This is a genomic window from Paramicrobacterium agarici (assembly GCF_002563955.1).
Taxonomy (GTDB): Bacteria; Actinomycetota; Actinomycetes; order Actinomycetales; family Microbacteriaceae; genus Paramicrobacterium; species Paramicrobacterium agarici.
The window spans coordinates 1922305-2152990 of record NZ_PDJE01000001.1; the positions used below are offsets into that span (position 1 = coordinate 1922305).

At 64.0% G+C, this 230686-nt stretch carries 217 protein-coding genes, 4 tRNA genes, 3 rRNA genes and 2 pseudogenes (1 of these 226 cut by a window edge); 173 read left to right on the plus strand and 53 right to left on the minus strand.

Annotated elements, in window-relative coordinates; all coding sequences use genetic code 11:
- Nucleotides 1–1185 (minus strand): acetyl-CoA C-acetyltransferase, encoded by a 1185-nt coding sequence (locus ATJ78_RS09425; protein WP_098407365.1) that lies wholly within the window; start codon nt 1183–1185, stop codon nt 1–3.
- Between the two features lie 169 nt (nt 1186–1354).
- Between ATJ78_RS09425 and ATJ78_RS09430 the strand changes: the two genes are divergently transcribed.
- From ATJ78_RS09430 to ATJ78_RS09500, 15 genes are all read left to right on the plus strand, one after another.
- Nucleotides 1355–2134 (plus strand): CoA transferase subunit A, encoded by a 780-nt coding sequence (locus ATJ78_RS09430; RefSeq protein WP_098407366.1) that lies wholly within the window; start codon nt 1355–1357, stop codon nt 2132–2134.
- On the plus strand, nt 2131–2769 hold the full coding sequence (locus tag ATJ78_RS09435) for a 3-oxoacid CoA-transferase subunit B (RefSeq protein WP_211288452.1): 639 nt from the start codon (nt 2131–2133) through the stop codon (nt 2767–2769). Before ATJ78_RS09430 ends, ATJ78_RS09435 begins: the two co-directional genes overlap by 4 nt.
- 71 nt (nt 2770–2840) lie before the next feature.
- Nucleotides 2841–3974: a flavodoxin-dependent (E)-4-hydroxy-3-methylbut-2-enyl-diphosphate synthase gene (ispG, locus tag ATJ78_RS09440; RefSeq protein WP_098407368.1), complete on the plus strand. Its 1134-nt coding sequence runs from the start codon at nt 2841–2843 to the stop codon at nt 3972–3974.
- Between the two features lie 113 nt (nt 3975–4087).
- On the plus strand, nt 4088–5047 hold the full coding sequence (locus ATJ78_RS09445; protein ID WP_098409303.1) for an AAA family ATPase: 960 nt from the start codon (nt 4088–4090) through the stop codon (nt 5045–5047).
- Between the two features lie 8 nt (nt 5048–5055).
- Complete coding sequence (locus ATJ78_RS09450) at nt 5056–5943, plus strand: DUF58 domain-containing protein (protein ID WP_098407369.1); 888 nt, start codon at nt 5056–5058, stop codon at nt 5941–5943.
- Nucleotides 5930–6382: a hypothetical protein gene (locus ATJ78_RS09455; protein WP_098407370.1), complete on the plus strand. Its 453-nt coding sequence runs from the start codon at nt 5930–5932 to the stop codon at nt 6380–6382. The genes ATJ78_RS09450 and ATJ78_RS09455 overlap by 14 nt, the downstream gene beginning before the upstream one ends.
- On the plus strand, nt 6383–7372 hold the full coding sequence (locus tag ATJ78_RS09460; RefSeq protein WP_098407371.1) for a vWA domain-containing protein: 990 nt from the start codon (nt 6383–6385) through the stop codon (nt 7370–7372).
- Nucleotides 7369–8361: a vWA domain-containing protein gene (locus tag ATJ78_RS09465; protein ID WP_169923433.1), complete on the plus strand. Its 993-nt coding sequence runs from the start codon at nt 7369–7371 to the stop codon at nt 8359–8361. The genes ATJ78_RS09460 and ATJ78_RS09465 overlap by 4 nt, the downstream gene beginning before the upstream one ends.
- Nucleotides 8358–9077 (plus strand): tetratricopeptide repeat protein, encoded by a 720-nt coding sequence (locus ATJ78_RS09470; RefSeq protein WP_098407373.1) that lies wholly within the window; start codon nt 8358–8360, stop codon nt 9075–9077. Before ATJ78_RS09465 ends, ATJ78_RS09470 begins: the two co-directional genes overlap by 4 nt.
- A 74-nt stretch (nt 9078–9151) precedes the next feature.
- Nucleotides 9152–10924 carry a proline--tRNA ligase gene (locus ATJ78_RS09475; protein WP_098407374.1) on the plus strand — a complete coding sequence of 591 codons (1773 nt, stop codon included), beginning with the start codon at nt 9152–9154 and terminating at the stop codon, nt 10922–10924.
- Nucleotides 10925–11046: 122 nt separating this feature from the next.
- Nucleotides 11047–12036 (plus strand): transcription termination factor NusA, encoded by a 990-nt coding sequence (nusA, locus tag ATJ78_RS09480; protein ID WP_098407375.1) that lies wholly within the window; start codon nt 11047–11049, stop codon nt 12034–12036.
- A gap of 56 nt (nt 12037–12092) precedes the next feature.
- Nucleotides 12093–12338 (plus strand): YlxR family protein, encoded by a 246-nt coding sequence (locus tag ATJ78_RS09485; protein ID WP_098409304.1) that lies wholly within the window; start codon nt 12093–12095, stop codon nt 12336–12338.
- Between the two features lie 83 nt (nt 12339–12421).
- Nucleotides 12422–15139, plus strand: coding sequence for a translation initiation factor IF-2 (infB, locus tag ATJ78_RS09490; RefSeq protein WP_098407376.1), 2718 nt, complete (start codon nt 12422–12424; stop codon nt 15137–15139).
- A 78-nt stretch (nt 15140–15217) separates the two neighbouring features.
- Complete coding sequence (rbfA, locus tag ATJ78_RS09495) at nt 15218–15661, plus strand: 30S ribosome-binding factor RbfA (protein ID WP_098407377.1); 444 nt, start codon at nt 15218–15220, stop codon at nt 15659–15661.
- Between the two features lie 83 nt (nt 15662–15744).
- Nucleotides 15745–16371 carry a hypothetical protein gene (locus ATJ78_RS09500; RefSeq protein ID WP_098407378.1) on the plus strand — a complete coding sequence of 209 codons (627 nt, stop codon included), beginning with the start codon at nt 15745–15747 and terminating at the stop codon, nt 16369–16371.
- 1 nt (nt 16372) lies between these two features.
- On the opposite strand, the gene ATJ78_RS09505 is transcribed toward ATJ78_RS09500, so the two are convergent.
- Nucleotides 16373–17245 (minus strand): HhH-GPD family protein, encoded by an 873-nt coding sequence (locus tag ATJ78_RS09505; RefSeq protein ID WP_211288453.1) that lies wholly within the window; start codon nt 17243–17245, stop codon nt 16373–16375.
- A 114-nt stretch (nt 17246–17359) separates the two neighbouring features.
- On the opposite strand from ATJ78_RS09505, the gene truB reads away from it, so the two are divergent.
- From truB to ATJ78_RS09525, 4 genes are read left to right on the plus strand one after another with little or no spacing between them, the layout of a single operon-like run.
- The gene (gene truB, locus ATJ78_RS09510; RefSeq protein WP_098407379.1) at nt 17360–18271 is read left to right on the plus strand and encodes a tRNA pseudouridine(55) synthase TruB; all 912 of its coding nucleotides are present in this window, start codon (nt 17360–17362) and stop codon (nt 18269–18271) included.
- The gene (locus ATJ78_RS09515; protein WP_098407380.1) at nt 18268–18627 is read left to right on the plus strand and encodes a hypothetical protein; all 360 of its coding nucleotides are present in this window, start codon (nt 18268–18270) and stop codon (nt 18625–18627) included. The genes truB and ATJ78_RS09515 overlap by 4 nt, the downstream gene beginning before the upstream one ends.
- A gap of 23 nt (nt 18628–18650) precedes the next feature.
- Nucleotides 18651–19088 (plus strand): hypothetical protein, encoded by a 438-nt coding sequence (locus ATJ78_RS09520; protein ID WP_098407381.1) that lies wholly within the window; start codon nt 18651–18653, stop codon nt 19086–19088.
- The gene (locus tag ATJ78_RS09525) at nt 19085–20014 is read left to right on the plus strand and encodes a bifunctional riboflavin kinase/FAD synthetase (protein WP_098407382.1); all 930 of its coding nucleotides are present in this window, start codon (nt 19085–19087) and stop codon (nt 20012–20014) included. The genes ATJ78_RS09520 and ATJ78_RS09525 overlap by 4 nt, the downstream gene beginning before the upstream one ends.
- Here ATJ78_RS09525 and ATJ78_RS09530 read toward each other — a convergent pair whose 3' ends face one another.
- Entirely contained in the window at nt 20015–20683 is a 669-nt protein-coding gene (locus ATJ78_RS09530) for a maleylpyruvate isomerase family mycothiol-dependent enzyme (RefSeq protein ID WP_169923434.1), read from the minus strand.
- A 22-nt stretch (nt 20684–20705) separates the two neighbouring features.
- Between ATJ78_RS09530 and ATJ78_RS09535 the strand changes: the two genes are divergently transcribed.
- The 5 genes from ATJ78_RS09535 to ATJ78_RS09555 all read left to right on the plus strand — a co-directional run bounded on the left by ATJ78_RS09535 (nt 20706) and on the right by ATJ78_RS09555 (nt 26390).
- Nucleotides 20706–21920 (plus strand): MFS transporter, encoded by a 1215-nt coding sequence (locus ATJ78_RS09535; RefSeq protein ID WP_245836272.1) that lies wholly within the window; start codon nt 20706–20708, stop codon nt 21918–21920.
- A gap of 109 nt (nt 21921–22029) precedes the next feature.
- Nucleotides 22030–23025, plus strand: a complete 996-nt coding sequence (locus ATJ78_RS09540; RefSeq protein ID WP_098407384.1) for a sugar-binding transcriptional regulator — start codon at nt 22030–22032, stop codon at nt 23023–23025.
- Nucleotides 23018–24010 carry a deoxyribose-phosphate aldolase gene (gene deoC, locus ATJ78_RS09545; protein ID WP_098407385.1) on the plus strand — a complete coding sequence of 331 codons (993 nt, stop codon included), beginning with the start codon at nt 23018–23020 and terminating at the stop codon, nt 24008–24010. The genes ATJ78_RS09540 and deoC overlap by 8 nt, the downstream gene beginning before the upstream one ends.
- 20 nt (nt 24011–24030) lie before the next feature.
- Nucleotides 24031–25542, plus strand: a complete 1512-nt coding sequence (locus tag ATJ78_RS09550) for an aldehyde dehydrogenase family protein (RefSeq protein WP_098407386.1) — start codon at nt 24031–24033, stop codon at nt 25540–25542.
- The gene (locus tag ATJ78_RS09555) at nt 25539–26390 is read left to right on the plus strand and encodes an aldehyde dehydrogenase family protein (RefSeq protein ID WP_098407387.1); all 852 of its coding nucleotides are present in this window, start codon (nt 25539–25541) and stop codon (nt 26388–26390) included. Before ATJ78_RS09550 ends, ATJ78_RS09555 begins: the two co-directional genes overlap by 4 nt.
- A 30-nt stretch (nt 26391–26420) precedes the next feature.
- On the opposite strand, the gene ATJ78_RS09560 is transcribed toward ATJ78_RS09555, so the two are convergent.
- Complete coding sequence (locus tag ATJ78_RS09560) at nt 26421–26945, minus strand: hypothetical protein (protein WP_098407388.1); 525 nt, start codon at nt 26943–26945, stop codon at nt 26421–26423.
- Between the two features lie 205 nt (nt 26946–27150).
- Between ATJ78_RS09560 and ATJ78_RS09565 the strand changes: the two genes are divergently transcribed.
- Nucleotides 27151–29295, plus strand: a complete 2145-nt coding sequence (locus ATJ78_RS09565; RefSeq protein ID WP_098409307.1) for a DEAD/DEAH box helicase — start codon at nt 27151–27153, stop codon at nt 29293–29295.
- Nucleotides 29295–29657: a DUF6804 family protein gene (locus tag ATJ78_RS09570; RefSeq protein ID WP_098407389.1), complete on the plus strand. Its 363-nt coding sequence runs from the start codon at nt 29295–29297 to the stop codon at nt 29655–29657. Before ATJ78_RS09565 ends, ATJ78_RS09570 begins: the two co-directional genes overlap by 1 nt.
- Nucleotides 29658–29661: 4 nt before the next feature.
- Here ATJ78_RS09570 and ATJ78_RS09575 read toward each other — a convergent pair whose 3' ends face one another.
- Nucleotides 29662–29928 carry a mycoredoxin gene (locus ATJ78_RS09575; RefSeq protein ID WP_098407390.1) on the minus strand — a complete coding sequence of 89 codons (267 nt, stop codon included), beginning with the start codon at nt 29926–29928 and terminating at the stop codon, nt 29662–29664.
- A 161-nt stretch (nt 29929–30089) separates the two neighbouring features.
- On the opposite strand from ATJ78_RS09575, the gene ATJ78_RS09580 reads away from it, so the two are divergent.
- Genes ATJ78_RS09580 through ATJ78_RS09590 form a run of 3 tightly spaced genes read left to right on the plus strand, consistent with a single transcriptional unit; the run spans nt 30090 to nt 32321 of the window.
- A complete protein-coding gene (locus ATJ78_RS09580; protein WP_098407391.1) occupies nt 30090–30833 on the plus strand; it encodes a methionine ABC transporter ATP-binding protein in 744 nt (247 codons plus the stop codon).
- Entirely contained in the window at nt 30833–31501 is a 669-nt protein-coding gene (locus ATJ78_RS09585; RefSeq protein ID WP_098407392.1) for a methionine ABC transporter permease, read from the plus strand. The genes ATJ78_RS09580 and ATJ78_RS09585 overlap by 1 nt, the downstream gene beginning before the upstream one ends.
- Before the next feature lie 19 nt (nt 31502–31520).
- A complete protein-coding gene (locus tag ATJ78_RS09590) occupies nt 31521–32321 on the plus strand; it encodes a MetQ/NlpA family ABC transporter substrate-binding protein (RefSeq protein WP_098407393.1) in 801 nt (266 codons plus the stop codon).
- 11 nt (nt 32322–32332) lie between these two features.
- Here the strand turns inward: ATJ78_RS09590 and ATJ78_RS09595 are convergent, their stop codons facing one another.
- Nucleotides 32333–33562: a beta-ketoacyl-[acyl-carrier-protein] synthase family protein gene (locus ATJ78_RS09595; RefSeq protein ID WP_098407394.1), complete on the minus strand. Its 1230-nt coding sequence runs from the start codon at nt 33560–33562 to the stop codon at nt 32333–32335.
- Nucleotides 33559–35067, minus strand: coding sequence for a class I adenylate-forming enzyme family protein (locus ATJ78_RS09600; protein WP_098407395.1), 1509 nt, complete (start codon nt 35065–35067; stop codon nt 33559–33561). Before ATJ78_RS09600 ends, ATJ78_RS09595 begins: the two co-directional genes overlap by 4 nt.
- 144 nt (nt 35068–35211) lie before the next feature.
- Between ATJ78_RS09600 and ATJ78_RS09605 the strand changes: the two genes are divergently transcribed.
- Complete coding sequence (locus ATJ78_RS09605; protein WP_098407396.1) at nt 35212–36240, plus strand: 6-phosphofructokinase; 1029 nt, start codon at nt 35212–35214, stop codon at nt 36238–36240.
- 72 nt (nt 36241–36312) lie between these two features.
- On the opposite strand, the gene ATJ78_RS09610 is transcribed toward ATJ78_RS09605, so the two are convergent.
- Nucleotides 36313–38421, minus strand: a complete 2109-nt coding sequence (locus ATJ78_RS09610) for a S9 family peptidase (RefSeq protein ID WP_098407397.1) — start codon at nt 38419–38421, stop codon at nt 36313–36315.
- 51 nt (nt 38422–38472) lie between these two features.
- Here ATJ78_RS09610 and ATJ78_RS09615 point away from each other — a divergent pair, with 51 nt between their 5' ends.
- The 3 genes from ATJ78_RS09615 (at nt 38473) to ATJ78_RS09625 (ending at nt 40968) form a co-directional block, all read left to right on the plus strand.
- The gene (locus ATJ78_RS09615; protein ID WP_098407398.1) at nt 38473–39312 is read left to right on the plus strand and encodes an aldo/keto reductase; all 840 of its coding nucleotides are present in this window, start codon (nt 38473–38475) and stop codon (nt 39310–39312) included.
- Between the two features lie 151 nt (nt 39313–39463).
- Nucleotides 39464–40642, plus strand: a complete 1179-nt coding sequence (locus tag ATJ78_RS09620; RefSeq protein WP_098407399.1) for an inorganic phosphate transporter — start codon at nt 39464–39466, stop codon at nt 40640–40642.
- Nucleotides 40639–40968, plus strand: coding sequence for a peptidase (locus ATJ78_RS09625; protein WP_098407400.1), 330 nt, complete (start codon nt 40639–40641; stop codon nt 40966–40968). Before ATJ78_RS09620 ends, ATJ78_RS09625 begins: the two co-directional genes overlap by 4 nt.
- A gap of 19 nt (nt 40969–40987) precedes the next feature.
- Here ATJ78_RS09625 and ATJ78_RS09630 read toward each other — a convergent pair whose 3' ends face one another.
- A complete protein-coding gene (locus ATJ78_RS09630; protein ID WP_098407401.1) occupies nt 40988–42268 on the minus strand; it encodes a uracil-xanthine permease family protein in 1281 nt (426 codons plus the stop codon).
- Between the two features lie 144 nt (nt 42269–42412).
- Between ATJ78_RS09630 and ATJ78_RS09635 the strand changes: the two genes are divergently transcribed.
- From ATJ78_RS09635 to ATJ78_RS09660, 6 genes are all read left to right on the plus strand, one after another.
- On the plus strand, nt 42413–43864 hold the full coding sequence (locus ATJ78_RS09635) for an NCS2 family permease (RefSeq protein ID WP_434061510.1): 1452 nt from the start codon (nt 42413–42415) through the stop codon (nt 43862–43864).
- Nucleotides 43865–43906: 42 nt separating this feature from the next.
- Nucleotides 43907–45382: an aspartate ammonia-lyase gene (locus ATJ78_RS09640; protein WP_098407402.1), complete on the plus strand. Its 1476-nt coding sequence runs from the start codon at nt 43907–43909 to the stop codon at nt 45380–45382.
- 167 nt (nt 45383–45549) lie between these two features.
- The gene (locus ATJ78_RS09645) at nt 45550–45924 is read left to right on the plus strand and encodes an FKBP-type peptidyl-prolyl cis-trans isomerase (RefSeq protein WP_098407403.1); all 375 of its coding nucleotides are present in this window, start codon (nt 45550–45552) and stop codon (nt 45922–45924) included.
- A gap of 5 nt (nt 45925–45929) precedes the next feature.
- Nucleotides 45930–46469, plus strand: a complete 540-nt coding sequence (locus ATJ78_RS09650; RefSeq protein ID WP_098407404.1) for an adenine phosphoribosyltransferase — start codon at nt 45930–45932, stop codon at nt 46467–46469.
- A 188-nt stretch (nt 46470–46657) separates the two neighbouring features.
- Complete coding sequence (locus tag ATJ78_RS09655) at nt 46658–47134, plus strand: Lrp/AsnC family transcriptional regulator (protein WP_098407405.1); 477 nt, start codon at nt 46658–46660, stop codon at nt 47132–47134.
- 45 nt (nt 47135–47179) lie between these two features.
- Nucleotides 47180–48223, plus strand: a complete 1044-nt coding sequence (locus ATJ78_RS09660) for an LLM class flavin-dependent oxidoreductase (protein WP_098407406.1) — start codon at nt 47180–47182, stop codon at nt 48221–48223.
- Nucleotides 48224–48234: 11 nt separating this feature from the next.
- Here the strand turns inward: ATJ78_RS09660 and ATJ78_RS16230 are convergent, their stop codons facing one another.
- Nucleotides 48235–48567, minus strand: a complete 333-nt coding sequence (locus ATJ78_RS16230) for a protealysin inhibitor emfourin (protein WP_342744809.1) — start codon at nt 48565–48567, stop codon at nt 48235–48237.
- A pseudogene (locus ATJ78_RS09665) lies at nt 48565–49602 on the minus strand (M4 family metallopeptidase); the annotation flags it as partial. The pseudogene ATJ78_RS09665 and the gene ATJ78_RS16230, both read right to left, overlap by 3 nt.
- A 116-nt stretch (nt 49603–49718) precedes the next feature.
- Here ATJ78_RS09665 and ATJ78_RS09670 point away from each other — a divergent pair.
- Both ATJ78_RS09670 and ATJ78_RS09675 read left to right on the plus strand, forming a co-directional pair.
- Nucleotides 49719–50849 (plus strand): LLM class flavin-dependent oxidoreductase, encoded by a 1131-nt coding sequence (locus ATJ78_RS09670; protein ID WP_098407408.1) that lies wholly within the window; start codon nt 49719–49721, stop codon nt 50847–50849.
- Nucleotides 50849–51478, plus strand: coding sequence for an FMN reductase (locus ATJ78_RS09675; RefSeq protein ID WP_098407409.1), 630 nt, complete (start codon nt 50849–50851; stop codon nt 51476–51478). Before ATJ78_RS09670 ends, ATJ78_RS09675 begins: the two co-directional genes overlap by 1 nt.
- A gap of 73 nt (nt 51479–51551) precedes the next feature.
- On the opposite strand, the gene ATJ78_RS09680 is transcribed toward ATJ78_RS09675, so the two are convergent.
- Entirely contained in the window at nt 51552–51746 is a 195-nt protein-coding gene (locus tag ATJ78_RS09680) for a DUF5302 domain-containing protein (protein WP_098407410.1), read from the minus strand.
- A 102-nt stretch (nt 51747–51848) separates the two neighbouring features.
- On the opposite strand from ATJ78_RS09680, the gene ATJ78_RS09685 reads away from it, so the two are divergent.
- The 4 genes from ATJ78_RS09685 (at nt 51849) to ATJ78_RS09700 (ending at nt 53748) form a co-directional block, all read left to right on the plus strand.
- Nucleotides 51849–52325, plus strand: a complete 477-nt coding sequence (locus ATJ78_RS09685) for a VanZ family protein (protein ID WP_143741399.1) — start codon at nt 51849–51851, stop codon at nt 52323–52325.
- A 111-nt stretch (nt 52326–52436) separates the two neighbouring features.
- Nucleotides 52437–52706 carry a 30S ribosomal protein S15 gene (gene rpsO / locus ATJ78_RS09690; protein WP_098407412.1) on the plus strand — a complete coding sequence of 90 codons (270 nt, stop codon included), beginning with the start codon at nt 52437–52439 and terminating at the stop codon, nt 52704–52706.
- A gap of 95 nt (nt 52707–52801) precedes the next feature.
- Nucleotides 52802–52984 (plus strand): hypothetical protein, encoded by a 183-nt coding sequence (locus ATJ78_RS09695; RefSeq protein ID WP_098407413.1) that lies wholly within the window; start codon nt 52802–52804, stop codon nt 52982–52984.
- Nucleotides 52981–53748 (plus strand): fructosamine kinase family protein, encoded by a 768-nt coding sequence (locus tag ATJ78_RS09700; protein ID WP_098407414.1) that lies wholly within the window; start codon nt 52981–52983, stop codon nt 53746–53748. The genes ATJ78_RS09695 and ATJ78_RS09700 overlap by 4 nt, the downstream gene beginning before the upstream one ends.
- Before the next feature lies 1 nt (nt 53749).
- Here the strand turns inward: ATJ78_RS09700 and ATJ78_RS09705 are convergent, their stop codons facing one another.
- Both ATJ78_RS09705 and ATJ78_RS09710 read right to left on the minus strand, forming a co-directional pair.
- Nucleotides 53750–54910 (minus strand): acyltransferase family protein, encoded by a 1161-nt coding sequence (locus ATJ78_RS09705; protein ID WP_098407415.1) that lies wholly within the window; start codon nt 54908–54910, stop codon nt 53750–53752.
- Between the two features lie 15 nt (nt 54911–54925).
- The gene (locus ATJ78_RS09710) at nt 54926–58396 is read right to left on the minus strand and encodes a DUF3376 domain-containing protein (protein ID WP_098407416.1); all 3471 of its coding nucleotides are present in this window, start codon (nt 58394–58396) and stop codon (nt 54926–54928) included.
- Between the two features lie 314 nt (nt 58397–58710).
- Here ATJ78_RS09710 and ATJ78_RS09715 point away from each other — a divergent pair, with 314 nt between their 5' ends.
- From ATJ78_RS09715 to ATJ78_RS09730, 4 genes are all read left to right on the plus strand, one after another.
- Complete coding sequence (locus tag ATJ78_RS09715; protein ID WP_098407417.1) at nt 58711–60984, plus strand: polyribonucleotide nucleotidyltransferase; 2274 nt, start codon at nt 58711–58713, stop codon at nt 60982–60984.
- Between the two features lie 215 nt (nt 60985–61199).
- Nucleotides 61200–62291 carry a pyruvate dehydrogenase (acetyl-transferring) E1 component subunit alpha gene (pdhA, locus tag ATJ78_RS09720; RefSeq protein WP_098409309.1) on the plus strand — a complete coding sequence of 364 codons (1092 nt, stop codon included), beginning with the start codon at nt 61200–61202 and terminating at the stop codon, nt 62289–62291.
- Nucleotides 62292–62326: 35 nt separating this feature from the next.
- Entirely contained in the window at nt 62327–63337 is a 1011-nt protein-coding gene (locus tag ATJ78_RS09725) for an alpha-ketoacid dehydrogenase subunit beta (protein WP_098409310.1), read from the plus strand.
- Nucleotides 63334–64662: a dihydrolipoamide acetyltransferase family protein gene (locus ATJ78_RS09730; protein WP_098407418.1), complete on the plus strand. Its 1329-nt coding sequence runs from the start codon at nt 63334–63336 to the stop codon at nt 64660–64662. Before ATJ78_RS09725 ends, ATJ78_RS09730 begins: the two co-directional genes overlap by 4 nt.
- 41 nt (nt 64663–64703) lie before the next feature.
- Here ATJ78_RS09730 and ATJ78_RS09735 read toward each other — a convergent pair whose 3' ends face one another.
- Complete coding sequence (locus tag ATJ78_RS09735) at nt 64704–65297, minus strand: TetR/AcrR family transcriptional regulator (protein ID WP_098407419.1); 594 nt, start codon at nt 65295–65297, stop codon at nt 64704–64706.
- Nucleotides 65298–65417: 120 nt separating this feature from the next.
- Here ATJ78_RS09735 and ATJ78_RS09740 point away from each other — a divergent pair, with 120 nt between their 5' ends.
- From ATJ78_RS09740 to ATJ78_RS09785, 10 genes are all read left to right on the plus strand, one after another.
- Nucleotides 65418–67025 carry a carboxyl transferase domain-containing protein gene (locus tag ATJ78_RS09740; protein ID WP_098407420.1) on the plus strand — a complete coding sequence of 536 codons (1608 nt, stop codon included), beginning with the start codon at nt 65418–65420 and terminating at the stop codon, nt 67023–67025.
- 2 nt (nt 67026–67027) lie between these two features.
- On the plus strand, nt 67028–69037 hold the full coding sequence (locus ATJ78_RS09745) for an acetyl/propionyl/methylcrotonyl-CoA carboxylase subunit alpha (protein WP_098407421.1): 2010 nt from the start codon (nt 67028–67030) through the stop codon (nt 69035–69037).
- On the plus strand, nt 69034–70200 hold the full coding sequence (locus ATJ78_RS09750) for an acyl-CoA dehydrogenase family protein (protein ID WP_098407422.1): 1167 nt from the start codon (nt 69034–69036) through the stop codon (nt 70198–70200). Before ATJ78_RS09745 ends, ATJ78_RS09750 begins: the two co-directional genes overlap by 4 nt.
- Before the next feature lie 15 nt (nt 70201–70215).
- Complete coding sequence (locus tag ATJ78_RS09755) at nt 70216–70695, plus strand: MaoC family dehydratase (RefSeq protein WP_098407423.1); 480 nt, start codon at nt 70216–70218, stop codon at nt 70693–70695.
- Nucleotides 70692–71501, plus strand: a complete 810-nt coding sequence (locus ATJ78_RS09760; protein WP_098407424.1) for an HpcH/HpaI aldolase/citrate lyase family protein — start codon at nt 70692–70694, stop codon at nt 71499–71501. Before ATJ78_RS09755 ends, ATJ78_RS09760 begins: the two co-directional genes overlap by 4 nt.
- A gap of 121 nt (nt 71502–71622) precedes the next feature.
- The gene (locus tag ATJ78_RS09765; protein ID WP_211288454.1) at nt 71623–72663 is read left to right on the plus strand and encodes an aldo/keto reductase; all 1041 of its coding nucleotides are present in this window, start codon (nt 71623–71625) and stop codon (nt 72661–72663) included.
- A gap of 40 nt (nt 72664–72703) precedes the next feature.
- The gene (locus ATJ78_RS09770) at nt 72704–74068 is read left to right on the plus strand and encodes a M16 family metallopeptidase (RefSeq protein WP_098409312.1); all 1365 of its coding nucleotides are present in this window, start codon (nt 72704–72706) and stop codon (nt 74066–74068) included.
- 7 nt (nt 74069–74075) lie between these two features.
- Nucleotides 74076–74678 carry a histidine phosphatase family protein gene (locus ATJ78_RS09775; RefSeq protein ID WP_098407425.1) on the plus strand — a complete coding sequence of 201 codons (603 nt, stop codon included), beginning with the start codon at nt 74076–74078 and terminating at the stop codon, nt 74676–74678.
- A 46-nt stretch (nt 74679–74724) separates the two neighbouring features.
- Nucleotides 74725–75462, plus strand: coding sequence for a 4-hydroxy-tetrahydrodipicolinate reductase (gene dapB / locus ATJ78_RS09780; protein ID WP_098407426.1), 738 nt, complete (start codon nt 74725–74727; stop codon nt 75460–75462).
- Nucleotides 75459–75914, plus strand: coding sequence for a hypothetical protein (locus ATJ78_RS09785; RefSeq protein WP_098407427.1), 456 nt, complete (start codon nt 75459–75461; stop codon nt 75912–75914). The genes dapB and ATJ78_RS09785 overlap by 4 nt, the downstream gene beginning before the upstream one ends.
- Nucleotides 75915–75943: 29 nt before the next feature.
- On the opposite strand, the gene ATJ78_RS09790 is transcribed toward ATJ78_RS09785, so the two are convergent.
- Nucleotides 75944–76372 carry an OsmC family peroxiredoxin gene (locus ATJ78_RS09790; protein WP_098407428.1) on the minus strand — a complete coding sequence of 143 codons (429 nt, stop codon included), beginning with the start codon at nt 76370–76372 and terminating at the stop codon, nt 75944–75946.
- 119 nt (nt 76373–76491) lie between these two features.
- On the opposite strand from ATJ78_RS09790, the gene ATJ78_RS09795 reads away from it, so the two are divergent.
- From ATJ78_RS09795 to dapF, 13 genes are all read left to right on the plus strand, one after another.
- The gene (locus tag ATJ78_RS09795) at nt 76492–77253 is read left to right on the plus strand and encodes an SDR family NAD(P)-dependent oxidoreductase (RefSeq protein WP_098409313.1); all 762 of its coding nucleotides are present in this window, start codon (nt 76492–76494) and stop codon (nt 77251–77253) included.
- 32 nt (nt 77254–77285) lie between these two features.
- Entirely contained in the window at nt 77286–78263 is a 978-nt protein-coding gene (gene dapA / locus ATJ78_RS09800; protein WP_098407429.1) for a 4-hydroxy-tetrahydrodipicolinate synthase, read from the plus strand.
- A 38-nt stretch (nt 78264–78301) separates the two neighbouring features.
- On the plus strand, nt 78302–79978 hold the full coding sequence (locus ATJ78_RS09805; RefSeq protein ID WP_098407430.1) for a ribonuclease J: 1677 nt from the start codon (nt 78302–78304) through the stop codon (nt 79976–79978).
- A 64-nt stretch (nt 79979–80042) separates the two neighbouring features.
- Nucleotides 80043–82757: an FtsK/SpoIIIE family DNA translocase gene (locus tag ATJ78_RS09810; protein ID WP_098407431.1), complete on the plus strand. Its 2715-nt coding sequence runs from the start codon at nt 80043–80045 to the stop codon at nt 82755–82757.
- 7 nt (nt 82758–82764) lie between these two features.
- Nucleotides 82765–83334 (plus strand): CDP-diacylglycerol--glycerol-3-phosphate 3-phosphatidyltransferase, encoded by a 570-nt coding sequence (gene pgsA, locus ATJ78_RS09815; RefSeq protein ID WP_098407432.1) that lies wholly within the window; start codon nt 82765–82767, stop codon nt 83332–83334.
- Nucleotides 83331–83834: a CinA family protein gene (locus ATJ78_RS09820; protein WP_245836274.1), complete on the plus strand. Its 504-nt coding sequence runs from the start codon at nt 83331–83333 to the stop codon at nt 83832–83834. The genes pgsA and ATJ78_RS09820 overlap by 4 nt, the downstream gene beginning before the upstream one ends.
- Nucleotides 83835–83982: 148 nt before the next feature.
- Nucleotides 83983–84291 (plus strand): helix-turn-helix domain-containing protein, encoded by a 309-nt coding sequence (locus tag ATJ78_RS09825; protein WP_098407433.1) that lies wholly within the window; start codon nt 83983–83985, stop codon nt 84289–84291.
- A 68-nt stretch (nt 84292–84359) separates the two neighbouring features.
- Nucleotides 84360–84584, plus strand: coding sequence for a DUF3046 domain-containing protein (locus tag ATJ78_RS09830; protein WP_098407434.1), 225 nt, complete (start codon nt 84360–84362; stop codon nt 84582–84584).
- A gap of 235 nt (nt 84585–84819) precedes the next feature.
- Nucleotides 84820–85860, plus strand: coding sequence for a recombinase RecA (gene recA, locus ATJ78_RS09835; protein ID WP_098407435.1), 1041 nt, complete (start codon nt 84820–84822; stop codon nt 85858–85860).
- Nucleotides 85861–85865: 5 nt separating this feature from the next.
- Nucleotides 85866–86468, plus strand: a complete 603-nt coding sequence (locus ATJ78_RS09840; protein WP_098407436.1) for a regulatory protein RecX — start codon at nt 85866–85868, stop codon at nt 86466–86468.
- Between the two features lie 50 nt (nt 86469–86518).
- A complete protein-coding gene (gene miaB, locus ATJ78_RS09845) occupies nt 86519–88099 on the plus strand; it encodes a tRNA (N6-isopentenyl adenosine(37)-C2)-methylthiotransferase MiaB (protein ID WP_098409315.1) in 1581 nt (526 codons plus the stop codon).
- A 17-nt stretch (nt 88100–88116) separates the two neighbouring features.
- Nucleotides 88117–89034 carry a tRNA (adenosine(37)-N6)-dimethylallyltransferase MiaA gene (gene miaA / locus ATJ78_RS09850; protein WP_245836275.1) on the plus strand — a complete coding sequence of 306 codons (918 nt, stop codon included), beginning with the start codon at nt 88117–88119 and terminating at the stop codon, nt 89032–89034.
- Nucleotides 89035–89049: 15 nt separating this feature from the next.
- Entirely contained in the window at nt 89050–89925 is an 876-nt protein-coding gene (dapF, locus tag ATJ78_RS09855) for a diaminopimelate epimerase (protein ID WP_098409316.1), read from the plus strand.
- A 10-nt stretch (nt 89926–89935) separates the two neighbouring features.
- On the opposite strand, the gene ATJ78_RS09860 is transcribed toward dapF, so the two are convergent.
- Nucleotides 89936–90577: a class I SAM-dependent methyltransferase gene (locus ATJ78_RS09860; RefSeq protein ID WP_098407438.1), complete on the minus strand. Its 642-nt coding sequence runs from the start codon at nt 90575–90577 to the stop codon at nt 89936–89938.
- Between the two features lie 45 nt (nt 90578–90622).
- Here ATJ78_RS09860 and hflX point away from each other — a divergent pair, with 45 nt between their 5' ends.
- The gene (gene hflX / locus ATJ78_RS09865; protein WP_245836276.1) at nt 90623–92125 is read left to right on the plus strand and encodes a GTPase HflX; all 1503 of its coding nucleotides are present in this window, start codon (nt 90623–90625) and stop codon (nt 92123–92125) included.
- Between the two features lie 3 nt (nt 92126–92128).
- Here the strand turns inward: hflX and lexA are convergent, their stop codons facing one another.
- The gene (gene lexA / locus ATJ78_RS09870) at nt 92129–92800 is read right to left on the minus strand and encodes a transcriptional repressor LexA (RefSeq protein WP_098407440.1); all 672 of its coding nucleotides are present in this window, start codon (nt 92798–92800) and stop codon (nt 92129–92131) included.
- Nucleotides 92801–93050: 250 nt separating this feature from the next.
- On the opposite strand from lexA, the gene ATJ78_RS09875 reads away from it, so the two are divergent.
- Genes ATJ78_RS09875 through ATJ78_RS09900 form a run of 6 tightly spaced genes read left to right on the plus strand, consistent with a single transcriptional unit; the run spans nt 93051 to nt 97289 of the window.
- Nucleotides 93051–93395: a hypothetical protein gene (locus ATJ78_RS09875; RefSeq protein ID WP_098407441.1), complete on the plus strand. Its 345-nt coding sequence runs from the start codon at nt 93051–93053 to the stop codon at nt 93393–93395.
- Nucleotides 93396–93411: 16 nt separating this feature from the next.
- A complete protein-coding gene (locus ATJ78_RS09880) occupies nt 93412–94488 on the plus strand; it encodes a histidinol-phosphate transaminase (RefSeq protein ID WP_245836277.1) in 1077 nt (358 codons plus the stop codon).
- Between the two features lie 2 nt (nt 94489–94490).
- Entirely contained in the window at nt 94491–95096 is a 606-nt protein-coding gene (hisB, locus tag ATJ78_RS09885; protein ID WP_434061490.1) for an imidazoleglycerol-phosphate dehydratase HisB, read from the plus strand.
- Nucleotides 95093–95734: an imidazole glycerol phosphate synthase subunit HisH gene (hisH, locus tag ATJ78_RS09890; protein ID WP_098407444.1), complete on the plus strand. Its 642-nt coding sequence runs from the start codon at nt 95093–95095 to the stop codon at nt 95732–95734. Before hisB ends, hisH begins: the two co-directional genes overlap by 4 nt.
- A gap of 51 nt (nt 95735–95785) precedes the next feature.
- Nucleotides 95786–96532 carry a bifunctional 1-(5-phosphoribosyl)-5-((5-phosphoribosylamino)methylideneamino)imidazole-4-carboxamide isomerase/phosphoribosylanthranilate isomerase PriA gene (gene priA, locus ATJ78_RS09895; RefSeq protein ID WP_098407445.1) on the plus strand — a complete coding sequence of 249 codons (747 nt, stop codon included), beginning with the start codon at nt 95786–95788 and terminating at the stop codon, nt 96530–96532.
- Entirely contained in the window at nt 96516–97289 is a 774-nt protein-coding gene (locus ATJ78_RS09900) for an SseB family protein (RefSeq protein WP_098407446.1), read from the plus strand. The genes priA and ATJ78_RS09900 overlap by 17 nt, the downstream gene beginning before the upstream one ends.
- Here ATJ78_RS09900 and ATJ78_RS09905 read toward each other — a convergent pair.
- A complete protein-coding gene (locus ATJ78_RS09905; protein WP_098407447.1) occupies nt 97286–97660 on the minus strand; it encodes a DUF1844 domain-containing protein in 375 nt (124 codons plus the stop codon). The two genes, ATJ78_RS09900 and ATJ78_RS09905, sit on opposite strands and share 4 nt — an antisense overlap.
- 1 nt (nt 97661) lies before the next feature.
- Nucleotides 97662–97826, minus strand: a complete 165-nt coding sequence (locus ATJ78_RS15880) for a hypothetical protein (RefSeq protein ID WP_156088590.1) — start codon at nt 97824–97826, stop codon at nt 97662–97664.
- Nucleotides 97827–97901: 75 nt separating this feature from the next.
- Between ATJ78_RS15880 and infC the strand changes: the two genes are divergently transcribed.
- From infC to ATJ78_RS09995, 18 genes are all read left to right on the plus strand, one after another.
- On the plus strand, nt 97902–98486 hold the full coding sequence (gene infC, locus ATJ78_RS09910; protein WP_098407448.1) for a translation initiation factor IF-3: 585 nt from the start codon (nt 97902–97904) through the stop codon (nt 98484–98486).
- Nucleotides 98479–98673, plus strand: a complete 195-nt coding sequence (gene rpmI / locus ATJ78_RS09915; protein WP_098407449.1) for a 50S ribosomal protein L35 — start codon at nt 98479–98481, stop codon at nt 98671–98673. Before infC ends, rpmI begins: the two co-directional genes overlap by 8 nt.
- A 28-nt stretch (nt 98674–98701) precedes the next feature.
- Nucleotides 98702–99094 carry a 50S ribosomal protein L20 gene (rplT, locus tag ATJ78_RS09920; RefSeq protein WP_098407450.1) on the plus strand — a complete coding sequence of 131 codons (393 nt, stop codon included), beginning with the start codon at nt 98702–98704 and terminating at the stop codon, nt 99092–99094.
- 77 nt (nt 99095–99171) lie between these two features.
- Complete coding sequence (locus tag ATJ78_RS09925; RefSeq protein WP_098409317.1) at nt 99172–99993, plus strand: TrmH family RNA methyltransferase; 822 nt, start codon at nt 99172–99174, stop codon at nt 99991–99993.
- Between the two features lie 68 nt (nt 99994–100061).
- Nucleotides 100062–100886 (plus strand): amino acid ABC transporter ATP-binding protein, encoded by an 825-nt coding sequence (locus tag ATJ78_RS09930; RefSeq protein WP_098407451.1) that lies wholly within the window; start codon nt 100062–100064, stop codon nt 100884–100886.
- A gap of 54 nt (nt 100887–100940) precedes the next feature.
- A complete protein-coding gene (locus ATJ78_RS09935; RefSeq protein WP_098407452.1) occupies nt 100941–101837 on the plus strand; it encodes a glutamate ABC transporter substrate-binding protein in 897 nt (298 codons plus the stop codon).
- Between the two features lie 72 nt (nt 101838–101909).
- Complete coding sequence (locus ATJ78_RS09940) at nt 101910–102557, plus strand: amino acid ABC transporter permease (RefSeq protein WP_098407453.1); 648 nt, start codon at nt 101910–101912, stop codon at nt 102555–102557.
- Entirely contained in the window at nt 102554–103465 is a 912-nt protein-coding gene (locus ATJ78_RS09945; protein WP_098407454.1) for an amino acid ABC transporter permease, read from the plus strand. Before ATJ78_RS09940 ends, ATJ78_RS09945 begins: the two co-directional genes overlap by 4 nt.
- A 28-nt stretch (nt 103466–103493) precedes the next feature.
- A complete protein-coding gene (pheS, locus tag ATJ78_RS09950; RefSeq protein WP_098409318.1) occupies nt 103494–104534 on the plus strand; it encodes a phenylalanine--tRNA ligase subunit alpha in 1041 nt (346 codons plus the stop codon).
- Nucleotides 104535–104536: 2 nt separating this feature from the next.
- On the plus strand, nt 104537–107056 hold the full coding sequence (pheT, locus tag ATJ78_RS09955; RefSeq protein WP_098409319.1) for a phenylalanine--tRNA ligase subunit beta: 2520 nt from the start codon (nt 104537–104539) through the stop codon (nt 107054–107056).
- Nucleotides 107057–107082: 26 nt separating this feature from the next.
- Nucleotides 107083–109599 carry a DEAD/DEAH box helicase gene (locus ATJ78_RS09960; protein ID WP_098409320.1) on the plus strand — a complete coding sequence of 839 codons (2517 nt, stop codon included), beginning with the start codon at nt 107083–107085 and terminating at the stop codon, nt 109597–109599.
- Nucleotides 109600–109808: 209 nt separating this feature from the next.
- Nucleotides 109809–110852 (plus strand): N-acetyl-gamma-glutamyl-phosphate reductase, encoded by a 1044-nt coding sequence (argC, locus tag ATJ78_RS09965; protein WP_098407455.1) that lies wholly within the window; start codon nt 109809–109811, stop codon nt 110850–110852.
- Nucleotides 110849–112000 (plus strand): bifunctional glutamate N-acetyltransferase/amino-acid acetyltransferase ArgJ, encoded by a 1152-nt coding sequence (gene argJ, locus ATJ78_RS09970; RefSeq protein ID WP_098407456.1) that lies wholly within the window; start codon nt 110849–110851, stop codon nt 111998–112000. The genes argC and argJ overlap by 4 nt, the downstream gene beginning before the upstream one ends.
- A gap of 2 nt (nt 112001–112002) precedes the next feature.
- On the plus strand, nt 112003–112911 hold the full coding sequence (gene argB, locus ATJ78_RS09975; RefSeq protein WP_098407457.1) for an acetylglutamate kinase: 909 nt from the start codon (nt 112003–112005) through the stop codon (nt 112909–112911).
- A complete protein-coding gene (locus tag ATJ78_RS09980; protein WP_098407458.1) occupies nt 112908–114092 on the plus strand; it encodes an acetylornithine transaminase in 1185 nt (394 codons plus the stop codon). The genes argB and ATJ78_RS09980 overlap by 4 nt, the downstream gene beginning before the upstream one ends.
- Before the next feature lie 22 nt (nt 114093–114114).
- Nucleotides 114115–115038, plus strand: coding sequence for an ornithine carbamoyltransferase (argF, locus tag ATJ78_RS09985; RefSeq protein ID WP_098407459.1), 924 nt, complete (start codon nt 114115–114117; stop codon nt 115036–115038).
- 13 nt (nt 115039–115051) lie between these two features.
- Nucleotides 115052–116482, plus strand: coding sequence for an argininosuccinate lyase (argH, locus tag ATJ78_RS09990; protein WP_098407460.1), 1431 nt, complete (start codon nt 115052–115054; stop codon nt 116480–116482).
- A gap of 2 nt (nt 116483–116484) precedes the next feature.
- Nucleotides 116485–117135, plus strand: coding sequence for a DNA-3-methyladenine glycosylase (locus ATJ78_RS09995; protein ID WP_098407461.1), 651 nt, complete (start codon nt 116485–116487; stop codon nt 117133–117135).
- Here ATJ78_RS09995 and ATJ78_RS15885 read toward each other — a convergent pair.
- Together ATJ78_RS15885 and ATJ78_RS10005 are read right to left on the minus strand one after the other, a co-directional pair.
- A complete protein-coding gene (locus tag ATJ78_RS15885; protein WP_156088591.1) occupies nt 117095–117688 on the minus strand; it encodes a hypothetical protein in 594 nt (197 codons plus the stop codon). The two genes, ATJ78_RS09995 and ATJ78_RS15885, sit on opposite strands and share 41 nt — an antisense overlap.
- Before the next feature lie 6 nt (nt 117689–117694).
- On the minus strand, nt 117695–118312 hold the full coding sequence (locus ATJ78_RS10005; RefSeq protein ID WP_098407462.1) for a DNA-binding protein: 618 nt from the start codon (nt 118310–118312) through the stop codon (nt 117695–117697).
- 130 nt (nt 118313–118442) lie between these two features.
- On the opposite strand from ATJ78_RS10005, the gene tyrS reads away from it, so the two are divergent.
- The 4 genes from tyrS to rrf all read left to right on the plus strand — a co-directional run bounded on the left by tyrS (nt 118443) and on the right by rrf (nt 125535).
- Nucleotides 118443–119741: a tyrosine--tRNA ligase gene (gene tyrS, locus ATJ78_RS10010; RefSeq protein ID WP_434061491.1), complete on the plus strand. Its 1299-nt coding sequence runs from the start codon at nt 118443–118445 to the stop codon at nt 119739–119741.
- A 533-nt stretch (nt 119742–120274) separates the two neighbouring features.
- Nucleotides 120275–121801, plus strand: a 16S ribosomal RNA gene (locus ATJ78_RS10015).
- A gap of 381 nt (nt 121802–122182) precedes the next feature.
- Nucleotides 122183–125318 (plus strand): 23S ribosomal RNA (locus ATJ78_RS10020).
- 100 nt (nt 125319–125418) lie between these two features.
- Nucleotides 125419–125535 (plus strand): 5S ribosomal RNA (gene rrf, locus ATJ78_RS10025).
- Together the 16S, 23S and 5S rRNA genes form the textbook arrangement of a ribosomal RNA operon.
- A gap of 132 nt (nt 125536–125667) precedes the next feature.
- Here rrf and ATJ78_RS10030 read toward each other — a convergent pair.
- On the minus strand, nt 125668–126630 hold the full coding sequence (locus ATJ78_RS10030; RefSeq protein ID WP_098407464.1) for an NAD(P)H-dependent flavin oxidoreductase: 963 nt from the start codon (nt 126628–126630) through the stop codon (nt 125668–125670).
- 148 nt (nt 126631–126778) lie between these two features.
- Here ATJ78_RS10030 and ATJ78_RS15785 point away from each other — a divergent pair, with 148 nt between their 5' ends.
- From ATJ78_RS15785 to helR, 24 genes are all read left to right on the plus strand, one after another.
- Nucleotides 126779–127276, plus strand: a complete 498-nt coding sequence (locus ATJ78_RS15785; protein ID WP_143741402.1) for a hypothetical protein — start codon at nt 126779–126781, stop codon at nt 127274–127276.
- Between the two features lie 35 nt (nt 127277–127311).
- Nucleotides 127312–128145 (plus strand): hypothetical protein, encoded by an 834-nt coding sequence (locus ATJ78_RS10040; RefSeq protein WP_245836278.1) that lies wholly within the window; start codon nt 127312–127314, stop codon nt 128143–128145.
- A 7-nt stretch (nt 128146–128152) separates the two neighbouring features.
- Nucleotides 128153–129148 (plus strand): HAD-IIA family hydrolase, encoded by a 996-nt coding sequence (locus ATJ78_RS10045; RefSeq protein WP_245836394.1) that lies wholly within the window; start codon nt 128153–128155, stop codon nt 129146–129148.
- 45 nt (nt 129149–129193) lie between these two features.
- Nucleotides 129194–129361: a hypothetical protein gene (locus tag ATJ78_RS15965; RefSeq protein WP_169923435.1), complete on the plus strand. Its 168-nt coding sequence runs from the start codon at nt 129194–129196 to the stop codon at nt 129359–129361.
- Nucleotides 129358–130164 carry a TlyA family RNA methyltransferase gene (locus ATJ78_RS10050; protein WP_098407467.1) on the plus strand — a complete coding sequence of 269 codons (807 nt, stop codon included), beginning with the start codon at nt 129358–129360 and terminating at the stop codon, nt 130162–130164. Before ATJ78_RS15965 ends, ATJ78_RS10050 begins: the two co-directional genes overlap by 4 nt.
- Nucleotides 130161–131066 (plus strand): NAD kinase, encoded by a 906-nt coding sequence (locus ATJ78_RS10055; RefSeq protein ID WP_098407468.1) that lies wholly within the window; start codon nt 130161–130163, stop codon nt 131064–131066. Before ATJ78_RS10050 ends, ATJ78_RS10055 begins: the two co-directional genes overlap by 4 nt.
- Complete coding sequence (recN, locus tag ATJ78_RS10060) at nt 131063–132781, plus strand: DNA repair protein RecN (RefSeq protein ID WP_098407469.1); 1719 nt, start codon at nt 131063–131065, stop codon at nt 132779–132781. The genes ATJ78_RS10055 and recN overlap by 4 nt, the downstream gene beginning before the upstream one ends.
- A gap of 6 nt (nt 132782–132787) precedes the next feature.
- A complete protein-coding gene (pyrG, locus tag ATJ78_RS10065) occupies nt 132788–134485 on the plus strand; it encodes a CTP synthase (protein ID WP_211288455.1) in 1698 nt (565 codons plus the stop codon).
- Nucleotides 134482–135123, plus strand: coding sequence for an NUDIX domain-containing protein (locus ATJ78_RS10070; RefSeq protein WP_098407470.1), 642 nt, complete (start codon nt 134482–134484; stop codon nt 135121–135123). Before pyrG ends, ATJ78_RS10070 begins: the two co-directional genes overlap by 4 nt.
- Nucleotides 135120–136034 (plus strand): site-specific tyrosine recombinase XerD, encoded by a 915-nt coding sequence (gene xerD, locus ATJ78_RS10075; protein WP_098407471.1) that lies wholly within the window; start codon nt 135120–135122, stop codon nt 136032–136034. Before ATJ78_RS10070 ends, xerD begins: the two co-directional genes overlap by 4 nt.
- Before the next feature lie 74 nt (nt 136035–136108).
- Nucleotides 136109–137005 (plus strand): ParA family protein, encoded by an 897-nt coding sequence (locus ATJ78_RS10080; RefSeq protein WP_098407472.1) that lies wholly within the window; start codon nt 136109–136111, stop codon nt 137003–137005.
- On the plus strand, nt 136989–137840 hold the full coding sequence (locus tag ATJ78_RS10085; RefSeq protein WP_434061492.1) for a segregation and condensation protein A: 852 nt from the start codon (nt 136989–136991) through the stop codon (nt 137838–137840). The genes ATJ78_RS10080 and ATJ78_RS10085 overlap by 17 nt, the downstream gene beginning before the upstream one ends.
- A complete protein-coding gene (gene scpB, locus ATJ78_RS10090; RefSeq protein ID WP_098407474.1) occupies nt 137830–138465 on the plus strand; it encodes an SMC-Scp complex subunit ScpB in 636 nt (211 codons plus the stop codon). Before ATJ78_RS10085 ends, scpB begins: the two co-directional genes overlap by 11 nt.
- Nucleotides 138455–139309, plus strand: a complete 855-nt coding sequence (locus ATJ78_RS10095; RefSeq protein ID WP_098407475.1) for a pseudouridine synthase — start codon at nt 138455–138457, stop codon at nt 139307–139309. The genes scpB and ATJ78_RS10095 overlap by 11 nt, the downstream gene beginning before the upstream one ends.
- Entirely contained in the window at nt 139306–140427 is a 1122-nt protein-coding gene (locus tag ATJ78_RS10100) for a prephenate dehydrogenase (RefSeq protein WP_434061493.1), read from the plus strand. Before ATJ78_RS10095 ends, ATJ78_RS10100 begins: the two co-directional genes overlap by 4 nt.
- Nucleotides 140428–140429: 2 nt before the next feature.
- Nucleotides 140430–141110: a (d)CMP kinase gene (cmk, locus tag ATJ78_RS10105; RefSeq protein ID WP_098409324.1), complete on the plus strand. Its 681-nt coding sequence runs from the start codon at nt 140430–140432 to the stop codon at nt 141108–141110.
- Complete coding sequence (der, locus tag ATJ78_RS10110; protein WP_098407476.1) at nt 141103–142617, plus strand: ribosome biogenesis GTPase Der; 1515 nt, start codon at nt 141103–141105, stop codon at nt 142615–142617. The genes cmk and der overlap by 8 nt, the downstream gene beginning before the upstream one ends.
- Before the next feature lie 34 nt (nt 142618–142651).
- A complete protein-coding gene (locus ATJ78_RS10115) occupies nt 142652–143566 on the plus strand; it encodes an NUDIX domain-containing protein (protein ID WP_245836279.1) in 915 nt (304 codons plus the stop codon).
- Nucleotides 143563–144405 carry a DUF1684 domain-containing protein gene (locus ATJ78_RS10120; RefSeq protein WP_098407477.1) on the plus strand — a complete coding sequence of 281 codons (843 nt, stop codon included), beginning with the start codon at nt 143563–143565 and terminating at the stop codon, nt 144403–144405. The genes ATJ78_RS10115 and ATJ78_RS10120 overlap by 4 nt, the downstream gene beginning before the upstream one ends.
- Nucleotides 144406–144488: 83 nt before the next feature.
- Nucleotides 144489–144562 (plus strand) — tRNA-Pro (locus ATJ78_RS10125).
- Nucleotides 144563–144807: 245 nt separating this feature from the next.
- A complete protein-coding gene (locus ATJ78_RS15890; protein WP_156088592.1) occupies nt 144808–144945 on the plus strand; it encodes a hypothetical protein in 138 nt (45 codons plus the stop codon).
- 76 nt (nt 144946–145021) lie between these two features.
- Nucleotides 145022–145744, plus strand: a complete 723-nt coding sequence (locus tag ATJ78_RS10130; RefSeq protein WP_211288457.1) for a hypothetical protein — start codon at nt 145022–145024, stop codon at nt 145742–145744.
- Nucleotides 145745–145827: 83 nt separating this feature from the next.
- On the plus strand, nt 145828–146265 hold the full coding sequence (locus ATJ78_RS10135; RefSeq protein WP_098407478.1) for a hypothetical protein: 438 nt from the start codon (nt 145828–145830) through the stop codon (nt 146263–146265).
- Between the two features lie 145 nt (nt 146266–146410).
- Entirely contained in the window at nt 146411–148648 is a 2238-nt protein-coding gene (gene helR, locus ATJ78_RS10140; RefSeq protein ID WP_342744791.1) for an RNA polymerase recycling motor ATPase HelR, read from the plus strand.
- 21 nt (nt 148649–148669) lie between these two features.
- Here the strand turns inward: helR and ATJ78_RS10145 are convergent, their stop codons facing one another.
- Both ATJ78_RS10145 and ATJ78_RS10150 read right to left on the minus strand, forming a co-directional pair.
- Nucleotides 148670–149956 (minus strand): MFS transporter, encoded by a 1287-nt coding sequence (locus ATJ78_RS10145; RefSeq protein WP_098407479.1) that lies wholly within the window; start codon nt 149954–149956, stop codon nt 148670–148672.
- A gap of 33 nt (nt 149957–149989) precedes the next feature.
- Nucleotides 149990–150532 (minus strand): winged helix-turn-helix domain-containing protein, encoded by a 543-nt coding sequence (locus ATJ78_RS10150; protein ID WP_098407480.1) that lies wholly within the window; start codon nt 150530–150532, stop codon nt 149990–149992.
- Nucleotides 150533–150665: 133 nt separating this feature from the next.
- On the opposite strand from ATJ78_RS10150, the gene ATJ78_RS10155 reads away from it, so the two are divergent.
- Nucleotides 150666–151496, plus strand: a complete 831-nt coding sequence (locus ATJ78_RS10155; protein ID WP_098407481.1) for a CPBP family intramembrane glutamic endopeptidase — start codon at nt 150666–150668, stop codon at nt 151494–151496.
- Between the two features lie 104 nt (nt 151497–151600).
- On the opposite strand, the gene ATJ78_RS10160 is transcribed toward ATJ78_RS10155, so the two are convergent.
- From ATJ78_RS10160 to rlmC, 3 genes are all read right to left on the minus strand, one after another.
- Nucleotides 151601–152716, minus strand: coding sequence for a fatty acid desaturase family protein (locus tag ATJ78_RS10160; RefSeq protein ID WP_245836398.1), 1116 nt, complete (start codon nt 152714–152716; stop codon nt 151601–151603).
- 139 nt (nt 152717–152855) lie between these two features.
- Nucleotides 152856–154214, minus strand: coding sequence for a coiled-coil domain-containing protein (locus ATJ78_RS10165; protein WP_098407483.1), 1359 nt, complete (start codon nt 154212–154214; stop codon nt 152856–152858).
- A gap of 157 nt (nt 154215–154371) precedes the next feature.
- The gene (rlmC, locus tag ATJ78_RS10170) at nt 154372–155502 is read right to left on the minus strand and encodes a 23S rRNA (uracil(747)-C(5))-methyltransferase RlmC (RefSeq protein WP_098407484.1); all 1131 of its coding nucleotides are present in this window, start codon (nt 155500–155502) and stop codon (nt 154372–154374) included.
- 39 nt (nt 155503–155541) lie between these two features.
- On the opposite strand from rlmC, the gene ATJ78_RS10175 reads away from it, so the two are divergent.
- The gene (locus ATJ78_RS10175; protein ID WP_098407485.1) at nt 155542–157080 is read left to right on the plus strand and encodes an arylsulfotransferase family protein; all 1539 of its coding nucleotides are present in this window, start codon (nt 155542–155544) and stop codon (nt 157078–157080) included.
- A 2-nt stretch (nt 157081–157082) separates the two neighbouring features.
- Here the strand turns inward: ATJ78_RS10175 and ATJ78_RS10180 are convergent, their stop codons facing one another.
- Entirely contained in the window at nt 157083–157364 is a 282-nt protein-coding gene (locus ATJ78_RS10180) for a hypothetical protein (protein WP_143741403.1), read from the minus strand.
- 99 nt (nt 157365–157463) lie between these two features.
- Complete coding sequence (locus ATJ78_RS10185; RefSeq protein ID WP_098407487.1) at nt 157464–158153, minus strand: SDR family oxidoreductase; 690 nt, start codon at nt 158151–158153, stop codon at nt 157464–157466.
- 94 nt (nt 158154–158247) lie between these two features.
- Here ATJ78_RS10185 and ATJ78_RS10190 point away from each other — a divergent pair, with 94 nt between their 5' ends.
- On the plus strand, nt 158248–158739 hold the full coding sequence (locus ATJ78_RS10190; RefSeq protein ID WP_098407488.1) for a hypothetical protein: 492 nt from the start codon (nt 158248–158250) through the stop codon (nt 158737–158739).
- 16 nt (nt 158740–158755) lie between these two features.
- Nucleotides 158756–159475: an endonuclease/exonuclease/phosphatase family protein gene (locus ATJ78_RS10195; RefSeq protein ID WP_098407489.1), complete on the plus strand. Its 720-nt coding sequence runs from the start codon at nt 158756–158758 to the stop codon at nt 159473–159475.
- Here ATJ78_RS10195 and ATJ78_RS10200 read toward each other — a convergent pair.
- Both ATJ78_RS10200 and ATJ78_RS10205 read right to left on the minus strand, forming a co-directional pair.
- Nucleotides 159472–160968: an FAD-dependent oxidoreductase gene (locus ATJ78_RS10200; protein ID WP_098407490.1), complete on the minus strand. Its 1497-nt coding sequence runs from the start codon at nt 160966–160968 to the stop codon at nt 159472–159474. The two genes, ATJ78_RS10195 and ATJ78_RS10200, sit on opposite strands and share 4 nt — an antisense overlap.
- Nucleotides 160969–161046: 78 nt before the next feature.
- Nucleotides 161047–161649 carry a TetR/AcrR family transcriptional regulator gene (locus ATJ78_RS10205; RefSeq protein WP_098407491.1) on the minus strand — a complete coding sequence of 201 codons (603 nt, stop codon included), beginning with the start codon at nt 161647–161649 and terminating at the stop codon, nt 161047–161049.
- Between the two features lie 134 nt (nt 161650–161783).
- Here ATJ78_RS10205 and pdhA (ATJ78_RS10210) point away from each other — a divergent pair, with 134 nt between their 5' ends.
- From pdhA (ATJ78_RS10210) to ATJ78_RS10225, 4 genes are all read left to right on the plus strand, one after another.
- Nucleotides 161784–162896: a pyruvate dehydrogenase (acetyl-transferring) E1 component subunit alpha gene (gene pdhA, locus ATJ78_RS10210; protein ID WP_098407492.1), complete on the plus strand. Its 1113-nt coding sequence runs from the start codon at nt 161784–161786 to the stop codon at nt 162894–162896.
- A complete protein-coding gene (locus ATJ78_RS10215) occupies nt 162893–163888 on the plus strand; it encodes an alpha-ketoacid dehydrogenase subunit beta (RefSeq protein WP_098407493.1) in 996 nt (331 codons plus the stop codon). The genes pdhA (ATJ78_RS10210) and ATJ78_RS10215 overlap by 4 nt, the downstream gene beginning before the upstream one ends.
- Before the next feature lie 6 nt (nt 163889–163894).
- Complete coding sequence (locus ATJ78_RS10220) at nt 163895–165274, plus strand: dihydrolipoamide acetyltransferase family protein (RefSeq protein ID WP_245836280.1); 1380 nt, start codon at nt 163895–163897, stop codon at nt 165272–165274.
- Nucleotides 165275–165443: 169 nt separating this feature from the next.
- Nucleotides 165444–166628, plus strand: a complete 1185-nt coding sequence (locus ATJ78_RS10225; RefSeq protein WP_098407494.1) for an alcohol dehydrogenase catalytic domain-containing protein — start codon at nt 165444–165446, stop codon at nt 166626–166628.
- Here ATJ78_RS10225 and ATJ78_RS10230 read toward each other — a convergent pair.
- A complete protein-coding gene (locus tag ATJ78_RS10230; RefSeq protein WP_098407495.1) occupies nt 166609–169035 on the minus strand; it encodes an ATP-dependent DNA ligase in 2427 nt (808 codons plus the stop codon). The genes ATJ78_RS10225 and ATJ78_RS10230 overlap by 20 nt on opposite strands.
- A gap of 69 nt (nt 169036–169104) precedes the next feature.
- Between ATJ78_RS10230 and ku the strand changes: the two genes are divergently transcribed.
- Nucleotides 169105–170037: a non-homologous end joining protein Ku gene (gene ku, locus ATJ78_RS10235; RefSeq protein WP_098407496.1), complete on the plus strand. Its 933-nt coding sequence runs from the start codon at nt 169105–169107 to the stop codon at nt 170035–170037.
- A 1-nt stretch (nt 170038) separates the two neighbouring features.
- Here the strand turns inward: ku and ATJ78_RS10240 are convergent, their stop codons facing one another.
- Nucleotides 170039–170875, minus strand: coding sequence for an SOS response-associated peptidase (locus ATJ78_RS10240; protein ID WP_434061494.1), 837 nt, complete (start codon nt 170873–170875; stop codon nt 170039–170041).
- Between ATJ78_RS10240 and imuA' the strand changes: the two genes are divergently transcribed.
- The 4 genes from imuA' to nadE are packed head-to-tail and all read left to right on the plus strand — an operon-like array spanning nt 170833 to nt 177404.
- Nucleotides 170833–171531, plus strand: a complete 699-nt coding sequence (gene imuA', locus ATJ78_RS10245) for a DnaE2-dependent mutagenesis accessory factor ImuA' (RefSeq protein WP_098407498.1) — start codon at nt 170833–170835, stop codon at nt 171529–171531. The two genes, ATJ78_RS10240 and imuA', sit on opposite strands and share 43 nt — an antisense overlap.
- A gap of 10 nt (nt 171532–171541) precedes the next feature.
- On the plus strand, nt 171542–173095 hold the full coding sequence (locus ATJ78_RS10250; protein WP_098407499.1) for a DNA polymerase Y family protein: 1554 nt from the start codon (nt 171542–171544) through the stop codon (nt 173093–173095).
- A 14-nt stretch (nt 173096–173109) separates the two neighbouring features.
- A complete protein-coding gene (locus ATJ78_RS10255) occupies nt 173110–176541 on the plus strand; it encodes an error-prone DNA polymerase (RefSeq protein ID WP_098407500.1) in 3432 nt (1143 codons plus the stop codon).
- Between the two features lie 41 nt (nt 176542–176582).
- On the plus strand, nt 176583–177404 hold the full coding sequence (gene nadE, locus ATJ78_RS10260; RefSeq protein ID WP_098407501.1) for an NAD(+) synthase: 822 nt from the start codon (nt 176583–176585) through the stop codon (nt 177402–177404).
- 5 nt (nt 177405–177409) lie between these two features.
- On the opposite strand, the gene ATJ78_RS10265 is transcribed toward nadE, so the two are convergent.
- From ATJ78_RS10265 to ATJ78_RS10275, 3 genes are all read right to left on the minus strand, one after another.
- On the minus strand, nt 177410–178120 hold the full coding sequence (locus ATJ78_RS10265; protein WP_098407502.1) for a hypothetical protein: 711 nt from the start codon (nt 178118–178120) through the stop codon (nt 177410–177412).
- Between the two features lie 67 nt (nt 178121–178187).
- On the minus strand, nt 178188–178418 hold the full coding sequence (locus tag ATJ78_RS10270) for a hypothetical protein (protein WP_098407503.1): 231 nt from the start codon (nt 178416–178418) through the stop codon (nt 178188–178190).
- Nucleotides 178419–178499: 81 nt separating this feature from the next.
- The gene (locus tag ATJ78_RS10275; protein WP_098407504.1) at nt 178500–179507 is read right to left on the minus strand and encodes an aldo/keto reductase; all 1008 of its coding nucleotides are present in this window, start codon (nt 179505–179507) and stop codon (nt 178500–178502) included.
- A 254-nt stretch (nt 179508–179761) separates the two neighbouring features.
- Between ATJ78_RS10275 and ATJ78_RS10280 the strand changes: the two genes are divergently transcribed.
- From ATJ78_RS10280 to ATJ78_RS10295, 4 genes are all read left to right on the plus strand, one after another.
- Nucleotides 179762–180301 carry a single-stranded DNA-binding protein gene (locus tag ATJ78_RS10280; protein WP_098407505.1) on the plus strand — a complete coding sequence of 180 codons (540 nt, stop codon included), beginning with the start codon at nt 179762–179764 and terminating at the stop codon, nt 180299–180301.
- 73 nt (nt 180302–180374) lie between these two features.
- Complete coding sequence (locus ATJ78_RS10285) at nt 180375–180860, plus strand: DUF6993 domain-containing protein (protein WP_245836282.1); 486 nt, start codon at nt 180375–180377, stop codon at nt 180858–180860.
- Between the two features lie 193 nt (nt 180861–181053).
- The gene (gene ettA / locus ATJ78_RS10290) at nt 181054–182736 is read left to right on the plus strand and encodes an energy-dependent translational throttle protein EttA (RefSeq protein ID WP_098407506.1); all 1683 of its coding nucleotides are present in this window, start codon (nt 181054–181056) and stop codon (nt 182734–182736) included.
- Nucleotides 182736–183203 carry an acyl-CoA thioesterase gene (locus ATJ78_RS10295; protein WP_098407507.1) on the plus strand — a complete coding sequence of 156 codons (468 nt, stop codon included), beginning with the start codon at nt 182736–182738 and terminating at the stop codon, nt 183201–183203. The genes ettA and ATJ78_RS10295 overlap by 1 nt, the downstream gene beginning before the upstream one ends.
- A gap of 4 nt (nt 183204–183207) precedes the next feature.
- Here ATJ78_RS10295 and ATJ78_RS10300 read toward each other — a convergent pair whose 3' ends face one another.
- Nucleotides 183208–184074, minus strand: a complete 867-nt coding sequence (locus ATJ78_RS10300; protein ID WP_245836283.1) for an acyl-CoA thioesterase — start codon at nt 184072–184074, stop codon at nt 183208–183210.
- Nucleotides 184075–184124: 50 nt separating this feature from the next.
- On the opposite strand from ATJ78_RS10300, the gene ATJ78_RS10305 reads away from it, so the two are divergent.
- Nucleotides 184125–184769, plus strand: a complete 645-nt coding sequence (locus tag ATJ78_RS10305) for a DUF8185 domain-containing protein (protein ID WP_098407508.1) — start codon at nt 184125–184127, stop codon at nt 184767–184769.
- A gap of 2 nt (nt 184770–184771) precedes the next feature.
- Here ATJ78_RS10305 and ATJ78_RS10310 read toward each other — a convergent pair whose 3' ends face one another.
- From ATJ78_RS10310 to pepN, 4 genes are all read right to left on the minus strand, one after another.
- Nucleotides 184772–186430: an FAD-binding dehydrogenase gene (locus tag ATJ78_RS10310; RefSeq protein WP_098407509.1), complete on the minus strand. Its 1659-nt coding sequence runs from the start codon at nt 186428–186430 to the stop codon at nt 184772–184774.
- Between the two features lie 28 nt (nt 186431–186458).
- Nucleotides 186459–186851: a globin gene (locus ATJ78_RS10315; protein WP_098407510.1), complete on the minus strand. Its 393-nt coding sequence runs from the start codon at nt 186849–186851 to the stop codon at nt 186459–186461.
- Nucleotides 186848–187855, minus strand: coding sequence for a mechanosensitive ion channel family protein (locus ATJ78_RS10320; RefSeq protein ID WP_245836284.1), 1008 nt, complete (start codon nt 187853–187855; stop codon nt 186848–186850). The genes ATJ78_RS10315 and ATJ78_RS10320 overlap by 4 nt, the downstream gene beginning before the upstream one ends.
- Before the next feature lie 87 nt (nt 187856–187942).
- The gene (gene pepN / locus ATJ78_RS10325) at nt 187943–190483 is read right to left on the minus strand and encodes an aminopeptidase N (protein WP_098409330.1); all 2541 of its coding nucleotides are present in this window, start codon (nt 190481–190483) and stop codon (nt 187943–187945) included.
- A 78-nt stretch (nt 190484–190561) separates the two neighbouring features.
- Between pepN and ATJ78_RS10330 the strand changes: the two genes are divergently transcribed.
- From ATJ78_RS10330 to ATJ78_RS10345, 4 genes are read left to right on the plus strand one after another with little or no spacing between them, the layout of a single operon-like run.
- On the plus strand, nt 190562–191176 hold the full coding sequence (locus ATJ78_RS10330; protein ID WP_098407512.1) for a mycothiol-dependent nitroreductase Rv2466c family protein: 615 nt from the start codon (nt 190562–190564) through the stop codon (nt 191174–191176).
- 20 nt (nt 191177–191196) lie between these two features.
- Nucleotides 191197–191685 carry a ribose-5-phosphate isomerase gene (locus ATJ78_RS10335; protein WP_098407513.1) on the plus strand — a complete coding sequence of 163 codons (489 nt, stop codon included), beginning with the start codon at nt 191197–191199 and terminating at the stop codon, nt 191683–191685.
- Nucleotides 191685–192680, plus strand: coding sequence for an Fpg/Nei family DNA glycosylase (locus ATJ78_RS10340; protein ID WP_098407514.1), 996 nt, complete (start codon nt 191685–191687; stop codon nt 192678–192680). The genes ATJ78_RS10335 and ATJ78_RS10340 overlap by 1 nt, the downstream gene beginning before the upstream one ends.
- An 8-nt stretch (nt 192681–192688) precedes the next feature.
- Nucleotides 192689–194188 (plus strand): amidohydrolase, encoded by a 1500-nt coding sequence (locus tag ATJ78_RS10345; RefSeq protein ID WP_245836285.1) that lies wholly within the window; start codon nt 192689–192691, stop codon nt 194186–194188.
- A gap of 63 nt (nt 194189–194251) precedes the next feature.
- Here the strand turns inward: ATJ78_RS10345 and ATJ78_RS10350 are convergent, their stop codons facing one another.
- Nucleotides 194252–194737 carry a Dps family protein gene (locus ATJ78_RS10350; protein ID WP_098407515.1) on the minus strand — a complete coding sequence of 162 codons (486 nt, stop codon included), beginning with the start codon at nt 194735–194737 and terminating at the stop codon, nt 194252–194254.
- A gap of 102 nt (nt 194738–194839) precedes the next feature.
- Nucleotides 194840–198253, minus strand: coding sequence for an SCO7613 C-terminal domain-containing membrane protein (locus ATJ78_RS10355; RefSeq protein ID WP_098407516.1), 3414 nt, complete (start codon nt 198251–198253; stop codon nt 194840–194842).
- A 104-nt stretch (nt 198254–198357) separates the two neighbouring features.
- Between ATJ78_RS10355 and ATJ78_RS10360 the strand changes: the two genes are divergently transcribed.
- Nucleotides 198358–198888 (plus strand): gamma carbonic anhydrase family protein, encoded by a 531-nt coding sequence (locus ATJ78_RS10360; RefSeq protein ID WP_098407517.1) that lies wholly within the window; start codon nt 198358–198360, stop codon nt 198886–198888.
- A 7-nt stretch (nt 198889–198895) separates the two neighbouring features.
- On the opposite strand, the gene ATJ78_RS10365 is transcribed toward ATJ78_RS10360, so the two are convergent.
- Nucleotides 198896–199081: a hypothetical protein gene (locus ATJ78_RS10365; protein ID WP_098407518.1), complete on the minus strand. Its 186-nt coding sequence runs from the start codon at nt 199079–199081 to the stop codon at nt 198896–198898.
- 55 nt (nt 199082–199136) lie between these two features.
- A tRNA-Gly gene (locus tag ATJ78_RS10370) sits at nt 199137–199210 on the minus strand.
- 197 nt (nt 199211–199407) lie between these two features.
- Here ATJ78_RS10370 and ATJ78_RS10375 point away from each other — a divergent pair.
- From ATJ78_RS10375 to ATJ78_RS10400, 6 genes are all read left to right on the plus strand, one after another.
- Nucleotides 199408–199485, plus strand: a tRNA-Pro gene (locus ATJ78_RS10375).
- Between the two features lie 51 nt (nt 199486–199536).
- Entirely contained in the window at nt 199537–200883 is a 1347-nt protein-coding gene (gene tig / locus ATJ78_RS10380) for a trigger factor (RefSeq protein ID WP_211288458.1), read from the plus strand.
- 149 nt (nt 200884–201032) lie between these two features.
- Entirely contained in the window at nt 201033–201626 is a 594-nt protein-coding gene (locus tag ATJ78_RS10385) for an ATP-dependent Clp protease proteolytic subunit (protein WP_098407520.1), read from the plus strand.
- Nucleotides 201627–201645: 19 nt separating this feature from the next.
- Entirely contained in the window at nt 201646–202314 is a 669-nt protein-coding gene (locus ATJ78_RS10390) for an ATP-dependent Clp protease proteolytic subunit (RefSeq protein ID WP_098407521.1), read from the plus strand.
- 146 nt (nt 202315–202460) lie between these two features.
- Nucleotides 202461–203732 carry an ATP-dependent Clp protease ATP-binding subunit ClpX gene (gene clpX / locus ATJ78_RS10395; protein ID WP_098407522.1) on the plus strand — a complete coding sequence of 424 codons (1272 nt, stop codon included), beginning with the start codon at nt 202461–202463 and terminating at the stop codon, nt 203730–203732.
- 69 nt (nt 203733–203801) lie between these two features.
- Nucleotides 203802–204608, plus strand: a complete 807-nt coding sequence (locus tag ATJ78_RS10400) for a methyltransferase domain-containing protein (protein ID WP_098409332.1) — start codon at nt 203802–203804, stop codon at nt 204606–204608.
- A 27-nt stretch (nt 204609–204635) separates the two neighbouring features.
- Here ATJ78_RS10400 and ATJ78_RS10405 read toward each other — a convergent pair whose 3' ends face one another.
- Both ATJ78_RS10405 and valS read right to left on the minus strand, forming a co-directional pair.
- Complete coding sequence (locus ATJ78_RS10405; RefSeq protein WP_098407523.1) at nt 204636–204899, minus strand: hypothetical protein; 264 nt, start codon at nt 204897–204899, stop codon at nt 204636–204638.
- An 8-nt stretch (nt 204900–204907) separates the two neighbouring features.
- Nucleotides 204908–207484: a valine--tRNA ligase gene (gene valS, locus ATJ78_RS10410; protein WP_098407524.1), complete on the minus strand. Its 2577-nt coding sequence runs from the start codon at nt 207482–207484 to the stop codon at nt 204908–204910.
- A 164-nt stretch (nt 207485–207648) separates the two neighbouring features.
- On the opposite strand from valS, the gene ATJ78_RS10415 reads away from it, so the two are divergent.
- From ATJ78_RS10415 to ndk, 6 genes are all read left to right on the plus strand, one after another.
- Nucleotides 207649–209772 carry an acyltransferase family protein gene (locus ATJ78_RS10415; RefSeq protein ID WP_098407525.1) on the plus strand — a complete coding sequence of 708 codons (2124 nt, stop codon included), beginning with the start codon at nt 207649–207651 and terminating at the stop codon, nt 209770–209772.
- Nucleotides 209773–209848: 76 nt separating this feature from the next.
- Nucleotides 209849–210469: a TetR/AcrR family transcriptional regulator gene (locus tag ATJ78_RS10420; protein WP_098407526.1), complete on the plus strand. Its 621-nt coding sequence runs from the start codon at nt 209849–209851 to the stop codon at nt 210467–210469.
- 202 nt (nt 210470–210671) lie between these two features.
- Complete coding sequence (gene ileS / locus ATJ78_RS10425) at nt 210672–214028, plus strand: isoleucine--tRNA ligase (RefSeq protein ID WP_098407527.1); 3357 nt, start codon at nt 210672–210674, stop codon at nt 214026–214028.
- The gene (locus ATJ78_RS10430; protein ID WP_098407528.1) at nt 214021–215388 is read left to right on the plus strand and encodes a bifunctional folylpolyglutamate synthase/dihydrofolate synthase; all 1368 of its coding nucleotides are present in this window, start codon (nt 214021–214023) and stop codon (nt 215386–215388) included. The genes ileS and ATJ78_RS10430 overlap by 8 nt, the downstream gene beginning before the upstream one ends.
- Entirely contained in the window at nt 215385–215741 is a 357-nt protein-coding gene (locus ATJ78_RS10435) for a DUF4233 domain-containing protein (protein WP_169923437.1), read from the plus strand. The genes ATJ78_RS10430 and ATJ78_RS10435 overlap by 4 nt, the downstream gene beginning before the upstream one ends.
- Nucleotides 215742–216158, plus strand: a complete 417-nt coding sequence (ndk, locus tag ATJ78_RS10440; protein WP_098407530.1) for a nucleoside-diphosphate kinase — start codon at nt 215742–215744, stop codon at nt 216156–216158. It abuts the gene before it with no gap.
- A gap of 63 nt (nt 216159–216221) precedes the next feature.
- Here the strand turns inward: ndk and ATJ78_RS10445 are convergent, their stop codons facing one another.
- On the minus strand, nt 216222–216836 hold the full coding sequence (locus ATJ78_RS10445; RefSeq protein WP_245836286.1) for a vitamin K epoxide reductase family protein: 615 nt from the start codon (nt 216834–216836) through the stop codon (nt 216222–216224).
- 298 nt (nt 216837–217134) lie between these two features.
- On the opposite strand from ATJ78_RS10445, the gene ATJ78_RS10450 reads away from it, so the two are divergent.
- Nucleotides 217135–219369 carry an Rne/Rng family ribonuclease gene (locus tag ATJ78_RS10450; protein ID WP_098407532.1) on the plus strand — a complete coding sequence of 745 codons (2235 nt, stop codon included), beginning with the start codon at nt 217135–217137 and terminating at the stop codon, nt 219367–219369.
- Between the two features lie 9 nt (nt 219370–219378).
- On the opposite strand, the gene ATJ78_RS10455 is transcribed toward ATJ78_RS10450, so the two are convergent.
- Nucleotides 219379–219642: a DUF4031 domain-containing protein gene (locus ATJ78_RS10455; protein WP_098407533.1), complete on the minus strand. Its 264-nt coding sequence runs from the start codon at nt 219640–219642 to the stop codon at nt 219379–219381.
- 209 nt (nt 219643–219851) lie between these two features.
- Here ATJ78_RS10455 and rplU point away from each other — a divergent pair, with 209 nt between their 5' ends.
- The 12 genes from rplU (at nt 219852) to ATJ78_RS10515 (ending at nt 228215) form a co-directional block, all read left to right on the plus strand.
- Entirely contained in the window at nt 219852–220160 is a 309-nt protein-coding gene (rplU, locus tag ATJ78_RS10460; RefSeq protein ID WP_098407534.1) for a 50S ribosomal protein L21, read from the plus strand.
- A 20-nt stretch (nt 220161–220180) separates the two neighbouring features.
- Nucleotides 220181–220438, plus strand: coding sequence for a 50S ribosomal protein L27 (gene rpmA, locus ATJ78_RS10465; RefSeq protein WP_098407535.1), 258 nt, complete (start codon nt 220181–220183; stop codon nt 220436–220438).
- Nucleotides 220439–220531: 93 nt separating this feature from the next.
- Nucleotides 220532–222046 carry a GTPase ObgE gene (gene obgE, locus ATJ78_RS10470; RefSeq protein WP_098407536.1) on the plus strand — a complete coding sequence of 505 codons (1515 nt, stop codon included), beginning with the start codon at nt 220532–220534 and terminating at the stop codon, nt 222044–222046.
- Complete coding sequence (gene proB, locus ATJ78_RS10475) at nt 222043–222828, plus strand: glutamate 5-kinase (protein ID WP_098407537.1); 786 nt, start codon at nt 222043–222045, stop codon at nt 222826–222828. Before obgE ends, proB begins: the two co-directional genes overlap by 4 nt.
- A 25-nt stretch (nt 222829–222853) precedes the next feature.
- Nucleotides 222854–224119, plus strand: a complete 1266-nt coding sequence (locus ATJ78_RS10480) for a glutamate-5-semialdehyde dehydrogenase (protein WP_098407538.1) — start codon at nt 222854–222856, stop codon at nt 224117–224119.
- A 49-nt stretch (nt 224120–224168) separates the two neighbouring features.
- The gene (locus ATJ78_RS10485) at nt 224169–224405 is read left to right on the plus strand and encodes a hypothetical protein (protein WP_098407539.1); all 237 of its coding nucleotides are present in this window, start codon (nt 224169–224171) and stop codon (nt 224403–224405) included.
- Nucleotides 224402–225004, plus strand: coding sequence for a nicotinate-nucleotide adenylyltransferase (nadD, locus tag ATJ78_RS10490; RefSeq protein WP_098407540.1), 603 nt, complete (start codon nt 224402–224404; stop codon nt 225002–225004). Before ATJ78_RS10485 ends, nadD begins: the two co-directional genes overlap by 4 nt.
- The gene (locus ATJ78_RS10495; protein WP_143741404.1) at nt 225001–226032 is read left to right on the plus strand and encodes a hypothetical protein; all 1032 of its coding nucleotides are present in this window, start codon (nt 225001–225003) and stop codon (nt 226030–226032) included. The genes nadD and ATJ78_RS10495 overlap by 4 nt, the downstream gene beginning before the upstream one ends.
- Nucleotides 226033–226060: 28 nt before the next feature.
- On the plus strand, nt 226061–226429 hold the full coding sequence (rsfS, locus tag ATJ78_RS10500; protein ID WP_098407542.1) for a ribosome silencing factor: 369 nt from the start codon (nt 226061–226063) through the stop codon (nt 226427–226429).
- Nucleotides 226430–226501: 72 nt separating this feature from the next.
- Nucleotides 226502–226577, plus strand: a tRNA-Ala gene (locus tag ATJ78_RS10505).
- 146 nt (nt 226578–226723) lie between these two features.
- The gene (locus ATJ78_RS10510; protein ID WP_098407543.1) at nt 226724–227017 is read left to right on the plus strand and encodes a helix-turn-helix transcriptional regulator; all 294 of its coding nucleotides are present in this window, start codon (nt 226724–226726) and stop codon (nt 227015–227017) included.
- Between the two features lie 376 nt (nt 227018–227393).
- Entirely contained in the window at nt 227394–228215 is an 822-nt protein-coding gene (locus ATJ78_RS10515) for a tyrosine-type recombinase/integrase (RefSeq protein ID WP_169923438.1), read from the plus strand.
- Nucleotides 228216–228314: 99 nt separating this feature from the next.
- On the opposite strand, the pseudogene ATJ78_RS10520 reads toward ATJ78_RS10515, so the two are convergent.
- From ATJ78_RS10520 to ATJ78_RS10525, 3 genes and pseudogenes are all read right to left on the minus strand, one after another.
- Nucleotides 228315–229591: pseudogene (locus ATJ78_RS10520) on the minus strand (IS3 family transposase).
- A 17-nt stretch (nt 229592–229608) separates the two neighbouring features.
- A complete protein-coding gene (locus ATJ78_RS15895) occupies nt 229609–229767 on the minus strand; it encodes a hypothetical protein (RefSeq protein WP_156088593.1) in 159 nt (52 codons plus the stop codon).
- 375 nt (nt 229768–230142) lie between these two features.
- Nucleotides 230143–230686, minus strand: partial view of a hypothetical protein gene (locus ATJ78_RS10525; RefSeq protein WP_098407545.1) — the 3' portion only. 407 nt of this gene lie beyond the right edge of the window; the window shows 544 of its 951 coding nt (coding positions 408–951); its start codon lies beyond the right edge, outside the window — the gene reads right to left on this strand; its stop codon occupies nt 230143–230145.

Consider the following 230686-nt stretch of genomic DNA (forward strand, 5'->3'; position numbering starts at 1 on the left):
TCAGCGTTCGAGCAGAAGCGCTTCGCCCTGACCGCCTCCGCCGCACAGCGAAACCGCGGCACGACCAGTGCCTCGCCTGCTGAGCTCGAGGGCGGCGTGCAGCGCGAGCCGCGCTCCCGACGCCCCGATCGGGTGACCGATCGCGATCGCGCCTCCATGAATGTTCACGACGTCGGCGGACAGCGACAAATCGCGCATCGACTGGATGCCGACAGCGGCAAACGCCTCGTTGATCTCGACGACATCGAGGTCGCCGGTGTCCCAGCCTTCGCGCGACAGTGCATGCTCGATCGCGCGAGACGGCTGCGAGTGCAGCGACGTGTCGGGTCCGGCAACCTGACCGGGGGAGCGCAGCACAGCGAGCCACTCGAGTCCTCGCTCCTCAGCCCACTCCCGATCGGCGACCACGACGGCTGCGGCCCCGTCGCTGAGCGGCGACGAGTTTCCGGCCGTGATCGTGCCCTCGCTGTCGAACGCCGGGCGCAGTTTCGAGAGAGTCTCGGGCGTCGAGTCGGCGCGCACACCCTCGTCGGCGTCGACGACGGTGACGTCTCCCTTGCGCCCAGGCACCTGGACGGCGACGATCTCGTCATCGAACACGCCGTCGCGCGCGGCTGCGGCGGCGCGCACGTGCGACTCGGCTGCGACAGCATCCTGCTCCTCTCGCGAGATGCCGAGCGGCTGATTGTGGCGCTCTGTCGAGATGCCCATCGACACGTGGTCGAAGGCGTCGGTCAGACCATCGTGTGCTGCGACGTCGAGTAGCTGCGTCTCGCCGTATTTGAAACCCTTGCGCGAGCCGGGGAGCACGTGCGGAGCATTCGTCATCGACTCCTGCCCGCCGGCGACCACGACCGATGCCTCCCCTGAGCGAATGAGCCGAGCGGCGTCGGTGATGGCGACGAGCCCCGAGAGGCACACCTTGTTGACCGTCACCGTCGGAACCTGCCAGCCGATGCCCGCGGCGATCGCCGACTGCCTCGCGGGATTCTGTCCGGCGCCGGCCTGAAGCACTTGCCCCATGATGACGTGCTCGACGTCAGCGGCCTGGACGTCGCTCGAGTGCAGTGCGCCAGCGATCGCGGACGTTCCGAGATCGACGGCCGAGAACGAGGCGAGGGCACCGAGCAGTCTTGTGAACGGCGTGCGGGCGCCGCCGAGAATGACGACTTCTTTCTGTGTCATGAAGATGACCCCTTTGTCACTGGTGGATGTTCAGCCACGTCTAGCTTCGCACGACGCACGTCGATCTACCGAGGCACGAGCGATTGACAGTAGATTGGTGGGCGAAGGTGATCCGCACGGCACACAATGCAGCGGATCGAGGTGCAGCAACGGAGGTGCTCTCTTGACCATGGACAAAACCGTCGCAACAGCGAGGGATGCTGTCGCGGACGTTCCCGATGGCGCGTCATTGGCCGTCGGAGGATTCGGCCTGTGCGGCAATCCGATGGCGCTCATCGAGGCCCTGCTCGACGTCGGCAGCGCAAACCTGTCTGTCGTCAGCAACAACTGCGGAGTCGACGACTGGGGGCTCGGACTCCTGCTGGGTGCGCGCCGCATCAGCACCATGACGTCGTCGTATGTGGGGGAGAACAAGGAGTTCGAGCGGCAGTATCTGTCGGGCGAACTCACCGTCAACCTGACCCCGCAGGGAACTCTTGCCGAGAAGCTGAGAGCGGGTGGGGCAGGAATCGCCGCCTTCTACACGCAGACGGGCGTCGGCACTCAGATGGCAGAAGGGGGCCTGCCTCGCCGCTACAACCCGGACGGCAGCGTCGCCGAGGCGTCGACAGCGAAGGGCACCCGCGAATTTTCGGTCGACGGCGTGATGAAGCCGTTCGTTCTCGAAGAGGCCATCACGACGGACTTCTCGTTCGTGCATGCGCTGCGCGGGGACCGGCACGGAAACCTCGTCTTCAACAAATCAGCTCGCAACTTCTCACCGCTTGCGGCGATGGCGGGCAGAATCTGCGTTGCGCAAGTCGAGCAGCTCGTCGAGCCGGGTGAGATCGATCCCGATGCCGTACACCTGCCCGGAGTCTTCGTGCACCGGATCGTGGAGGTCGGCTACGACATCGAGAAGCGCGTCGAGCGACGAACCGTTCGCGAGGCGGAAGGAGCCGCATCATGAGCTTGACCCGTACAGAGATGGCGGCTCGCGCAGCGCGCGAACTCACGGACGGATCGTACGTCAATCTCGGGATCGGCCTGCCGACGCTCGTGCCGAACTACGTTCCGCAGGGTGTCACCGTGACACTGCAGTCAGAGAACGGCATTCTCGGCGTCGGCCCCTACCCAGCCGAGGACGCCGTCGACCCCGACCTCATCAACGCAGGCAAAGAGACGGTCACCACCCTTCCGGGCACGGCGTTCTTCGATTCTGCGCTCAGCTTTGCGATGATCCGCGGCGGCAAGATCGACGCCGCGATTTTGGGAGCCATGCAGGTGTCGGGCACGGGTGACCTGGCGAACTGGATGATCCCGGGAAAGATGGTCAAGGGACCAGGCGGAGGAATGGACCTCGTGCACGGAGCCCAGCGGGTGATCGTGCTGATGACGCACACGGCGAAGGACGGCAGCCCGAAGATCGTCAACGAATGCTCGCTTCCGCTCACGGGCCGCGGCGTCGTCGACAGGATCATCACGGATCTCGCCGTCATCGACGTGTCAGAGCAGGGGCTGACGCTCGTCGGGACCGCTCCGGGAGTGTCGGTCGACGACGTGATCGCGGCAACGGAGCCGCCGCTCACCGTCGCTCTGCAGTGAGCGCGCCCGCTCTCAGCGGGCGCCGACATCGAAGGCCGTAGGATTGTCGCGTGCCAGCAGTGAATCTCGGTATGCCGAACGTCCCCGAAACTCTTGCTCCCCGTCGCGCGTCGCGGCAGATTGCGGTGGGCAAGGTGCTCGTGGGCGGCAACGCGCCCGTGAGCGTGCAGTCGATGACGACGACGCCGACGACGAACATCAACGCGACGTTGCAGCAGATCGCCGAGCTTACGGCAGCGGGCTGCGACATCGTCCGCGTTGCCGTGCCCACTCGCGAAGATGCGGAGGCCCTGCCGGCAATTGCGCAGAAGAGCCAGATTCCCGTCATTGCCGATATTCATTTTCAGCCGAACTATGTGTACGCGGCCATCGACGCGGGCTGCGCCGCCGTGCGCGTCAACCCCGGGAACATCCGCAAGTTCGACGACCAGGTGGGTGAGATCGCCGCGCGCGCACGCGCAGCGGGAGTCTCGCTGCGCATCGGCGTGAATGCCGGATCGCTCGACAAGCGGCTGCTCGAGAAGTACGGACGTCCGACCCCCGAAGCACTCGTCGAGAGCGCCGTATGGGAGGCGAGCCTGTTCGAAGAGCACGACTTCCATGACTTCAAGATCTCAGTGAAGCACAACGATCCGATCGTGATGGTGAAGGCATATCGCCTGCTTGCCGAGCGCGGCGACTGGCCCCTGCATCTGGGCGTGACCGAGGCGGGCCCCGCGTTTCAGGGAACGATCAAGAGCGCGACGGCCTTCGGCATCCTGCTCTCTGAAGGCATCGGCGACACGATCCGCGTGTCGCTCAGCGCGCCGCCCGTCGAAGAGGTGAAAGTCGGGCTCCAGATTCTGCAATCGCTCAATCTGCGCGAGCGCAAGCTCGAGATCGTCTCGTGCCCGAGTTGCGGTCGTGCGCAGGTCGATGTGTACAGCCTCGCCGACGAGGTCACGGCAGGGCTCGAGGGCATGTCGGTTCCGCTGCGCGTCGCCGTGATGGGGTGTGTTGTCAACGGACCAGGTGAAGCGCGTGAGGCCGACCTCGGTGTCGCCTCGGGCAATGGCAAGGGACAGATCTTCGTCAAGGGCGAGGTCATCAAGACGGTGCCGGAGGCCGAGATCGTCGAAACTCTCATTGCCGAGGCCAACCGTATCGCTGCAGAGCTGCCTGCCTCGGAGAGCGCGTCGGGAACCCCGGTCGTCTCGGTCGGCTGAACCGCATTGTTCGTCCAGTCTGCGCGGATACACTGAGTGCCGCACTGCACGCACACCATCGGGAGAAAACGCACGTGAATCAGTCCCAGGACGCCGCTCTGACTCCGAACGAAATGGAGCGCGCAGGCCGCATCCTCGAGACCATCGTGCGTTCCTACAGCACGAAGGTCGTGGGCCAATCCGGGCTTCGAACGAGCCTGCTCGTCGCGCTGATGACCGGCGGTCACGTGCTTCTCGAAAGCGTTCCCGGACTTGCGAAGACGACGGCGGCCGAGGCGATCGCGGACGCTGTGCAGGCGAAGTTTCAGCGCATTCAGTGCACGCCCGACCTGCTGCCCTCCGACATCGTCGGAACGCAGGTCTACGACCCTGGCGCTCGCGCGTTCTTTACACAGCTCGGGCCCATCCACGCGAACTTCGTGCTGCTCGACGAGATCAACCGGGCAAGCGCCAAGACGCAGTCGGCCATGCTCGAGGCCATGCAGGAACGCCAGACGTCGATCGGCGGTGAGATTCACGAGCTTCCTCGCCCCTTCCTCGTGCTCGCGACGCAGAACCCGATCGAGCAGGAGGGAACCTACCATCTCCCGGAAGCGCAGCTCGACAGGTTCCTGATCAAGGATGTGCTCGGCTACCCGTCGATCGCCGACGAGGCGGAGATCGTGCGCCGCGTGGGAGCAGGCGTCTACGACGACGAGTCGAACGCCCACGTCACGCTCGACGACGTGAACTACCTCCAGCAGCTCACCAGGCGCGTCTATCTGGACCCCGCCGTGCTCAACTACATCGTGCAGGCGGTGTACGTCACCCGTCACGCGAGCCAGTACCTGCCCGAGTCGCTCGCGCGCTACGTGGAGTACGGCGCGAGTCCGCGTGCGAGTATCGCCTTCGCCTCCGCGGCACGAGCCCTCGCCGTTCTGAACGGGCGCGACCACGTGATTCCCGACGACGTCAAGGCATTCAGGCACCACGTGCTCAGGCACCGCATGATCCTCAACTTCGAGGCGGATGCTGACGGCGTCAGCCCCGAGACGGTCATCGACGCCTGCTTCGCCACCGTGCGGGTTCCGTGAGCTGATCCATGACGGGACTGCTCTACCGTGTGAAATCGAAGCTGTCGATCCGCGCGCACAGGCGGGTCCGAGGTGTTCTCGACGGCGAATACGCCTCGGTGATGCACGGCAAGAGCCACGAGTTCGAAGAGCTGCGGCCGTATGTGCCCGGCGACGAGGTGCGCGACATCGACTGGAAGGCCACGGCGCGAAACGGCACGCCCTACACGCGACTCTACGTCGCGATGCGCAAGCACCTTGTCACCTTTGTCGTGGACACGGGGCGCAACATGGCGGCGATCGGAGCGTCCGGTGAGCCGAAGCGCGAGACGGCCGTTCTCGTGGCGGGAATCCTCGGCTACCTGGCACATCGGCACGGCGATCATGTCTCACTGGTGTGCGGAGACGCCGATGGCGTGCATTCCATGCGGGGAGCGGGAACCGAGTCGCACGTCGAGCAGGTCCTCGGTCGCATTCAGGCGCGCGCTGTCGCCGACGCCGGTCGCAGCGACCTCACCAGGCTTCTCACGTACGTCGCACGCAGAACGCGCAGGCGCAGCATCCTCGTCATCATCAGCGACGACGAGCCCATCGACCCAGACAGATCACGGATGCTGCGGCGACTCCGCGCCCAGCACGAACTTCTGTGGGTCAGCATCGCCGACGCCAACCCACTAGACCCGAGCTGGCAGGGCGATGCCGTCATCGACATCGCCGACGGAGAACAGCTTCCCGATTTCGTGAAGCGAAACACGTCGCTCCTCCGCGAGTTCACACGCGCCGTGACGCAGGCCGAGACGGCGACGATCGATGAGCTGGAGTCCCTCGGCATCACGGGCGTGCGCATCGCGGGCGCGGATGACGCCGTCTCTGGGATCTTCCGGTTGCTCGAGAGGCACAATCATGGTCGGCGATAACGGCTACTACGACCCCGTGGGCTACCACCCCATGTGGCTGTGGATCGCGTGCGGCATCGTCGCTCTCGTGCTGCTCTGGTACATCGCCGTCTGGTTCTACCCACGAGCGCGCGCGCCCCAGCGCCGTCCCGTCGTGAAGCGCGCGCCAGAAGAGATCGTTCAGCATTACCTTCGACTGATCGATGAGATCGAGTCTGCCAACGCATCGGGGGAGCTCTCGCTCAGGGAGGCGCATCTCAAACTCAGCGTGCTGGTACGGCTCTTCGGCGAGGAGCGGTCGGGAACGAGCTTTTCGACCATGACGCTCTCGGACCTCACCGAAGGCAACCACGCGCACATTGCCCATGCCGTCGCATCGTACTACCCGTTCGAGTTCGGCGCCGCTCCCTCGGGCGACCTCGCGCCATCGCTGCAGCGCGCGCGAGAGGTGGTGCGCTAGATGGAGATGCTCAACGCATGGGCACCGCTGGCCTGGGCGGCAGCGGTCGTCGTGACCGTCCTCGTCGCGCTGCTCATCCGTTCGCGGCGCCGCTCCGCGTCGTCAGCGGTGCGGGTCGCCCACCTCGACCGGGTCACGGAGCTTCCCGGGTTTCGCACGGCACGAGCGCGTCTGCGCGTCGGCCTCGGCATCGCTATCGCGGTGACGGCCGTTGCTGTCGCAGCATCCGCCGCTCTCACCTCTCGCATTGTCACCGTGCGCACGGTGACGCCAGAGGTGCACAATCGCGACATCGTGCTGTGCCTCGACACCTCGGGCTCCATGACGGACTACGACGTGGCGATTCTCGACACCTTCATCGAGCTCGTCGACGAATTCGAGGGCGAGCGCATCGGGCTGACCATCTTCAACGCGTCGGCCGTGACGTACTTTCCTCTGACGACCGACTACGACTACGTCGCCGATCAGATGATCACCCTCCGCGACAACATGGAGGACCCGAACACCGACTACGCCTATACGGACGGCACGCTTCTGGGAGACGGATCATCGCTCATCGGAGACGGTCTAGCCTCGTGCACAATGCGCTTTGACAACCTCGACGATGACCGGTCGCGGTCGATCATCTTCGCGACAGACAACTTCGTCGCGGGCAAGCAGCTCGTCTCTCTTCCGCAGGCCGGGCAATACGCGAAAGACAACGGGGTGGTGGTCTACGGGCTCAATCCGGGGGACTCCACCGCGCAGAATTACATTGAAGAGCTCGCGGCCGAACTCAAGGATGCTGTCGAGATGACCGGCGGCGAGTACTTCGCCCTGAGCGATCCGCAGGCCGTGCCCGAGATCGTGCACTCGATTCAAGAGCAAGAGGCCTCGGCGATGGACGCCCCCTCGTACGTCGTGCGCTCGGACAAGCCCGATGTCTTTCTGTGGATCGCCTTCTGCGCGATTCTGGCGCTGCTGGCTCTCGGATGGAGGTTGAGACGATGACCTTCCACCCCGTCATGCCCGGATTGCTGATGCTCGTCGTGTTCGCGGCGCTGGCGCTGTTCACGGTCGTTCAGGCGGTTCTCGCACCCTCCTCGCGCGTTCGGATTCGCTGGATCTCGCGCACGCTACTCGTCGTTCTTCTCGGCGCTATGATGCTGCGGCCCGTCGTGAACGATGGCAGGCCCGTGGATGCTGTCGGAAGCAACGTCGACGTGTACTTCGTCATCGACACCACGAGCAGCATGGCGGCAGAAGACTGGGCAGATGACCGGCCGAGGCTCGAGGGTGTGCGCGCCGACGTCGCAGAGCTGACGGACCGGCTTGTCGGCGCCCGATTCTCTGTCACGACCTTCGACGCCGCGACGGTCGAGCGAGTTCCGCTGACCACCGACGGCGGTGCGATCGAGCAGACCGTCGACGCCATGACGCAGGAGATCACGGAGTATTCGTCTGGCAGCAGCATTTCGGCGCCGCTGGCCCACCTCGAAGAGACGCTCGCTGCCGCGGAACCCGGCCACACGACGATTCTCTACTACCTGGGCGACGGCGAGCAGACGGCAGACGAGCAGCCCGAGTCATTCGCGTCGATCGCCGAGTACGTCGACGGGGGAGCAGTGCTCGGCTACGGCACGGAAGACGGCGGACGGATGCTGGAGAACGGCGGTCTCGACGCGGAGGGCGATCGGGAGTACATCATCGATCCCTCGACAGGCGAACCGGCGATCTCGAGCATCGACGAAGGCGCACTCCAGACGATCGCCGAGCAGCTGGGCGTCGAATACCTGCACCGTGACGCCTCGACGAGCGTCGACGACGCAGCATCCGGCATCTCGGTCGTTCCGCAGACTGACCCCAACCAGGATCCAGCCCCTGAACCCGAACTGTACTGGGTTCTGGCGATACCCTTCGGACTCCTGCTGCTCGTGGAGCTCGCGGGTCTCATCACAGATCTGCGCCGGCTGCGCACGCGAAGGGAGGGCCGCTCATGAGCACGCGAGGACCGCGCCGCGTTCGCACGCGGCTCGTGCTGATCACGCTACCGCTCGTTCTCGTCGCGCTCGTTTTCGCGGCCAAGCTCGTGAGCCTCGGGGTCTTGGCGGACGACGGATCTCGTGATTACGCGAGCGAAGAATACGAGTCTGCCGCCGAGGCGTACGACGGACTCATGCTGTGGAATGCCTTCGAGTCGTGGATCGCCCTGTTCAACCGCGGGACGGCGTCGGCAGCTGCCGGAGACTTTCCCGCCGCGACGAAGGACCTGTCCGAGGCCCTTGTGCGCGCCCCAGAGGGAAAGACGTGTGAGATCAGGGTGAACCTCTCGCGCGCGTGGGAGCAGCAGGGCGACGCGTACGCCGCGGCGGGCTCTGCCGAAGGTGCGACGCGCATGTGGGAGACGGCTCTTGCCGTGATTGAGCAGGGAGCCGGCGAAGGGTGTGACCAGCCGCAGGAGTCGAAGGCCGACGAAGAGCTCAAGAAGGCCACGGAGCGCATTGAAGAGAAGCTCAATCAGGGTTCGGACTCGAGCGATGACCAGAACGACGGTGGCGCGGGTGACGACGATTCCGATTCCGGTGGCGACGAGTCAGACGGCGACAATCCCCTCGACGATCTGAACGAGAGGGGCAAAGACGCCGAGCGCGAGAAGCAGGACGGCGACGCGGATCGCCGGGGCTCCGGAGGAGGCGGCACGGACAAGCCGTGGTGACGGGCGCGGCGGGCTGCAGCATGCGCGGCTTTCGCACGTTCGGGGAAGCACGATCGCCCGAGTAGCATGGTGTCGTGGTAACGCGTCTATCAAACTACTTCGTCCGCACGCTCAGAGAAGATCCCGCAGACGCGGAGGTCGCCAGTCACCGGCTTCTTGTCCGGGCAGGGTACATTCGCCGCCAGGCACCGGGAATCTTCGCGTGGCTTCCGCTCGGTCTCCGCGTCAAGGCGCGCATCGAGAAGATCGTGCGTGAGGAGATGGACGCAGCTGGCGCCTTCGAAGTGCACTTTCCCGCTCTCATGCCTCGAGAGCCATACGAGGTATCCGGGCGCTGGGAGGAGTACGGGGAGAACCTGTTCCGGCTCGCGGATCGCAAGGGTGCCGATATGCTCTTGGCACCGACGCACGAAGAGGCGTTCACGCTGCTCGTGAAGGATCTTTACTCGTCGTACAAGGATCTGCCGCTGACCATCTACCAGATTCAGGACAAATACCGCGACGAGGCGCGCCCGCGCGCGGGGCTTCTGCGCGGCCGCGAGTTCACCATGAAGGATGCGTACTCGTTCGACGCATCGGATGAGGGCCTCGACGCGAGCTATGAGCGACAGCGCGACGCCTACGAACGGATCTTCACACGGCTCGGCCTCGACTACGTCATCGTGAAGGCCGACGCCGGAGCGATGGGCGGGTCGAAGAGCGAAGAGTTCCTGCATCCGACTGTTGTGGGCGAAGACACTTTCGTGCGCACCGCGGGCGGGTACGCGGCGAACGTCGAGGCGTATGAGACGCCTCGCGCCGAACCGCTGCCTGTCGACGGCCAGCCTGCGGCCCTGGTCTTCGACTCTCCGAATACGCCGACGATCGCCACACTCGTCGATCTTCTGAATGCTGAGCACCCGAGAGACGACGGCCGCGAGTGGAATGCGTCTGACACGCTCAAGAACGTCGTGCTCGCCCTCAAGCACCTCGACGGCACGCGCGAACTCGTCGTCGTCGCGGTACCGGGCGACCGCGATGTCGACATGAAGCGCGTCGAGGTGGCATTTGCGCCGAGCGACGTCGAAGCAGCGACCGACGAGGATTTTGCAGCGCATCCCGCGCTCGTGCGCGGATACATCGGTCCGTGGTCTGCCGAGGGCGCGGTTCTGGGCGAGGCATCGACGAGCCGCATCCGCTATTTCGCCGATCCGCGCATCGTCGAGGGCACGGCGTGGGTGACCGGCGCCAACGCTTCGGAGCAGCACGTGCTCGGCCTCGTCGCCGGACGTGACTTCACGGCTGACGCGGTCATCGAGGCGGCGAACATCGAAGCGGGCGACCCTGCGCCCGATGGCTCGGGCCCCGTGCAGATCGATCGCGGAACTGAGATCGGGCACGTCTTCCAGCTCGGCCGCAAGTACGCCGAGGCTCTCGGACTCCAGGTTCTCGACGAGAACGGCAAGCTCGTCACCGTCACCATGGGGTCGTACGGAATCGGCATCACGCGAGCCCTTGCGCTCATCGCCGAGCTCAACAACGACGAGAAGGGGCTCTGCTGGCCCGCCGAGATCGCGCCGTTCGACGTGCACATCGTCGCGACGGGCAAAGACGCGGCGGTCTTCGATGCCGCGGCAGGCATTGCGGCAGAGCTCGAGGATGCCGCGCTCGACGTTCTCTACGATGACCGCCCGAAGGTGTCGCCCGGGGTGAAGTTCGGCGACGCCGAGCTCATCGGGGTTCCCGCGATCGTCATCGCCGGGCGCGGCGTCGCCGACGGGCTCGTCGAGCTGTGGGACCGTCGGTCCGGGGAGCGAACCCAGGTGCCGATCGCGGAGGTCGCTTCTCGCATCGCCGCCCGTCGCTGAGGCACCCGTCGTGCGCCCTGCGCACGGTGAGGTGACGAATAACGCCACCGTCGGGTAGCCTTAGAGTTCGGCCGGGCGCCGCACCTTCAGCCCGTGCCACATCTGAATAGGGAGGCTCTCTGGTGGACATCGATCTGAGCGTGTTGAAGTTGATGGAGCGGGAGAAAGAGATCCCCTTCGATGAACTGATCCACATCATCGAGCAGGCCATTCTGACCGCCTACCTCAAGAACGAGGCGCAGCACGGCAATGAAGACGCCGTCGGCCGCGTCGAGCTCGACCGCAAGACCGGGCACGTGTCGGTGCTGATTCCCGAACGCGACGAAGACGGCAATCTCATCGGCGAGTCCGAGACGATGCCAGAAGACTTCGGCCGGATCGCCGCGTTCGCTGCCAAGCAAGTGATCAACCAGCGGCTGCGCGACATCGCCGATGACGCTGTCCTCGGCGAGTTCAAGGGGCGCGAGGGCGACATCGTTGCGGGAGTCGTGCAGCAGGGGCCGAACCCGAGAATGATCCACGTCGACCTCGGCGCCGTCGAGGCGGTCCTCCCGCCTGAAGAGCAGGTGCCCGGTGAGGACTACGCGCACGGACGCCGCATCCGCGTATACGTGACGAGCGTTGCGAAGGGGCTCAAAGGTCCGCAGATCACGGTTTCGCGTACGCACCCGGCGCTCGTCAAGAAGCTGTTCGTTCTTGAGGTTCCGGAGATCGCGTCGGGACTCGTCGAGATCGTGTCGCTCGCTCGCGAAGCGGGACACCGCACGAAGATCGCGGTGCTGGCCAAGGACCCGACGATCAACGCAAAGGGAGCCTGCATCGGCGAGCTCGGCCGTCGCGTTCGCGCCGTGACCGAAGAGCTCGGCGACGAGAAGATCGACATTGTCGACTACTCGAGCGACCTGCCGACGTTCGTCGCGAACGCTCTCTCGCCCGCGCGCGTGTCATCGTCGTTCGTGCTCGACGCCGAGACCAAGGCCGTTCGCGCTCTTGTGCCCGATTACCAGCTGTCCCTCGCCATCGGCAAGGAAGGGCAGAACGCGCGGCTCGCCGCAAAGCTCACGGGCGCGAAGATCGATATTCAGCCGGATTCGATTCTCGACGACGAGTGATCGCCGCTGGCCAGCATGAGTGTCAGCTGGTCGGGCGACCGCGCGGGGAGTGTAAGATGGAACCCGTGAGAACGTGCATCGGATGCCGTATGCGCGCCGACCGGTCTTCTTTGTTGAGGGTCGTTGCCCGGGATTCCGAGCTCGTTGTCGATGAGATGGCGTCGCTTCCCGGCAGAGGGGCGTGGCTGCATCCGACCGTCGCGTGTTGCGAGCAGGCGTTGAAGAGACGAGCCTTCGGGCGAGCACTTCGCGTGAGTTCGGCACTGGACACGCAAACACTAGAGAACAGGCTGAATGGCTAATGGACAACTAATGAGCGGCTCGAAATGAGACCCGTCCGTAACTAACGGTCTGCCCTGTCTGGGCAGGCCCAGACAGGAGAGAAGTGGCTGCAAAACCACGCGTACACGAGATCGCATCTGAGTTCTCGGTAGACAGCAAGGTTGCCCTCGCGAAGCTCAAAGAACTGGGCGAATTCGTGAAGGGACCCTCGTCGAGCATCGAACCTCCGGTTGCACGCAAGCTTCGTGCGGCCCTTGAGGCTGACGGTGCGAAGCCCGCGGCAGACGAGAAGAAGGACTCCGGAAAGTCGGCGTCGCCCGCAAAGCCGGGAAAGCCGGCTCCGAAGGCTCCGAAGGCTGATACGTCAGAGAAGGCCGAGAAGGAGGCGCCGGCAGCGTCGGCTCCCGACGACGGCGTGTCTGACACCCCGGCGCCCGGCGGCGAGAAGACGTCTGCTCCGCGACCCGGTCCTGCACCCAAGCCGGGTCAGGGACGTTCGCAGGGCGCGCCGCGCCCGGGCAACAACCCGTATTCAAGCGCCCAGGGCATGGGTCAGCGCCCGCAGGGTGCGCCGCGTCCGGGCAACAACCCGTACTCGAGTTCGCAGGGCATGGGCCAGCGCCCGACTCCTGCGAACATTCCGCGTCCTCCCAAGCCCCAGGCTCCCCGCCCCGGCGCGCCTCGCCCGGGCGCCCCGCGTCCCGGCGGAGCCGGTCGTGGTCGTCCCGGCGGCGGCGGTGGCGGTCCGCGCCAGGGCGGTTTCCAGCGCCCAGGCGGCGGCGGTGGCGGCGGCTTCCAGCGTCCGGGTGGAGGTGCTCCCGGTAGCTTCCAGCGCCCGGGTGGCGGCTTCGGCGGTCGCCCAGGCGGCGGCCGCGGTCGCGGTGGCGGTACCGCTGGAGCATTCGGTCGCGGTGGCGGTCGTGCCAAGTCCCGCAAGTCGAAGCGGGCGAAGAGGCAAGAATTCGAAATGAGGCAGGCGCCGTCGATCGGCGGCGTGAACGTTCCTCGTGGCGACGGAAACACTGTGCTTCGCCTGCGTCGCGGTGCCTCGATCGGTGACTTCGCCGACAAGATCGATGCGAGTCCCGGCGATCTCGTGACCGTGCTGTTCCACCTTGGTGAGATGGCGACGGCAACCGAGTCGCTCGACGAGGGAACGTTCGAGATCCTCGGCGACGAGCTCGGCTACAAGATCCAGATGGTCTCGCCCGAAGACGAGGACCGCGAGCTTCTCGAGGGCTTCGATATCGATCTTGACGCTGAACTCGATGCCGAAGACGATGAAGACCTCATGCCGCGGCCCCCGGTGGTCACCGTCATGGGACACGTCGACCACGGTAAGACGCGCTTGCTCGACGCCATGCGTCACGCGAACGTCGTCGAGGGAGAAGCCGGCGGCATCACGCAGCACATCGGTGCCTACCAGGTTCACACCGAGCACGAAGGCGCTGAACGCGCCATCACCTTCATCGACACTCCGGGTCACGAAGCCTTCACGGCGATGCGTGCTCGAGGCGCCCAGGTGACCGACATCGCCATCCTCGTGGTCGCGGCCGACGACGGCATCATGCCGCAGACGATCGAGGCGCTGAACCACGCGAAGGCAGCGAATGTGCCGATCGTCGTGGCCGTGAACAAGATCGATAAGGAAGAGGCAAACCCGCAGAAGGTGCGCCAGCAGCTCACCGAGTACGATCTGGTCGCCGAGGAATACGGCGGCGATGTGATGTTCGTCGACGTGTCGGCGCGAAACAACATCGGCATCCAGGACCTGCTCGACGCCGTGCTTCTGACGGCCGACGCCGGACTTGACCTGCGGGCCAACCCGGACAAGATCGCTCGAGGTGTCGCGATCGAGGCGAAGCTCGACAAGGGCCGCGGCTCGGTTGCAACCGTGCTGATCCAGTCGGGAACCCTGCACATCGGTGACGCCATCGTCGCAGGCACTGCGTACGGTCGCGTCCGCGCCATGATCGACGAGACGGGTGCCAGCCTCGACGAGGCCGGTCCCTCGCGCCCCGTACAGGTACAGGGCCTCTCGACTGTCCCGCGCGCCGGCGACACGTTCCTCGTGACGGAGGAGGACCGCACAGCTCGCCAGATCGCTGAGAAGCGTGAGGCGGCGGAGCGCAATGCCCAGCTGGCGAAGGCGCGCAAGCGGATCAGCCTTGAGGACTTCACCCGCGCTCTCGAAGAGGGCAAGGTCGAGTCGCTCAACCTCATTATCAAGGGTGACGTCTCCGGTGCCGTCGAGGCGCTCGAGGAGTCGCTGCTCAAGATCGAGGTCGACGAGAGCGTTCAGCTGCGCATCATCCACCGCGGTGTCGGAGCCATTACAGAATCCGACGTCAACCTGGCGACGATCGACGACGCAATCATCCTCGGCTTCAACGTGCGTCCCGATGCGAAGGCTCGCGATCGTGCAGCCCGCGAGGGTGTGGACATCCGGTTCTACTCGGTCATCTACAACGCGCTCGAAGATGTCGAGTCGAGCCTCAAGGGACTCCTCAAGCCGGAGTACGAAGAGGTTCAGTCGGGTGTCGCCGAGATCCGCGAGGTGTTCCGCTCCTCGAAGTTCGGCAACATCGCCGGAGTCATCGTCCGTTCGGGAACGATCACGCGCAACGCGAAGGCGCGCGTTATCCGCGACGGAGTCGTACTGGCCGACGGGCTCGCCATCGAGTCGCTCCGCCGGTTCAAGGACGATGTCACCGAGGTGCGCACCGACTTCGAAGCCGGAATCGGACTGGGCAAGTTCAACGACATCCAGATCGGCGATGAGATCGAGACCACGGAGCTGGTCGAGAAGCCTCGCGCCTAACCGTCAGGATCGAGCGAGGCGGCCCGGCGCGGACACTGTCCGGCCGGGCCGCGTTGCTCACAACACAAGGAGAGCACCATGGGCGAGAACCCGAGGGCACGACGACTTGCCGACAGGATCAAGCAGATCATCGCGACGCGCCTCGACAAGGGGCTGCGCGATCCCCGACTCGGTTTCGTCACGATCACCGACGTGCGCGTGACGGGAGACCTGCAGCACGCGAGCATCTTCTACACGGTGTACGGAACCGACGACGAGCGCGCAGACTCCGGCAAGGCGCTGGAAGCGGCCAAGGGGATGCTGCGCAGCGAAGTCGGACGCAACATCACGGCCCGCATCACTCCGAGCTTGGAGTTCATCGCCGACGCGATCCCCGAGAATGCCCAGCACATCGAGGATCTGCTTCGCGAAGCGCGGGAACGCGACACACGCGTCGCCGATCTCGCGGCATCCTCCGCCTATGCGGGAGACGAAGATCCCTACGTCAAGCCTCGAGACGACGAGGACGACGACCAGAGCTGATCGCCCCCTGGAGAGTCGATAACGATTCGCCGCCCGACGGCCGGCGCGAACCTACAATGGCCGCACGGGGGATGGGGGAACACATGCTCGCGGGTTCGAGAATCAGACGCGGAGTCCTGTGCGCTGCGGCGGCATCGGCAGTTGTGCTTGCGCTGACCGCGTGCACACGCGCGGCACCGGAGACGACACCGCACACGGGAGAAACGCAGACGACAGCGCCGTCACAGGAAACACCGGCGAACGGGGACTGGGCGATCGGCGAGTCGGCGATCGGCCCCTTCGAAATAGGGATGCGGTATGCCGACGCGCTGACGACCCCTGACGCCGAGGTCACCGAACTGTGCGAGGGCGTCGCTCAGATCGACGTGCCTGGCAGCCCCGACGTGACGATGTGGGCGAAAGCATCCGAATTCGACCCGGCGAGCACGCTCTCCGAGATCTCGATCTCGGTCTCTCCCGACACGACCCGTGCAGCGGAGGACGGACCGATGACCGAGAAGGGAATCGGTCTCGGAGCGACCGTCGACGAGCTCACGAGCGCGTACGCGGATGCGCGAGAGCTCGACGATACGGGTGTTCCCGGTCGCTCGATGTATTACGTTCAGGCCGACGGCGGAGGAATCATCTTTACAACCGGGGAAGGCGCCGACACGATCTGGCAGATCTCCGTGACGACGGGAGAGGTGCCGTCGTACGAGCCGTGCGCCTGATTCACGGCAGGGCGTAGCCGCCGTCGCGAGCGACAGCGAGCCCATCGGCGAGCAGACCGGCAAGTGCGCGGTCACGCCGATCGTCGTCGCTCCACACCCTGCCGATCTCCGCGCTCGTGACGGGAACGTCAGACGCACGCAACTCCGCCATGATGAGCCCCCGTACGTGACGATCGCTTCCCTCATATCGCTTCTGCACAGGCTTGCGGGGTCCCGTATACGCGGGCCGTCCCTCCGCAAACCACCGGCACTGCAGACGAATCGGGCACTCAGCGCAGCGCGGGGCCCGTGCCGTGCAGATGACGGCGCCGAGTTCCATCGCCGCGGCGTTGAAGACACGTGCTTCGCCGTCATCATACGGAAGCAGGGCAGACATGTCGGCGAGGTCGCGGGTGGCAGATGGGGGAGCGGGCTCGCCAGAACCGTGTACGGCGCGAGCGATGACTCGTCGGGTATTGGTGTCGACGACAGGGTGCCGCGCGCCCCAGGCGAAGACAGCGACAGCTCGCGCCGTGTAGTCCCCGACACCCGTGAGCGAGAGCAGGTCGTCGACCTCCGAGGGCACCGTTCCCGCGTGAATCTCGGTGATCTGCTCAGCTGCGCGGTGAAGCCAGAGCGCCCGTCGCGGGTAGCCGAGGTTCGCCCACTCGCGCACGGCCTCACCCGGCGGCTCTGCCGCGAGATCCCCCGGCGTCGGCCATCGCTTGAGCCAGCGTTCGAGACGCGGTATCACTCGCACCACCGGGGTCTGCTGCAGCATGAACTCGCTCACGAGTATGCCCCAGGCGCCGAACCCCTCGCGTCTCCACGGCAGATCGCGGGCGTTCTCGCGATACCACGCGTTGACGCGAGAGGCGAGAGGATGCTGTGTCACCGCTCCAGCCTATGCGGGTAGGCTCGAATGCATGACAACTGCCCGCGCTCAGCTGGTGCGGACGGCGCCTCCGTCACGCGCAACCCTCGATCGGACCAGGGAGGGAGAGCGCTGATGGCAACGTCCCCCAGCGGGCTGCTTCTCATTGACAAACCAGCAGGACACACGAGCCATGACGTTGTCGCTCGCACCAGGCGGCTTGCCGGTACTCGCAAGGTCGGCCACGCGGGGACGCTCGACCCGATGGCGACGGGATTGCTCATTCTCGGTCTCGAGTCATCGACACGCTTGCTCACCTATGTCGTCGGGTGCGACAAGGAGTACACCGCGACGATTCGCCTTGGGCAATCGAGCTCGACCGACGACGCCGAGGGCGAGCTGTCGGCAGCCGCGTCAGCGGACGACCTTCGCGGCGTCGATCAGCGCAGCATCGAGCAGCGGATGCGTGAGCTCACAGGGGAGATCGAGCAGGTCCCGTCGACGGTGAGCGCGATCAAGGTCGACGGTAAACGCGCCTACGCTCGCGCCCGTGCCGGAGAGCATGTCGAGCTCGCGGCGCGCCAGGTAACGGTCTCCGAATTCGAACTCGATGCGCTGCGTCGCACGAACGAGCACGTCGACGTCGACGTGCGCGTCGCCTGCTCGAGCGGAACCTACGTTCGAGCGCTCGCGCGCGACATCGGCGCGGCACTCGGCGTCGGAGGTCACCTCACCCGCTTGCGGCGCACGAGGATCGGACCGTTCTCGGTGAGGGATGCCGCAGCGCTTGACGGCCTCGTGGTCGCCGATCGCATCATCGCGCCCGCCGACGCCGCGCGATCGCTGTTTCCGACCGTGAACCTCGACGACGCGCGCGCTCGCGCCCTCGGGCACGGTCAGCGTATCGATCCAGAGGGTTTTCCAGCTGCTGATGGCCCGATTGCGGCGATCGCGCAGCACAACCGGCTGATCGGTCTGGTCGAGGTTCGTGGCAGCACGGCCCGCAGCCTCGTGAACTTCCCCGATGACGAGCGGAACCCGTTATGATCCTCGGCTTCACCGTCGTGCAGGTGGCCGTTGCCGGTCTCGCCGCCGTGCTCTGCATCGTCCTCGGGCTCGCGGGTCGTGTGCCCAACGACCTGACTATGGGTGCTGTTGCTCTCATCGAGATTCTGTTGATCGCGCAACTTGTCACAGCTCTCGTCGCGCCGGCCGTGGGCAACTCATCGTCGGGCAGTCTTCTCGAGTTCTACACCTATCTCGTGAGTGCCCTGCTGATACCTCCGGCGGCCGCCTTCTGGGCGCTCATCGACAGGTCCCGCTGGGCGACGGTGATTCTCGGTGCCGGGTGCCTCACGGTCGCCATCATGGTGTATCGAATGCAGCAGATCTGGGGCTCCTGAACCGCGGGTAGAATCGACAGGTCATGTCTCCCTCCTCCACGAGCCTTACGCACGGCACGCGCCGCACGGCCATGCCCGGCGTCGGGCGAGCCCTTGTCGCTGTCTACGCTGTCCTCGCCCTCGCCGCGACAGGCAGGTCCTTCGTGCAGATCGCATCGAAGTTCTCTGAGGCGCCTCTGGCCTATGTGCTCTCGGCGCTCTCCGCCGTCGTCTACATCGTTGCCACCATTGCGCTCGTCAAGCGGTCGCCCGTGTGGCACAGAGTCGCGTGGGCGACGATCACGTTCGAACTGATCGGCGTGCTCGTGATCGGCACGCTCAGTCTTGTCGAGCCGGCGTGGTTTCCGCACGACACCGTATGGAGCGTCTTCGGACGCGGATATCTGTTCATTCCGCTTGTCCTGCCCGTACTCGGAATGATCTGGCTGCGATCCCGGCCGCGTGAGGAGGACGCACGATGATCATCTTCCACGGCCCAGACGAGGTTCCGGCAGATTTCGGGCCGAGCGCCGTGACGATCGGCAAGTTCGATGGAGTGCATGCGGGTCACCGCGCGATCGTCGCGCAGCTGCGGGAGATCGCCGCCGAACGTCATCTGGCGAGTGTCGTCGTGACGTTCGATCGCAATCCGCTCTCGGTGGTCGCGCCGCAGGTCTGCCCAGACCCGCTCGTCAGCCTCGAGCAGAAGCTCGATCTTCTTGCCGGCACCGGTGTCGACGCGTGTCTCGTGCTGAGGTTCGACGCCGAACGCTCTGCTCAGCCGGCCGAGGAGTTCGTGAGCGAGCTGCTCGTGGCTGCGTTGCACACCGAGGCTGTCTTCGTCGGCGAGGACTTCCGGTTCGGGCACAAAGGGCGCGGTGACGTCGAGCTGCTGCGCACGATGGCTCCGAGCCACGGATTCGACGTGTTGAGCATCTCCGACGTCGCACCGTTCGGAGACCGCCGCGTGTCGTCGACGTGGGTGCGCGAACTTCTGACGTCCGGCGACGTCGCGACGGCTGCGAAGCTCCTCGGCAGGCCGCACTCTGTGCGCGGAGTGGTCGTGCACGGCGCCAAGCGCGGTCGAGAGCTGGGCTTCCCGACGGCGAATCTCTCTCCCGACGTACAAGGACTGATCCCCGCCGACGGCGTGTATGCCGGCCGAATGTTTGTCGACGGCGACTGGCATGCCGCCGCAGTGTCCGTAGGCAACAATCCCACGTTCGACGGTGTCGCGCAGCGTCAGGTCGAGGCGCACTTGCTCGATCAAGAACGCGATCTCTATGATCGTGTCGTCGACGTCGATTTCGTCGAGCGCATTCGCGGAATGGTCGCGTTCGACGGCATCGAACCGCTCATCGCCCAGATGCGCGACGACGTCGCGAGAGCGCGCACGATCCTCAGCTGATCAGGCAAAACCCGGTGACGGTGAGCCGGGCTTGAGGGGAGCGACCACGCGCACGGGTCGCGTCGACGGATCGATCGACCGTCGCCCCGCGAGGTAGAGGATGATGCTCTCGGCGGTTCCGTCGATCTGCTGATCACCTCGCCCGACGGACCAGCCGGCATCGGATGCTGTCAGAACGCGGTGCCGCAGGAGCGTTCGGACGTCTCGTGCGGCAGTGTGACGCGCGAGGTTCGCGACGACGAGCGTCGACTCGTCGTCGAAACGCAATCGAAGGCCCACCGGATGCGCGGCATCGTATCCGTGAACGATCGTCTCGAGCAGTCTCGCCGACGAGCCGTGCTGGTCGCCCGTGCTGAACCGCCGCGAGGCGAGGGTGAGATCGTCGACGAGCTCTCCCGTCGTCCGCTTCTGCGCGAGTGACCGGGCAATGTCCGCCATCGCGTTCGCCGGATTCAGGTGCCGTCCCGCGAGGCTCGCCATCGCGATGTCTTCGAACATGACGCGAGTCGGCGCCGAGACGCGCCACAAGAGGTGGGACGCGGCATCCTTGACACTCCATCCCGTGCACAGCGATGGGGCGCGCCACTGCTCGTCGGTCAATGACGCGAGGCCGTCTCGTACGACGGTGAGAGCGCGCCCGACTGCCTCGTCCGTGTCTCGAGTGGTCATGTCTCCAGAGTAAGCTGATTTGGTGTCGGGTGAGCATCGGAATCTGTGGTCGGGCAGATCGCTGGCGCTCATCGGTCTCGTGCTGTTCACGGTGAACCTTCGTACTGCCGTTGCGGCGCTGTCGCCTGTGTACGACGTCATTGATGCCGAGCTGCAGGGGGGCGCTTTCGGTCTCGGACTCCTGGGAATGCTCCCGCCCCTCTGCTTTGCGGTGTTCGGGCTGATCACGCCATCGCTCGCGCGGCGATTCGCTCTTGAAGAACTGCTCGTGGGCGCTCTCGCCGTCATGCTCGCGGGACATCTTCTGCGCGGGTTCGCGTGGAGCTTCGGCTCGCTGCTGTTCGGCAGCATCCTCTGTTTTGCCGCGATCGGAGCGGGAAACGTCATTGTCCCGGCCATCGTCAAGAAGTATTTCTCGGATCGCATCGGCCAGATGACGGCCGTGTACACGACGGTCATGTCCATCGCCACCTTCGTGCCGCCGCTCGTCGCCGTGCCGATGGCCCGCGCGGTGTCGTGGCAGTTCTCGCTCGGCATGTGGGGACTGCTCGTCGTGTTCGCCATCGTGCCGTGGGGTGTGCAGAGCGTGCTCAATCGCCGGGCCGTGCGCGGCGATCCGGGCATCGCAGAGCTGAAAGACCGTGCGGCCAAGAGAATCGCGCGTTCCCGGACTGCGTGGGCGCTGACACTGACGTTCGCGGCATCGTCATCTGTTGCTTACACGTCGTTCGCGTGGCTTCCGCAGATTCTCACGGACGTCGCCGATGTCAGTCCCGCGGCGGGGGGAGCGCTTCTGAGCCTCTTCGGCTTCTTCGGCCTGCCCGCGGCGATCGTCATGCCGCCGCTGGCAACCCGTGTGAAACGTCCGGCGGTTCTCGTGTGGCTTGGAGCGGTGTTCATTCTCGCTGGCGTGATCGGGCTCCTCACCGCACCGCACGCCGTCACGTGGCTCTGGGTGTCGCTGCTCGGCTCTGGCCCCCTGCTCTTTCCGCTCGCGCTCACTCTGATCAATCTGCGCTCTCGCACGCAGCAGACGGTCATCGCGGTCAGCGGGTTCGTGCAGGGGAGCGGCTACATCATCGCGGCGGCTTTTCCACTGCTCGTCGGGGCGCTGCATGAGCTGAGCGGCGGGTGGACGCTGCCGCTGATCGTTCTCGGACTGGTGGCGCTTCCCACTCTGTGGGCCGGGCGCGTCATCGGCGCGCGCCGCATGATCGACGACGAGACTGCCGCCTAGCCAGCGAACGCGCAGCAGCCGCCGTCGCTGTGCTCATATGAGCATGAGTGGCTACGAGTGTTGATGTGAGCACGTGTGCTGTCTACGCTGAATGCGGGAGGAGACCGCTATGCCCCGTACTGACACAGCCGACGACGAGCTCCTCTCGATCCGTGCGGCCGAGCTCTACTACGACGAAGGAAAGACTCAAGACGAAGTAGGCGCGATTCTCGGGCTCACCCGCTGGAAGGTCGGGCGTCTGCTCGCCGCGGCTCGAGAGAACGGCTACATTCGCATCGAGATCGTGCATCCGAGGGCGCGCAAGCTCTCACTCGAGCGCCAGCTGCGAGAGCAGCACGGGCTCACGGATGCTGTCGTCGTGCCGGTCGCCGGGGCGCGAAGCGATGCCGAACTCCGTGAGCGAGTCGCACAAGGTGCTGCAGACTACCTCGCGGCGCTCCGTCCCGTGCCGCGCACGCTCGGCATCAGCTGGGGACGAACGCTGCACGACGTCGCGAACGTTCTGAATGAGCACTGGGCGATCGGAGTGAACGTCGTGCAGGTCAACGGCGGCGTGAGCGTGAACCAGCGCGCAGGAACGGCGGCGGCGACGGCCGTTGAGATCGCACGAAAAGCATCGGGCGAGGCGACGCTGCTCCCGAGTCCGGCGATTCTCGAGCGCGTCGAGACGAAGACCAGCATCGAGAACGACCGTACTGTTGCAGCGGTTCTCGACGAAGCAGCCGACGCGGCAGCGTACCTGTTCAGCGCCGGTCCTGCCGATCACAGCTCCGCGCACATTCAGAGCGGATATCTCTCAACGGGCGATATGGACGAACTCGTGCGCCGCGGGGCCGTCGGCGACGTGTGGGGCCGGTACATCAACGCCGAGGGAATGATCGTTGACCCGTCGCTCGATCAGCGGACGCTCGGCCTCGGCCTGACCGCGCTGCGCGAGGCGCAGACCGCGATCCTCGTTGTCTCTGGCGAATCCAAACACCCCGTGACCCGTGCCATTGTCAGAAACGGTCTCTGCTCAGCGCTCGTGACCGACGAAGCGACGGCCCGAGACCTCCTCAGCGAGACGATCGATCAATCCCGAAACGACAAGGACAGCCATGACTGACGAAACCGCGGTCGCGCCGCGTACGCGCGCGCTCGAGCTTTTCGACGGCCCCGTCAACGACGCGAGCCTTCGACGTTACCTCGAGGGAATCCCCGGCGTGGACGCCGTCGGTCTCGAACAGCGCGCTGCCTCACTTGGAACGCGTTCGATCAAGACAACCTCGAAAGCGCGGGCGATCGACACCATCATCTCGATGATCGACCTGACGACGCTTGAAGGTGCAGACACCCCGGGCAAGGTCCGATCGCTCGTGGGCAAGGCGCTCGTTCCCGACGCCACACACCCCGATTGCCCCCGTCCCGCCGCTGTGTGCGTCTACGGTGACATGGTCGGTGTCGCGATCGAGGCGCTCGGAGCCGCGCACGCGACGGTCAACGTCGCAGCGGTCGCCACTGCATTTCCGTCAGGGCGAGCCTCGCTGCGGGTCAAGCTGGCCGATACAGCGGATGCGGTTTCAGCCGGAGCCGATGAGATCGACATGGTCATTGACCGAGGTGCCTTTCTGAGCGGACGATACTCGCAGGTCTTTGACGAGATCGTCGCTGTCAAGCGCGCGTGCCGCCGAGACGACGGTTCATTCGCGCACCTCAAGGTCATCCTCGAAACCGGCGAGCTGAACACCTACGACAATGTTCGCCGCGCCTCCTGGCTCGCGATTCTCGCGGGAGCGGACTTCATCAAGACGTCGACGGGCAAGGTGTCTCCCGCGGCGACGCTTCCCGTGACGCTTCTGATGCTCGAAGTCGTGCGCGATTGGCACCGGCTGACGGGTGAGAAGGTCGGCGTGAAGCCCGCGGGCGGCATTCGCACATCGAAAGATGCCATCAAGTTTCTCGTGACGGTCGCGGAGACCTGCGGCGAGGAATGGCTGACGCCCGATCTGTTCCGATTCGGTGCGTCGAGCCTGCTGAACGACGTGCTGCTGCAACGGCAGAAACTTGCGACGGGTCATTACTCCGGTCCCGACTACGTCACGATCGATTGACTCGGAAAGGCGACAACATCATGAGCTTCCTCGAATACGCCCCGGCTCCCGAGTCGACGGCGATCCTGAATCTGAAAGACGAGTACGGTCTGTTCATCGGCGGCGAGTTCGTCGAGGGGTCTGGGCAGCCGTTCCAGACCATCTCACCGGCAGACGAGAGCACGATCGCGACGGTGCAGACCGCCGACGCGTCCGACGTCGATCGTGCCGTGGCGGCCGCGCGCACCGCCTACGACCGCGTCTGGTCGAAGATGTCCGGCGCAGACCGCGGCAAGTATCTGTTCCGCATCGCCCGACTCGTGCAAGAGCGCGCTCGCGAGCTTGCCGTCGCGGAGAGTCTCGACAATGGCAAGCCTATCAAGGAGAGCCGCGACGTCGATGTTCCACTTGTCGCGGCCTGGTTCTTCTACTACGCCGGCTGGGCGGACAAACTCGATTACGCGGGGCTCGGCCCGAATCCGCGCTCACTGGGCGTCGCTGGTCAAGTGATCCCGTGGAATTTTCCGCTTCTGATGCTGTCGTGGAAGATCGCCCCTGCATTGGCCGCGGGAAACACGGTCGTGCTGAAGCCCGCGGAGACGACGCCGCTGACCGCGCTGCTCTTTGCGGAGATCGTGCAGCAGGCAGGGCTTCCCGCGGGCGTCGTGAACATCATCACGGGCGCTGGCGCGACGGGACAATCGCTCGTGCAGCATCCTGACGTCAATAAAGTCGCCTTCACCGGCTCGACAGGGGTGGGCCGCGCAATCGCGAAGTCTGTTGCGGGAACAGATAAGAAGCTCACGCTGGAGCTGGGTGGCAAAGCCGCCAACATCGTGTTCGACGATGCGCCGATCGATCAGGCCATCGAGGGAATCGTGAACGGCATCTTCTTCAACCAGGGACACGTCTGCTGCGCTGGCTCGCGTCTTCTCGTGCAGGAGAGCATTCACGACGAGGTCATCGAGCGCCTCAAGTCACGCCTGTCGACCCTGCGACTCGGCGACCCGCTCGACAAGAACACCGACATCGGCGCCATCAACTCGTCTGAGCAGCTGGCGCGCATCACCGCTCTCGCCGACGCAGGGGAGGCTGAGGGCGCGGAGCGATGGACCGCACCGTGCGAGCTTCCGGCGCACGGCTACTGGTTTGCGCCCACGATCTTCACGGGCGTCTCGACGTCGCATCGGATTGCGCGGGACGAGATCTTCGGGCCTGTGCTCTCCGTGCTGACATTCCGCACTCCCGCTGAGGCCATCGCAAAGGCTAACAACACCCCGTACGGGCTCTCAGCCGGAATCTGGACGGACAAGGGCAGTCGGATTCTCGCCGTGGCAGACAAGCTGCGCGCGGGCGTGATCTGGGCCAATACCTTCAATCGGTTCGACCCGGCCAGCCCGTTCGGTGGCTACAAAGAATCCGGATATGGACGCGAGGGCGGCCGCCACGGGCTCGGGGCGTACCTTGCACCAGCGGGTGCGCCCGCCGCTGCACTGCCGCAGAAGAAGTCGCGCAGCCTCACGCGCACGTCGACGAAGGAGAACGGGAAATGAGCAGACTCGCGGTGCCCAAGACATACAAGCTGTTCATCGGCGGAAAGTTTCCGCGTTCTGAATCGGGACGCACGTACGAGATCGTAACCGCGAAAGGCGCCTTTCTCGCGAACGCGTCGAAGGCATCGCGCAAAGATGCGCGCGACGCCGTCAAAGCGGCGCGAACGGCGGTCGCAGGATGGTCAGGAGCGACAGCGTACAACCGCGGGCAGGTGCTCTATCGCATCGCCGAACTTCTCGAAGGGCGTCGAGCGCAGTTCGTCGACGAGATCCAGCGCGCCGAGGGCGTCTCTGCGAACGCAGCAGAGAAGCAGGTGGACGAGGCGATCGACCGCTGGGTCTGGTACGCAGGCTGGACCGACAAGTACGCGCAGGTCGCGGGTAACGCGAACCCCGTGGCGGGCCCCTTCTTCAACCTCTCCGTTCCCGAACCCACAGGCGTTGTCGCGATGGTCGCGCCGCAGGAATCGTCGCTGCTCGGCTTGGTGAGCGTCGTCGCCCCAGCGCTTGTCACGGGAAACTCGGTCGTTGTGGTGGCGAGCGAGCAGTTCCCGCTTTCGGCGATCACGCTCGCGGAGGTGCTCGCGACGAGCGACGTTCCCGGCGGGGTCGTCAATGTGCTGACAGGGTCGCCCGCCGAGATCGCGCCGTGGCTCGCGAGCCACTCGGACGTGAATGCGCTTGACCTGGCCGGTGCACAGCAGCTCGACTGGGTCGACCTCCAGATTGAGGCCGCTGACACCCTCAAGCGTGTTTTGCCGCCCGAGCCGGACGTATGGCCGAGCCTTGACCGCATCACAGCGTTCACGGAAACCAAGACCGTCTGGCACACGAAGAGCATGATTTAGCGCGCGGCCGCCGCACTCTGCCGGTGAACGTCATTCAGCGCGAGGCCCGCTGAAAATTCGTGCACGATCAGTGGCGTCCCGTTCGATGGCTCGTTGGAGAACGGAAGCGGGAATCAGCACGAGACCGGTGTGAGGAACGGCCTGCGAGATGATCGGAAACAGCACCGGCCCCGCGATGAAGAGCACGTCTTGTCCCGTATTCGTCAGCATCAGCACGTTGCTCAGCCAGGATATGAGCGGAACGGAGAGGAGGCCGACGACGACGCAGCCCACCCCGACCACGAGCAGGAGCGTCGCGAGAGAGCGCCGGTGACGAACGCTCAACTGTCTTCCGTGCAGCGCACGCAGCGGAAATGACAATGCGATGAAGGCGCATCCGCACACGAGAGCCCACGTCTGAAGCGAATGCAGGGGAGCGAAGGCGTCCAGGAGCGCGATGTCGGCCGGCCTGACAGAGCCGAGCACAGCGCGGAGCGGAATCGCGGCGACTGCGCTGACGACGATGATGAGTACGCCGACCAACAGCATCCGATTCGCGGTCTTTCTGGCGTTCATCACCCTCCTCGGTGCATAATGTCACTGTCAGCGTATTGTCATACGCCGTCACGAGGGCGGAAGACCGTTCGACGTGTCGTAGAATGACTATGCATTTGCCGTGCGCACAATCTGGCAGGAAGACCGTCGCCGTCCCGCCCCCGCCGCGTGGCAAGATCTGCTCGACGCCGGTCACGCGCCGGCACTTCGACTGCTCAGGAGGAGCATGCCGCACAACGGTCAACGCCGTGCATCCGGTCGTGGTTCATCACGCGCTGCCGCACGCCATGACGACGATGCCCCGATCATTCCGATTCTTGCGCGCAAAGTACGCGAGGTCGAGGCGAAGGCGCAGAAGGGCAAGGTCGGTCCGACCAACCGTACGAAGTTTCAGGTGATCGCCTTTCTCGTGCGCGAGGAGCGCGCGCGAGTGAAGTCCGACGAGACGCTCAGCGACTCTTCGCGCGCCGAACTGCTCAAGCGACTTGACGGTGTTGCGACGATCCTCGCGAAGACAGCGGCGCGAGATACCTCACTCATCAGCCTGCTCGAGGTGGACCAGGCGACAAGTCCCGTTGCTCAACGTATGCGGCGCGATTGGCTCATTGAGTCCGGCAAGGAGCTCTCGGCCGATGAACTGATCATCACCGTTGAGAAGCCCGCCGTTGAGCCGACGGTTCCGGCAGAGCTCGCTGAAAAGCAGGTGCTGCCGCAATCAGTGAAGTCGCGGCTTCTTGCCAGTCCGTTTCTCGCACCCGACTTCACGCGTGCCACGGCGGCAGATACCGTGCGTCGCCGACTTGACGGCTGGGAGCTCATGGGCCCGCTGTACAAGGCGTTCGAACTGGGTGCCGGCGGCGGCTCCGCGACGATGGAGCTTCCGGAAGCGCCCAAGGTGGACAGGCTGGCTCCCAAGGGGCTCGAGATCATGCGGCATCAGGCGCGATTCGTCGAGAGTGTGCGCGACGGACACCGCACATTCCTGCTCGCTGACGAGCCGGGCCTCGGAAAGACGGCGCAGTCTGTTCTCGCAGCATCCGTCGCCGACGCCTACCCTCTGCTCGCCGTTGTTCCCAACGTCGTCAAAATGAATTGGGCCCGAGAGGTTCAGCAGTGGACGCCACAGCGACGCGTCACGGTGATTCACGGTGACGGGCGCGACGTCGATGCCTTCTCTGATGTCTTCGTCGTCAACTACGCTGTTCTCGATCGCCACCTCTCGTGGCTCGGGAAGCTCGGCTTCCGCGGCATGGTCGTCGACGAAGCGCACTTCATCAAGAATCTGCACTCCCAGCGCTCCCAGCACGTTCTGTCGCTCGCGAACCGCATTCGACAGAACGCTCCAGGCGGGGACCCGCTGCTCATGGCGCTCACGGGTACGCCGCTCATCAACGATGTCGAGGACTTCAACGCCATCTGGCAGTTTCTCGGCTGGGTGAAAGACGGCAAACCGACGAGCGCGCTCATGGAGAAGCTCGATGCAACGGGCCTGACTCCCGCCGACAACGGCTTCTACCGGGAAGCGCGAGAAGCAGTGATCAGCATGGGGATCGTGCGCCGCCGCAAAGTCGACGTGGCAAAGGACCTGCCGTCGAAGCGCGTCGCCGACCTTCCTGTGGAGCTCGACGACGAGGAGGCGCGTTCGATTCGTGCAGCCGAGCGTGAACTCGCCGAGCGGCTGCTCGCCCGGTACCGACGCATCATTGCGGCTCGCGGAGACGATGCCTCCGTCATTGACGACGACGTCATCAGGCTCGTTGCTCAGTCTGAGCTCGATGAGTCCAAGGGAGCGCGCGGCACTGAGAACGTCTTCACGATGGTCAGGCGCATCGGAAAGGCGAAAGCCCAGCTCGCCGCCGACTATGCAGGTCAGTTGGCGCGCTCCGTCGGCAAGGTCGTCTTCTTCGCGAAGCACATCGACGTCATGGATGCTGCTGAGCAGGCGTTCGAGCAGCAGGATATCAAGACCGTCTCGCTCCGCGGAGACCAGCCTGCCGCCGCGCGGCAGCAGGCCGTCGACGCGTTCAACAACGACCCGACAGTGTCTGTCGCGGTCTGCTCGCTGACCGCCGCCGGAGTCGGAGTCAACCTGCAGGCGGCGTCGAACGTCGTGCTTGCCGAGCTGTCGTGGACGGACGCAGAACAGACTCAGGCGATCGATCGCGTGCACCGCATCGGTCAGGAAGAGCCGGTCACGGCATGGCGTATCATCGCGGCGCACACCCTCGACACGAAGATCGCAGAACTCATCGACTCGAAGAAGGGCCTCGCCGCGAGAGCCCTCGACGGCAGTGACACCGAGATCGGTTCGCAGGACGCTGTTCAGCTGACGGCGCTCATGCAGCTGCTGCGTGAAACGCTCGAGAGCTGATGGCTGCGTCGAGGGGGCGCTACCCCGAGAAGTCGTTCACCCGGCCCGCTCTCGCGCCGGCAATACTGGCGGCGATGGCGCTCATGGCCGGAGCCGCCCTGCTGGGAAGCGAATGGTTCATCGTCGTGCGCTTCGCCGTGGCGATTCTCGTTGCCGTCATGGGCGTTTTCGCCGTTCAGGCGCGCGCCTACGCGTGGCTCGTGGTCATCGTCCCCGTTGTCGTCGCGTGGAATCCCGTATTTCCGCTCACGATGGGAGGAGCGGGCTGGGCGGCCGCCCACTTGATCGCACCCATCGCCCTTGTTATCGCGGGGTTCCTCATCAAAGTGCCCGCGACGTCGTCTGACCGGTCTCGCCGCTGAGTGCTCAGCGGCCCTGTGCGGCGAGTGCCTTCTGCACCTCGGCGAGTGAGGGGTTCGTCGCCGCGCTGCCGTCGGGATACAGAACCGTCGGCACCGTCTGGTTGCCGTCGTTGACCTTCTCCACCAGCGCTGCTGCACCCTCGACCTCTTCGATGTTGACCTCTGAATAGCCGATTCCGGCGCTCTGCAACTGGGCCTTGAGGCGCTGACAGTATCCGCACCAGGTCGTGGTGAACATCGTGATGGAGCCGGTCTCCGGTGTGTAGTCCATGTGCCCAGCCTAATCCGAGCGTGCCGTCGAAGGGACTGTGTTGCCGCTGCGCAGAATCCCGAGTGACTCCGCGACGCGGCTCGCTCGCTGCCCGACAGCATCCTGAGTCCCTCTATACTTGGACGCGGCCCATTATTCATACACCAGGGATCGGAGGCGGGATGCTGCAGGCAACGCCCGTCGCCGTGCTCGACGCCGTCACCGTGCGGTTCGGAGCGACGACGGCGCTCGACAATGTGGATCTGACGATCAAACGTGGCGAGATTCTCGGCGTCATTGGCGAGTCTGGAGCAGGCAAGTCGACGCTTCTCGGGCTGCTTGACGCTGTCGACCATCCGACGGCGGGGCGGGTGCTGATCGAGGGTACGGATCCGACGCAACTCAAGGATCGCGAGCGTCGTCAGCTGCGGCGGCGCATCGGGATGGTCTTTCAGAACTTCAATCTGCTGTCGAACCGTACGGTGTGGCAGAACGTTGCGCTGCCGCTCAAGCTGCAGCGTCGCTCGGACCCCGCGCTCATCGGGGAACTGCTCGAGTACGTCGGCCTCACCGAGTTCTCAGAGCGGTATCCGGCGCAGCTATCGGGTGGACAGAAGCAGAGAGTAGCGATCGCGCGCTCGCTCGTCACACGGCCGGCGCTTCTGTTGTGCGATGAGCCGACAAGCGCTCTCGACACACGAACGACAGCAGACATCCTCGAGCTGCTCGCCGCCACGCGCCGCGACTTCGGCACGACGATCGTGCTGGTCACGCATGAGCTCGACGCCGTAGGCGCGACCTGCGACCGCGCCGCCGTGTTGGAAAACGGGGCTCTCAAGAGCGTGCTCGACGTCGCTCCGACAGCCCGAGACCGCGTTGCCGAGAGCAGCTATCTGGCTCATGCGCAGAGAGTTCTCGGCACCTGATGGATGTTATCGAGTCGATCTCGGCGAACATCGACGAGATCGGCGTCGCGATGGCCGAGACGGGGTTCATGCTCGCGTTCTCGCTCGCGGCGGCCGTCGTGTTCGGTCTGCCGCTCGGCGTGCTCATCTATCTCACGCGTCCCGGCGGCGCGCAGCAGAACAAGCCTGTCTGGACTGTCGCGAATCTCTACGTGACTGTCGTGCGCTCGTTCCCGTTTCTGCTGTTCGTCGTCTTTCTCATTCCGCTCACGAGGATTCTTTACGGAACCACGTTCGGCACGGGAGCAGCGACGTTTCCCCTGTGCTTCGTCGGCGTCGCCCTCTATGCGCGGCTCGTCGAGCAGATCCTCCTCGAGGTGCCTCCGGGCATTCTGCACGCCGCCCGCTCCATGGGCGCGAGCGCGGCTCAGACTGTCATGAGCTTTCTGCTCGTCGAAGCACGCTCCGGGCTGGTGTACGCGCTCACGTCGGCGGCGATCAGCCTGATCTCGTACTCGACGGTTCTGGGCATCGTCGGCGGGGGCGGCCTTGGCGACTTCGCTCTGCGCTACGGGTACCAAGAGTACGACTACGCGCTCATGTATTCGACGATCGTCATCGTCATCGCCTGCGTTCTGCTTGTGCAGATGGCCGGCGAGAAGGTGTCGGCCGCCCTCGACAAACGTTGATCTCACCAGAAAGGCACTCATGAAACTGCGTTCCCTTGCCGCGCTGACTGTCGCGTCGCTCGCGCTCATCACAACGGGCTGCAGCGCCGCCGCCGGCAGCGCTGACGGCGGCACGGTCACCATCAAGGTTGCCGCGACGGTGACGCCGATGACGGATGCTGTCGAAGCCGCCGCCGAGGTCATTGACGATGGGTATGAGATCGAGCTTGTGCCCGTCTCCGACTACGTGCAGCCGAACATCCTGCTCAAGAACAAGGAGATCGACGCGAACCTCGTGCAGTTCCCCTCATTCATGGAGGAGTTCAACGAGAAGAACGACGCCAACCTCGTCGCCGTGCAGCCCGTGTACAAGACGGTCGTTGCGTTCTACTCGAAGTCGCTCTCGTCACTCGACGAACTGCCCGAGGGTGGGAGCGTCGTGATCCCCAATGACAAGGCAAATGCGGGGCGCGCGCTGCAGATGCTCGCCGACGCCAAGCTCATCACTCTCGATGAGAACGTGGAGCGCTTCACGGCGAAGGTCGGCGACATCACCGAGAACCCGCGCGACCTGGAGATCACGCAGGTGGGGCTCATGCAGCTCAATACGGCGTATGACGAAGCGGATGCCGTCTTCAATCTGCCCTCGTTCGCCCGGCAGCTCGAGCTGACCCCAGAAGACGACGGGCTCATGGTCGAACAGGACAAGGCGTTCGAGGTGACGATGGCTGCTCGGCCCGACAACCACGACTCACCGGAGATCACGGCTCTCGCGAAGGCGCTGACGAGCGAGCACGTGCGCGAGACCCTGACCGAACTCGGCGTGCCCGCAGCGTTCTGAGGCGCATCGCGTCACACGGCGCGAAGCACGAGCGAGGCGTTATGCCCGCCGAAGCCGAACGAGTTCGTCACGAGCGTGCTGACACGCTCAGACCGTGCCTCGTGCGCCACGACGTCGAGCTCGGGAAACTCCGGGTCGTCGAGATTGATGGTCGGCGGTATCGCGCCGTCTCGCATGCCGAGTAAGGAGAGAGCGGCCTCGAGCGTGCCGGCGGCACCGAGCAGATGACCCGTCGTCGACTTGGTCGACGTGACAGGGATGCTGGCGAGGGCGTCACCGAAGACGTGTTGAAGGGCGTATGCCTCCATCGCGTCGTTGAGCGGCGTCCCCGTGCCGTGCGCGTTCACATGGTCGACAGATTCGGGCGTGACGCGCGCGTCGTCAAGGGCACCGCGCATGGCCGAGATCGCACCGCGACCGTGCGGATGAGGGGCAGTAGGGTGGTGGGCGTCAGAGGAGACGCCGTATCCGGCGATCTCTCCGAGAGCAACGGCTCCGCGGCGGCGGGCGTGTTCGTCCGATTCGACAAGGAGCGCGGCGGCGCCCGCGGACATGACGAATCCGCGACGTGCGCGATCAAACGGCCGGCTCGCTTGCGACGGGGCGCTCTCGTACCCCGGGGCGAGAGCGCCGAGGCTCGAGTTCACAGCCAGGTTCACCCGATTGAGACAGTCATCCGCTCCGACAACGAGGATCGCATCGGCGTAGCCGTGACGCACGGCGCGCAGAGCTTCGCCGAGCGCCGCGGTGCCGCTTGCACACGTTGCGGAAAGCCCGGCGCTCGCGCCGCGAGCATCGTACTTCTGGCTCAGGTAGGCGGCGGCAGCATCCGGACCGCCATAGACCACGACCCCGGGCGGAACGCGACGGGGTCCGCTGCGATCGAGCGTGCGCACGGCCTCCTGCGTCAGCGAGACGGCGCCCGACCCCGTGGCGACCGTGACGCCGAAACGGTCGGGATTGAGCGGCTCGACACCGCTCATGGCCTCGTGCGCAGCCGCGATCGCGTAGAGAGCGTGAGCGTCGAGGCGTTTCGCGTCTGAACGTGAGACAAAGGCGAGCGGATCGAAGTTGCGCACCTCGCCTCCGACGGAAACCGCGAGGTCCGAGACGTCGACATGCTCGAAAGCACGGATTCCGCTTCGGCCGGAGACGACGGCATCCCACGTCGATTCCGCGTCGAGACCGCACGGGGTCACTGCACCGATCGCGGTGATGACCGCGCGTCGTCCCGCGCTCACAGTCTCTCGCCTCCTCCGTCGGCGATGAGCTCCGTGACAGCAGTGCGCCGAATTTTTCCTCCCGCGGTTCGCGGAAGTTCATCGACGCGGTAGTACCGGTGCGGAACGAATTGCGGTGCGAGCATCCGCTTGAGTTCTGCCTGCATCGTCGCTTTGGCCGGCAGCTCGTCACCCTCGATGGCGACGGCGATGATCGATCCGAGTGACGGGTCAGGCAGGGCAACGGCGCAGCAGGTCTCACAGCCGGGAATCGTCGCGAGCGCCCTCTCGACCTGCGGAAGCGATACCTTGTGTCCTCCCGAAACTGCGATGTCGCCGGCGCGCCCGGCGAGCTCGATCATGCCGTTCGCGAAAGACGCCTGATCGTCGACGCTTGACCAGCCGTCAGCACCGGTGATCCGCTGAGAACTCGTCGACGCAAGGTAGCGCTCGACGGCGGACGCGACGCGAATGTAGAGGGTGCCGATCTCGCCCTCGGGCAGGGGAGTGTCCCCATCGCGCACGCTCACCTCGACGCCGTCGAAGGGAATGAGCCGCGTGCCGTCGCCCGAATCGCTGTACCCGATGAAGCCGATCTCAGACGCCCCGTAGTAGCTGCGCAGATGCGCGTCAGGCGCGGCGGTCTCGAATGCGGTGCGAATGCTCTCGTTCTGGTTCGCCCCGCCCGTGATCACCTCGCGTAGCGACGTCAGCGAGAGCCCCGCGTGCTCGGCCGCCCGAACGAGCGCGAGCAGCATTGACGGCACTCCGACGAAACGCTCGATCTGCTCGGCGTCGATGGCGCGTGCCGCTGCGATCGCGTCGAATCCTGACTGCAGGTACAGGGAGCCTCCCGTCGCCATCACCTCGACGAGGGCGTAGAGAGTGAGGCTGTACGAGACGGGGCCTGGCGCGATCGTCGCGTACCCATCTTCGGCGCCGAGGTACGCGCGACTGATGGCGACGTTGTGATCCCAGCTCTCACGCGTGCGCACGAATCCCTTGGGCAGGTCTGTCGTTCCCGACGTGAACAGCAGAAGGAAGGGCTCATCGCGAGGGCGCACCTCGGGCCCCGCGGAGACCGGGGCGGATGCTGCAAGCTCGTCGAAACGCTCGAGGGAGAGCGCCGTGCCGCTCCACGCGTCGTGCGCGAGTAGCGCGTTCTCGAATGCGGCGTCGTCGGTGATGACGAGCGCGGCATCGACGCGCCTGATCGTCTCGACACGGTGCGATTCGGGCCACAGCGGATCGAGCACGGCGATGATCGCGCGAAAGCCGTTCGCGCCGCAGAGAAACCGCGCGACGTCGATGGAACGCGTCAATGAGACCGCGATAATGGGCACGCCCCTGGTTTCGTCTGTGCGGGTCGTGTCGTGGGACGTTCCGAGAAGGTGCTCGACGCCGCTGCGCACGAGCGTGCATGCTGTGCGGAGCTCGTCGTACGTATAGCGCTCGCCATCTCCTGCGAGCGCGAGACGTGCCGGATCGGTTTCGGCGACCTCGAGAATAGTGCGAGTGAACGGCATGATTCGAGCTTAGTTCTGCCCGCACGAGTCTGCGGGGTACGTCCGCCGATGCGTAACCTGAGGTTCGGTCGCGCTATTGTCGTGTGGTGAAGCAACGGCGCTGACCCTGTTCATTCCCCCGATCAAGAGGAACGAGAGTAATTCATGAGAATCGGCGTACTCACCAGCGGTGGCGACTGCCCGGGCCTGAATGCGGTGATCCGCGGTGCCGTGCTCAAGGGCACGAAGATTCACAATCAGGAGTTCGTCGGCATCCGTGACGGCTGGAAGGGCGTCGTCGAAGGCCTCACGATGCCCCTCGACCGGCACAGCGTGCGCGGACTGAGCAAGCAGGGCGGCACAATCCTCGGCACCAGCCGCACAAACCCCTTCGAGGGCCCGCACGGCGGCCCCGAAAACGTTCAGGCGACGCTTGACCGCATCGGCGTCGACGCTCTGATCGCGATCGGCGGCGAAGGCACACTCGCCGCAGCGAAGCGACTCACCGATGCAGGACTCAAGATCGTTGGCGTTCCCAAGACGATCGACAACGACCTCGACGCCACCGACTATTCGTTCGGCTTCGACACCGCGGTTGAGATCGCAACCGAGGCGATCGACAGGCTTCGCACCACGGGCGAATCGCATAAGCGCTGCATGGTCGTCGAAGTCATGGGCAGGCACGTGGGCTGGATCGCGCTGCACGCGGGAATGGCAGCAGGCGCGCACGCGATTCTGGTGCCCGAGCGGCCCCAGTCCATGGACCAGATCGTTCAGTGGGTGCAGTCGGTCGCCGACCGCGGTCGGGCCCCCGTCGTCGTGGTTTCCGAGGGGTTCACTCTCGACACCATGGAGACGCCGCATTCAGAGAAGGGACTTGACGCGTTCAATCGCCCGCGTCTGGGCGGCATCGCTGATGTTCTTGCTCCCGAGATCGAAGCGCGCACGGGTATCGAGTCCCGTGGGACGGTCCTCGGGCATCTGCAGCGGGGCGGCGTCCCGAGCGCATACGACCGGGTGCTCGCGACGCGTCTCGGCATGGCCGCGATCGACTCGGTCATGGAGGGCGAGTGGGGAACCATGCTCGCGCTGAACGGCACCGACATCGTCAACGTCCCGTTCGAACACGCTCTCGGCGGGCTCAAGACCGTGCCGCAGCACCGTTACGACGAAGCGGCCATTCTCTTCGGTTGACCGTCGCAGAAAGACGCCGGCCCGAAGCTGGCAGGGCCGGCGTCGTGACGTCGCGGCGCTTTGGAGCCGCTGTCAGCCAACCACCTTTGCGTCTGCGCAGCCGAGCACGTCAAGAATCCACGCGAGCTCCCATGCGCGCTCTCGCCATCCCGAGTAGCGGCCGCTTACGCCTCCGTGACCCGCGTGCATCTCGGTGCGCAACAGCACAGGAGCGCCCGCCTCCCGCAGGCGAGCAACCCACTTCGCGGGTTCGGCATAGAACACTCGAGTGTCATTGAGACTCGTCGTCGCGAGAATCCGCGGGTACGCCACGTCGTCTCGCACGTTCTCATATGGAGAATAGGACTTCATATACGCGTACACGTCCGGGTCGTGAAGCGGATCGCCCCATTCGTCCCACTCGATGACCGTGAGCGGAAGCTCGGGATTGAGAATGGTGGTCAGCGCATCGACGAAGGGAACCGCCGCGTGGACGCCCGCGAAGAGCTCGGGAGCGAGGTTCAGCGCTGCTCCCATGAGCAGGCCGCCAGCGCTTCCGCCCTCCGCGACGAGCTGTTGCGGTGTCGTCAACCCGGCCGCGATGAGGTGCTCGGCGCAGTCGACGAAATCGGTGAACGAGTTCTTCTTGTTCATGAGCTTGCCGTTCTCGTACCAGGATCGTCCGAGCTCGCCACCTCCCCGGACATGCGCGATCGCGAACGTCACTCCGCGGTCCAGCAATGTCAGCCGCGCGATCGAGAATCCCGGGTCCATGCTGTGCTCGTACGAGCCGTAGCCGTACAGAAGCAGGGGGCCGGATGCCGCGTCGCGACGCCGAACGATCGAGATGGGAACCCGGGCTCCGTCGCGAGCCGTCGCCCACTCCCGTGACTGAACATACTGGTCCGGGTCGAAGCCGCCGAGCACGGGCTGCTGTTTGAGAAGCGTGAGCTCGCTTGTCACCGGATCGAGGGCATAGACGGTTCCGGGCGTCACGAGCGACGTGTAGCTGAGCCGCAGAGTCGGCTGTGCCCATTCCGGGTTGCCGCCGAAGCCGACGGTGTAGAGCGGTTCGTCGAACTCGACGGGGGAGAGCGTGAGGTCCTCGGGCGTCGAATCGTCGTCGAGCTCGATCGTCCCGATACGTGTCATGCCGCCCTCGCGGTACTCGACGGCGAGTCGATCGCGGAACGCCTCGACGGACTCGAGCCGAATCTCGCTGTCGTGCGCCAGCACCGTCACTCCCGCGCGCGAGTCCCCGAGCGACTCGGGATCCACGGCGACGAGCTCGAAGTTCATGGCATCCCGGTTGTGCAGCACGAGCAGCGTCGAGCGCCCGCCGATGATCGCGTGCTCGACTTCGTACTCGACGCCTTCGCTGCGGGGCCAGACGGTCTTCGGTTCTCCGTCGGGCTCGTCAGCGTCGATGAGCAGCCACTCGCTCGTGACGTTCGAGCCGAGCGCGATCACAATGTAGCGGCCGCTGCGCATGACGCCAACCCCCGCCCAGAACCGGTCGTCCGGCTCATGGTAGACCCGCTGATCCTGATCGGCCGTGGTGCCGACCCTGTGCCGCCACACGGTGTCGGGCCGCCACGCATCGTCGACGGTCGTGTAGAACACCCAGCGGCCGTCAGGGGAGAACACGGCACCCGAGAACGTTCCGGGCACCTCGTCTGCGAGGTCGTGCCCCGCGGCCAGGTCTCGAATGCGCAGTGTGTAGCGCTCGTCTCCGACCGTGTCGGTGGCATACAGCATCCGGGTACCGTCTCTGCTGACGTCGAACGAGCCCAGCCGATAGAACTCGTGGCCGTCTGCTGCAGCGTTGTCGTCGAGCACGACCTCTTCGCCGTCGACGTGTCCCGAGCTCGTGTCCGGAGGTGTCCAATCGTCGGTAGGCGCGCGCATATGACTCGCGTACTGCTTTCCCTCGAACGTGCGCGAGTAGTACCACCAGTCGCCCTCGCGAACGGGCACAGACAGATCCGTCTCCTGCGTGTGAGCCTTGATCTCGTCGAACAGTCTCTGCCGCAGAGGAGCGAGATGCTCGACAGAGGAATCGGCGAACGCATTCTCGTGATTGAGGTAGTCGAGCACCTCCGGATCGTCTTTGTCGCTCAGCCAGTGATACGGATCGTTGACGCTGTCGCCGTGATGTGTTCTCACATGATCACGACGCGACGCGCGAGGTGCAACTGTCATGCAACAACGCTATCCGTTCAACGGGCGCGGCCGACCGTCTACGGTGGAGTTATGACTGAGATTCCCGTACGCCAGCTTCGCGATGAAACCTCACTTCCCGCCATCGGCTTCGGCACGTACCCGCTGCGCGGCGACGAAGGCACTCAGGCTGTGCTGTCCGCGCTCGACACCGGCTATCGGCTCATCGACACCGCCGTGAACTACAAGAACGAGGATGCTGTCGGGCGAGCGCTCGCCGAGACCGACGTTCACCGCTCGGACATCACGGTCACGACGAAGCTTCCCGGCCGCCAACACGGATACGAGGAGACCCTCGCGTCGTTCGAGGATTCTCGACAAGCGCTCGGCGTCGACACGATCGACCTGTATCTCATTCACTGGCCCAACCCGAGCGTCGACAAGTATGCCGACGCGTGGCGCGCCATGATCGACCTGCAGAAGGATGGCCGGGTGCGCTCGATCGGGGTCTCCAACTTCACCATCGACTTTCTCACGCGCCTGGCCGCCGAAACCGGCGTGCTGCCCGCCGTGAACCAGGTGGAGGTTCACCCCTACTTTCCGCAAGACGATCTCATCGCCTTCCACGCAGACCACGACATCGTCACCGAGGCATGGAGCCCGCTCGGCAAGGCAGCTGCGCCGTATAACGAGCAGGTCATCGTCGACATCGCCGCCCGGCACGGCGTCACTCCAGCCCAGACCGTGCTTCGGTGGCATCTCGAACGCGGCGTCGTCCCGATTCCCAAATCGGGAAACGCTGACAGGCAGCGGCAGAATCTGGATGTCTTCGGGTTCTCGCTCGACGCTGACGAGGTGGCGGCGATCTCGGCGCTCGGCACGCCGGACGGACGCCTGTTCGGCGGAGACCCGACGGTGCACGAAGAAATGTGATCGTCCGCGGCGCGACCGAGTTGACCGACGAGGCACGCCGGTGCGAGACTCGGTAGCGTCCGCCTTAACCGCGGGTGTCCACAAGCCGACGTCCTCGTTGCCCGACGGGGAGCCACGTTCGCGCTCCGGCTAAGACTCAGAGACTCTACTGGTGGAAATAACCTCCCTCGTCGTCATTCTCGTTATCGCGTTCGCGTTGTTCTTCGACTTCACGAACGGCTTCCACGACACCGCAAACGCGATGGCCACCCCGATTGCCACGGGAGCGATGAAGCCGAAGGTCGCGGTCACCGTCGCGGCGATCCTCAACCTTGTCGGTGCCTTCCTCTCGACGGAAGTGGCGCGAACGATCTCCGGCGGCATCATTCGCGAGGGCGAGGCGGGAGTGCTCATCACACCCGCGCTCATCTTCGCCGGGCTTCTCGGCGCCATCGTCTGGAACATGGTGACGTGGCTGCTCGGCCTTCCATCGAGCTCATCGCACGCCCTGTTCGGCGGCCTCATCGGTGCAGCCCTCGTCGGGGTGGGCATTCACGCTGTGGACTTCTCGGTCATGCTGTCGAAGGTCATCCTTCCGGCTCTGATCGCACCGCTCACCGCCGGCATCATCGCCTTCGTCGCGACGAGAATGGCGTATGCGTTCACACGTCGGTATGACAAGAAGGCCGACGGGCGAAGCGGCTTCCGCTACGGTCAGATCTTCACGTCGTCCCTCGTCGCGCTCTCGCACGGCACGAATGACGCACAGAAGACGATGGGCATCATCACACTGACCCTCATCGCCGTCGGATCTCAGCCCTCCGATTCGGGACCGCAGTTCTGGGTCATCGTCGTGTGCGCGCTGGCGATCGCCCTTGGCACGTACATCGGCGGATGGCGCATCATCAAGACGCTGGGCACGGGTCTTACCGAGGTCAAGCCGGCGCAGGGTTTCGCCGCCGAGACATCGACAGCGGCGACGATCCTCGCGTCGAGTCACCTCGGCTTTGCCCTGTCGACGACGCAGGTAGCCTCCGGTTCTGTCATCGGCTCCGGTCTGGGCCGACGCGGATCGAAGGTGCGGTGGGGAACCGCGGGCCGCATCGGAATCGGCTGGCTGATGACGCTCCCGTCCGCAGCCATCGTCGGTGCGGCGGCAGCGCTCCTCGCGGGCCTCGGACCCGCCGGTCTGCTCATCGACACGATCCTCGGAGTCGCGATCATCCTCGGCCTCTATCTCTGGTCGCGACGCGACAAGGTCGATCACAGCAACGCCGTTGCCGATGTCGCCGCGTCGGGTAGGGCCGTCAAGATCTCTAAGAAGAAGCGCAAGAATAAGGTGAAGAAATGATCGATTGGCTGGCGTTCCTCGTCGTCTTCGTCTCGGCGCTTCTCGCCGCCGTCATCGTCGTGGGTCTGTACGCTCTCGGGCTCAGACTCCTCGTCTCCGCAGGGCGGGCGCCTCTTGTCGCACCCGCGGAATTCACCGACGCCATCACGGTCATGTCCGAGAAGAAGCGCCTTCGTGAAGAGAAGCGCGTCGAGAAGGCGGTCAAGAAGAACCCGCTGACTCCCGCGCAGCGAATGGCCGCGCGTATCGGCGCATACGTGTGCTTCGCGGGCTGCGCCGGCGCCGTGTTGTATGGAATCTACTTGATCGTCCCGCTCTTCCACTGACCGGGCGCGGTGCGACTGGTCAGTTCGTTCCCCGCCAGCGACCGATCCAGTTCATCACGTGGTAGATCACGATCGCCGCAATCGTGCCGAACGCGATGCCGTTGAACGTGACCCCTGACGCCTCGTCGCTCCAGATGAAGTTTGCGATTCCGATGATGAGCGCCGTTGCCGCCGTGAACTGATTGACCGGCTTGTTGAAGTCCACGTGATTGTCGAGCCAGATCTTGACGCCGATGATGCCGATCATCCCGTAGAGCGCCGTGGTGACACCGCCGAGAACCCCGGCGGGGATGGTGTCGATGACGGCTCCGAACTTGGGTGAGAGCGACAGCAGGATCGCGACGATACCCGCGACCCAGTAGGCCGCTGTCGAGTAGACGCGCGTCGCCGCCATGACGCCGATGTTCTCGCCGTACGTTGTCGTGGCCGAGCCTCCGCCGGCTCCCGCGAGCACAGTTGCGATTCCGTCTGCGAGAAGACCGCGGCCCGTCTGAGCGTTCACAGAGGAATCGGTCATCTGGGCGACCCCTCGAATGTGTCCGACATTTTCGGCCACGAGCACGAGCACGACGGGAAGGAACGCCGGAAGCAGTCCCCAGAGCCCTGGGTCAGCCAGGGGATTCGCCGGAAACGAGAATGTCGGAAGCCCGAACCACGGCGCCTTCTCAATCGCCGCGAAATCGACTTCGCCCAGAAGTGTCGCGCACACGTATCCGACGACGACGCCGATGAATATCGAAAGCCGGCCGAGGATGCCGCGAAACAGCACAGACGATACGACAACGGCGGCGAGTGTCACCGTCGCGCTCACGGGAGCCTGCTGGTAGTTGTTCCATGCCTCTGGACCGAGGTTGAATCCGATGAGTGCGACGATCGTGCCGGCGACCACGGGCGGCATGACCGCATCGATCCACCCCGATCCGACCCATTGCACGAGAGCCCCGATAGCGGCCAGAAGCACGCCGACGGCGACGATCCCGAACTGTGCCGCGCCCATGCTGTGCGTTGCCGTCGCGGCTGTAATGGGCGCGATGAAGGCGAACGACGAGCCGAGGTAGCTGGGAAGCCGGTTCTGCGTGATCAGAAGAAAGAGAATCGTTCCGACGCCGGAGAACAGCAGCGTCGTGCTCGGGCTGAATCCCGTGAGTACGGGTACGAGAAAGGTGGCGCCGAACATGGCGACCACGTGCTGAGCCCCGATTCCGATCGTCCTCGGCCAGCTCAGGCGCTCGGCCGGTCCGACAACGGCCCGGGAGTCGATGTTCTTGCCGTCGCCGTGCAGGGTCCAGGGAAGTCGCATTCGCGCTCGCTCTCGCTCATGGGGACACCTCGTGCAACCCCGAAGACACCGTACCGGAAGGGCCGGCCTGTGCTTCGAAAGGCGCGGTGCGGCAATAGGATATCCGTCGGCGGCTCTTGGCCGCACTTCGAGCGAATCGAATGGCTGACGTCATTCAGAAGGGAGCGCCGCGTGGGCACCGAGACCGCGACGCCTGGCCGTCTTGACCGCTTCTTCGAGATCACCAAGCGAGGGTCCTCCGTCGGCGCCGAGCTGCGCGGCGGTCTCGTGACGTTTGTGGCAATGGCCTACATCGTCGTTCTGAACCCGATCATCCTGTCGTCGGGAACGGATATCGACGGCGCAACGCTCGACTTTGCGCAGCTCTCGGCCGTGACGGCATTCACGGCCGGATTGATGACGATTCTCTTCGGCGTCATCGCCCGGCTTCCCTTCGCATTCGCTGCTGGACTCGGAATCAATTCCTTCCTCGCGTTCAGCGTTGTGGGCGAAGTCACGTGGGCAGAGGCGATGGGGCTCGTCGTGATCAACGGCGTCATCATCGTCGTGCTCGCCGCGACGGGCCTCCGACGCATGATCTTCGACGCGGTGCCCATGCAGCTCAAGATCTCGATCACGGTCGGCATCGGAGTCTTCATCGCGTTCATCGGGCTCGTGAACGCGGGCTTCGTGACGGCCACGGGGGAGCAGTCGCCTCCCGTCGGGCTCGGTATCAACGGCTCCGTCGCCACGGGCCCCACGACCGTGTTCGTTGTGACGCTGCTCATCTCGGGAGTGCTCGTCGCACGCCGGGTGAAGGGCGGTCTGCTCATCGGCATCCTGGTTGGAACCGTTATCGCACTCATCGTCGAGGCGATCTTCCACCTCGGCTCGTCCGCGGATGCGCCAGGAGGATGGAGCCTCGCCGTTCCCGCGATGCCCTCCAGCATCTTCAGCCTGCCTGACCTCGGCCTCATCGGTCAGGTGTCGTTCGGAAGCTTCGAGCGTATCGGGGTGCTGGCTGCGCTGATGCTCGTGTTCACTCTTGTCTTCACCAACTTCTTCGACGCCATGGGCACCATGACGGGCCTCTCGAAAGAGGCGGGGCTCGCCGACGACCGCGGAACCTTTCCTCGTCTGAAATCAGCGCTCGTCGTCGAGGGAGTCGGAGCGATTGCCGGAGGACTGACCTCTGGATCGTCGAACACGGTATTCGTCGAGTCGGGTGCCGGAATCGGCGAGGGGGCACGGACGGGGCTCGCCAACGTCGTCTCCGGCGTGCTCTTCCTTCTCGCGATGTTCCTCACTCCGCTCACGAGCATTGTGCCGAGCGAAGTGGCCGCCGCGGCTCTTGTCGTGGTGGGAGGCATGATGATGTCGCAGATCCGAGAGATCGAGTGGACGGATTTCTCGATCACGCTGCCCGTGTTCCTGACCGTCGCCATCATGCCGCTCACGTACTCCATCGCAAACGGCATCGGCGCTGGATTCATCGCGTGGGTGGTTGTCCGCTCCCTCTCGGGGAAGGCCCGTGAGATCAGCCCGCTGCTCTGGATCGTCGCTGTCGGATTCTTGGTGTACTTCGCCCGCGGTCCGATTGAGGCGCTGCTCGCCTGAGTGCCGCCCGGGCGGGGCGCAATCGCCGGTAGAGTCGCTGTCATGAGCGAACGTCCGACACGAACGGAAACCGACTCTCTCGGATCGATGGAGATCCCCAGCGACGCGTACTGGGGCATCCATACCGCGAGGGCATTTGAGAACTTCGACATATCGAAGCGTCCGATCTCGGTGTACCCGCATCTGATCGTCGCGCTGGCGTCGGTGAAGCAGGCCGCCGCTCGAGCGAACGCCGAACTGGGGTCGCTGAATCCCGAAAAGGCCGAATTGATCGACCGTGCGTGCCAGCGGGTCATCGACGGCGAGTTCCACGACGAATTCTGCGTCGGCGTCATCCAGGGCGGGGCAGGAACCTCGACGAACATGAACGCCAACGAGGTCATCACGAACATCGCTCTTGAGATGGCCGGGCGCGAGAAGGGCGACTATGCCTTCATCTCGCCGTACGATCACACAAACCGCAGCCAGTCGACGAACGACGTGTACCCGACAGCCATCAAGATCGCTCTCGCGCGATCCCTGACCGACCTGCTCGATGAGCTGGAACTGCTGCGACAGTCGTTCGCGGCGAAGGGTCAGGAGTTCCGGCACGTACTCAAGGTCGGGCGCACGCAGCTTCAGGATGCTGTGCCGATGACGCTCGGGCAGGAATTCCACGGCTTCGCGACAACGCTCGGCGAAGACCACGGGCGGCTCTCCGAGACGATCTGGCTGCTGGCTGAGATCAACCTCGGCGCAACAGCGATCGGCACCGGAATCACAGCGGACCCGCGGTATGCGTCCGTCGTCGTCCGGCACCTCAACGAGATCACGGGACTCAAGCTCGAGACCGCTCCCGATCTCGTCGAATCGACGAGCGATGCCGGTGCATTCATGTCGTTCAGCAGCGCGTTGAAGCGCTCGGCCATCAAGCTCTCCAAGATCTGCAATGATCTGCGCCTGCTCTCCAGCGGGCCGCAGGCGGGATTCGGCGAGATCAATCTGCCGGCCAAGCAAGCCGGCTCGTCGATCATGCCGGGCAAGGTCAACCCCGTCATCCCCGAGGTCATGAACCAGATCGCGTTCTCCGTGGTCGGGGCCGATACCACCGTCACCATGGCTGCTGAAGGCGGACAGCTCCAGCTCAACGCTTTCGAGCCCGTCATCGCGCACTCGCTCCTGCAGAGCATTCTCTGGATGGCCCGCGGCTGCCATACTCTGCGGGTCAACTCGGTCGATGGCATCACCGCCAACGAAGACCGGCTGGAGACCATGGTGGGGACCTCTGTCGGCGTTGTCACGGCCCTGACGCCGTTCATCGGCTACACGGCGGCGGCCGCGCTTGCGAAGACCGCATTGCTCACCAACCGCAATATCGCGGATCTCGTTGTCGAGGCGGACCTCATGACGCGGGAGGAAGTGACGAAGCAATTGTCGCCCGCGCGACTGTCCGGGCTCGAAGCGATCACAACGGCGATCCCGGTCATCGATGGCGACGCGGAGCACACGCCGGTGGGCCGCGAAGCCACAGAATCCTGAGACAGTGACGCGTTAACGTCCTCATCGCCCGGTGTTCGCGGCTTCACCTGCGAATCGCCCGGGCGATGAGTTTGTCCATTAAGGATGCATCCGTGTGTGAGATAAATCAAGCATTGCGATCCACTCTCAGCTTGCCGCCGTCCCCCTCCGTCGGCTTGGATAGTTCTATGACCGATTCGAACAAGACAAAGCCAGAGGTCGACGCGCCCGTCGGCCCCGCTCCTGACACGCTGCAGATCGTGGACATCGAGGTTGGCGACGGCGACGAAGCACAGGCATCGTCGACGGTGAACGTGCACTACTTAGGTGTGTCCTACGACAGCGGCGAGGAGTTCGACTCGTCGTGGAGCCGCGGCGAGAGCATCAACTTCCCTCTCCGCAACCTGATCGCCGGATGGCAGGAGGGCATCCCGGGCATGCGCGTCGGTGGCCGGCGCCAGCTCACGGTACCTCCGCACCTCGCGTACGGCCCCGCGGGAGGCGGACACCCACTTTCCGGTCAGGCACTGATCTTCGTCATCGACCTGCTCGGGGTGCAGTAGTCACGGTGGATGCTGCTGCCCGAGTTCTTGAACTCAGCGAGACGATCCCGGACTTTCCGAAGCCCGGGATCGTGTTTCGTGACCTGACACCCGCGTTTGCCGACCCCACGACGTTTCGCGCCGTCGTCGACGAGCTCGCTCACAGTATTGATGGCGGGTTCGACGTGGTCGCGGGAATCGAGGCGCGTGGTTTTCTCCTGGCCTCGGCGCTGGCGTACTCCACGAACACGCATCTTCTCGCGATCCGCAAGGAGGGCAAACTTCCCGGCGATGTGATTCGGGAGGAATATGCTCTCGAGTACGGCACGGCGGCGCTCGAGCTGAAGCCGTCGAGCATCCCGGCGCGGTCTCGCGTCCTGGTCGTCGACGACGTTCTCGCCACTGGAGGCAGCTGCCTTGCCGCTGCGCGGCTCATCGAACGAGCCGGTTCTGACATCGCCGGTTTCGGAATTGTCATGGCGCTCGACGGGCTCGGCGGAGTCGAGGCTCTCACCGGGTACGAGCTGCGCGTCCTGCTTCACGAGCCGACCGATCCGCTCGCGTGAGTGGAGGGCGTGACGCCCGTTGATCAGGGATGGCCGGGTGAGCCGTGACCGTCACCGCCGCGGATGGCAATGGTCACGCTGTGATTTGAGCAGAATCTGTGGCAATCTTCAGAGGAACGCGAAGTTTCGTTGATGCAGCACGGTGAGTAGCAAGAAGCTTCGGAAGGTGTTCGCGAGAGGTTCTGCCAATGACGCAAAAATCCCAGCTCGACAAGACAGACAGAGCGCTTCTCAAGGCGCTCTCGGTGAATGCTCGGGCTTCGGGGTCGCAGCTTGCCGCTGATCTCGGCATCGCGGAGTCAACCGTGTCCCTTCGCCTTAAGCGGCTGCAGCGCTCAGGCGACATCACGGGGTACTACGCGGATATCGATCTGTCGGTGCTCGGCGCGCCGATTCAAGCCGTGATCGCCATCCAGCTGACGCAGCACGACCGCTCAGACATCGAGGCTTTCCGCCGCGAAGTGACGACGTGGCCGGGGGTCCTCTCGCTCTTTCACCTGGGCGGACGGGACGATTATCTTCTGCACGTTGCAGCCCGAAGCACGACGGAATTGCGAGACTTCGTCGTGAAGTACGTCACAGGGCACGCCGTCGTCGCCCACTCGGAGACGAACATCGTCTTCGAGCACGTCAAGGGAACGGGCTGGCAGGAGTTGCTCGGCTGACGTGTCGCGTACGGGAATGAACCGGCAGCAATCACGTTGCATTTGATGATGAAACTCTCAGTGCTCGATCTCATTCCCGTCCGATCGCGACAGTCCACCGCGCAAGCCCTTCATGCGACGACGACGCTCGCGCAGAAGGCTGACAGCCTTGGCTACACGCGCTACTGGGTTGCAGAGCATCACAATATGAAAGCTGTCGCGTCGACAAATCCCGCAGTGCTTATTGGACTGCTGGCGTCGCGCACGCAGAGAATCAAGGTCGGATCGGGTGGGGTGATGCTGCCCAACCACTCTCCGCTCGTCGTCGCCGAGCAGTTCGCGCTTCTCGAGGCCGCAGCGCCGGGGCGCATCGATCTCGGTATCGGCCGGGCACCGGGGAGCGATCCCGTGGTCACGGCTGTTCTGTCGCAGTCGGGCGCGACGAGCGACGTGAACCGCTTCCCGTCTCACGTGAGCGACATCATCGCCCTCCTCAGTGATGAGGGTGCGAATGTGGAGCTGACGAGCGGTAAAGAGTACGCGCTGCGATCCACGCCGAAGGCGGATTCCGCGCCACCGGTCTGGCTTCTGGGTTCGAGTGACTACTCAGCATCTCTCGCCGCCTCATTTGGACTCCCGTACGTGTTCGCGAACCACTTCGCCGGTACAGGAGCCGAGCGCGCACTCGACCTCTATCGCACAGGTTTTCGGCCATCGGCTTACGCAGAGGAGCCGGTGACGTTCATGACCGCGAACGCCGTCGTCGCCGAAACCGCCGACGAGGCATACGCCCAGGCCGTCCCTCAGCTTCTGCAGATGGCGCGCTTGCGCACGAACAAGCCCATGGGCGCCCTCGACACGATCGAGGAGGCGGCTGCTGCCGAAACGGACGCACTCACGCAAGAATTCATGCAGCAGTCGCTCAGCGGCTATATCATCGGCGACCCGAGCACTGCCGCGGCGAAAGCGCGCGCCCTCGCTGCTCAGCACGACGTCGACGAGCTCATGATCTCACCGGTCGCGGGAGCTCACGACGCGGATCCTCTGGATTCCGTCCCCGCTCGTGAACGGACACTGGAGCTTCTCGCCCGCGAGCTGCTCGAGCACTGACGCAACGCATCTTACGCGGAATCCGACTCGCGCACGCGCTCGATGAGCTCGCGCCATGTCGTTGTCAGCTCCGACTCGGCTAGCTGTGCTTCGAGGACGCAGGTCTGAGATGAGGTTAAGCAGCGGATGCGGTAGCGAAAACCGTCAGCTCCGGCTTCGCCCACGCGCAGCCCTCGTGCCCAATCGACGGTCTCGATGAGCGTTCTGAGGCGCGCGCCTTCGGGGCGCTCGTCAAGCTCTGCGCGCCATGAGCGGCGAACTCCCGCAACGCCGCCGGAACGTTCGACCACGATGCTGCGTGGGCTTGAATCCTGCTCGAGCGGCACGCTGTGCTCGGGTGTCACCTCGACACTCGTCCACGCATCGCGCACGGCCGCAGCTGTCCCTGCCCCGAAGAGCGCGCGTGCTGAGTCGATCGTCGCGGTCGCGAACTCGGCGAACGTTGCGTCGTGGGCGAGCGTGCCATGTGTGAGGGCGTCGTACCAGATTCGCCCGGCGACCTCCCACGCGTGACCGCCCAGCGTTGTCGCAAGAAGATAGAAGGCGTGATTGGGGATGCCGGAATTGATGTGCACGCCGCCGTCATCGTCGTCAGTCTCGACGTAGTCAGTCATTGTCGCCGGCTGCGGATCTTTGCCCAGCACGTCGTCGTCATACGCCGTGCCCGGCGCCTTGAGCGATCTCAGCGCGGTGCCGCGAACCTGATCGGTGAACAAGCCCTCGCCGACGAGCCAACTGGCGCCATCCGACGTCTCTTGCCGAGAGTACTGTTCAACAAGACAGCCGAAGACGTCAGAAACTGATTCGCTGAGAGCTCCTGACTGCCCGACGTACCGCAGCGCCGCCGTGTGGCCCGTCACGCCGTGAGTGAGCTCGTGCCCGATGACCGAAAGCGAGATCGTGAAGCGCCGGAACACCTCGCCGTCTCCGTCCCCGAAGACCATCTGCGTGCCGTTCCAGAACGCGTTGTCGTAGTCATTGCCGTAGTGAACCGTCGCGTGCAGCGGCATCCCTTGCCCATCGATCGATGAGCGAGAGAATGCCTCGTCGAAGAGTCGGTACGTGTCTCCGAGCCCTGAATAAGCCTCGTCAACGGCGGCGTCGCCCGTTGCCGGCTCTCCCTCTGATCGCGCGAGTGAGCCGGGAAGCTGCTCGTGCTCATGCCCGTCGTACACGGCTCGCTCGAGGCCCCCGTTAGGCTCAGCCGCGAGCACACGCTGCTGCCGAGATCCCGACGCCTCGATGGCCGCCCGTCGACCGGGCTCTTGTGCGTTGAGTGTTGCGCGCGCCGCTCGCGGGGCCGAACCGGGCCCCGTTGCGCGGGCGATGCGATCGAGGAGGAACGGAGGAACGACACCGCGCCGTTGAGACCTGGCCATGTCTCCATCGTCGCACCGCGTTCAGCAATGCGGAAGGGAACGGGAATACTGTGCAGAAGACGCCTGTTGTCGCTCATATCCATTCATTTGCATAGAAAATTCAGGAGCGCTCGATCATGCAGTTCGGAATCTTCAGCGTCGGCGACATCACTCAGGACCCGACAACGGGGCGAACGCCGACTGACGCGTCGCGGCTCAGCGACGTTCTCACCATTGCGCAGCATGCCGAAGATGTCGGTCTCGATGTCTTCGCGATGGGGGAGCACCACAACCCGCCGTTCTTCCCCTCGAGCCCTGTCGCGATCAACAGCTATCTCGCCGCGAAGACCTCACGCATCATCCTCTCGACGGCAACAACGTTGATCACGACGAACGACCCGGTGCGACTTGCCGAGGACTACGCGATGCTCCAGCATCTCTCGGGCGGGCGCATGGACCTCGTGCTGGGGAGGGGTAACACGGGCCCCGTATACCCCTGGTTCGGCGAGGACATCCGCCAGGGCATTCCGCTCGCCATCGAGAAGTACGGTCTCCTGCACAAGCTGTGGCGCGAAGAGTACGTCGACTGGGAGGGGCAGTTCCGAACACCGCTACAGGGGTTCCAATCGACGCCGAGGCCGCTCGACGGCGTGCCGCCGTTCGTGTGGCACGGCAGCATTCGCTCGCCTCAGATTGCCGAACAGGCGGCGTACTACGGCGACGGCTTCTTCGCGAATCACATCTTCTGGCCTGCATCGCACACTCAGCGCATGATCGGGCTCTATCGCCAGCGTTTCGAGCACTACGGGCACGGGTCGGCGGATCAGGCGATCGTGGGTCTGGGCGGTCAGGTGTTCATGCGCAAGAACTCGCAGGATGCTGTCAGAGAGTTCCGCCCCTACTTCGACAATGCCCCCGTGTACGGGCACGGTCCGAGCCTCGAGGAATTCACCTCGCAGACTCCGCTGACGGTCGGCAGCCCGCAGGAGGTGATCGACCGCACGCTGGGGTTCCGCGACTACGTCGGCGACTACCAGCGGCAGCTGTTCCTCATGGATCACGCGGGGCTGCCGCTCAAGACGGTTCTCGAACAGCTGGATCTGCTTGGCGAGGAGGTCGTGCCCGTGCTCCGCCGGGAGTTCGCACGCGTGCGTCCCTCTCACGTGCCCGAGGCGCCGACTCACGCTGCCCGGCTCGCTGCGGGGAATTCTCAGCAGCAGGAACCGGTTACACTGAGCGCGTCACCAGCAGGATCGGAGAACGAGTAATGACAACGCGCAAGCTCGCGGTTGTGACGTCGGGGCTCAGCACCCCGTCGTCGACACGAATGCTGGCGGACCGGCTCGCGGAGGCGACGAGGGAAAAGCTCGTCGCGACGGGTGCCGATGTGGACGTCACGACGATCGAAGTCCGCGACCTCGCGCATTCGATCACGAACAATATGCTCACGGGCTTTGCCGACGACGCGCTGCAGGGCGCGATCGACGCGGTGACGGGAGCAGATGGTCTCATCGCCGTCTCGCCCGTCTTCAAGACGAGTTACGCGGGACTGTTCAAGTCGTTCATCGACGTGATCGATAACACGGCGCTCACGGATCTCCCGGTCGTGGTCGGCGCAACAGGAGGTACCCCGAGGCACTCGCTCGCCCTCGACTTCGCGATGCGACCGCTCTTCACCTACATGCACTCCGTCGTCGTGCCGACGGGAGTGTATGCGGCGAGCGACGACTGGGGCGCCGGTGCAGAAACGGTGAAGGCCCTGCCCGAGCGAATCGACAGAGCGGCGCGCGAACTGGCGGCGCTCATGGAACATTCAACGCGCTCAGAGAACGTCGTGGATCCCTTCGCACTCGATGAGAACTTCGACCAGCTGCTCGGAGGCTTCCAAGGCAACTGACCTTCTCGCGCAGAACGAGGGCGGACGAATCGGCACGTCGATTCATCCGCCCTCGCGGCGTGTTCTGCGGTGCTCAGCCGGTCTTGCGCCGGAAGTCGCGCTGATGATCAGCGCGCCCCTGCGCGTGGTCGACAGGTGAATTGTCGCGCAGATGGTCGTCGCCGTCGATCGGCCCCTTCTGCTGGTTGTTCTTGCGGTCGAGCGCCTCTCGGAACTTGCGCTTGACGTCTTCTGGCGGTCCCTGTGGTGTTGAATCGTCGGAGCTCATCGTCCTCCTCGCATGCAGCGGCGATGATCGCCGCAGGTTTACCGGTTCGACTCAGACTAGGCGACAGCGTGCGCGACCACCAGAGCAGGAGCAGCGACGGCCGTGCGACACAATAGAGGGATGCTGCGCAGGCGAACTCTCTTCGGTGTCCTGACGCTTGTCTACGCGATGTTCATCGCAGCGATAACGCTGACACCCGAACCGTTCGGCGACGGCGTTGAAGGCACGATCGACCGGGCGCTCCAGGCCCTTTCGCAGCATCCGCTGACCTCGTGGATCACGTACACCCTCGTGGAGTTCGTGGCGAACATTGGAATGCTCGTGCCGTTCGGCCTGTTCGTTGCGCTGTGCGCAGGCCGACGACTTTGGTGGGTCGGCGCCGTTGCGAGCCTCGCGTACACCGTCTTCATCGAGTCGTTTCAGGCGCTCGTGCTGTCGGCGACGCGTTACGCGACCATCAGCGATGTCATCGCAAACAGCGTCGGCGGCCTTGTGGGAGCGCTTGTCGTGTACCTGGCGGCAACCGCGACCGATGCCCGAACTCGCCGTCGTTCAGCCTCCTCCACGAGCGGCACGTGACTGTCGAGGGTTCTGCTAACATTGTTCAGTTGCCGTATACCGGCCGCGGATAAAGAGAGCTCGCACAACGGGTGACGGGCACCGCGCAACGACAGGAAGGGGATCGATTCTATGGCACTTGATGCAGAGACCAAGAAGGCGATCATCGAAGAGTACGCAACCCACCCCGGTGACACTGGATCCCCTGAGGTCCAGATTGCCGTGATGACCGAGCGCATCAAGGGGCTCACCGAGCACCTGAAGGATCACAAGCACGACCACCACTCGCGTCGTGGTCTGCTCCTTCTCGTCGGTCAGCGTCGTCGCATGCTGGGCTACCTGTCCGATGTTGACATCAACCGCTACCGCAAGCTCATCGAGCGTCTTGGTTTGCGCCGATAAGCGTATATCGCACTTCTTCCAGACGGCCGTCACCTTTTGGTGGCGGCCGTTTGACGTAGGCTGACTGTCGGAAACATTGAGTGAAAGGACGTCACATGAGCCGTGCGCTCAAGCTGATTCTCGCGATCGTCATTTTCATCGTCGCGATCGTGATCGTCTGGAACGTGATCGGTGCCCTCTTCCACGTTGCCGTTTTCCTCATCAAGGCGCTCTTCGCGATCATCATCGCGGCGATTGTCGTCGGTATCTTCTATTTCGCCGTGCGGAGTCGTGATTGAGCGACAACGTCGTCGTCAAGCAGGACGCCGCGGCACCAACCGGATTCTTCGAGGCGGAGGCCGCGGGGCTGCGCTGGCTCAGCGCGGCGAACGGGGTTCGCTGTGCTGAGGTTGAGGGAGTGTCGCCGGGCAGAATCGAGCTGCGCCGCATCATCGAGACGTCTCCAAGCAGAGCTGCGGCCCGTCGATTCGGAACAGAGCTGGCTGTCACGCATGATGCCGGCGCCGCCTCGTTCGGCGCTCCGCCCGACGGCTGGGACGGGCCGCTCTTCATCGGCAGCCGAAGAATGCCCTCCGAGACGTCAGAGCACTGGGGCGACTTCTACGCGAGCGCGCGCGTTCTGCCGTTTCTCGATGTCGCCGAGCGCGCCGGCAACCTCACCGGGGCAGAGCGTGAAACGGTTGAGGCCGCGTGTGAGGTGATCTCTCGCGGCGCATTCGACGACGGCGAGACGCCAGCGCGCATTCACGGAGACTTGTGGAACGGAAACGTGCTGTGGGCAGAGCACGGCGTGGTTCTCATCGATCCCGCCGCCCACGGCGGACATCGGGAGACTGATCTCGCGATGCTCGCTCTCTTCGGGTGTCCGAATCTCGCTGATGTTCGTGAAGGCTATGAAGCCACGCATCCGCTCATGCCGGGGTGGGAGGAGCGCATCCCCGTTCACCAGCTGCATCCTCTCGCCGTGCACGCTGCGGGACACGGGCGCGGGTACGGCGTGGAGCTGGCACGTGCTGCGCGCGCTGTGCTTCAGCTCGGCTGATTCACCGTTCGGCGTCGTCAGACTTCGGTGGCACAGTCGGGACGCTCTCGGTCTTCGGTCGCTTCGATCCCGTTGGGTCGGTGCGGCTCGGCCCCGCAGGGAGACGATCGTCGCGCGTGAAGAGCCAGTGCGGTTTTGGCTCAATGAGCGGGCGGAAGAACCGGCGAACTGGGGACGTCGACAACAGAACCGCGAGCAGAAAGCTCACGGCAATCATGACGGGCAGCAGGAAGTCAGCGAGTGCCTCGTGCTTGAGAAGCCCAGATTCGCGGATCGGATAGAGCGCGAAGCTGTGCAGCAGATAGACGTACATCGTCGCTTGACCGAACCCAGTGAACATGTTGTGACGGCGGGGAATCAGCGCAAGGAACGCGACGATCAGCACGGCATTCAGAGCAATCACTGCAAGACGCACGGCGCCTGCCCACCACGCGTCTTGACCGAGCCCGTCGTACGACTGGTCGTAGAAGAACCAGTACCGCAGGTCGATCGCACGCCAGACGTCGATGAAGGTCCAGACCGCTGCCGTCCACACGGCGAACACTGCGAGCGCGGCGAGGCGGAGCCACCAGGGAGTGTGCGCATCAAGCTTCAGGCGGGTGACGAGGTCCCACTTCTTCACGCGCCAGCCGAGCACGAAAAACGGCAGAATGCCGAACAGCCGCGCCAGCGAGAACGTGCTGTCGACGTTATCGAGGTAGCCGACACCGACCGAGAACACGATGGCCCAGAAGAGCGGCCAGCGAACGAGTGCAAGGTACGGCAGCACGAGACGGAAGATCGCGAGAGCGAGAAGAAACCACAGGGTCCACGACGGCTTCGTGGGATTAAGCGTCTCGTCACCTTCGGCGAAGAACTTGACGACCGTCCAGATCGTCTCCATGAAGACATACGGAAGAACGATGTCGGTGATCACGCGCTTCATCTGCCTGATCGACGGAGGACCGGACTTCGAGAAGTAGCCGCTGATGAACGCGAACGCCGGCATGTGGAACGAATAGATCACGAGATACACCGTGAGCGCAGCATCCGAGTCGCCAACGAGCCTTTGGATGCCGTGGCCCACGACGACCAGCACGATGCACGCGAACCGAGCGTTGTCCCACAGGGGCACACGCTTGCTGCGAGTCGGAACGGATCCGGTTTCGGGTGCACTCGGCATGATTGTCCTTTGCGATCAGGGGGCGGAGGGGCGGCGAGCATCGTCATCGGTGAAGCGGTCACGTGTGCTCGGTGGAAGCTCGGGAAGCCACCACAGCACCGATCCCCAGAGGAGGATGGCGAGGACGACAGTCGAGAGCGTCGTGAGAGTCGGGAAGGGAGTGTCGGTGACGCGGGTGGCGATCCAGACGGGGGCGGATCCCGCCAGCGCGGAAAGCATGCTCGTCGCGAGAGGATTGGCGAGAAGACCGCGCATCGTCGGCGCTGCCCTCAGCCATCCGACCGTGAGCAAGGCGGAGACAACGGCTCCCGTGAGCACCACAGTGACAGGCGTCGTCCACCGATGGCTGAGTTGCAAGGGGCCGAGAACCGCGGGGGCGGCAATGACGCTCGCTGCCCACGCGGCAAAGACGCTGATGCTCAGCACGTAGTGTCTCCCCGGCGACGGTGACGGAGAAAGCGAGCGCGCCCGTGAACAGCCTGCGACGATTGCGGCAGCCACGGAGAGAATCCACCACGTGGCATCGAGCCCGCGAAGCGCCACGGTAGCTGACCCAGCAGCCGCCGTAACACTCGCGAGAACGCACAGAACGGCACCCTGCGCCCGCGCGCTCCTGCGAAGCATGACCATGTCGGGAATCGTGTCGCGGGGCAGCGGAATCGATACGTGATGCAAGCGCCGGATGACGTGCCGCCACCGTTTCGAGGCGTTGATGAACCCCGCGCACGCCGCCGCGATAATCACCGCCGAGATGACGTGGGCCGGCCACGTCATCGAGAGTTCAGTGGGCCCGATCAGCCCGTTGAGACCGGCGATGACCGCGGCGGCCAGCCCGACCGTCGCCCCGATCAGGGCAGCGCGCACCGGTATCGCCGCGGCGGGCAGACCGACGGCGAACGGGCGAGCGAGTGCCACGAGAACGCGTCCGATCGGACCCACCGATCTCGTGAGAGCGCGCGATGCCACGCGAAGGCTGCGCGAGGCGATGGCGAGACGATACTGACCCGCGAGGTTGTTCAGCGTGTCGCCGCCGAACTCGAAGGCGTCACGGATCTCCTGCGTCGTTCGAGGCTTCTCGGCGGTGTCAGAAAGCGGAGCATCGTCTGAGGCGGCGAGTTCAGCGAAGAGCGACGACTGAACCTCGTCGACGTCGTCGGGTACGGCGCGGCGCGAGGAAGGGGAGCTTGTTGACCGTTCTGCAAGGATCCGCACGATCGCCGCGGCAGCGTCGAGCCGTCCCCACCACCAGTCGTTTGCTCTCCACTTTCTGCTGAGGAAGCCGCCGAAATTGAACAAAAGCGAGCCGGAGAGTTTGTCATCTGACGACAGGGACGGAGCGTGAAAGAGGCGCTCTGTCGTCTCATCAGTGACGTCTGCGGGATCGAGAGAGAGGGCGATTCGGGCTCGACGCCTCTGGCGCCGACGTATGAGAGCACCGAACTGCTCAGGGTGCGCGGGTGGCTCATCTGCCGTGAGACGATCAAACGTCAGCGAGCTGATCGGCTCAGGGATTCCGCGCGGGGCGAGAAACGGCGCGAGGTCGCGCGCACCGGCGTCTTTGCGGGGGAAGGCGCTGAATGGGCTGTGCGCCCACGTCTCATCTGCTTCGGCGGGCGGAGACGCGTTGCGGAGCATCGTGACGACGTCGTCGAGCTGTCGCCAGAGTGCATCGACGTCGGCGTTGCCCTGCGCCTCGATCCAGGCATCGATGGCGCGCTGAGCAATTCTCGGCCGTGCTTCACCCGCGTCGAGCACGCGAACTGTCGATGCATCGCGCAGGTCGGTTGCTCGACCGAGCACCGTATAGAGCCTGAGCCGAATGTCGGCGACGGGCGGGTCGGAGCGCCGGAGAGCGGGCGGCAGCTGCTCGATCGCGCGCACCCAGGACAAGCCGCACAGGGCGGCGTCGAGTGCGGCCTGGGGCCCGCAAGCAATGGCGCGGATACCGGGCGATGTCAGACGAGGCTGGTCAGACACTCGCGAATAGCGGTCGTCGGCGACGCGCTCAAGATCCTCGCGGTCTCCGGCATCCCATGGAGCCCATACGGAGCGTGAGTCGAGATTTGCGGAGCTCTGCCAGGCCGACGGGTCGGTCGTGACAGCGCTGAGATGCTCCACGTCTGCAGAGGCTCGATACCTGACATATGCACGCGTGGCAGCATCCCGATCGAATCCGGCTGCTGTACGAGCCGCGGCATAAGCGTCGCCCCTGGCAATCTCGCGGAGCAATGCCAAGCGGAACCGTTCAATGCGAGCGATCTCCTCGGAGCCGGGCTCGCGCTCCTCGGCTGACCAGCTGTCTGCTCTGAGCACGTTGAGGATGCGCGATTGTCTGTCCGAAAAGCGCCGCAGCACAGAGAGCGGTCCGCGAGCGGGCTCGGGCGGACCATAGTGCGTGGGGCGGATCGTGCGCGGAGAAGGAGCCAGCGGGCTCGGATCGAGATAGAGCACAAGGCGCGACGACCGCGTCGTCGACGCGGACCGTCGAGCGGCCTTGAACGCCTGGTCGATGGGCACCTCGTCGAGGATGCTGCCATCAATCACGCGAAACGGATGATTCCACGTCGGCCGATGTCCGCTGAACGCGTATGACATGTCGATGTGCGTTTCGTCGCCTTCGACCCGTTCGTCTGGACGCTTCGTCTTCGAGAAGATGAGCGCAGGTTCGAACGCTCCCGGGTACGAGGACGTTGACCGCGCGGCGTAGGAGAGGCGCGCGAGGTCGACGCCGTCGCCGATCTCGCGTGGAATGCCCCGGCCGGCTTCGGAGCCTTCGTCAGTTTCGTCCCCGACGAAATGAAAGTAACCGCGACTGTCGCGCGCACCGGGCACGCTCCTGTCCGCGCTGTCGATGACTGTTGCCGCGAGGTCAATGCTCACACGAGGCGCTCGGTGCCCGTGGTTTCGAGGAACATCGTCAGCTGTATGCAGATCGTGAAGAGCGCGAGTGACGCGCGGCCAGAAGTAGTAATCCCCGCGCAGCAGGGAGTCGACGCGGCCGAAGCCTGGCGGCTGCAGGAGCTGCCGGATGTCCGCGGCATCCTGCCATGTCTCGAGAAGAGTGTTGACGCTCGCGCCCGCTCGCTGCGCGACGGCATAGACGACGGCGTTGAGGCCGCCCGCGCTTGCCCCAGCAAGCACGTCGATCTCAACGGCGTCAAGGCCGGCGTCCGCGAGAAGGCGCGCATACACGCGCGCTCTCGCGATCTCGGGCGCGTCGAGCGAGGGCGGGTCGGTTCCCGACGGGGGAGTGTAGAAGCCGTCCCATCCGTCTGACGTTCGGCGAAGACTCACGCGCCGGGCAACATCGAGTTCTGCGATGGCCCCGCCGATCCAGACGGCAAGGCTGACGCCGCCCCGCAGGGCAAGGGCGACCCGCAGGACGTGCCCGTTCGGGCCGGCACCGACTCCGTCGGGCGACTGAAGGCTGAGGGATGCTGGAGAACCGATGCCGAGGGCGACGATGTATTGCGACGAATCCGTCATTACCGCCCCTCCGTTCTCGGTGAGTCCACGCTAGCGCTCGCCGCCGGCGGCGTGCCAGAGCGGGAGAATACGGGCTCTGAACAGGCGACTCTGATAGCATCGTGCTTAATCGATCGATTGATCGATATGCAAGAACGGAGCAGGCCGGCAGGAAGCTGGTCCTCGGTGGTGGATTTCTCTCAGCGGCAGGGTGAGAGCGATTTTCTACTGGAGATCAGCCATGACGACCTCGACTGTGGTCATGAGTATGTACTGCCTGTTCTGCTCCGTGAACGTCGGGCGTGCGCGCCCGCGGACACATAAGGAGAGTGACCTTGGAAGGTCCAGAAATCACTGCTGCCGAGGCCGTCCTCGACAACGGACGCTTTGGAAAGCGCACCGTGCGGTTCGAGACCGGCCGTCTCGCCCAGCAGGCACAAGGCTCCGTCGCCGCCTATCTCGACGACGAAACAATGCTTCTCTCGGCGACCTCTGCAGGCAAGCATCCGAAAGACAACTTCGACTTCTTCCCGCTCACGGTGGACGTCGAGGAGCGCAGCTACGCCGCGGGAAAGATTCCCGGATCGTTCTTCCGTCGCGAGGGTCGCCCCTCGACCGACGCGATTCTGGTGTGCCGGCTAATCGACCGGCCTCTGCGCCCGTCGTTCGTTGACGGTCTCCGCAATGAGGTGCAGATCGTCGTGACGGTTCTGTCGATTGCGCCTGGCGAGTTCTATGACGCTCTCGCCATCAACGCAGCATCCGCCTCGACCCAGATCTCGGGACTCCCGTTCTCTGGCCCGATCGCCGGCGTGCGCCTCGCGCTCATTCCAGGCAATGGGCAGAACGAGGACCAGTGGGTTGCGTTCCCGAACGCTGAGCAGGTCGAGCAGGCCGTCTTCGACCTCATGGTCGCCGGTCGCGTCGTGACGAACGACGACGGCACCGAAGACGTCGCGATCATGATGGTTGAAGCTGAGGCCACAGAGCACAGCTTCGATCTGATCAAGGCTGGTGCCGTCAAGCCGAACGAGGAGATCGTCGCGGCGGGGCTGGAAGCGGCAAAGCCCTTCATCGCCGAACTCGTGCGCGCACAGGCCGAGATGGCATCGCACGCGGCCAAGGAAGTTCAGGACTACCCGGTGTTCCTGCCCTACACCGACGAGGTCTTCGCGGCTGTGGATGCACTCGCGGCCGAGGAACTCACGTCTGTGTACCAGATCGCTGACAAGCTCGAGCGTCAGAATGCCGACGATGCTCTCAAGGAGCGCGTCAAGGAGCAGATCGCGGCAAAGGCCGAATCCGGCGAACTTCCGGCGGATGCGGCCAACCAGGTGTCCGGCGCGTACAAGGCGCTCACCAAGCGCATCGTCCGCGGCCGCATTCTCACCGAGGGCGTTCGCATCGACGGGCGCGGACTCGCCGACATCCGCCCGCTCGACGCGGAGGTGCAGGTCATTCCGCGTGTTCACGGCTCGGCGATCTTCCAGCGCGGTGAAACCCAGATCATGGGCGTCACCACGCTCAACATGCTGAAGATGGAGCAGCAGATCGACTCGCTGTCTCCGCAGACGCACAAGCGGTACATGCACCACTACAACTTCCCGCCGTACTCGACGGGTGAGACGGGGCGCGTCGGATCGCCCAAGCGCCGCGAGATCGGCCACGGCTTCCTTGCGGAGCGCGCTCTCGCGCCGGTGCTGCCGAGTCGCGAGGAGTTCCCGTACGCGATCCGCCAGGTCTCTGAGGCTCTGGGATCGAACGGTTCGACGTCGATGGGATCCGTGTGCGCCTCGACGCTCTCGCTGCTCAACGCGGGTGTTCCGCTCAAGGCGCCCGTCGCGGGCATCGCCATGGGTCTTGTCTCCGACGAGGTCGACGGTCAGACCCGCTATGCAGCGCTGACCGACATTCTCGGCGCCGAAGACGCACTGGGCGACATGGACTTCAAGGTTGCGGGTACGAGCGAGTACGTGACCGCGATCCAGCTGGACACCAAGCTCGACGGCATTCCCGCGTCGGTGCTTGCCGCCGCACTTACGCAGGCGAAGGATGCACGCACGCAGATCCTGCAGGTTCTGAACGCCGCCATCGACACGCCAGACGAGATGGCTCCGACGGCCCCGCGCGTGATCAGCGTGCAGATTCCCGTCGACAAGATCGGTGAGCTCATCGGTCCGAAGGGCAAGACCATCAACGGAATCCAGGACGAGACGGGAGCCGACATCTCGATCGAAGACGACGGCACCGTCTTCATCGGCGCCGTCGATGGCCCCTCGGCCGAGGCCGCGCGTGCTCAGGTCAACGCGATCGCGAACCCGACGAACCCGGAGGTCGGCGACCAGTTCCTCGGAACCGTCGTCAAGATCGCCGCGTTCGGAGCGTTCATTTCGCTGCTTCCGGGCAAGGACGGCCTTCTGCACATCTCTGAGGTGCGCAAGCTGGCCGGAGGCAAGCGCGTGGGTGCTGTTGAAGACGTGCTGAGCGTCGGCCAGAAGATCCTCGTCGAGGTCACGAAGGTCGACGACAGGGGCAAGCTGTCGCTTCAGCCCGTCATCGCTGATGAGGATGCTGCATCGGGCAGCGAATCCGAGTCAGACGAAAGCTGATCGATTCTCGACGCAGAATGGCTCGTCCCGCACCGCGGGGCGAGCCATTCTGCGTCTGTGAGCCGCGTGCGAGTCTCGTTGAGAGCTGACGCTGGGTGACGTAGTCTCGAGGTAATCCGGCAACGAGGCCGGGGCTGCTCGGTGAGCCACAAGCGAACCGCGCGGAACACGAGAGAAAGACGCGTGTCACAGTGTCCACAACACATGGTCCGACGATGCTCCTCACACACTCAGGGGAGTATGTCCAATTGCTCACGCCGCGCGGAGAGCGCGTGGATGCGCCCGGGTTCGACCCCTGGGTCGCCGATATTGACGCGGAAGAGCTGCGTTCCCTCTACGACGACATGGTGATCAGCCGTCGTCTCGACACCGAGGCGACAGCGCTGCAGCGACAGGGCGAGATCGGTCTCTGGCCGCCGCTGCTCGGACAAGAGGCCGCTCAGGTCGGTTCTGCCCGCGCACTGCGCGACAGCGACTTCGTGTTCGGCAGCTATCGCGAGAACGCCGTCGCCTACTGCCGGGGCGTCGACCTCACGACGATGATCTCCGTCTGGCGAGGAAACGCCAATGCCGGGTGGAATCCGTACGACATCAACATGGCAGCACCAGCCATCATCATCGGCGCTCAGAGCCTCCACGCCGTCGGCTACGCCATGGGATGCGACTTCGACGGCTCCGACGACATCTCCATCGCCTACTTCGGTGACGGTGCGACCAGCCAGGGCGATGTGAACGAGGCGATGGTCTTCGCCGCGAGCTACAAGGCTCCCGTCATCTTCTTCTGTCAGAACAATCAGTACGCCATCTCCGAACCCGTGGGGGTGCAGACGACGAAGCCGATCGCCGACCGAGCACCCGGGTTCGGCATCCCCAGCATCCGCGTCGACGGAAATGATGTTCTCGCCGTGTATGCCGCGACCGCCATCGCCGCGGACCGAGCGCGGTCGGGTAACGGGCCGACGTACATCGAAGCGGTGACGTATCGCATGGGAGCGCACACGACGAGCGATGATCCGACGCGGTATCGAACAGAAAGCGAGCTTGACGAGTGGCGGGAGAAGGATCCCCTCGACCGGGTCAAGCACTACCTGACGAGCATGGGTGCTCTCGATGCCGACCAGTCCGCACAGATCGATGAGCATGCAGATCGGGTCGCGAGAGAGCTCCGCGCGGCGATTCGAGCCCTGCCGGAGCCAGAGCCGCTATCGTTCTTCGACACCGTTTTCGCTGAGCCCAACGCTCACCTCGCGAGACAGCGCAGCCAGCATGCCGCGTACCTCGCGTCGTTCGACGGGGGTGAGAGCTGATGCCCGAACAGCAGACCGCAGGCACGAGTGAGAGCGTGACGACGCTCACGATGTCGAAGGCGATCAACGAGGGATTGCGACGCTCGCTCCGAGACGACGAGAAGGTCGTGATCATGGGGGAGGACATCGGGGAGCTCGGAGGCGTTTTCCGCGTGACCGATGGCCTCAAGTCTGAGTTCGGACCGTCGCGCGTGATCGATACACCGCTGGCAGAAGCCGGGATCATCGGAACCGCCGTCGGACTCGCCTACCGCGGATACCGCCCGGTATGCGAGATCCAATTCGACGGCTTCATCTACCCGGGGTTCGACCAGATCGTCGCGCAGGTCGCGAAGCTGCACGCACGAACGCGAGGCGACGTGCGCATGCCGCTCACGATCCGCGTGCCGTTCGGGGGAGGCATCGGCTCCGTTGAACACCACTCGGAGTCGCCGGAAGCATATTTCGCACACACGGCCGGACTGCGCGTGATCAGCTGCTCGAACCCGCAAGACGCGTACTCCATGCTGCGCGAGGCGATCGCGAGCGACGACCCTGTCATGTTCTTCGAGCCGAAGCGCCGCTACTGGATGAAGGGAGACGTCGACCTCGAGCTCGCCTCCGAGACGCGTATGGACCGCGCGCGCGTGCTGACGAGCGGAAACGATGTCACGCTCGTCGCCTATGGGCCGCTTGTTCCCACGGCCCTCGATGTCGCTGCCGCAGCAGCCGATGACGGCGTGTCGGTTGAAGTCATCGATCTGCGCTCGCTGCAGCCCGTGGACTTCGACGCTGTCGCCGCGTCGGTGCGCGTTACCGGGCGTCTCGTTGTTGCTCACGAGGCGCAGCGCTTTGGCGGCATGGGCGCTGAGATCGCGGCGACGATCACGGAGCGGTGCTTCGAGTATCTGGAGGCAGCACCCGAACGCGTCACAGGATTCGACACGCCGTACCCACCCGCTGCATTCGAGGACCATTTTCTGCCCGACCTCGATCGCATTCTGGATGCTGTCGACCGCGCGATGGGCCGCAGAAACTCTCTGAGCGACTGGAGGTTCGACGGATGAGCGTCAAGGACTTTCTGCTGCCCGACCTCGGTGAGGGGTTGACCGAGTCGGAGATTGCCAGTTGGAAGATCGCCGAAGGCGACACAGTGAGCGTGAATCAGGTGATCGCCGAGATCGAGACGGCCAAGGCCCTTGTGGAGCTGCCGTCGCCGTTCGACGGGACGATCCGCACGCTCTACGCCGAAGAAGGGGCGACCGTGCAGGTCGGCGAGCCCCTCATCGCATTCGAACTCGACGGCGACGATGATGAACCTGGTGACGCACCGCCGGAACGCGAACCTGTGCTCGTCGGGTACGGACCGAAGAAGGAGCGCAGCGCAGCGCCGCGACGCAGACGACGTTCGTGGGAGGGCGAAAAGACGCAAGCACCCGATCAGCGTCCGGATGCCTCTGCTGCGCCCGCATCCACGACCGAAGCACCTGCCTCCGATGCGCCCGAGACGCCGAATCGTCCTGAGCGCCCCCGAACGACGCCGCCCGTGCGCATTTTCGCGCGGGAGATCGGCGTCGACCTGACAGAGATCGAGGGAACCGGGTCTGACGGCCTCATCACTCGCTCCGACGTGCAGCGTGCCGCGCACGCAGCGCAGCCCGAAGCCAGGCAGAGCGTGCGGGAGACAGCGCCCGAGCGAGGCGAAGTGCGCACTCCGATCAAGGGGGTGCGCAAGGCGACCGCCGCGGCGATGGCGTCGTCTGCCTTCACGGCGCCGCACGCGAGCGAATTCATCACGATCGACGTCACGCGCACGGGCGAGCTTGTCGCACGTCTGCGGACGCAGCATCCCGATACCCGCATCACGATCATGACGATCGTGTCGCAGGCGATGCTGCTGGCCGCAAAGCGCACGCCGTCGGTGAACGCCCACTGGGATGACGAGGCTCAGGAGATCGTCGAGTACGGCTACGTGAATCTGGGTGTGGCAGCGGCGACGCAGCGCGGCCTCGTGGTCCCGGTGGTGAAGGATGCTGACACGTTGGGGCTTCTCGAGCTCGCGGACGCCATCTCGGCACTCGTATCGACTGCTCGCGACGGCCGTACGCAGCCGGAAGACATGAGCGGCGGCACGATGACGCTCACGAACGTGGGAGTGTTCGGGGTAGACGCGGGAACGCCGATTCTCACGCCGGGACAGTCGTCGATTCTCGCGGCAGGCGCGGTGCGTCGTCGCCCGTGGGAATACGACGGCGAGATCGCGCTGCGCGACGTCATGACCCTGAGCCTGTCGTTCGATCACCGCATCGTCGATGGCGAGCAGGCATCCCGCTTTCTCGTCGACGTGTCGCGCGTGCTGGAGGACCCGGGCACGGCACTCACTCTGCTCTGACTGAGCCGCCCGCGAGGCAGACCGGGTGTGTCTCGCGGGCGTCAGCTCGTGAGCGCGGCGTAGCTCATTCGCTCGAGAAGCGCGCGCAGCCGATCCGCGCTCGCGGTGCCTCGGCGACGCACCGTGTAGGGAGTCGAGTTCATGAGGCCGAAAGCTGCGTGGGCTCGAACGCGCAGTTCAGTGACATCGGCGTCGGGAGTAAGTCGCTTGAGAAGGTTCACCCAGAGCTCGACGTAACGGCGCTGCAACAGTCGCACCGAATGTGCATCGTCGGGAAGCAGGGCGCTGCGGTCTCGGTCGTGCACGCGGATCACGTCGGTGTTGCGGATCGCGAAGTCGACGTGGAACTCGATGAGCGCGCGAAGCGCGAGGTCGCCCTCGGGTGCCCTCTCGGTCTCAGCCGTTCCGCCTTCGAACAGCGCCGTGCTGACTCCGATGAGTAGTTCAGCGAGGACGGCCTGTTTGCTGGGGAAGTGGCGATAGACGGCGGGCCCGGAAACTCCGACTGCTGTGCCAAGGTCTTCCATCGAGACCCCGTTGAATCCGTGTTGGGAGAACAGCGCGGCCGCGGCATCCAGGAGGGACCTCCGGCGCTCGTTCTTTGCGTCGCTGCGCCCCTTGACCCTCTCCGACATCGCCCGGCCTCCTTTGGCTGTGTGCGGCCACTGGACAGTTCAGTTATTGAATACTAACCTAACGGCAGGTGGGTTAATATCCACTAACTGAACGAGGTCATCGTCGACCGCAGGGGAGCCATGCATACTCTGACCACAGCAATCGACTCGTCGTCTGACGGGGCGCGGCGCAATGCTTCCGTGCAGCTGTCACTCGTGGAGGAACTCACCGAACGACTGGAAACCGCGCGCAGGGGTGGCAGCGAACGTGCGAGAACGCGACACACCGACCGCGGAAAGCTGCTGCCGCGTGACCGCATCGATCGCCTGCTCGACGAAGGGAGTCCATTTCTTGATGTAGCTCCCCTCGCCGGTGACGACCTCTACGACGATGAGACACCCGGCGCGGGAGTCGTCGCGGGCATCGGCGTCGTTCACGGGCGGCACGTCATGGTGATCTGCAACGACGCGACGGTCAAGGGCGGCACCTACTACCCGATGACCGTGAAAAAGCACTTGCGGGCGCAGGAGATCGCCCAGCAGAACAGACTCCCGTGCATCAGTCTCGTCGATTCCGGGGGAGCATTCCTGCCCATGCAGGACGAGGTCTTCCCCGATCGAGATCATTTCGGGCGCATCTTCTTCAATCAGGCCCGCATGTCGGCAGAAGGGATCCCGCAAATCGCTGCCGTGCTCGGATCATGCACGGCTGGCGGTGCATACGTTCCCGCGATGAGCGACGAGACCGTGATCGTGCGCAACCAGGGCACGATCTTTCTCGGCGGTCCTCCGCTCGTGAAAGCGGCGACAGGAGAGGTCGTCTCTGCTGAAGAGCTGGGCGGCGGGCTCACCCATTCGCGCATCAGTGGCGTGACGGACCACCTCGCCGAAGACGACGATGATGCACTCCGCATTGTCCGGGACATTGTGAGCACCCTTCCGCCGAACCCTCCGCCGGCGTGGGCGATCGGCGCGAGCTCGGAGCCGGCCGTCGACCCAGAATCGATGTACGACGTCATTCCCGGTGACCTGCACGAGTCGTATGACGTGCGGGAGGTTATCGCGCGTCTCGTCGATGGGAGCGAGTTCCACGAGTTCAAACGCGAGTACGGTGAGACGCTGGTCACCGGATTCTCCAGCATCCACGGGCACCCCGTCGGCATTGTCGCCAACAACGGCGTGCTGTTCTCGGAGTCGGCGCTTAAGGGGACGCACTTCATCGAGCTGTGCGATCAGCGCGGCATACCGCTGCTGTTCCTGCAGAACATCTCAGGATTCATGGTCGGACGCGAGTACGAGGCCGGCGGCATCGCCAAACACGGCGCAAAGATGGTGACGGCTGTGGCGACGACTCGCGTTCCCAAGCTCACCGTCGTCATCGGAGGGTCCTTCGGCGCCGGCAACTACTCGATGTGCGGACGTGCGTATTCTCCTCGATTCCTCTGGATGTGGCCCGCCGCGCGGATCTCCGTGATGGGCGGCCAGCAGGCTTCAGAGGTTCTGGCTACGGTCAAGCGCGACGGAATGGCTGCGCAGGGGCTGGACTGGAGCGCCGACGACGAAGCCGCCTTCCGGGCGCCGATCCGTGAGCAGTACGAGAAGCAGGGCAACCCGTACTACTCGACGGCTCGGCTGTGGGACGACGGCATCATCGACCCGGCGCAGACGCGCACTGTTCTCGGGCTCGCCCTCGACGTGTGCGCCCGCACCCCGCTCGACGACACCGGCTTCGGCCTTTTCAGGATGTGACGATGTTCCAGACAGTACTGATCGCGAACAGAGGCGAGATCGCGGTGCGCATCATACGCACGCTGCGTCGCCTCGGCATTCGCTCTGTTGCCGTGTACAGCGACGCGGACGCGCAGGCACCGCACGTCCGCGCGGCCGACGTCGCTCTGCGAATTGGTCCTGCGCGAGCCGCCGAGAGCTATCTCAACATCGACCGCGTGATTGACGCCGCTGTTCGTTCGGGAGCTGAAGCGATCCATCCCGGCTATGGATTTCTCTCGGAGAACGCCGGTTTCGCTGCTGCCTGCGCGGCCGCCGGGCTGACATACATCGGGCCAGACCCGCGTGCGACCGAGATCATGGGCGACAAGATCAGCGCGAAGCAGCGCGTTGAGGCTGATGGCGTCGCCGGCATTCCCGGCCGTGCCGAACCGGGAATGACCGATGAGCAACTCATTTCTGCCGCAGACGAGATCGGGTACCCCGTGCTTGTGAAGCCGTCGGCGGGCGGTGGCGGCAAAGGAATGATCGACGTGCATCGCCGCGACGATGTGCCGGACGCCGTCGCGACGGCCCGGCGCATCGCGAGAGCCGCGTTCGGAGACGACACACTTTTTCTCGAAAAGCTCATCACCTCGCCGCGGCACATCGAGGTGCAGATACTCGCCGACACTCGGGGAAACGTGATCCACCTCGGCGAACGCGAGTGCTCACTTCAGCGACGACACCAGAAGGTGATCGAGGAAGCGCCGTCATCTCTTCTCGACACCGACACTCGAGCGCGCATCGGCGCCGCCGCGTGCGATGTCGCTCGGAGTGTCGACTACACCGGTGCGGGAACGGTGGAGTTTCTCGTTTCGGCTGACGCGCCAGAGGAATTTTTCTTCATGGAGATGAACACGAGGCTGCAGGTCGAGCATCCCGTGACCGAGCAAGTGACCGGCATCGACCTCGTCGAGCAGCAGCTTCTCATTGCGGCGGGGGAGCCGCTCTCGATAGCGCAAGACGACGTGACGTTCACCGGTCATGCGGTTGAAGCGCGCCTCTATGCTGAAGACGCGCAGTTTCTGCCGCAGGCGGGCACCGTCGAATACGTGTCGTTTCCCGACGATGTCCGCGTCGACAGCGGAATCGCGGCGGGGACGACGGTCAGTGCCGATTACGATCCCATGCTGGCAAAGATCATCGCGCACGACTCGACGAGGGGCGGCGCCCTCCAGCGACTCGGCCGAGCGCTTGACGCAACAGTCGTCTTCGGTGTCACGACAAACACCTCGTTTTTGCGCGACCTTGTCGATGATGGCTCCGTTCGCCGCGGAACGATGGACACGACGACGATCGATAGGCGCGTTGTCGGTGCAGCGAGCGCCGCTGTGCCCGAGCGCGTCTGGCTGACAGCGGCGCTCGCTGCACACGATGCGCGATGGAACAATGCGGGCAGAACACCGTGGGCGTCCCCGAGTGGCTGGCGCCTTGGCGCTCCTCCGCGCGCAATCGAGACGCGCATGCGCCATGGCGACGACGAGCGGCGAATCGCGGTCTCGGGTCGCCCGGAGAACGCGTGCGTCGACGGCCAGCTCGCGGCGGTCCGAGGCTCCGGACATCACCGACTGGTCACCGTTGACGGAGAGACGGTGCCCGCGACGATCCTGCGAGCACATGCCGACATCTGGGTGCACGATGGCCAGATGTCGCGGTGCTTTCACCTCGTCGAACGTGACAGCGCGCGTGAGACGCGTCGCCACGCCGATGCGAGCGAGCCCGAGCTGCGATCGCCCATGCCCGGGACCGTCGTCGCGGTTCCCGTCGCGCCGGGAGACAACGTCGACGCCGGCGATACCGTCCTCGTCATCGAGGCGATGAAGATGGAGCACCGGATCACCGCTCCCGCTGCGGGGACCGTGACTCTTGCAGCATCCCTGAACCAGACGGTGGCGAAGGACGCCATCGTCGCGACAATCGCTGCCGCCGACCCAGCGGTCAGCGCTGAGCCGTCCCACGAGGACGCACGACACAGAGGAGACGACGCGTGAATATCGAACTCGACGAGGAGCACGTTGACCTTGTCAACACGGTGAGGGAGTTCGCGGATACCGTGATCGCCCCCGCCGCGTACAGCTACGACACCGAGCGGCGGCTGCCGATGGAGATCGTTGCTCAGATGGGCGACATGGGCCTGTTCGGGCTGCCGTTCCCGCGCGAGTTCGGCGGCCAGGGGAAGGACTATCTGTCACTCTGTCTCGCCGTGGAGCAGCTCTCGCGCGTCGACCAGTCCATCGGCGTCACGCTCGAGGCAGGCATCGGGCTTGGGGCTATGCCCGTGTACCGCTTCGGCACCGATGCGCAGCGTGAGCGCTTTCTGCCCCAGCTGACATCGGGAAAGGCGCTCGCCGCATTCGGTCTCACCGAGGCAGAGGCCGGGTCGGATGCTGGAGCGACGAAAACCACGGCGGAGGTTGTCGACGGCGAATGGGTCATCAACGGGACCAAGCAGTTCATCACGAACTCGGGGACGCCCATCACCCGGCTGATCACGGTGACGGCGGTGACCGGGCATCGCACCTCGTCACGGGGCGCAACGGTTCCGGAACTCTCATCGATTCTCGTTCCGACGCCGGCAGACGGGCTGAGCGTTCACCCGGCCTACGACAAGCTGGGCTGGCATACCTCCGATACCCACCCGCTCACGTTCGACGACGTTCGCGTTCCTGAAGAGAACCTCCTCGGCGAGCGGGGACGGGGCTTCGCGAACTTCCTCTCGATTCTCGACGAAGGCCGCGTCGCCTTTGCGGCGCTGTGCACCGGTGCCGCCCAAGGATGCCTCGAACAGGCGATCTTCTACGCGAAGAAGCGCAACGTCTTCGGAAGCGCCATCGGCTCAAATCAGCACATCGCGTTCATGATCGCGCGCATGGAGCAGCGCGTGCACGCCGCGCGGCTGTCGTACTACCACGCATGCGCGCTCCTCATGGCCGGTCGTCCGTTCAAGAAGGAAGCCTCGCTCGCCAAGCTCACCGCCAGCGAGGCCGCGATGGCCAACGCGCGGGACGCGAGCCAGATCTGGGGAGGGTACGGCTTTCTCAACGAGAATGCGGTCGGCCGGCACTACCGCGACTCGAAGGTCCTCGAGATCGGCGAAGGCACGACAGAAGTTCAGCTCATGATCATCGCTCGCGAGCTGGGGCTCGTAGAATAGGAAGCGGAGGCGGCAATGGAGCGGCGAGTCGAAGAGCAGCGTGGACTCTTCTTCGAGGAGTTCGACGAAGCGGTGTGCTATCAACACCGCCCAGGGCGTACGATCACCGAAGCCGACAATGTGCTGTTCACAACGCTCAGCATGAACACGCAATCGCTGCACCTCGACGCCGCGTGGAGTGCTGCGCAGCCATTCGGCGAGCGACTCGTCAACTCGATGCTGACGCTCTCCACACTCGTGGGCCTTTCCGTCGCTCAACTCACCCAGGGGACGATCGTGGCCAACCTGGGCTTCGAAAAGATCGCGTTCCCATCGCCCATGCATCACGGCGACACGTTGTACGCCGACACAATCGTCACCGCCAAACGTCACTCGAGGTCGCGTCCGGGTCAGGGAATCGTGACGCTCGAGCACACGGGACGCAATCAGAAGGACGAGGTTGTCGCGACCGCCGTTCGCAGCACCCTCGTGTGGTGCAAAGGAGCGCAACCATGACGTTTCGAATGGGGCCGTCTCTCCTGTTCTGCCCTGCAGACCGGCCTGAGAGATTTCAGAAGGCGGCCGATCGCGCCGACGCGGTCATCCTTGACCTTGAGGATGGAGTCGACCCTGAAGCGAGAGCGCACGCGCGAGAGGCGCTTCAGGCGAGTTCGCTCGATCCGGCTACGACGATCGTTCGCGTGAATCCGGCAGACACCGCGGATTTTCTCCACGATCTTGAGGCGCTGCGATCGACCGCCTACCGCACGGTGATGCTGTCGAAAACTGAACGGGTCGATCATGTCGAGCGCCTGACGGGATACAAAGTGATCGCGCTGTGCGAGACGGCTGGCGGCATCATGATCGCCGAGAAGCTCGCGCAGATGTCGACGATTGTGGGTCTCATGTGGGGTGCAGAAGACCTCATCGCCTCGCTCGGAGGAAGTACGAGCAGGCGGTCTGACGGGCGCTACCGCGACGTCGCAGCACATGCCCGCTCGCGCGTGCTGCTCGCCGCAGGGTCCGCGGGCAAGGCGGCAATCGACGCCGTGCACCTCGATATCGACGACAGGGCAGGTCTCGAGACTGAGGTCGAGGATGCTGTCGCGTGCGGGTTCGCCGCTACGGCGTGTATTCACCCGAGCCAAGTGCCCGTCATCAGAGAGGGATATCGGCCGGTTCCCTCCCAGGTCGAGTGGGCTCAGGCTGTTCTCGATGTGGCACGCGGCAGAACCGGCGCATTCCGGTTCCGGGGGCAGATGGTCGACACTCCCGTCATCCGTCACGCGGAGCAGGTTCTTCGGCGTGCCCACGCGGGGTGAACGTCTCGAAAGCGTCACGACTCGTCACAGAAGGCCAGCCGCGCTCACGACCAGCTCCGCTGTGACGTAAGGTCAAGAAACGGTATCGGGGGATGCCGCACCGAACAGCAGGAGGGGGCTCATGACGGTACGGCAGGTGGGCGGCGGCGGAACGCAGAACGCAGCGGTGCCATGCTCACGACCAGACGAGGCGGTCGACGTTCGCTCGGAGACATACGTGGGAACCCCGACGGTATCGATGCCTGTGCGGAGACTCATTGCGGGAACCGACATCGCGGTGTTCCCCGTCGCGCTCGGGGGAAGCGTCTTCGGCTGGACAGCAAGCGCCGACGACACCCAGACGATCCTCGATCGCTATGCTGCCGCTGGCGGCAACTTCATCGACACAGCCGATAGCTACGCCTCTGGCCTCAGCGAGGTGCAGATCGGACGCTGGATGAAGCTCAATCGGAACCGCGACGCGATGGTCGTCGCGACGAAGATCGGCAGGCATGCCGACTATGCTGGCTTGGCTCGTTCAACCATCATGGCCGCCGTCGACGCGAGTCTCGAACGTCTCGGCACGGACCGGATCGATGTGCTGTACCTGCATGCAGACGATCCGGCGACGCCGCTCGAAGAAACCCTCGGCGCAGCGCGCGATCTGATTCAGGCAGGAAAGGTTCGCGCTCTTGGAGCATCCGACTTTCCCGTCGAGAAGCTCGTTGAAGCGCGCATACTCGCGGCAGCCGGATACCCGAAGCTGACGGCGTTCGAGACCGAGTACAGCCTCGCGAACCGTTCCGACTTCGAGGGCGACCGATCCGTCGTGGCGACCGGGCAGGGCCTCGCGGTCATGCCGTACTTTGCGCTGGCCAGTGGGTTCTTGACGGGCAAATACCGGTCGCGCGCGGACTTCACGGAAACAACGCGCGGGTCTCGTGCGGCCGCGCACTTCACGCGACGCGGATCCCGGATTCTGCGGGCCCTCGACTCTGTCGCCGCTGCGCACGGCGTCGGACCCGCGACGATCGCCCTGGCGTGGCTTCTCACGCGACGACCCGTGTGTGCGCCCGTCGTGAGTGCCTCCGAACCCGATCAGGTTGACGCCCTCGTTGCCGCACCGCGTATTGCGTTGAGTCGGTCGCAGCTGCTTGAGCTCGACCGGTCATCGCGAGCGTGACGGTCACCGTCGTTCGACCGAGCCGACTAAGCTGGACTCGATGAATTCTGCTGTGCCCTTGCCACTCGATCTCCCGGAACTGGACTTCGAGGCCGCCGGGGGAACCCGAATCCGGCGCAGCATCCTTCCCGGGGGCGTGCGCGTGCTCAGCGAAGCCGTTCCGGGCGCCCGGAGTGCGACGATCGGATTCTGGGTCGCGGTCGGCTCGCGCGACGAATACCACGCGACGGCGACACCGTCGGGTCATGGATCGACGCACTTTCTCGAGCACCTGCTGTTCAAGGGAACGCCGACGAGGAGTGCTCTCGACATCGCTGTGGCGTTCGACTCGGTCGGCGGCGACAGCAACGCCATGACCGCCAAAGAATTCACGTGCTATTACGCGAAAGTCCGCGACTCCGACGTGCCCATGGCCATCGGGGTGCTCACCGATATGGTCACGAGCTCTGTCATCGACGGCGGTGAATTCGAGACGGAGCGCGGCGTGATCCTCGAAGAGCTCAGTCATGCTGCAGACGACCCGGGCGATGTCGCGGGAAACGCCCTGTTCGAGGCCGTCTTGGGGGAGCACCCGCTCGGACGCCCCGTCGGCGGAACCTCCGAAACCATCGAGCAAGCGACGCGCGAGGGCGTGTGGGATCACTACCTCCAGCATTACCGCCCCAACGAGCTCGTCATCTCTGTGGCCGGCGCCGTCGACCATGAGGAGCTCCTCACGCTCGTCACGCGCTCGCTCGACGTCGCCGGCTGGGAGCGCGACGTCGACGCGAAACCCGTTTCGCGGCGTGCCGACACTCCAGCGCGTCTGGCCGATACGCGTTCGCTCACGACGATTCCGCGGCCGATCGAGCAAGTCCACCTCATGCTGGGAATGCCCGGCCTCATCGCCACCGACCCTGACCGCGTCACGCTCAGTATGCTCAACGCCGTTCTCGGCGGCGGTATGTCGAGCCGGCTGTTCACCGAGATTCGCGAGCGCCGCGGCCTTGCGTATTCGGTCTACTCCTTCGCCGGCTCCCACTCGGATGCGGGAATGCAGGGAATGTATGCCGCGTGCGCGCCTCGGAACGCAGCTCAGGTCGCCGACCTCATGCGAGCCGAGCTCCAGAAACTCGCGGACACACCCGTGTCCGACGACGAACTCGCCCGCGCATATGGCCAGCTTTCCGGCCGCGCAGCGCTCGGACTGGAAGACTCGGACGTGCGCATGTCGCTCCTCGGACGCGCCGAGATCACGCTCGGCGAGTATCTCGATCTTGATGAGAATCTGCGTCGGCTCGCGCGCGTCACCGCGACCGACATCGCCGACATGGCGGCACGGCTCGTGGCGCAGCCGCAATCTCTCGTCGCTGTCGGAGCGGTCGATGACGACCTCTTCGCCAACGTCGACACACGCAAGGAGTGATTCGCACGTGTCACAGTACGTGTACCTCGTCAGGCACGGGGAACAGCAAGATGCCGAGCACGGCCTTCCCGACGGTCCGCTGTCGCCTCGAGGCCGACGGCAGGCGGAGCTTCTCTCACAGCGTCTCGGGGGCGTGCCGTTCACGAGCGCACACCATTCACCACTGCAGCGCGCAGCTGAGACCGCATCGATCATCGGCGAACGTCTGCCCGCACTCAAGCTCGCTCCCTCATCGCTTTTGTTCGATTGCATTCCAACGGGCGAGACCGACGAGACGCCGTCTGCCTACCACCCGTTCTTCGGGGCGGTCACCGACGAAGAGATCGAAGCGGGGCGCGCGCAGATGGCGGATGCTGTCGCCGAATTTCTCGGTCCGAAGAAGGGCGAGAGCCACGATCTTCTGATCACGCACAACTTCGTCATCGCCTGGTTCGTGCGCGAGGTCCTCGGCGCCCCCGAGTGGCGGTGGATGACGCTCGACCAAGCGCACTGCGGCCTCACGATCATTCAGCGCAAACCAGGCAGGCCCTGGTCGGTGCTGACCCACAACGACCTCGCGCACTTGCCCGTCGAGCTGCGGACGGGTCTACCCGAACAGCTGCCCGTGTGATGATGGCAACGGGGCGCGGCGATGTCTCGATTGGTAGATTGGGATCATGACAATTCGCGTCGCACTGGCCGGAGCACACGGCACGATGGGGACGCTGTTCGACAGCATCCTCTCTGATATCGCCGACGTTGAGGTGGTGGCGCGGCTCGGGCGATCAAGCAGTCTCGACGAGCTTGATCATGCTGATCTCGTCGTCGACGTGACGCACCCGGAGGCGAGCCGAGCGATTGTCGAGCACGCGGCGCGCAACGGCGCCCAGGTGCTCGTGGGCACGTCAGGGTGGTCAGAATCGCGCATCGCCGAACTGCGCGGCTCGATCCCCGACGACGCTGGCGTACTGATCATTCCGAACTTCTCGCTCGGCTCGGTGCTCGGCACGACGCTCGCGACGATCGCGGCGCGCTTCTACTCGTCCATCGAGATCGTCGAAAGCCATCGGGCATCGAAGGCGGACTCGCCGAGCGGAACCGCTGTGCGTACGGCAGAGCTCATGACTGCCGCGCGCGCGGGGCTCGGGCCGGTCGAAGCCCCGCACACCGAACAGAGGGCGCGCGGGCAGGAGGTCGCCGGTATTCCCGTGCACAGCGTGCGGAGGCAGGGGGTCGTCGCGCGGCAAGAGGTGCTGTTCGGGGGGACGGGCGAAACGTTGAGCGTTATTCACGACACCGTCGATCCCAGCGCGTACGAGCGCGGCATCCGCTTGTCTCTCGATGCCGTGCGCACCGTGCGCGGCCTCGTCGTGGGTCTCGAGAACGTTCTCGATCTCGGAATCACCCGCGCATGAATGCTCGTGTCGGCGCCATCGCGATGGCCGTCGTTCTCGTGCTGTATCTGGTTCTCGTCGGGCAGCGCGCCGTGCAATTCGTTCTCACGGGGGAGCCGATCGCTGTCGCGATCGGAGTCGCGCTCATCGTGCTGCCGCTCGTCGGCGTGTGGGGTCTGGCGAAGGAGCTGCAGTTCGGCGTCAAGTCGGGGCGACTGGCGACCGAGCTCGATGACGCCGGCGAGATGCCCGACGACCTTCCCGTGCTTCCCAGCGGTCGCATCGACCGTGCCGCAGCCGATGCCGCGTTCCCCGCCTACCGCGCTCGCGCAGAAACGGAGCCTGAGAACTGGCGCGCCTGGTTTCGTCTCGGACTCGTCTATCGCGGGGCGGGGGACTCGCGGCGAGCACGCGCCGCGGTGCGCCGAGCGATTCGCCTGCATGACGCAGAGACGAAACGGGCCGGTCGGTAGAAACCGACCGGCCCGCGCTCGAGCCTGCGTTACGCGAGGCTTGCCTCGAGAGTGATCTCGACACCCGCGAGCGCCTGCGACACGGGGCAACCGCCCTTTGCCGCCTCAGCGAGACGCTGGAACTCGTCGTCGGAGATGTTCGGCACCTTCGCGTTCACGAGCAGGTGGCTTCCCGTGATCTTCGGCCCCGATGGGTCAAAGGTCACGGCGGCGGTGGCTTGAACGCTCTCGGGCGGGAATCCGGCATCGACGAGCGTGTTCGAGAACGCCATTGAGAAGCAGGCGGCATGCGCAGCGCCGAGGAGCTCCTCTGGCGTCGTTGTCGACTCTGATCCTTCGGAACGCGCCTTCCAGTCGACGGCGAGCGATGCGCTCTTCGACGAGTCGAGTGACACCGTGCCGTTCCCCTCGAAGAGAGTGCCGTTCCACACTGTTGTGGCTTCGCTTGTGACAGCCATGCTTCCTCCGTTCTTGCGGGGTGCAGTGCACCCACCTGGCGAATCGCTTCGCTTCGAGCCTATCGACTCGGCTTCCCCGTGGCGATGGGTTCGTTAGCATGATTTTCAAGGAGGCGACGATGGCGCGAGGCGATGAGACAGCGATAGTGACCGGAGCGACGTCGGGTCTCGGCGCTCAATTCGCAGAGCAGCTGGCTCTGCGCGGCTTCGGTCTGGCCCTCGTCGCGCGCAACGTCGCGCGGCTGAAAGACGTGCAGGCGAACTTGATCTCCCGCTACGCCCTTCCTGTCGAGATCCTGCAGGCAGACCTGGTCACCGACGACGGCATCGCCGCGGTCGAGTCACGCATCGCCCACAGACCGCCGAGAGTGCTCGTGAACAACGCCGGTTTCGGATTGAGGGAGCCGTTCGACAAAGCAAGCATTGAGGCCGAAGAAGAACATCTCGACATTCACGTGCGCGCTCCCATGCGCCTCATGCACGCCGCACTGCCTCCCATGCTCGAGCGCGGTGCTGGAAACATCATCAATGTGGCCAGCGTCGCCGCGTTCACGCCGCGCGGCACCTACGGAGCCGTGAAATCCTGGACCGTCTCGATGTCGCGATGGGCGAATAACCAGTACCGCGACCGCGGCGTGCACGTCACCGCTGTCTGCCCGGGTTTCGTGCGCACCGAGTTTCACCAGCGGCTCGGGGCCGGTCTCGACGACGTTCCGTCGTGGATGTGGCTCGAAGCGGATGCCGTCGTGGCGACGGCCCTCAAAGACGCCGGTCGCGGTCGCGCCGTGTCGATCCCCTCGGCGCGCTACCGGGCGATCGTGTCGGCGAGCCGCGTGGTTCCCGCCGCGCTGTCGCAACGGCTGGCCGCGCGCGGTCGGTGACCGAAACTCCCGCGAGCCGGTACCCTAGGAGGGTGACGAACGCAGAGAATCCCTTCGGTCAGGTACTCGTTGCGCTGGTGACTCCGTTCACCGCGGACGGCGAGGTCGATTGGCCTGGCGTCGAGAAGCAGATTGACGACGTCATCACGCAGGGGGCCGACGGAATCGTCGTCACGGGTACGACGGGGGAGACGTCGACGCTCACCGACCCAGAGAAGGTGCGCCTCGTCGAGGTCGGCAAATCCGTCGCCAACGGCCGCGCCAAGATCATCACGGGCGGCGGATCGAACGAGACCGCGCACGCGATCGAGCTCTACAAGGCGAGTGAGCGCGCCGGCGCCGATGGCGTCATGATCGTCACGCCGTACTACAACAAGCCGACGCAGGCAGGAATCCTCACCCACTTCCGGCTCATCGCCGATGCGACGGACCTGCCTGTTGTCCTCTACGACATTCCCGGGCGCACGGGTGTTCCGATCGCGTATGAGACGCTTCTTCGCGCTGCGCAGCATCCGAATATTGTCGCCGTGAAAGATGCAAAGGGGAACTTCGCCGAGGCGAGCCGGGTGCTCAATCAGACAGACCTCATGTACTTCTCGGGCGACGACGCGAACGCGCTTCCGCACCTGGCAATCGGGGCGACGGGCCTCATCGGGGTGACGGCGAACATCACCGCGCGCCCCTATCGAAAGATGGTGGATGCCGTGAACGCCGGCGATCTCGCAACGGCGACGGCTGCGCACCAATCTCTCGAGCCGCTCGTGCGAGCCGTCATGACGCACGTTCCCGGCACCGTGTCGGCAAAGTACATCCTTCACGGACTCGGACGCATCGCGAGCCCGCGCGTGCGGCTGCCGCTCGTCGGACCCGAAGAGGCTGAGGCTGCGCGCATCGAAGACGATCTCGCGCTGATCGGCGACATCGACGGAGCCGACTTCACAAACTTCCGACCCGACCGCAATGCTGCAGCCGGCGGAGCGCTGCCCAAGGTGCACGGCACCACGCGCTGACGCGCGAATCGCAACAACAACAGAACCCAGGAGGGCTTATGCCCAATGCCGTAATCGATCCGCCCGAACTGCAACGCGGCACGCTTCGCGTCATGCCGCTCGGCGGGCTCGGAGAAGTCGGTCGCAACATGACCACCTTCGAGATCGACGGCAAGATCCTGATCGTGGACTGCGGTGTGCTCTTTCCGGAGGAGCACCAGCCCGGCGTGGATCTCATTCTTCCCGACATGTCGCCGATCAAGGATCGTCTCGACGATGTTGTCGGCGTCGTGCTGACCCACGGCCACGAGGACCACATCGGAGCCGTTCCGTACCTGTTGAGACTGCGCTCTGACATGCCGATCATCGGGTCGGGACTCACGCTCGCGCTCACAGAGGCGAAGCTCAAAGAGCACCGCATCAAGCCCTACAGTCTCACGGTGAAAGAAGGGCAGCGCGAGAAGCTCGGGCCGTTCGACCTCGAGTTCATCGCCGTGAATCACTCGATTCCCGATGCCCTCGCCGTCGCCATCAAGACCGACGCAGGTACGGTTCTCGCAACGGGCGACTTCAAAATGGACCAGCTGCCCCTCGATGGCCGGATCACCGACCTTCGCAGCTTCGCGAGGCTCGGAGACGAGGGCGTTGACCTGTTTCTCGTCGACTCCACGAACGCCGACGTGCCCGGGTTCACGCCGCTTGAGCGCTCGATCGGCCCTGTGCTCGAGCAGGTGATCGCCAAGGCACCGCGCCGGGTCATCGTCGCGAGCTTCTCGAGTCACGTTCACCGCGTGCAGCAGGTACTCGATGCCGCGCACGCGAACGGACGACGTGTCGCACTGCTTGGTCGGTCGATGCTGCGCAACATGACGATCGCTGCCGAACTCGGCTACCTCCGGGTTCCCGACGGCGTTCTGATCGACTACAAGAAGGCGACCGATATTCCGGACGACAAGATCGTGTACATGTCGACCGGGTCCCAGGGCGAGCCGATGGCCGTGCTCAGCCGCATGGCCAACCTCGACCACGCGATAGAGCCAGGCGAGGGCGACACGGTCGTGCTCGCCTCGAGCCAGATTCCCGGCAACGAGAGCGCCATCTACCGCGTCATCGACGGGCTGACGAAGCTCGGTGCGACCGTCGTGCACAAGGGAAACGCCAAAGTACACGTGTCGGGGCACGCGGCAGCGGGGGAGCTCCTGTACTGCTACAACATCCTGCAGCCGACGAACGTGCTGCCCGTGCACGGCGAATACCGGCACCTCATCGCCAACGCAAAGCTCGCCCAGGACACGGGCATTCCCGAGGCGAACACCTTCCTCGCCGAGAATGGAACGGTCCTCGACCTCCGCGACGGAAAGGTCGATGTCGTCGGACAGGTCGACATCGGATTCGTGTACGTCGACGGCGCCACAGTGGGTGAGATCACGGATTCCGATCTGAAGGACCGACGGATACTCGGTGAAGAAGGATTCATCTCGATCATCGTCGTCGTGGAATCACAGACCGGGCGCGTCGTGTCAGGCCCGGAAATCCACGCGCGCGGCTTCGCCGAAGACGACGCCGTGTTCGACAAGGTGCGCCCGAAGATCGAGGCCGCGCTGACCGAAGCCGTCGGAAACGGAGTGCGCGATCAGCATGCGCTGCAGCAGGTCGTGCGCCGCACGGTCGGCCGCTGGGTGAACACGTCGTACCGACGCCGACCGATGATCGTTCCGCTCGTCATCGAAGCCTGAGCCAGTCTGCCGAACTCCCGCGTCATTACCGCGGAGACGGCATCGTCGCCGGTACCGTTGAAGCATGGCTCCAGGCACCACGTCCTCCGGCCGCAGCCGCAAGAAGACAAGCGGCGGCGGTGCGTCGCGCGCGCAGACAACAACCGCGAAGACGAAGAAGCTCGCACCAGAGCCAGAGCCCGCGAGCGCAAACCTCCTCGTGAAAGCATGGCTTGGTCTCGCGCACGTCGCGGGAGGAGCCGCGCGTGCGCTGGGGCCCGAGCGCATCGAGAAGGATCAGCGTCGAGACGGCATCCCCTTCTTCGTTCTGCTTCTTGCTGTCGCGGGAATGGTCGTGGAGTGGTTCGGCGTGAACGATCCGCTCGCTCAGACGCTCGATGAATGGACGTTCGGGGGAATCTTCGGCAGGCTCGCGTTCGCGCTGCCCGTTGTCATGCTTCTGCTGGCCGTCTGGCTGTTCCGCAATCCCAACCCCGTCAACGACAACGGCCGGGTCGGAATCGGCCTCGGGCTGCTTGTCTTGTCGATCACGGGCATCTGCCACGCCGTCAGTGACCTCCCATCACCGGGTGCGGGCGGTCTTCCCGCACTGTCCGATGCGGGAGGTCTCCTCGGATGGATGGTCGGAGCGCCTCTCGTCTTTCTGATCACGCCGATCGGGGCCGTGATCGTTCTGGGCATCGTCGGCGTGCTCGGCCTGTTCATCGTGACAAAGACGCCGCCGAACAAGATTCCGCAGCGTATTCGGCAGTTCACCGCGTGGATGTTCGGAACCGACCCCGAAGAGGCGGCCAGCGCGAAGAAGGCGAAAGCAGACGAGTCGGATGCCGCGGCAGACGAGTCGCTTCCATGGTGGAGACGTAACAAGAGCGGGCGCGAAACAGATTCGGGCGCCAACGCATCGACGGACGACTTGACCGAGCTTTTGAGCACGAACGAGCCCGACAACAGTGCGTTCGATACTCCCGTCGTACGCGAGCCGGAGCGTCCGGCGTTCGCCCCGACCGACGTTCTTGACGACCTCGACGCCGCGGAGTCGGCGGTGTCCGGGTTCACTCCTGGGGCAGAGTCCCGGGGCATTCACGGCGACGGCGGCGACAACAGCACCGACGATCTTCCCGACGTGCAGTCGCTTGCGCTCCGCGGCGATGAGGGGGCACCGGCAAAGGCGACGGATGCTGACCATCCCTACCGCCTTCCATCGACGGCTACTCTTGCAGCCGGCGCTCCGGCGAAGTCGCGTTCGGCCGTGAACGACCAGGTCGTCGCCGCGATCGCGGGCGTGTTCGAGCAGTTCAAGGTGAACGCGACGGTGACGGGGTTCTCACGCGGGCCGACGGTGACGCAATACGAGATCGAACTGGGCCCTGGCGTCAAAGTCGAACGCGTCACGGCGCTCTCGAAAAATCTTGCGTATGCCGTCGCGTCCAACGAGATCCGCATCCTGTCGCCGATTCCGGGCAAGAGCGCGATCGGTCTCGAGATTCCGAACGCCGACAAGGAGATCGTCGCCCTCGGTGACGTACTGCGCTCTGCCGCGGCAACAACAGCCACGCATCCGATGACCATCGGCGTTGGCAAAGATGTCGGCGGCGGTTTCGTGCTTGCAAACCTCGCGAAGATGCCGCACCTGCTCGTCGCCGGCTCGACGGGGTCCGGTAAGTCGAGCTTCGTGAACTCCATGATCACGAGCCTTCTCATGCGCGCGAAGCCCAGCGAGGTGCGCATGGTTCTGGTCGACCCCAAGCGCGTCGAGCTCGCCCCGTACGCGGGGGTTCCGCACCTCATCACGCCCATCATCACGAACCCGAAGAAGGCTGCAGAAGCCCTCGAGTGGGTCGTGAAAGAGATGGATATGCGCTACGACGATCTTGCGAGTTTCGGTTATCGGCACATCGACGATTTCAACAAGGCGATCGTGAATGGCGAGATCGAGCTTCCAGCGGGGAGCGAGCGAACGCTCAAGCCGTATCCGTACCTGCTTGTCGTCGTCGACGAGCTCGCCGATCTCATGCTCGTGGCGCCACGCGATGTGGAGTCGTCCATCGTGCGCATCACGCAGCTTGCTCGAGCATCCGGAATTCATCTGGTTCTCGCGACCCAGCGTCCCTCCGTCGACGTCGTCACGGGGCTGATCAAGGCGAACGTTCCCTCGCGGCTTGCCTTCGCGGTGACGAGCGTCACGGACTCCCGGGTCATCCTCGACCAGTCCGGCGCCGACAAGCTCATCGGGCAGGGCGACGCGCTCTTCCAGCCGATGGGGTCGTCAAAACCGATCCGCGTGCAGGGCGCGTGGGTCAACGAGAGCGAGATCGAGAAGGTCGTCGCGCACGTCACGGCGCAAGCTCGTCCCGAATACCGCAAAGACGTTCAGCAAGTCGTCGAGAAGAAGGAGATCGATGCAGACATCGGCGACGACCTCGACGTGCTCGTGGCCGCTGTCGAACTCGTCGTCAACACTCAGTTCGGATCAACCTCGATGCTGCAGCGCAAGCTCCGTGTCGGCTTCGCCAAAGCGGGGCGGCTCATGGACCTCATGGAGTCGCGAGACATCGTCGGGCCCTCGGAGGGGTCGAAGGCTCGCGACGTGCTCGTGAGCAAGGAACAATTGGACTCCGTGCTCGCGCGGCTGCGTGGCGAGGAACCGCCGAGCTCTAGCCAACCGGCGCCACCCGCTCCCGAGGGGCCGAACGATCCGGTCGAGCAGCAGTTCGACGGATACGAAACCGTCAATGCCGATGAGTCGGAAGACGCGTGGCAGCTGACGGATCGGGAATAATCGACTTGTGACCACTTCCGCACCGAGCCCGTGGAACCTGCCGAACACGTTGACGGTTATTCGCATCCTGTTCGCTCCGGTCTTCCTTGCCTTTCTGCTTGTCGATGGGGGAGCGGATGCCGCGTTGCGCTGGATCGCGGGCATCCTGTTCATCGTCGGCATTGCAACCGACGGGATCGACGGCCATATCGCACGCTCGAGGGGTATCGTCACAGACCTCGGCAAGCTTCTCGACCCCATCGCGGACAAAGTGCTCACGGGTGCCGCTCTTGTCGGGTTGTCGATTCTCGCTGAGCTGCCCTGGTGGGTGACCCTCGTTGTGCTCGTGCGAGAGATCGGCGTGACGCTGCACCGCATGCTGATCCGCCACGACACCGTCGTCGCGGCCGCCTGGATGGGCAAGCTCAAGACGGTCTTCCAGGGCATCGCGATCTCGTTCGCACTCGTGCCGCTCTGGACGATCGTCGGAGACTGGATCCTCTGGGTCAACGGAGTGCTCATGTGGATAGCCGTGATCCTGACGATCGCAAGCGGCATCGATTATGTGATCACCGCCGTCAGAGGGCGTCGCACGTGACCGATCGGACAGCTGAGCTGATCGGCTCGCTTGCGACGAGAGGGCTGACCATCGGCGTCGCGGAATCGCTCACGGGCGGTGCCGTCTGCGCCGAGCTGGTCCGCCCTGCTGGCGCGTCCTCCGTCGTGGTCGGCGGCATCGTCGCCTACGCGACGTCGCTCAAAGCGCGGATTCTGCAGGTCGACCCAGAACTGCTTGCGGCAGAGGGCGCCGTGCACCCGCTTGTCGCCGCGCAGATGGCTGCAGGCGTTCGCGGTGCAGTCGCTGTCAATGGTGTTCCAGCCGACATCGGCGTGGCAACGACGGGCGTTGCTGGCCCGAGCTCTCAAGACGGCCACGAGCCGGGCACCGTGTACATCGCCGTGGACGGATCACATGGAAGCGCGGTGCGCGCGCTGAACCTCAGCGGCGCCCGGGACGCCGTGAGGGCGGCCACGGTGCTGGCTGTCATCGACCTACTGTTCGAGAGAGTGATTGAGAACGTCGCCGACGGGGAATAGGGAGTGAACCACCATGGTTGTACACGTCAGACTCACACGGAAACAACAGGCGTAAAGCGAACGGCGATCACTAAGCTGGTATGTAGTAATGTTATCGATCCAGCAGCGGAGCCGCCGCTCGACATGACGAGCAGAAAGGAAGGGTCTCATGGTTCTTGTTCGACAGGAAATCGGAGACGTTCTTCGTGACTTCCGTCTGCAGAAGGGGCATACGCTCCGGCAGGTGGCGAGTAAGGCAAGCGTCGCCCTTGGCTACCTGAGCGAGGTGGAGCGGGGCCAGAAGGAAGCATCAAGCGAGATTCTCGCGTCCGTGGCCGAGGCGCTCGAGACACCCATCTCGGTGATCATGCGGGAGGTCGGTGACCGTCTCGCGGTGATTGAGGGCATGGATCCGATCCCCGACACCATTCCCGAGGCGCTTGTCGCCGAGTTGGACGCCGACTTGGTGACGCGCTGACACGCAGAACGTGAGAGAAGGCGTTCCCGAAGTTTCGGGGACGCCTTCTGACGTGCAGAGGAAGAATCGTGAAGCTGAGCGAGTTTAAGTACGCCGTCGCCACTGAATTCGGTGACTCCTACGGTCGGGTTGTCGTCAGAGACCTCGTGTTGCCAAGACTTGGGGGGCGGTCAGCGCAGCAGGCGATCGACGACGGGGTGCGCCCGCGCGACGTTTGGGCCGCGCTGTGCGAGGCCACCGACGTGCCGCCCGAGAGGCGAAGCGGGGTCGGGCTACCGAGTCCGCGGGAGTGATCCGACACGCCGCAACCCCCTCCTCGAACACAGCTTCGAACAGTGTTACGCTCTCCACAAGAGCCACCGCCGCCGAGTTTTCCACCATCGGAGCGGTCGCCGTCGTGAATGTCGGAGGCCGCTCGTACAGTCGAGGGCATCAGCGGCCGCCGCTCCAGCCTTGTCGGAGCACCGGGCCATCCGGGCGCGACAGCCTATAGGCGCACCGATCACCAGAATGAAGGAGACGTAGCTCATGGCAGCTTCAGCAGACCGCGAGAAGTCACTGGAAACAGCTCTCGCGCAAATCGATCGTCAATTCGGAAAAGGCTCCGTGATGCGTCTCGGCAGCGACGAGCGTGCACCGGTCGAAGTCATCCCCACCGGGTCTGTGGCTCTTGACGTCGCTCTGGGCGTCGGTGGCCTTCCTCGCGGACGAATCGTCGAGATCTACGGGCCGGAGTCGAGCGGTAAGACCACGCTCACCCTGCACGCCATCGCGAATGCTCAGGCGGCGGGCGGAATCGCCGCGTTCGTCGATGCCGAGCATGCTCTCGACCCCGAGTACGCAAAGAAGCTCGGCGTCGACATCGATTCGCTTCTCGTTTCGCAGCCCGACACAGGGGAGCAGGCGCTCGAGATCGCCGACATGCTTGTACGCTCGGGTGCCATCGACCTTGTCGTTATCGACTCGGTAGCCGCCCTCGTGCCGCGAGCCGAAATCGAAGGCGAGATGGGTGACTCGCACGTCGGTCTGCAGGCTCGCCTGATGTCTCAGGCACTGCGCAAGCTCACGGGCGGCCTGAACCAGACCGGCACGACGATGATCTTCATCAACCAGCTGCGCGAGAAGATCGGCGTGTTCTTCGGAAGCCCAGAGACCACGGCGGGTGGAAAGGCGCTGAAGTTCTATGCGTCGGTCCGTCTCGACATCCGCCGCATTGAGACGCTCAAAGACGGCGGGGATGCTGTCGGCAACCGTACCCGTGTCAAGATCGTGAAGAACAAGATGGCTCCGCCGTTCAAGCAGGCCGAATTCGACATTCTGTACGGAACCGGCATCTCGCGCGAAGGAAGCCTCATCGACTTCGGCGTCGAACATCAGATCGTCAAGAAGTCCGGAGCGTGGTACACCTACGAGGGCGACCAGTTGGGGCAGGGCAAGGAGAACGCTCGCACGTTCCTGCGCAACAATCCCGATGTCGCGACCGAGATCGAATCGCGCATCAAGGTCAAGCTCGGTCTTGTCCAAGCTGACGACGACTCCGACGAACTCGCGGCTCGTCGAGGGGCCTGACCTTCATGGTGTCGTTCCAGCCGACAGAGGACGACGAGCGCGATGTTGCGCCGGTGACGGATCTGAATCGTCACCGGCGCGCCCGCGGTCGTCCCGAGCCAGATCCGGCAGCCGACGATGCTTCGCCTGCTCTCGCGGATCTGGAGGCCGCTGTCGTCAGAGCCATCGGTCGACGCGGACTCACCGAGAAGGAAGTGCGGGATCGCGTCATCGAGAAGAGCGGAGATGACGACCAGGCCCGCGCAGTTGTCGAACGAATGCGTGAGCTGCGGTACGTCGACGACGCCCGCATCGCCGAGGAGATGGTTCACCGTCTCTCTGACGGCCGCGGCAAGAGCCGCGCGGTCGTCGCGCGTGAGATGTCGGCGCGCGGAATCAGTCGTGAGGTCGCGGATGCCGCTCTCGACGACATCTCCGACGACAGCGAAAGAAGCCGCGCGATCGAACTCGCCGTGAAGCGGGGGGCGCAACTGGGCTCGCTCGACGACGCTGCTTTCGACCGGCGCCTCACCGGATACCTCGCGCGTCGAGGGTATTCCGGAGCCATCGTTCGTGAAGCAGTCGCGGCCGCTCGAGCCGAGCGTCGAAGCAGCGTCCGGTTCCGCTGACCAGCGCGATTCTGCAGCATTGCGCTGTCGAACGTAAACTGGTGGTCATCATGAGCACTTTGACCGAACGCCCGACCGAGATTCGCCGCTCCGAGGCCGCCGTCCGTCCCGATGGAAGTCCGCGAACGTACGAAGTGCGCACCTTCGGGTGCCAGATGAACGTCCATGACTCTGAGCGGCTCAGCGGATCACTCGAGGCAGCGGGGTACCAGAAGGCTGACGGCTCGAACGCCGACATCGTCGTGATCAACACGTGCGCCGTGCGTGAGAATGCCGACAACAAGCTTTACGGCAACCTCGGTCATCTCGCGGCGGTCAAGCGGCGTCACGAGGGAATGCAGATCGCCGTCGGCGGGTGCTTGGCGCAGAAAGACAAGAACGTCATTCTCGAGAAGGCGCCGTGGGTAGACGTCGTCTTCGGCACGCACAACATGGGGTCGCTGCCCGGTCTCCTGGAGCGGGCCCGTCACAACGATGAAGCGCAGATCGAGATCCTGGACGCCCTTGAGACGTTCCCCTCCACACTTCCGACAAAACGCGACTCGAGCTACTCCGGATGGGTGTCGATCTCGGTCGGCTGCAACAACACGTGCACGTTCTGCATCGTGCCTTCTCTCCGGGGCAAAGAGAAAGACAGGCGCCCTGGCCAGATTCTCTCCGAGATTCAGTCGCTGGTCGACGATGGTGCTGTGGAAGTCACGCTTCTCGGTCAGAACGTCAACTCCTACGGCGTCGAGTTCGGCGATCGCCAGGCGTTCAGCAAACTGCTGCGCGCGGCGGGACAGATCGACGGGCTTGAGCGCATTCGGTTCACCAGTCCGCATCCTGCCGCGTTCACCGACGACGTGATCGACGCGATGGCTGAGACGCCGAACGTCATGCCGCAACTGCACATGCCACTTCAGTCAGGTTCAGACAAGGTCCTCAAGGCGATGCGGCGTTCGTACCGCAGCAAGAAGTTTTTGGGAATTCTCGAGCGTGTGCGTGAGCGCATTCCCCACGCAGCCATCTCCACCGACATCATTGTGGGCTTCCCCGGCGAAACCGAGGAGGACTTCGCTGAAACGCTGCGCGTCGTCGAGGAGGCACGTTTCGCCTCGGCATTCACCTTCCAGTACTCGATCCGTCCCGGCACGCCCGCCGCGACGATGGACGACCAGATTCCCAAGGACGTCGTCCAGGAGCGGTACGAACGCCTCCTCGCTCTTCAAGAGCGCATCAGTCTTGACGAGAACAAGGCTCAGATCGGAACGGAAGTCGAGCTTCTCGTCGCCGTGGGTGAGGGCAAGAAGGATGCCGAGACGCACCGTCTCACCGGGCGTGCCCGTGATTCGCGCCTCGTGCACTTCCAGGTGCCCGAGGGAAGTGACGTGCCGCGCCCTGGCGACATGGTGACGGTGACCGTTACCAACGCGGCGCCGTTCCACCTTCTTGCGGACTCGACAGACGGCGCTCCGCTGCGCATTCGTCGCACACGTGCCGGCGATGCGTGGGAGCGTGACCAGGCGGACTCGTGCGGCGTTCCCGCCGACGGCTCTGGGACGGCCGGCTCGGTGTCGCTCGGCATGCCGAGCCTGCGCCCACCCGTGAGCACGATGCCGATCTATGACCCGGCGGACGGTGAGCGCTGAACGCACCGCCGGTCATCGTGATCGTCGGTGCGACAGGTACCGGCAAGTCGGGACTCTCCCTCGACCTCGCAGAAGCGCTCGCACGACGCGGTCGTTCTGCTGAGATCGTGAACGCCGATGCCATGCAGCTCTATCGCGGCATGGACATCGGAACAGCGAAGCTCTCGCACGCAGAGCGCCGCGGCATCCCACATCACATGCTGGACGTGCTCGAACCGTTCGAAGACGCCTCGGTCGCCGAGTATCAAGAACAGGCACGAGCGGTGATCGATCGGCTGCGCCAACAGGAAATCGTGCCGATTCTCGTCGGCGGATCGGGACTCTATATTTCGAGCGTCATCTACGCATTCGAGTTTCCCGGAACCGACCCGCAGGTGCGTTCCGAGCTTGAGCGCGACCTCGAGCAGGACGGCGTAGGGGCTCTTGCCCGCAGGCTCGCCGATCTCGACGCCTCTGTCGCTCGACGCATCGGCTCGACCAATGCTCGACGCATCGTGCGCGCCCTCGAGGTGGCGCAGATCACGGGAGATCCAGCACGCGGGCTTTTGCCCGAAGAGCCGACTCTCACGTACCCCACGGTCATTCTCGGTCTCCATTCGCCGCGCGAGCGACTTGTTGAGCGGCTTGATGCTCGCGTCACCGGAATGTGGCGGGACGGACTCGTCAACGAGACCCGGATGCTGCTGGCGAACGGACTCGAGCGTTCAGCGACCGCAGGGCGAGCCATCGGCTACGCCCAAGCCGCGGCGCAGATCAGCGGGGAGCTGACCGAAGAGGAGGCGATCGCCGGTACTCAGCAGCTGACCCGGCGGTACGCGAGACGCCAAGTGAGCTGGTTCAAACGGTATACGGGGACGACGTGGCTCGAGAGCGAGTCCGAGACGATCGTCGCCGAGGCCGAGCGACGCGTCCGAACGGCGTTCACCGACCTCTAGACTGGCACCATGGCGATGACCCTGCAGTTCACCAAAGGCCACGGCACAGGCAATGACTTTATTCTGTACACGGACCCCGCAGGTGAGCTCGCTCTCAGCCCGCAGCAGGTGCGCGCCCTCTGCGACCGGAACATGGGGATCGGCGCTGACGGTGTGATCAGAGCGGTTCGCTCGGTGTCTTTGCCTGAGGGAGCCGCGGCACTCGCGGAGGATGCCGACGCCGAGTGGTTCATGGACTACATCAACGCCGACGGTACTGCTGCCGAGATGTGCGGGAACGGCATTCGGGTGTTTGCACGCTACCTCATCGAGAACGGACTCATCACTCTTGAAACGGGCGACACGGTACCGATCGGCACGCGTGCCGGCGTTCGCGACGTGCAGCGTTCCGCAGACGGCTTTCACGTCGACCTCGGGCGCTGGACCCTTGAAGACGGTGAACCGCTCGTCCGTGTGAGGGAGCTCAAGGTCGCCCGTCCGGGCCAGGGCATCAACGTGGGAAATCCGCACATTGTCGTCGCGCTTGCCGACGTCGAAGAACTCGCGGATGCAGATTTGTCGTACGTGCCTCATGTGGATCCGGAGCCCGAGCACGGCGCGAACATCGAGCTTGTCGTGCCACGCGATCCGCTCGTGAAAGACGGAATCGGCCGCATCACGATGCGCGTGCACGAACGCGGGGTCGGCGAGACGCTGTCGTGCGGGACTGGTGTGGCGGCCGCGGCTCTCGCTACGCGGCACTGGGCAGGGTCGAGCGCGCCGCACAACTGGCGCGTCGATGTGCCGGGCGGAACGCTCGGCGTTCGCATGTTCGCCGCAGAAGACGGTGAGCACGTCGGGCTCTCGGGCCCAGCGGAACTCGTCTACACCGGCGCGATCGAGCTCGCGTGAGGTTTCGCTTCTAGTTCACGACATCGAGTGGTTCGGTCGAACCCGTGTGACGCCGTGTGCGCAGCACGCGGTAGCCCTTAGACGTCGCCACGCGCGCCACGCTGTACTCATCGTGGAGTTCGGCACGGAGCCAACGCTGCAGGCTGTCGGAACCGAGGTTGCGCTGCACGACGAAGTAGCCGTCAGAGCCGGGGACGAGGCGGGGAATCCAGTGCTGGAGCATGTTGTGCAGCTCGCTCTTGCCCACGCGAATCGGCGGGTTGGACCAGATGCTGCTGAATCGCACATCAGCTGGTACATCATCGGGCAGCGCCGCACGAACGTTCTCGGCTCCAAGCGAAGCCGCATTTCGGCGCACGAGATCGAGAGCGCGCTCGTTTACATCGACGGCCCACACCGTCGCGTCCGGTGACAGAATGCCGAGTGTCAGGGCGATCGGTCCCCATCCACACCCGAGGTCAAGCAGGTGCCCACCGATCGGTGGTGGCGGCGTACTGCCGAGAAGAACCCGGGTTCCGAGATCGATGCGGTCCGGACTGAAGATGCCATTCGCTGTCGTCACTCGACGCGGGGCTCCGGCGAGATCGACGGTGACGTTCTTGATCTTGAGCTCGCTTTCGGGGCTCTGCGAGAAATAATGATCGCCGGTCATAATTAGGTACGCTATCGCAGGCGTCCGACACTAGGGTTAATGCTGATGGCTGAATTTGACGAACACCCCGACGAGGACGACACTCTCGACCGCATCCTCGCGACGGGTGACGCTCGCGCCTATTCCGTGTTCGGCCGGGCACAAGCGCTTCAAGATGACGCGAGCGAGTCGACGTCAGACGGTGACCAGTTCGACAGAGAGGAGCGTCGGGCACTTCGTCGCGTTTCCGGGCTCTCCACGGAGCTCGAGGACGTCACGGAAGTCGAATACCGACAGCTCCGCCTCGAGAACGTGGTTCTCATCGGTGTCTTCCCTCAGGGCTCACTCGAAGACGCGGAGAACTCGCTTCGTGAGCTGTCGGCACTCGCGGAGACCGCTGGCGCTGTCGTTCTCGACGGCCTTCTGCAGCGACGGCCGCACCCAGACCCTGGCACGTACCTCGGACGCGGTAAGGCGGAGGAGCTGCGTGACGTCGTCCGCTCGCTGAATGCCGACACGGTCATCGCTGATACGGAACTCGCTCCGAGCCAACGCCGAGCACTTGAGGACGTCGTCAAGGTCAAGGTGATCGACAGAACCGCCGTGATTCTCGACATCTTCAGCCAGCATGCTAAGAGCAGAGAGGGCAAAGCGCAGGTCGAACTTGCTCAACTCGAGTATCTGCTCCCGCGGTTGCGGGGCTGGGGCGAATCGATGAGCAGGCAGGCCGGAGGCCAAGTCGGAGGCGCTGGCGCGGGCATGGGGTCCCGTGGCCCTGGTGAGACGAAAATCGAGCTGGATAGACGGCGCATCCACAGTCGCATGGCGCGACTGCGCAAGCAGATCAAGAGCTTTGCGCCGTCACGTGAGGCGAAGCGGGCCAATCGGTCGCGATTCGCGGTGCCGTCGGTTGCAATCGTCGGCTATACGAACGCCGGCAAGTCGAGTCTCCTCAACCGGATCACGCGCGCGGGCGTGCTCGTCGAGAACGCCCTGTTCGCCACGCTTGATTCCACGACCCGGCGCACGCGCACCGACGATGGGCGCGAATACACGCTGTCCGACACCGTCGGGTTCGTGAGGAATCTCCCTCACCAGCTCGTTGAGGCATTCCGCTCGACGCTCGAGGAAGTCACCTATGCCGATCTGATCGTTCACGTCGTGGACGCATCACATCCTGATCCCGCTGCGCAAATCGCGACGGTTCATGACGTCGTCGGCGACGTCGGTTCGCGCGAGACCCCGGAGATCATCGTCTTCAACAAATCTGATTTGATCGACGAGGATCAACGGCTTCTGCTGCGAGGGCTCGCGCCCGACGCGGTCTTCGTGTCAGCACGAACTGGAGAAGGAATCGAGCGTGTACTCGAGGCGATCGAAGACAAACTGCCTCACCCGCCCGTCGATGTCACGCTGCTCGTCCCCTATGACCGGGGAGACGTGATCTCTATGCTGCACCGGCGTGGCGAGGTCGCGACGATCGACTATCGCGAAGATGGAACCTTCGTGAAAGCGTCGGTCTCTGAAGAGATCGCGGCACAAGTCACCGAGTTCGCGGTCGAGGCCTGATCGTCACACGGAGCGAAGCACCGCGACGACCTTTCCGAGAATCTCAGAGTGGTCGCCGAGGATGGGCTCGAAAGCTGTGTTGCGGGGAAGCAGCCAGGTGTGTCCGTCCCGCTGGCGGAAAACCTTGACCGTGGCTTCCTCGTCAAGCATCGCGGCGACGATGTCACCGTTCTCGGCCGTGGACTGCTGACGCACGACGACCCAATCGCCGTCGCAGATTGCAGCGTCGATCATGGATTCGCCTTTGACGTGAAGCATGAAGAGCTCTCCCTTGCCGACGAGCTGCCGGGGGAGGGGGAACACTTCCTCGACCTGCTGCTCCGCGGTAATGGGCATGCCCGCTGCAATATTGCCGACGAGTGGAACCATCGTGGCGTCGCCGACCGGGCGTGACGTCTCTCCGACATCGGCGGTCTGGGGAAGGTCGATGAGGACTTCGAGAGCGCGGGGCCGATTAGGGTCACGTCGTAGGTAGCCGCTCAGTTCCAGTTGGTTCAGCTGGTGCGTCACGCTCGAAAGGGAAGCAAGGCCGACAGCATCTCCGATCTCGCGCATGCTCGGCGGATAGCCGTTCTGCGACACGGTGCGCTGGATGAACTCGAGAATGGCGCGCTGCTTTTCACTCAGATTCTTTCGGCGACGGGTCTGCGTCTTCTTCGTCGTGTCCTGTGCCATTCCTCTACTCCTGTCGCCTCACGAGCCCGATGTCGGTGGCTCATGGTGATGTGTTCCCTGTGATCGAAACTGTATCCGCTGCCGAGTGCCGAGGCAAACATCTATTCGAGTGTGTCGCGGATTCGGGTGCGAAAATACCGAAAAGACGGTTGACAGTTCGAAACATCGAAGATAGGTTGGGAACACAGGTTCGTTTCGGCCTTCACCGGCCTGAGGGCCGAAACGAACCCGTCAACGAAGGAGCAGACAGATGAGCACTCAGCAGACCGACGCAACCGTGCGGCTTCGCCTCACGAGACGCGGCCGGGCCGTCGTTACGGCGCTGGCCTCACTTCCGCTCGTGCTCGGCGTCGGTTACGGAGCCATGCACGCGGCTTCGGCTGCCGCAACGAACGACGAATCATCGTCGACTTTCGAATACGTGACTGTGACAAGCGGTGAATCGCTGTGGATGCTGGCTGAACGCATCGCTCCGGAGCATGACCCGCGTGAGGTCGTTGCGGAGATCGTCGACCTCAACCAGTTGGGCACCTCATCGGTGTCGTCGGGGGAGCGGATCGCGATTCCATCACAGTACGAGGTCGAAGCGCAGTAGCCCATACGATGGTGGGGTGACCAGTTTGGATGACCTCCCCCTCCGTGACAACCTCCGAGGGCGCACCCCTTACGGGGCGCCGCAGGCTCCCGTTCCCGTGGCGCTGAACGTCAACGAGAACACCCACGGGATCCCCGAGGCTGTCGCCCATGACATCGTCGCATCCGTCGCGGCATCGATCATCGGCCTGAATCGCTATCCTGACCGTGAGTTCACGGATCTGCGCCGCGATTTCGCGGACTACCTCGGTCACGGCCTCACCGCGGAGAACATCTGGGCTGCGAATGGGTCGAACGAGGTGCTCCAGCAGATTCTGCTGGCCTTCGGCGGTCCAGGCCGCACGCTTCTCGGGTTCACACCCACCTATTCCATGTACCCCCTGCTCTCGTCGGGGACAAGCACGAGCTGGGTTGCACGTGAACGTGAGCCGGACTTCGAGCTCTCCGGAGAGTATCTCGCTCGCGTCATCGCCGAGGAGACTCCCGACATCGTGGTGCTGTGTGCGCCGAATAACCCGACGGGAACACCGCTCGAACTCGACGCGATTCGTGCCGCCTACGAGGCGGCTCCGGGCATCGTGATCGTCGACGAGGCATACGCGGAGTTTTCGGATCCCGCCACTCCCAGCGCCCTCGAACTGCTCCCGGGGCGTCCTCGACTCATCGTCTCGCGCACAATGAGCAAAGCCTTCGCGTTCGCGGGAGCGCGCGTGGGCTACCTCGCGGCGGACCCGGTGATCGCCGACGCCCTGAGGCTCGTGAGGCTCCCCTATCACCTGTCGGCATTGACGCAGGCGGCCGCGCGGGCGGCGCTGCGGCACTCCGACGCTATGCTCGCCGTAGTCGACGACATCCGTGGGCAGCGAGAGCGCATCTCGGCGGGCCTCTCGGCGCTCGGATTCAAGCCGTATCGTTCCGGCAGCAATTTCGTCTTCTTCGGCGGCGTCGACGACACAGACAAGCTATTCCGGCAGCTGTTCGAACGCGGCATCCTCATCAGAGACATCGGCATCCCGGGTCACATGCGCGTTACTGCGGGCACCGAAGCTGAGACATCTGCGTTCCTCGATGCGATGTCCGCACTACGATCATGAGTATGAATTCTTCACGGGTCGCCCGTATCCAGCGCGAAACCAGCGAGTCGTCGATCGATCTGCGGATTGACCTGGACGGCTCCGGCACGAGCGACATTTCCACGTCCGTGCCCTTCTTCGACCACCTGCTGACGGCGTTCGCCAAGCACTCGCTCACGGATCTTACCGTTCGTGCGACCGGTGACATCGACATCGACGTTCACCACACCGTGGAGGACATCGGGATTGCTCTCGGCAGGGCGATTCGCGAGGCTCTCGGAACGAAAGAGGGTATCTCCCGGTACGGCGATGCCCTCGTGCCCCTGGACGAAGCACTCGCGCAGGCCGTCGTCGACATCTCTGGACGACCGTATCTTGTTCACGGTGGCGAGCCGGCTGGGTTTGAACTTCACCTCATCGGCGGACACTTCACGGGGTCCATGATTCGCCACGTATTCGAGGCGATCGCCTACAACGCCGCGATGACCGTGCACATCGACGTGAAGTCAGGCCGTGATCCGCACCACATTGCCGAAGCAGAGTTCAAAGCGTTGGCTCGCGCCTTCCGGCAGGCGAAGTCGCTCGACCCGCTGGTGAGCGGAGTTCCGTCGACAAAGGGCACTCTGTGAGCGCTCCTCGCGTCGTCGTCTTCGACTACGGCTCCGGCAACGTTCATTCAGCGGTGAAAGCCGTTGAGGCTGCTGGCGCCGACGTCGCTCTGACAAGCAGCAAGAAAGATGCTCTCGAGGCACACGGGCTGCTCGTTCCCGGCGTGGGAGCCTTCAGCGCTGTCGTTGATCAGCTTCGGGCTGCAGGCGCAGACGAAGTGATCGACCGCCGGCTCGCAGGCGGACGCCCGGTGCTCGGCATCTGCGTCGGAATGCAGGTCATGTTCGAATCCGGAGTCGAACGAGGTCAGGTGGCCGACGGTCTCGGTCAATGGCCCGGAGTCGTCGAGCGCCTAGAATCGCCGGTCCTCCCGCACATCGGCTGGAACACAGTCCTCGCCCCGCCGCAGTCACGGCTGTTCGCTGGCGTTACCCATGAGCGGTTCTATTTCGTCCACTCGTATGCCGCACGAACGTGGCCTCTCGAGTTGTCGGACACCTTCGCGGCCCCCCAGGTGACGTGGGCGGAGCACGGCGAGCGGTTCATCGCCGCCATCGAGAACGGTCCATTATGGGCGACGCAATTCCATCCAGAGAAGTCGGGGGAGCCCGGCGTCCGCCTTCTCTCGAATTGGGTGGAAAGCCTCTCTGCTCACTAACATGGGGTTCTTGTGCCGCACGGCACGTCATCACCTTCACAAAGGATGGGAATGCGCGAGTTCAATCAAGCGCCGGCGCTCGAGTTGCTTCCGGCCGTCGACGTGGCAGGCGGCAAGGCGGTGCGGCTGACACAAGGCGAGGCGGGCAGCGAAACCAGTTACGGAGATCCGGTCGACGCTGCTGAAGCATGGGTCGATGATGGCGCAGCGTGGATCCACCTTGTCGACCTCGACGCCGCGTTCGGACGTGGTAACAACGCATCGGTGATCCGCCGAGTGATCAAGAACGTGCGCGGGGTCAACGTCGAGCTGTCCGGCGGCATCCGCGACGACAAGTCGCTTGAAGCGGCATTGGACAGCGGTGCGAAGCGCATCAATCTCGGCACGGCAGCACTGGAGAACCCCGAGTGGGCCGCAAACGTCATCGGCCAATACGGTGAATCTATTGCCGTCGGCCTTGATGTTCGCGGCACAACCCTCGCTGCGCGAGGCTGGACTCGCGACGGCGGTGACCTTTGGCAGGTCCTCGAACGCCTCGAAGAGGCGGGATGTGCCCGGTATGTCGTCACCGATGTGACGAAGGACGGAACGTTGAAGGGTCCGAATCTCGATCTGCTCAGGCAGGTGATGGACCACACGGAGCGCCCGGTCGTCGCTTCTGGAGGAATCTCGAATCTCGACGATATTGCGGCGCTACGCGAGCTCGTGCCGCTCGGCCTCGAGGGTGCAATCGTCGGCAAGGCTCTCTACGCGGGCGCGTTCACGCTTGCAGAGGCGCTGGATGTCGCATCCGACTGATAAAGCCGACTCCGCGGGGCAGCCGTGGGAAGGCCGCAGTTTTCGTCCGAACGACCGGGCGGCTGATGACGGCAGCGCACCTCCCGGACTGATCGCAGCGATCGATTCCTTCCATGGTGGCGGCGACGATGGCCGAGGTGTTGTCGCAGAATTCGCGACATCTCGCCTGCTGATCCCGCTGGTAGCTCATGCCGGTGAACACGGCGTCACCGACGATTGGATCGTTGTCGACAAGACTCAGGAACTCTCGATCATTACGGTTGAGGGCCCCGACGGTCGCAATGTCATGCCCGTCTTCTCCTCGGTCGCCGCCATGCAGGCCTGGAACCCCCAGGCGCGTCCTGTGCCTGCCGAGGGCGTCCGTGTCGCGCTTGCCGCCGCCGAGGAGCGCACCGATCTCGTCGTGCTCGATGCGACATCTCGGACCGAGTTCGTCATTCGTCGACCGGCTTTGTGGGCCATAGCCCAGTCCCAGGCGTGGATTCCGAGCTTCGCTGATCCAGAGGTTCTGGCGGCATTCGAACGATCGGCGGTGACCGATGATCGCGTTGTAGCCGTCCGATTGGCGCCCGGGGACCCGACGGCGCGGCTGAGAGCGCCGGAGACCGTCGTGTCGCTGACGCTCGTGCCGGGGCTTGGCCGCGAAGAACTCTCTCAGATCGTCACGCGACTGAGCGAGCTATGGGCTGCCGACGAGGTCATCGCACACAGAGTTGACTCGCTCAAAGTCGCGATCGCCGCAGACAGTTCAGGCTAGGCGACCGGTCCCGTCCACTTCTCGCCCGGGCCGGCGCCCGGAGCATCAGGAATCGTCGACGCTTCACGGAAGGCGAGTTGCAGCGTGCGCAGTCCATCGCGAAGGCTGCGAGCGTGCATATCGCTGATCTCAGGAGCACCCGCCGTGATAAGTCCCGCGAGTGCGTTGATGAGCTTGCGGGCCTCGTCGAGGTCGGTTTGCGTCTCCGCATCGTCAGCGAGCCCGCACTTGACGGCAGCGGCGCTCATCAGATGAACAGCTGTCGTTGTAATCACTTCGACCGCCCCGACATCGGCGATGTCCCGAGTCACCTCATTCAACGCTTCGTCGAAATCGCCGCCGGGAAGGCCTTCGTTGTCGGTCGTATTCACACTATTCCTCTGCTAGACTGTTGCGGTCCATGGGTTCAATCCCAAGGCGAAAGAGGAGAATCTCCCACCCGCGCTTGACCGTTATCCAGGTTACCGGGTTGTTGCACTCCGCCGGGTCGGCGATCGACACGGTAGTCAGGGTGTTATGCACGACCTTGTCGTGCATAGGCGGCTCCTCTCTCGTCATGTACCGGTATCCGCCGGCACATGGACCAAGTAAATCAGATCAGAGGAGTTCCGCATCAGCGATCCCCGTACCAATGACCGTATCCGGGTTCCGGAGGTTCGACTCGTCGGGCCGAGCGGTGAGCAGGTCGGCGTTGTCAAGCTCGACGTCGCGCTTCGTCTTGCCCAGGAGGCCGACCTCGACCTTGTTGAGGTAGCTCCCAATTCGAAGCCGCCGGTGGCCAAGATCATGGACTACGGCAAGTTCAAGTACGAGGCTGCGCAGAAGGCCAAAGAGGCTCGGCGCAACCAGGCGAACACGGTGCTGAAAGAAGTCCGTTTCCGCCTCAAGATCGATGCCCACGATTACGAAACCAAGCGCAAGCGCGCAGAGGGCTTTCTCAAGGGCGGTGACAAGGTCAAGGCGATGATCTTGTTCCGCGGCCGTGAGCAGTCCCGCCCCGAAATGGGCGTTCGCTTGCTCCAGAAGTTTGCTGAAGATGTATCGGAGTTCGGGGCCGTCGAGTCCAACCCGAAGATCGACGGCAGAAACATGGTCATGGTCATTGGCCCTCTGAAGAACAAATCAGAGGCCAAGGCTGAGGCCAACGCACATCGTGCCGCCAAGAAGGCGGCAAAGCAGGAGGAAAAGAATGCCTAAGCAGAAGACCCACTCGGGGGCCAAGAAGCGCTTCAAGGTCACCGGAAGCGGAAAGATCATGAAGCAGCAGGCGGGCATGCGCCACAACCTCGAAGTGAAGTCCAGCCATCGCAAGCGTCGTCTCAACCAGGACCAGGTCCTGTCATCGCACGACACCAAGATGGCGAAGAAGCTTCTCGGCAACTGAGCCGAAGACCCGTTAGGAAGATAGAGAAATGGCAAGAGTCAAGAGGGCCGTCAACGCCCACAAGAAGCGTCGGGTCATCCTGGAGCGCGCCGAGGGCTACCGCGGACAGCGTTCGCGCCTTTATCGCAAGGCCAAGGAGCAGGTCACACACTCGTTCGTGTACTCATACCGTGACCGGCGTCAGCGCAAGGGCGACTTCCGTCGCCTGTGGATCCAGCGCATCAACGCTGCGTCGCGCGCGAACGGTCTCACGTACAACCGATTCATCCAGGGCCTCGGGCTCGCCGGTGTCGAGGTGGACCGCCGTATGCTCGCGGAACTCGCCGTGAACGAGCCCTCTGCATTCACCGCGCTCGTCGAGACGGCGAAGAAGGCTCTTCCGGCCGACACGTCGGCTCCGAAGACGGAAGATGCCGCTTAGCTCTTTTGCCTTCTTCACGGTGGCGGGACCCCTTGGGGTTCCGCCACCGCCTCGTTAACGGCCCGTAGACTGTGACCGTGATCGAAAACCCCCGTGCCGGCCGGATCAAAGCGGTCGCGAAGCTTTCACGCCGACAGCATCGCCAGGAGACCGGGCTGTTTCTTCTCGAGGGTCCGCAAGCGGTCTCTGAGGCGTTGACGTGGCGTCCCGAGCTTCTCGAAGAGCTCTATGTGACGCCGTCTGCCGCCCAGAAGCACAGTGAGCTTTTGGACGCCGCCCAGTCGGCGTCGCTCGATTTCGAGTACGTCACTGAAGAGGTGCTCGACGCGATGACGGATACGGTGACACCACAGGGAATCGCCGCCGTGTGCCGCCAGCATCCGACTGCCCTGAAAGACATCGTGGCCCAGCATCCTCGCCTTGTGGCCGTGCTGGAGGAGGTGCGCGACCCAGGCAACCTGGGGACGATTCTGCGAGCGGCGGATGCTGCCGGGGCAGACGCCGTCATTTTGACGGGGCGCACCGTTGACCCCTTCAACCCGAAGGTTGTGCGGTCGACGACGGGTTCGCTCTTTCACGTCCCCTTCGCTCTCGGGGGCGCGCTCGATGTCGCTCTCTCTCGGCTTCGCGACGCTGGACTGACGATCGTCGCGGCCGACATCAAGGGCGAAAACCTGCTGGAGCGGCGGCAGAGTGGAGCGCTTGAGCGCCCCACAGCGTGGCTGTTCGGGAACGAAGCGCGCGGACTGCCCGACGAGGCTCTGCGGCTCGCCGACGCCGTTGTATCGGTGCCGATCTATGGCAGAGCCGAGTCGATGAACCTCGCCACCGCGGCATCCGTGTGTCTGTACGAATCCGCCTTCGCTCATCACGGCTCCGACGCCGCGCGTGACAGTTAAGTTACGACTTCGTAACGGGGGCTATCCGGTAACCGTGTCGCGCCGCGGGGTCGCATAGCGTAAGCGTTATGGAATCCCAGGAGCATGAGGGATCCGCCGGTCACAGCGGACCCGCAGCATTCGAGACGACGAGCAATCCCATTGTGGCCGCCGCGGGCGAGCCTCTCGTCGTCCTCGATCACGTCGAGAAGTACTACGGTGACTTTCACGCGCTGAAAGACATCAATCTGACGGTGAACAAGGGGGAAGTCGTGGTCGTGATCGGACCCAGCGGGTCCGGAAAATCGACGCTCTGCCGCACGATCAACAGGCTTGAGACGATCAATGCTGGCGAGATCCGCATCGATGGCAAGAAGCTTCCCGAGGAAGGTAAGGCTCTCGCCGCCCTCCGTGCGGATGTGGGAATGGTGTTCCAGTCCTTCAACCTCTTCGCACACAAGACAATCCTCGAGAACGTGACCCTCGGTCCGACCCGGGTGCGCGGCCAGAAGCGTGCTGCAGCGGCAAACGCGGCGCGGGCGCTGCTCGAGCGCGTGGGAGTCGGGGTTCAAGCCGACAAGATGCCCGCGCAGCTCTCTGGTGGGCAGCAGCAGCGGGTGGCGATTGCGCGTGCGCTTGCAATGAAGCCGAAGGTCATGCTGTTCGATGAACCGACGAGCGCTCTCGATCCAGAGATGATCAACGAAGTGCTCGACGTCATGGTTCAGCTCGCGAGCGAGGGAATGACCATGGTCGTGGTCACGCACGAGATGGGCTTCGCGCGCAAGGCAGCGGACCGCGTCGTGTTCATGGCAGACGGCGAGATCGTAGAAGAAGCCGAGCCTGAAGAGTTCTTCACGAACCCGAAATCGGATCGTGCAAAAGACTTCCTGTCGAAACTTCTCACGCACTGAGAAGCGAGACAGAAGAACGCAAGGGGCACGGGCCCCAAGACGAAAGGAAAGCACATGCGTAAAGGAATGACGCTCTTCGCCGCAGCGGCGGCGGCAGCGCTTGTACTGTCGGGCTGCGCGGGCGAGGCGCCACCGGCCCCCGGAGGCGGCGGAGACGGCGAAGACACATCGTCGCTGTACGAGGTCAATGAGAACGTCGAGCTTGAGGGCAGCCCGACGTTCGACGCCGCAAAGGAAGCGGGCGAGATCACGATCGGCGTCAAGGAAGACCAGCCTGGCCTCGGCTACCGCGACGCGGTGAGCGGGGAGCGCACGGGATTCGACATCGAGATCGCCAAGTGGATGGCCGCGTCGCTCGGATTCTCGGAGGATCAGATCAGCTTCGAGGCGATTCCGAGCGCGAACCGCGAGCAGGCGCTCGTCAACGGTGATATCGACATGTACGTCGGAACGTACTCGATCACGGACAAGCGCAAGGAGATGATTGACTTCGCTGGGCCGTACGTCATCACGGGCCAGGGACTTCTCGTGTTGAAAGACAACGACGAGATCAAGACCGAAGATGATCTTGCGGGCAAGAAGGTCTGCTCCGCGACCGGATCAACCCCGATTCAGAACATTCGTGACAATTTCCCCGAAGCTGACCCCGTGGAGTTCGACGTCTACTCTCAGTGCGTTGACGCCCTCAAAGACGGCAAGGTCGACGTCGTGACGACGGACCAGCTGATCCTGCTCGGCTACGCCGCCCAGGAGCCTGATGCTCTCAAGGTCGTGGGCGAGCCGTTCAGCACGGAGAAGTACGGCATCGGCGTGCCCAAGGGTGACGACGCGTTGCGTCACTACCTGAACAAGACGCTCACCGAGGGCTCTGATACCTGGCAGGGCATCTACGACGCCACGCTCGGGGAAGCAGGAGTCAAGTTGGAGCAGCCCAAGGTCGACGACTACTAAGCCGACGAACCTGCCGGGCGGCACGTGGCCGCCCGGCATCCGTCTCTTCAATTTGTGAGCTGAGGGAGTGCCGTGGACGTCTTGCTGAATAACCTCGATATCTTCATTCGAGGGTTCAGAACCACGATCGTGCTGTTTCTCTGGGCGGCGCTGTTCTCGACGCTCCTGGGCCTCGTCGTCGGCACGATGCGTGTGTCGCCCGTGCCAGTCATGCGAGGGGTCGGCACCGCGTACGTGAACCTGGTCAGAAATACGCCGTTGACGCTGATCTTCTTCTTCTTCGCGTTCGGCTACCCCAAGCTCGACCTGTGGGAGGTCTCCTATGAGACTCTCGCGATCATCGCCCTGAGTCTGTACACCGCGACATACATTGCCGAGGTGCTTCGCTCGGGATTCAACACGGTCCCCGTCGGCCAAGCCGAGGCCGCGAGAGCAATCGGGCTCTCGTTCGTGCCGACGATGACGACCGTCGTTCTGCCTCAGGCGTTCCGTGCGGTCATTCCGCCGTTCATGAGCGTGCTCATCGCGCTGTTGAAGAACACCACGGTAGCGGCGGGTTTCTCCGTCGCCGAAGCTGGTGCGATCCGAGCTTACGCGTCTGAGCGGGGCGAGCCGGCGATGGTGGTGCTCCTCTGGGTCGCGCTGTTCTTCGTCATCCTCGTGATGATTCTCGCGTTCATCCAACGACGACTCGAAAAGCGATGGAGGGTTGCCCGATGAGCACCGTACTGTACGACGCACCCGGCCCACGAGCGCGCGTCCGAAATCGCCTTCTGGCCGTCGTCACGGTCATCATCGTCGTGGCAATCATCGGATTCGTGCTCTATCGCTTCGCGATGACTGGACAATTCACTGCAGAGAAATGGGAGCTCTTCCGGTATACGGCAGTGTGGCGTGCGATCGGAACGGCGACCTTAACGACTCTGTCGGCGTTCATTGTTGCGGCGCTCGGAAGTCTCGTCCTCGGACTGGTGCTATCCATTGGACGGGTCTCGTCGCACCGGTGGGTGCGATGGCCCGTCACTGTCTTCACGGAGATCTTCCGCGCCATCCCCGTGCTGATTCTCATGATGATCATGTACTACGGATTGCCGACTCTCGGGCTGGAATTCATCAACCCGTATGTTGCCGTCGTCGTCGGTTTGATTCTCTACAACGGGTCGGTGCTCGCTGAGGTCTTCCGGTCCGGAATCGAATCGCTCCCGAGCGGACAGGGAGAAGCTGGCTACGCAATCGGACTGCGCAAGACCGGTGTGATGTCGATCATTCTCTACCCGCAGGCGATCAGAGCGATGATGCCCGTGATCATTTCGCAACTCGTCGTGGTGCTCAAAGACACGGCACTCGGATTCATCGTGACCTTCCAAGAGCTGCTCTACCTGGCCAAGTTCTACGGAAGCCAGGTGGACTACGGCGCGCCGATCATCCCGTCTACGATCATCTTCGGTTCGATCTACATTGCGCTGTGTCTGCTGCTTGCCGGACTGGCCAAGTGGGTCGAGGTTCGCACCCGACGGAGCAAGAAGCTGCCGACGGACCCGAACTTCCGCGAGGACCTGGGGGCGGCGGAAACGAAGGCGATTGCTCTTCAATCCGAGTCCCACGAGGCCGGCGGACGACAGATCTGACGTCGGCAGCCGGGTAGACTTGGGGATCGTGTCTGACGCTATCCCCATTTCAGAAGAAGCAGTGGAGTCTGCCGTTGACGCGGCACGTGCCGCGATCGAGGCTGCAGAGACTTCGACTGACCTCAAGGCGGTCCGTGCCGAGCATATGGGGGAGTCATCCGCTCTCGCTCGGCTCAACGGTGAACTCCGCAACGTTCCGAAGGAGCACAAGGCCGAATTCGGCAAGCTCGTCGGGCAGGCTCGTGGACGCGTGAACGCACAGTTCGCGGCTCGGCAAGAAGAGATCATCGTCGTCGAGAAGGCTGCGCAGCTGAAGGCGGAAGCCGTGGACGTCACGGCGTTGCCGTCGCGCTACACGCCGGGGGCGCGGCATCCACTTACCATGCTTCAGGAACGCGTCTCCGACATCTTCGTCGGCATGGGCTGGGAGATCGCAGAGGGTCCCGAAGTCGAGAGCGAGTGGTACAACTTCGACGCTCTCAACTTCGACGCCGATCACCCTGCTCGCGCGATGCAGGACACGTTCTTCGTCGACCCGGCCGACTCGCACCTGGTGCTTCGGACGCACACGTCTCCGGTTCAAGTGCGTTCACTGCTCGATCGCGAGCTGCCTGTGTACGTTCTTGCGCCGGGCCGCACATATCGGACCGATGAGGTCGACGCGACCCACACACCGGTGTTCAGCCAGTTCGAGGGACTCGCCGTCGACAAGGGACTGACGATGGCGCACTTGCGGGGGACTCTCGAGCACTTCGCGCGCACGATGTTCGGACCGGCGGCGAAGATCCGTCTGCGCCCGAGCTACTTTCCTTTCACAGAGCCGAGCGCCGAACTGGATCTCTGGCACCCGACCTTCAAAGGCGGAGCGCGATGGATCGAATGGGGCGGCTGCGGCATGGTGAATGCCAACGTGCTTCGTGCTGCAGGAATTGATCCCGATGAGTACAGCGGCTTCGCCTTCGGCATGGGGATTGAACGCACGCTCATGTTCCGCAACGACATTCAGGACATGCGCGAGATCATCGAGGGAGACATCCGGTTCTCCCAGCAGTTCGGAATGGTGGTGTAGTGATGCGCGTACCTCTGAGCTGGCTTGCCGAGTACGTCGATCTTGAGCCGGGAGCAACTCCCGAGAGCGTCCAGGAAGCGCTCGTCAAGGTCGGTCTCGAAGAAGAAGACATTCACCGGATCGACCTGAGCGGTCCCGTCGTCGTCGGCCAGGTGCTCGACTTTGTCGAGGAACCGCAGAAGAACGGCAAGGTCATCCGCTGGTGTCAGGTGCGCGTTGCGCCCGATGGGCAGGACGCCGCAGACGGCGGTGATGCGGTGCACGGCATCGTCTGCGGTGCACACAACTTCGAGCCTGGGGACAAAGTCGTCGTCACGCTGCCCGGATCTGTTTTGCCCGGGCCCTTCCCGATTGCCGCGCGAAAAACCTACGGGCATCTTTCTGAGGGAATGATCGCGTCTGTGCGCGAACTCGGCATGGGCGATGACCACGAGGGAATTCTTACCCTGAAGACACTGGGTCTTGATCCTGAGGTCGGCACCGACGCCATCGCGCTGCTGGGGCTCGATGATGCAGCGGTCGAGATCAATGTGACTCCCGACCGTGGATACGCCTTCTCCATTCGCGGGGTTGCTCGAGAGCTCTCGCATTCAGCGGGTGCAGCGTTTCGTGATCCCGCTATTCGCGATGTGCCGACGGGACTGACCGGAGTCGACGTTCGCGTCGACGACGCGGCGCCGATTCGAGGCAATGTGGGGTGCTCCGTCTTCGTGACGCGCGTTGTACGCGACGTTGACGCGACGGCCCCGACACCGCCGTGGATGGCGGCACGGCTTCGGCTTGCCGGCATCCGCTCCCTCTCGCTTCTCGTCGACATCACGAACTACGTCATGCTTGAGCTGGGGCAGCCGATTCATGGGTACGACCTCGATGCTCTGGCCGGGGGGATCGTCGTGAGGCGAGCCCGATCGGGCGAGAAGCTCCAGACGCTCGACGGCGTGGAGCGCAGTCTCGACGCCGAAGACCTGCTCATCACTGATGACAGCGGCCCGATCGGACTCGCGGGGGTCATGGGCGGAGGCTCAACCGAGATGGGCCCGGAGACAACCAACGTTCTCGTTGAGGCAGCGAACTTCGACCAGGTATCGATCGCGCGTACGGCTCGTCGCCACAAACTCCCGAGCGAGGCCTCAAAGCGGTTCGAGAGGGGAGTGGACCCGAAGGTCGCCGCGGCGGCCGCGGACCGCGTCGTCGACCTCATGGTGGAACTTGCCGGCGGAACGGATGCCGCGCAGGGCTCGTACCTCGACACGACGGCACCGCCCGCTCCCATCGTGCTGCCAGCCGGGTTCGCCGCGGGCCTTGTCGGGGTCGACTACACGGATGCTGAGGAGCGGGGTTCGCTCGAGGAGATCGGCTGTGCAGTCTCGACGACCGATGAAGGACTCCTCGTGACCCCGCCGTCCTGGCGTCCGGATCTCGCGAGCAAGGCAGACCTCGTCGAGGAGATCGCGCGGATCGTCGGGTATGACCGCATCCCGAGCGTTCTTCCGGTTGCGCCTCCCGGACAGGGACTGACGCGAGAGCAGAGAGCACGTCGCGCCGTCGCAAATGCGCTCGCCGCCGCCGGCAGCACAGAGGTGCTCGCGTACCCGTTCGTCACAGCGGAGTCCAACGCCTTGTTCGGTAGCCCTGTTGACGAGCCTGTTCCCGCGGTCACGCTTGCAAATGCGTTAGATGCCCGCGCGTCGCAACTGCGCACGTCATTGCTGCCCGGTCTGCTCGAACTCGCGCACCGCAATCTCTCGCGCGGCATCACGGATCAGTCGCTCAGTGAGATCGGTCTGGTCTTCCGTCCGCAACTCGGTGAGACGTACGGCCTCGAGCATGTACCGTCGGGCGCCGAGCGCCCCTCAGCTGAGGCAATCGAGGCTCTGAACAACAGCATTCCGCCTCAGCCGCGGCATGTTGCGGTTCTCACCCTGGGCAACGCTATCGCGAAGCAGCCGGGACAGCCCGCCGTGCCCGCGGGACTGGGCGATGTTCTGGCAAGCGTGGCTCAGATCGGGCTTGCCGCTGGAGTCCGCATCGAAGTCGCGCAGGGCGCCCACAAGGCGCTACACCCTGGCCGGACCGCTGAGCTGCGTGTCGGAGACACCCCCGTCGGCTTCGCCGGTGAGCTGCTGCCGGACATCGCAGAGGAGCACGACCTGCCACGGGTTGTCGCTGTGGCCGAGCTGAACCTCGACGCTGTGCTCGCGCTGGCCCCGACGAACGTCGCGACCCACAGCATCCTCACGCAGCCAGCGGCAACGCAGGACCTGTCGCTCGTCGTCTCGGCATACGTCGCAGCGCAGGACGTGCTGGATGCCGTGCGCGCGGGGTCCGGCGACCTGCTCGAGAGCATCCGCCTCGTCGACGACTATCGCGGCACGGGAGTCGGCGACGACGAGAAGAGCCTCACATTTGCACTGCGGTTCCGAGCGCCTGACCGGACGCTGACCGCCGCGGAGGCGTCGGAGGCGAAGCTGTCTGGCGCTCAGCGCGCGACCGAGCTCTTCGGGGCGGCGATCAGAGACTGACGGTGCAGAATCCGCCAACCGATGGCATGAATGGCACGGTGAGGCCGGCCGGGTCCGGCCTCACCGTGCCCGCGTCGTCCGACCCCGATGTGGTGCTCGAAACGTTTACCGACTGGGCAACGCAGCAGGGCATCGAGCTCTATCCCGCGCAGGAAGACGCTCTCCTTGAAGTTGTCAGCGGAAATCATCTGATCCTCTCGACTCCAACGGGAACCGGAAAGTCGCTCGTTGCCGTCGGAGCCCACCTTCTCGCGCTCGCCCGCGGTGAACGTAGCGTCTACACTGCGCCGATCAAAGCTCTCGTGAGCGAGAAGTTCTTCGCTCTGGTCGAGACGTTCGGCGCAGAGAACGTCGGCATGATGACCGGGGATTCCAGTGTCAACGCCGAAGCGCCGATTCTGTGCTGCACGGCCGAGATCTTGGCGAACCTTGCGCTACGGCGCGGCAGCGACACCGACGTGCAGCAGGTCGTCATGGACGAGTTCCACTACTACGGGGACCCCGAACGCGGCTGGGCCTGGCAGGTTCCCCTGCTCACTCTTGAGCACACGCAGTTCGTGCTCATGTCGGCGACGCTCGGTGACGTGAGTGACCTTGCTGCCGATCTGAGCCGGCGAACGCAGAGGCAGACGGGCCTCGTCACGGGTGTCGAACGGCCTGTTCCGCTGTCCTACCACTACGAGACGTCGTCCATCCACGAGACCGTCGATGAGCTTCTGCACACAAACCGCGCCCCCGTCTACATCGTGCACTTCTCGCAGGCGCAGGCGATGGAGAGGGCACAGGCGCTGACGAGCCAGAAAATCGTGTCGAAAGAGCAGAAGGCGCGCATCGCTGAGCAGATCGGCGATTTCCGATTCACGACGGCGTTCGGAAAGAGCTTGTCGCGCCTCGTCCGCGCGGGAATCGGCATACACCATGCCGGGATGCTGCCGAAGTATCGGCGCCTCGTCGAACAACTCGCGCAAGCGGGGTTGCTGCCGGTCATCTGCGGCACAGACACCCTCGGGGTCGGTATCAACGTCCCGATTCGCACGGTCCTGTTTACCGCACTCACGAAGTATGACGGCATGCGCATGCGGCAGCTCAACGCGCGAGAGTTTCATCAGATCGCGGGTCGTGCGGGACGCGCGGGCTTCGATACGGCTGGCACGGTCATCGCTCAAGCGCCCGAACACGAGACTCAGAACCTCAAGGCGCTCGAGAAAGCGGGCGATGATCCCAAAAAGCGCCGCAAAGTCATTCGCAAGAAGGCACCCGACGGCTTCGTCTCGTGGGGGAGAGGATCCTTCGACCGGCTGATTTCGGCCGAACCGGAGACACTCTCGAGTCATATGCAGATGACGAGCGCCATCCTCATCAATCTGATCGCACAAGGCGGCGATGTGTTCGCGCATGTGCGTCGTCTGGTGTTCGACAATCATGAACCGCCGGCGCGGCAGCGGGAGCTCGCCCGTCGGGCGTTGAGCATCTTCCGCACGCTCAAGGACGCGGGCATCGTCGACGTGCGCGAGGGCAGCATCCGTCTCACCGTCGATCTTCCGCCGAACTTCGCACTCAACCAGCCGCTGTCGCCGTTTGCGCTTGCCGCATTCGACCTTCTCGACCCCGAGTCGCCCGATTTCGCGCTCGACATGATCTCGATCATCGAGGCAACGCTCGACAACCCGAGAGCTGTACTCAACCAGCAGGAGTTCATGGCCAAAGGCGAGGCGGTCGCCGAGATGAAGGCCGAGGGCATCGAGTATGAGCAGCGCATGGAGCTTCTCGAAGAGATCACCTGGCCAAAGCCGCTCGCCGATCTGCTGGAGCAGGCGTTCGAGACGTTTCGCGCGTCGCAGCCGTGGATCGCGGATTTCGACCTCGCCCCGAAATCGGTCGTCCGTGACATGTTCGAGCGTGCGATGTCTTTCGCCGAGTTCGTGCGCTTCTATCAGCTCGTGCGGTCGGAGGGCGTCGTTCTGCGCTATCTCAGCGACGCATATCGAACGATCCGTCAGCTTGTCCCCGATACGCTCATGACCGAAGAACTCGCCGACCTTGTCGAATGGCTCGGTGAGCTCGTGCGTCAGGTCGATTCGAGTCTGTTCGACGAGTGGGACGAATTGGCTCATCCGGATGCTGCCGCACACCGCGGGCACGCCTCGGAGCTGTCTCCGTCGCCACCTGCCCGCGTCACCACGCAGACACGAGCGTTCCGCATTCTCGTGCGCAATGAACTGTTCCGCCGAGTGCAGCTCGCCGCGCGCGAAGACTACGATTCCCTCGCGGCGCTCGACGCCGAGAGCGGGTTCACCGCAGACGACTGGCAATCGAGTCTCGACGCGTATTTCGAGGAGCACGACGAGATTCTCGTCGGCGCCGACGCACGTGGTCCTCAGATGCTGCTGATCGACGAAGGCAGGCAGACCTGGTCGGTTCGGCAGATCATCGACGACCCGGCTGGAAACCACGACTGGGGAATCTCTGCGACCGTCGACCTTGCGGCATCAGACCAGGCCGGGCACGCCCAGGTTACCGTCACCGGCGTGAACAGGCTGTGACATCAAGTGGCGCGAACACGAGGCCCCAGGGTATTCTCGACGCATGACGTCCGCTTCCCGTTCGCTCGGCCTCTTCTCGGCAGTGCGCGGGCTGCGTCGACGTCGGCGCGCCGTGCGAATCTCGGCGACGCCTGTCGTGCACCTGTGATCTGGTCACGAGTGGGCGCCGCCGACACCAGCGCAGACCGCCCACTCAATAAGGTAGAAGCATGACATTCACCGTTGCCGTCGCAGGCGCTTCCGGGTACGCCGGAGGAGAACTGCTGCGGTTGCTCGCGGAGCACCCGGAGTTTGAGATCACGACAGTCACGGCACACTCGAATTCCGGAGCGCCTCTCGTCGCGCTGCAGCCTCATTTGCGTTCGCTGCGCCACCTCACGCTCGTCGACACGACGCCCGAGCGTCTTTCCGGGCACGACATCGTCTTCGTCGCCCTTCCTCATGGAAAGTCCGGAGAGCTCACCGCGCACCTTGACGAAGAAACCCTCGTTGTCGACTGCGGGGCAGATCATCGTCTCGAGTCAGGCACCGACTGGAGTGCCTTTTACGGCGGCGAGCATTTCGGAGCGTGGGCCTACGGCGTGCCAGAGCTCATCGTCGGAGACGGCCGTCAGCGTGACGTGCTCGCGGGCGCTCGCCGCATCGCAGCCCCTGGCTGCAACGCGAGCACCGTCGAACTCTCACTCGCTCCCGGCGTGGCTTCGGGAGTCATCGAATCGACCGACATCGTCTCTGTGCTCGCGGTCGGACCGTCCGGGGCAGGGAAGAGCTTGAAGCCGCATCTTCTCGCGGCTGAGGTTCTCGGCACCGCGAACCCGTATGCGGTCGGAGGAACCCACCGTCACATCCCGGAGATTGCACAAGGGCTCCGCTGGGCGGGTGCCACTGACGTGAGCATCTCGTTCACTCCCGTGATCGTCCCGATGTCGCGCGGAATCCTCGCAACGTCGACAGCGCGCATCGCGCCGGGCGCGTCCGCAGCGCAGATCCGCGAGGCGTGGGAGACCGCGTACGCCGATGAGCCGTTTGTCCAGGTGCTCCCCGACGGGCAGGTGCCCCGCACGGCCGACGTGCTGGGAGCCAACACCGCGCTGATGGGCATCGCCGTCGACGAGGCCTCGGGACGCGTCGTCGTCGTGACCGCCGTCGACAACCTCGCGAAGGGAACGGCCGGAGCAGCGATCCAGTCGGCGAACATCGCACTCGGACTGCCCGAGCAGACGGGCCTTACTGTGAACGGAGTAGCGCCGTGAGCGTGACAGCACCTCAGGGATTCACCGCAGCCGGTGTGCCGGCGGGGCTCAAAGGCACGGGCGATCGTGACATCGCGCTCGTCGTCAACACCGGCCCGCGTCAGGCTGGAGCAGCCGTCTTCACAAGCAACCGCGCGGTGGCAAACCCGATCATCTGGTCGCGACAGGCAATTCTCGACGGCGTCGTCTCTGCGGTCGTGCTCAACTCCGGGGGAGCGAATTGCTTCACGGGCGAGCAGGGCTTCCAAGCCACCCACGCGACCGCCGAGGCTGTCGGCACCGCGGTCGGCGTCTCAACTGGCGACGTGCTTGTCTGCTCCACAGGGTTGATCGGCGATCAGTTGGACGTCGCGAAGATCGAGGCAGGGGTGACGGATGCTGCCAGCCAGCTGTCCGCCGACGGCGGGCTGGCCGCCGCAGAAGCGATCATGACGACGGATACCCACGCCAAAACCGTCGTTCGCGAGACGGACGGCTATACGATCGGCGGAATGGCGAAGGGCGCGGGAATGCTCGCCCCGGGGCTCGCGACAATGCTCGTGGTGATCACGACCGATGCTGATCTCGATGCTCGTGCTCTCGACAGAGCGCTGCGTGCGGCGACGCGACTGACCTTCGACAGGCTCGATTCCGACGGCTGCATGTCGACGAATGACCAAGTGACGTTGCTCGCGTCCGGCGCATCCGGAATCGTCCCCGATGAATCGGCCTTCACCGAGATGCTCACCGACGTGTGCCGCGACTTGGCCGGTCAACTCCAACGCGACGCCGAGGGAGCCAGCCACGATATCGCCATCACCGTGACCGAAGCGGCGAGCGAAGACGACGCTCTCGAAGTCGGACGATCTGTTGCGCGCAACAACCTCTTCAAGGCGGCGATCTTCGGCAACGATCCCAACTGGGGCCGCGTTCTGGCCGCGATCGGCACGACGTCGGCCGAATTCGATCCCTATCGGGTCGATGTCTCGATGAATGGAGTCCGGGTATGCCACGCGGGCGGTCCGGACGAGCCGCGGGAGCGCGTTGACCTCAGCGGGCGCGAGTGCTCGGTGCTGATTGAGCTCCACGCCGGAACTGCATCCGCGACGATCCTGACCAACGATCTCACGCACGACTACGTTCACGAGAACAGCGCCTACTCGAGCTGACGATGACGACACACGCAACTCAACTCTCCCGTGAGGTGGCTCAAGCCAGAGCCGCGACGCTCATCGATACGCTGCCATGGCTCACTCGCTATCGCGGCGCCGTCGTCGTGATCAAATTCGGGGGCAACGCGATGGTCTCCGACGAGCTCAAAACCGCCTTTGCCGAAGATATCGTCTACCTGCATCACGTCGGGTTGCATCCGGTCGTCGTTCACGGCGGCGGTCCGCAGATCTCGCGCGCACTGACTGATGCCGGCATTCACAGTGAGTTCCGCGGCGGATACCGCGTGACCACGCCCGAAGCGATGGACGTGGTTCGCCACGTGCTGCGCGACGAGGTCAATCGTGAGATCGTGCAGCTCCTCAACGCGCATGGCGATCTGGCGATCGGGCTTTCGGGAGAAGACGCTGGCCTGTTCACCGGCGCAAAGCGCGGGGCGGTTGTCGATGGAGCCGAGATTGACCTCGGCCGTGTGGGCGACATCATCGATGTCGATCCGGCTGTCGTGCGCAGCGCGATCGAAGCCGGACGCATCCCCGTCGTCTCATCGATAGCGCCTGAGCACGGCGATGTGTCGCGCCCCCTGAACGTCAATGCGGATGCTGCCGCCGGCGCACTCGCGGCGGGAATGACGGCGTCGAAGCTCATCGTTCTGACCGACGTGGCCGGGCTCTACAGCGATTGGCCCGACACGAGCTCCCTCGTGACGAGCATCACGGCAGACGAGCTTCGCGCGCTCATGCCGAAGCTTGAGGCCGGAATGATTCCAAAGATGTCGGCGTGCCTGACCGCGATCGACGGAGGAGTTGAGGCCGCGTCGATCATCGACGGACGCGTGCACCATTCGATTCTTCTCGAGCTCTTCACGGGCCCGGGCGTCGGAACCGAAGTTGTAAAGGAGAGCAGATGACCACGTGGCGTGAACGCGTCGAACGCGACATGATGCACACTTTCGGACCGAGCCAGGCGCTGCTCGTGCGCGGTGAGGGGTGCTACGTCGAAGACGTCGACGGCACGCGCTACCTCGATTTCCTCGGCGGCATCGCGGTCAACGTGCTCGGGCACGCGCACCCCGTTGTCGTCGAAGCCGTGTCACAGCAGGCCCAAGCCCTCATTCATGTGTCGAATTACTTCTCGACACCGCCACAGCTTGAGCTCGCAGCGCGCTTGAAGCGCCTCTCTGGCGCAGGCGAGTCAGGACGCGTCTTCTTCGCAAACTCCGGTACCGAGGCGAACGAGGGGGCGTTCAAGCTCGCTCGCCTCAACGCGGGCGCGGACGGAAAGCGCACACGCATTCTGTCCATGACCAACTCGTTCCACGGCCGCAGCATGGGTGCGCTCGCTCTCACAGGCAAGCCGTCGATGCACACAGATTTCGAGCCGCTGCCGGGCGGCGTCGAGTACATCGATACGACCATTGCCGCGCTTGAGCAGGCCATGGACGATCGAGTCGCCGCAATCATCGTCGAGCCGATCAAGGGCGAGGCCGGGGTGCTCGAGGTTCCCGAGGGGTTCCTCGAGCGCGCGCGCGAACTCACTCGCGACGTCGGCGCGCTCCTGATGATCGACGAAATCCAGACCGGTGTGGGGCGCACCGGTCAGTGGTTCGGATTCCAGGCGCACGGCATCACACCTGACGTGGTGACCGTGGCGAAGGGAATCGCCGGCGGTGTTCCGATGGGCGCGATCATCACGTTTGGCGAAGCCAGTGAACTTTTCCACCCCGGACAGCACGGGACCACGTTCGGTGGAAACCCGCTCGCGACCGCGACGGCGAACGCTGTTCTCGGCGAGATCGAGTCCGCGGGGCTTCTCGAGAATGCGGCCCGACGCGGCGAGCAGCTCCGCTCAGAGATCACGGCGATCGGCTCCCCGCTCGTCGGGGGCGTGCGCGGGCGCGGGCTGCTGCTCGGCATCGAGCTCACCCAGCCGGTTGCGTCCGAGCTTCATGCTGCCGCGCTCTCGGCCGGCCTCATCGTCAACGCGCCGAACCCCGAAACCATCCGGCTCGCACCGCCTCTCATCATCGGCGACGCCGAGATCGCCGATTTTGTAGAGCGCTTCCGGTCAGCGCTCTCCGCCCTTGACTGATCGCAACCTTCGAAAGAGCACAATGACCCGACACTTCCTTCGCGACGATGACATCACGCCCGCCGAGCAGGCGGAGATTCTCGACCTCGCTCTCGAACTCAAGAGCGACCGCTGGGCGCGCAAACCCCTCGAAGGGCCGCAGACCGTGGCCGTCATCTTCGACAAGTCGTCGACGCGAACGCGAGTGTCGTTCGCCGTCGGCATCGCCGATCTCGGCGGTGCCCCGCTCATCATCTCGACGGCGAACAGCCAGTTGGGCGGTAAAGAGACTCCCGCCGATACCGCTCGTGTTCTCGAGCGAATGGTCTCGGCGATCGTCTGGCGCACCTACGGTCAGTCCGGGCTCGAAGAGATGTCCCGCGACACCACAGTGCCGGTCATCAATGCGCTGTCTGATGACTTCCACCCGTGCCAGCTGCTCGCCGATCTCTTGACGATCCGTGAGCACAAGGGTGAGCTCTCCGGGCTCACCTTGACGTTCATCGGCGACGGAGCGTGCAATATGGCCCAGTCGTACCTTTTGGCCGGTGCCACGGCGGGAATGCACGTGCGCATTGCGTCTCCAAGAGGGTACGCGCCCAATGAGGCTGTTGTGGCAGACGCGCGGTCACGAGCCGAGCAGACGAACGGGTCTGTGAGCGTGCTGACGGACGCATCAGAGGCAGCGGCCGGAGCAGACGTCATCGTCACCGATACCTGGGTGTCCATGGGCAAAGAAGAAGAGAAGGCCGCACGCCTCGAGTCATTGTCGGCATATCGGGTGGACGCGCAGCTCATGGGAAAGGCCAAGTCGGATGCTGTGTTCATGCACTGTCTTCCCGCCGACCGGGGTTTCGAGGTGTCCGGCGACGTTATCGATGGTCCGCAGAGCATCATCTGGGACGAGGCAGAGAACAGACTGCACGCGCAGAAGGCCCTGATGGTCTGGCTGCTTGAGCGTGCGTGACGGGAGGGGCGACATGTCAACGAACCGTGCAGGAGAGGCGGGGGCTCTGTGGGGCGGCCGATTCGCGGGCGGCCCATCACCCGAATTAGCAGCGCTGAGTAAGTCAACCCACTTCGACTGGAAGCTGGCGCAGTACGACATCCTTGGCTCGAAAGCGCATGCTCACGCTCTCGCGGCCGCCGGGTACCTCAGCGACGACGAGCTCTCAGCCATGCTCGACGCTCTGACTCAGCTCGGCGAGCAGGTCGCCGACGGAACGTTCACCGCCGCCGAGTCCGATGAAGACGTGCACAGTGCGCTTGAGCGTGGGCTGATCCTCGTTGCGGGCAAGGAGCTCGGCGGTAAGCTGCGCGCGGGCCGGAGTCGTAACGACCAGATTGCCACGCTCGTGCGGCTGTATCTGCGAGACCATGCACACGCGATCGCAAACGAGCTCGTGCAGCTCATCGACGCCATCGTGTCGCAGGCCGAAACCCACCCCGACGCCGCGCTGCCCGGACGAACTCATCTGCAGCACGCACAGCCCGTCTTGTTGGCGCACCATCTCATGGCTCACGCGTGGCCTCTTGTGCGCGACCTCGAGAGGCTTCGCGACTGGTTCGAACGTGCATCCGTTTCTCCGTACGGCGCCGGCGCCCTCGCCGGAAGCACGTTGGGACTCGACGCGTGGCTGGTGGCCCGGCACCTTGGGCTTGCCCGGCCGAGCGAGAACTCGCTTGACGCGACGGCGAGCCGCGACGTCGTGGCGGAGTTCGGCTTCATCATGTCTCTCGTTGGCATCAATCTCTCACGGTTCTCCGAAGAGATCATCCTCTGGAACTCCCGAGAGTTCGATTTCGTCACTCTCGACGACCGGTACTCGACGGGGTCGAGCATCATGCCGCAGAAGAAGAACCCTGACATCGCCGAACTTGCGCGAGGCAAGTCGGGCCGTCTGATCGGCAACCTCACAGGTCTTCTCAGCACGCTCAAGGGGCTGCCGCTGGCGTACAACCGCGATCTGCAGGAAGACAAGGAGCCGGTTTTCGATACCGTTGAGACCCTCGAAGTGCTGCTTCCGGCCTTCACCGGAATGGTCGCCACGCTGCAGTTCAATACGGAGAAGATGGCTGCTCAAGCCCCGCAGGGGTTCTCTCTCGCCACTGACGTCGCCGAATGGCTCGTCAAGCAGGGTGTCGCCTTCCGCGACGCGCATGAGATCAGCGGCGAACTTGTGAGGTACTGCGAAGAGCACGGCATTGAGCTCCACGAGCCTGACGACGAGGCTCTCGCACGCATCTCGCCCCACCTCACTCCTGATGTTCGCACCGTGCTCACGGTCGAGGGCTCCATCGGGAGCCGCCTGGGCGCCGGAGGAACGGCTCCGCAGCGGGTGACGGAGCAGCGCTCCGAACTCGTCGCACGCGTCACGTCGCTCAGCCACGATCTGGGACTGACACACTGACGATGGCGCTCGAACGCTCGACTCTTATGGAATCTGCTGTCGACCTCGGGCCGGAGCTTCTCGGGAGTCTCATCTCGCACACGACAGAAGAGGGCACCGTGACGATCCGGCTCACGGAACTCGAGGCCTACGTGGGAAACGGTGTCGATCCCGGTTCCCACGCCCACCGCGGCAAGACGAAGCGCAACGCCACCATGTTCGGGGAGCCCGGGCACCTGTACGCCTATTTCACCTACGGCATGCACGTGTGCGGCAACATCGTCTGCGCGCCTGCCGAGCAGCCCTCCGGGCTGCTGATGCGCGGCGGGGAGGTCGTGGAGGGCATTGACATTGCCCGGCGGAGGCGCGCGACGGCGAAGTCGGATCGAGACCTCGCGCGGGGACCGGGGCGGCTTGCGGTCGCCCTTGGCATTCAGCTGGCAGACAACGGCTCGGACCTCTTCGCTGCGCCGTTCGAGCTGCGTGAGGGTCAGAAGCCGCAGAGCGTGCTGTCAGGCCCGCGCACCGGAGTCAGCGGACTCGGCGGCAGCGACCTCTACCCCTGGCGGTTCTGGATCGAGGGAGACCGCACAGTGTCTCCATACAAGCGCCACCCCCGGAGCCGAGTAGCCGTCAGTCGATCGCGAGGATCCAGACGCCCGCGGCCGCCGTAGCCCAGATCAAGCTTGTCAGCGTGCCGATGATGAACCGTTCCCGAGATTCCGATTCCGCGAGCTCGGTGAATCGTCCGACACCTTTCACCGCGACCACAACGGCGAATGCACCGGGGAATCCCGCCATGAGCGCGGCTGCGATCGCCAGGCGTTCGAGCAGGCCGATCACGAGTCCGCCCCGCATGACCTCTTCGGTCTTCGGAGGTGCGACGTAGGCCGAGTCGTCGACGCGGCTGTCCGTGCGAGCGAGCAGGATGCCACCGTGCGTGCCCTGCTTCACGCTCCCGCGCGTGGCCGCCTCGAGAACCGCGGTGGCTGCCGGCCCGCCGCCGATCACGGCGAGCACGAGGCCCAGTGCTGCGACAGCGACAGCGAGAGGCAGGGGAAGCGGGGCGAAGGGCAGTGCGGCGAGAGCGAGCGCACCCGTCATGAATCCGCCTGAGACGATGATGGGAATCGTCCGTGGGCGACCAAGGCTAACGAGCGCAAGTATCGTCGCGACCATGAGAAGGACGACGATGGTTGTCCAATAGACCAGATTCAGCACCTCCACGTCAGCTCACCTCCCAATTCTGCTCATCGCGTTCAGCTCTTCGAGCATACGCACCAGAGCCTTGGCAGCGGCATCCTCCTGCCGAATGCCGGCGGCGCGCACGCGGAGACTGACAGCGCCCGCCGTGATCCCGAGCTTCTCGGCAGCTTCTGCCTGAGTCATGCCCATGGCGAGCAGATCATGGACTTCCCAGCCGCCGTCGGTGCGGCGATCGAGAACAAGCAGAAGGATGCTGACGAGAGCGTCGAAGTCCTCCACGCTCTGCCGGTCGACCCGTTCTCCGCCTTCGCAGGCGAACCGCACGGGGCGAGGCTTCGCGCGCTCCACGGCCGCGCGGGCGGCAAAGAACGCGTCGCCCGTTGACGCACGCGTCGATTCTCCGAGCGGGAGGGCGACGTCGCCGACGCCGAGGCCGATGCTCCACCTGCTCTCCCGAAAGAGCCCGAGGGTGATGGTGAGGGCTGTGTGCGCGTCGTCCGTGATGAGCTGGATCTCATCGCCCGCTGTCCGCTCCGCGGGCAACTCAAGTGCGCGTGCATGCTTGGTGTTGAGGGCGGTCAGCGTGCCCGAGACCGCGTCTTTCGTGTGGCGGCTGTCGATCTGGTCTGCGGTGATGATGAACACGCGGGACTCCCCGTTCAGTAAGAACCTTCAACTCAGAGTACTTTAGTCAAAAATCAAAATCTAGCCATAATGAGTTCCAGGCCTAAACTCATCACGCTTCTGGTTTGCGCGCGCTGGTACTGTAATGAGGGTGTCGAACCCCGTACTTTCTCATCAGGCCAACGATGCTGCCTTCGAGGACATCTGGGATGAGCTCCTCTGGCGAGGGCTCATTCAGGTGTCAACCGATCAAGCAGCGCTTAAAGAGCTTCTCGCGGGGGAGCCGATCACGTATTACTGCGGTTTCGACCCGACCGCGGCGAGTCTGCACCTCGGGCATCTCGTTCAGCTGCTGACGCTGCGGCGGCTTCAGCTTGCCGGGCACAAGCCGCTAAGCCTCGTCGGCGGGTCGACAGGGCTGGTCGGAGACCCGCGGCCCTCAGCAGAGCGCACTCTGCAGACGAAAGAGACTGTCTCGGAGTGGGTCGACAGTCTCAAGGCTCAGATCGAGAACTACTTGAGCTTCGACGGTGAGAACCGTGCGCGCATGGTCAACAATCTCGACTGGACGGGTGATCTCACCGCCATCGACTTCCTCCGTGACGTCGGCAAGCACTTTCGCGTTGGGAACATGCTCAAGAAGGATGCGGTGTCGGCGCGCCTCAACTCAGAGGCGGGAATCAGCTTCACGGAGTTCAGCTACCAGCTGCTGCAAGCTCTCGACTTTCTCGAGCTCTACCGCCGCTACGACTGCGTGCTGCAGACGGGCGGGAGCGACCAGTGGGGCAATCTCGTCGGCGGCACGGACCTCGTCCACCGCGTAGAAGGCACGAGCGTCCACGCGTTCGGTACGCCGCTGATCGTGAACTCCGACGGCACCAAGTTCGGAAAGAGCGAGGGTAATGCCATTTGGCTCAATCCCGAGATGACCACACCGTACGCGTTCTACCAGTTCTGGGTGAATGCGGCCGATGCAGACGTCATCGATCGTCTCAAGGTCTTCACCTTCCTCAGCCGCGCCGAGATCGAGGACTACGCCGTCAAGGTCGAGACGGAGCCGTTTAGACGCGAAGCCCAGAAGCGGCTCGCGTGGGAGGTGACTTCTCTCGTTCACGGGAAGGCTGCCGCGCAGGCGGCGATCGATGCGGCTGACGCTCTCTTCGGCCGAGGTGACTTGTCAACGCTCGATGAACGAACTCTCGAATCGGCGTTGTCCGAGCTTCCCGGCGCGACGGCCGCTCCCGGCTCGAGTGTCGCGCAGCTTCTCGTCGACACCGAGCTCACCAAAAGTCTCGGCGAGGCGCGGCGCGCTATCGACCAGGGTGGTGTCTACGTCAACAACGAGAAGGTGACAGAGCCGGATGCTGTCGCCGAGGCGCTTCTCCACCGGCGATTCCTCGTGCTGCGCCGCGGCAAGAAGACGCTTGCTGGGGTCACGATTCAGGCGTGACGACCCGCGAATGAGACGGCTGTCCTCGATGGAGGGCAGCCGTCTTCGTGGTCGTGCGAGCCGTGCATATCCGACGGTCTCTCACGACACGCCCGGGACGTCGAAGAGATTTGCCGCCCGGGTGAACTCTGCGTAAAGTATTCATTCGTCGCCACAAAGGTGCCGAGGGCAGGAAAGCCCGCGGGCCTCAATCGGCGAAAATCTTCCCCCACACGAAATTCGACATCACGTCGGAATAACTCGTTGTGGGTGATACGATAACAAGGTTGCTCCAGAGCGAGATTCCCGAGAAGCTCGGGTGTCGAATCTGGAAGCGTCTGGTCCTTGAGAACTCAATAGCGTGCACATGTCAAATGCCAATTTTTGAACCTCGGCCTGGGCTTTTGTCTGGGTTTGAGATTCCTTTGATATTGATTGATTGCGAATGTCAGTAATGATGTTTGTGTTGTCATGATTGAACTTGTGTCTGCCCTTTGTTGGGTGGGTGCGTTTATGTTTGCTGGCTGGGTTTTGTCCTGGTTGGTGTTTATGCATTTACGGAGAGTTTGATCCTGGCTCAGGACGAACGCTGGCGGCGTGCTTAACACATGCAAGTCGAACGATGAAGCCTCACTTGTGGGGTGGATTAGTGGCGAACGGGTGAGTAACACGTGAGTAACCTGCCCCTGACTCTGGGATAAGCGCTGGAAACGGTGTCTAATACTGGATATGACTCATGGCCGCATGGTCTGTGGGTGGAAAGGGTTTACTGGTTGGGGATGGACTCGCGGCCTATCAGCTTGTTGGTGAGGTAATGGCTTACCAAGGCGACGACGGGTAGCCGGCCTGAGAGGGTGACCGGCCACACTGGGACTGAGACACGGCCCAGACTCCTACGGGAGGCAGCAGTGGGGAATATTGCACAATGGGCGAAAGCCTGATGCAGCAACGCCGCGTGGGGGATGACGGCCTTCGGGTTGTAAACCTCTTTTGGCAGGGAAGAAGCCTTTGGGTGACGGTACCTGCAGAAAAAGCACCGGCTAACTACGTGCCAGCAGCCGCGGTAATACGTAGGGTGCGAGCGTTGTCCGGAATTATTGGGCGTAAAGAGCTCGTAGGCGGTTTGTCGCGTCTGCTGTGAAATCCCGAGGCTCAACCTCGGGCCTGCAGTGGGTACGGGCAGACTAGAGTGCGGTAGGGGAGATTGGAATTCCTGGTGTAGCGGTGGAATGCGCAGATATCAGGAGGAACACCGATGGCGAAGGCAGATCTCTGGGCCGCTACTGACGCTGAGGAGCGAAAGGGTGGGGAGCGAACAGGCTTAGATACCCTGGTAGTCCACCCCGTAAACGTTGGGAACTAGATGTGGGGGCCTTTCCACGGTCTCCGTGTCGCAGCTAACGCATTAAGTTCCCCGCCTGGGGAGTACGGCCGCAAGGCTAAAACTCAAAGGAATTGACGGGGGCCCGCACAAGCGGCGGAGCATGCGGATTAATTCGATGCAACGCGAAGAACCTTACCAAGGCTTGACATATACGAGAACGCCCTGGAAACAGGGTTCTCTTTGGACACTCGTATACAGGTGGTGCATGGTTGTCGTCAGCTCGTGTCGTGAGATGTTGGGTTAAGTCCCGCAACGAGCGCAACCCTCGTTCTCTGTTGCCAGCACGTTATGGTGGGAACTCAGGGGATACTGCCGGGGTCAACTCGGAGGAAGGTGGGGATGACGTCAAATCATCATGCCCCTTATGTCTTGGGCTTCACGCATGCTACAATGGCCAGTACAATGGGCGGCGATACCGTGAGGTGGAGCGAATCCCAAAAAGCTGGTCCCAGTTCGGATCGTAGTCTGCAACTCGACTACGTGAAGTCGGAGTCGCTAGTAATCGCAGATCAGCAACGCTGCGGTGAATACGTTCCCGGGCCTTGTACACACCGCCCGTCAAGTCATGAAAGTCGGTAACACCCGAAGCCGGTGGCCTAACCCCTTGGGGAGGGAGCTGTCGAAGGTGGGACCGGTAATTAGGACTAAGTCGTAACAAGGTAGCCGTACCGGAAGGTGCGGCTGGATCACCTCCTTTCTAAGGAGCAACTGGCACCGTTGGTGTCCAGGCGCCAGGTCCGCACCGAATGTGTGTGGCTGGTTAGCTCGTGGGTGGAACATTTGATATGGCCGGCTGGATGGTCGGGTTGTTGGAGTACGTCCTCGTGTGGGGATGGGAAACGGTGGCCTGGGTGTTTGGTTGGCGTGCACGTTATTGGGTCCTGAGGGACCAGGCTTCCCCGTTTGGGGTTGCGGGTTTCTCGGACTTCTGTTTCCGGCCTTTTGTGGGTTGGGGTGGGAGTACCGGCCGTACGTTGAGAACTACACAGTGGACGCGAGCATCTTAGAAACACTTTTTGTGTTTCAATCATGGTCAAATTTTTCTTTTGAAGATTTATTTCGATTCATGCTCATGTTGTTTCAAGTTTCTAAGAGCAAACGGTGGATGCCTTGGCATCTGGAGCCGAAGAAGGACGTCGTAATCTGCGATAAGCCTCGGGGAGCTGATAAACGAGCTGTGATCCGAGGATTTCCGAATGGGGAAACCCGGCCTGGGCCCTTTGGGGTGCCTGGTCACTCCCGTCTGAATGTATAGGGCGGGGTGAGGGAACGTGGGGAAGTGAAACATCTCAGTACCCACAGGAAGAGAAAACAAAAGTGATTCCGGTAGTAGTGGCGAGCGAACCCGGATGAGGCTAAACCGGTTATGTGAGATACCTGTCAGGGGTTGCATGGTCGGGGTTGTGGGACTTTTTTCATCATGCTGACACGTGGTGGGCGTTGTGAGTGGTATAGGCGAACGGTTTTGAATGGCCGGTCAGAGAGGGTGCGAACCCCGTAGCCGAAATGCCATGATCGCGTGAAGAGTATCCCAAGTAGCACGGGGCCCGAGAAATCCCGTGTGAATCTGTCAGGACCACCTGATAAGCCTAAATACTCCCAGATGACCGATAGCGGACAAGTACCGTGAGGGAAAGGTGAAAAGTACCCCGGGAGGGGAGTGAAATAGTACCTGAAACCGTTTGCTTACAATCCGTTGGAGCCTCCTTGTTGGGGTGACAGCGTGCCTTTTGAAGAATGAGCCTGCGAGTTAGCGATACGTGGCGAGGTTAACCCGTGTGGGGTAGCCGTAGCGAAAGCGAGTCTGAATAGGGCGTTGAGTCGCGTGTCCTAGACCCGAAGCGAAGTGATCTATCCATGGCCAGGCTGAAGCGTGTGTAAGAGCGCGTGGAGGGCCGAACCCACTTCAGTTGAAAATGGAGGGGATGAGCTGTGGATAGGGGTGAAAGGCCAATCAAACTTCGTGATAGCTGGTTCTCTCCGAAATGCATTTAGGTGCAGCGTTGCGTGTTTCTTTCCGGAGGTAGAGCTACTGGATGGCCGATGGGCCTCAACAGGTTACTGACGTCAGCCAAACTCCGAATGCCGGGAAGTGAGAGCGCAGCAGTGAGACGGTGGGGGATAAGCTTCATCGTCGAGAGGGAAACAACCCAGACCACCATCTAAGGTCCCTAAGCGCGTGCTAAGTGGGAAAGGATGTGGAGTTGCAGAGACAACCAGGAGGTTGGCTTAGAAGCAGCCATCCTTGAAAGAGTGCGTAATAGCTCACTGGTCAAGTGATTCCGCGCCGACAATGTAACGGGGCTCAAGCACGCCACCGAAGTTGTGGCATTGACATTAATAACCAAGCCGCGGGACTTGTTCTCGTTGGTTCAGGTGTGTTGATGGGTAGGAGAGCGTCGTGTGGCCGGTGAAGCGGCGGTGTAAACCAGCCGTGGAGGCTACACGAGTGAGAATGCAGGCATGAGTAGCGAAAGACGGGTGAGAAACCCGTCCTCCGGAAGACCAAGGGTTCCAGGGCCAGGTTAATCCGCCCTGGGTAAGTCGGGACCTAAGGCGAGGCCGACAGGCGTAGTCGATGGACAACGGGTTGATATTCCCGTACCGGCGAAGAACCGCCCCAGCTAATCCAGTGGTGCTAAGAGTCCTAGCTCGTACCGGAAGCTCCTCTTTTGGGGGGTGGATGGTGCGGGTGAACGCTCGACCCCATGCTGGTGCGGCTAGCGTGTTAACAGGTGTGACGCAGGAAGGTAGTCGGTCCTGGGCGATGGTTGTCCCAGGCCAAGGCTGTAGGCCGGGAGATAGGCAAATCCGTCTCCCATGTGGCTGAGAGTTGAAGGGGAACCCGTAAAGGGTATGATCCGATGATCCTATGCTGCCGAGAAAAGCATCGACGCGAGGTTCTAGCTGCCCGTACCCCAAACCGACACAGGTGGTCAGGTAGAGAATACTAAGGAGATCGAGAGAATCGTGGTTAAGGAACTCGGCAAAATGCCCCCGTAACTTCGGGAGAAGGGGGGCCGCTCACTTATTAGGACTTGCTCCGAAAGGGTGTGGTGGCCGCAGAGACCAGTGGGAAGCGACTGTTTACTAAAAACACAGGTCCGTGCCAAGTCGCAAGACGATGTATACGGACTGACGCCTGCCCGGTGCTGGAAGGTTAAGAGGAACGGTCAACCCTTCGGGGTGAAGCTGTGAATTTAAGCCCCAGTAAACGGCGGTGGTAACTATAACCATCCTAAGGTAGCGAAATTCCTTGTCGGGTAAGTTCCGACCTGCACGAATGGCGTAACGACTTCCCAGCTGTCTCAACCACGAACTCGGCGAAATTGCATTACGAGTAAAGATGCTCGTTACGCGCAGCAGGACGGAAAGACCCCGTGACCTTTACTACAGCTTGGTATTGGTGTTCGGTGTGGCTTGTGTAGGATAGGTGGGAGACTTTGAAGCGGGCACGCTAGTGTTCGTGGAGTCGTTGTTGAAATACCACTCTGGTCATTCTGGATATCTAACTTCGAACCGTGATCCGGTTCAGGGACAGTGCCTGGTGGGTAGTTTAACTGGGGCGGTTGCCTCCCAAAATGTAACGGAGGCGCCCAAAGGTTCCCTCAACCTGGTTGGCAATCAGGTGGCGAGTGTAAGTGCACAAGGGAGCTTGACTGTGAGACTGACAGGTCGAGCAGGGACGAAAGTCGGGACTAGTGATCCGGCAGTGGCTTGTGGAAGCGCTGTCGCTCAACGGATAAAAGGTACCTCGGGGATAACAGGCTGATCTTGCCCAAGAGTCCATATCGACGGCATGGTTTGGCACCTCGATGTCGGCTCGTCGCATCCTGGGGCTGGAGTAGGTCCCAAGGGTTGGGCTGTTCGCCCATTAAAGCGGTACGCGAGCTGGGTTTAGAACGTCGTGAGACAGTTCGGTCCCTATCCGCTGCGCGCGCAGGAAATTTGAGAGGATCTGACCCTAGTACGAGAGGACCGGGTTGGACGAACCTCTGGTATGTCAGTTGTCACGCCAGTGGCATCGCTGATTAGCTACGTTCGGGATGGATAACCGCTGAAAGCATCTAAGCGGGAAGCCGGCCTCAAGATGAGATTTCCATACCCCACGCGGGTGAGAGGCTCCCAGCTAGACGACTGGGTTGATAGGCCAGATGTGGAAGCACAGCAATGTGTGCAGCTGACTGGTACTAATAAGCCGATAACTTGATAACAACAACATCTGATGTTTCGCGTCCACTTTGTGGTTCCTGACGCACGGCAGGAACAAACAACACACCCCACGGTGTGTTCACATATTGCGTCCATGATTGTTACGGCGGTCATAGCGAGAGGGAAACGCCCGGTCACATTCCGAACCCGGAAGCTAAGGCTCTCAGCGCCGATGGTACTGCAGGGGGGACCCTGTGGGAGAGTAGGACACCGCCGGACTTAACCTACAGTGAAGGCCACCCCTAACCACGGGGTGGCCTTCACCATTTAACCCACACACCCCAGCCTCCTGAAGCGCACCAGAGGCTGGGTTCGTTTATGCGGCCCACGGAATATAAGACGCCATGCGTTCTAACGTGCGGCGTGGAGGTAGTCGCGATAACGGCCTAGGTCCGCGAGGATCGCTTCGGCCGATTCGACGCGGGTCACCAGTGCTGATCCTTCTCCCGAATAGATGGGGCCGACATCGAAACGGCCTTCTCGGCGGGCACTGAGCATGTCGTCCGCCATGCTCGGAGAAGACCGGACCGTCGTCTCCAGCTCGTGTTCGCGGCCGTGCCAGGTGTCGCTGAAGGAGTTCGACAAGGCACGTCCACCGTAGTGAGGAGGCCATGCGGCGCGCTGTGCGATGTCGAACACGCGCGTGTAGACCGTGTCGCCGTCGCGTGCGTCGAGAACGCGCTGTTTCGCAGCATCCGGAAACTGAGATTCAGAGGCAACCGTGAATCGCGTGCCCACCCACGCTGCGATGGCGCCCCCGGCTATGACGGCGGCGAGTCCGCGCGCTGTTGTGATGCCGCCTGCAGCGAGAAGCGGGATGCTCGTGCGTTCGACGGCGATTTGCAAGAAGGTGAGTGTCGAGATCTCGTTGCGCCCGTGTCCGCCAGCTTCGGCGCCGCGTACGATGATTCCGTCAACGCCGGCATCGATTGCGCTCTCGAGTTCGGCGATATTCCCGACTTGCGCGAGCAGAACCGCCGGCGACTTGCGCACCGCGGTGACAGCAGCGTCACTGTGGCCGAACCCAAGGGCCACCACTGACGGCTCGTGGTCGAGCACGCGCTGAAGCGGTGTGATGTCTGCGTCGAGCGCGAATGAGAGAAACCCCGCTCCCCACACGGCACGTTCGCGCTGGAGACGCTCGGCGGCCGAGGTTAGACCGTCAAGATCTGGAGCACTCGGAACACCAAGCATGCCGACGCCTCCGCCGCCGCTGACCGCGGAGGCGAGGTCGGGACCGGCTGCGCCAGCCATCGACGCGTTGAACACGGGGACGGTGCGAGTCGTCAGGAGTTCGGTCAGCGCATTCATCATGATTTCAGTCTATTGACGTAAGCTCGTCTGGAGTGATCCGGCAGGATCCCCACCAACTCAATATGCGCATCCGACCAGGAGGACCCCATCATGACGCACGCCGGCGACGAATCTGAGAGCTCTTCGGAGCACCGTCGCGGATCGCGCGATGGCGAGTCCTCGCGCGGACGCGGGCCGGGTGGTGGCCGCGGTTCACACCCTCGTGACCGGCGGAACGGCGACAAGCGCGCACAGGGTGATCGTCCCCGCACTGGCGAGCTCGACGGGGGAGACCGCGGTAGAGGCCGCGGCCAGGGTGAGCGGCGTTTTGAGAGGCGTGACAACGACAGGCGTCCTGCTCGTGATGGGGAGCGGCGTTTCGAGAAGCGTGACAACGACAGGCGTCCGGCTCGTGATGGTGAGCGGCGTTTCGAGAAGCGTGACAACGACAGGCGTCCGGCTCGCGATGGTGAGCGGCGCTTTGAGAAGCGTGATGGTGACAGGCGTCCGGCTCGCGACGGAGAGCGTCGCGCGGGCAGACGTGAGGGACCATCGGGCCGTCGTCCTGCGCCGCGAGACTCTCATGACAGGGACCAGCGGCTGTGGACGCGCGACGGCAAGCCTGCCCGCGGCGACCGCGATGCGCGCGCGTATGAAGAAGAACTGACTGAAGAGCAGAAGCGGCAACGTGAGCTCCGTTCGGTGCGCCCCCAACACGACGATCCCGAGATTCCCGACGACGTCACCGAGAAAGATCTGCACAGGTCAGCGCGAAACGAACTGAAGACGCTGTCAAAGGAGAACGCCGAGGGAGTCGCGCGACACCTGGCGATGGTGGCACGTCTCATTGACGATGACCCCGAACTCGCGCACCGTCACGCCGTGAGCGCGTCACGTCGAGCCGGACGGATTGCTGTCGTTCGCGAGACTCTTGCAGTCACCGCGTATCGCACCGGAGACTTTGCCCTCGCTCTGCGTGAGCTGCGCACCTACCGGCGCATCAGCGGCTCAGACGAACAGCTTCCCCTCATGGTCGACAGCGAACGCGGTGTTGGCCGCCCCGAACGTGCCCTTGAGTTGGGGCGCTCCGTCGATCGCGCGACGCTCAGCGCCGGCACGCAGGCGAACCTTGCGATCGCCATGTCGGGCGCCCGCCTCGACCTCGGTCAGCCCGAGCTCGCGCTGAGCGAATTGCAGATCGCGCAGTTGGATCCCGCGGTCGCGTACAGCTGGAGCCCTGCTCTGTTCGATGCGTACGCGGAGGTTCTCGACGAACTCGGGCGTGACGACGAGGCGCAGACGTGGCGCAATCGATCGCGCGTCGCTGCTCGGGCGCTCGACGACGAGGCTCGCGTGGACGAAGACGAGACAATCATCGTCGTGGAAGAAGACCTGGAGCTTCCTGCCCATATCGACACCACCGAGGTCGAGAACAACCAGGAGCACCGTCGCGACGCTGATGATGCCGAGGCTGCCGAGAATCGCGCAGACGATACTGAGGAGGATGCTGACGGTGTTCGGCCGACGCAAGACTAAAACCGTGATGCCTTTAGACGGGGTCGACGCCGTGCTCGCCGACCTGGACGGCGTGGTCTACGCGGGCCGGAACGCGATTCCGCACTCGGTCGAGAGCCTCAATCGTGTGGCAGACAGCATCCGCGTTGGATACATCACCAACAATGCGTCGCGGACGGATGCCGCGGTGGCTGAACAGCTGCGGGAGTTCGGGCTCGACGTGCAGCCGCGAGACGTCATCACGAGCCCGCAGGCTGCCGTTCGGCTGCTGCGGACGAAAGTGCGCGACGGCGCGCTCGTTCTCGTCGTCGGCGGCGAGGGACTGATCGACGAGCTGACGAAAGCCGGGTATCGCGTCACGCGAAGCGCCGAGGACGGACCGGATGCTGTCGTGCAGGGCTTCGCGCCCGATGTCGACTGGGCACAGCTTGCCGAAGCAGCGTACGCACTGCAAGACGGTCGTGAGGCGAACGACCTCCCGTGGATCGCGACGAACACGGACTGGACGATTCCGCGGGAGCGCGGAATCGCGCCGGGCAATGGAACGCTCGTCTCTGCTGTGCATACAGCGGTCGGGAGGCTCGCCGAAGTCGCAGGCAAGCCGGAGGTGCCGATTTTCGAGGAAGCGAAGCTGCGGTTTGCTTCTCAGCATCCGCTCTTCATCGGAGACAGGCTCGACACGGACATTCTCGGAGCGAATCGCGCAGACATCAGTTCACTGTTAGTGCTGACGGGCGTCGACCAGGCCAAGCACGTCCTCGCCGCGCCCGAGGGGTCGCGCCCCGGTTTCGTGGTGTCCGACCTTCGTGCGCTCTTCGAGCCGTACCCGGTGACCGAGCTGTCGCGCGACAAGACCGAGGCGAAGGTCGGTGAATCCGTGGTGCGGATCGTCGACCAGACGCAGATCGAGGTCGCTCGCGAGGGCGAATCCGGGCTCGACCGGTTGCGAGCCGCGAGCGCGGTCATCTGGGCCAGCGGCCGACAGATCTACGGCTTCAACGTGCCGGAGAGGCTGTACTCGTAAGCGAGCCTGACCGGCGACGCCGGGACCAGCTTGTAGCCTAACGGTGTGACGAACGACGAAGAACAGGGAGCCACAGACCCCAGCGCGCTCGTGTCGCGATTGGCGCTGATCGAAGAGCGGCCGCTCGCTGAGCGCGGCGATGCGTACGCTCGTCTGCATGACGAGCTGAACAGCGTTCTCGAAGGGAGCGACCACGAGGGCGCCGCACGGTGACGACGCGCCGTCTGGACGCCGTTCTCGTTGAGCGTGGACTCGCGCGCTCACGGGCCGCGGCTGTTGAGCTCATCTCGTCGGGAAAGGTTGCGGTTGACGATCGGCCGATCGTCAAACCGTCGACCCCCATCGCTGACGGGGCGCGCATTTCGGTGACCGGTGCCGATCACTACGTGAGCAGGGGAGCGCACAAGCTGGTCGCGGCACTCGACGCCTTCGACTGCGACGTGTCGGACCAGCTCGTTCTTGACGTGGGCGCGTCGACGGGAGGGTTCACTCAAGTGCTCCTAGAGCGTGGCGCTCGTGAGGTGATCGCTCTCGACGTCGGACACGACCAGCTGGCATCGTCGCTACGCTCCGACTCGCGAGTCCGCGTCGTCGAGGGCTTCAACGTTCGTGATCTGAGCCGCGACGCTCTCGCCGAACACGCGGGAACCGGCGAACCGCCGAGCGTTATCGTCGGCGACCTTTCGTTCATCTCGCTGCGATACGTCCTTGATCCGCTCCGGCAGACCGGCACCGACGACGCCGACGTGATCCTGCTGATCAAGCCGCAGTTCGAAGTCGGCAGAACGGGAGTCCGTGAGGGTATCGTGCGCGACCCGGCGAGGCGCATCGACGCGGTGCAGTCCGTTCTGTGGTTGGCGTGGGACGCCGGCCTCGGGGTGTGCGGCCTCGAGCGCTCACCGGTTGTCGGCACACATGGAAACTCCGAGTACCTTGTCCACATGCATGCACAGCACGGTTCGAATCCGACAGAATGGATGCGGCGAGCCGAACAACTTGCGGGAGGTGACGAATGACCACGACGCGATCCATCCTCGTCATCTCGCACACCGGGCGCAGCGACTCCGTCGAAGCAGCGACGCACGTGATCGGCCAGCTCAGGGATTCCGGCATCCGCCCCATGCTCATCGGCGAGGAGCGTGAGGAGCTGAAAGCCGCGGGGGCTGACCTGGCGGGCGTTGAGACGCTCGACGATGCGCGAGCGCGTGAGCTGGAGCTCGTGATGGTGCTCGGTGGAGACGGCACAATTCTCCGCGCCGCCGAGCTGGTTCGCGAGCACACCGTTCCGCTGCTCGGGGTCAACCTCGGGCATGTCGGCTTTCTCGCCGAGCTTGAAAGAGATGATCTTGCGAACGCTGTTCACCGTGTGGTCGAACGCGATTACGCCGTTGAAGAGCGCATGACACTCGATGTGTCCGTCACGATCGGCGGTGAGGTCGTCTATTCGACCTGGGCACTCAATGAGGCAACCGTCGAGAAGGCAAGTCGCGAGCGGATGCTGGAACTCGTCGTCGAGGTGGATCAGCGCCCGCTTGTCTCCTTCGGTGCCGACGGTGCAGTGATCGCAACGCCGACCGGGTCGACCGCATACAACTTCTCGGCGGGGGGACCGATCATCTGGCCGACGGTTGAAGCGATCACGCTCGTGCCGCTGAGCGCGCACGCCTTGTTCGCAAAGCCGATTGTCGTCGCCCCCGACTCGACGCTCGCGATCGACGTGCTCGGCCGTAGCGACGGAATCGGCGTTCTGTGGTGCGATGGACGACGGACGTTCGAACTCGAGCCAGGCTCACGCGTGAACGCCGAGCGCTCGGCAACGCCCGTGAAGCTTGCGCGACTGCATGACAGCCCGTTCACAGACCGGCTCGTGCGCAAATTCCACCTTCCCGTCAGCGGATGGAGGGGACCGGCCGCATGATCGAGGAGATCGAGATCTCGGATCTCGGAGTCATCGCAGAGGCCACGCTGCCGCTCGGACCCGGATTCACGGCGATCACGGGAGAGACGGGCGCGGGTAAGACGATGGTCGTCACAGCGCTCGGGTTGCTGCTCGGAGGCCGTGCCGACGCCGCCACCGTTCGATCGGGGGCGGCGAACGCGCGCATCGATGGCCGCTGGGTCGTTCCCGACAGCGGGATCGTTGCCGAACGCGTGGTCGAGGCCGGTGGCGACATCGACCCCTTTGGAGCAGACGGCGAGGCCGAGCTCACGCTGGGACGCACCGTGACGGCCGAGGGCCGCAGCCGGGCACAAGTCGGCGGCCGGAGCGCGCCCGTGGGGGTCCTTGCCGAGCTCAGCGGCAATCTCGTTGCCGTGCACGGGCAGTCAGACCAGATTCGGCTGCGTTCCCGCTCTGCGCAGCGTGACGCGCTCGACCGCGCGGCGGGCGACGAGCTCGGGGCGACGCTCGCTCGGTACCGTGAGGTGTTTGACCGGTGGCAGGCAAACAAAGCGGAACTCGAGACCCTGACGCGCGACCGAGAAGCGCGAGAGACCGAGGCAGAGAACCTCCGTGCTGCCATGGACGAGATCGAGCAGGCGGCGCCGCAGCCGGGCGAAGATGAGCAGCTGGCTGCAACTGCCGAGCGTCTTACGAACCTCGAGGAGCTTCGTCTTGCCGCCGCCGGCGCCCGTGAATCGCTTTCGACAGAACTCGCGGAGGGCGACGACGTCTTGGCACTCATTGAGAGCGCGCGGCGCTCTCTCGAGCGCGTTGTCGGGGTCGACGGTTCGCTGCAGCCGATCGCCGAGCAGCTGCAGAATCTCAGCTATCTCGCCTCGGAGGCGGCTGGCGAGCTCTCGAGCTACCTTGCCTCGCTCGACGCTGACGGTAGCAACGAACTCGAGGCGATTAACGAGCGCCGAGCGCTTCTGACAACTCTCGTGCGCAAACATGGTCCGACCCTCGACGATGTCATCGCAACCCTCGAGCGCGGTAGCGCGAGGCTTCTCGAACTGGACGGCGACTCCGACCGCATCGACGAGCTCACGACCCGGGTCGAGAACGACACGCGCGACGTCGAGGAGGCGGCATCCGCCGTGACCGGCGTGCGCCGGCGCACGGCCGAACGACTCGGGGCGGCCATCACTGATGAACTCTCCGCGCTGGCGATGCCCGATGCGACCGTCGTCGTCGACGTCGAAGACAAGGGTGAGTACACGCGCTCGGGGCGCGACGATGTGGCGTTTCTCATGCGCCCGCATGCGGGCACAGAACCGCGTCCGCTCTCGAAGGGCGCTTCAGGGGGCGAGCTTTCGCGCGTGATGCTCGCGATCGAGGTTGTCATTTCAGCATCCGACCCGGTCCCCACCTATGTCTTCGACGAGGTGGATGCTGGCGTCGGCGGCGCTGCAGCGATCGAGATCGGCCGACGGCTCGCCCGGCTGGCTCAGCACGCCCAGGTCATCGTCGTGACACACCTCGCTCAGGTCGCCGCGTTCGCGTCCAACCACCTCTCGGTCGTGAAAGAGAGCGACGGGTTCGTGACGGCATCGAGCGTGACGCGCCTGCAGGGAGATGACCGTACCGCCGAGATGACCCGATTGCTGTCGGGATTGGCCGACAGCGACTCCGGTCGCGCCCACGCCGAAGAGCTCCTGGACCTCGGTGCCGAAACTCAGATGATAGGATAGAAGCCCGTGGCAACCATTTCTGAATCGGGCAACTCACACGACACGACCAAGCACATTTTCGTCACCGGTGGTGTCGTTTCTTCTTTGGGTAAGGGACTGACGGCCGCGAGCCTCGGAAACCTCCTCACCGCGCGCGGGCTGCGAGTCGTGATGCAAAAACTCGACCCGTACCTCAACGTCGACCCTGGCACCATGAACCCGTTTCAGCACGGGGAAGTCTTCGTCACAGATGACGGCGCCGAAACTGACCTTGACATCGGGCACTACGAGCGCTTTCTCGACATCAACCTCAATCAGGCGGCGAACGTCACGACCGGCCAGATCTACTCGACGGTCATTCAAAAAGAGCGCCGTGGCGAGTACCTCGGCGATACCGTTCAGGTGATCCCGCACATCACAGACGAGATCAAGCGGCGCATGCGCCTGCAGGCGACCGAGACGCCCAAGCCCGACGTCATCATCACAGAGGTCGGCGGAACGATCGGCGACATCGAGTCGCAGCCGTTCATCGAGGCAGCGCGACAGGTGCGCCATGAGCTCGGCCGGGACAGCGTGTTCTTCGTGCACGTCTCGCTCGTGCCGTTCATGGGGGCGTCCGGAGAGCAGAAGACCAAGCCGACCCAGCACTCCGTCGCTACGCTGCGATCCATCGGAATCCAGCCCGACGCTCTCGTGCTGCGCAGCGACCGCCCGGTCACCGAGAGCAACAAGCGCAAGATCGCGCTCATGTGCGATGTCGACGAACGCGCCGTGGTGAACACGGTTGATGTGCCCTCGATCTATGACATTCCGTCGACGCTGCACGACCAGGGGCTCGACGCGTACATCATCAACTCGCTCGGACTGAGCGCGGGCGACGTCGACTGGACGCGCTGGAACACGGTGCTCGAGGCAGTGCACGAGCCGAAAGACGAAGTCACGATCGGTATCGTCGGCAAGTACATCGACCTGCCCGACGCGTATCTCTCGGTGACGGAGGCGCTCAAAGCCGGAGGTTTCGCGCACAAGACGCACGTCACGCTCGAGTGGATTCCCTCCGACGAGTGTGAGACTCCGGAAGGCGCTGCGAAGGCGCTCGCGGGCGTTGACGGCATCTGCGTGCCGGGCGGGTTCGGTATTCGGGGCATCGAGGGAAAGCTCGGCGCGCTCACCTATGCGCGAACCAACGGCATCCCGACCCTCGGTCTGTGTCTCGGTCTGCAGTGCATGGTGATCGAGTACGCGCGAAGCGAAGCAGGGCTCACCGGGGCAAGCTCCACTGAGTTCGATTCGGACACCGAGTTTCCCGTCATCGCCACCATGGCTGAGCAGGTGGAGATCATCGCCGAGGGCGACCTCGGCGGCACGATGAGACTCGGACTGTACCCGGCGAAGCTCGCCGAGGGCTCGATCGTCCGAGAGCTCTACGGCGCCCCCGAGGTGTCGGAGCGCCATCGTCACCGGTACGAGGTCAGCAACGTGCACCGCGACCGCATCGCCGACGCCGGCCTCGTGTTCTCTGGCACGTCACCCGACGGCGCGCTCGTCGAGTACGTCGAGCTGCCGCGCGACGTGCACCCGTTCTACGTGGCCACGCAAGCGCACCCAGAGCTCCGCTCGCGTCCCACAAATGCTCACCCGCTGTTCGCCGGTCTCGTCGCCGCTGCGCTGGACCGCCACAAGGCCAGCCTGCTGTTCGACGACGAAGTCTCGGAGGACGCGTGACGGCCGAGCCGCGTCCGCTGCACGACGAACCTGTTGAAGCCGAGCTCGAGTCGACCGAGATCGGCTACCACGGCTACATCTGGGATGTCAGACGCGATACGTTCCGCCTGAACGACTCGTCCATCACGCGCGAATACCTCGACCACACGGGAGCGGTAGCGATTCTGGCGCTTGACGAACACGATCGCGTGCTTCTCATCAACCAGTATCGGCACCCCGTGCGTGCTCGACTGTGGGAGATTCCCGCTGGGCTGCTCGACATCACCGCAGAACACCCGCTCGATGCCGCGAAACGCGAGCTCGCCGAGGAGGCTGACGTCGAGGCGCGAGAGTGGGCGGTGCTCTCGGAGTTCTACACGTCGCCGGGTGCGAGTGACGAGGCGATTCGCATCTACCTTGCGCGCGACATTCACGCACGTCCCGAGCGGTTCGACCGCGAAGACGAAGAGGCAGGCATCGAGAAGCGCTGGGTAAGCCTCGACGAGATCGCGGATGCCGTGCGAGCACGTGCCGTGCAGAACCCGTCCCTGGTCAATGGCGTGCTGTCGGCCTTCGTCGCACGAGAGCGCGGATGGAACGGCCTCGGACCCGCGGACGCGGACTGGCCGCGGCTGCGTCAGCGAGGCGCCGCGGAATGAGCCTCGAGCGTTCGGTTGACACGTTCTTGAGGCACGTGCGCATCGAGCGAGGTCTCGCTGAGAACACGGTGTCCGCGTACACGCGCGATCTTGCTCGGTACCGCGCGTGGCTCGCTGAGAACGAGGTTGCGGATTTTGCGCGCGTGACCAGCTCTCACGTCGTGGCGTTCCTGCGCAGCCTCACTCAGAACCCCGACAGGCGGCTCTCCCCGACATCCGTCGCCCGCGTGCTCTCGTCGGTGCGCAGCCTGCACCGTTTCCTCCTCGAGGAACGCATTGTCGAGATCGACGTCGCGAAAGAGGTCAAACCGCCCCGTCAGCCAGACAAGCTCCCGAAGGCGATCACGATTGCCCAAGTCGAAGCTCTGCTGGCGACAGCATCCGGAGACTCCCCCCAATCCCTGCGGGACAAGGCCCTGCTCGAGCTGCTCTACGCGACGGGCGCTCGGGTGTCTGAGGTCTGCGCGCTCAACGTCGATGACGTCGTCGACACCGATATCGTCCGGCTCACGGGTAAGGGAAACAAGCAGCGGATCGTGCCGATCGGCAGTTTTGCACGGGCAGCTCTCGACGAGTACCTCGTGCGTGTTCGTCCCGCGCTCTCGGCACGCGGAGCCGCGACTCCAGCACTTTTTCTCGGGCTGCGCGGGCAGCGGGTCTCTCGCCAGAACGCCTGGCTGATCATCCGCGCTGCTGCCAAGCGTGCCGGCCTCTCGGAGCACGTGTCGCCGCATACGCTGCGGCATTCGTTCGCCACGCACCTGCTGCAGGGCGGCGCAGACGTCCGCGTCGTGCAGGAGCTGCTCGGCCACTCCTCGGTCGCCACAACGCAGATTTACACACTGGTCACCGCGGACACGTTGCGCGACATGTACACGCAATCGCATCCGCGTGCTCGCGCGGGCGCGTAGTTACCGCACGCCTGCGCGGTGAACCGGCATCGCGCCGGTACAATCGAGCACGACCACATTACGAGAAGCGAAGAATGAGGCATGCAGTGGCCACAATCGATAACACGGAGGCCGCGGCAGACGCATCGAAGACGGAGCTCGGCCCCACGGGTCGCCCTCTCCGCGATTTTCCCGAGCCGTCGCCGCTCAAGGGCCACGGTCCCGCGCGCGTGATCGCTCTCTGCAATCAGAAGGGCGGCGTGGGAAAGACGACAACGACGATCAGCGTCGGGGCGTCGCTTGCCGCGTACGGTCGCAAGGTGCTGTGCATCGACTTCGATCCGCAGGGCGCGCTGTCCGCTGGTCTCGGGGTCACCACACATGATGACCCGACGATCTACGACCTGCTGCTGTCGAACAAGACGGAACCGCGCAGCGCGATCAAGCCCACGAACGTCGCCGGTCTCGACGTCATTCCGGCGAACATTGACCTTTCCGCCGCCGAGGTCCATCTCGTCGGCGAGGTCGCGCGCGAGCAGATTCTCGCACGCGTGCTGCGCAGCATCTCGAACGACTACGACGTTGTACTCATTGACTGCCAGCCGTCTCTCGGTCTGCTCACGGTCAACGCGCTCACCGCTGCCCACGGCGTTCTCATTCCGCTCGAGTGTGAATTCTTCGCCCTTCGCGGCGTCGCGCTGCTCATCGAGACGATTGAGAAGGTGAAGGATCGTCTCAATCCGGCACTCACGCTCGACGGAATCGTCGCCACCATGTTCGACGCGCGCACCTTGCACTCACGCGAGGTTCTCGACCGCGTGGTCGAGGCTTTCGGTGACGACGTGCTCGACACCGTGATTGGGCGCACGGTGAAATTCCCCGATGCCTCGGTCGCGGGCATGCCGATCACCGACTTCGCTCCGGAGCACAACGCGGCGAAGGCCTACCGTCAGCTCGCGCGGGAGCTGGTTGCGCGTGGCGCCGTCGCCTGATGCCTCGGCATCGGCTGCCGAGCTCGACGGTACGGCCGAGGAGACCACCGATTCGGGCGGCTTTCGTGTTGCCCTGAGCAACTTCGAGGGCCCGTTCGACCTGCTTCTCTCCCTCATCGCCAAACACGAGCTCGACATTACCGAAGTCGCCCTCTCGCGCGTTACCGACGAGTTCATCTCGTACCTGCGCGACGTCGAAACCGAGAAAGAACTTGATCAGGCCTCGGAGTTCCTCGTGGTCGCGGCCACGCTCCTCGACCTCAAGATCGCTGGCCTGCTCCCGCAGGGCGAGCTCGTCGACGCCGAGGACGTCGCCCTGCTTGAAGCTCGCGATCTGCTCTTCGCCCGGCTTCTGCAGTACCGCGCGTTCAAAGAAGCATCCGCCTGGTTTGCGGGCACTTTCGACGTCGAGTCTGCTCGGCACCCGCGCACCGTCCGACTCGAGCAGAAGTACCGAAACCGCACGCCCGAACTGGTTTGGACGCTCACGCTCGACGACTTCGCAGCCCTCGCGACGCTCGCGTTCACGCCCAAAGAGGTACCCGTTGTGGGCCTCGACCACCTGCATGCGCCGCTCGTCAGCATTCGTGAACAGGCGGCGTACATCGTCGGCATCTTGCGGGTCGGCGAACCCGTGACGTTCCGGCAGCTCATCGCCGGCGCGGGGGAGAAGGGCGTCATCGTCGCCCGGTTCATCGCTGTGCTTGAGTTGTACCGGCACGCCGCACTCACGTTCGAGCAGCTGGAGCCGCTGGGCGAGCTCACACTTCGCTGGACCAGCGAGCAATGGTCAGAAGAGAATCTTGCGAATCTGGGGGCAGATTATGACGGCTGAGCAGACAGAGACAGACATGCCGACGGCGGATGCTGACGAGGCAGCGGCCTCTACCCGGAATGCCCTCGACGGCGTTGATCTCGACCGCGCGATCGAAGCGCTGCTCATGGTCGCCGACGAGCCGCAGAGCGTCATGGGGCTCGCAACGGCCCTGAACTCTCCGGTGAAGGAGATCTCGGCTGCGGTCGAGCGCCTCGTCGCCGACTATGACGGTGTCGACGGGTGCATTCGTCGCGGGTTCGAACTTCGCGAGGTCGGCGGCGGGTGGCGCATCTACGTGCGGTCCGACTATGACGAGGTCGTCGCTGCCTACGTGTCCGAGCAGAACCCGAGCAAGCTCTCTCAGGCGGCACTGGAGACACTTGCGGTCATCGCCTACAAGCAGCCGATTTCGAGGGGGGCGATCGCGTCGATCCGCGCCGTGAACGTCGACTCCGTCGTACGGACGCTGCTCGGCCGCGGATTGATCACTGAAGCTTTCACTGACAGCGAGACCGGCGCGATCAACTACGCCACGACAGATCTGCTGCTCCAGCAGCTCGGTATCAACTCGCTCGACGAGCTGCCGCCCATCTCGCCGCTGCTCGCCGATGGATCGGAGGGGTTTGACGACGATGTCCGATAATTCAGCGCTTGAACCGGCCGGGGTTCGCCTGCAGAAGGTGCTCGCCGCGGCGGGGGTTGCGTCACGTCGCGTCTGCGAGCAGCTCATCGCCGACGGGCGGGTGAGCGTCAATGGGGCGGTCGTGACGGTGCTGGGAACGCGCATCGACCCGAGTGAAGATCAGGTCGCCGTCGACGGCAAGGCCGTGCAGCTCGATGCCACAAAGCGATACGTCATGCTGAACAAGCCGCGCGGGATCGTCAGCTCCATGCGCGACGAGCAGGGCCGGCCTGATCTGTCACGGTTCACTTCTCACATGGACGAACGCCTGTTCAACGTCGGTCGGCTCGATGTCGAAACGTCCGGACTTCTCATTCTCACGAATGATGGCGAGATCGCGCACGTGCTGGCCCATCCATCTTTTGGCGTTGCCAAGACCTACGTCGCGAAGGTGCGCGGCAGTGTCGAACCGCGCACGCTCACCGAACTGAAATCGGGCATCACGCTCGACGACGGCCTGATCGCCGTCGATGCGGTTCGTGTGATTGACGCGCAGGGCGCGGAGTCCAGTCTCGTCGAGCTCACGATCCACTCGGGCCGCAACCGGATCGTGCGCCGCATGATGGCGGCGGTTGGACACCCGGTCATTGACCTTGTGCGACGCAGCTTCGGTCCGCTGCACCTGGGAACGCTGCGCGCGGGGCAGATGCGCGAGCTGACGAAGGACGAGCTTGGCAGCATCCTGACCCTTGCGCGCGATGCTCACGTGACGGGAGAGATCGCCTCGAAGGACTACGAGTCGGGCGCTGTTTCCGCAGGGACGCGTCGTCCGGGCTCCTCGGTGCCGCAGAAGGGAAAAAGGTGAACGCTCTGACTCCTCCGATCGTCGACCCCACACAGAACGGTGCTCGACTCGACGCGAGCGTTCGAATCGTCGGAACCGGACTTCTCGGAGCGAGCATCGGTCTCGCTCTCACGGACAAAGGTCTCGACGTCGCTCTCGCCGACGCCTCGCCCTCGCAGCTGCGCCTCGCGATCGATTATGGCGCAGGCCGGGCCGCCGCTCCGACCGACGATCCCGACCTCATCGTCGTCGCCGTGCCACCCGACGTTGTCGCCGACGTCATCGCCGCAGAGCTTGCGCAGTATCCGCGCGCCGTCGTCACCGATGTGGCGAGCGTCAAGACGGGGCCGTACCTCGATCTGACCAGCCGCGGGCTCGATCTCTCTCTCTACATCGGCTCGCACCCGATGGCAGGACGAGAGCGCGGCGGAGCCATTTCGGCGCGAGCCGACCTCTTCGTCGGCCGTCCGTGGGTCGTGTGTCGCGACGCTTCCACACCGCGACGAGCGCTTGCGATCATCGAAGACCTCGCCCTTGACCTGGGCGCGACCCCGATCGAGATGACGCCTGACCAGCACGACGAGGCTGTGGGGCTCGTGTCGCACGTTCCGCAGCTCGTCGCGAGTCTTCTCGCCGCACGCCTCGTCGACGCGCCAGACGAAGCGCTGCGCCTCTCCGGTCAGGGCCTGCGCGATACCGTGCGCATCGCGTCGAGCACCCCTGAGCTGTGGGTGCAGATTCTCGGTGCCAACAGCGCCCCCGTCGCCGAAGCGCTCAGCGCGCTGCGCTCCGACCTCGACGCCATCATCGGCGCGCTCGAAGACACGGATGCTGTCGGAGCCCGCCGTCGCATCGCTGACGCGATCGCCGCAGGCAACGTGGGCGTGGCGAGGCTTCCGGGTAAGCACGGGCAGGACCGCCGCTTCGCACAGATCGTCGTCATGGTTGACGACACCCCTGGGCAGCTCGGAAAGCTTCTCACCGAACTCGGTGAGATCAATGTCAACATGGAGGACCTTCGCCTTGAGCACTCACCGGGAACAGCGGTGGGCTTGGCCGAGATCAGCGTCCTCCCCGAGGTCAAGCAGCGCACCATCGAGGATCTCGAGGCGCGGGGCTGGCGGATTGCGAGCGTGTGAGCGTGTCACAGATCTTCGTGGCGATCGACGGGCCGGCGGGCTCGGGCAAGTCGAGCATTTCGAAGGCGGCGGCCGAGCGGCTGGGATACAACTACCTCGACACGGGGGCAGCGTATCGGGCGCTCGCGTGGTGGGTGCTCGAGCGGGGGATGCCGACGGCCGACAGCGACACGATCGTCGATGCGCTCCCGGACTGGGACTACAACATCGGCGTCGACCCCGATAACTACTACGTTGCCGTCGGCGAGACCGACGTCACGAACGCGATTCGTGAGCCGAGGGTGACGAGCGTCGTCAGCTCCGTCGCGCGAGTCCCCAAGATCCGCGAGCACGTCAATGCGCTGTTTCGCGACATCATGCGCTCGGCGCCGCAGCACGGCATCATCGTCGAGGGCCGGGACATCACGACAGTCGTAGCTCCCGATGCTCCCGTACGCATTCTTCTGACCGCATCGGAAGAGGTTAGAATGGCCAGGCGCTCGGCGGAGCTGGCCAATGAGAAGGCGACGGAGGTCGCCGATCAGCTGCGCAAGCGCGACGCCGCGGACTCGCGCGTCGTCGATTTCATGACAGCGGCGGACGGCGTCGTTACTGTCGATTCGACAACCCTCACCTTCGACCAGACCGTCGACGCAGTTCTCGACGTGATCGAACAGCAGACCTCAAGGACGGCACATGGCTGATCAGACGCCCGACGACGACCGGTACGACTCCGACGACAAGCTCGCCGAGCACCTGGACTCGCTCGATGACGACGTCATCGAGCAGCGCGCCGACACCCTTCGGCGAGGTCTTGACGACTATGAGCTCGACGAGTCCGACCTCGAGATGCTCGCTGCGGCGGCCGAGGGACCCGAGGCGATTCGCTACCTTCCGACGCTCCCGGTCGTCGCGATTGTCGGGCGGCCGAACGTTGGCAAGTCCGCCCTCGTCAACCGCATCCTCGGCCGACGCGAGGCGGTCGTCGAAGACACCCCTGGTGTGACGCGGGACCGCGTCTCGTATCGCGCAGAGTGGAACGGACGGCACTTCACCGTCGTGGACACAGGTGGCTGGGAACCAGATGCCAAGGGCATCGACGCCTCCGTCGCGGCGCAAGCAGAGGTGGCGATTGATCTCGCTGACGCTGTCGTGTTCGTCGTCGATGCGAACGTCGGTGCCACGAGCACAGACGAGCACGTCGTTCGGCTTCTCCGCAAGGTGAAGAAGCCCGTGTACCTCGTTGCAAATAAGGTCGACGACGTACGGCAGGAGCCGAACACGGCCGTTCTCTGGTCGCTCGGGCTGGGGGAGCCATACGGGGTTTCCGCGCTTCACGGTCGCGGCGTCGCCGACCTGCTTGATCTGATTCTTGACAAACTGCCAGAGGTCTCGGCTGTCGCCAAGCGCGAGATCGGCGGTCCGCGCCGCGTCGCGATCGTCGGCCGGCCGAACGTGGGCAAATCGAGCCTGCTCAACAAAGCGGCGGGCGAGGAACGCGTGGTCGTGAACGACATCGCGGGAACGACGCGCGACCCGGTTGACGAGCAGGTCGAGATCGGCGGAAAGGTCTGGCGCTTCGTCGACACCGCCGGCATCCGTCGTCGCGTGCACATGCAGCAGGGCGCAGACTTCTACGCGTCGTTGCGCACGAGCGCCGCTCTCGAAAAGGCCGAGGTCGGCGTCGTCGTCATCGACGTGAGCGAGCCGATCTCTGAACAGGACGTGCGCATCGTCGACCTCGTGCTGCAATCGGGTCGCGCACTCGTGCTCGCGTTCAACAAGTGGGATCTGCTCGACGACGAGCGGCGCTGGTACCTCGAGCGTGAGATCGAGCAGGACCTGGGCCACGTATCGTGGGCGCCTCGCGTGAATATCTCGGCGCAAACGGGGCGCCACCTCGAGAAGCTTGTTCCCGCGCTTGAGCGCGCGCTGGAGTCATGGGACACGCGCATCGCCACGGGAAAGTTCAACGCGTTCCTCGCGGAACTCGTGGCGGAGCATCCGCACCCTCTCCGCGGAGGAAAGCAGCCTCGCGTGCTCTTCGGCACGCAAGCGTCCACGCGTCCTCCCACATTCGTGTTGTTCACGACCGGCTTCCTCGATCCCGGCTACCGACGGTTCGTTCAGCGGCGACTCCGCGAGATTTATGGCTTCGAGGGAAGTCCCATCGTCATCAACATGCGGGTGCGCGAACGACGTAAACGATGACTCGGTACCCTCCACCTCGTGAGAGTCTTGGAGGGTGGCAGACATCATCGCTCCGGAACCTGGCGAACCGAGACGGCCGTTCGGCCCGCGCGATTCCGGCGACGCCTGGGTCGAGGGCGAGCGTGGGCGCTTCTGGGGACGCTACGGCGCTGCCGGTTTGCTCGCGTGGGATCCGGCGAGGGGCGTGCTCCTGCAGCATCGCGCTGAATGGAGCGACCAAGGCGGCACCTGGGGGCTTCCGGGTGGCGCTCTGCACGCGGGGGAGCGCGCGATAGACGGCGCCCTCCGCGAGGCACACGAAGAAGCTGCTGTGCCCGCAGGCCAGCTGATTCCCCGCGCGACATCGACGTTTTCTGTCGGGTACTGGAGCTACACGACCGTCATTGCGGACGTACACACGAGCTTTGAGCCTTTGATGAACGATCACGAGAGCATCGCCCTCGAATGGGTTCCGGTCGACAGCGTCGCGTCCGCTCCGCTTCACCCTGGACTCGAGGCATCCTGGCCGCGCTTGCGGTCGTTGCTCGGACGAGCGCCGCAGCTCGTCGTCGATGCGGCGAATGTTGTCGGATCGCGCCCCAATGGATGGTGGCGAGACCGCTTCGCCGCCGCCGAGCGTTTGCGCGACAGGCTCGAGTCGTTGAGCGGCGTTGGAATCGCCGATGACGATGATCCATCGCTTCGATGGTCACCCGAGATCACGATGGTCGTCGAAGGCAAGGCTCGTGGCGTGGAGAATTCTGCTCACGTCCGCGTGGTGGACGCTCCCGCGGAGGGCGACGATGAGATCGTGGAGCAGGTGGCCGCGCTGATCGCCGGCCAAACAGAGAACGATGTGACGGTGATCACGAGCGACCGAGAGTTGGCCGCTCGTGTCGACGAGCGAGGAGGTCGCGTGCACGGAGCGGCTTGGCTGTTGGAGCGCATGGACGCGGTGACCGATCAATGACCGACCTCGACCGGCTGCGGGGCGATTGGGAGACGTTGCGTCACGACCGTGAAGCGCAGATGACCGGCCCTCGCAGTCCGCTCGCGTTCGTCTGGGGAGCTCACGTCACAGAGCCTGACACGGCTGTTCCGCCCGCTCCTGGTCGCTGGGCGCCACTCGACGAAGGGCGCGGGCTTCGCGTGACGGCCACCGCCGACGAGGGAATTCACATTGACGGTCGTCTCGTCGATGGCGAAGCTGAGCTGTACTGGCTCGCGCTTGACGGGCCAACAAGGGCCCAGTTCTCTGATGGCAGCGAAGGTGTCGTCTTCAGCTACGACGGAACGAAATTCGCCCTGCAGGTGTGGAATGCCGAAGCCGACCGTATGCAGCGTTTCGATCACATCGCAACGTTTGCATACGGCGCGCAGTGGGTGGTTCCCGCGCGCATCACTGAGCCGCGGGAGGGACGCACGGTGGCGATCTCGCACTTTCGCGACCCTCACCCGGTCGAGGTTCCGGTCGTCGCCGAGGTGGTCCTCACGATCGACGAACGGTACTACATCCTGCAGGCGACTGAACACGAGGGAACGCTCACGATTCCGTTCCGCGACGACACCAATGGCGTCAGCTCGTACGGAGCCGGGCGTGTGCTGGAGCTTCCGCTCTCGGGGCCAAACGCTGTGAAAGTCGGAGACGTCGCGTTCGTCGATCTCAACCGCTCCAGACTGCTTCCGTGCGCGTTCAGTCCGGCGTGGAACTGCCCGCTGCCGCCGAGCGACAACGTGCTCCCCATCGCAATCGACGCGGGTGAGAAATGGCCAGTGGATGCTGCGGGGCAGCCTCTCGATGCTGAGTGACTCCGGCCCGGTAACCGCGTGGTCACGAGCACCCGCTTGGACACGCTAGACTAGACGAGTTGTTTTCGGGACACCGGGAACATCGGGTTGTGGCGCAGCTTGGTAGCGCACCTCACTGGGGGTGAGGGGGTCGCAGGTTCAAATCCTGTCAACCCGACGAAAAAGCTCTGATGGGAAGCGGTTTCTCGTCAGGGCTTCTCTCGTTTCTGATGACCTCCGCCGGAGTGCGGAGCGTGCCCAAAAGTGGGTTTGTCGGCCAATTCCAGCTTCGGTCAAGCGTCGGCCGGCTACTGATCTAGTGGGCCAAAAAGTGGAAATCTAGTGGCCAATTCTTGGGCAGGGCGAATACCAGTGGTGCCTCAACTTCGATCTAGAACACTGGGGAGACTAGAGATAGCTCGTTTGACGCCATTCGAGCGCTACGAGGATCGATGGGATCTGCTGCTCGTCGACGAGGCAGAGGCACTGGTGCTGTTGCCTGGGCACTACCGTGCGTTCGCGCTGGAGGAACGTGTGGGCCTGCCGGAGCAGCACGCATAGCGAGAGACGTTACCTGAGTGGCAATGACGAGGTTGTATCCTCGAGTCGGTCGACATCGACGTGAGATAATTCGTCTGTGGCAGAACCAAAGAAGTTCGACCCGAAGGCGCTGGTCAAAGCGGGGCTCAATAAGGCACTCGACAGCCAGCAACCAGTCGCGGTGGCGAACGTGGCGCGCTTGCGCCGGATGCATCCGGACAAATCGCCTGCGGAGCTGATTGCCTATATGAACAAGTGGTACATCGGGTCAGTGTCTGCCACGGGGGTTGGAGCAGGTGCAGCAGCAGTCATGCCCAACGGGTTCGTCCAGGTGCCTGCTGCTCTGGCAGACCTGCTGACGTACCTTGAGGCGTCAGTGCTGTACACGCTGTCGGTCGCGGAGATTCATGGACTCGAGCTAGAAGACATTGAGCGGCGTCGGTTGCTGGTAATGGGCGTGCTGGTGGGCAACTCTGCATCGACGCAGGTGCTCGAGAAGGTGATCGGTCGTGCTGCACCCTACTGGGGGAAGAAAGTTGTGCAGGCGATCCCGATGGCGGCGATCGATGCAGCCAACAAGCTGCTCGGGCCACGTTTCATCACGAAGTGGGGCACCAAACAAGGGATCCTGGTGCTCGGCAAGCAGGTGCCGCTCATGATCGGTGCCGCCATCGGCGGTGGCGGCAATGGCCTGTTCGGATGGTTCGTCGTCAAGTCAGCCAGGAATATACTCGGGCCGACGCCGGAGGCGTGGGATATCGGAAGCGATGGTTCGCCCGACGATGAAAGGCCGGACGCTATCTTGGTGGCGAACGACTGAGGCTCCCAAGCCTGCGGAACCGGAGCCAAGGCCTTAGTCGCGACCACGTGCGCGGTTGCTGTCGCGGGTTTTGGTCGCGCTCGTTGTCACGGCAGGAGTGGATCGGCAATCACCCGAGTCCGCTCCCCAAAAGTCAGCTGCAAGCGTCAGAGCAGAGCCGTACTCGAAGTGGCTCCGGTACAGGCTCCTCGGACGAAGGCGACGCGTGCGATGTCCTCGCCCGCATCGATTGGGTAGATGACGGCGACGGGTGGGAACAGCGTGCCATTCGCGAGCCGGTTGATCGCGGAGCGCGCGATGGTGCGGCCGGAGTCACCGACGTAAGCGCGGAGGGCGATGTTCTCGGATACACCGTTGCTGCTGGAGACGCACCGAGCGTGATCGGGGACCGCTTCTGTATCGACTATGACTCAGTCTTGCACTTCAACGGGTTCTGGGTGACCGGCTACGGGAAAAAGACCGCCCCGGGCGAGTGTCTGTACCTGGCCCGAGATCTGAACGTCACGAACCCCAATACGTAGCAGTTCCGTTCTCGCCCTGCTGCGCCAACGGCAATGCGCTGACGATAAGCCACTATCGATTGCGCGACTGCGTGTAGGAATCGGGATCCCGGCGCTACATTTCCAGGATATCCGACGGCACCCCACTTGCGGCAAGGGCCCCTCTGTGGCGCAGAATAGAGCCTCCATCGATACCGCTGCCGTTGCAGCATCCGCTCGTTCGCCACCTTCTCGCCTCGTCTTCTCAGGAGCCGCCGTGACTCGTGTCACCATGCCCATTTTCGACCTCTCAGCCGCCCACGATGCCCACGCCCGACCTGAGCTCGTTGCCGACGACGAGGCGCATCTCGCCGCGGTCGCTGACGCGCTCGACCGAGAGATCGCTGACCTCACGCGCCGCCGCGACGACCTGCGAAAGGCGACAGCCGGAGGCGGGCAGAAGGCGCTTGATCGCGACCTCGAGATTCATCGGCTCTCGTCTCGGCTGCGCGTGCTCAGCCGTTTCGGACTCGACGTGTGCCTCGGCCGGATCGTGCCTGACGGCGAGCAAGATCCGCTGTACATCGGTCGGCTCAACGTCACCGACGCTGATGGGGAGATTCTGCTGATCGACTGGCGAGCACCGGCCGCTGAGCCGTACTTCGGTGCCACGCACGCCCACCCGATGGGACTCGCGAGCCGCCGCCGCTACAGATGGACCCGCGGCAGGATCACCGACTACTGGGACGAGGCGTTCACGCCGGATGCTGTCGCCGACTCGTCTGCGCTCGACGACCAGTCGGCGTTCATCGCGAGCCTCGGCGCCACACGATCGTCGCGCATGAGGGACGTGCTGGGAACCATCCAGGCCGACCAGGACGCCATCATTCGCGCCGGGTCTCGAGGGGCGCTCGTCGTCGACGGTGGCCCAGGCACGGGAAAGACCGTCGTGGCGCTCCACCGTGCGGCCTACCTTCTGTACTCGCACCCGCGCATCGGCCGGGGCGCGGGCGGCGTGCTGTTCGTTGGCCCCTCATCGCCATACCTCGCGTACGTCTCTGACGTGTTGCCGAGTCTCGGCGAGGACGGCGCCCAGGTGTGCACGATCGCGGACATGGTGCCGGAAGCAGCTGGCGGAGTCGCAGCGTACGACCCAGCGGCAGCCGTGAAGGCGTCGCCGGAGTTCAACGACGTCATCGACCGCGCAGTTGCGTATCATGAGCGCCCGCCGCGCGGTGACGTGCACCTGGAGACCGAGTGGGGCCTTGTCACGATCTCTGCCCAGGACTGGAAGGCCGCGTTCGATGCTCCGACGCCCGGAACGGCGCACAATGACGCGCGTGAAGAGGTGTGGAGTGAGCTCATGGACATCGTCGTCGACGCCTACGCCGGAGATATCCCGGAGCAGGGACTGCGCCGTTCGCTGCGTGCCCACAGCGAGCTACTGAGCACGTTCAGCGACGCATGGCCGCTGCTCGACCCCGCAGGTGTCGTGGCCGATCTCTGGTCCGTTCCCGCGTACCTTCGGCAGTGCGCTCCGCAGCTGTCGGAGAGCGACGTAGAGGCGCTGCAGCGCGAGCATCCCCGTGAGTGGACACGCGCTGATCTGCCAATTCTGGATGCCGCTCGGCTGCGCACCGGAGATCCCGCAGAGGTGCGCGTACGGCGCCAGCGGGAGGTCGCGTTGCGTCGCCAGCAGGAGACGATGGGTGATGTCATCGAGAAGCTGCTCGACTCCCGGGATCTCGATGATGGTGAGGGCGTACTGCCCATGCTTCAGGTCGATGACACGCACAATTCGCTCATCGACGAATCGCAGCTTCCGCACCTCACTCCGGACGCTCTCGCTGGCCCGTTCGGCCACGTGATCGTCGACGAGGCACAGGAGCTCACGGATGCCGAGTGGCTGATGCTGCTTCGGCGTTGCCCGTCACGAAGCTTCACCATTGTTGGCGATCGGGCCCAGGCACGCCACGGATTCACCGAATCATGGGAAGAGCGCCTGGCCAGAATCGGACTCACGACAGTGGAGCAGGCTCGCTTGCGCATCAACTACCGGACTCCCAGCGAGATCATGGATGCTGCCGAGCCGGTGATCCGCTCGGTGTTCCCCGACGCAAACGTGCCGACGTCAGTGCGGGACTCCGGCATTCCCGTGGTCTCGGGGGAGTACGCCGAGCTCGACAGCATCCTGAACACCTGGCTGGACGCGCACGCGGAGGGCGTCGCATGCGTCATCGGGGATCCGTCGCGTGCTGACACCGCGCGCGTGCGATCGCTGAGCGCAGCGTCGAGCAAAGGCCTCGAGTTCGATCTTGTCGTGCTCGTCGAGCAGTCCGAATCCGATGCGAGCATTGAGGCGACGGTCGACCGGTACGTCGCAATGACGCGAGCCACGCAGAAACTTGTGGTGCTGCGGCGGTAGCGGATAGCCGTGGCGCCGTGACTATCGCGGCGACTCTTCTGAGGACGTCTGCGCTGGCGAGGACTGTGCGGGTTCAGCAGGGCACAGCGTCAACGTGCGCAGCACTGTGTTGTGCAGCGGAAAGATCATGAGCACGACGAGTCCAGCTCCGTACAGGGCGAAGGGCACCCAGAGCGCGGTCACGGAGGCAAGCGCACCGAAGCCGGCCATCGCCAACGGCATGAGACAGTCGTCGCCGAGCCTCGTGAGCGCGCTCATGCGACCGAGAAACAACGTGTCTACGGTTGCTGCAAACGTGGCGCTCAGCAGCACCGATGCGTAGCCTGCGCTCAGTCCGATCGTGAACGTGCCCGCCGCGACGAGCCACGCAGGGCCCACTCCCAGACAGATGATGGCGATGCCCTGAACGACAAGAGCCCAGAAACCCGCGTGCGCTTCGCGACGGGGCCGCCATTTGGCAACGGATGCGGCGCCAATCGCCGCTCCCGCGCCGACGAGTGCTTCGAAGATTCCCACCGCGCCAGCGCCCCAGCCCTGCTCGGCGGCTCTCAGGGCGATTCCGATCGCCATGGCTGGTCCAACGGCGAGATTGAGCCCCGAGAGGGCAATGACGAGAGTGCGTGTCGTGGCAGCATCCTTGAGGTGCGCGAAGCCTCGCGCGATCTGGCGAATCGGCGACTCTTTGTGTGCGCGGGGGAGAACAAACCGGGGGCGTAACCACAGTGCAATGAACGCAACGACGAAAGCGAAAGTCACGGCGTTGGCACTCGCGCTGCCGAGCATGCCGGCCTGCGCCACCAGAAATCCGCCGATCGCCGCACCGCCCATGGTGCCGAGCCGCGTCGCCGTCTGCATGACAGCGGAGTAGGACGGCAGGTCGTTGACCCGGACCAGCTGCCGGGCTATTGTGCCAGCTGACGGCTCATAGAACGCGTCGCAGATGCCGAAGGCAACTGCCGCGGCGAGGAGGACCGTAACCGTCGGTGGTGTGGCAAGGACCCAGAGTGCGACACCGACAAGTACGGCGATGCGGATGACATTGAACACGAGCATCACGTGGCGAGGGTTCGCGCGGTCGGCAACGGCTCCGCCGAACAAGAGAATGACCGCGCGGGGAACGGTCCCGGCCGCGACGACGACGCCCGCGACCGCCGGGGTCGTGATCTGCACAGCTGTCCAGGCGAGCGCGATTGTCCACAGTGCATCGCCTGCATCTGACAGGGCTTTGACCCCGATCCACGCGTGGACGGCGACGTCGCGGCGGAATGCGGGCGGTTCCCGCAGAAGCTGCGGTTCTGATTGAGACATGGGTGTCCTCTGAAGCAAGGCGCTGTGCGGGAGCTACGGGGTCGTGGGGAAGCCGTGCGCAAAGAAGAAGACAGGGCTGCGCTTCTGGCCATCGTGCGAATCAATGCTCGATCTCCACCGATCGAGAGTGGCGCTCAGCGCCTCAGAGAGCTCGCCCAGTTCAGCGGGCGTCGCCCACGCAAGTGCGTCTGTCGTGAACCCGTCCCATTCCGGATGCTGGTGGGCCGACTTCTTCCAGGCCTCCAGTCGTCGCAGCTGGGCTGCGACGTTGAGTCTCTCTGCCTCGCGGGCGAGCATGAGGTCGGAGGGTCTCTCGGCAAAGTCGTCGCTTGACCATGTGAACTTCTCGCGAGCAAGCTGCCACCAGCTCGATCTCTTGTCGCCGTCGGGAGCGTCGACGCGCGTGACAACGGAGGCGCGCTCCAGCATGCGCAGATGGTGGCTGATGCTGCCGACCTGCTGCGTCAGCGCGCGCGCCAGGGTCCCGACCTGAGTCTTCCCGTGCAGGAACAGGTAATCGACGATCCGCCGGCGAACGGGATGATGAATCGCAGTGATTGTCTCGATCTGTTCCATGCGTTCCACGCTATGAGCGCGAGGCAAACTGCACAAGAGTTCTTGTATACCCCGGAAACGCGGGCAACGGAGGGTATGGCGAGGCGACGCCTGAGCTGACGACGAGCGTGTCGCCCACAGATAGGCTGGAGCAATGGCCGTGGCAGCATCCAGAGACGCTCGCTTGGCGATCGTTCCCGCTGCTCTCGTCTGTGCTGCGGCACCGGCGTTCTTCGTGCTGCAGGTCGCCTGGATTGGTTGGGTGCTCGTCGTAGCTGGCGTCGGAGGAGCGATCGCGATCGAGCGCGGTCGGGCGACAGCATCCGGCCCCTCACTCGCACGTGACCTCAGCCTCATTGCGGCGGGCATGCTCATCGTCAGCTCGATTCCGCTTGCGGCAGAGCTCGACAATCTCGGGATGCTACGCTTCACCGTCGCGCTGGGTGGAGCCGTTCTCGTTCCGTATCTCGTCTCACGATTTGTCTTTCGCGACCACGCGATTCGGTTTCCCTGGCGCTCCGGAAAGCGCTGGGGGCGTCTGCAGTGGGGGTGGCTCGTCGCGGTGCTCGTGCTCGGTTGGTTGATTCTGCCGTTCTACTTCATCACGAGTGGCGTCTATCTGAACTGGCCCGTTGTCGACACGCCCAACCTCATTGTCCGGCTCTTCATCGGTGTCGGCGCCGTCGGCATCTGGGACGAGCTGTTTTTCATCTGCACCGTCTTCACGCTTCTGCGCAGGCACTTTCCCACCCTCCTGGCCAATCTGCTGCAGACGATTGTCTTCGTCTCATTTCTCTGGGAGCTCGGCTACCGTGAATGGGGGCCCGTCCTGACGATTCCGTTCGCCCTGCTGCAGGGTCTCATCTTCGTTCGCACGCACTCGCTAGCGTACGTGGTCACGGTGCATCTGCTGTTCGACGCCGTGGTCTTCGCCGTGCTGGTCCATGCGCACAACCCGGGGCTGCTGCCGATCTTCGTTCTCTGATCCGAATGCTCAGCCTGGGAGCGATGACACCTCCGTGTCGCGCCCAGGCCCCCAGGAGAATTGAAGTACGGATGCTGCGGCGCATTCCCCTCTCGTAGGGCTGGTCAGCCTCGCCGATACTGAGCCGAGACGGGGCAGTCGAACGGGTCTCGCGCGGCGAGTCCGACGCGGTTGAGATAGCCGATGACGATGCCGTACGAGCGCCAGAGCGTCGTCTCCGTATAGGGAACGCCGAGCGCATCACACTGGGTCCGCACGATCGCGCGTGCTTTCGACAGGTGCGGTCGAGCCATGCTCGGAAAGAGGTGATGCTCAACCTGGTAATTCAGGCCGCCCAGCAGCCACGTCGCCCACCATCCGCCTGAGATGTTGCGCGAGGTGCGCACCTGCTTAGAGAAGAAGTCGAGCTTCGCGGTGGGAGCGATGACGGGCATTCCCTTGTGATTGGGAGCGAAAGCGGCGCCCATGTAGACGCCGAACACGGCAAGCTGAACGCCAAGGAAGGCGAAGGCCATGCCGACAGGCAGCAGAAGGAAGATCGGGGTGAGGTACAACGCGAATCGTGCGGTCATGAGCGCGAGTTCGAGCCAGCGGCCTTTGACCGGCTGTCGCGAGAGGAGATGCTTCACGCTGAGGTAATGAAGGTTCAGTCCCTCGAGCGTGAGCAGGGGAAAGAAGAGCCAACCCTGCTTGCGGGTGATAAGGCGGCGAAGCCCCCGCGCCTCGGCGGCATCCTCGTCGAGGAAGGAGATCGTGTCGACCTCGATGTCGGGGTCTTTGCCGACCTTGTTGGGATTGGCATGATGGCGTGAGTGCTTGGAGTCCCACCACGAGTAGCTCATGCCGACGAGCCCGGCGAGAACGCGCGCCAAGCGGTCGTTGGCCGGGCCCGTTTTCAAGATCACGCGGTGGGCCGCCTCATGGGCGAGGAAGGCAACCTGTGTGAACAAGATGCCCAGAGCGCCGGCGATGAGCAGCTGAAACCAGCTGTCGCCGAGCAGAATGAATCCCGTGACCGCGCCGCCGAAGGCAACGGCGATCGCGGCGCCGACAATTGCGTAGAACCACGGAGCCCGGCGCAGAAGTCCGGTCTCGCGTGCGACCTGAGACACCTCTTTGTACGCTCGCGCGATGGGCGGAAAAGAGTCGGTTCCCGCGTAGGTCTGCCGAACAGGGCCGAGTGTTGATGAAGGGTAGCTGGTGAGGGACGACGTAGCGATGAACGCACCTGCCGATCGACGCGCCGCAGTGCGGCTTGTTGGAGCCAAAGGCGGTTGCCGATCGCTTGCCCGATGCTACCCCGCGCTCCATGCACGAGGCGGTATACGCGCGACCTCCGGTGGTTGTCGGTGACTGCGGTCAGTCCTCGACAGCATCCTCGTTCTCGGGCTCAAGCGGCGCCTCCGGCAGCGTCTCAGCGACGAACCCCTTCGCGAAGTCGGCGGGATCATCACCGTCTTCGGCGTCACCGGCGCCCGCAGCATCCGTTGCTGTCTGGATTCCCAGCGCAGCGCCCGCCGCCGCGCCGCCCTCAGGACGGATCATCTCACGAACCTCGGCCATGAAGCTCGTGAGCTGCTGCTGCTGCCAGCGCAATTCGCGCGTGCGGTCTTCTGCGTCGCGCAGCACTGTCGTGGAATGCTCGATGACCGTGTCGACGATCTTCTTCGCCTTCACCTGCGCGCGTTCCAGCACCTCGCGAGCGTGAACCTGCGCGTCGGCGTCGATCTGCGAAGCTTGAGCGCGCATGAGCTTTTCGTAGTCGTCGGCGCGGCTCGAGATGCGCTGCGCGTGCTCGAGCGACGATTCGACCTGTTCGTTTGCGTCTGACGTGATCCGCTCGGCGTGCGCCACGGCCTGGTTGTGCAGCACGAGGAACTCCTGCTGCGCGTCATCCTGGCGTCGGGTGAGTGTCTCCTCGAACTCCAGAACGCGAGCGTTCATTTCGCGCACCTCGCGTTCGGCTTCTGAACGCTGCTCCGTCGTCTCGCGCGTAACGAGTGCCCGGAGCGACGCCGCGCCCTTCTCGGCTTCGGTGCGGATCGTTGCAGCCTCGCGCTCGGCCTGCGCGACTTTTTCGTCGGCGTGCGCTTGTTCGCGCTCAATGCGAGCCTCGTGCGCGGTGTACTCGGTGTCCATCTTGAGCCGCACCTGATCGGCGTCGTGTTCTGCTTGTTCCCTGATGCGCGCGACATCTGAGTCAAGCTCGGCACGACGTGAGTTCTCTTGATCCCGCGCGGCGGACAGCAGACGTTCCGCCTGAACCGTCGCGTTCTGGATGATGGCGTTCGCTTGTTCTTCGGCAACTTTCAGAACCGCCTCGAACTGCTGACGCGACTGCCCTTCGTCTTCTTCATCGCTCTCGGCCTCGGGCCGATCACGCAGCTCGGCGCTCAGTGTCTGAACCTGCTTTTCAGCGTCGGCGGCTCGAGCCTGCGCGGCAGCGAGCTCTTCTTCGAGCTCGGTCGATTCTGTCGAGTTCTCCGAACGCGCCTGATCGAGTTCATCGCGATGCCGAATGAGCGCCTCATCGAGCGCTTTCGTCGCACGCTGCAGCCGTCCCGCAAGATCGCCGATCGCCGCGTGCACCTCGTCCTTGTCGTATCCGCGGAACGCGACGGTGAACGTCGGCTGCTCGTCGGGGCGCGCCTGAATGAAGTTCTCGAAGAACTCGTCACCACGCTGATCGTTGGGAGTCGAGGCAGAGGAATCGGTCATGGGTCGTCACCTTACTGAACGAAAGCGGAACGCGCTGCCGGATGCGTCCGGAGCGAGAGGCTCCATCACGGACAACGAGCACCATCGAGTTTGTCACACACACCCCGGTGCTTGCCATCCTGCGAGCGAGTGGACTGTGGCATCGCACCGCGTCCGCTCAGCGGCGCTGAAGGAGCACCATGGTCTCGTAGTGGCGCGTTTGCGGAAACATGTCGAGCACGCGCGCCTGCTTCGGCACGAGCGATGGCATGGCTTGCAGATCTTTTGCAAGCGAGACGGCGTTGCAGCTGGAATAGATGACCGTGCGCACGGTGCTGCGCTCAAGCGCTCGGGCGAGCTCGGTTCCGATACCGCGTCGCGGCGGGTTCACGACGACGAGATCCGGCGACTGCTCGCTCAGCTGGTCGACCGCGAAATCCGCCGCGTCTGTGGCCGTGAACCGCACGTTCTCGAGAGCGGCGTCTCGCGCGCTGGTGCGCGCACTCTCGATTGCTTCAGCGCTCACCTCGATGCCCATCACATCGCGTGAACCATCGGCGAGGTGGAGAGCGAATCCACCGACGCCGCAATAGAGGTCCCAGACCGAACGAGGAGCCGCCGCGTCGCACCATTCGCGTGCCTGAGCGTACATCCGCTCCGCGACGGCGGTGTTCGTCTGGAAGAAGCTCCTCGCGCCAAGGCGAAGGGCGATATCGCCCACGGGCATCATGAGACTTCGCGCAGACGTGAGCGCAATCTCGTGCTCGCCTTCGATCACTGCCTTGTGCTCCGGCTGCAGATTGATGGAGCACACCTCAAGGCGGGGGAGTGCGCGCTGTAGATCGGGAAGATGCTTGCGAATACGACTGACGGCTTCGCGGGATCTTAAGACGAATCGCAGCATGAGACCGCCGGACGCCGACTCCGTGAGCAGAACGTACTTGAGTTCTCCGTGGCGGGCAGCGACATCGTATGGAGCGACGCGGGCGGCCGTGATGAACCGTGACACCGCGGGAAGCGCCGCACGAATGCCCGGCTGAAGCACTCCGCACTCGCGCAGATCGACTCCCGACCGATCGCGAGCGAGAATTCCGAGCGTTGGAGCGTGGATGCTGCCGCCGACGACCATCTTCGCCTTGTTGCGAAACTCGCTCTCAACGCTCGTGACAGGCTCAAGCCATTGCACGTCAGGATAGGCGGAGAGCAGCGATCGGCAATGGTGCTCCTTTTCGGAGACCTGCGATGCGTACTCGCTGCCCATGAGCGAGCAAGATCGGCACGCTCCAGCGTCAAAATAGGCACAGTGCATCACCCGAGAAGTCTACGAGGATGGTGATAGCGTCTCCTCATGAGTTCGACCGACGATCACGAAGAACCGACAATTCGACGACGAGGATTCGTGACCGTCTCGCTGGCGGCCGTCGGCGGCGCGATCGTCGGGGCCGGAGCGACCTGGGGCGGAATGCAGCTCGCGTCCGGTGGCACGGCCGAGGAGACGAAAGAGCCGACCGAGCCCGCCGATGATGAAGACGAGGTGGAGATCCGCCGATTCGTCAGCACCGCACTCACCATTCCCGTTGTGAAGGCCTGGGCCGCTGACGGCGCGAAGCCGAGCCCGGGATACGTGTTTCTCAGTCCACGCGATTCGATCTTCACCGCAGGCATCCTCGACAACGACGGCGAACCAGTGTGGATCTCGCCCAATGGAATCGACTCCACAGATGTCAGGGTGCAGTCCTACAAGGGAAAGCCCGTTCTCACGTACTGGGCCGGACGTGTCGATAGCGGAAACGGGCACGGCAGCGGCATGATTCTCGACACGAGCTACCGCGAGGTGGCGGCGGTGCACGGCGGACGCGGTGCGATTCCCGACCTTCATGAATTCCATCTCACCGACCGCGACACCGCGCTCGTCACCACCTATCCGGTGATGAGAGCCGACCTGTCGTCCGTGGGCGGTCCCACCAATGGCTATCTGTACGCGTGCCGCGTGCAAGAGATCGACATCGCATCGGGAGAGATCCTTCTCGACTGGAACATCCTCGACGACATCGCGCTTGACGAGAGCCTAAAACGCATCGGCGACGACGACTCCGCAGGATCATCGCCCGAGAACGTGTTCGACCCGATTCACGTCAACTCCGTCGAGGACGACGGGGATCGTCTGCTCGTCTCGTGTCGCCACACGTGCGCCATCTACGCGATCGATCGATCGTCGGGTGAGCTGCTCTGGCGTCTCGGCGGCGAGAAGAGCGATTTCGCGATGGGGGAGGGCACCAACTTCTCATGGCAGCACGACGCGCGCCGGCAGCCAGACGGAACCATCAGCCTGTTCGACAACGCCGGTGTCAAAGGGGACGACGCGGTTTCGGCGGGTCTCGTGCTGCGCGTTGACGAGTCGGCGATGACCGCAGAACTCGACACCGCCTACCGATACGGCGACTACGAGGGCTACGCCATGGGCAACACGCAGGTCCTGGACGACGGGCACGTCATGGTGGGCTGGGGAAGCGCGCCGGCAGCCACCGAGTTCGACGCCGACGGCGAGCCGATCTTCGGGTTCACGGAGATCGGCTCGGGCTCGTATCGGGTCTACCGCTGCGAGTGGGCCGCGAGCCCGACGACGGAGCCCGATGTCGCCGCGATCGACGTGGATGGCACAAAGACAGCGTTCATGAGCTGGAACGGAGCGACGGATGTCGCGTCATGGGCGCTCTTGACCGGCTCTGATGAGGCGTCGCTCACCGAAGCGGCAACGGCTGAGCGGGCCGGCTTTGAAACGTCGGTGGAGATTCCGGATGCCGCCGGCGCGACGTTCCTGCAGGTCGAGGCGCGCGGTGCCGACGGGACAGCGCTCGCGCGTTCTCGCGTGATCGGTGTGGCGTGACGTCAGTCCTCGTCCGCCGTCACAAACAGTGAGACCGCGTCGTCGAGGGTATCGGTGGTCCACTGTGCAACGAGCTCGTTGATTTCGAGCACCGTGAACCCGGCGTCGGTCTGTTCGATAATGCCGAGCACCGATGGCGCATCATGTTCGTCGAGGCGGCGATCGATCACGCGCCATTCATGGTCGGAAAGCCGATTGAGCGTGATGTCTCTGCGTTCGCGATTCTCAGCCATGAGCTCGTACCGGGTTTGATCCAGGGACGCGTCAGCGTCAAGCATTGTCACGATGCCCCCTTGCTTCGTTTCTGCTGGAAGCCATCTTACCCCTCTCGGGGGCCCGTGACATGAACGTCCGTTCTGATGTTTTCGCCGGAGAAACGAGGGCTAGCGGCCAGGTCGGATTGAGAGGTCGGTGATCTCGGCGTCGCGGGGGAGATCGATGGCGGTGAGGATGCTGCGTGCCACAGAGTCTGGATCGATGAACCGCTCGGGGTGATACTCAGCGCCTTCCTGCTGGTGCACTTTCTGCTGCATCGGCGTTGCTGTGCGTCCCGGATAGACGGTCGTCACGTGCACGCCGTTCGCATGTTCTTCGGCGCGCAGCGAATCGGCGAGTGCCTTCAGGCCATGCTTTGATGCCGCGTACGCCGACCACTCGGGATTTGCTCGCAGACCCGCTCCAGAGTTGACGAAGACGACGCGTGCTGCCGACACTCGGAGGACGGGCAGGAACAATCGTGTCAACTCGGCAGGGGCGAGCAGATTCACGGCGATCTGCTTCTGCCACGACGCAGCGGTCAAATCGGCGACGCCGCCGAGGTCGACGGTGCCCGCGGCGTGAACGAGAGAGTCGATGCGCTCGGGAAGAGTCTGCTTCGACAGCGCCCATGCGAGACGTCCCGGGTTCTCGAGATCGCCGACAAGCGTGGCGATTCCCGGAAGTTCTGCCGACAGTTGCCTCGCACGGCCGGCATCGCGAACGACCGCGATGACGGCGTCCCCGCGGTCGAGGAGACGGCTGGTGAGGGATGCTCCGATGCCTGATCCGGCACCGGTGACCACATGCACTGACATGTCTCCATCGTCGCACTGCACTGGCCCCGCATGCGTGAGGCTCTCAGGTGAAGCGGGCAGACTTGATGCAGACCCGATCAGAAAGCCATCCCCTATGACCCTGGTTTCTCCCGCAGCGAGCCGTTCTGCCCTGACGTCCTGCGTGATCGTGATCGTCGTCAGTATCGCCATCGCGGTGTGGGTCGGTTTCGGACGCGTGATTCTCGGGTGGCCCGGCAGCGTCGGCATGGTCCTTTCGCTCACGGTTGTGCCGATCGGCCTCGTTCTGCACGGCAGCGCGGCTCTGCAGATGCGCAATGCGGTGCGGCGCGGCAGCAGCATCCGGCGTGCTGTCATTGCCTTCGTGCTGGCCGCGAGCAGCGGGGTGCTTTTCGGCGCGACCGTCCCCGAGATCACCAACGAGGGCATTCGGTCGCTCATGGCGCCAACAGGTGAAACGTGGGCCGTTGAAATGACGATCGCCCTGTGCAACCCGCTGGGCATTGTGTACCTGGCGACCTCCATTGCGACAGTCGTCTTCGCGCGACTGGCCGCCAGAGGGGCCAGCGAGCCCGGCGTCGATGCGCACGAAGTCGGCGTAGGGTGAGCATGAAGGAGGCAGCATGAAGGTGATCAGCTACAACCTTCGCAAGCATCGTGCGATGGGTGAGCTCGTCGATCTGATCGAGCGCTACGAGCCCGATGCAGTCTGCCTGCAGGAGGCTGACACCCTGGAGCTCCCCGAGAACGTCGGAAACCTGCGTCTCGCCGATTCCACGCAGCGCAATCGCCTCGGTCTCGCGATCTACTATCGCGACGATCGTTACGATGCCGTGGACACTCAGGCTTTTGCCTTGAAGAAGTCCATGCACGATCGCGTGCTCAGGCCAGCGCATGAGCGTCTGCTCGGCTCGCGTCTGACCGACCGTGAGCAGGGACGCGACGTCATCGTCGCCTCGTTTCACGCCGCCCCTCTGACCGCTTTGAATTCGCTGCGGCGCAACCAGATCAGGTCGGCGCACGAGGAGCTTCACCGGATGGGTCCGGGCATCCCCACTCTCATGGTGGGCGATTACAACTATCCCGTGTTCAAGAACGGATTGACGCAGCGGGTCCGCAACCGCGGTTACGATCTGACGCTGAGCGACGCTCGCACCTACACGCGCTACAAATTCTTCCGGGGACATTTCGACTTTGCCACGTCGATCGGACTCGACATCGGCAACGTTGCGACGCTGCCGCGCGGACTATCGGACCACATGCCGATTCTCATCAACTCGACCTATGGGGCGAAGCCGCAGAAGAAGAAAGAACTCGGAAGCCCGGACGAGTTCGTCATCTAGCTGTTCCCCGGCGCACGACGAGCGAGATCGCGGCATGCAGGTCCCTCGATGCGGCGGCCGTCGTTCGTGAACCGCGACCCGTGGGCGGGGCAGTCCCACGTCGCCTCCTGGTCGTTCCACGACAGGACAGCTCCGAGGTGCGTGCAGATCGGCGAGACGTCCTCCAGCTTCCCATCGACGCACGATCTCGCGACAGGGCGCAGGCCCACGCGCCCGACCTCGCCGCCTCCCTCGCGCGGCGGCGCCGACGGCAGGGAGCGCGCAGCCCGTCTGTAACCCGTCACATAGTGACGAGCCACGGCCGCGCCCATGCCGATTCCGCGGGCGATCGCGACGGGGCCCGTAAGACGCGTGTGCAGCGTGCGGGCCCATTCGGGAAGATCGCCGAGAATCGTCGCCGCGAGCGTGATCCCGCACTGCACAGCATTTGTCATTCCCCACTTGTCGTAGCCGGTGGCGAGCAGAATGCGCCCGCGGCCGCGTGGCAGGTGCCCGACGAACGGCACGCCGTGTGGGGTTTCGTAGTCCTGAGCGCTCCACTCGTGCGTTCGTTCGGCGTCCGGCCAGTAGCGTCGCGTCCAGGAATCGAGATCGGCGAGGCGCGACGCGGGTGATGGATGCCGTCCGACGCCGTGACCATTGCCGCCGACGAGGAGTAGCTCGCCGTCATCGCCCGGAGTGTTGCGCAGCGATCGCGTCGGCGCGTCGACGCTCAAGAACATGGAATCGGGAACGGGTCCGGTCACGCGGTAGCTCGCCGCATATGAGCGGTGAGCTTCGAGCTTGGCAAAGTAGAACCCACGATCGAGAACGGGCGTTCCTGTTGCCAGAACGAGTCGATCGGCGGTGAGATCTCCGCGATTCGTGTGCGCGATGACCGGCCGCGATGCGCGCGCTCCGGTCAAGCGGACATTCTCGTGGATCGTGCCACCGAGCGCGCGCAGCTCAGATGCGAGAGCCAGAGTGACATCAAGCGGGTCGAATTGCGCCTGGTCGGCCAGTGCGATCGCGGCGGTCGTAGCAAAGGGCAGCTCCGGGTTCTCGAGGCGTCGAACGGGGAGTCCGAGGTCCCGCGCGACCCGCAACTCGCTCTCGATCGTGTGAGCGCCCGCTTCGGTCGTGGCATAGCTGACAGCATCCCGATATTGAACGGGCACGCCCGCGGCATCGAGGTACTCGAGAAGCCATTGCTGCCCGGCGCGGTTCGCGTCGAGGTAGGCTGCGGCAATCCGACGGCTCGTGCGATGTCTGACGGTGTGAAGCCGCGCGCCCTGCAGCAGGCTGAGTTTCGCTGTCGTGTTGCCCGTCGTCAATGATGAGAAGGACCTGGCTTCGAGAACCGCGACCCGGTGCCCGCTACGCGCCAGGAGCACGGCAGTGACGAGGCCGGTGAGTCCCGAGCCGACGATGACATCATCGATCGCGCCAGCGGCGCGGCGGGGCAGAGGATCGCCAACGAGCTGTTCGTGCTGTGCCAGCCAGAGTGAGGTCATCGTCGTCCATTCGTCGAGTGTCCTGTGCTTCTCAGTGCACAGGAGCTCCGCTGCGCGGACAACCCCTTGACAGTACTCTCAGTCGCGCAGCCCCAGCGCGTCGAGGGCCGTCAGTGCTTGATCTTCGGCCTGCGCGTTGGTCACGGGATCGAGCAGTCCGAGAAGCCGCATGCGGTGTGGCAGGCCGAGGAGGAGCGTGAACAGAACCGGAGCGAGCTTCTCGGCTTCGGGTCCGCGTTCGGTGCGCAAATGCTCGGCGAGTCGCGAGATGTGCCGTTGATCGCCGTTCGAGTGGAGTGTGATCGCCAGCTCGGGGAAGCGCGAGGATTCCGCGATCACAAGCTGATGAAGACCGATGAGCTCCGCCGAGTGGAGCCGTGTGACGATTCGAATTGCGAGCGTCTCGAGAGTATCGCCAGGCGGAGGCTCGGTGCTGACACCCTTGGCCAGACGTTGCACCATCTCCGTGAACACGGCCGCCTTGTCGCCGAAATAGCTGTAAATCGTGCGCTTGCTCACACGAGCGGCCTGAGCGAGCTGCTCGATTGTTGTATTGCCGAAACCGTGCTCGAGAAAGATGGCGAGCGCCGCGTCGAGGATCTGCGTTCTGCGCTGCACGCGCTCTGCTGCGGTCGGGCGGCCTCGCTTGCGCGCTGGCGCGCGCTGATCGGATACCGTCATAACTGCTCCTGTCCGTCGGGCCGCCGAAGTAGGTGCGTTCGACGACTCGATGCAATATAATGATACCGGACAGTCTCATTTCGACTGCTTTTGGCACGAGGCCCTCTTACAAAGAAGGCCGAAGGGAGATCTTGATGGCCACGCGGACCCCGCGGAAGACGACATCACGCTCGACCACAACGCCCCGCAAGAAAGCCGCTTCCAGCCCGAAGAAGGACGCGAAGCAGCTCATTGACTTCTACCGGCAGATGATGGATATCCGCCGGTTTGAGGAGCGGGCGTCGCGCGCTTATACACAAGCGCTGGTCGGAGGATATTGTCACCTGAACCTTGGCGAAGAAGCCGCAGTCGTTGGACTGATGGCGGCTCTCAAACCGACCGACTACCTCTTCACGAACTATCGCGAGCACGGCTACGCTCTCGCTCGTGACATCGAACCCAACGCCGTCATGGCCGAGCTGTATGGGCGCACAGATGGCGTCTCGAAGGGCTGGGGCGGGTCGATGCACATGTTCGACGTCGAGAAGCGGCTACTCGGCGGGTACGGCATCGTCGGCGGACAGATTCCGCTCGCCACGGGTGTCGCCCTCGGCATCGACTATCGCGGTGAGAAAGACGTCGTCATGTGCACGATGGGCGACGGAACGACGAACATCGGGGCTTTCCACGAATCGCTGAACATCGCGGCTTTGTGGAACCTCCCCTGCGTTTTCGTCATCATCAACAACAAGCTCGGCATGGGAACGACGGTCGACAAGGCGTCAGCGGAGCCCGAGCTCTACAAGCGCGCAAGCGCCTACAAGATGGACTCCGAGCGCGTCGACGGCCTCGACCCGGTCGCCGTCTTCGAGGCAGCCAAGCGCGCTGTCGCTTCGGCGCGCAAGGGCAAGCCCTTCCTGCTCGAGGTCATGACGGAGCGTCTCAAAGGTCACTCCGTCGTCGACCCCGCGAAGTACCGCGACCCGAAGGAAGTCGAGGAGCTCAAGCTCAAGGATCCGGTCGTCACCTTTGCGGCGAAGCTCAAGGAAGACGGCATCCTCGACGACGACGAGATCAAGAAGATCGACGACGCCGCCAAGAAGCTCGCAGCGGATGCGGCAGAATTCGCCGAGAACAGCCCGCACCCCGACGTTTCGACCCTGTTTGACTACACGTATGCAACGCCCGTTCCGAACGACTCGCGCCGAATGCCGGGCGAGCCGCTCTTCGAACCGGCGCCCTTCCCCACGAACGGAGGCCGCGCATGAGCATCATGACCTATCGCCAGGCGCTGCATGACACCCTGCGGTCCGAGATGCTCCGAGACGAGAACGTCCTTCTCATGGGGGAGGAGATCGGCGTCTTCGAGGGCTCGTACAAGATCACGGCGGGAATGCTCGAGGAGTTCGGCGAGAAGCGCGTGCGCGACACGCCCATCGCCGAAGAAGGCTTCACGGGTGCGGCTATCGGCGCTGCCATGATCGGGCTGCGCCCCGTCGTCGAGATCATGACGATCAACTTCTCGCTCCTTGCGCTCGATCAGATCGTCAACCACGCCGCGAAGATCTATGGAATGTTCGGCGGACAGGCCAAGGTGCCCATGGTCATCCGCACCCCGGGTGGCGGTGGACAGCAGCTCGGCGCGACGCACTCGCAGAACATCGAACTCTACTATTCGTTCGTGCCGGGCATGAAGGTTGTCGCACCGAGCAGCCCCGCGGATGCCAAGGCTCTGATGCTTGCGGCGATCCGCGACGACGACCCCGTGCTGTTCCTCGAGAACCTCGGCCTCTACAACACGAAGGGTGAGGTTCCAGACGGTGACGAGCCCGCCGAGATCGGCAAGGCCAAAGTCACGCGCGAGGGCAAGGACCTGACGCTGATCGGCTACTCTCGCATGGCGCACGTGGCTCGCGAGGTCGCTGAGCAGCTCGCCGAGAGCGACGGCCTCGACATTGAGGTCGTCGACCTGCGGAGCCTGCGCCCGCTTGACCGTGAGACGTTCATCGAGTCGGTGAAGAAGACGCACGCGGCCGTCGTCCTCGAAGACGACTGGCTCACATACGGAATCGGGGCAGAAGTCGCTGCATCCATCTCGGATGGAGCGTTCGACTACCTCGACGCACCTGTTCGCCGTGTGGCAATGGCCGAAGTGCCGATGCCATACGCGAAGCCCCTTGAGACGGCAGCTCTGCCGTCTGCGGATGACGTGAAGAACGCCATCCGTCAGACCCTCGACGCGGTCGGACACCGCAGGTAAGACGGAATGATGATCGAAATCACAATGCCGCGACTCTCCGACACGATGGAGGAGGGCGCAATCGCCACCTGGCACAAGAAGGCTGGCGACACAGTTGAAGAGGGCGATGTCCTCGTCGAGATCGAAACCGACAAGGCGACGATGGAGTACGAAGCGTACGAGTCCGGGACTCTCGCCGAGATTCTCGTCGAAGAAGGTGAGCTCGTCTCGATCGGCACGCCCATCGCGAAGCTCGACGACGGTTCGGGAGACAGCAGCACGAGCGACGATTCGTCTGACGCCTCCGAGGACCGCAGCGAATCCACGTCCGACGAGAAGCCGGATGCTGCCGACGCCGACGAGCAGAAGGCCGAGAAGGCTGAGCCCGAGGCGCCGCTGGCAGACGACGCGGCGACGCACGCTGCGCCGAAGCAGGATGAGGCCGCTGAGAGCGATGCTCAGCCGGAGGGCGAGCGTCGCTTCGCGTCGCCGCTCGTGCGCAAGCTCGCCCGCGACTATGATCTCGACCTCTCGAAGGTGACCGGCTCCGGTCCTGGTGGACGCATCATCCGCGCTGACATCGACCCGCTGCTGTCGGAGAAGCCCGCTGCATCTTCGTCGAAGGAGCAGAAGGGCGACGAAGGCAAGCCGGCGGCGAAGGCCGAATCGAAGCAGGCGCCAGCGGCGTCGGCGGACGATGAACGCCGCGGATCGCAGAAGGAGCCGATCAGCAGCATCCGTCGTGTGATCGCCCGTCGTCTCGGTGAGAGCGCACGTGAGATTCCGCACTTCTTCGTCACGGCCGTCGCCGATGCCGAGGAGCTCGTCAAGCTGCGCGGGTCGCTCAACGAGCAGCTTGTTGCGGCAGGCCGGCCCAAGGTGAGCGTCAACGACCTCATCGTGCGCGCCGCGGCTCTGGCACTGCGGGAGCACCCCGAGGTCAACGCGTCATATGTGAGTGACGACGCCGATCACATTCTGCGGCACAGCCGCGTGAACGTGGGAGTCGCCGTGGCGAGCGATGCTGGTCTGATGGTTCCCGTGATCGACGACGCCGACACGAAGACGGTCACGCAGCTGGGTGTCGAGACCAAGAAGCTCGCGAAGCTCGCGAACGAGAAGAAGCTGAGCCCGACCCAGATGTCGGGAGGCACCTTCACGATCAGCAACCTGGGGATGTTCGGGGTGGAGGAGTTCACCGCCATCATCAACCCGCCGGAGGGCGCGATTCTCGCTGTCGGCGGAACCAAGCAGGAGGCTGTCGTCGTCGACGGCGAGATCGTCGCGCGTCACCGCATGCGGTACACGCTCTCGAGCGATCACCGCATCATCGACGGTGCTCTCGCTGCGCAGTTCTTGCAGACGCTCACCAGGTTCATCGAGAACCCGTGGACGATCATCGCCTGACGTCGCGTCGTCAAGCCCCCTGACTCAGGGGCGCGAAACCCGTAGTGTCACAGCGACACCGGCCGGCACTCCCGCTCCGGCGGCTGGGTGCCGGCCTTTCGCTTGAGGACAGGAGGGCCGCGATGAGCGAGATGGGCGCAGCACGGACAGGCGACGAGGAGCTCGGCTCATGAGGGCGCTGACATGGCACGGCCGCCGCGAGGTGAGCGTCGACACGGTACCGGACCCGGCCATCATGGAACCGACGGACGCCATCATTCGGGTGACGTCGACAGCGATCTGCGGTTCAGATCTGCACTTGTACGAGTTGCTGGGGCCGTTTCTGTCCGAGGGAGACGTGCTCGGGCACGAAGCGATGGGGATCGTCGAAGACGTGGGAGCTGACGTTTCAACTGTCGCTGTCGGGGACCGCGTTGTCGTTCCCTTCGTGATCGCCTGCGGTGAGTGCTTCATGTGTCGGCGCGGCCTGCAGACGCAGTGTGAGATGACTCAAGTGCGTGAGAAGGGCTCGGGAGCGACCTTGTACGGCTACACAGAGCTGTACGGCTCCGTTCCCGGAGGTCAGGCGGAGTACCTCCGTGTGCTGCGCGCTGACGCGAACTGCGTCGTCGTGCCGCACGACGCACCTGACGAGCGCTATCTGTTTCTCAGTGACATCCTTCCCACCGCATGGCAGGGCGTCGAATATGCGGGCGTGGTCCCCGGGGACAGCATCGCGGTTCTCGGGCTCGGACCCGTCGGCCAATTCGCCTCACGCATTGCACGGGAACGTGGATGCGAGGTCATCGGTGTTGACCCCGTCTCTGAGCGCAGAGCGATGGCCGAGCGCAATGGCGTCCGCGCGATCGACGTTCACAATGAGATCGTCGATGAGCTTCGTGACGCCACCGACGGCCGAGGACCGGCGGCGGTCATCGACGCCGTGGGAATGGAAGCACACGGCTCGCCGTTCGCGGCAGGTGCACAGACGCTTGTCGGAACGCTTCCCGATGCCGTGGCTAAACCCGCGATGATGCACGCGGGCATCGACAGGCTCGCCGCGCTGCACACGGCCATCGCGGCCGTGCGTCGAGGCGGCACGCTCTCGCTGAGCGGCGTCTATGCCGGCGCGGCGGACCCGCTGCCGATGCTGACGATGTTCGACCGTCAGCTGACCGTGCGCATGGGGCAGTGCAACGTGCAGAGCTGGGTCGACGCGCTCATGCCGTTCGCCGGCGACCCCAGCGACCCGCTCGGCATCGACGATCTCGTCACGCATCGCGCCGGGCTCAATGAGGCGCCTGCACTCTACGAGACGTTCCAGAAGAAGCAGGATGGTTGCGTCAAGGTCGTGCTCAAGCCCCAGGAGGGCTGATGTCGTCGACCTCCTTGTCGGGGCGCCACCCGCGCCAAGTCGGGTGGCGCAGCCGATGATCGGCGGTGATCTCGCGGTATCTCACCTCGGCCACACGGCGTGGCGTGACCCAGTGCGCATCACGTGCATCAGCGGGCGGCACGTCTGAGACGGGAGGCGTCTTGCGCGCCATCTTCGCGAGTTCGGAGCGAATGGTGCGGCGATCCCGTGTGGAGAAACCCGTTCCGACGCGTCCCGCGTAACGCAGGCCGTCATCGCCGGGTATCGCGAGAAGCAGCGACGCGAAGCCGTCTGGGTCGGCGTCGCTCGGGCGCCACCCGATGACAACGACCTCGCTCGCCTCCGCGTGCGGAAGCTTGAGCCATTCCCGTGACCGCGCGCCGGGCGTGTACGTGCTGTCGCGGCGCTTGGCCATGACTCCTTCAAGGTCTCGCTCGTGGCTCGCCGCGATCGCCGCGTCGATATCACCGTCGAACGCTGGCGGGACGAACAGCGTGCGCGCGGCATCCTCATCGATCGTCTCGCTGAGAAGCTCACGGCGGTCGACGTAGGGGAGCGATGTCGTCGCATTGCCGTTGATGTCGAGGACGTCGAAGACCATCGCGATGACGGGAACACGAGAGCGCGCACGCTCGACGTCGCGAGGCTTCGACACGTTCATGCGCTGCTGCATGCGACCGAAGTCCGGGCGACCTGAGTCGTCGAGAGCGACGAGTTCGGCATCGAGCACGCATGAGTCCGCATCGACGTCATCGGAAGCGTCGCTGAACTCCGGATAGCTTCTCGTGACATCGTGCCCGGCCCTGCTCGTCAGACGCACGTCATCGCCGTCAATGTGTATGAGAGCGCGCATGCCGTCCCATTTCATCTCGAACGCCCACTCCGACGCCGACGGACCGCTGATCTCGCCGACGGTGCCGCGCGTGGCGAGCATGGGACGCAGGGAACGCGACGGAGACCGAGAGGTGTTCGAACGCGAGCGACCATCGGATGAACTCTCGGCGTGGTGCTTCTGCGCCTTCTTCTCATCCATCACGTGAATCATCCACTGCGGCTTGTCAGGATCGTCCTTCGTGCGGAACAGCGCGAACGTGCGCTCTCCGCCGAGACCGCCGCCAGGCGACCCGTGCAAGGTTGCCACTACTTTGCCATCACTCCACGTATCAACGTCGATCGTGCCCGAATCCCAGATCTCAACAACGCCTGCGCCGTATTCCCCCTTGGGAATGCGCCCCTCGAAGCTGCCGTACTCCAGCGGATGGTCCTCCGTCGGCACTGCCAGGTGGTTGCGCTTCGGGACCGTGGGAACCCCCTTGGGCAGAGCCCAGCTGACGAGAACGCCCTCGTGCTCGAGCCGGAAATCATAGTGGAATCTTCGTGCATGGTGCTCCTGAATGACGAAACTCGGCTTCTCTGATTCGCGCTGAGCGACAGCATCCGGAATGGGCTCTGGCGTCTTGCCCTGCGTGCGCTTCGAACGATAAACGGTGAGGCGGTCTCGCGCAGGCTCCTCGTCGTCGTCGCCCGTGATCTCAGCCATCGGATCGCCGCGCCGCTTCACACGTTTGAGCACCTCGCGAAAGTCGAGGTGCTTGAGGTGGGGCGAGGCGAGTTCTCCCCACGTGCGCGGCGCCGCCACCATCGGCGTGCTGCGTCCGCGCAACGAATACGGAGCAATCGTCGTCTTGCTCGCGTTGTTCTGACTCCAGTCGATGAAGACCTTGCCTGCACGAGCCGAGCGCTTCATCGAGCTGATGATCTCATCGGGATAGTCCGCTTCGAGAGATCGTGCGAGTTCGCGCGCCACCTTTGACACCTGGTCCGATGTCTGCGATCCATCGAGCGCGGCGTAGAGGTGGATGCCCTTGCTCCCGCTCGTGACGGGAACGACGCTCAGTCCCATATCGTGAAGGATGCTGCGGGCAAGACGCGCCACATCTGCACATTCGCGCAGCGTCACGCCCTCGCCCGGGTCGAGGTCGAGAACGAGCCGGTCGGGATTGAGCTTCTCGTTTCCCCGCCCGAATCGCCATTGCGGCACGTGAATCTCGAGTGAGGCGAGCTGACCGAGCCACGTGAGAGTCGCGCGATCGTTGACCAGAGGGTAGGTATTGACATGGTCGGAATGCTGGATGCTGCGCACCTCGACCCAGTCCGGGGCGCCCTCGCCGATGTCTTTCTGAAAGAACATCTGCCCCGAACCGTCTTCGCCGACGCCGTTCGGCCAGCGTTTGCGCGTCGCCGCGCGTCCACGGCAGTGGGGGATCATGACGGGAGCGATCGCGCCCAGATAGTCCAGTACGTCTCGTTTCGTCGTTCCCGTCGACGGATACAGCACTTTGTCGAGGTTCGACAGCTGCAGCTTTCGGCCGTCGACCTGAACCGTCTGCCTCTGAGAGGATGCCATGCCTACATGGTGGAGGCGATTCGGCGCAATGGCTAGCCTGTTGACACTGAAATGGCGTCTACTGTACGTATGAGAGCGATCTGGACAGGTGCGATCAGCTTCGGCCTCGTCAATGTGCCGGTGAAGCTGTACAGCGCAACAGAAGGACGATCCGTCACCCTGCATCAGGTGCATGACAGAGATGGCGGGCGCATTCACTACGAACGTCGATGCGACGTGTGCGGCCGCCTCGTCCCCTATGAGCACATCGAAAGGGCGGTCGTCGAGGACGACGAGACGATCGTGCTGACCAAGGAAGAGCTCGACTCGCTGCCGCAGGAACGCAGTCGGGACATCTCGGTCGAGGAGTTCGTGCCGAGCTCGCAGATCGACCCCATTCTGTACGACAAGAGCTACTTTCTGGAACCGGCCGGAAAGTCGCCGAAGGCCTATGTGCTGCTGCGCCGCACCCTGGAGAAGACCGAGCGCACGGCAATCGTGCAGTTCGCCCTCCGGCAGCGCACGCGCCTCGCGGCTCTCCGTGTGCACGGAGACATGCTGATGCTGCAGACGCTGCGCTGGCCCGATGAAGTGCGGCAGCCATCGTTCGCTGCGCTGGACGAGAAGGTGCGCATCTCGGGAAAGGAGATGGATCTCGCAGCATCCCTCGTCAAGAGCATCGCCTCGGACTTCGCCCCTGACGAGTTCCATGATGAATACCAGGCAGAGCTCGAGAAGCTGATCGATGCGAAGATCAAGCAGGGGGATGCTCTCGACACCGATGCAACATTCGGCGAGGTCGAAGGTGCAGAGGGGGCTGAGGTCATCGACCTCATGGAGGCGTTGAAGAAGAGCGTCAAGAAGTCGCGCGCGACAAAGCGTGGTGGAAAGACGAAGAAGAGTCCGCAGAAGTCGTCGTCGAAATCGTCCGCAGCGAAGAAATCCTCTGCGGCGAAGAAGACGAGTGGGTCGTCATCGACGAAGAGCGGAGGATCGTCGTCGCGCAAGCGCAAGAGCGCGTGACTTAGAAAAGCGGCTTCAGCGGCTCGATGAGTTCGGGACCGTCGGCATCGCGACCGAGCGGTGCCACCTCGTATGACACGAGGTCAACTTCGCGAGAGGCCGCAACGGCAGCATCCACCAGCTGCTGATCGCCGACGACCGTTGCATCGAGCCACACATCGTGCATGTGCGGTGGAAGCGTCACGGGCGTGCGTTCGTGGATGTCGGCGAGAGGTCCGTCGGCCTGCCGCGTGAGGATCGTCGCTGTCAGCATCCATTCTTCGTCAGGGGACGCGCGCCACCAGGAGTAGAGGCCAGCGAAGGCGAGAGGGCTGTCAGGCTCGCTGATGAAAAATGGCGTCTTCGTCTTGCCGACGGTTTTCCACTCGTAATAGCCGCGAGCGGGGATGATCGCTCGTTTCGACGCGACGCTGCTTTTGAACGTGGCCTTCGAAGCGGCCGTCTCGCTTCGTGCGTTGAACGTCGGATACGTGAGCTTTGCGTCACGAGCCCAACCGGGCAGAAGCGACCAGCGTGCCCCCTCGAGGCGGCGCACAGGAGGGCTCCCGTCGCGGGACGACTCGAAGACAGCGGCCACGCGCTCTGTCGGTTTGATGTTGTAGCCGCTGCGCCAATCAGGAGTCCAGTTCTCTGGCTGCTGGCCGGTGACGATGACGAACTCGGTGATGAGCTCGTCGACCGTCTGATCCATGGCAAATCGTCCGCACATGGGTTCAGAGTAGCCTGTACGTCTGACAGGCAGAAGATCGTCGCACCCGGATTGACTATGCCGAACGAATGTTCGATTATGGCGGTATGAAAACGGGAGCGGCGCGCGCATGGGATGCTGTCGATGCATCCGCGTCGAGCCGTGCCGATGTGCTGGCCGAGCTGAGCGGGCGCATTCGCAGCATGCAGCGGAGCACGCTGGGTGCGGGCTCCGAGGCGCCGGTCGTTCCCGTGGCCTCCGAACTGGGTGGCCTCTTTCCCCGTGGCGGTTTGAAGCCGGGCGGCGTATATGAGGTGCTGTCGCCGCTGCTGGCGACAATGCTCCTCTCGGCGGCGACACGCAGGGGGGACTGGGTTGCCGTTGTCGGGATGCCGGACTTCTCGGCGGCTGCGGCGATGGCGGCCGGTGTTGACTTTGAGCGGCTGATCGTCGTTCCGCACCCCGGCGATCAGGGAATGCGGGTCTCGGCGGCTCTTGCCGATGTGATGTCTGTTGTCGTGCTGGGCGATGCTGCTACGGTGAGCGCTGGCGAAGCGCAGAGGCTCGAGGCGAGGCTCCGCCGCACCGGCAGCGTGATGCTTCGGCTGGGCGAATGGCCGGGGGCCGAAGATCGGCTGGCCATCAGCGAGCGGCGTTGGAGCGGTCTGCGAGCCGGGCACGGGCATCTCGCCGCGTGCCGCATCACGGCAACTGCACGGGGGCGCAGCGGGATACCGCGGCGTGTTTCCTTCACACTCTCGGAAATGTCGGACCCGCCTGGTCTCATCGAACACAGTGACGAATGAGGTGAGGTTGATGAAGGCATCTGCGCTTCGCACCCTTGTGCTGTGGATTCCGGGATGGTCGACAGCTGCCGCTGCCAGGGCGCGAGGGCTTGCACGCGACGCGCCACTCGCGCTGATCGTCGCGGGGGTGGTCTCTGAGTGCAATGAGGCAGCATCTGCATGGGGAGTGAAGCCGGGACAGCGCACGCGCGAGGCGCAAGCGGCGTGCCCTCACGTTGAGGTGCAGCCCTACGATTCCGACGCCGATTACCGAGCCTTTGAGAGCGTCTTCCGCTCGATCGAAGAACTCGCACCCGGCGGGCAGGTCTTGCAGCCGGGCATGTGCGCGCTGCGGCTCCGGGGGCCGGGTCGGTACTACGGCGGAGAGCACGCCGCTGCCGAGAGGCTTCTGGGGGCTGTTCATGCCGACGGGATCATCGACGTGCGAGCGGGGATCGCTGATGGCATCTTCCCCGCAGAGCTGGCCGCCCGGCGTGCCGCTTCCGGCGGCATCGTCGATATCCCCTCCGCAGAGACGGCTCGCTTCGTCGCCGCCGTTCCCATCGATGAGCTGCCTGCAGATGCTCTGGCTGGCAACGGGCCGCTCCTGCACAGACTCGGTATTCACGTTCTCGGCGATTATGCCCGTCTGGACATCACGCAGGTTCGCGATCGGTTCGGGCCGGATGCTGTTCGCGTACACCGCTTGGCGAATGGCGACGATCCGCGCATGGTCGTGCCGACAGGAGACACCGCCGAGTACGAGGTGCACCGGCAGTTCGATGAGCCTCTTGACCGTGTCGATCAAATCGCCTTCAGCCTCCGCGCCGATGTTGATGGGCTCACGGAGCAGGTCGCTGCGGCCAAGAGCGTGGCAACGGGGATCCGCGTCGAGCTGCGCGACGAGAACGGGCGCGTCGGGGAGCGAACGTGGCTGCATCCGCGATTCTTCCGCGCTGCCGACATTCTCGACCGTGTGCGGTGGCAGACGCAGGGAGCCCAGACAGGAGCCGCAGCGTTGGCCGCGCCGGTCAGTGCTGTGCGCATCACCGTCGTTGGCCTCGACGACCGCGCGAACTACGTAGCAGGGCTCTGGGGGGACTCTGCCGATCAGCGCGTCCACAACAGCATCACGCGTGTGCAGAGCATGATCGGTCACACAGAGGTCTGCACGATTCAACCCGCTGGCGGTCGACTCCTGCGCGAACGGCAGACGCTCGTGCCCTGGGGTGAGAAGCCCAGTAGCGCGGATCGCAGTGCACAGCCATGGCCTGGGTCTCGAACAGGGCTGTCTCCCAGCCTCGTTCTTGAGAATCCTGTCGAGGCGACGGTCCTCGACATTGAGGGAAACGTCGCCTCCGTGACCGAGCGGGGTGCACTTCAGGCACCGCTCATGGCGTTATCGGTCAACGGGGATGTCCGGATGCTCCGCGGCTGGGCCGGGCCATGGAACGTCGATGCCCGCTGGTGGGATGCCCGCACGCACCAGCGTGTCGATCGATTCCAGGCCGTTGATGACCGTGGCGAGGCGTGGATGCTGACGATACAAGACGGCCGCTGGAGCATCGAGGCGCGTTATGACTGAGAGGGAGCGCGCTCATGGGATGGCATAACCCGCCTGTTCCGTGGGCGGAGTTCGCACGTCGGCTCTCCGACGACCCCGAGATCGCTGCGGCGCAGGTCGCGGCATCTCGCGATGAGCACCGAGAGGCGGCAGACAGCCCACGTGGCGCACGGTCAGCGTCTCGTGAAGCTTCGGTTCCCTATGCAGAGCTGCACGTCCACTCTGCCTACAGCTTTCTCGACGGCGCAAGCATGCCCGAACAGCTCGTCGACGACGCCGTCGATCTGGGGTTACCGGGAATGGCGCTCACCGATCATGACGGCTTCTACGGAGCCGTGCGCTTCGCCGAGGCAGCCGCGCTGCATCCGGGATTCGCCACGGTTTTCGGATCTGAGCTCTCTCTCGAGCTCTCGGAACCGCAGAACGGAGAGGCGGATCCCGAAGGCACGCATCTGCTCGTGCTCGCACGAGGCGCCGAGGGTTATCGGCACCTGGCACGAGCGATTACCGAGGCGAATCTCACAGACGGAGCGCAGAAGGGCAGCCCTCGCTATCGTCGTGAAAGCCTGGGAGAGCGTCTGAATGGTCAGGTGCATGTGCTGACCGGATGCCGCAAGGGCGCTGTGCGGCAAGCGCTTGAGCATGGGGGACGTTCTGCCGCCGGCCGCGAGCTGGACCGACTGACGGATCTCTTCGGAGCAGACGGCGTCACCGTCGAGCTTTCCGCCAGGGGAGAGGCGCTCGATGACGCCCGCAATGATGCCCTCGCCGCTCTGGCGGCTGAGCGCGGCTTGCCTGTTGTGGCGACAGGAAACGTGCATTTTGCGCGGCCGCACCAGTTTCGGCTTGCGCAGGCTCTCTCTGCCGTGCGTGCTCGTCGCAGTCTCGATGATCTTGACGGCTGGTTGCCCGCGTCAGGCGCTGCATTTCTGCGCAGCGGAGCTGAGATGGCCAGCCGCTTCGCCGCTTATCCTGGCGCTGTCGCACGCAGTGTCGAGCTGATGAACGAGCTTGCATTCCCACTCCGAGCTGTGTCGCCCGGGTTGCCCAAACTTCCGGTTCCCGATGACCACACCCCCATGAGCTGGCTCCGGCATCTGGTGTGGGAAGGTGCTGCGCGCAAGTATCCCGACCTCGACCGCGCGAAGACCGAGCGCATCGAGCGCGAACTGCAGGTGATTGAGGAGAAAGACTTCCCCGGATACTTTCTGATCGTGCACGACATCGTGCGCTTTGCACGGTCGCGAGGCATCCTGTGTCAGGGGCGGGGGTCTGCCGCGAACTCCGCAGTGTGCTTTCTCATCGATATCACGGCCGTCGACTCGATCCGCTACGGGCTGCCATTCGAGCGCTTTCTCTCGAGCATGCGCGAAGAAGAGCCTGACATCGACGTGGATTTCGATTCCGGGCGTCGCGAAGAGGTGATCCAGTACGTCTACGAGACCTATGGCCGTTACAACGCGGCCCAGGTCTGCAATGTCATCAGCTACCGTCCCAAGGGAGCGGTGCGTGACATGGCGAAAGCTCTCGGGCACAGTCCTGGTCAACAAGACGCCTGGAGCACGCAGATTGAACGGTGGGGTGCGACCGTCAAGGCACAAGACCATGACATTCCCGAGGACGTTCTTGCACTGTCTGACCAGGCACTCACGCTGCCTCGCCATCTCGGAATCCACTCGGGTGGAATGGTGCTCACCGATCGTCCCGTCGGTGAAGTGAGTCCGATCGAGCCTGCGCGCATGGAGGGCCGCACCGTGCTGCAGTGGGACAAGGACGACTGTGCGTGGATGGGGCTTGTCAAGTTCGATCTGCTCGGGCTCGGAATGCTCGAGGCGATTCAGTACGTCTTCGATATCGTCGCCGATGCCTGCGGGGAGCAATGGGCACTCGACACGATTCCGAAGGAAGAGCCCGCGGTTTACGACGTGCTCTGCCGTGCCGATACCGTCGGCGTCTTTCAGGTGGAGAGCCGAGCGCAGATGGGAATGCTTCCCCGATTGCAGCCGCGAGAGTTCTACGATCTCGTCGTCGAGGTCGCGCTTGTGAGGCCCGGTCCGATTCAGGGCGGAGCGGTTCATCCCTACATCAAACGTCGCATGGAGCAGCGTGAGTGGGAACGCCGTAAAGCTGCGGGGGAGGTCACGGGCGAATTCCCCGTCAGCTATCTGCACCCGGCACTCGAACCGGTTCTCAAACGGACGCTCGGCGTTCCGCTGTTCCAAGAGCAGCTGATGCAGATGGCGATGGCGGTCGGGGAGTGTTCGGCCGAGGACGCCGATCAGCTTCGACGGGCCATGGGGTCAAAACGCGGCACAGAGCGTATCGACACGCTGCGTGACAAGCTGTACGCGGGAATGGCGACGAACGGTCTCGTGGGAAAGAACGCGGATGCTGTCTACGCCAAGATCCAGGCGTTTGCGAACTTCGGGTTCGCCGAGAGCCACTCGATCAGCTTTGCGCTCCTCGTCTATGCCAGCGCATGGCTCCGATTGCACTATCCCGCAGGTTTTCTCGCTGCGCTGCTGCGGGCGCAGCCGATGGGGTTCTATTCACCGCAGAGCCTCGTTGCCGATGCTCGCAGGCATGGAGTGGAAACACGCCGTCCCGACCTTCATCTCTCAAACGTTCATCCCGCACTCGAAAAGATCGCGGGCGCAGCAAACGACGGCCGGGATGCATGCGTTCAAGCGACGCAGCCTCCCATTGGGCCGTTCGATCCGCACGCGGACGACGCGCAATCGCAGCATCGCCGCGATGGATCCTTCGCTGTACGTTTGGGGCTTGCTGCCGTGCGCGGAGTGGGAGAGAGAACAGCGCAGCAGATTGTCTCCGAACGTGAACGCGGCGGCTCCTTCCGGAACATGTACGACTTCGTGCGCAGGACCGGAGTGCGTACCGCCGTGCTGGAGTCTCTCGCCGATGCGGGAGCATTCGAGTGCTTTGGGCTCAGCCGACGTGAGGCTCTGTGGCAGGCAGAGCATGCTGCGCAGGAGCGCTCGGACCAGCTGGCGGGAACCACGCTCACTGTGCAGCCGCCGTTGTTCTCGCTGCTCACCCCGGAAGAGCAGGCGGTATCGGATATCTGGGCGACCGGGATCTCTCCCGACGGGCACCCCCTCGAGCACGTGCGTGCAGAGCTCGATACTCGCGGAGTCCTGAGCGCGGCCGCACTGCGTACGGCTGAGACAGGCAGACGTGTCCGCGTCGCGGGAGTGGTGACGCATCGGCAGCGTCCTGCAACGGCACGCAATGTGACGTTCTTGAACCTCGAAGACGAGTCAGGGCTCGTCAACGTGGTCTGCAGCACCGGCGTCTGGAACCGATATCGGCGCATTGCCCGCGAAAGTCCGGCGCTCATCGTCCGCGGATTGCTTGAGCGTTCTCCCGAGGGAGTGGTGAACGTGCTCGCCGATCAGTTCGAGCAGCTCAGCATTCGTGCGCAGACACGATCGAGAGACTTCCAGTAGACGTCATCGCCACGAAACATGCCCTCAGCTATGGTGGCACCATGCGCGAAATGCAGGAACAGATCATCGCTGAGCTGGGAGCACGTCCCGATGTCGATCCGTCTCAGGAGATCGAAAGACGCGTCGGCTTCCTCGACGAATATCTGGATGCGGCCTCGGCCAAGGGCTTCGTGCTCGGCATCAGCGGCGGACAGGACTCCACGCTTGCCGGGCGCCTCTGCCAGCTGGCCGTCGAGCGCCAGCGACGGCGAGGCTCCGCGCCCGAGTTTCTCGCCGTGCGATTGCCGTACGCTGTGCAGCACGATGAAGATGACGCGGTGCTTGCTCTCGAATTCATCAATCCAGATCGCACCGTGACGATCAACATCGAGCCGGGCGTTATGGGCATCGCCAAAGAATTCGAACGCGCCACAGGTGAGCCCATTGCTGATTTCAATAAGGGCAACGTGAAGGCGCGTATGCGCATGGTTGCCCAGTACGCTCTTGCCGGGCTTGACGGAAAACTCGTCGTGGGCACCGACCATGCTGCCGAGGCTGTGACGGGTTTCTATACGAAGTTCGGTGACGGTGCCGCTGACGTCGTTCCCCTGTCGGGACTCACGAAGAGGCAGGGGGCGCAGCTGCTGAAGGAGCTTGGGGCTCCCGCACGACTCTACGAGAAAGTGCCAACCGCCGATCTTCTCGATAACGACCCTGGTCAGTCGGATGAGGCCAACCTGGGCTTGTCGTACACCGACATCGACGACTACCTCGAGGGCAGAGACGTGCCGCGCGAGACGGCAGAGCGCATCGAAGCGACGTTCACACGCTCACGCCACAAGCGCACCACTCCGGTCGGTCCAGACGACACGTGGTGGCGATGACGCCGCTATGATGCTGACTTCTCGCCGGTCTCGTCGTCTGTGGCCGTCGACTGCTGACGCTTCTTGGCAGCTTCGAGAGCAGCGACGTCATCGATGAGCTTCTGCGTCGTGGCATCTGCCGGGGAAGTCTCCGAGTAGCGCAGTGCCGACGCAGCCGGCGTCGCCGACTCGAGACGCTGCTCGACAGACGCGTCATTGTTGGAGGCGACGCCTTCAGACTCTCCAGAGAACGCCCATCGCTCAAGATCGCTCTGAAAAACCTTTCGTGCGCGGCTGGGACGCTCTTGCCAGTCGAGCAGTCGATCGCGGAACTCGCCCACGACGGCGTCGAGTTCCGCGTCAGAACGCGACGACGCGCGCTTCATCTCCGCGAGCTGGTGCGACGCCCAGTCGGCGGCGATCGATGATCCCTTCACGGGGAGCAGGCGAATGACGGTGTCGGCCTGACCGACGGCACGGTCAGCGAGTACGCGCTCCTGAGGCGTGAGGGAGTTCCATACCGTTGCCTCGGTCGCCGCGTCGATGAGCGTGGCGATGGCGGCGGAACGCTGCTCGCGGTCACGCTGGGCGATGAGCCGCTTGATGCCGGAACGGCCGATACCGGCGGCGATCAGTCCGGAGAGGATGATCGAAACGGCGATGACGGCAGCGATGAAGAGTGTCGGACGCGTGTCCGCTGCCGTCACCCAGGAGATGAAATCGTTCCACCAGTTCATGCTCGAACGATAACCCGATCACCTGCTCCAACCCGTGAGCCATGCCGTGGCGCGAGTGAATTCTCGTTCATCCGAATCGCAGGCAATCGACTGCATCGTCGAAACTCCAGAACCTCCCGATGGAGATGAAGCGCGCCGCACTGAGGCGATAGCGCTTCGCCTCAAAGCGATCGCCTTGCGGCGTCGGAATGCGTTCGATGTGCCCGTACACGAATCCGTCGGACGCGGTGACGCGCCACAGGTAGTCGTTGATGCGAACCGTCTGCGCCTGGCGATCGCGCGTCGCAGTCTTCTGCATGATCCCTCCCGATGTCGTGGCCGGCCCCGTTGATGATGTGGCTCAACATTAGGACCGGCCACTGACATTTAGGACGGACCGTCAGCCGCGGCCCGTGCCGTCGACGGCGAACGGCTCGATCGCGGTGATCTCATCGCTGGTGAGCGGCGCGGTCTCGAGTGCGGCGATGTTCTGTTCCAGTTGCTTGACGGACGACGCGCCGATGAGCGCCGAGGTGACGCTCGGCTGACGCAAAATCCACGCCAGCGCGAGTTGCGCGAGACTCTGACCGCGATCGGCGGCGATCTCATTCAGCGCCCGGGCGCGAGTGAGGTACGTGTCGTCAATGCGGTCGGCCGACAGGAACGGGCTCGTTGCAGCGCGTGAACCCTCGGGGATGCTGCCGCTCAGGTACCGGTCCGTGAGAAGGCCCTGCGACAGTGGTGAGAAGACAACGCATCCCGTCCCCGTTCGGTCAAGCACGGGAAACAGGCCATGCTCGACATGTCGGTTGAACATGCTGTAGGAGGGCTGGTGCAGCACGAGAGGAACTTTGTGCTCGGCGAGGGCTGCGGCCGCAGCATCCGTCTGCTCTGGCGAGTAATTGGACACCCCGACATACAGTGCCTTTCCCGCGTGCACCGCCGATGCGAGCGCGCCCATGGTCTCTTCGATGGGAGTGTCAGGGTCGGGCCTGTGCGAGTAGAAGACGTCGACGTAATCGACGCCGAGACGAGCGAGACTCTGATCGAGGGACGACAGAAGGTTCTTTCGCGAACCCCATTCGCCATATGGGCCGGGCCACATGTAGTACCCCGCCTTGCTCGAGATGATGATCTCGTCGCGATAGGCGGCGAGATCGGATGCGAGAACTCGTCCGAAGTTGGTCTCCGCGCTTCCGGCGGGCGGACCGTAATTGTTCGCGAGGTCGAAATGGGTGACGCCGAGATCGAACGCCCGGCGGATGATCGCGCGCTGTGTCTCGATCGGCCGCTCGTTTCCGAAGTTGTGCCACAGCCCGAGCGAGAGTTCTGGAAGGCGGAGGCCTGAGCGTCCGGCTCGGCGATAGCGCATGGAGTCATAGCGGGAATCATCGGCGATGTAGGTCATGGCGCAATGCTAGTGAACTTACGGGAACACGCTGGAATCGACGGTGCGCCGGATCGTTCGGGAGCCGTCCGCTGACCCCTCGTCCACAGCACCGAGACGTGCCTCGCGGCTCCACAGATCATGCCAGTGCACTGTCGATGGGGGAGTTCGGGCGGGACACTCGATGAACGGTTCCGGAGGCGACAGATCCGGCACGAGCGTTGCCTCCGGAATCGCACCGCCCGAGCGGGCGGTTCACATCGAGAGGAGCAATCATGGCCGATACGATCACGGTCACCGGCGTTGTTGGAACCGTACCGCAGCTCGGAGACGCTGCGGGAACGCCGGTGTGCAACTTCCGTCTCGCCTCCAGCCTGAGGCGTTACGACAAGCAATCCGGAAAATGGACGGAATACGGCACGAACTGGTACTCGGTAGGTGCCTATCGATACCTCGGAAAGAACGTGGCGGCAAGCGTGAACAAAGGCGATCGGGTTGTCGTGACGGGGAGAGTGCGTCTCCGCGAATGGTCGAATCAGACCGCTAGCGGAATGACCGTCGACATCGACGCGACATCAGTGGGGCACGACCTGACGTGGGGAACAACGACGTATCGAAAGCACAACCAGGCCGAGGCTGACCATGCTGACGCGGACCAGGCCGAGGACGCTCGCGAGGACGGCGATGGATTCCTTCCCGACGCGTCGGAGACTCCCGACGTTCCGGGAGCTCCGCTCGTCGAGACGGCCCCTGGCGCTTCGGCGGAGTCCTGGTCGACCGTTCCTCCCGGTCACGGGCGCGAAGAGGCGGCATGACCGACGGAGTCAACTCAGTCTCATAGAATCGGTTCCGGCGGCACCGTGTCGCCGGAACCGGAGACTGAGAGCAGTGGACCGCAGAGCCGCCCGCGTGGCGACGTGCAGTGCAGCACTCCTTGTGGCGTTCGTCCTCGCCGGCTGTGGGTCGGCCGAGCCATCCCCGGCTCCGAGCACCGCGACCGGACCGGCGCCCTCACAAACGTCGACCGAATCTCTCTCGCCGTCGCCGACCTTCGATCCGGACGGAACCGCCGCCGATAATCTGGCGTACTTCGACTCCGTCAACGAAGCGGTGCTCGCAGAGAACCCGGATGCCATGGGCATGGACTTCATCAACGCGCTCGTCGATGCGGGATTCGACAAGGCAGCCATGGAAGTGACCGAAGATTATTCGACGGTCGGCAACCGCGCCGAATCGATCCAGTTTTCGGTGCGCTGGAATGACGCGTGCCTCATCGGCCAGAATGGCGAATCCGTCGGCGGGTACCACTCGACGATCATGGACGTGCTCGGCTCGGGAACGTGTCTCGTGGGCACGACGCGTGAGATCGGCTAGCACCGTCCCGTTGTGGGAGGTCATCGCCGGTACGCAGGATCACGCGTTATCCTCTATGGTGGCGACGACGCACCACGTGCCTTCTGCGGCACCGAACGGTGGTCGTCAAACGGCGTGAACAGGCAGTTCGACGCGATATCACCCCAGGAGGCCCCGACGGCCTCACGGACATGAAAGCAGTGTAGGGATAAGAGTGGCCGAATACATTTACTCGATGGTCCGCGCGCGCAAGGCAGTCGGGGACAAAGTGATCCTCGACGACGTCACGATGGCCTTCCTCCCTGGAGCGAAGATCGGTGTCGTCGGCCCGAACGGCGCTGGAAAATCGACGATCCTCAAGATCATGGCCGGTCTCGACACACCGAGCAATGGCGAGGCAAAGCTCAGCCCTGGCTACAGCGTCGGCATCCTGATGCAGGAGCCGCAGCTCGACGAGGACCGCACTGTGCTCGAGAACGTGCAGGACGGCTTGGGCGAGATCAAGCGCAAGGTCGACCGCTTCAACGAGATCTCGGCAGCGATGGCCGAGCCGGATGCTGATTTCGACGCGCTCCTCGCCGAGATGGGGTCCCTGCAGGAAGAGATCGATGCCGCGGACGCATGGGACCTCGATTCCCAGCTGGAGCAGGCGATGGACGCACTGCGCTGCCCTCCGTCCGACGCCATCGTCAGCGTGCTTTCCGGAGGAGAGAAGCGCCGTGTCGCGCTGTGCAAGCTGCTGCTTCAGAAGCCGGACCTCCTTCTGCTCGACGAGCCCACGAACCACCTCGACGCGGAGAGCGTCCTCTGGCTGGAGCAGCATCTGGCCAAGTACCCCGGTGCTGTGCTCGCCGTCACGCACGACCGCTACTTTCTCGATCACGTCGCGGAATGGATCGCCGAAGTCGATCGCGGGCACCTCTACCCCTACGAGGGAAACTACTCGACGTATCTCGAGAAGAAGCGTGAGCGACTTGAGGTCCAGGGCAAGAAAGACGCGAAGCTCGCCAAGCGACTCTCGGATGAGCTTGAGTGGGTGCGCTCGAATGCCAAGGGACGACGTGCGAAGTCGAAGGCACGTCTCGCGCGCTACGAGGAGATGGCGGCGGAGGCTGAGAAGACGAGGAAGCTCGATTTCGAAGAGATCCAGATTCCCGCTGGACCTCGTCTGGGGCAGACGGTCATCGAAGCGCGCGACCTGCGCAAGGGTTTCGGTGAGCGGACGCTCATCGACGGCCTGTCGTTCTCGCTGCCGCGAAACGGCATCGTCGGGGTGATCGGGCCGAACGGCGTCGGAAAGACGACGCTGTTCAAGACGATTGTCGGACTTGAGCCTCTCGACGGAGGCGAGCTCAAGGTCGGCGAGTCTGTCAAGATCTCGTACGTCGATCAGACCCGCGGCGGAATCGACCCCAACAAGTCACTGTGGGAAGTCGTGTCCGACGGGCTCGACTACATTCAGGTCGGAAACACCGAGATCCCGTCGCGAGCATACGTGTCGACATTCGGGTTCAAGGGTCCTGACCAGCAGAAGCGGGCCGGAGTGCTGTCCGGTGGTGAGCGCAACCGCCTGAACCTCGCGCTGACGCTCAAGCAGGGCGGAAACCTTCTGCTTCTCGACGAGCCGACGAACGACCTCGACGTTGAGACGCTGTCGAGCCTTGAGAACGCTCTGCTGGAGTTTCCCGGATGCGCAGTGGTCGTCACGCACGATCGCTGGTTCCTCGACCGCATCGCCACGCACATCCTCGCTTACGAGGGCACAGAGGAGAACCCAGCGAACTGGTACTGGTTCGAGGGCAACTTCGAAGCCTACGAGCAGAACAAGGTCGAGCGTCTCGGCGCCGACGCGGCGAAGCCCCACCGTTCCACGTACCGCAAGCTCACGCGAGACTGATGCGCGTTCAGGCCCCGGTCCAGCTGCGATGGGGAGATCTCGACGCCTACAACCACGTGAACAACGTGGAGCTGATGCGCGTACTCGAGGAGGCCCGCGTCCGCGTCTTCTGGCGCAGTGATGACGAGGGCGGGGCGATCGACCAGGGCATGGCGCTCATTGAAGCCGAGCCCGGCTCCGAAACGCTCACGCTCGTCGCTCGGCACGAGGTTGAGTACCTCGCCCCGATCGCATATCAGCGCGAGCCGCTTGACATTCAACTCTGGATCGGGCGGCTGGGTGGGGCGAGCCTCGACGTCTCTTACGAGGTTTACACACACGATGGCGCCACTCCCGCCGCGCGGGCGGCAAGCACAATCGTGCTCGTCGATGCCGCAACCGGCGCTCCACGTCGAATTCGCGCCGAAGAGCGTCAGGCCTGGGAACGCTACCTCGAACCGCCCGTCGCCTTCTCGGGACGGCGCTGACAGCTCACGTGCGCGGAACCCGCACCATTCCCTCTTGCGCGACTGAGGCGATGAGTACGCCCTCGCGCGAGTAGAAGCGACCCTGCGTGAGCCCTCGACCACCGGACGCGCTCGGCGACTGCTGAACGTACAGCAGCCATTCATCGACTCGCGCAGGTGCGTGCCACCACATCCCGTGGTCGAGGCTTGCCATCTTGAGCCCTGGGGTCAGCCAGCTGAGTCCGTGTCGGCGCAGGATCGGCTCGAGAAGGGTGTAGTCGCTCGCGTACGCGAGCGCTGCTTGATGCAAACCGCGGTCATCGGGCAATGTCGCCTTTGCGCGCATCCAGAGCATCTGCTCGGGAGACGGCTCCGACGGGGGAGCGAGGTAGATCGGCTCTGTGATGTGGCGAATCTCGAACGGACGGTCCGCCGCCCAGGCACGAGCACGCGGGTCATCGATCGCGCTGAGAATGTCGGTGTCGCTCGGCAGATCCTCTGGAGGTGCGACATCGGGCATCTCCGTTGCATGCTGAAGCCCCTCGTCGTCGTCTTGGAACGACGCGATCATCGACAGAATGGGCAGCCCCTTCTGGTAGGCCTGCGTTCTGCGGGTCATGAACGACCGTCCATCATGGATGCGATCGACGGCGAAGGTGATGGGCAGCTCGACGTCGCCAGGGCGCAGGAAGTAGCCGTGCATCGAATGGATGAACCGATCGGCGGGAACAGTTCTGCTCGCCGCGACGACGGACTGCGCGAGCACTTGCCCGCCGAAGACCCGCCCCTGAGGCATCCACTGCGAGGGCCCCGTAAAGATGTCTTCGCGGGTGCGGGCTCCGGTATCGGCGAGATCGAGGGCTGTGAGCAGGGATTCAACCGAATCTGACAACGCTTCTCCTCATCGTGCGGTTGCGCGGCGTGAGATAAGTTTAGAAGCAGATGACTGAGAGATTCACACTGAGCGACTCCGACGCGGTGTCGGACCTCTGCACGTTCGTCGGCCGCGCGAAGCGAGTGGACCCGGATGCCGTGAGGCTCATCGCCTCCAGCGGCGTTCTCGCCGTGTACGTTCCTGTGCTCTACGCGCGTGGGATACTCGACCGAGGCCCCACCGTTCTCGGCCTGCGGACCTTCGCTGAGACGAGCGGTGCAGAGTTCGACCGCACGGTCGTTCCCGATGCGATCAGTGAGCGTCTCGCCCGCGTCGAAGGATCGCCGGTCGCTCAGCTGACGATGCCGTCGAGCGAGGTCACCGCACCGTGGACAGGGATTGCGCCTCCGCGATCGGGCTGGGCCGAGATCGGCTCTGTCGGTGTGGACACGCTGGCAGCGACGTCGAGGGAGGGAGCTGCGCGCATCGCCGCCGAGCTGCCACGGGACGCCGGAGACCCGGTCGTGCAACGCATCAGGGCCGGCGTATGGGGCGAGGACATCCCTGCGTTCCCCGAACTGCCGGCAGGGGCCGCGTTCGCCGCCGAAAGTCTCGGCTTCATCGGCGAAAGCGAGACGGCGCGCGTTCTGCAATCAGGACCGTGGCTGAGACTCAGCATTCGCCGCGGGCATGTGCTCGTGCGCCGGCGCTGAACTCACGACGTCGCGGCGGCCATGGCGCGCCCGGCCGTCCGGCCAGAAAAGAGGCACCCGCCGAGAAATGTGCCCTCAAGCGCGCGATAACCGTGCATGCCGCCGCCCCCGAATCCGGACGCCTCACCTGCGGCATAGAGCCCGGGAACGGGATCGCCCGTCTGCGCCAGCACGCGACCATCGAGATCGGTCTGCAGGCCGCCAAGCGTCTTGCGCGTCAGCAGGTGAAGCTTGACCGCGATCAGTGGACCGGCTTTCGGGTCGCGCAACTTGTGCGGGGGAGCGACGCGAAGCAGCCTGTCGCCTCGGTAGGAGCGCGCTCCACGCACGGCGGTGATCTGCGCGTCCTTCGAGAAGTCGTTGTCCATCTGACGGTCTCGCCAGTCAATCTCGCTCCGTACACGCGCGAGATCGAGTTGCCCTTCCGCGTCGAGAGCTGACATGCCCTCGAGCAGTTCATCGAGCGAGTCGGCGACGACGAAATCGTTCCCGTGCCGTTTGAACGCCTCCACCGGACCGGGAGCCCCCGGCGCGACCCTGCTCAGCAGCATCCTGATGTCTTTTCCGGTGAGGTCCGGGTTCTGCTCGCTCCCCGACAGCGCGAACTCCTTCTCGATGATGCGCTGCGTCAGAATGAACCAGGAGTGGTCGAAGCCCGATCGGGTGAGGTGCGCGAGCGTCCCGAGCGTGTCGAACCCGGGAAAGAGGGGAGCAGGCAGGCGGGCACCCGTGGGGTCGAGCCACAATGAGGAGGGACCGGGAAGGATGCGAATGCCGTGCCCCGGCCACACCGGGTTCCAGTTCTCGATGCCCTCGGTGTAATGCCACATGCGATCGCCGTTGACGACACGTCCACCCGCGCTTTCAGCGATGGCGAGGCCCCGTCCGTCCACGTGGGCGGGAACGCCCGTGAGCATCGTGCGGGGGACGGGACCAAGGCGCTCCGGCCAGTTCTTGCGCACAAGCTCAGCGTTTCCGCCGATCCCTCCCGTGCTCATCAATACCGCGTCCGCTGAGATTTCGAAGGCTCCAACCACCTCTCGTGCGCTGGAGATGCCGCGCGGCGCGGGATCATCGACGAGGATGCTCCCGGACACTCCGCTGATGCGTCCGTCCGTCAGCACGAGCTCATCGACGCGGTGGCGCGACAGCACATCGAGTGATCCGCCGCCGCGTGCTGACATGACGCGGTCGGCGAACGGCTCGATGAGGCCTGGGCCGGTTCCCCACGTGATGTGGAATCGAGGAACGGAGTTTCCGTGTCCGTACGCTGCGCCTGCGCCACGCTCGGCCCAGCCGACGACCGGAAACAGCGAGATTCCCTTCTGCCTCAGCCACGATCGCTTCTCGCCCGAGGCGAAATCGACGTATGCGCGTGCCCAACGCCGTGCCCAGTCGTCTTCGTCTCGATCGAAGCCGGCTGTGCCCTCCCAGTCCTGCCATGCGAGTTCGGGCGAGTCCTTGATGCCCATTCGGCGCTGCTCGGGGGAGTCGACGAGGAAGAGCCCTCCGAAAGACCACCATGCTTGTCCGCCGAGGGAGCCGGGCGGCTCCTGGTCAAGAAGGGCTACGCGTCGGCCAGCGTCCGCGAGTTCCGACGCCGCGACAAGCCCCGCGAGCCCGGCCCCGACGACAATTGCGTCATACGAGTGATCGGGCATTCGTGCGGCTCCTTTGTCGCGGTTTCTGTCAGTCCTCGAAGGTATTGACGAGAGCGTGTGCGGCTCTCTCTAGATAGTCCCACAGAGTAGCCTCGTGCATCGGCGACAGATCGAGTGTGTCGACCGCTGCGCGCATGTGTCGCAGCCAGCGATCCCGGGCATCGGGGTTCACTTTGTATGGCACGTGCCGCATGCGCAGGCGAGGATGCCCGCGCGTCTCGCTGTATGTGGTCGGGCCGCCCCAGTACTGTTCGAGAAACATCCGGAGACGCACTTCCGCCGGGCCGAGGTCTTCTTCGGGATACATAGGCGTGAGCACAGGATCCGCTGCGACGCCGCGGTAAAACTCGTGCGCCAGCTTGGCGAAGGTCTCGTGCCCGCCGACCTGCTCGTAGAACGTTGTCTGCTGCTGGTCGGTCATCGCTCTCCCTTCGCTGTACGCTTCTTTCGCCCGAGTTTGGACGGGTTCACCATGACCGGTTTTGTCCGCGGGGGCCGTGCGCCTCCGACACTACCCGCTCCCTCCCAGCCCGCGAGAATCACCGTCTCGAGGGAGAGCGGGGCGACATCGAGTTCATGGAGAACATCGGTAAAGCGAGAGCGAAGCTCACGGCCGACGTCATCCTTGGACGACGTGCGGGTCTTCGCCACGAGTCGAAGCACGACAGCTTCGTCGGAGACCGACTCGATGCCCCAGGCTTCGGGCGTGTCGAGAAAGTGCGGGCGCCACTTGGCCTCTTGCGCCAGCGCTCGCGCCGCGGTGAGAAGCTGCTCCTTGACGTGGTCAACGTCAACGCCCACGGGTACCGCAAGATCAATGATGAGGCGCGACCATCCTTGTGACATGTTTCCGACGCGCAGCACCTCTCCGTTGCGCACGAACCAGAGAACCCCATTGACGTCGCGCACCTGAGTGATGCGGATGCCGACCTTCTCGACGACGCCCGTGGCGAAGCCGACATCGACGACGTCACCGACGCCGAGCTGGTCTTCGATCACCATGAAGATGCCGTTCAAGACGTCTTTCACAATGTTCTGTGCGCCGAAGCCGAGGCCCGCGCCCACGGCAGCCGAGAGCAGCGCGAATGAACCGAGGATGCCGGGGGCGACAACGTGAATCACGAGCAGGACCGTGATGACGACGATAACGACATTCACGATGTTGGAGAGCACGCTGCCGAGCGTCCGCGTGCGCTGTACAACGCGAACTGCTGCCAGAGGGGAGACGGCGAGCGCTTGAGTGTCGTCGACGCCGTGCCCCTTCTTGACGCCGCTCACGATCGAGACGACGGACCGGCGAATGACGATGTGGAGGAGCCACGCCACGCCGATGGCGACTGCCACGATGACGACGACGCGCACGAGCGTGCCAAGCGGGGTGCTGAAGAAGCCATCCAGAGATGACCAGAATTCGGTATGACGCACGTTGTGAGTGTAGCCGCGCGGCATCGGTTATGGCTGAGAACGACGCAGGCTCCGCACGGTAAGCGGAGCCTGCGTCGGAACGGTGGTTCAGTGTGCGTCGCGAGCCTGGGCGGCGAGGGCGCGCTCGACGCCAGCGAGGTTCTCCACGACGAGACGGCGAAGCGCAGCTGGCTCTGCGTTCGCCTCGAGCCACGTTTCTGTGGCGTCGCGCAGCTGCTCGCTCGCAAGCGGCGAGGGGTAAAGCCCGAGAGCGACGTGCTCCGCGATCTTGTACGAGCGGGAATTCCAGATGCCGAGCAGAACATCGAAGTACGCATCGACGAACTCGTCCAGCACACTCGGGTCCTGAACGCGTCGGAATCCCGCCGCGGTGTGCGCGACCAGAGTGTTCGGGAGTGTGTCTTCGTCGATGATCGACGACCATGCGGCACGCTTGTCCTCGACGGCGGGACGAGCGGCGCGCGCCTGCACGGCAAACTGCTGACCCGACGCCGTGTTGTCGGCTGCGAGCGCTGCATCGATCTCGGCGTCGCTCGCGCGTCCTCCCGCGGCGAGCGCGATGAGCAGCTCCCAGGAGAGGTCCGTGTCGATCTCGAGCCCCTCGAGCTTCTCCGACCCGTCACGCAGGGCAGCGATGGCGTCGAGGTGCCCAGGCGCTGACGCCGCTGATGCAAAGAACTTCACGAACTGGAATTGTGCGTCGCTTCCCGGGGAGGCCTGCTGCGCGAGCTTCCAGAGGCCGTCGGCCACTCGCTGCAGCGTGTCGGCACGATGCTCAGGTGCCACATACTGCTGTGAGGCAAGAACCAGCTGGGTGAGCGTCGTACGAAGGGTCGTGGATTCGGTCTCGGCGGCGATGTTTCCCAGCACGAGGTCGACATACTCGCGAGCGGGAGTCTCTGCATCGCGTGTCGCATCCCACGCCGAACCCCAGACCAGCGCGCGTGCGAGCGGGCTCTCGATCGTTGAGAGATGCTCAATCGCAACGTGCAGCGACGCGTCGTCGAGACGGATCTTCGCGTAGGCGAGGTCGTCGTCATTGAGCAGGATCAGATCGGGACGCGCCCGGCCGACCAGCTCGCCGACTTCGGTTCGTGCGCCGTCGATGTCGAGTTCAATGCGGTCCGTGCGCACGAGCCGGCCATCGCCCAGGCTGTAGAAGCCCACCGCGAGGCGATGCGGACGAAGCGTCGGGTAGTCGTCTGGCGCGGTCTGCCGAATGGCGAAATCCGTGATCGTTCCGTCTGGATCCGTCGTGATCTCCGGATACAGGGTGTTGACCCCTGCGGTCTCAAGCCACTTCTCCGACCACTCGGACAGGTCACGCCCGCTTGTCACTTCAAGCTCGGAGAGCAGATCGGCCAGTTCCGTGTTCGAAAAGGCATGCTTGGCGAAGTATGCGGCCACACCCGCGAAGAATGCCTCTTCGCCCACCCACGCGACAAGCTGCTTGAGGACCGAACCCCCCTTGGCGTACGTGATCCCGTCGAAGTTGACCTGAACATCTTCGAGATCGTTGATTGTCGCGACGACGGGGTGGGTCGACGGCAGCTGGTCCTGCTTGTACGCCCAGCTTTTCTCCATCGCCTGGAACGTGGTCCACGCTTCTGTCCATTCAGTCGCTTCAGCTGTGGCGATCGTCGATGCCCACTCGGCGAAGGACTCATTGAGCCAGAGATCGTTCCACCACTTCATCGTGACGAGGTCGCCGAACCACATGTGGGCAAGCTCGTGCAGAATTGTGACGACGCGTCGCTCCTTGATCGCATCCGTCACCTTCGAGCGGAAGACGTAGGTCTCGACGAACGTCACCGCACCGGCATTCTCCATTGCGCCCGCGTTGAACTCGGGCACGAACAGCTGGTCGTATTTGTCGAACGGGTATGGGCGGTCGAACTTCTCCTCGTAGAAGGCAAAGCCCTGTCTGGTCTTCTCGAAGATGTAGTCGGCATCGAGATGCGCGAAGAGGCTCTTGCGCGCGAAGACGCCGAGGGGAATGGTGCGCCCGTCACGGCTTGTCAGCTCGCTGCGAACCACGTCATATGGCCCCGCGACGATGGCCGTGATGTAACTCGAGATGACGGGCGTCGGGGCGAACTCCCAGCGCGCGCTGCCGTCGCCGAGCTTTACCGCCTCAGGGGTCGGCGAGTTGGACACGACTTGCCACTCGGCAGGAGCTGTCACGGTGAACTGGAACGTCGCCTTGAGATCCGGCTGCTCGAAGACGGCGAAGACCCGGCGCGAGTCCGGCACTTCGAACTGGCTGTAGAGGTACACCTCGCCGTCGACGGGATCGACGAAACGGTGAAGACCTTCCCCGGTGTTCGTGTATCGCATGTCGGCGTCGATGACGAGCTCGTTCTCGTCGGCGAGGTCGTTGAGAATAACGCGCGTGCCGTCGGCGGCGGTGACCGGAATGCCAGCGCCGTTGAGCGTGATCGCGTGAACCGTGTGCGTGATCGCGTCGATGAAGGTTGACGACCCGGCTTCGGCGCTGAAGCGTACTGTCGTCGTGCTGCGGAAGACGTCGGCACCTCGTGTGAGGTCGAGCGCAATGTCGTAGCTGTGGGTGTGAATGAGGCTCTTGCGCGTGCGCGCTTCGTCGCGGGTGAGGTTTTCTCCTGGCACGAAAGACTCCTGTTCGATTGTGCGGATCGTGTCCAACGACCAAGCGTACTGCCGCAGCACGTGTCATAGGCTGAGGTCATGAGTGCTTCGACTTCGACGACTGTGGATTTCTGGTTCGACCCTTCGTGCCCGTGGGCGTGGATGACGTCTCGGTGGGTAGACGAGGTGGCGCAGCATCGCGATCTCAGCGTGACATGGCACGTCATGAGCCTCGCCGTGCTCAACGAAGACACCGACGTCTCCGACGACTACCGCGCGTTCTTTCCGCGGGCGCTCAAGTACACACGGCTCGTGACAGCGGTCGCGCAGCTTCACGGGCAGACGTTCGTCAAGCCTCTGTACGACGCGCTGGGAACCCGCATTCATCCGGGGGGAAGTAAAGATCCGGATGCTGTCATTCCCGCCGCCCTCGACGAGGTCGGACTTGATCGCGACCTCGCGCGCTATGCCGACAGCGATGAGTATGACGAGCAAATGCGCGCGTCGCACTTCGACGGCATCAACAGGGTGGGGCAGGATGTCGGAACTCCGGTCATCGCGATCGAGGACGTCGCCTTCTTCGGCCCTGTGATCTCTCCGGCGCCGAAGGGCGACGAGGCGCTCACCCTGTGGGACGGCGTCGTGGCCGCGGCATCCTACCCCGGCTTCTTCGAACTCAAGCGGTCGCGCACCGCCGATCCCCAGTTCGACTGACGGCAGGGCAAGATAGACGCATGCGCATTCACATCGCCACTGATCACGCGGGGCTCGAGTTCAGCCGCAAGCTCCAGGACGATCTCACCGCGAGGGGACACGAGGTCATCGATCACGGTCCAGACGAATACGATCCCGCCGACGATTACCCGGCGTTCTGCATCAACGCGGCCCATGCCGTCGTCGTTGATCAGAACGCGGGAGTCGAAGCGCTCGGCGTCGTGTTCGGCGGCTCCGGCAACGGAGAGCAGATCGCGGCGAACAAGGTCATGGGCGTTCGGGCAGCGCTCGTGTGGAACATCTCGACGGCGGAGCTGGCTCGGGACCACAACGACGCGAACGTGATCTCGATCGGGGCGCGCCAGCACTCGTACGATGACGCGCTGTCGTTCATCCATGCGTTCATCGCGCACCCCTTCAGCGGCGAGGAGCGTCACGCTCGTCGTATCGCCCAGCTCGCTGAGTACGAGCAGACTGGTGACATCGCGGGGAAGGGCGTCGATCGCTGATGCCCGAGGGCCATTCGGTTCATCGCATCGCGCGGCAGTTCGATCGCAACTTCGTCGGCCGAGTCGTGGCTGCGTCGTCGCCACAGGGGCGGTTCGTCGAGGGCGCAGCCGTGCTCGACGGGAGCGAACTTCGCGAGGTCTTCGCCGTCGGAAAGCAGATGTTCGCCGATTTCGGCGACGACACGTGGCTGCGGGTGCACCTCGGCATGTACGGGGCGTGGGACTTCGCCGGCGAGATCGCGGTTGATTCGACGATCGCTTCGGCAAACGGTCGCATGGGCCAGACCAACCAGCGGGGTACAGACGTCGCCCTCGAGATCCTCGACAGCGCTGGCGAGAACTCGCTGTCGAGCATCGGTGCTCCGCGCAAAGCGCGCGTTCGCATGTCTGAGCAGACGAAGGGCGACGCTGATGCCGAGTGGGAGTCGTTTCCGCCGCCTCCGGTCGGCGCGGTGAGGTTGAGGCTTCTCACGGAGCGCACGGTTGCGGACCTTCGCGGTCCGACGGCCTGCGAGATCCGCACGGGCGCCGAGGTTCAGAATACGATCGCACAGCTCGGGCCGGATCCGATGCACGATGACTCACGCGACGCCGAGGACCGGTTTACGGATGTCGTTCGGCGCAAGCAGACGCGCATTGGCGTGCTTCTCATGGATCAGTCGGTTGTGAGCGGCATCGGCAACGTCTACAGGGCGGAGCTGCTGTATCGTGCTCGTCTCGACCCGCACACGCCCGGAAAGCTTGTTCCCGAAGAGACCGTTCGCGGAATCTGGCGCGACTGGGTCAGGCTGCTACGCATCGGCGTCGAGACCGGACAGATGATGACCATGGACGGACTCAGCGGCGACGACTACGCGCGCGCGATGGCGAACCGGGATGATCGGCACTGGGTGTATAAGCGCGAAGGGCTCCCGTGTCGCGTGTGCGGCACGAACATCCTGCTCGAGGAGATGGCGGCGCGCAAGCTGTACTGGTGCCCGAACTGCCAGAACTAGGGAGAGTCGTGACCGCATTCCGCCTTCGAGCAGCCCATCCCGGTCAGGGGATCGTGCAGACGCTCACGCGGGCGCGCTTGATCGACCTCGACGGTCTCGTCGATATCGAGGTGACGGATGCTGTCATCACCGACATCCGCCCCAGCGGCTGTCGCGCTGCCGCGGGTGAGTCCATCGACCTTGACGGCCGTTTCGTGGTTCCCGGGCTCTGGGATCGCCACGTCCACTTCACGCTCTGGGCGATCACGAGCAAGCGCGTCGACGTCTCCGCTGCGCGAAGCGCTGCTGAAACGGCGCAGCTGATCGCGCGTGCGGCTCGGGACCATAAAGAAGGTCCGCTTGTCGGCGTCGGCTTTCGCGACGCGCTCTGGAGCGACAGGCCGACGGCTGCGCTCCTCGACGCCAGCATGAGCGACACTCCCGTTGTGCTGCTCTCTGCCGACCTTCACGCGGTCTGGCTCAACACGGCAGCTCTGCGTCGATTCGGGTATCCGCCAGAGCATGACGGACTGCTCACAGAAGACGCCGCGTTCGCCGTGCAGAACCAGCTCGACGAGATTCCCGAAGCAGTGTCTGACGCGTGGGCCGACGAGGCAGCGCGTGAGGCTGCGAGGCGCGGGGTCACCGGGATCGTCGATATGGAGATGGCCTGGAATCGCGACGTCTGGGTGCGTCGAACACAAGCGGGGTCGACGCACCTGCGCGTGTCGTTCGGCATCTATGCGCAGCATCTCGATCGTGCGATTGCAGAGCGCCTGCAGACCGGATTCGTAATTCCGCACACGCACGGCCTGCTCACCGTCGGGCCGTTCAAAGTGATTACGGACGGCTCGCTCAATGCCCGAACGGCCTATTGCGATGACCCGTACGCCGGCAGGGACGCCGGCCACGGCATCTTGAACGTCGCGCCGGACGACCTCACCGATCTCATGTCTCGATCGTCGAACGCGGGCATTGACTGCGCGGTCCACGCCATCGGTGACCACGCGAATGCGCTCGCGCTCGATGCGTATGCGCGGTCGGGCGCACGGGGGAGCATCGAGCATGCACAGCTGATGCGCCCGCACGACATCGCGAGAATGGCGCGTCTCGGTGTGCTCGCGAGCGTTCAGCCCGAGCACGCGATGGACGACCGTGAGATCGCCGACGCCTACTGGCGAGGGCGCACGGAGCGCGCGTTCATGCTGCGCAGCTTTCTCGCGGCGGGAGTTCCGCTCGCGTTCGGGTCAGACGCGCCCGTGGCCCAGCTCGACCCGTGGGCCGCGATCGCGGCAGCGGTCTCGCGGTCCCGCGACGGCAAGGCACCGTGGCAGGAGCAGGAAGCCATCAGCGCTCGTGAGGCGCTTGCGGCATCCATTCCTGGTGGATCGCTCGCACCGCGCATCGGAGCGACGGCAGACCTCGCGCTTCTCGAGCGAGATCCGCTCGCCACCGACCCCGAGCATCTGCGCACCATGCCGGTGGGGGGAACGATCCTCAACGGCCGTTGGACGCATTCAGCACTCTGACCCGTTACGACGCAGCAGGGGCCGGATGCTGTGTCGACATAGCATCCGGCCCCTGACTGTGGCCTACTTCGCGACGTGCGCGAGCAGCAGCCACCGGTCCTTCTCGAGACCGCGCACGATCTCGACAGCGACATCCTGGCTGTTGAGGTCGATCTCATCGAGCTCGTCGACGGCCGTGCGTGCTGTCTGAATCGCGGCGTCGAGCATTGCCACAACCTCGACGATGGTGTCCTCCGACTGCTGGAATCCGGCGCTGAGCTCGGGCAGCGTCGTCTTCGCTGCCACGGTCGCCAGTCGCGAGTCAACGGGCAGGCCGAGGGCGACGACGCGCTCTGCGGCGAGATCTGCCCACTCCTGGGCATCGGAGACCAGCGTGTCAAGGAGCTCGTGCACACCGATGAAGTTGTGTCCGCGCAGGTGCCAGTGCGCCTGCTTTCCGTTCACGACGAGCGCCTCGAGGTCGATGACGAGCGGTGAAAGGAACTGCGCAGTGCCCGGCGCGACGTCGGGGTTGACGTTTGTGAGCTTTTCAGTCTGTGATGTAGCCATATCGTCCCTCTTCTTCTCTTGATGAGTTCAACGTTACTGCGAGTGAGAAATTCCGCAAGCAAGCGATGGCTCACCTTGCTGAGGTAAGGTGAACCTGTTCGATTAGCGCATTCTCGCGATGCTGCGCACCGCGCGTGCGGCGGGAAGATTCGACAGGCGGACGACCAGTGCTCCGAGCATGAGGATCACGATGGCGGCGAGCGCAACCGCCCAGCCGGACGCTGCCGCGGTGAGCGCCGGCCACGCGAGGGTCAGTGTGAGAATGGCTCCCGCGATGGCGGCAGTCGCGATCGGCGCCTGCAGCCGAGCGACGACGCCAAACGCGGCGGTAGCCGCGATGCCGAGCACGAGCCAGGCGATGCGCGCCGGTGCGGGGTCGGAGAGGCATTGCACAAGGCTCGGCAGAATGAGAGCGGCCAGCGGAGCGCCCAGCATGCGCCACGACGTCGCTTCTGCCCGCGCGAAAAGCGCTCTCAGGTTCACGGTGAGGGCGATCACACCGACCGGAATCGAGACGAACTCGACGGCGGAGTGCGCGCCCGTGATCGTGCCGACGGCGAGAAACGATGCGCCGAGCGTTGTCATCCACGTCACCGCGGAATGCGCGCGACTGCCGCGGGCGAGCGGCGCCGCGAGAAACATGGTCGCCCCCGCGGCGACGAGTGACAGCATCCACCCTGGAACCGCGATCACCGCGGCCACGTTGGCGAATGGCAGCGAGAGCAGCAGAGGGGCGATGGCGAGTGATGCGTAGGCGAGCCGGGCTTGGCGATGACCACGGTACAGCCAGAGCGCCGCAAGGCCGGTCATGAGCACGGAGCCGGTAACCGTCCAGACGAGCAGCTCATCGAGCTTGAAAGGAGTGCGAGCGATGAGTTCGTATGAACGGATGCTGGTCGTCGCACCCACGGTCAGAGCCCCAGCACTCCAGAGCCACAGTGCGATGTGAACGCCGCGCACGACCGGGGGCAAGAATGCGCCAACTCCTGCCAGAAGCGTCGCGATCAGGAGGATCAGGTACGTGTGCGTGAGAGGCGCCGCTGACGATGCGACGACGGCGGGCACGAAGAAGATGGCGAGCGTGGCGACCGCAAGCAGATTTCGACCGGGCGGCGTCGGGATGTGGGCGGACGGTCTGCGCATGACGACAACGGCGAGCGCCGCGCAGACGAGCGCCGCAAGGGCCAGAGCGGAGAGCTCAACGCCCACATCGCCGCGCTCGGCGAGACCGAGCCAGATCGCGCCGGCGAACGGCGGAAGACACGCCCAGATCAGATGCCTGCGCCGGCTTGAGCTGCGGGCGACCGAACCCTCGCCGAGCGAGAACAGCACGGGCAGCACACCCAGAAGCACAAGGTGAAGAGGGCCGAAGTCGCTCGTCGTGACGGCGGCGGGAATCGTGATGGTCGAGGTGAGAGCGATCGATGAGTCCCATGCCAGCCGAGCCGGGTGTGATCGCGGCTCGCCTCGTGGAATGGCGGCGCCGCGAAAGATGACGATGCCCAGGCCAGCGAGCACGACCGTGATGCCGACGGCGAGCAGCTCGGGCGCTCCCCACACAGGCGGGCCGAAACGGCGCCAGGACTCTACAGCGAGCATGACCGCCGTTGGAGGCGTGAGAGCGGCCGTGACATAGCGTGCGACGCTGTCGCGGCCGCCGTGCGGGAACTGCCATGAGAGCTCCGCCGCGAGCACGCACGCCAAGCCGATCACAAAGGCACGTTGTGACGCTGACGTTCCCTGCACGGCGAGGCTCCCGACACTCACAAGCGATGCAACGGTGGCGAGGGCGGACATGACGGTGATGTCTGCAGCGGCGAACCGGTGAGATCGTGTCGACGCGATGATGAGGATTGCAGAGGCGACGACGATGGTTGTCAGATCTGCTGTCGGCGCGGGCACCGTGATCTCGGGGTCAGCCCAGAGGGGCAGCCAACGCGCACTGATGAGGACGAGGACGACGACGACAGCCGAGAGCGCAGGGGGAACCGAGAGCTTGTCTGGCCTGACGACCCGGCGAGGCAGCGCAACACGCAGCGCGACTGCGCCGCCGAGGGCCAGGAACGCCGCGAACGGCCACACAGCGGCGCTGTTCGCCCCGACCAGGAACGCTGCCGCGATGGAGCTCAGCACGAGCAAGGTCAGGACGACTCGGCGACCGCGTCGAGGGCGCAACACGACGAACAGAGCCGTGGCGCCGATCGCGAGTCCTCCCGAGATGACAACCGATGCGGCAGGAGTCGGTGCTGACGCCTGAGCGACGAGCAGCGTGGCACCGCCAAGGCCAAGAGGCAGCCAGCTGAACTCCCTGAGGCGGCGCCACAGGGCCAGTGTCACAGCAGTCGAGGCGGTGAGGCACGCCGCTGTGACCCAGATAGACGCGCTGACGGGATAGAGAAGGGTGCGCGCAGCGAACGGGTCTACGCTGAAGTTCGGAAGCGCGATCCGCGTCCACGTCTCGATGAGCGCAATGCCGAGGGCGGGCACGACCGTGAGCGAGCAGGTGACGAGGGTGACGAGTCCTGCGAGACGCAGGCCGGATGCGCTTCGATTGTGCCGCAGGCGCCAGAAGATCGTCGCGAACACGACGGCAGCCGTCGCTGTGAGTACAGCTGTCACGTTGAGCTGCAGCGCGACAGACGTGAAGTGAGCCGCGGGAGCGGCTCCGGCGCCCGCCGCGGCGAGCCCCAGTCCGGCTCCGCAGGCCGTCTTCCACGCTCCCAGCTCACGAGTGAGAGCAAGGCGGCCTGGCGACAGCGGACGTGCACTCGCAACAGCCGCCGGCGCCGCCGAGCCGCTGTCGGGCGCAACGGCAACGGGGGACCCGAAGAGGTGCATGGCGAACGCTGCGGCCGTGACCAGAAAAGCAATGGAGGTTCCCCAGCCGAGGCTGGGCCAGCTCGCGGTGGCGAGCACGAGTGCGACGATGCTCGCGATCGCTGCGATCGAGCGAGCGGCAACGCGGGCCGCAAGCGAGCCGATGAGCAACGGCCAGGCTGCGCCCACGCTGGCCACGAGCACGGCACCGGCCCACATCCGAGAGGGCAGTGAGGCGGCGGGAAAGAGGGAAGCTCCGATGCCGACGAGGGCGAGCGCGGCAGCGATGACCGCGAACGGAGGGATGGCGCGAGCACTCGTCCACCGCCCGGCTGCCACAAGGAGAGCCGTGAGAGCCACGTTGACGGCACCGACATACAGCCACGTCGGTATCAGGGCCGAGTCGGCGAGCCCGCTTTGCCAGACCGTCCACTGGCTGACCGCGATGGGCAGCAGCGCCGTGCACACGAGAATCGTCGCCAGACCGTGCTGCCGTCGATGCGTCGCCGTGCGGATGCCAAAGCCGCTCACCGCCGCGAACACAATGCTGACGGGAAAGTGCCACACCGGGGGGACGGCCACAGCGAGCGCGAGGGTCAGCGAGACGCCGAGGACGATCGTGATGCCCGCAAGACCTGCAATCACGACAGTATGCGGGCGCGGCGCTCGAGGAGAGGTTCCTCCGACGCCGTCTGCCATGATTCCATGATGGCCGACGGAGCTCGCCGCGCGAGACGCGCACGCCGAAGACGTGCTGGCTGATCGGCGTCGACGGTCGCGCGATCGGCGCGTACGGTGGGGACATGACTATCAACGATCCAGAGTCGGTCATCTCGCTGTCCAACGGCGCCGAACCGTCCATCTCTGACAGTGCGTTCATTGCTCCGGGCGCAAAGGTCGTCGGGAACGTGAGCATCGGCGAGGAATCGGGTGTCTGGTACAACGCGGTTCTGCGCGGCGATTCCGATTCGATCACGATCGGCGATCGCAGCAACCTTCAAGATGGCGTTGCCGTTCACGTCGATGCCGGGTCGCCGACGGTGATCGGCGATGACGTCTCGGTGGGGCATAACGCGGTCGTGCACGGCTGCACGATCGGAAACACTGTTCTCGTGGGCATGGGCGCGGTTGTGCTCAGTGGCGCAACCGTCGGTGATGAAGTGCTCATCGCCGGTGGTGCTGTTGTGCTCGGCGGAACTGAGGTGCCGCCGCGTTCGCTCGTCGCGGGAGTGCCGGCGAAGGTGCGTCGTGAGCTGTCGGACGACGAGGTGGAGTCGATCCGCGCTAACGCACGACACTATGTCGGAAACGCGCGGTTGCACGCGGGCGCATGAGAAGTCGTCAATCTCTCTGAGTGCGACGCTGGCGTCGTCTGTGAGCTCCCATGGCGGAACCGAGGCAGACGACACAGGCGATCATGAGAAGCGTTCCCGGACCGAAGCGGCCGATGCCGAGGAGCACACCGCCCACCAGAAAGCAGATGACGCCGATGACGGTCCAGATCTTCTCCAGACGGGGCAGTCTCACCGTGATCCGCTCCCATCGACGTCGGTGTCTCGCGGCTCGCCGCTGACCAGTCGCATGGAGGGGATGACGGGAATCGAACCCGCACCATCAGTTTGGAAGACTGAGGCTCTACCATTGAGCTACATCCCCGTGCACCGAAAGGCACTCGAACATCGTAGTACACGTTTGAGCTCGTCGTGAACACGGGACTCGGTTCCGAACATGTCAGCGATGTCGCGTGAGCGTCGCGAATGCTGTAATTGCACTGCGACGCAGTACAGTAGAATGCTTGAGGTCAATTCGCCTGCTTAGGCCTTGGTGAAGATCCACAACCGGTTCGTTTGCGCCGGGGCGTAGCTCAGCTTGGCTAGAGCGCCCGCTTTGGGAGCGGGAGGTCGCAGGTTCAAATCCTGTCGCCCCGACCACGTACGTCCTCATTCGAGGTAAGAATCCAAATCACAGGAGAACGCATAATCGTGAAGACCACGGTCGAAAAGCTGAACCCGACCCGGGTGAAGCTCACCATCTCGGTTCCTCCCGAGGAGCTCAAGCCCAGCATCACCAGCGCCTACTCGGCGATCGCGCAGCAGATCTCGATCCCTGGCTTCCGCAAGGGTAAGGTTCCGCCCGCGATCATTGACCAGCGCATCGGCAAGGGCGCAGTGATCGAGCAGGCCGTGAGCGAAGGTCTTGACGAGTACTACCGCAAGGCAGTCGAGGAAGAGAACCTCAAGACGCTCGGCCGTCCCGAGGCAGACGTCGCCGAGTGGCCGAGCGACAAGGACTTCTCGGGCGACCTCGTCGTCACGGTTGAGGTAGACGTGCGTCCCGAGTTCGAGATTCCCGCATATGACGGGCTCAAGGTCGAGGTCGCGCCCGCCGAGGTCACCGATGACGACATCGACACGGCGCTCGACGAACTGCGCACGCGGTTCGGGACGCTTGTTTCTGTCGACCGACCGGCGAAGACAGGCGACTTCGTGCAGATCGACTTGACGGCCACGATCAACGGCGAAGAGGTCGACTCTGCCAGCGGCGTCTCGTACGAAGTCGGATCCGGCGAGCTGCTCGAAGGCATGGACGAGGCAGTCGAATCCCTCACCGCGGGGGAGAGCACCACGTTCTCGTCGCCGCTGCTCGGCGGAGAGCACCAGGGCGAGGACGCCGAGGTCGCGGTCACGGTCACCGCTGTGAAGGAACGCGAGCTCCCCGAAGCGGACGACGACTTCGCCCAGATCGCGAGCGAGTTCGACACGATCGGCGAGTTGCGCGAGAGCCTTGTCGACCAGGTCAAGAGCCAGAAGACCTTCGGGCAGGGAACCGATGCTCGCACGAAGGCCGTCGATCTTTTGCTCGACGCCGTCGAGATCCCCGTCTCTGAGAAGCTCATCGAGGCCGAGGTTCACCGCCACCTTGAGAGTGAGGGGCGCCTGGAGGACGACGAGCACCGTGCTGAGGTCAGCGAGTCGAGCGAGAAGACCTTCCGCACCCAGCTGCTTCTTGACGCGATCGTCGAGAAGGAGAACGTGCAGGTGAGCCAGGAAGAGCTCACTCAGTACCTCATCCAGGGTGCGTCGCAGTACGGCATGGAGCCGGGAGAGTTCATCAAGGTTCTCGACGAGAACGGCCAGATTCCGCAGATGGTCGGCGAGGTGGCCCGCAACAAGGCGATCGCCGTCGTGCTGGGCAAAGCAGAGGTCGTCGATACCGCTGGCGAGCCTGTTGATCTGACAGGATTCCTCCCGCCGGCCGAGGACGAGACAGCAGACGAGGAGTCTGAGACAGCAGACGACGCGACTGCCGAGAACGACGAGGCGAAGTAAGAGCCGACAATCTGAGAATGGGACCGGGACCGCACAGGGCCGGTCCCATTCGCGTCTGATGCGACGATCTGCCCACGGCGAACACAGCCCGTGAGCGACCGTCGCCTCCACTAGATTCGTACTGTAGCGATAACGAAACGGAGCGCGACATGGCAGAGCCCCTTGTGGCCCAGAGTGTTTTTGACCAGCTTCTGAAAGACCGCATCATCTGGCTGGGTTCGGAGGTGCGCGATGAGAATGCCAACGAGATCTGCGCGAAGATCCTGCTGCTCGCGGCAGAAGACCCGAAGCGCGATATCTATCTGTACATCAACTCGCCCGGCGGTTCGATCACCGCGGGCATGGCGATCTACGACACGATGCAGTTCGTGCCGAACGACATCGTCACGGTCGGCATCGGCATGGCAGCATCCATGGGCCAGCTGCTGCTGACGAGCGGAACCAAGGGCAAGCGTTACATCACCCCGAACGCTCGCGTGCTTCTGCACCAGCCGCACGGCGGCTTCGGCGGAACGGCGAGCGACGTGCAGACTCAGGCGCAACTGATCCTCGATATGAAGCGGCGTCTTGCAGAGATCACCGCATCGCAGACCGGCAAGAGCGTCGAGCAGATCAACGCCGACGGCGACCGCGACCGGTGGTTCACAGCCCAGGAGGCCCTGGACTACGGCTTCGTCGACCACATTCGCGAATCGGCGACCGACGTCACAGGCGGCGGCGGAACAGACAGCTCTCAGAAGTAGGCAGAAGAGGACGACAATTATGCAGACTCCCACCTTTGAAGCGGCAGGACGTTCCCTGCAGATGCCGAGCTCGCGCTACATTCTGCCGAGCTTCGAAGAGCGGACGGCCTACGGCTACAAGCGCCAGGATCCGTACGCCAAGCTCTTCGAAGACCGCATCATCTTTCTCGGCGTACAGGTAGACGACGCGTCGGCAGACGACATCATGGCCCAGCTTCTCGTTCTGGAAAGCATGGACCCTGATCGCGACATCGTCATGTACATCAACTCGCCTGGTGGGTCATTCACGGCAATGACCGCCATCTATGACACGATGCAGTACATCAGGCCTCACATCCAGACCGTCGTTCTCGGCCAGGCGGCCTCGGCGGCCGCCGTGATCACCGCGGCCGGTACGCCCGGCAAGCGCCTCGCGCTTCCCAACGCGCGCATCTTGATCCACCAGCCAGCCGTCGGTGAGGCAGGCCAGGGCCAGGCCTCGGACATCGAGATTCAGGCCGCTGAGATCATGCGGATGCGCACGTGGCTTGAGGAGACGCTCGCCGCGCACTCGAAGCACTCGCAAGAGACGATCCACAACGACATCGATCGCGACAAGATCCTCTCGGCAGAAGAGGCGCTTGAGTACGGACTCATCGACCAGGTGCTCACGAGTCGCAAGAACGCTCCGGCGTCGCTGGGGCAGTAGGAGTACGTAGACGACGACGAACGGCGGTGGGCGAGAGCTCGCCGCCGTTCGCGTCTGTGACACACACGCGTCACAGTTCGCGTGCGAAGTCAGTGGAAGAGGTTAGGCTCGATACATGCACAGCATCAAGTGGAGGAGGCACGCCAATGGCGCGAATCGGTGAGAGTGCCGACCTGTTGAAGTGCTCCTTCTGCGGCAAGAGCCAGAAGCAAGTTCAGCAGCTGATCGCGGGCCCAGGGGTTTACATCTGCGATGAGTGTGTAGAGCTCTGCAACGAGATTATCGAGGAGCGCCTCGCTGAGGCGGGCGAGGCATCGGCGGGGGAGTTCGATCTTCCCAAGCCGAAGGAGATCTTCGACTTCCTCGAGGAGTACGTGATCGGTCAGGAGCCGGCGAAGCGTTCCCTTGCGGTCGCCGTCTACAACCATTACAAGCGCGTCAAGGCCCGCTCGACGCTGACGAGCGCTGACAGCATGCATGAAGACGTAGAGATCGCGAAGAGCAACATCCTGATGGTCGGACCGACCGGGTGCGGCAAGACGTACCTCGCTCAGACCCTCGCGAAGCGCCTCAACGTTCCATTCGCCGTCGCCGACGCGACGGCACTGACGGAAGCGGGATACGTCGGCGAAGACGTCGAGAACATCCTGCTCAAACTTCTGCAGGCCGCTGACTACGACGTGAAGCGCGCCGAGACCGGCATCATCTACATCGACGAGATCGACAAGATCGCGCGTAAGGCGGAGAACCCCTCGATCACGAGAGACGTCTCAGGAGAAGGAGTTCAGCAGGCGCTGCTGAAGATTCTCGAGGGGACCGTTGCCTCGGTTCCGCCGCAGGGCGGGCGCAAGCATCCGCATCAGGAGTTCATCCAGATCGACACGACGAACGTGCTCTTCGTCGTTGCCGGGGCTTTCGCCGGACTCGAGGATATCGTCTCGTCGAGGGCAGGGAAACGGGGAATCGGCTTCGGCGCCCCGCTTCACTCGCAAGATGACAACGCGGACCTCTTCAGCGAGGTGCTTCCTGAAGACCTGCACAAATTCGGGCTCATTCCCGAGTTCATCGGACGCCTGCCTGTTCTGACCACGGTGACGCCGCTCGATCAGCACGCTCTCATGCAGATTCTGACGGAGCCGCGCAACGCGCTGGTCAAGCAGTTTGAGCGGATGTTCGAACTCGACGGCGTTGAGCTTGAGTTCGAGCGGGAGGCTCTCGAGGCCATCGCGAACCTCGCGGTTGAGCGAAAGACAGGCGCTCGCGGGCTCCGCGCGATTCTCGAAGACGTGCTTGGCCCCATTATGTTCGATGTGCCTTCCAGCGAGAATGTCTCGCGCGTGATCATCACTCGCGAGGCCGTGACAGAGGGCGCTGCACCGATTCTCGAGGAGCATGCGCGACGCGAGAAGTCAGCGTAAACCCGGACGTTCACACCGCGAGCGCGCGGCCACTCGCCGACGTTGTTGCGTCGAGAGTAGCCTGTGACCATGCCTTCTGCTGATCCGTATATTCACGGGCATCACGAGAGCGTCGTTCGAACGCACGCGTGGCGCACGGTCGACAACTCAGCCGCTTATGTCGTGCCGCATCTCAGGGTCGGCATGAATGTGCTCGACGTGGGCTGCGGGCCGGGCACGATCACCGTTGACCTCGCCCGGCGCATATCGCCGGGTCGGGTGCGCGGCATCGATGTGGAGCCGGCCGTGATCGAGCGCGCACGCAACTACGCGGAGTCGGCGGACGTCAGGAACGTCGAGTTCGCGCAGGGAAGCGGGTATGCCATTGACGCGCCGGATGACACGTTCGATCTCGTGCACGCACATCAGGTGCTGCAGCACGTCGCTGATCCAGATCGCGTCATGGCGGAGATGCTCAGGGTCACGAAGCCCGGTGGCATTGTTGCCGCCCGGGACGCGATCTACTCGGGGGCGTCGTGGTTTCCCGATCTCGCCGGTCTCGATACGTGGCGCGACGCGTACCTCAGTGCTGCTCGATACGCCGAAGGCGACCCCGACATGGGACGGAGGCTGCGAGCCGTGGCGCTCAGCGCGGGCGCGCGCACGGTGGACTCGTCAGCATCCATCTGGTGCTTCTCAACTGACGCGGAGCGTGAGAACTGGGGCGGCAGCTGGGCGGAGAGGGCGACAGAATCCCATTTCGCCATTCAGGCGATCGAATCGGGAGCAGCTCACGCCGATGATCTAGCCGAGATGGCTCGTGCCTGGCGTACGTGGGCCGCAGACGAGCGCGGATGGTTCGCCATGCCGCACGGCGAGATCATCGCGCACGTGTGAGACGTCGCTCAGGCCGTCGCTTTCGCCTCAGTAGTCGTCGTCATCGTCTGCGTCCTGGCCGACCTGGCGCACCGTGGCCGATCGTTCGGCGTCGTTGTACGTGATGAGCGTGCCGTCGTCGAGTTCGACAACGGGACGCCCCTCGAGCCAGGTGAGGGTCCAGGCCCATCCGGCGACGGCGACACCATCAACGCGGAGTTCCGCTTCGACGTCGCAGACGGCGCTCGCGACGACCGGGGGCAGGGCCGCAGGCGCGGCAGACCCCACTGCCCAGCGCGTTCCCAACTGCATTTGGCCCCCTAGGAGTCCGCGGGCTCGGCGAGCACGATATCGGTGACCGCGATCTCGTCGCCTTGCGCGAAGGTGAGATTCGCGACTCTGCCCACCGCGGCGAGATCCGCAGACGCAGAGCGCAGCGCCTCGAGCTGACCGGCCGGGCACGTGATCGTCGCTCGTTCGACGGCAACCTTCTGTGACACTTTCGCGTCGGTCTTTGCCCGGCGGATTCCAATGAGCGCGACTCCCGTGAGCGCGAGAACCTGCTCATCGCCGTGTACATCGAGCTCGGCGGTCGTCGGCCACGACGATGCGTGAACGGAGCCGGAGTTCCACCATGACCAGGCCTCTTCCGTTGCGAACGGAACAAAGGGGGCGAACAGGCGCAGCAGTGTGCTCAACGCCTGGCGAAGCGCTGACACCGCCGAGGAGCGGGTAGGGTTTGTGTTGTCGTACGCGCGTTCCTTCACGAGCTCGAGGTAGTCGTCGCAGAACGTCCAGAAGAAGCTCTCCGTCACCTCGAGGGCACGAGCATGGTCGTACGAACTCAGAGCGGCGGTCGCCTCGGCGACCACACGGTTGAGCGTCGCGAGCATGCTTCGGTCCAACGGCTCTGTGACCTCGTCAGCATCCGTGCCGTCGAAACCGAGAATGAACTTCGAGGCGTTGAGGATCTTGATCGCGAGGCGTCGCCCGATCTTGATCTGCGTGGGATTCTGCGGGTCGAACGCGGCGTCAGTGCCCAAGCGAGAGGATGCTGCCCAGTAGCGCACCGCGTCGGAGCCGTGTTTGGCGAGCATATCGGCTGGCGTGACGACGTTGCCCTTGGATTTGGACATCTTCTTACGATCGGGATCGACGATGAATCCAGAGATGGAGGCGTTCGTCCACGGCTTCTCGTTGTCTTCGAGCACAGATCGCAGCATGGTCGAGAACAGCCACGTGCGGATGATGTCCTGACCCTGAGGGCGTAGATCGTACGGATGCACGAGGTTCCAGAGATCCTCGTCGCGCTGCCATCCTCCCGCGATCTGCGGTGTGAGCGATGACGTCGCCCAGGTGTCGAGAACGTCGACCTCGCCGATGAACCCACCGGCCTCGCCGCGCTGTGATTCGTCGTAGCCGGGAGCGGCATCGCTTGACGGGTCAACGGGGAGCGAGTCGACATCGGCGGCGATGGGCGAGTCATAGTCGACGTTTCCCGCCGCGTCGAGCGGATACCAGAGCGGAATCGGCACACCGAAGAAGCGCTGGCGTGAAACCAGCCAGTCGCCGCTCAGGCCGCCGACCCAGTTCTCGTAGCGCACGCGCATGAAATCGGGGTGCCATGTCAGCTCAGCACCCAGCTCGAGGAGACGAGCCTTGAGCTGCTCGTCTCGTGCGCCATTGGAGATGTACCACTGCCGCGTCGACACGATCTCGAGCGGCTTGTCGCCCTTCTCGAAGAACTTCACGGGGTGGGTGATCTGCTTCGGCTCACCGATGAGATCGCCTGACTCTGAGAGTTGCCGCACGACCTCCTTCTTCGCGGAGAAGACCGTCTTTCCCGCCAGCTCGGCGTAGGCGTCGCGACCCGTCTGCGACGTGATGGCGTCGGGAGCGTCTGCGACGATACGTCCGTCGAACCCGATGATCGCACGGTTCGGAAGGTCGAGTTCACGCCACCACACAACGTCGGTGACGTCGCCGAACGTACAGATCATGGCGATGCCCGCGCCCTTGTCGGGCTGTGCGAGGTGATGGGCGACAACAGGAACCTCGACGCCGTACACGGGCGTCGTCACTGTCGTGCCGAAGTACGGCTGATATCGCGCATCATCGGGATGCGCAACGAGTGCGACGCACGCGGGAAGCAGTTCAGGGCGCGTCGTTTCGATCTCGAGCGTTCCACCGTCCGCGCGATGGAACGCGATGCGGTGATACGTTCCCGGCTGATCCTTGTCTTCAAGCTCTGCCTGGGCAACGGCAGTGCGGAACGTGATGTCCCAGAGCGTCGGCGCCATCGCCTGGTACGCCTCGCCTCGTTTCACGCTGTTCAGGAACGCTCTCTGACTCACGGCGAGCGATTCGTCGCCGATGGTGCGGTAGCTCTGGGTCCAGTCGACAGAGAGACCGAGCCTGCGCCAGACATCTTCGAACTGCTTTTCGTCTTCAACGGTCAGCTTCTCGCACAGTTCGATGAAGTTGCGCCGTGAGATGGGCTGCTGGTCCGCCGCCTTGATGCTCTTGCCGTCGCCGTTGTGAGGGGGGACGAAGCCGGGATCGTAGGGCAGCGAGGGGTCACAGCGCACGCCGTAGTAGTTCTGCACGCGCCGTTCGGTCGGCAGACCGTTGTCGTCCCACCCCATGGGGTAGAAGACCTTCTTGCCCGACATGCGCTGGAATCGCGCGATGACGTCGGTGTGCGTGTAGCTGAAGACGTGACCGATATGCAGAGAACCGGATGCTGTCGGAGGCGGCGTGTCGATCGAATAGACGCAGGGCCGGCCGCCACGCGCCGCACCGTCGCGGTCGAAACGATAGGTGCCGTCCTTCTCCCACGTGGAGCCCCAGGATTCCTCGAGACCTTCGAGCGCGGGCTTGTCGGGAACTGTGGTCATGCTGGAAACTCCGATTCGATATAGGCGGCACCGTGTGAACGTGCCTGGAAGGGGTATCCATCCATGGTAGCCGTCCCGCTGCACTGCACGGAATGCGAATGCTTCCTGAAAGCTCACTGAAAGACGCCGAGCATGCTGCCCCCTAAAGTGGGGGTACACGACGAATGGCTGGTGATCCACTCATGTCTCAGCAGACGAGCGGACGCACGACCGAGGTGCGGACCGATATTCAGGGCCTGCGGGCGATAGCAGTCGGCATCGTTGTGATCTTTCACTTCGTCCCCGCTGCACTGCCTGGCGGGTACGTCGGGGTCGATGTCTTTTTCGTGATTTCGGGGTTTCTCATCACGACGCATCTGCTGCGCGAGATGAACACGACGTCGCGCATCAACCTGCCTCGCTTCTGGGCGCGACGCGCGCGCCGACTGCTTCCTGCGGCGCTTCTTGTCTTGGCGCTGACCGTCGGCGCCGTCTGGCTGTTTGTACCGACAGGATTCAAACCGGACTTTCTCGCTCAGGTGGCCGCGTCGGCGCTGTATGGCCAGAACTGGATGCTTGCGGACCAGGCCGTCGATTACCTGGCGGCTGAGGCGCAGGCGTCGCCCGTGCAGCACTATTGGTCGCTCTCCACCGAAGAGCAGTTTTACATCGTCTGGCCGCTGCTGATGGTGCTCGCGCTCTGGATCGCGTCGCGTGCGAAGCGAGCGCGACCGGCGCGTTCCGTCGGGTTCGTCATCGGTGCCGTCGCCGTGCTCTCGTTCGGCTGGTCGGTGTGGCAGACTGCGTTCGACCCCGCTGCCGCGTACTTCGTCACGACGACGCGCGCATGGGAGTTTGCTCTCGGCGGCCTCACGGCACTCGCCGTGCTCTCTCGTCCAGCCCTGTTCGCCGCGATACCCGAACAGGTTCGCAGCGTCTTGGCCTGGCTCGGGCTCGGCGGCATCTTCCTGAGCGCTCTCGTCTACACAGGTGAGACGCCGTTCCCCGGCTATACGGCGCTTCTTCCCGTTCTCGCGACCATCGCGGTGATCATCGCACACGACCCGAGTCCAGCATGGTCGCCCCGGCGCCTGCTCGCCGTGCGACCCATGCAGTGGCTCGGCGACGTGTCGTACAGCGTGTACTTGTGGCATTTCCCGCTGATCATCCTCGCCCCCTTCGTGCTGCGGCGCACCGTGAATCCGATTGATCTGCTCGTCATCACGGCGCTCACGCTTGTTCTCGCCTGGGCTTCGAAGGAGTGGGTCGAAGACCCCGTGCGCATCGGCATCACATCATCGTGGCGCCCGCGGATCACCTTCGCCGCCACCGCGGCGGCGATGGGTGCCGTCGTCGTGGTCACGATTGGCGGCATCGGCGCGGCAGACGAGCAGGTGAAGGCGAGCCAGCAGAAACTTGCAACGCTTGTCGAGAGCAACGAGCCGTGCTTCGGGGCGGCCGCCCTTGAACCGGGCTCTGGCTGCGTCGTCGAACCCGACACCGTCGCGGTTCCCGATCCGGCCCTTGTCGACAAGTCGCCCGAACGCTGCATCACCAACACGCGCGATGACGAGCTCAAGGTGTGCGAGTACGGGGTCGAGAAAGAAGACGCCGACCAGGTGATCGCGCTCGTCGGAGACTCGCACACCGAGCAATGGCTCAGTGCGATGATGCATACGGCGGAGAAGCGCAATTGGCACGTGACGGTGCTGACCAAGGCATCGTGCCCGTTCATCGGTGTCCCGCGTGATGAGCCCGAGAAATCGAATGCCGAGGTGGCGACGCTCGTCGATACATGCACGACCTGGAACGATGAAGCGAAGGCGTACCTCGACGAGCACACGGAGATCGACACCGTCGTGACCTCGGCGAAATCGTCGAACCCTGTCGAGGCCGAGGACGGCGAGAGCTGGCAAGAGACCGCGATCGACTCATACGAGGAACGGTGGAGCGAGCTGCCCGAACACATCAGCAGCATCATCGCTGTGCGGGATACACCGCGCATGAACAGCGATGTGCTCAGCTGTGTGACCGCCAACGGAAAGCGCGCTGGCGAAGAATGCGCTCGCTCGGTGGATGACGCCTTCAGCGAAGACCCGCTGGCCGAGGCCGCTGAGCAGTCGACAGATTCCCGGGTGTCGCTCATTGACATGAGCGAGTACTTCATCGTCGACGAGCAGGTGCCGCCCGTCATCGGAGGCGTTCTCGCGTTCCGTGACACGCATCACATCAGCTGGGTCTACTCTTCGACTCTCGCGGCTCCCTTCGGCGACAAGATCGATGAGGTCGTTGAGACCGCCGCTGCATGAGATCGCGAGAACGGCCTGTGCGCCCGATCATTCTGCTGTGACAAAATGAGCACACCGTATGAGGAGGGTGCGCAGAATGGCGGAGAAGCAGCGTGTGGGGCGACCTCGGCGGTCATCTCGGCGGATGCTGGAAGAAGCGGCGGCGGAGCTCTTTCTCGAGCAGACCTACGACGGGACGACGATCGACGAGATCTCCACGCGTGCGGGCGTCAGTCGCAACACATTCTTTAATTACTTCTCGTCGAAGAGCGACGTGCTCTGGGTCGACGTCGACGAGACGATCAGTGCCCTTAGCGGCATCCTCGCGTCTCTTCCCCGTCACGAGAACGTGCTCGACGGTGTGGAGGCCGCTCTTACTCGGGTGGCGTCGGAGCATCCATCGAGCCGTGTGCCCTGGGCGCTGACGCAAGTCGACCTGATGGGGACCCGAAACGAGCTGCTCAGTTCGGGCATGGTGCGCGTGCTTGCGGTCACCGAGATCCTCGCGTCATTCATCTCGTCGCGAGCGGGAGCCGACGTGAAACCGGACGGCGACACGGCCGCGGCAGCACTGACCGCAGCGGCCGCCACTGCGGCCGCACGCTGGGCCGGCGACGGAGTCGGACGTCGTGCCCTCGATGACTACGTTCGTGAGGCCATCGGACCGGTGTGCAGCGGGTTCCGGCCATGCTTCGACGGAGCCGGCGCACAGCGGTAGCCCGAGCGGGTAGACTAGGCGCAATGACAGCGATCCGGCCATCACCGGGGAGTCTTCGGAAGAACGGCATGCGTGCCCAGTAGAACCGAACGGGGCTGGCCCGTCACAGCCAAAGAACAAGTGGTCCGAGTCATCGGGCAAGTGAGGTGGTACCGCGGCTTCGCCGTCCTCGTAGGAGAACTCACAACCTGCCAGGAGCGACATGCCGTACCCCCAGTCGAATGACACCAGCCACACGGGCGCAGCTTTCGGCGTCACGCCCTCGCCGTCCTTTCCCGACGTCGAGACGTCGGTTCTCGACTTCTGGGCGAAAGACAGCACATTCCAGGCATCCATCGATAATCGCGAAGGCGCCCCCGAATGGGTCTTTTACGACGGGCCTCCCTTCGCGAACGGGCTCCCGCACTACGGGCACCTGCTCACCGGGTACGCGAAGGATCTGTTCCCACGCTTCCAGACAATGCGCGGAAAGCAGGTGCACCGTCGCTTCGGATGGGACACGCACGGCCTCCCCGCCGAGCTCGAAGCGGAACGTCAACTCGGAATCACTGACAAGTCCCAGATCGAAGAGATGGGCATCGCGGCGTTCAACGAAGCCGCGCGTTCGTCTGTGCTGCACTACACCGATGAATGGCAGTCGTACGTCACGCGTCAGGCGCGGTGGGTTGACTTCGAGAATGACTACAAGACGCTCGACATCTCGTTCATGGAGAGCGTCATCTGGGCGTTCAAGAGCTTGTACGACCGTGGGCTGGCCTACGAGGGTTACCGGGTGCTCCCGTACTGCTGGCGTGACCAGACGCCCCTCTCCAACCACGAGCTGCGCATGGATGACGACGTTTACAAGGATCGTCAGGACCAGACTCTGACCGTGACATTCCCGCTTCACGGCGAGAAGGCCGAATCCATGGGACTCGCGGGAGTGAAGGCGCTTGCGTGGACGACGACCCCGTGGACGCTTCCGACGAACGTCGCTCTTGTCGTAGGGCCGGACATCGAATACGCCGTCGTTCCGGCAGGGCCCGCTGGCGCGGCCGACGCGAGAGCGGGCGACGGCGTGAAATCGAGCTACTTGCTCGCCGTCGACCTCGTCGCTGCACACGCGAAGGAGCTTGGCTACGAGTCGGGCGACGCCGCCCTCGCGGCCGTCGAGCGCCGGCTCCGGGGCGAGGACCTCGCCGGTGTCGGCTATGAGCGTCTCTTCGATTACTACGCAGATGTCGAGACGTGGCACACCGAGAATGCGTGGCAGATTCTTGTTGACGACTACGTCACGACGACAGACGGAACGGGCATTGTGCACCAGGCTCCGGCGTACGGCGAAGACGACCAGCGCGTCTGTGAAGCGGCAGGCATTCCCGTGGTGCTGTCGCTCGACGACTCGGGCAGGTTTCTCTCGAGCGTCACCGACGTCGCCGGCGAGCTGTGGAGCGACGCGAATAAGACGCTCATCCGGCTGCTCCGCGAGAACGGACGCGTGCTGCGCCAGTCGAGTTACGTCCACTCGTACCCGCACTGCTGGCGCTGCCGCAATCCGCTCATCTACAAGGCGGTCTCGAGCTGGTTCGTGCGGGTCTCGGAGTTTCGCGACCGCATGGTCGAGGTGAATCAGGAGATCAACTGGGTTCCGGACAACGTCAAAGACGGACAATTCGGCAAATGGGTGGCCAATGCTCGGGACTGGTCGATCAGCCGTAACCGCTACTGGGGGTCGCCGATTCCCGTATGGAAGAGCGACAACCCCGACTACCCCAGGGTCGACGTGTACGGATCACTCGATGAGCTCGAACGAGACTTCGGCGTGCGCCCGAACGATCTGCACCGCCCTTACATCGACGAGCTGACAAGGCCCAACCCCGACGATCCCACCGGTTCATCGACGATGCGACGTATCGACGACGTCTTCGACGTCTGGTTCGACTCAGGCTCGATGCCGTACGCGCAGGTGCACTATCCCTTTGAGAACCAGGACTGGTTCGACTCCCACAATCCTGCGGACTTCATCGTCGAGTACATCGGGCAGACACGTGGATGGTTCTACCTTCTGCACGTTCTTTCGACGGCTCTCTTCGACCGGCCAGCGTTCAAGAACGTCGTGAGCCACGGAATAGTGCTGGGCAGCGACGGCCAGAAGATGTCGAAGTCGCTGCGCAACTATCCCGATGTCAACGAGGTCTTCGACCGAGACGGCTCCGACGCCATGAGGTGGTTCCTCATGTCGAGCTCTGTGCTGCGCGGAGGCAACCTCATCGTCACCGAGGCGGGCATCCGCGAAGGAGTGAGACAACTCCTGCTCCCGTTGTGGAACACATGGTATTTCTTCTCGCTCTACGCGAATACAGCGACGGAGGGCGGTTATGACGCACACGAGAGCACCGCCTCCGATGATGTCCTCGACCGGTACATCCTCGCGAAGCTTCGGCAGCTCGTCGACGGGGTGACGACCGATCTCGAAGAATTCGATTCGACCATGGCGTCGAACAAGCTGCGCGATTTCGCAGACGTGCTCACGAACTGGTACGTGCGCCGATCTCGTGATCGCTTCTGGAGCGGGGTCGGCAGCGCAGGCGAGGGCAGTGAAGCGTTCGACACCTTGTACACGGTGCTCGAAGCGCTCTGCCGTATCTCGGCGCCCATGCTTCCGCTTGTGACCGAGAACATCTGGAAAGGACTGACGGGCGGTCGTAGCGTACACCTGACCGATTGGCCGCTGGCGGCGGAGTTCCCGGCTGATGACGCACTTGTCGCCGCGATGGACCGAGTGCGCGAGATCAGCTCGGTCGGCCAGGCTCTGCGCAAGCAAGCCGGACGGCGGGTGCGTCTGCCCCTCGCCGAGCTCACCGTCGTGACGCCCGACGCGTCGGCGCTGGCCCCCTTTGAAGACATTCTGCGCGATGAACTCAACGTCAAGAACGTGACTCTCGTTCCCCTGACCGAGTCGAGCGCCGCCGAATTCGGCATCACGTCGAAGCTCACCGTGAATGCGCGTGCCGCCGGGCCTCGGCTCGGGAAGCAGGTGCAGCAGGTCATTGCGGCGGCGAAGAGCGGTGACTGGTCCGAGTCTGAGGGGATTGTGACGGCCGGCGGCGTGGAACTCGTGGAGGGCGAGTTCAGCCTTGTCCTCGAGACTGCGAACGCGAGCGAGGGCTCGGCTCTCGGGCTGCTCAGCGGCGCAGGGTTCGCCCTTCTCGACACGTCGACCACACCCGAGCTGGAGGCCGAGGGGCTGGTCCGCGACATGGTACGAGCGGTGCAAGACACGCGAAAGGCGGCAGGGTTCGACGTGAGCGATCGCATTGCTCTCGACCTCATCTTCGAAGACAAGAGCGACGCGGATGCTGTCAGCAGCGTCACTGCGGTGAGCCTCGCTGCCGAGACACTCGCCGTGTCTTTCGGCATCCATAGTGAAGGCGACCTGGGAGGGGATGATCCAGTCGACGCACGTGCACGGATCGCAGAGCGCGCGCCGGAGCACACGCAGACTATCGACTCCGGTGCATTCGCGAACGCCGGCCGTGTTACCGTCGCTGTCAGTCGCGCAAAGGAATCACATGTCTGAGCCAGTCGTCGGAAGCTCCGGTTTTGCCGCAGAAGCGGCTGATACCATCGCAGAACTCTACGCACGCACGGGGGAGGGGCGGCCACGGCCGCGCCTCGACCCGACTCGTCGGCTCGTCGAACTGCTGGGTGATCCTCAAGCCGCGTGCCCGATCATTCACGTCACAGGCACCAACGGCAAGAGCAGCACCTCGCGCTTCATCGAAAGCATCCTCCGGGCGCATGGGCTTCGTACAGGGCTGTTCACGAGTCCCCACCTGAAGTCGTTCAACGAGCGCATCACCATCGACGGCGAGCCGATCTCGAACGACAAGCTCGTTGAGAACTGGCGGGACATCAAACCGTACGTCGAGATGATCGACGGGCAGTTGCAGGATGAGGGCGAGGTACGGCTGACGTTCTTCGAGACGCTCACTGCTCTTGCTTTCGCAAGCTTTGCTGAGGCACCCGTCGACGTGGCCGTCGTCGAGGTCGGAATGGGTGGCGAGTGGGACTCCACAAACGTCGCCGACGCCTCCGTCGCGGTCTTCACCCCGATCGATATCGACCACAGCGCGACGCTCGGAGGCACGATCGCCGAGATCGCTGCGACGAAAGCAGGCATCATCAAGCGCGGGTCGCGCGTCGTCTCTGCCACGCAGGTGCCGGTCGCGCTCGCTGAGATCGAACGCGCTGCCGCCCGGCTCGAGGCTCCGGTCACTCTCGAAGACAGGGATTTCGTCCTCTCGAGCGACGTTGTGGCTGTCGGAGGGCAGCAGATCACGGTTCAGGGCCGTTCGGCCGCGTACGACGGGCTGTTCCTCCCCGTATTCGGCGACCACCAGGGGCGCAACGCGGCTCTCGCCATCGCTGTCTGCGAGACATTTCTCGGAGACGGTGGTGTGCCGCTCGACCCCGAGGTACTTGCGCAGGGGCTCGCAGAGGCGCGGTCGCCCGGTCGGCTCGAGATCGCCGCGACCCAGCCCACGATCCTTGTCGACGCAGCGCACAACCCCCACGGAGCGCAATCGCTTGCCGACGCGCTTCAGCGGTATTTCGACAGCGACAACGTCGGGCTCGTGATCGGGGTTCTCGACGACAAGGACGCTCGAGGAATTCTCGACCACCTCCTTCCCGTCGCAGAGCGCGTGTTCACGACCCACGTGGAGTCCGAGCGTGCTCGAGACGCGGAAGCTCTCGCAGCGGAAGTCCGGCGTGCGACTTCGGATACTCCGGTTGTCGCCTATGACAGCGTCGACGAGGCTCTCTCGATCGCTCGGGACTGGGCGAGTGAAGAGCCGGGCCGAATTGTCTTGGTCGCGGGGTCTGTCATTCTCGCCGGGGAGGCTCTGCTTGTGGTCGACGACAGGGGCTGGGCGTGAGGGGAGGGGGCGTCAGAGCCACTCTTGGTTCCATCGTCTTCAGCGCTGAGTTGCTCGTCGTTTTTCTCGCGACACTCGTGGCGTTTGGGCTCAAGGCCGTCGAGCCTGTCACGGCGTTCGTCGCCGGCGGCATCCTCTGTGTGCTGATGGTCGCGGTCATTCCCGTGCTGAGGTTCCGCTGGGGCCTGATCTGCGGGTGGGCGCTGCAAGGCGTTATTGTTGCTACCGGCATTGTGATGCCCCAGATGTTCGTCGTCGGCGGGCTGTTCCTGATTATGTGGATCTACTGCATGATCGTGGGGGCTCGGATCGACAGAGAGAAGAGCCGCCGGCTCGAGGCAGGAGAAAGCTAAATGGCCGTAGAAGAGACACTTGTTCTGATCAAACCCGATGGGGTCGCCCGCAGCTTGACGGGCGAAATTCTCCGCCGCATCGAGGCGAAAGGGTACTCGCTCGTCGACATCCGCCTCGTGCAGGCAGACCGCGACCTGCTTGCCGCCCACTACGCCGAGCACGAGGGCAAGCCGTTCTACGAACCGCTCGTCGAGTTCATGATGTCGGGACCTGTCGTCGCCATTCGTGTCGCGGGAGACAGAGTGATCGAGGGCTTCCGGTCGCTCGCGGGCGCGACGGACCCGACGAGCGCCGCTCCGGGCACCGTGCGCGGCGACCTGGGCCGCGACTGGGGCCTTGCGGTGCAGCAGAACCTTGTGCACGGCTCCGACAGCCCAGAGTCTGCAGCGCGCGAGCTCGCGCTCTGGTTCGGATAGTTCCGCACCCAAGCGCCTCCTGATGCCGCAATGGCTTCAGGAGGCGCTTCTGTGTTCGCGCGCTCAGAAGATGTGCGCGATGACATCGAGTCGGAGCTGCGCGAGAACCGCGATAAGGACGAAGATCACGAGCGTGATGAGCGGCGTCCAGCCGATGAGCGCCGAACCGACGGAACGTGCGCGTGTGCCCCTACCGAACGCGCCGAGCCGCAGCACGTGGAATGTGACGGCGAGGAACGAGGGGATCATCATCGACCACGTCAGCATGCACCACGGGCACAACGAGCTGATCACGTAGATGCTCTGAGTGATGAACCAGGCAACGAGACACGCGCCGAAGAGGAAGCCGGCCCACAGGGCCAGCCAGAACCACCGGGGAAAGCGAGCACCGGCGAGCAGTGCGACGCCGATGACCACGGGAACGACCCAGCACGTGAGCCCGATGATCGGGTTGGGAAATCCGAAGACGGCACCCTGCTCAGACGCCAGGTTCGTGCTGCATCCGACGAGAATGTTGAAGTCGCAGCCCAGCTTCGCATCGGGGTTCTCGAGCTGAATGAACTTGTCGAGTGTGAGCGCGAAGGCCGCAATCCACCCGACAACACCCGCAATGATGAGAAAGATCGCGAGCGGAACAGGTCGGGCATTGTCCACGGTGGCGTCTCGCGTCTCGGTCACACTCGGGATTATGGCACAAGCCGCTGTGTCGGCGACCCATGCGGCGGTTCGCGGAGTAACGTGCGATAATGGCACAGTCGTCAGGCGAACCGCGCTTCGTCTCTCGGCAGATAAAGGCTTATTGGGCACAGACCGCCCAGTGTTGTAGTTCGGTCGGAGTGACCGAGGGTTTGCGATCAGAGCGACAAGCCGATCGCGAGCGACAGAAGTGTGGAGGAGTTCGCTGAGGCGCATCTTCCCTATGAGAGTTCCCGAATGGATAGCGCGGCTGTCCGTTCGGTCGAGGAGTGCACCAGAGATGGTGGAAAAAGAGAACACGACAGTGCCCGTCGACCCGGTCGACGAGGAAACCGAGACACAGAATTCGCAGGATGCTGCCGCAGACGACGCAGCGAGAGACAGAGATGCGGCTCCGGCTCCCGCACCGCGCGAGCCGAGCCCCAGCGACGCCGGGGAGACGCCCCAAGACGCGACGCTCGATGCCGCGGCTGAGGAACAAGCACCTGCGGCCCCTCTGACGACCCAGCTCATCTTTCAAGCGCCCGACATCAAGCCGCTGCCTCCACGTCCGAAGCACGATGAGCGCGAGAGCGGCGACGAGGGCGGAGCCAGGCGGCGCTCTCGACGCCGTCGCGGCGGCGACCAGGACGGGTCCGACGCAGAGCCCATCACCGAGCCTCAGAAGGTCAAGGGATCAACGAGGCTTGAGGCGAAGAAGCAGCGCCGTCGTGACGGCCGAGACGCAGGACGCCGTCGCTCGGTCGTTACCGAAGCAGAGTTTCTCGCGCGGCGCGAGTCGGTGGATCGCAAGATGATTGTGCGCTCGAAGAAGGGCCGCATTCAGATCGGCGTTCTCGAGGACGACGTGCTTGCAGAGCACTACGTGGCTCGATCGCAGGAGTCGTCGCTCATCGGAAACGTCTACCTTGGTAAAGTGCAGAACGTGCTGCCGAGCATGGAGGCCGCGTTCGTCGACATCGGGCGTGGCAGAAACGCCGTTCTGTACTCGGGTGAAGTGGACTGGGATTCTGTCGAGACGGGCAACCAGCCACGACGCATCGAGCTGGCTCTCAAGCCGGGCGATAAAGTGCTCGTTCAGGTGACGAAAGACCCCGTCGGACACAAGGGCGCGCGGCTCACCAGCCAGGTTTCCCTGCCCGGCCGTTACCTCGTGTATGTGCCCAACGGGTCCATGAACGGAATCTCGCGCAAGCTCCCCGACACCGAGCGCGCACGCCTCAAGAAGATCCTCAAGGCGATCCTTCCTGAGAACGCCGGCGTGATCGTTCGCACAGCAGCCGAAGGTGCAACAGAAGAGCAGCTGACGCGCGACGTGAACCGGCTGACCTCACAGTGGGAGTCGATCCAGAAGCAGGTAGAGAACGGGCACGCTCCCGCGCTGCTTCACTCGGAGCCCGACCTGCTCATCAAGATCGTGCGCGACGTATTCAACGAGGACTTCCACAACATGGTCATCTCGGGGTCGGACGCCAAGCAGACGATCGAGAAGTACCTCAGCCAGGTTGCCCCTGATCTTCTCGACCGTGTCGAGAACTACGACGGCGGCAAGGACGTCTTCGACGAGTACCGCATCACCGAGCAGATCGAGAAAGCACTCGACCGCAAGGTCTGGCTGCCGAGCGGCGGATCGCTCGTCATCGATCGAACCGAGGCGATGACCGTCGTCGACGTGAACACGGGAAAGTTCGTCGGCTCCGGGGGCAACCTCGAAGAGACCGTGACGAAGAACAACCTTGAAGCGGCAGAAGAGATCGTTCGCCAGCTTCGCCTTCGCGACATCGGCGGGATCATCGTCGTCGACTTCATCGACATGGTGCTCGAGTCGAATCGAGACCTTGTTCTGCGCCGCCTCGTGGAATGCCTCAGCCGCGACAGGACGAAGCACCAGGTCGCCGAAGTCACTTCGCTCGGGCTCGTGCAGATGACGCGGAAGAAGCTTGGGCTGGGCCTGCTGGAAACGTTCAGCGAGGCGTGCGAAGCATGCGCCGGGCGGGGCGTCGTCGTGCATCACGAGCCCGTGGCGAAGCACCGCGGCTCTGGTTCCGACAACGGCGGCCGAAAGCGTCGTGGCAACAACGGTTCGTCGCACGGCAACGGCCAGCACTCATCCAAGGCAGTCGGCGCCGCGCACTCGATCACCGACGACGCGAAGAAGGCGCTCTCGCAGATCGCCGCCAGCACGATTCACGCAGAATCCGAGCCGAGCGAGAAGCCGGCCGAACCAGCATCCGTTGTCGAATCGATGTCAGAACCCGAGCCCAAAGCTGAGCAGCCAGCAGACGAGTTGAGTGACTCGGTAGCGATTCTCGACATTCCCATTGAGCCTGCTCAGCGCTCGTCGCGCCCGATTGACAAGCGCGAGGCGGAGGACCTGCTCGGCTCTGTTCTGGACTCCCTTCCCGAGCCCAAGAAGCCAGGACAGGGGCGCAATCGATCGCGCCGCGTAACGACCGCGGCATTGACCGGAACGCCCGTCACGACGAACGACGAGCCCGATTCAGCAGAATCCTAGGATGCTCCGTCAGCGGTCCCGCGCCCGCACGCGGAGACCGCTGGCGATGAGTCTGCGGGTCAGCTCATGTGCGCTGACCCGGGATGCGCCCGCGGCGACCACCTCGTCGTAGCGCGCCTCGGGGACGTCGTAGTGGTCGATATCGAAGCTTCGAGAGGGTAGGCCGAGTTCTGTCGCGAAGCGTCGCAGCTCGGCTATTGATGTGTCGCTCACGAGATGCGACCATGTTGTTCCGTGCGCCGGCCACATGGGTGGATCGATCAAGAGGGCCATGCACGTCATTCTAGGAACACGCTCGTGGTCCATTTGTCGAAACTCCGGTCGATGCAGTAAAGTTGATCGTTGGTGACTGGCTTATCCTGTGTCACCACCATGGTTTTCTGACAGGCACACCTCCATTCCCGCTGGGTATGTCTGGAGCAGTGACTTTTCCTTTGACAGACAAGCGGAGCTTTCGCTCCACAGAGAAGTAGGTACTCCAAGTGGTTTACGCAGTTGTGCGCGCCGGTGGTCGGCAGGAGAAGGTCGAGGTCGGCACCATCGTCACGATGGACCGTGTCCAGGCAGACAAGAACGGCAACGTCGAGCTGCCCGCCGTGCTGCTGGTTGACGGCGACACAGTCACCAGCGACCAGAAGTCGCTTGCCAAGGTCAAGGTCACCGCCGAGGTTCTCGGTGATCTGCGCGGTCCGAAGATCGTCATCCAGAAGTTCAAGAACAAGACCGGTTACAAGAAGCGCCAGGGCCACCGTCAGGAGCTCACGCGCGTCAAGGTCACCGGCATCAAGTAAGGCATCGAGGAGAAAACGAGATGGCACACAAAAAGGGTGCGAGCTCCACTCGCAACGGTCGTGACTCGAACGCGCAGCGCCTCGGTGTGAAGCGCTTCGGTGGCGAGACAGTCAACGCGGGCGAAATCATCGTTCGCCAGCGCGGAACGCACTTCCACCCAGGCGTGAATGTCGGTCGTGGCGGAGACGACACGCTGTTCGCTCTGTCGAACGGTGCGGTCGAGTTCGGTAGCAAGGGTGGACGCCGGGTCGTCAACATCGTTTCGGCCGACGCGTAGTCGACAAGCTATTCACAGAAGGGGCGGGCGTATGCCCGCCCCTTCTGCCATTTCCGGCACGATTGATAGCGGAACAGATCCGAGGAGGACACAGTGGCGACGTTCGTCGATCGCGTGACGCTGCACGTCAGTGCAGGTAAAGGTGGCAACGGCTGTGTTTCTGTACGCCGCGAAAAGTTTAAGCCACTCGCCGGGCCCGACGGTGGAAACGGTGGCAACGGCGGAGATATCGTTCTTGAGGCTGATCCCCAGGCGACGACGCTTCTCACGTACCACCGCTCGCCCCATCGCACGTCCGAGAATGGCGGATTCGGCATGGGCGACCTCAGGCATGGGGCGGCGGGCGAAGAACTCGTTCTGCCCGTGCCCGTGGGCACCGTCGTCAAGGACGCCGACGGCGAGACGCTCATCGACATGACTGAACCAGAAACGCGCTTCGTCATCGCCCGCGGCGGCTACGGGGGACTGGGGAACGCTGCACTCGCGTCGACGAAGCGCAAGGCACCCGGCTTCGCGCTTCTGGGCACACCGGGTCAGTCGGGTGACATCACCCTCGAGCTCAAGACAATTGCGGACGTCGCGTTCGTGGGGTACCCGTCTGCAGGCAAATCGAGCCTGATCGCGGCGATTTCCGCGGCGAAGCCGAAGATCGCGGACTATCCCTTCACGACGCTGCACCCGAACCTCGGCGTCGTGCAGGCCGGCCAGCACCGCTATACCGTCGCCGACGTTCCCGGCCTCATCGAGGGTGCAAGCGCTGGACGCGGGCTCGGTCTCGAGTTCCTCAGGCACGTCGAGCGTTGCGCGGCGCTTCTGCACGTTATCGACTGTGCGACCCTCGAGCCCGGACGCGACCCCGTGAGTGATCTTGAGGTGATTGAAAGCGAACTCGCTGCATACCCCGTGCCGGACGGGCAAGTTCCTCTGCTCGAGCGTCCGCGACTTGTCGCACTCAACAAGATCGACGTTCCAGAGGCGCGGGAACTGGCAGAGTTCGTGCGTCCGGATCTTGAAGCACGGGGCTATCGGGTATTCGAGATCTCAACGGCGAGTCACGAGGGTCTCAAAGCACTCACCTACGCGCTCGGTGAGGTCGTACACGAACACCGTGAGGCCGTCCGGGAACTCGAGGAACACGCGCCCCGCATTGTGATGACGCCGAAACCCGTTAACCGCAAACCGTTCGACATCGTTGTCGAGGGCGGGACATACGGGAACGTCTACAGGATTCTCGGTGAGAAGCCGGAGCGCTGGGTCCAGCAGACCGACTTCACCAACGATGAGGCCGTCGGCTACCTGGCCGACCGGATCGCAAAGATCGGAATCGAAGATGCGCTATTCGCCGCGGGTGCTGTCGCCGGATCAACCGTGGTCATCGGGCCCGGAAAGGGCGTCGTGTTCGATTGGGAGCCCACTCTCACATCGACGGCAGAGCTCATGACCTCTCCGCGAGGAACGGACGCGCGCTTCGATCAGAACGTCAGGCCCACCCGCGGGCAGCGTCGCGACGCGTACTACGATCGAATGGACGCCAAGACCGCGGCGCGCGAAGAACTCGAGAGCGAGCGTGAGGCAGGGCTCTGGTCGGAGGACGAGCCGGAGCGATGATCACAACACGCGCAGACATCAGTCGCGCACGGCGCATCGTCGTCAAAGTCGGCTCGTCGTCCATCAGCGGTGTGAACAGCGGACAGATCGAACCTCTCGTCGACGCGCTGGCCGCGGCCCATTCCAATGGCATCGAGGTGATCTTGGTCTCCTCTGGGGCCATCGCCACAGGCATGCCCTACCTGGGGCTCGAAAGCAGACCGGAAGACCTCGCCACGCAGCAGGCTGCGGCCGCTGTCGGCCAGAACGTGCTCGTGTACCGGTATCAAGACAGTCTCGACCGCTATGGAATCGTGGCGGGGCAGGTCTTGCTGACCGCTGGCGACCTTGACGACCCCAACTCCCGGAGCAACGCCCAGCGGGCGGTGGACCGGCTTCTCAGCCTTCGAATTCTGCCGATCGTCAATGAGAACGACACCGTCGCGACCCACGAGATCCGCTTCGGCGACAACGACCGACTTGCAGCACTCGTTTCAACGCTCATCGGTGCCGACGCAATGGTGCTCCTGAGCGACGTCGACGCGATCTACACCCGTCCCCCCGAAATTCCGGACGCGGAGCGCATCAGCCTCGTCGCGCCGGGGGAACAGCTGTCAGGAGTCGAATTCGGTGAAGCGACGCGAAACGGCGTCGGCACGGGAGGCGCGTCGACGAAGGTCTCCGCCGCACGGCTCGCGGCTGCGCGAGGCACCGGTGTGCTCGTCACTTCGGCGTCTCGCATCAGCGCCGCCCTGAGCGGTGCCGATGTCGGTACGTGGTTCGCGCCACATTTGAACGAGTGATAATGCGCCTGGCTAGAATCGGGGCATGACCGACACCCGAACTGGCGCTATCGTTCGCTCACGCCTCGAGGATGCACGCCGCGCCTCACGCGCGCTTGCTCTAGCCACGGGCAGCCAGCGCGAAGCGGCGCTTGAGGCCATAGCCGTGGCCATCGAGAGCGACGTCGAAGGAATCCTGTCGGCAAACGAGCGCGATATCGTCAGGGGGCGAGAGAACGGCCTCGCGCCCGGCCTGCTTGATCGGCTTCGACTCGACGAGAACCGGATCGCGGCTCTCGCGGAATCGGTCCGTCACATCGCAGCGCTCACCGATCCGGTTGGTCAAGTGGTGCGCGGAAGCCGGCTCGAGAACGGCGTTCGCATCGAACAGGTGCGGGTTCCGTTCGGAGTCGTCGGCGCGATCTACGAAGCGCGACCGAATGTCACCGTCGATATCGCGGCTCTCGCGCTGCGCAGCGGCAACGCCGTCGTGCTGAGAGGCGGCTCTGCGGCGATCGAGAGCAACACTCGTCTCACAGAGGTCCTGAGACGGGCGCTCTCGGCCGCGGGTCTCCCGGCGCACGTGATCCAGTCGATTGACGACTTCGGACGTGAGGGCGCGACAGAGCTCATGCGCGCTCGAGGTCTCGTCGACGTGCTTATTCCGCGAGGGAGCGCAAGTCTTATCAACACCGTCGTCTCAGAATCGACAGTGCCCGTCATCGAGACAGGCGCAGGCGTCGTGCACGTGTACGTCGACGCCGACGCAGACGCCGCGACGGCGGCATCCATCGTGGTCAATGCAAAAGCTCAACGCCCGAGTGTCTGCAATGCGGCTGAGACGGTGCTCGTCCACCGGGATGCCGCTGAGAGAGTGCTTCCCGCGCTTCTCGAGAAGCTTCGCTCAGCCGGTGTGACCGTGCGCGGCGACGACGAGGCTCGAGCGTACTCGCCGGCGATCGAGCCGGCAGCGGCCGACGAGTGGTCCACGGAGCACCTGGATCTCACGCTCGGAATGCGCATCGTGGACTCCCTTGATGACGCACTCGAGCACATCGCGATGTATTCCACGCATCACACGGAATCGATTGTGACGAACAGTGTGCGCAACTCCGAACGGTTTCTCGCGGAGGTCGACTCCGCCGTGGTCATGGTCAATGCGTCGACGCGCTTCACCGACGGAGGCGTCTTCGGATTCGGTGCCGAGGTCGGCATCTCTACACAGAAGCTGCATGCGCGGGGACCGATGGGCCTCACCGAGTTGACGAGCACGAAATGGCTCGTGCGCGGCGACGGACAGGTGCGCGGCTGACCTGTAGACTGGTCGTTGGTGGCGCGAAGTCACGAGAAACGGAGAGAACATGTCGTTTGCGACGATCCTGATGGCCGAGTCTGAGCACGTAGTCAACGAGCTGCCGATGCCCAGCATCATGTTCGGCGTACTCGCGCTCGTCGTGTTCCTCTTCCTCGGCGTCATCACGTTTACATATCGTGACGTCGCAAACCGCCACAGCCACAAGACCGGTTCCGCACCGACGGCGCACACGTACGACACTCCCGGCGATGACACTCACCACGAGGCGCACACGTCAGAGTGAACACAGCCAGTGCGTCGCGGCCCCGAATCGGGGTGATGGGCGGAACGTTCGACCCGATTCACAACGGTCACCTCGTTGCCGCAAGCGAGGTCGCACACTCGTATGACCTCGACGAAGTCATCTTCGTGCCGACGGGGCAGCCATGGCAGAAGTCTCACGTCAGCGAGAGTGAGCACCGCTATCTGATGACGGTTGTTGCCACCGCCGCGAACCCGCAGTTCACGGTCAGCCGCGTAGACATAGAGCGCGCGGGCCTGACGTACACGATCGACACGCTCCGTGACCTCAAGCGACAACGACCGGACTCCGACCTGTTCTTCATTACGGGCGCCGACGCGATCGCGCAGATCTTCAGCTGGAAGGACCACTCTGAGCTGTTCTCGCTCGCGCACTTCGTGGCTGTGAGTCGTCCGGGACATACCTTAAACATTTCTGGATTGCCGGCCGAGCACGTAAGCTTGTTGGAAGTTCCGGCACTTGCGATCTCGTCGACGGATTGCCGAAGCCGGGTCAGCAGGGGACATCCCGTGTGGTATCTGGTTCCGGATGGTGTCGTGCAGTACATCACGAAGTATCATCTGTATCGGAGTAGTGAATGACCTCGTTATCTGACGAGCAGCCACTCTCACGGCGACAACGACGCGAGAGGATGCGCGCTCAGCAGGCGCACGACAGCGTTCTGCAGTCTCAGGGTTCGTCTGAGCCCGACGACGCAGAAGCTGACGCGCCCGACGCTACACGTGATGCTGCGAATGAGACAGCGGATGCCGCGTCGGTGCCGACCGCGGACGATGACCAGATTCACGCAGAACAAGCGGCCGCGGACACCTCTGAGAGTCCGGGCGAGAAACGCGTTCTGACGCGACGCGAGTTGCGAGCATTGAGGGCTGAGACCGGATCGACGGCCATCGTCACACCAGAGACCTCGCGAGGCGTCGATGTTCCCGCAGCCCCAGCGTCACCTGCCGGCGCCCAGGGCTCGCCGGAAGCGCAGCAGAAGAAGTCTGCTCCCGCTGGCCGTGCAGACAAGAGCCACAACGCGGAGCGGCCATCAGCAGCGAAGGCGAGTCCCGCAGTCAGCTCCGGGCAGAGCGGGGAGACCGCTTCGCAGGGTCGGAGCGACGCGCAATCACGGCCTCAGCTGTCGCCGGCCTTCAGCGCAGGCGTTCGAGACGACAAGCGTCCCGCCGACAGCGCAGCACGCGCTTTTGACACTCTCGTGGCCCCCGAAGCGCGCGGCTCCGACGCCTTTACGACATCAAGCGTGCTGATCCTGCCCGGTGCGCCGAGCACGCCGCCCAAGGCTCCTGCCTCGGGGACCGGCGAGATTCTGGTTACCGGATCGGTCGACCTTCCCCGGTCCGCTTCACAGGATCGTCCCTCGTCTACAGACCACTCCGAGATCGATTCTGGCAGCGACAACAGCGCAGAGTCGCCCGCGACAGCCGGGACGCCCGTGTCGGCAACTCGTGCCGTCAGCACCCACGCGGTGAGTCGCGACGTGATCACGCCTCCCACGAAGGCGTCGAACTCGAAACTGCTCATGATCCTCGCGATCACGGCCGGTGTGCTCTGTGTTGCCGTCATCGGTGTCGTCATCGTGGGACTCATGACGGGATCCTTCTAATGCTCGAGAGAAAGAAGCTACAGGCCACGTGACAGCTACTGACGAAACACGTTCCCAGGTCCAGATCGCGGCGGCCGCTGCGCAGAGCGTCGGGGCCGAAGATCTTGTGGCGCTCGACGTGTCACAGCAGCTTCCGTTCGTCGATGCCTTTCTGATCGTCACGGGGCGCAGCGAACGCAATGTCGGTGCGGTCGCGGATGCTGTCGAAGAGAAGCTCGGAGAAGCAGGCACACGCGTCGTCCGCCGTGAGGGACGCGCGGAAGGCCGCTGGGTGCTCATCGACTTCGGTGACATCGTCGTGCACGTGTTCCATCCCGAGGAACGCGACTACTACTCCCTTGAGCGACTGTGGAGGGACTGCCCGGTCATTTCGCTCGAGGAGGCGCTGGCACAGTAGCTCCGTGCGCCGCGATTTTTTATCGTACGTGCCGATGTAGTAGAGTATGGGAGTTGCTTCGGTGACAGTTATGGGTCTGTGGCGCAGCTGGTAGCGCACCTGCATGGCATGCAGGGGGTCAGGGGTTCGAGTCCCCTCAGATCCACCAAAAGCCCTGGTAAGCATTGCTTTCCGGGGCTTTAGGTTTTCGGTCTGGACCCGGAGAGGCCGAAAATGGTCCGGCTCTATTGCTACGGAACTTGCTCTTCTTCAGGAAAGTTACCGCCGACGGCAGCGAGCTCGCATAGAGCGGCCATGACGCTCACATCACCCAGTAATCACTCCATACCACCGGCCGAAATCACCTCGCATAGAGGTGAGGTGAAAGCACAGCAGACAGCAGCGGCAAGCTATGAATTGCCGGACCTCCTAACCATCGACGACCTCGCAGCATACCTGCGAGTCTCCAAGCAGACCATCTACCACTGGAGGAAGACGGGCGGGGGACCCGTCGGCCACTACCTCGGAAAGCACCTCCGCTTCGCGAAGCCAGACATCGACGCGTGGCGCCAGAGTCTCCCTACGACGAGGGAGCTGACTCGTGGCTAGAGAGCAGATTCCAGCAGGCACGCACAGACGAGTGAAAACGACCCAGCTTGCAAATGGGTCATGGCGGGCACGGGCACAGTACAGACGGTACGACGGGGAACTCCGCGAAGCAAAAGCCCACGCTGAATCCGTTGACCGAGCTGAGGCGCGGCTGCGCGCTAAGATTGCCGACCGGATGGAGGACACGCATGCTCCGCGAGCAACGCCGCAGCAGCTCACTCCTGATTCGCCCTTCAGCGCCCTCTGCACCTCATATCTGGAGCAAGTGGAGAGGTACGAGGAAGGTCGACTGACCTCTCGCAAGGAGAACGCGCGCCTCATTCGGGCCCGAATCCTGCCGGCACTCGGAGCTCTCCCCATCCGGAGCGTTACGGCCGTGATTGTAGCCGACTTCTATGACTCAGAGTACGACCACGCGAAAAGCCAAGCGCGCAATCTAATGACGGTCCTTCGTCAAATCTGCGACCGCGGACTCAGGCTCGGCCTAATGCGTAGCAACTTCGCACGAGAAATCAGACTGGCACCACGAAAGCGTAAGGAAATCTTCGCACCGTCGCCCATGGAGCTTGATGAGCTTCGCGACGCCATCGTCGCCTACCGAGAACGGCCCGGCCGGATGGGACCTCGTCCGAATGACTTGCTCGAACACGTCGTCGAAGTGATTCTCGGGACTTCCTGCCGCATCAGTGAAGCAGTGGGGCTACGCTGGGAGGATTTAGACCTCGCGTCGAGCGTACCTACCGTTAGTGTGGTTGGGCAGGTCATCGAAGGGCACCAGCAAGCCAAGCATTGGGCGCCGGTATTGAAGACCAGAACCTCGGCACGAGTCGTACCGATTCCTGACCATTTAGTGACAGTGCTCATGGAGCGCAAGCTGAGGGCGCGCGCTGGTAGCACGTACGTTTTCGAGACTAGCTCCGGGCGGTCCAATGGAGCGCAGGACGTTCATCGTGCCCTGCGGATTGTCCGAGAGTGGGCTGGTATTTCCGAAGAAGTGGTCCCACATTCTCTTCGTAAAGCTGTCGCGACGACGGTGAATGACATGGTCGGCTTGAAGGCCTCCGCGGCTGTCCTTGGACATTCAGAGTCCCGTGTGACCGAGGACTACTACGCGCGTCGAGCGCTCCACGCACCTGATGTGCGCTTCGCACTCGACGCGCTTGCTCCCGGGGCCTCACGCAGTGCTCCGGGCGAGTAGCCGTCCGCCGCATCTGTACAAGGGACGTGGACTTACGTGTGCCGCGCATAAACCCAGTGAGCAGAGGTAAAGTGAAGCGCCGCGGGTTTTCTGCCGCTGTTATGCGGGTTGCAGTTCTCGTGTGATTGCTGCGTAGTGGTCGGCCTCGTATTCGTTCGGGCTGATCATTCCGAGGCTACCGTGGAGGCGACGGTGGTTGTATCAGTCTGCCCATCCTGCGGTGGCGTATTCGACGTCTGAGATCGTCTTGTACGGGCCGTCGTGGAAGAGGCTGGTGCGGATGCACTCGGTCTTGTAGATGCCGTTGATGCTCTCCATCAAAGCGTTATCGTATGCGTCACCGACGGTGCCGATCGAGGGCGCGATTCCGTCGCGTTCGAGCTTGTCGGTGAAGGCAATCGATGTGTATTGACTGCCGGCGTCTGAGTGCGCCCGTAGGCGACCGGGTTCGACGGGGCGGCCGGTCCGGTTGCGTTCCCAGAGCGCCATCCGCAACGGGATCATCACCAGGTCGGTATGCATGCTCGTTTGGGCGTGCCAGGCAACGATGCGCTGGGAGAAGACATCGACGATGAACGCGACGTAGACCCAGCCTGTCCAACAGCGCACATACGTGAAATCCATCACCCAGGTGTGATCCGGACGCGGGGCGGTGAAGTCGCGATCCAGCAGGTCCCCGGCGCGTTTGCCGTCCTTGGACGGGATCGTCGTGCGGATACTCTTATCGCGGCGTGCTCCGCTGAGGCCCAGTAGCCGCATGGCCCGGTCGATCGCGCCCCAGGACGCGTCAGGAACCGTGGTGCGGCGGATCAGCGCGGTCATCTTCCGCCGGCCGTAGAGGCCCTCGGGCAGCATGACCCGGCGGCCATCAGGACGGGTGGTCCAGACGGCGGCTCGGACAGCGTCGACGACGATCGCGTCGGTGACGGTCCTGGCCGAGATGGTGCCCTTTCTCCAGGCACGATAGGTGCGCGCAGCGATCTTCACGCCCTGCTCACGCAGGACCCGGCAGATCGACTCGACCGCGTGACCTTCGGCTCTCATCTGATCGATGAAGCCCATCATCAACGGTTGCGGGGGTCGAGTTCCCCCGCGAAGAAAGTTGTCGCCGCGCGCAAGATCGCGACGTCCTCGCGGAGCCTGCGGTTCTCGGCCTTGAGCTGCTTGATCTCAGCGGATTCTTCACTGGTCACGCCCGTGCGAGTGCCGTCATCGATCTCAGCTTGCTGCACCCACCGGCGCAGACTCTCGTGACCGACATTCACTTGACGGGCAACAGCCGCTATCGCGGCCGTCATAGACGGATACTCCGAAGCATGCTCGCGCACCAAACGCACAGCACGCTCCCTCGCAGCAGCATCGATCTTCTTCGGCATGATGACATCCTCTCAACTCAAAAGAATGCGGCATCAAACCTGCGGCGCTTCATAGCACCGACCCAGAGGACCCACATTATGAAGAACCCGAACCCTGGTATGAATGACACCGCGTAGGCGATAGCCGCGAGCACGACTCCTATGATGGCGAGCGGATTCAGAGGTGATTTCGTCACGAAATCAGCCTATTGACGCAACTCGCGTGCTCACATCGCCCTATGCATTTTGTCCCACGAAGTGGGGCCGGTACGCCAACATCCCGCCCACGCCCAGTCTCCGGCCCGGAGGCCCGCACTCCGGCCCGACCGAGGTGAAGATAATCCTCGTGATCGATAGTGGCTCCGTGCGCGCACAGGCTCAGCTAGCCGCGACCCATCACCATCCGAGCACATAATCTCACCCCGCGTCCCAACGGCAGGGCGCCCCGTAGCCGTAAAGCCCCGGGGCGCCCACGCTCCGCCTACGCCTAGCGGCGCCGCCCCGTCTTCTTCCCGGCAGCGCGCCGTTCTCGGGCCGCCACGATGCGCTTGGTGAGCACCGCGATGATGCGCTCACGCAGGCTGGGTGGGGTAACCGCCGGAGGCAGGGGACACACCCGTGACAAGTGTCAGCCATTCAGTTTCATCGCCTGTAAGCATCATCTTCTTGAAGGATTCCAACTGCGTACGTTCCGCCTCAAAGTAGGCTGCCATCGATTCGGCAACGCTTGTGTTTCCATCGGACATGACAGCTTCTGCCCGGGTAACGAAACTGAGCAGATCCCAAAGAAGATGTTGCAGATCGAACCGTTGACCGTCGCGGATAATGCTGGGAGCAATCGGAACATCCTCGGCCGCTGCTGAGATCATCGGATGGGTTGTGCGATAAGTGACGAGCTCCGCGCCATTCGCAAAGGCGGGCATCGGGTCTTCCCAATCGATCCAGTATTCGCCTGATCCACGGTTGCCGAAACGAACTCCGCTGAAGAGCATTACAAACTCCTCATCCACGGTTGTCTGTATGTCTATGGGGCGACGGTGCTTATCTCGGTTATGAAACTCGCCGAGGAAGCGCGGAGCCGGGTTGCCGGTGACGAAAGGTTGCACAGAACGCAGC

Bases quoted from the DNA above. Each gene is read 5' to 3' on its own strand.
- ATJ78_RS09730 (WP_098407418.1), top strand. From the start codon at position 63,334: ATGAGCGTCAAGGACTTTCTGCTGCCCGACCTCGGTGAGGGGTTGACC.
- ATJ78_RS09435 (WP_211288452.1), top strand. From the start codon at position 2,131: ATGAGCTTGACCCGTACAGAGATGGCGGCTCGCGCAGCGCGCGAACTC.
- hflX (WP_245836276.1), top strand. From the start codon at position 90,623: ATGGCTGAATTTGACGAACACCCCGACGAGGACGACACTCTCGACCGC.
- ATJ78_RS10095 (WP_098407475.1), top strand. From the start codon at position 138,455: ATGTCCGATAATTCAGCGCTTGAACCGGCCGGGGTTCGCCTGCAGAAG.
- ATJ78_RS10315 (WP_098407510.1), bottom strand. From the start codon at position 186,851: ATGACCGACCAGCAGCAGACAACGTTCTACGAGCAGGTCGGCGGGCAC.
- ATJ78_RS09840 (WP_098407436.1), top strand. From the start codon at position 85,866: ATGGTGTCGTTCCAGCCGACAGAGGACGACGAGCGCGATGTTGCGCCG.
- ATJ78_RS10450 (WP_098407532.1), top strand. From the start codon at position 217,135: ATGGTGGAAAAAGAGAACACGACAGTGCCCGTCGACCCGGTCGACGAG.
- ATJ78_RS10255 (WP_098407500.1), top strand. From the start codon at position 173,110: ATGGGATGGCATAACCCGCCTGTTCCGTGGGCGGAGTTCGCACGTCGG.
- argC (WP_098407455.1), top strand. From the start codon at position 109,809: ATGACATTCACCGTTGCCGTCGCAGGCGCTTCCGGGTACGCCGGAGGA.
- ATJ78_RS09515 (WP_098407380.1), top strand. From the start codon at position 18,268: ATGATCCTCGGCTTCACCGTCGTGCAGGTGGCCGTTGCCGGTCTCGCC.
- ATJ78_RS09825 (WP_098407433.1), top strand. From the start codon at position 83,983: ATGGTTCTTGTTCGACAGGAAATCGGAGACGTTCTTCGTGACTTCCGT.
- ATJ78_RS09485 (WP_098409304.1), top strand. From the start codon at position 12,093: ATGGAACCCGTGAGAACGTGCATCGGATGCCGTATGCGCGCCGACCGG.
- pdhA (WP_098409309.1), top strand. From the start codon at position 61,200: ATGCTCCTCACACACTCAGGGGAGTATGTCCAATTGCTCACGCCGCGC.
- ATJ78_RS10405 (WP_098407523.1), bottom strand. From the start codon at position 204,899: ATGCAGTTGGGAACGCGCTGGGCAGTGGGGTCTGCCGCGCCTGCGGCC.
- ATJ78_RS10185 (WP_098407487.1), bottom strand. From the start codon at position 158,153: ATGTCAGTGCATGTGGTCACCGGTGCCGGATCAGGCATCGGAGCATCC.
- ku (WP_098407496.1), top strand. From the start codon at position 169,105: ATGAGAGCGATCTGGACAGGTGCGATCAGCTTCGGCCTCGTCAATGTG.
- dapB (WP_098407426.1), top strand. From the start codon at position 74,725: ATGACAATTCGCGTCGCACTGGCCGGAGCACACGGCACGATGGGGACG.
- ATJ78_RS09580 (WP_098407391.1), top strand. From the start codon at position 30,090: ATGCTGCAGGCAACGCCCGTCGCCGTGCTCGACGCCGTCACCGTGCGG.
- nadE (WP_098407501.1), top strand. From the start codon at position 176,583: ATGCGCGAAATGCAGGAACAGATCATCGCTGAGCTGGGAGCACGTCCC.
- ATJ78_RS09520 (WP_098407381.1), top strand. From the start codon at position 18,651: ATGTCTCCCTCCTCCACGAGCCTTACGCACGGCACGCGCCGCACGGCC.
- ATJ78_RS09615 (WP_098407398.1), top strand. From the start codon at position 38,473: ATGACTGAGATTCCCGTACGCCAGCTTCGCGATGAAACCTCACTTCCC.
- ATJ78_RS09790 (WP_098407428.1), bottom strand. From the start codon at position 76,372: ATGGCTGTCACAAGCGAAGCCACAACAGTGTGGAACGGCACTCTCTTC.
- ATJ78_RS10250 (WP_098407499.1), top strand. From the start codon at position 171,542: ATGAAGGCATCTGCGCTTCGCACCCTTGTGCTGTGGATTCCGGGATGG.
- ATJ78_RS10030 (WP_098407464.1), bottom strand. From the start codon at position 126,630: ATGATGAATGCGCTGACCGAACTCCTGACGACTCGCACCGTCCCCGTG.
- ATJ78_RS10165 (WP_098407483.1), bottom strand. From the start codon at position 154,214: ATGACCGATTCCTCTGCCTCGACTCCCAACGATCAGCGTGGTGACGAG.
- ATJ78_RS09630 (WP_098407401.1), bottom strand. From the start codon at position 42,268: ATGCGACTTCCCTGGACCCTGCACGGCGACGGCAAGAACATCGACTCC.
- ATJ78_RS09960 (WP_098409320.1), top strand. From the start codon at position 107,083: ATGAATGGCACGGTGAGGCCGGCCGGGTCCGGCCTCACCGTGCCCGCG.
- ATJ78_RS09795 (WP_098409313.1), top strand. From the start codon at position 76,492: ATGGCGCGAGGCGATGAGACAGCGATAGTGACCGGAGCGACGTCGGGT.
- ATJ78_RS09605 (WP_098407396.1), top strand. From the start codon at position 35,212: ATGAGAATCGGCGTACTCACCAGCGGTGGCGACTGCCCGGGCCTGAAT.
- ATJ78_RS10080 (WP_098407472.1), top strand. From the start codon at position 136,109: ATGAGGCATGCAGTGGCCACAATCGATAACACGGAGGCCGCGGCAGAC.
- ATJ78_RS09670 (WP_098407408.1), top strand. From the start codon at position 49,719: ATGCAGTTCGGAATCTTCAGCGTCGGCGACATCACTCAGGACCCGACA.
- recA (WP_098407435.1), top strand. From the start codon at position 84,820: ATGGCAGCTTCAGCAGACCGCGAGAAGTCACTGGAAACAGCTCTCGCG.
- ATJ78_RS09445 (WP_098409303.1), top strand. From the start codon at position 4,088: ATGGAGCGCGCAGGCCGCATCCTCGAGACCATCGTGCGTTCCTACAGC.
- ATJ78_RS09460 (WP_098407371.1), top strand. From the start codon at position 6,383: ATGGAGATGCTCAACGCATGGGCACCGCTGGCCTGGGCGGCAGCGGTC.
- ATJ78_RS09560 (WP_098407388.1), bottom strand. From the start codon at position 26,945: ATGAACGCCAGAAAGACCGCGAATCGGATGCTGTTGGTCGGCGTACTC.
- ATJ78_RS09770 (WP_098409312.1), top strand. From the start codon at position 72,704: ATGAATTCTGCTGTGCCCTTGCCACTCGATCTCCCGGAACTGGACTTC.
- ATJ78_RS09675 (WP_098407409.1), top strand. From the start codon at position 50,849: ATGACAACGCGCAAGCTCGCGGTTGTGACGTCGGGGCTCAGCACCCCG.
- ATJ78_RS10270 (WP_098407503.1), bottom strand. From the start codon at position 178,418: ATGCAGAAGACTGCGACGCGCGATCGCCAGGCGCAGACGGTTCGCATC.
- ATJ78_RS09450 (WP_098407369.1), top strand. From the start codon at position 5,056: ATGACGGGACTGCTCTACCGTGTGAAATCGAAGCTGTCGATCCGCGCG.
- ndk (WP_098407530.1), top strand. From the start codon at position 215,742: ATGGCCGTAGAAGAGACACTTGTTCTGATCAAACCCGATGGGGTCGCC.
- ATJ78_RS10480 (WP_098407538.1), top strand. From the start codon at position 222,854: ATGACCGACACCCGAACTGGCGCTATCGTTCGCTCACGCCTCGAGGAT.
- ATJ78_RS10230 (WP_098407495.1), bottom strand. From the start codon at position 169,035: ATGGCATCCTCTCAGAGGCAGACGGTTCAGGTCGACGGCCGAAAGCTG.
- ATJ78_RS09575 (WP_098407390.1), bottom strand. From the start codon at position 29,928: ATGGACTACACACCGGAGACCGGCTCCATCACGATGTTCACCACGACC.
- ATJ78_RS09430 (WP_098407366.1), top strand. From the start codon at position 1,355: ATGGACAAAACCGTCGCAACAGCGAGGGATGCTGTCGCGGACGTTCCC.
- pheT (WP_098409319.1), top strand. From the start codon at position 104,537: ATGCGCGTACCTCTGAGCTGGCTTGCCGAGTACGTCGATCTTGAGCCG.
- ATJ78_RS10340 (WP_098407514.1), top strand. From the start codon at position 191,685: ATGCCCGAGGGCCATTCGGTTCATCGCATCGCGCGGCAGTTCGATCGC.
- lexA (WP_098407440.1), bottom strand. From the start codon at position 92,800: ATGGCACAGGACACGACGAAGAAGACGCAGACCCGTCGCCGAAAGAAT.
- ATJ78_RS10400 (WP_098409332.1), top strand. From the start codon at position 203,802: ATGCCTTCTGCTGATCCGTATATTCACGGGCATCACGAGAGCGTCGTT.
- ATJ78_RS10335 (WP_098407513.1), top strand. From the start codon at position 191,197: ATGCGCATTCACATCGCCACTGATCACGCGGGGCTCGAGTTCAGCCGC.
- scpB (WP_098407474.1), top strand. From the start codon at position 137,830: ATGACGGCTGAGCAGACAGAGACAGACATGCCGACGGCGGATGCTGAC.
- ATJ78_RS10485 (WP_098407539.1), top strand. From the start codon at position 224,169: ATGTCGTTTGCGACGATCCTGATGGCCGAGTCTGAGCACGTAGTCAAC.
- ATJ78_RS09740 (WP_098407420.1), top strand. From the start codon at position 65,418: ATGCATACTCTGACCACAGCAATCGACTCGTCGTCTGACGGGGCGCGG.
- ATJ78_RS09935 (WP_098407452.1), top strand. From the start codon at position 100,941: ATGCGTAAAGGAATGACGCTCTTCGCCGCAGCGGCGGCGGCAGCGCTT.
- ATJ78_RS09980 (WP_098407458.1), top strand. From the start codon at position 112,908: ATGACCACGTGGCGTGAACGCGTCGAACGCGACATGATGCACACTTTC.
- ATJ78_RS10385 (WP_098407520.1), top strand. From the start codon at position 201,033: ATGGCAGAGCCCCTTGTGGCCCAGAGTGTTTTTGACCAGCTTCTGAAA.
- ATJ78_RS09995 (WP_098407461.1), top strand. From the start codon at position 116,485: ATGGCGCTCGAACGCTCGACTCTTATGGAATCTGCTGTCGACCTCGGG.
- ATJ78_RS10295 (WP_098407507.1), top strand. From the start codon at position 182,736: ATGCGCGTTCAGGCCCCGGTCCAGCTGCGATGGGGAGATCTCGACGCC.
- ATJ78_RS09745 (WP_098407421.1), top strand. From the start codon at position 67,028: ATGTTCCAGACAGTACTGATCGCGAACAGAGGCGAGATCGCGGTGCGC.
- ATJ78_RS10310 (WP_098407509.1), bottom strand. From the start codon at position 186,430: ATGCCCGATCACTCGTATGACGCAATTGTCGTCGGGGCCGGGCTCGCG.
- dapF (WP_098409316.1), top strand. From the start codon at position 89,050: ATGACCCTGCAGTTCACCAAAGGCCACGGCACAGGCAATGACTTTATT.
- ATJ78_RS09500 (WP_098407378.1), top strand. From the start codon at position 15,745: ATGCTCGCGGGTTCGAGAATCAGACGCGGAGTCCTGTGCGCTGCGGCG.
- der (WP_098407476.1), top strand. From the start codon at position 141,103: ATGGCTGATCAGACGCCCGACGACGACCGGTACGACTCCGACGACAAG.
- ATJ78_RS09805 (WP_098407430.1), top strand. From the start codon at position 78,302: ATGCCCAATGCCGTAATCGATCCGCCCGAACTGCAACGCGGCACGCTT.
- ATJ78_RS10215 (WP_098407493.1), top strand. From the start codon at position 162,893: ATGAGCATCATGACCTATCGCCAGGCGCTGCATGACACCCTGCGGTCC.
- ATJ78_RS10390 (WP_098407521.1), top strand. From the start codon at position 201,646: ATGCAGACTCCCACCTTTGAAGCGGCAGGACGTTCCCTGCAGATGCCG.
- proB (WP_098407537.1), top strand. From the start codon at position 222,043: ATGATCACAACACGCGCAGACATCAGTCGCGCACGGCGCATCGTCGTC.
- rplT (WP_098407450.1), top strand. From the start codon at position 98,702: ATGGCAAGAGTCAAGAGGGCCGTCAACGCCCACAAGAAGCGTCGGGTC.
- ATJ78_RS10510 (WP_098407543.1), top strand. From the start codon at position 226,724: ATGACGCTCACATCACCCAGTAATCACTCCATACCACCGGCCGAAATC.
- rlmC (WP_098407484.1), bottom strand. From the start codon at position 155,502: ATGCACTGTGCCTATTTTGACGCTGGAGCGTGCCGATCTTGCTCGCTC.
- ATJ78_RS10495 (WP_143741404.1), top strand. From the start codon at position 225,001: ATGACCTCGTTATCTGACGAGCAGCCACTCTCACGGCGACAACGACGC.
- ATJ78_RS10220 (WP_245836280.1), top strand. From the start codon at position 163,895: ATGATGATCGAAATCACAATGCCGCGACTCTCCGACACGATGGAGGAG.
- ATJ78_RS09655 (WP_098407405.1), top strand. From the start codon at position 46,658: ATGACGCAAAAATCCCAGCTCGACAAGACAGACAGAGCGCTTCTCAAG.
- ATJ78_RS09470 (WP_098407373.1), top strand. From the start codon at position 8,358: ATGAGCACGCGAGGACCGCGCCGCGTTCGCACGCGGCTCGTGCTGATC.
- ATJ78_RS10305 (WP_098407508.1), top strand. From the start codon at position 184,125: ATGACTGAGAGATTCACACTGAGCGACTCCGACGCGGTGTCGGACCTC.
- ATJ78_RS09585 (WP_098407392.1), top strand. From the start codon at position 30,833: ATGGATGTTATCGAGTCGATCTCGGCGAACATCGACGAGATCGGCGTC.
- miaB (WP_098409315.1), top strand. From the start codon at position 86,519: ATGAGCACTTTGACCGAACGCCCGACCGAGATTCGCCGCTCCGAGGCC.
- ATJ78_RS10455 (WP_098407533.1), bottom strand. From the start codon at position 219,642: ATGGCCCTCTTGATCGATCCACCCATGTGGCCGGCGCACGGAACAACA.
- xerD (WP_098407471.1), top strand. From the start codon at position 135,120: ATGAGCCTCGAGCGTTCGGTTGACACGTTCTTGAGGCACGTGCGCATC.
- ATJ78_RS09590 (WP_098407393.1), top strand. From the start codon at position 31,521: ATGAAACTGCGTTCCCTTGCCGCGCTGACTGTCGCGTCGCTCGCGCTC.
- ATJ78_RS10045 (WP_245836394.1), top strand. From the start codon at position 128,153: ATGCCTTTAGACGGGGTCGACGCCGTGCTCGCCGACCTGGACGGCGTG.
- argH (WP_098407460.1), top strand. From the start codon at position 115,052: ATGTCAACGAACCGTGCAGGAGAGGCGGGGGCTCTGTGGGGCGGCCGA.
- imuA' (WP_098407498.1), top strand. From the start codon at position 170,833: ATGAAAACGGGAGCGGCGCGCGCATGGGATGCTGTCGATGCATCCGCG.
- truB (WP_098407379.1), top strand. From the start codon at position 17,360: ATGGCAACGTCCCCCAGCGGGCTGCTTCTCATTGACAAACCAGCAGGA.
- ATJ78_RS10205 (WP_098407491.1), bottom strand. From the start codon at position 161,649: ATGACGGTATCCGATCAGCGCGCGCCAGCGCGCAAGCGAGGCCGCCCG.
- rpmA (WP_098407535.1), top strand. From the start codon at position 220,181: ATGGCACACAAAAAGGGTGCGAGCTCCACTCGCAACGGTCGTGACTCG.
- ATJ78_RS09625 (WP_098407400.1), top strand. From the start codon at position 40,639: ATGATCGATTGGCTGGCGTTCCTCGTCGTCTTCGTCTCGGCGCTTCTC.
- ATJ78_RS09530 (WP_169923434.1), bottom strand. From the start codon at position 20,683: ATGACCACTCGAGACACGGACGAGGCAGTCGGGCGCGCTCTCACCGTC.
- ATJ78_RS09930 (WP_098407451.1), top strand. From the start codon at position 100,062: ATGGAATCCCAGGAGCATGAGGGATCCGCCGGTCACAGCGGACCCGCA.
- ATJ78_RS10225 (WP_098407494.1), top strand. From the start codon at position 165,444: ATGAGGGCGCTGACATGGCACGGCCGCCGCGAGGTGAGCGTCGACACG.
- ATJ78_RS10360 (WP_098407517.1), top strand. From the start codon at position 198,358: ATGACTATCAACGATCCAGAGTCGGTCATCTCGCTGTCCAACGGCGCC.
- ATJ78_RS09555 (WP_098407387.1), top strand. From the start codon at position 25,539: ATGAGCAGACTCGCGGTGCCCAAGACATACAAGCTGTTCATCGGCGGA.
- ATJ78_RS09570 (WP_098407389.1), top strand. From the start codon at position 29,295: ATGGCTGCGTCGAGGGGGCGCTACCCCGAGAAGTCGTTCACCCGGCCC.
- ATJ78_RS10280 (WP_098407505.1), top strand. From the start codon at position 179,762: ATGGCCGATACGATCACGGTCACCGGCGTTGTTGGAACCGTACCGCAG.
- ATJ78_RS09755 (WP_098407423.1), top strand. From the start codon at position 70,216: ATGGAGCGGCGAGTCGAAGAGCAGCGTGGACTCTTCTTCGAGGAGTTC.
- ATJ78_RS09860 (WP_098407438.1), bottom strand. From the start codon at position 90,577: ATGACCGGCGATCATTATTTCTCGCAGAGCCCCGAAAGCGAGCTCAAG.
- ATJ78_RS10275 (WP_098407504.1), bottom strand. From the start codon at position 179,507: ATGACCTACATCGCCGATGATTCCCGCTATGACTCCATGCGCTATCGC.
- ATJ78_RS10420 (WP_098407526.1), top strand. From the start codon at position 209,849: ATGGCGGAGAAGCAGCGTGTGGGGCGACCTCGGCGGTCATCTCGGCGG.
- ATJ78_RS09600 (WP_098407395.1), bottom strand. From the start codon at position 35,067: ATGCCGTTCACTCGCACTATTCTCGAGGTCGCCGAAACCGATCCGGCA.
- ATJ78_RS09645 (WP_098407403.1), top strand. From the start codon at position 45,550: ATGACCGATTCGAACAAGACAAAGCCAGAGGTCGACGCGCCCGTCGGC.
- ATJ78_RS10120 (WP_098407477.1), top strand. From the start codon at position 143,563: ATGACCGACCTCGACCGGCTGCGGGGCGATTGGGAGACGTTGCGTCAC.
- ATJ78_RS10055 (WP_098407468.1), top strand. From the start codon at position 130,161: ATGACCACGACGCGATCCATCCTCGTCATCTCGCACACCGGGCGCAGC.
- ATJ78_RS09425 (WP_098407365.1), bottom strand. From the start codon at position 1,185: ATGACACAGAAAGAAGTCGTCATTCTCGGCGGCGCCCGCACGCCGTTC.
- ATJ78_RS09660 (WP_098407406.1), top strand. From the start codon at position 47,180: ATGATGAAACTCTCAGTGCTCGATCTCATTCCCGTCCGATCGCGACAG.
- ATJ78_RS09810 (WP_098407431.1), top strand. From the start codon at position 80,043: ATGGCTCCAGGCACCACGTCCTCCGGCCGCAGCCGCAAGAAGACAAGC.
- ATJ78_RS10355 (WP_098407516.1), bottom strand. From the start codon at position 198,253: ATGGCAGACGGCGTCGGAGGAACCTCTCCTCGAGCGCCGCGCCCGCAT.
- rbfA (WP_098407377.1), top strand. From the start codon at position 15,218: ATGGGCGAGAACCCGAGGGCACGACGACTTGCCGACAGGATCAAGCAG.
- ATJ78_RS09680 (WP_098407410.1), bottom strand. From the start codon at position 51,746: ATGAGCTCCGACGATTCAACACCACAGGGACCGCCAGAAGACGTCAAG.
- ATJ78_RS10175 (WP_098407485.1), top strand. From the start codon at position 155,542: ATGAGTTCGACCGACGATCACGAAGAACCGACAATTCGACGACGAGGA.
- ATJ78_RS10200 (WP_098407490.1), bottom strand. From the start codon at position 160,968: ATGACCTCACTCTGGCTGGCACAGCACGAACAGCTCGTTGGCGATCCT.
- ATJ78_RS09550 (WP_098407386.1), top strand. From the start codon at position 24,031: ATGAGCTTCCTCGAATACGCCCCGGCTCCCGAGTCGACGGCGATCCTG.
- ATJ78_RS09540 (WP_098407384.1), top strand. From the start codon at position 22,030: ATGCCCCGTACTGACACAGCCGACGACGAGCTCCTCTCGATCCGTGCG.
- ATJ78_RS09945 (WP_098407454.1), top strand. From the start codon at position 102,554: ATGAGCACCGTACTGTACGACGCACCCGGCCCACGAGCGCGCGTCCGA.
- ATJ78_RS10350 (WP_098407515.1), bottom strand. From the start codon at position 194,737: ATGGCTACATCACAGACTGAAAAGCTCACAAACGTCAACCCCGACGTC.
- deoC (WP_098407385.1), top strand. From the start codon at position 23,018: ATGACTGACGAAACCGCGGTCGCGCCGCGTACGCGCGCGCTCGAGCTT.
- ATJ78_RS10195 (WP_098407489.1), top strand. From the start codon at position 158,756: ATGAAGGTGATCAGCTACAACCTTCGCAAGCATCGTGCGATGGGTGAG.
- valS (WP_098407524.1), bottom strand. From the start codon at position 207,484: ATGACCACAGTTCCCGACAAGCCCGCGCTCGAAGGTCTCGAGGAATCC.
- rpsO (WP_098407412.1), top strand. From the start codon at position 52,437: ATGGCACTTGATGCAGAGACCAAGAAGGCGATCATCGAAGAGTACGCA.
- ATJ78_RS09765 (WP_211288454.1), top strand. From the start codon at position 71,623: ATGACGGTACGGCAGGTGGGCGGCGGCGGAACGCAGAACGCAGCGGTG.
- ATJ78_RS09455 (WP_098407370.1), top strand. From the start codon at position 5,930: ATGGTCGGCGATAACGGCTACTACGACCCCGTGGGCTACCACCCCATG.
- ATJ78_RS10240 (WP_434061494.1), bottom strand. From the start codon at position 170,875: ATGCATCGACAGCATCCCATGCGCGCGCCGCTCCCGTTTTCATACCGC.
- ispG (WP_098407368.1), top strand. From the start codon at position 2,841: ATGCCGAACGTCCCCGAAACTCTTGCTCCCCGTCGCGCGTCGCGGCAG.
- ATJ78_RS10145 (WP_098407479.1), bottom strand. From the start codon at position 149,956: ATGTCTCAATCAGAACCGCAGCTTCTGCGGGAACCGCCCGCATTCCGC.
- ATJ78_RS15785 (WP_143741402.1), top strand. From the start codon at position 126,779: ATGGCGAGTCCTCGCGCGGACGCGGGCCGGGTGGTGGCCGCGGTTCAC.
- ATJ78_RS09465 (WP_169923433.1), top strand. From the start codon at position 7,369: ATGACCTTCCACCCCGTCATGCCCGGATTGCTGATGCTCGTCGTGTTC.
- priA (WP_098407445.1), top strand. From the start codon at position 95,786: ATGCGCGAGTTCAATCAAGCGCCGGCGCTCGAGTTGCTTCCGGCCGTC.
- ATJ78_RS09525 (WP_098407382.1), top strand. From the start codon at position 19,085: ATGATCATCTTCCACGGCCCAGACGAGGTTCCGGCAGATTTCGGGCCG.
- ATJ78_RS09760 (WP_098407424.1), top strand. From the start codon at position 70,692: ATGACGTTTCGAATGGGGCCGTCTCTCCTGTTCTGCCCTGCAGACCGG.
- ileS (WP_098407527.1), top strand. From the start codon at position 210,672: ATGCCGTACCCCCAGTCGAATGACACCAGCCACACGGGCGCAGCTTTC.
- ATJ78_RS09785 (WP_098407427.1), top strand. From the start codon at position 75,459: ATGAATGCTCGTGTCGGCGCCATCGCGATGGCCGTCGTTCTCGTGCTG.
- ATJ78_RS09900 (WP_098407446.1), top strand. From the start codon at position 96,516: ATGTCGCATCCGACTGATAAAGCCGACTCCGCGGGGCAGCCGTGGGAA.
- hisB (WP_434061490.1), top strand. From the start codon at position 94,491: ATGAATTCTTCACGGGTCGCCCGTATCCAGCGCGAAACCAGCGAGTCG.
- ATJ78_RS10265 (WP_098407502.1), bottom strand. From the start codon at position 178,120: ATGAACTGGTGGAACGATTTCATCTCCTGGGTGACGGCAGCGGACACG.
- argB (WP_098407457.1), top strand. From the start codon at position 112,003: ATGACGACACACGCAACTCAACTCTCCCGTGAGGTGGCTCAAGCCAGA.
- recN (WP_098407469.1), top strand. From the start codon at position 131,063: ATGATCGAGGAGATCGAGATCTCGGATCTCGGAGTCATCGCAGAGGCC.
- ATJ78_RS09705 (WP_098407415.1), bottom strand. From the start codon at position 54,910: ATGCCGAGTGCACCCGAAACCGGATCCGTTCCGACTCGCAGCAAGCGT.
- ATJ78_RS10190 (WP_098407488.1), top strand. From the start codon at position 158,248: ATGACCCTGGTTTCTCCCGCAGCGAGCCGTTCTGCCCTGACGTCCTGC.
- ATJ78_RS15880 (WP_156088590.1), bottom strand. From the start codon at position 97,826: ATGCACGACAAGGTCGTGCATAACACCCTGACTACCGTGTCGATCGCC.
- ATJ78_RS09710 (WP_098407416.1), bottom strand. From the start codon at position 58,396: ATGACGGATTCGTCGCAATACATCGTCGCCCTCGGCATCGGTTCTCCA.
- pdhA (WP_098407492.1), top strand. From the start codon at position 161,784: ATGGCCACGCGGACCCCGCGGAAGACGACATCACGCTCGACCACAACG.
- ATJ78_RS10415 (WP_098407525.1), top strand. From the start codon at position 207,649: ATGGCTGGTGATCCACTCATGTCTCAGCAGACGAGCGGACGCACGACC.
- ATJ78_RS10155 (WP_098407481.1), top strand. From the start codon at position 150,666: ATGGCCGTGGCAGCATCCAGAGACGCTCGCTTGGCGATCGTTCCCGCT.
- ATJ78_RS09695 (WP_098407413.1), top strand. From the start codon at position 52,802: ATGAGCCGTGCGCTCAAGCTGATTCTCGCGATCGTCATTTTCATCGTC.
- ATJ78_RS09735 (WP_098407419.1), bottom strand. From the start codon at position 65,297: ATGTCGGAGAGGGTCAAGGGGCGCAGCGACGCAAAGAACGAGCGCCGG.
- rpmI (WP_098407449.1), top strand. From the start codon at position 98,479: ATGCCTAAGCAGAAGACCCACTCGGGGGCCAAGAAGCGCTTCAAGGTC.
- ATJ78_RS09565 (WP_098409307.1), top strand. From the start codon at position 27,151: ATGCCGCACAACGGTCAACGCCGTGCATCCGGTCGTGGTTCATCACGC.
- ATJ78_RS10330 (WP_098407512.1), top strand. From the start codon at position 190,562: ATGAGTGCTTCGACTTCGACGACTGTGGATTTCTGGTTCGACCCTTCG.
- ATJ78_RS09610 (WP_098407397.1), bottom strand. From the start codon at position 38,421: ATGACAGTTGCACCTCGCGCGTCGCGTCGTGATCATGTGAGAACACAT.
- ATJ78_RS10150 (WP_098407480.1), bottom strand. From the start codon at position 150,532: ATGGAACAGATCGAGACAATCACTGCGATTCATCATCCCGTTCGCCGG.
- ATJ78_RS09875 (WP_098407441.1), top strand. From the start codon at position 93,051: ATGAGCACTCAGCAGACCGACGCAACCGTGCGGCTTCGCCTCACGAGA.
- clpX (WP_098407522.1), top strand. From the start codon at position 202,461: ATGGCGCGAATCGGTGAGAGTGCCGACCTGTTGAAGTGCTCCTTCTGC.
- ATJ78_RS10430 (WP_098407528.1), top strand. From the start codon at position 214,021: ATGTCTGAGCCAGTCGTCGGAAGCTCCGGTTTTGCCGCAGAAGCGGCT.
- ATJ78_RS09640 (WP_098407402.1), top strand. From the start codon at position 43,907: ATGAGCGAACGTCCGACACGAACGGAAACCGACTCTCTCGGATCGATG.
- argF (WP_098407459.1), top strand. From the start codon at position 114,115: ATGACCCGACACTTCCTTCGCGACGATGACATCACGCCCGCCGAGCAG.